Annotated in this window: 136 protein-coding genes, 2 tRNA genes, 2 rRNA genes, 1 other RNA gene and 5 pseudogenes (1 of these 146 only partly in view); 86 read left to right on the plus strand and 60 right to left on the minus strand. The window is 61.1% G+C overall.

Annotation, left to right across the window (positions count from 1 at the left end):
* The first annotated feature begins 100 nt into the window (after window positions 1-100).
* From phnG to ACS4RS_RS06945, 15 genes are all read left to right on the plus strand, one after another.
* Complete coding sequence (phnG, locus tag ACS4RS_RS06875; protein WP_439011578.1) at window positions 101-577, plus strand: phosphonate C-P lyase system protein PhnG; 477 nt, start codon at window positions 101-103, stop codon at window positions 575-577.
* Entirely contained in the window at window positions 577-1,185 is a 609-nt protein-coding gene (gene phnH, locus ACS4RS_RS06880; RefSeq protein ID WP_439011577.1) for a phosphonate C-P lyase system protein PhnH, read from the plus strand. Before phnG ends, phnH begins: the two co-directional genes overlap by 1 nt.
* Window positions 1,186-1,189: 4 nt before the next feature.
* Window positions 1,190-2,296 (plus strand): carbon-phosphorus lyase complex subunit PhnI, encoded by a 1,107-nt coding sequence (locus tag ACS4RS_RS06885; protein ID WP_439011576.1) that lies wholly within the window; start codon window positions 1,190-1,192, stop codon window positions 2,294-2,296.
* A complete protein-coding gene (locus ACS4RS_RS06890; protein WP_439011575.1) occupies window positions 2,293-3,168 on the plus strand; it encodes an alpha-D-ribose 1-methylphosphonate 5-phosphate C-P-lyase PhnJ in 876 nt (291 codons plus the stop codon). Before ACS4RS_RS06885 ends, ACS4RS_RS06890 begins: the two co-directional genes overlap by 4 nt.
* On the plus strand, window positions 3,165-3,941 hold the full coding sequence (gene phnK, locus ACS4RS_RS06895) for a phosphonate C-P lyase system protein PhnK (RefSeq protein ID WP_003589280.1): 777 nt from the start codon (window positions 3,165-3,167) through the stop codon (window positions 3,939-3,941). Before ACS4RS_RS06890 ends, phnK begins: the two co-directional genes overlap by 4 nt.
* A 24-nt stretch (window positions 3,942-3,965) precedes the next feature.
* Window positions 3,966-4,673, plus strand: coding sequence for a phosphonate C-P lyase system protein PhnL (phnL, locus tag ACS4RS_RS06900; RefSeq protein WP_439011574.1), 708 nt, complete (start codon window positions 3,966-3,968; stop codon window positions 4,671-4,673).
* Window positions 4,670-5,287, plus strand: a complete 618-nt coding sequence (locus ACS4RS_RS06905) for a DapH/DapD/GlmU-related protein (RefSeq protein WP_439011573.1) — start codon at window positions 4,670-4,672, stop codon at window positions 5,285-5,287. The genes phnL and ACS4RS_RS06905 overlap by 4 nt, the downstream gene beginning before the upstream one ends.
* 118 nt (window positions 5,288-5,405) lie before the next feature.
* Entirely contained in the window at window positions 5,406-6,251 is an 846-nt protein-coding gene (phnC, locus tag ACS4RS_RS06910; RefSeq protein ID WP_439011572.1) for a phosphonate ABC transporter ATP-binding protein, read from the plus strand.
* Between the two features lie 90 nt (window positions 6,252-6,341).
* Entirely contained in the window at window positions 6,342-7,250 is a 909-nt protein-coding gene (phnD, locus tag ACS4RS_RS06915; protein ID WP_439011571.1) for a phosphonate ABC transporter substrate-binding protein, read from the plus strand.
* 66 nt (window positions 7,251-7,316) lie between these two features.
* Entirely contained in the window at window positions 7,317-8,276 is a 960-nt protein-coding gene (gene phnE / locus ACS4RS_RS06920) for a phosphonate ABC transporter, permease protein PhnE (protein ID WP_439011570.1), read from the plus strand.
* Window positions 8,277-8,283: 7 nt separating this feature from the next.
* Window positions 8,284-9,627 carry a phosphonate ABC transporter, permease protein PhnE gene (gene phnE, locus ACS4RS_RS06925; RefSeq protein ID WP_439011569.1) on the plus strand — a complete coding sequence of 448 codons (1,344 nt, stop codon included), beginning with the start codon at window positions 8,284-8,286 and terminating at the stop codon, window positions 9,625-9,627.
* A gap of 144 nt (window positions 9,628-9,771) precedes the next feature.
* A complete protein-coding gene (locus ACS4RS_RS06930) occupies window positions 9,772-10,467 on the plus strand; it encodes a DUF1045 domain-containing protein (RefSeq protein ID WP_439011568.1) in 696 nt (231 codons plus the stop codon).
* A gap of 13 nt (window positions 10,468-10,480) precedes the next feature.
* Window positions 10,481-11,620, plus strand: coding sequence for an alpha-D-ribose 1-methylphosphonate 5-triphosphate diphosphatase (locus ACS4RS_RS06935; RefSeq protein WP_439011567.1), 1,140 nt, complete (start codon window positions 10,481-10,483; stop codon window positions 11,618-11,620).
* Window positions 11,617-12,213, plus strand: coding sequence for a phosphonate metabolism protein/1,5-bisphosphokinase (PRPP-forming) PhnN (gene phnN, locus ACS4RS_RS06940; protein ID WP_012559515.1), 597 nt, complete (start codon window positions 11,617-11,619; stop codon window positions 12,211-12,213). The genes ACS4RS_RS06935 and phnN overlap by 4 nt, the downstream gene beginning before the upstream one ends.
* A gap of 18 nt (window positions 12,214-12,231) precedes the next feature.
* Entirely contained in the window at window positions 12,232-12,735 is a 504-nt protein-coding gene (locus ACS4RS_RS06945; protein ID WP_439011566.1) for a GrpB family protein, read from the plus strand.
* Between the two features lie 36 nt (window positions 12,736-12,771).
* Here ACS4RS_RS06945 and ACS4RS_RS06950 read toward each other — a convergent pair whose 3' ends face one another.
* The gene (locus tag ACS4RS_RS06950; protein WP_439011565.1) at window positions 12,772-15,126 is read right to left on the minus strand and encodes a DNA translocase FtsK; all 2,355 of its coding nucleotides are present in this window, start codon (window positions 15,124-15,126) and stop codon (window positions 12,772-12,774) included.
* 171 nt (window positions 15,127-15,297) lie between these two features.
* Window positions 15,298-18,297 (minus strand): DNA polymerase I, encoded by a 3,000-nt coding sequence (gene polA / locus ACS4RS_RS06955; protein ID WP_439011564.1) that lies wholly within the window; start codon window positions 18,295-18,297, stop codon window positions 15,298-15,300.
* 406 nt (window positions 18,298-18,703) lie between these two features.
* Between polA and ACS4RS_RS06960 the strand changes: the two genes are divergently transcribed.
* Entirely contained in the window at window positions 18,704-19,120 is a 417-nt protein-coding gene (locus tag ACS4RS_RS06960) for a MarR family winged helix-turn-helix transcriptional regulator (RefSeq protein ID WP_003583451.1), read from the plus strand.
* 6 nt (window positions 19,121-19,126) lie between these two features.
* On the opposite strand, the gene ACS4RS_RS06965 is transcribed toward ACS4RS_RS06960, so the two are convergent.
* On the minus strand, window positions 19,127-21,511 hold the full coding sequence (locus ACS4RS_RS06965; protein ID WP_449313924.1) for a bifunctional diguanylate cyclase/phosphodiesterase: 2,385 nt from the start codon (window positions 21,509-21,511) through the stop codon (window positions 19,127-19,129).
* A gap of 226 nt (window positions 21,512-21,737) precedes the next feature.
* Between ACS4RS_RS06965 and ACS4RS_RS06970 the strand changes: the two genes are divergently transcribed.
* From ACS4RS_RS06970 to ACS4RS_RS07000, 7 genes and pseudogenes are all read left to right on the plus strand, one after another.
* Complete coding sequence (locus tag ACS4RS_RS06970) at window positions 21,738-23,126, plus strand: dipeptidase (protein WP_439011562.1); 1,389 nt, start codon at window positions 21,738-21,740, stop codon at window positions 23,124-23,126.
* Between the two features lie 365 nt (window positions 23,127-23,491).
* A complete protein-coding gene (locus tag ACS4RS_RS06975) occupies window positions 23,492-24,169 on the plus strand; it encodes an SH3 domain-containing protein (RefSeq protein WP_439011561.1) in 678 nt (225 codons plus the stop codon).
* Window positions 24,170-24,677: 508 nt separating this feature from the next.
* Window positions 24,678-24,899 carry a hypothetical protein gene (locus ACS4RS_RS06980; protein WP_439011560.1) on the plus strand — a complete coding sequence of 74 codons (222 nt, stop codon included), beginning with the start codon at window positions 24,678-24,680 and terminating at the stop codon, window positions 24,897-24,899.
* 196 nt (window positions 24,900-25,095) lie between these two features.
* Window positions 25,096-27,425, plus strand: a pseudogene (locus ACS4RS_RS06985) (transglycosylase domain-containing protein).
* Window positions 27,426-27,707: 282 nt separating this feature from the next.
* Window positions 27,708-29,624, plus strand: a complete 1,917-nt coding sequence (gene dnaK, locus ACS4RS_RS06990; protein WP_097617221.1) for a molecular chaperone DnaK — start codon at window positions 27,708-27,710, stop codon at window positions 29,622-29,624.
* 85 nt (window positions 29,625-29,709) lie between these two features.
* Complete coding sequence (gene dnaJ, locus ACS4RS_RS06995; protein WP_449313925.1) at window positions 29,710-30,837, plus strand: molecular chaperone DnaJ; 1,128 nt, start codon at window positions 29,710-29,712, stop codon at window positions 30,835-30,837.
* A 314-nt stretch (window positions 30,838-31,151) separates the two neighbouring features.
* Window positions 31,152-31,352, plus strand: a complete 201-nt coding sequence (locus tag ACS4RS_RS07000) for a hypothetical protein (RefSeq protein ID WP_439011558.1) — start codon at window positions 31,152-31,154, stop codon at window positions 31,350-31,352.
* Between the two features lie 64 nt (window positions 31,353-31,416).
* On the opposite strand, the gene ACS4RS_RS07005 is transcribed toward ACS4RS_RS07000, so the two are convergent.
* Window positions 31,417-31,782 (minus strand): helix-turn-helix domain-containing protein, encoded by a 366-nt coding sequence (locus tag ACS4RS_RS07005; protein ID WP_439011557.1) that lies wholly within the window; start codon window positions 31,780-31,782, stop codon window positions 31,417-31,419.
* Between the two features lie 369 nt (window positions 31,783-32,151).
* Here ACS4RS_RS07005 and recF point away from each other — a divergent pair, with 369 nt between their 5' ends.
* Genes recF through ACS4RS_RS07020 form a run of 3 tightly spaced genes read left to right on the plus strand, consistent with a single transcriptional unit; the run spans window position 32,152 to window position 34,582 of the window.
* Window positions 32,152-33,276 carry a DNA replication/repair protein RecF gene (gene recF, locus ACS4RS_RS07010; protein ID WP_439011556.1) on the plus strand — a complete coding sequence of 375 codons (1,125 nt, stop codon included), beginning with the start codon at window positions 32,152-32,154 and terminating at the stop codon, window positions 33,274-33,276.
* On the plus strand, window positions 33,273-34,097 hold the full coding sequence (locus ACS4RS_RS07015; protein WP_439011555.1) for a molybdopterin-synthase adenylyltransferase MoeB: 825 nt from the start codon (window positions 33,273-33,275) through the stop codon (window positions 34,095-34,097). Before recF ends, ACS4RS_RS07015 begins: the two co-directional genes overlap by 4 nt.
* Window positions 34,094-34,582, plus strand: coding sequence for a GNAT family N-acetyltransferase (locus ACS4RS_RS07020; protein ID WP_439011554.1), 489 nt, complete (start codon window positions 34,094-34,096; stop codon window positions 34,580-34,582). Before ACS4RS_RS07015 ends, ACS4RS_RS07020 begins: the two co-directional genes overlap by 4 nt.
* Window positions 34,583-34,595: 13 nt before the next feature.
* Here ACS4RS_RS07020 and ACS4RS_RS07025 read toward each other — a convergent pair whose 3' ends face one another.
* Complete coding sequence (locus ACS4RS_RS07025) at window positions 34,596-35,597, minus strand: NAD(P)-dependent oxidoreductase (protein WP_439011553.1); 1,002 nt, start codon at window positions 35,595-35,597, stop codon at window positions 34,596-34,598.
* 184 nt (window positions 35,598-35,781) lie between these two features.
* Here ACS4RS_RS07025 and ACS4RS_RS07030 point away from each other — a divergent pair, with 184 nt between their 5' ends.
* Window positions 35,782-36,321 carry an SH3 domain-containing protein gene (locus tag ACS4RS_RS07030; RefSeq protein WP_439011552.1) on the plus strand — a complete coding sequence of 180 codons (540 nt, stop codon included), beginning with the start codon at window positions 35,782-35,784 and terminating at the stop codon, window positions 36,319-36,321.
* On the opposite strand, the gene ACS4RS_RS07035 is transcribed toward ACS4RS_RS07030, so the two are convergent.
* Together ACS4RS_RS07035 and ACS4RS_RS07040 are read right to left on the minus strand one after the other, a co-directional pair.
* Window positions 36,314-37,306: an adenosine kinase gene (locus tag ACS4RS_RS07035; protein WP_439011551.1), complete on the minus strand. Its 993-nt coding sequence runs from the start codon at window positions 37,304-37,306 to the stop codon at window positions 36,314-36,316. The genes ACS4RS_RS07030 and ACS4RS_RS07035 overlap by 8 nt on opposite strands.
* Before the next feature lie 142 nt (window positions 37,307-37,448).
* On the minus strand, window positions 37,449-37,700 hold the full coding sequence (locus tag ACS4RS_RS07040) for a hypothetical protein (protein ID WP_449313926.1): 252 nt from the start codon (window positions 37,698-37,700) through the stop codon (window positions 37,449-37,451).
* An 81-nt stretch (window positions 37,701-37,781) separates the two neighbouring features.
* Between ACS4RS_RS07040 and ACS4RS_RS07045 the strand changes: the two genes are divergently transcribed.
* On the plus strand, window positions 37,782-38,729 hold the full coding sequence (locus tag ACS4RS_RS07045) for an AEC family transporter (protein WP_003571195.1): 948 nt from the start codon (window positions 37,782-37,784) through the stop codon (window positions 38,727-38,729).
* A 72-nt stretch (window positions 38,730-38,801) separates the two neighbouring features.
* Here ACS4RS_RS07045 and ACS4RS_RS07050 read toward each other — a convergent pair.
* Window positions 38,802-39,367: pseudogene (locus ACS4RS_RS07050) on the minus strand (c-type cytochrome).
* Window positions 39,368-39,521: 154 nt separating this feature from the next.
* On the opposite strand from ACS4RS_RS07050, the gene ACS4RS_RS07055 reads away from it, so the two are divergent.
* Window positions 39,522-40,277 carry a 3-deoxy-manno-octulosonate cytidylyltransferase gene (locus tag ACS4RS_RS07055; protein ID WP_439011549.1) on the plus strand — a complete coding sequence of 252 codons (756 nt, stop codon included), beginning with the start codon at window positions 39,522-39,524 and terminating at the stop codon, window positions 40,275-40,277.
* Window positions 40,278-40,287: 10 nt separating this feature from the next.
* Entirely contained in the window at window positions 40,288-41,142 is an 855-nt protein-coding gene (locus tag ACS4RS_RS07060) for a prephenate dehydratase (RefSeq protein ID WP_207582420.1), read from the plus strand.
* Window positions 41,143-41,248: 106 nt separating this feature from the next.
* Here the strand turns inward: ACS4RS_RS07060 and ACS4RS_RS07065 are convergent, their stop codons facing one another.
* The 5 genes from ACS4RS_RS07065 to ACS4RS_RS07085 form a co-directional block, all read right to left on the minus strand.
* Window positions 41,249-41,617, minus strand: coding sequence for a VOC family protein (locus ACS4RS_RS07065; RefSeq protein ID WP_449313927.1), 369 nt, complete (start codon window positions 41,615-41,617; stop codon window positions 41,249-41,251).
* 134 nt (window positions 41,618-41,751) lie between these two features.
* Window positions 41,752-42,012: a hypothetical protein gene (locus ACS4RS_RS07070; protein ID WP_439011547.1), complete on the minus strand. Its 261-nt coding sequence runs from the start codon at window positions 42,010-42,012 to the stop codon at window positions 41,752-41,754.
* A gap of 72 nt (window positions 42,013-42,084) precedes the next feature.
* Window positions 42,085-42,777, minus strand: a complete 693-nt coding sequence (locus ACS4RS_RS07075; protein WP_439011546.1) for an HTH domain-containing protein — start codon at window positions 42,775-42,777, stop codon at window positions 42,085-42,087.
* Between the two features lie 4 nt (window positions 42,778-42,781).
* Complete coding sequence (gene nudC, locus ACS4RS_RS07080; protein WP_439011545.1) at window positions 42,782-43,741, minus strand: NAD(+) diphosphatase; 960 nt, start codon at window positions 43,739-43,741, stop codon at window positions 42,782-42,784.
* Window positions 43,738-44,148, minus strand: coding sequence for an HIT domain-containing protein (locus ACS4RS_RS07085; RefSeq protein ID WP_439011544.1), 411 nt, complete (start codon window positions 44,146-44,148; stop codon window positions 43,738-43,740). The genes nudC and ACS4RS_RS07085 overlap by 4 nt, the downstream gene beginning before the upstream one ends.
* 88 nt (window positions 44,149-44,236) lie before the next feature.
* Between ACS4RS_RS07085 and ffs the strand changes: the two genes are divergently transcribed.
* The 3 genes from ffs (at window position 44,237) to ACS4RS_RS07100 (ending at window position 46,603) form a co-directional block, all read left to right on the plus strand.
* Window positions 44,237-44,333, plus strand: an RNA gene (gene ffs / locus ACS4RS_RS07090) — signal recognition particle sRNA small type.
* Window positions 44,334-44,378: 45 nt separating this feature from the next.
* Window positions 44,379-46,259: a DNA polymerase III subunit gamma/tau gene (locus ACS4RS_RS07095; protein WP_439011543.1), complete on the plus strand. Its 1,881-nt coding sequence runs from the start codon at window positions 44,379-44,381 to the stop codon at window positions 46,257-46,259.
* Between the two features lie 20 nt (window positions 46,260-46,279).
* Complete coding sequence (locus tag ACS4RS_RS07100; RefSeq protein ID WP_003555794.1) at window positions 46,280-46,603, plus strand: YbaB/EbfC family nucleoid-associated protein; 324 nt, start codon at window positions 46,280-46,282, stop codon at window positions 46,601-46,603.
* Window positions 46,604-46,640: 37 nt separating this feature from the next.
* On the opposite strand, the gene ACS4RS_RS07105 is transcribed toward ACS4RS_RS07100, so the two are convergent.
* Window positions 46,641-47,297, minus strand: coding sequence for an MOSC domain-containing protein (locus tag ACS4RS_RS07105; protein ID WP_439011542.1), 657 nt, complete (start codon window positions 47,295-47,297; stop codon window positions 46,641-46,643).
* 18 nt (window positions 47,298-47,315) lie between these two features.
* Between ACS4RS_RS07105 and recR the strand changes: the two genes are divergently transcribed.
* Together recR and ACS4RS_RS07115 are read left to right on the plus strand one after the other, a co-directional pair.
* Window positions 47,316-47,921 (plus strand): recombination mediator RecR, encoded by a 606-nt coding sequence (gene recR / locus ACS4RS_RS07110; protein ID WP_012559493.1) that lies wholly within the window; start codon window positions 47,316-47,318, stop codon window positions 47,919-47,921.
* Window positions 47,918-49,171, plus strand: a complete 1,254-nt coding sequence (locus ACS4RS_RS07115) for a lytic murein transglycosylase (RefSeq protein WP_439011541.1) — start codon at window positions 47,918-47,920, stop codon at window positions 49,169-49,171. The genes recR and ACS4RS_RS07115 overlap by 4 nt, the downstream gene beginning before the upstream one ends.
* Window positions 49,172-49,174: 3 nt before the next feature.
* On the opposite strand, the gene ACS4RS_RS07120 is transcribed toward ACS4RS_RS07115, so the two are convergent.
* The gene (locus ACS4RS_RS07120) at window positions 49,175-49,630 is read right to left on the minus strand and encodes a GNAT family N-acetyltransferase (protein WP_439011540.1); all 456 of its coding nucleotides are present in this window, start codon (window positions 49,628-49,630) and stop codon (window positions 49,175-49,177) included.
* Window positions 49,631-49,638: 8 nt separating this feature from the next.
* Window positions 49,639-51,318, minus strand: a complete 1,680-nt coding sequence (locus ACS4RS_RS07125) for an MFS transporter (RefSeq protein WP_449313928.1) — start codon at window positions 51,316-51,318, stop codon at window positions 49,639-49,641.
* Between the two features lie 198 nt (window positions 51,319-51,516).
* Here ACS4RS_RS07125 and rimP point away from each other — a divergent pair, with 198 nt between their 5' ends.
* From rimP to ACS4RS_RS07175, 10 genes and pseudogenes are all read left to right on the plus strand, one after another.
* Entirely contained in the window at window positions 51,517-52,122 is a 606-nt protein-coding gene (gene rimP, locus ACS4RS_RS07130; RefSeq protein WP_283196874.1) for a ribosome maturation factor RimP, read from the plus strand.
* 59 nt (window positions 52,123-52,181) lie between these two features.
* Window positions 52,182-53,783, plus strand: coding sequence for a transcription termination factor NusA (gene nusA, locus ACS4RS_RS07135; RefSeq protein WP_097628405.1), 1,602 nt, complete (start codon window positions 52,182-52,184; stop codon window positions 53,781-53,783).
* Complete coding sequence (locus tag ACS4RS_RS07140) at window positions 53,780-54,472, plus strand: RNA-binding protein (RefSeq protein WP_449313929.1); 693 nt, start codon at window positions 53,780-53,782, stop codon at window positions 54,470-54,472. Before nusA ends, ACS4RS_RS07140 begins: the two co-directional genes overlap by 4 nt.
* Before the next feature lie 101 nt (window positions 54,473-54,573).
* Window positions 54,574-57,329 (plus strand): annotated as a pseudogene (infB, locus tag ACS4RS_RS07145) (translation initiation factor IF-2).
* A 156-nt stretch (window positions 57,330-57,485) separates the two neighbouring features.
* The gene (rbfA, locus tag ACS4RS_RS07150; RefSeq protein WP_012559487.1) at window positions 57,486-57,890 is read left to right on the plus strand and encodes a 30S ribosome-binding factor RbfA; all 405 of its coding nucleotides are present in this window, start codon (window positions 57,486-57,488) and stop codon (window positions 57,888-57,890) included.
* Between the two features lie 13 nt (window positions 57,891-57,903).
* A complete protein-coding gene (gene truB / locus ACS4RS_RS07155; protein ID WP_439011536.1) occupies window positions 57,904-58,836 on the plus strand; it encodes a tRNA pseudouridine(55) synthase TruB in 933 nt (310 codons plus the stop codon).
* 82 nt (window positions 58,837-58,918) lie between these two features.
* Window positions 58,919-59,770, plus strand: a complete 852-nt coding sequence (locus tag ACS4RS_RS07160; protein ID WP_439011535.1) for an alpha/beta fold hydrolase — start codon at window positions 58,919-58,921, stop codon at window positions 59,768-59,770.
* 153 nt (window positions 59,771-59,923) lie between these two features.
* Window positions 59,924-60,193, plus strand: coding sequence for a 30S ribosomal protein S15 (gene rpsO / locus ACS4RS_RS07165; protein ID WP_025417456.1), 270 nt, complete (start codon window positions 59,924-59,926; stop codon window positions 60,191-60,193).
* 356 nt (window positions 60,194-60,549) lie between these two features.
* Window positions 60,550-62,688: a polyribonucleotide nucleotidyltransferase gene (gene pnp, locus ACS4RS_RS07170; protein ID WP_449313930.1), complete on the plus strand. Its 2,139-nt coding sequence runs from the start codon at window positions 60,550-60,552 to the stop codon at window positions 62,686-62,688.
* Between the two features lie 130 nt (window positions 62,689-62,818).
* Window positions 62,819-63,835, plus strand: coding sequence for a methyltransferase (locus ACS4RS_RS07175; protein ID WP_439011534.1), 1,017 nt, complete (start codon window positions 62,819-62,821; stop codon window positions 63,833-63,835).
* Between the two features lie 95 nt (window positions 63,836-63,930).
* Here the strand turns inward: ACS4RS_RS07175 and fabI are convergent, their stop codons facing one another.
* The 3 genes from fabI to fabA are packed head-to-tail and all read right to left on the minus strand — an operon-like array spanning window position 63,931 to window position 66,533.
* Window positions 63,931-64,737: an enoyl-ACP reductase FabI gene (gene fabI / locus ACS4RS_RS07180; RefSeq protein ID WP_439011533.1), complete on the minus strand. Its 807-nt coding sequence runs from the start codon at window positions 64,735-64,737 to the stop codon at window positions 63,931-63,933.
* A 4-nt stretch (window positions 64,738-64,741) separates the two neighbouring features.
* A complete protein-coding gene (gene fabB, locus ACS4RS_RS07185) occupies window positions 64,742-65,974 on the minus strand; it encodes a beta-ketoacyl-ACP synthase I (protein ID WP_439011532.1) in 1,233 nt (410 codons plus the stop codon).
* A 43-nt stretch (window positions 65,975-66,017) separates the two neighbouring features.
* Window positions 66,018-66,533 carry a 3-hydroxyacyl-[acyl-carrier-protein] dehydratase FabA gene (gene fabA / locus ACS4RS_RS07190; protein ID WP_047617348.1) on the minus strand — a complete coding sequence of 172 codons (516 nt, stop codon included), beginning with the start codon at window positions 66,531-66,533 and terminating at the stop codon, window positions 66,018-66,020.
* A gap of 300 nt (window positions 66,534-66,833) precedes the next feature.
* Here fabA and irrA point away from each other — a divergent pair, with 300 nt between their 5' ends.
* On the plus strand, window positions 66,834-67,253 hold the full coding sequence (gene irrA, locus ACS4RS_RS07195) for an iron response transcriptional regulator IrrA (protein ID WP_439011531.1): 420 nt from the start codon (window positions 66,834-66,836) through the stop codon (window positions 67,251-67,253).
* 8 nt (window positions 67,254-67,261) lie between these two features.
* Here the strand turns inward: irrA and ACS4RS_RS07200 are convergent, their stop codons facing one another.
* Window positions 67,262-67,897: a TRIC cation channel family protein gene (locus ACS4RS_RS07200; protein WP_439011530.1), complete on the minus strand. Its 636-nt coding sequence runs from the start codon at window positions 67,895-67,897 to the stop codon at window positions 67,262-67,264.
* 175 nt (window positions 67,898-68,072) lie between these two features.
* Here ACS4RS_RS07200 and ACS4RS_RS07205 point away from each other — a divergent pair, with 175 nt between their 5' ends.
* Complete coding sequence (locus ACS4RS_RS07205) at window positions 68,073-68,546, plus strand: hypothetical protein (RefSeq protein WP_439011529.1); 474 nt, start codon at window positions 68,073-68,075, stop codon at window positions 68,544-68,546.
* Window position 68,547: 1 nt separating this feature from the next.
* Here ACS4RS_RS07205 and ACS4RS_RS07210 read toward each other — a convergent pair whose 3' ends face one another.
* Both ACS4RS_RS07210 and ACS4RS_RS07215 read right to left on the minus strand, forming a co-directional pair.
* The gene (locus tag ACS4RS_RS07210; protein WP_439011528.1) at window positions 68,548-69,336 is read right to left on the minus strand and encodes an ElyC/SanA/YdcF family protein; all 789 of its coding nucleotides are present in this window, start codon (window positions 69,334-69,336) and stop codon (window positions 68,548-68,550) included.
* A gap of 68 nt (window positions 69,337-69,404) precedes the next feature.
* Entirely contained in the window at window positions 69,405-70,127 is a 723-nt protein-coding gene (locus ACS4RS_RS07215; RefSeq protein ID WP_439011527.1) for a DUF1275 family protein, read from the minus strand.
* A 329-nt stretch (window positions 70,128-70,456) separates the two neighbouring features.
* Here ACS4RS_RS07215 and ACS4RS_RS07220 point away from each other — a divergent pair, with 329 nt between their 5' ends.
* Window positions 70,457-71,614, plus strand: coding sequence for an alpha/beta hydrolase (locus ACS4RS_RS07220; protein WP_449313931.1), 1,158 nt, complete (start codon window positions 70,457-70,459; stop codon window positions 71,612-71,614).
* 11 nt (window positions 71,615-71,625) lie between these two features.
* Window positions 71,626-73,563 carry a mechanosensitive ion channel family protein gene (locus tag ACS4RS_RS07225; RefSeq protein ID WP_449313932.1) on the plus strand — a complete coding sequence of 646 codons (1,938 nt, stop codon included), beginning with the start codon at window positions 71,626-71,628 and terminating at the stop codon, window positions 73,561-73,563.
* A 27-nt stretch (window positions 73,564-73,590) separates the two neighbouring features.
* On the opposite strand, the gene ACS4RS_RS07230 is transcribed toward ACS4RS_RS07225, so the two are convergent.
* Together ACS4RS_RS07230 and ACS4RS_RS07235 are read right to left on the minus strand one after the other, a co-directional pair.
* Window positions 73,591-73,950 (minus strand): hypothetical protein, encoded by a 360-nt coding sequence (locus tag ACS4RS_RS07230; RefSeq protein ID WP_439011524.1) that lies wholly within the window; start codon window positions 73,948-73,950, stop codon window positions 73,591-73,593.
* Window positions 73,951-74,011: 61 nt separating this feature from the next.
* Entirely contained in the window at window positions 74,012-74,656 is a 645-nt protein-coding gene (locus ACS4RS_RS07235) for a helix-turn-helix domain-containing protein (RefSeq protein WP_439011523.1), read from the minus strand.
* A 157-nt stretch (window positions 74,657-74,813) separates the two neighbouring features.
* Between ACS4RS_RS07235 and ACS4RS_RS07240 the strand changes: the two genes are divergently transcribed.
* The gene (locus ACS4RS_RS07240) at window positions 74,814-75,794 is read left to right on the plus strand and encodes a hypothetical protein (RefSeq protein WP_439011522.1); all 981 of its coding nucleotides are present in this window, start codon (window positions 74,814-74,816) and stop codon (window positions 75,792-75,794) included.
* Window positions 75,795-75,846: 52 nt separating this feature from the next.
* Here ACS4RS_RS07240 and ACS4RS_RS07245 read toward each other — a convergent pair whose 3' ends face one another.
* From ACS4RS_RS07245 to ACS4RS_RS07255, 3 genes are all read right to left on the minus strand, one after another.
* The gene (locus tag ACS4RS_RS07245; RefSeq protein WP_439011521.1) at window positions 75,847-77,628 is read right to left on the minus strand and encodes a hypothetical protein; all 1,782 of its coding nucleotides are present in this window, start codon (window positions 77,626-77,628) and stop codon (window positions 75,847-75,849) included.
* Window positions 77,629-77,721: 93 nt separating this feature from the next.
* Window positions 77,722-78,390, minus strand: a complete 669-nt coding sequence (locus tag ACS4RS_RS07250) for a response regulator (RefSeq protein WP_439011520.1) — start codon at window positions 78,388-78,390, stop codon at window positions 77,722-77,724.
* On the minus strand, window positions 78,356-79,606 hold the full coding sequence (locus tag ACS4RS_RS07255) for an ATP-binding protein (RefSeq protein WP_439011519.1): 1,251 nt from the start codon (window positions 79,604-79,606) through the stop codon (window positions 78,356-78,358). The genes ACS4RS_RS07250 and ACS4RS_RS07255 overlap by 35 nt, the downstream gene beginning before the upstream one ends.
* Window positions 79,607-79,884: 278 nt before the next feature.
* Between ACS4RS_RS07255 and ACS4RS_RS07260 the strand changes: the two genes are divergently transcribed.
* The 4 genes from ACS4RS_RS07260 to arcC all read left to right on the plus strand — a co-directional run bounded on the left by ACS4RS_RS07260 (window position 79,885) and on the right by arcC (window position 83,594).
* Window positions 79,885-80,238, plus strand: a complete 354-nt coding sequence (locus ACS4RS_RS07260) for a hypothetical protein (protein ID WP_439011518.1) — start codon at window positions 79,885-79,887, stop codon at window positions 80,236-80,238.
* A 146-nt stretch (window positions 80,239-80,384) separates the two neighbouring features.
* Window positions 80,385-81,614 carry an arginine deiminase gene (arcA, locus tag ACS4RS_RS07265; RefSeq protein ID WP_439011517.1) on the plus strand — a complete coding sequence of 410 codons (1,230 nt, stop codon included), beginning with the start codon at window positions 80,385-80,387 and terminating at the stop codon, window positions 81,612-81,614.
* A gap of 38 nt (window positions 81,615-81,652) precedes the next feature.
* Window positions 81,653-82,657 carry an ornithine carbamoyltransferase gene (locus ACS4RS_RS07270; protein ID WP_439011516.1) on the plus strand — a complete coding sequence of 335 codons (1,005 nt, stop codon included), beginning with the start codon at window positions 81,653-81,655 and terminating at the stop codon, window positions 82,655-82,657.
* A 1-nt stretch (window position 82,658) separates the two neighbouring features.
* Window positions 82,659-83,594, plus strand: coding sequence for a carbamate kinase (arcC, locus tag ACS4RS_RS07275; protein WP_439011515.1), 936 nt, complete (start codon window positions 82,659-82,661; stop codon window positions 83,592-83,594).
* Window positions 83,595-83,714: 120 nt separating this feature from the next.
* Here arcC and ACS4RS_RS07280 read toward each other — a convergent pair whose 3' ends face one another.
* On the minus strand, window positions 83,715-85,070 hold the full coding sequence (locus tag ACS4RS_RS07280; RefSeq protein ID WP_439011514.1) for an amino acid permease: 1,356 nt from the start codon (window positions 85,068-85,070) through the stop codon (window positions 83,715-83,717).
* 309 nt (window positions 85,071-85,379) lie between these two features.
* Between ACS4RS_RS07280 and ACS4RS_RS07285 the strand changes: the two genes are divergently transcribed.
* From ACS4RS_RS07285 to ACS4RS_RS07320, 8 genes are all read left to right on the plus strand, one after another.
* Window positions 85,380-85,739, plus strand: a complete 360-nt coding sequence (locus ACS4RS_RS07285; protein ID WP_439011513.1) for a hypothetical protein — start codon at window positions 85,380-85,382, stop codon at window positions 85,737-85,739.
* 189 nt (window positions 85,740-85,928) lie between these two features.
* Window positions 85,929-86,855: a cation diffusion facilitator family transporter gene (locus tag ACS4RS_RS07290; protein ID WP_439011877.1), complete on the plus strand. Its 927-nt coding sequence runs from the start codon at window positions 85,929-85,931 to the stop codon at window positions 86,853-86,855.
* Between the two features lie 154 nt (window positions 86,856-87,009).
* Window positions 87,010-89,271 carry an Orn/Lys/Arg family decarboxylase gene (locus ACS4RS_RS07295; RefSeq protein ID WP_439011512.1) on the plus strand — a complete coding sequence of 754 codons (2,262 nt, stop codon included), beginning with the start codon at window positions 87,010-87,012 and terminating at the stop codon, window positions 89,269-89,271.
* Window positions 89,268-91,655: an ornithine decarboxylase gene (gene speC / locus ACS4RS_RS07300; protein WP_439011511.1), complete on the plus strand. Its 2,388-nt coding sequence runs from the start codon at window positions 89,268-89,270 to the stop codon at window positions 91,653-91,655. The genes ACS4RS_RS07295 and speC overlap by 4 nt, the downstream gene beginning before the upstream one ends.
* Window positions 91,652-93,010 (plus strand): putrescine-ornithine antiporter, encoded by a 1,359-nt coding sequence (potE, locus tag ACS4RS_RS07305; protein ID WP_449313933.1) that lies wholly within the window; start codon window positions 91,652-91,654, stop codon window positions 93,008-93,010. The genes speC and potE overlap by 4 nt, the downstream gene beginning before the upstream one ends.
* A 16-nt stretch (window positions 93,011-93,026) precedes the next feature.
* Window positions 93,027-93,953: a transporter substrate-binding domain-containing protein gene (locus ACS4RS_RS07310; RefSeq protein WP_439011509.1), complete on the plus strand. Its 927-nt coding sequence runs from the start codon at window positions 93,027-93,029 to the stop codon at window positions 93,951-93,953.
* A 23-nt stretch (window positions 93,954-93,976) separates the two neighbouring features.
* Complete coding sequence (gene cax, locus ACS4RS_RS07315; RefSeq protein ID WP_439011508.1) at window positions 93,977-95,071, plus strand: calcium/proton exchanger; 1,095 nt, start codon at window positions 93,977-93,979, stop codon at window positions 95,069-95,071.
* A gap of 326 nt (window positions 95,072-95,397) precedes the next feature.
* A complete protein-coding gene (locus ACS4RS_RS07320) occupies window positions 95,398-95,733 on the plus strand; it encodes an ion channel (RefSeq protein ID WP_439011876.1) in 336 nt (111 codons plus the stop codon).
* A gap of 654 nt (window positions 95,734-96,387) precedes the next feature.
* On the opposite strand, the gene ACS4RS_RS07325 is transcribed toward ACS4RS_RS07320, so the two are convergent.
* The 5 genes from ACS4RS_RS07325 to ACS4RS_RS07345 form a co-directional block, all read right to left on the minus strand.
* Complete coding sequence (locus ACS4RS_RS07325) at window positions 96,388-97,497, minus strand: AI-2E family transporter (protein WP_439011875.1); 1,110 nt, start codon at window positions 97,495-97,497, stop codon at window positions 96,388-96,390.
* 31 nt (window positions 97,498-97,528) lie between these two features.
* Window positions 97,529-98,371, minus strand: a complete 843-nt coding sequence (gene ppk2, locus ACS4RS_RS07330; protein WP_439011507.1) for a polyphosphate kinase 2 — start codon at window positions 98,369-98,371, stop codon at window positions 97,529-97,531.
* A gap of 17 nt (window positions 98,372-98,388) precedes the next feature.
* Window positions 98,389-100,089 carry a SulP family inorganic anion transporter gene (locus ACS4RS_RS07335; RefSeq protein ID WP_439011506.1) on the minus strand — a complete coding sequence of 567 codons (1,701 nt, stop codon included), beginning with the start codon at window positions 100,087-100,089 and terminating at the stop codon, window positions 98,389-98,391.
* 123 nt (window positions 100,090-100,212) lie between these two features.
* The gene (locus ACS4RS_RS07340) at window positions 100,213-101,370 is read right to left on the minus strand and encodes an efflux RND transporter periplasmic adaptor subunit (RefSeq protein WP_439011505.1); all 1,158 of its coding nucleotides are present in this window, start codon (window positions 101,368-101,370) and stop codon (window positions 100,213-100,215) included.
* A complete protein-coding gene (locus tag ACS4RS_RS07345) occupies window positions 101,370-101,711 on the minus strand; it encodes a DUF3302 domain-containing protein (protein WP_439011874.1) in 342 nt (113 codons plus the stop codon). Before ACS4RS_RS07345 ends, ACS4RS_RS07340 begins: the two co-directional genes overlap by 1 nt.
* A gap of 323 nt (window positions 101,712-102,034) precedes the next feature.
* Between ACS4RS_RS07345 and ACS4RS_RS07350 the strand changes: the two genes are divergently transcribed.
* The 3 genes from ACS4RS_RS07350 to ACS4RS_RS07360 are packed head-to-tail and all read left to right on the plus strand — an operon-like array spanning window position 102,035 to window position 104,761.
* Entirely contained in the window at window positions 102,035-102,349 is a 315-nt protein-coding gene (locus ACS4RS_RS07350; RefSeq protein ID WP_439011504.1) for a hypothetical protein, read from the plus strand.
* Between the two features lie 42 nt (window positions 102,350-102,391).
* Window positions 102,392-103,789 carry a DUF3300 domain-containing protein gene (locus tag ACS4RS_RS07355; RefSeq protein WP_449313934.1) on the plus strand — a complete coding sequence of 466 codons (1,398 nt, stop codon included), beginning with the start codon at window positions 102,392-102,394 and terminating at the stop codon, window positions 103,787-103,789.
* A gap of 33 nt (window positions 103,790-103,822) precedes the next feature.
* Window positions 103,823-104,761 carry a DUF2950 family protein gene (locus ACS4RS_RS07360; RefSeq protein ID WP_439011502.1) on the plus strand — a complete coding sequence of 313 codons (939 nt, stop codon included), beginning with the start codon at window positions 103,823-103,825 and terminating at the stop codon, window positions 104,759-104,761.
* 41 nt (window positions 104,762-104,802) lie between these two features.
* On the opposite strand, the gene ACS4RS_RS07365 is transcribed toward ACS4RS_RS07360, so the two are convergent.
* Complete coding sequence (locus ACS4RS_RS07365) at window positions 104,803-105,291, minus strand: CYTH domain-containing protein (protein WP_439011501.1); 489 nt, start codon at window positions 105,289-105,291, stop codon at window positions 104,803-104,805.
* A 27-nt stretch (window positions 105,292-105,318) separates the two neighbouring features.
* Window positions 105,319-105,786, minus strand: coding sequence for a hypothetical protein (locus tag ACS4RS_RS07370; protein WP_439011500.1), 468 nt, complete (start codon window positions 105,784-105,786; stop codon window positions 105,319-105,321).
* A gap of 262 nt (window positions 105,787-106,048) precedes the next feature.
* Here ACS4RS_RS07370 and ACS4RS_RS07375 point away from each other — a divergent pair, with 262 nt between their 5' ends.
* Complete coding sequence (locus tag ACS4RS_RS07375; RefSeq protein ID WP_439011499.1) at window positions 106,049-107,818, plus strand: hypothetical protein; 1,770 nt, start codon at window positions 106,049-106,051, stop codon at window positions 107,816-107,818.
* A gap of 242 nt (window positions 107,819-108,060) precedes the next feature.
* On the opposite strand, the gene ACS4RS_RS07380 is transcribed toward ACS4RS_RS07375, so the two are convergent.
* A tRNA-Ala gene (locus ACS4RS_RS07380) sits at window positions 108,061-108,136 on the minus strand.
* A gap of 150 nt (window positions 108,137-108,286) precedes the next feature.
* On the minus strand, window positions 108,287-108,670 hold the full coding sequence (locus tag ACS4RS_RS07385) for a TIGR02300 family protein (RefSeq protein ID WP_003589408.1): 384 nt from the start codon (window positions 108,668-108,670) through the stop codon (window positions 108,287-108,289).
* 328 nt (window positions 108,671-108,998) lie between these two features.
* On the opposite strand from ACS4RS_RS07385, the gene cmk reads away from it, so the two are divergent.
* Both cmk and rpsA read left to right on the plus strand, forming a co-directional pair.
* The gene (gene cmk / locus ACS4RS_RS07390; RefSeq protein ID WP_439011498.1) at window positions 108,999-109,646 is read left to right on the plus strand and encodes a (d)CMP kinase; all 648 of its coding nucleotides are present in this window, start codon (window positions 108,999-109,001) and stop codon (window positions 109,644-109,646) included.
* 176 nt (window positions 109,647-109,822) lie between these two features.
* Window positions 109,823-111,526: a 30S ribosomal protein S1 gene (gene rpsA / locus ACS4RS_RS07395; protein WP_003571265.1), complete on the plus strand. Its 1,704-nt coding sequence runs from the start codon at window positions 109,823-109,825 to the stop codon at window positions 111,524-111,526.
* Window positions 111,527-111,595: 69 nt separating this feature from the next.
* Here rpsA and ACS4RS_RS07400 read toward each other — a convergent pair.
* From ACS4RS_RS07400 to ACS4RS_RS07410, 3 genes and pseudogenes are all read right to left on the minus strand, one after another.
* A pseudogene (locus ACS4RS_RS07400) lies at window positions 111,596-113,171 on the minus strand (hypothetical protein).
* Window positions 113,172-113,401: 230 nt separating this feature from the next.
* Window positions 113,402-114,028, minus strand: a complete 627-nt coding sequence (locus ACS4RS_RS07405) for a ribonuclease D (RefSeq protein WP_439011496.1) — start codon at window positions 114,026-114,028, stop codon at window positions 113,402-113,404.
* 140 nt (window positions 114,029-114,168) lie between these two features.
* Complete coding sequence (locus ACS4RS_RS07410; protein WP_439011495.1) at window positions 114,169-114,978, minus strand: MerR family transcriptional regulator; 810 nt, start codon at window positions 114,976-114,978, stop codon at window positions 114,169-114,171.
* A 169-nt stretch (window positions 114,979-115,147) separates the two neighbouring features.
* Here ACS4RS_RS07410 and ACS4RS_RS07415 point away from each other — a divergent pair, with 169 nt between their 5' ends.
* Entirely contained in the window at window positions 115,148-116,428 is a 1,281-nt protein-coding gene (locus tag ACS4RS_RS07415) for a 4-aminobutyrate--2-oxoglutarate transaminase (RefSeq protein ID WP_439011494.1), read from the plus strand.
* A gap of 63 nt (window positions 116,429-116,491) precedes the next feature.
* Window positions 116,492-117,973 (plus strand): NAD-dependent succinate-semialdehyde dehydrogenase, encoded by a 1,482-nt coding sequence (locus ACS4RS_RS07420; RefSeq protein ID WP_439011493.1) that lies wholly within the window; start codon window positions 116,492-116,494, stop codon window positions 117,971-117,973.
* Between the two features lie 46 nt (window positions 117,974-118,019).
* On the opposite strand, the gene ACS4RS_RS07425 is transcribed toward ACS4RS_RS07420, so the two are convergent.
* Window positions 118,020-118,229: a SlyX family protein gene (locus ACS4RS_RS07425; RefSeq protein ID WP_439011492.1), complete on the minus strand. Its 210-nt coding sequence runs from the start codon at window positions 118,227-118,229 to the stop codon at window positions 118,020-118,022.
* A 181-nt stretch (window positions 118,230-118,410) separates the two neighbouring features.
* On the opposite strand from ACS4RS_RS07425, the gene uxaC reads away from it, so the two are divergent.
* Both uxaC and ACS4RS_RS07435 read left to right on the plus strand, forming a co-directional pair.
* Entirely contained in the window at window positions 118,411-119,826 is a 1,416-nt protein-coding gene (gene uxaC / locus ACS4RS_RS07430; RefSeq protein WP_439011491.1) for a glucuronate isomerase, read from the plus strand.
* Complete coding sequence (locus ACS4RS_RS07435; RefSeq protein WP_439011490.1) at window positions 119,823-121,280, plus strand: mannitol dehydrogenase family protein; 1,458 nt, start codon at window positions 119,823-119,825, stop codon at window positions 121,278-121,280. The genes uxaC and ACS4RS_RS07435 overlap by 4 nt, the downstream gene beginning before the upstream one ends.
* Window positions 121,281-121,377: 97 nt before the next feature.
* On the opposite strand, the gene ACS4RS_RS07440 is transcribed toward ACS4RS_RS07435, so the two are convergent.
* From ACS4RS_RS07440 to ACS4RS_RS07470, 7 genes are all read right to left on the minus strand, one after another.
* Window positions 121,378-123,828, minus strand: coding sequence for a GcvT family protein (locus ACS4RS_RS07440; RefSeq protein WP_439011489.1), 2,451 nt, complete (start codon window positions 123,826-123,828; stop codon window positions 121,378-121,380).
* On the minus strand, window positions 123,829-124,704 hold the full coding sequence (locus ACS4RS_RS07445) for a phosphotransferase (RefSeq protein ID WP_439011488.1): 876 nt from the start codon (window positions 124,702-124,704) through the stop codon (window positions 123,829-123,831).
* 65 nt (window positions 124,705-124,769) lie between these two features.
* Window positions 124,770-125,846 (minus strand): sn-glycerol-3-phosphate ABC transporter ATP-binding protein UgpC, encoded by a 1,077-nt coding sequence (locus ACS4RS_RS07450; protein ID WP_439011487.1) that lies wholly within the window; start codon window positions 125,844-125,846, stop codon window positions 124,770-124,772.
* A 32-nt stretch (window positions 125,847-125,878) separates the two neighbouring features.
* The gene (locus ACS4RS_RS07455) at window positions 125,879-126,976 is read right to left on the minus strand and encodes a Gfo/Idh/MocA family oxidoreductase (protein ID WP_439011486.1); all 1,098 of its coding nucleotides are present in this window, start codon (window positions 126,974-126,976) and stop codon (window positions 125,879-125,881) included.
* Entirely contained in the window at window positions 126,976-127,863 is an 888-nt protein-coding gene (locus ACS4RS_RS07460) for an ABC transporter permease subunit (RefSeq protein WP_439011485.1), read from the minus strand. Before ACS4RS_RS07460 ends, ACS4RS_RS07455 begins: the two co-directional genes overlap by 1 nt.
* Entirely contained in the window at window positions 127,856-128,815 is a 960-nt protein-coding gene (locus tag ACS4RS_RS07465; RefSeq protein WP_439011484.1) for an ABC transporter permease subunit, read from the minus strand. Before ACS4RS_RS07465 ends, ACS4RS_RS07460 begins: the two co-directional genes overlap by 8 nt.
* Before the next feature lie 6 nt (window positions 128,816-128,821).
* Entirely contained in the window at window positions 128,822-130,108 is a 1,287-nt protein-coding gene (locus tag ACS4RS_RS07470) for an extracellular solute-binding protein (protein WP_439011483.1), read from the minus strand.
* Between the two features lie 205 nt (window positions 130,109-130,313).
* Here ACS4RS_RS07470 and ACS4RS_RS07475 point away from each other — a divergent pair, with 205 nt between their 5' ends.
* The 5 genes from ACS4RS_RS07475 (at window position 130,314) to ACS4RS_RS07495 (ending at window position 135,617) form a co-directional block, all read left to right on the plus strand.
* A complete protein-coding gene (locus ACS4RS_RS07475; protein ID WP_439011482.1) occupies window positions 130,314-130,991 on the plus strand; it encodes a TetR/AcrR family transcriptional regulator in 678 nt (225 codons plus the stop codon).
* Window positions 130,992-131,121: 130 nt separating this feature from the next.
* Window positions 131,122-132,270 carry a Gfo/Idh/MocA family protein gene (locus ACS4RS_RS07480; protein ID WP_439011481.1) on the plus strand — a complete coding sequence of 383 codons (1,149 nt, stop codon included), beginning with the start codon at window positions 131,122-131,124 and terminating at the stop codon, window positions 132,268-132,270.
* 3 nt (window positions 132,271-132,273) lie between these two features.
* Window positions 132,274-133,437, plus strand: coding sequence for a dihydrodipicolinate synthase family protein (locus ACS4RS_RS07485; RefSeq protein WP_439011480.1), 1,164 nt, complete (start codon window positions 132,274-132,276; stop codon window positions 133,435-133,437).
* 30 nt (window positions 133,438-133,467) lie between these two features.
* Complete coding sequence (locus ACS4RS_RS07490) at window positions 133,468-134,298, plus strand: TIM barrel protein (protein WP_439011479.1); 831 nt, start codon at window positions 133,468-133,470, stop codon at window positions 134,296-134,298.
* A 41-nt stretch (window positions 134,299-134,339) separates the two neighbouring features.
* Entirely contained in the window at window positions 134,340-135,617 is a 1,278-nt protein-coding gene (locus ACS4RS_RS07495; RefSeq protein ID WP_439011478.1) for a Gfo/Idh/MocA family oxidoreductase, read from the plus strand.
* Between the two features lie 53 nt (window positions 135,618-135,670).
* Here the strand turns inward: ACS4RS_RS07495 and ACS4RS_RS07500 are convergent, their stop codons facing one another.
* The 3 genes from ACS4RS_RS07500 to ACS4RS_RS07510 are packed head-to-tail and all read right to left on the minus strand — an operon-like array spanning window position 135,671 to window position 139,589.
* Window positions 135,671-136,681, minus strand: a complete 1,011-nt coding sequence (locus tag ACS4RS_RS07500; RefSeq protein ID WP_439011477.1) for a hydroxyacid dehydrogenase — start codon at window positions 136,679-136,681, stop codon at window positions 135,671-135,673.
* Window positions 136,678-138,534 carry a DUF2264 domain-containing protein gene (locus ACS4RS_RS07505; RefSeq protein WP_439011476.1) on the minus strand — a complete coding sequence of 619 codons (1,857 nt, stop codon included), beginning with the start codon at window positions 138,532-138,534 and terminating at the stop codon, window positions 136,678-136,680. Before ACS4RS_RS07505 ends, ACS4RS_RS07500 begins: the two co-directional genes overlap by 4 nt.
* A gap of 5 nt (window positions 138,535-138,539) precedes the next feature.
* The gene (locus ACS4RS_RS07510) at window positions 138,540-139,589 is read right to left on the minus strand and encodes a substrate-binding domain-containing protein (protein WP_439011475.1); all 1,050 of its coding nucleotides are present in this window, start codon (window positions 139,587-139,589) and stop codon (window positions 138,540-138,542) included.
* Between the two features lie 145 nt (window positions 139,590-139,734).
* Here ACS4RS_RS07510 and ACS4RS_RS07515 point away from each other — a divergent pair, with 145 nt between their 5' ends.
* Window positions 139,735-141,021, plus strand: a complete 1,287-nt coding sequence (locus ACS4RS_RS07515; RefSeq protein ID WP_439011474.1) for an extracellular solute-binding protein — start codon at window positions 139,735-139,737, stop codon at window positions 141,019-141,021.
* Window positions 141,022-141,209: 188 nt separating this feature from the next.
* Here the strand turns inward: ACS4RS_RS07515 and ACS4RS_RS07520 are convergent, their stop codons facing one another.
* The 5 genes and pseudogenes from ACS4RS_RS07520 to ACS4RS_RS07540 form a co-directional block, all read right to left on the minus strand.
* A complete protein-coding gene (locus tag ACS4RS_RS07520; RefSeq protein ID WP_439011473.1) occupies window positions 141,210-142,178 on the minus strand; it encodes a glycosyl hydrolase in 969 nt (322 codons plus the stop codon).
* Between the two features lie 3 nt (window positions 142,179-142,181).
* Window positions 142,182-142,707: pseudogene (locus ACS4RS_RS07525) on the minus strand (DUF995 domain-containing protein).
* A 37-nt stretch (window positions 142,708-142,744) separates the two neighbouring features.
* The gene (locus tag ACS4RS_RS07530; RefSeq protein ID WP_439011471.1) at window positions 142,745-144,613 is read right to left on the minus strand and encodes a glycosyltransferase family 2 protein; all 1,869 of its coding nucleotides are present in this window, start codon (window positions 144,611-144,613) and stop codon (window positions 142,745-142,747) included.
* Window positions 144,610-145,593, minus strand: a complete 984-nt coding sequence (gene galE / locus ACS4RS_RS07535; protein WP_449313935.1) for a UDP-glucose 4-epimerase GalE — start codon at window positions 145,591-145,593, stop codon at window positions 144,610-144,612. The genes ACS4RS_RS07530 and galE overlap by 4 nt, the downstream gene beginning before the upstream one ends.
* A gap of 1 nt (window position 145,594) precedes the next feature.
* On the minus strand, window positions 145,595-146,617 hold the full coding sequence (locus ACS4RS_RS07540) for an NAD-dependent epimerase/dehydratase family protein (RefSeq protein WP_439011470.1): 1,023 nt from the start codon (window positions 146,615-146,617) through the stop codon (window positions 145,595-145,597).
* Window positions 146,618-147,016: 399 nt separating this feature from the next.
* Here ACS4RS_RS07540 and ACS4RS_RS07545 point away from each other — a divergent pair, with 399 nt between their 5' ends.
* Window positions 147,017-147,337: a hypothetical protein gene (locus tag ACS4RS_RS07545; RefSeq protein WP_439011873.1), complete on the plus strand. Its 321-nt coding sequence runs from the start codon at window positions 147,017-147,019 to the stop codon at window positions 147,335-147,337.
* A gap of 154 nt (window positions 147,338-147,491) precedes the next feature.
* Here ACS4RS_RS07545 and ACS4RS_RS07550 read toward each other — a convergent pair whose 3' ends face one another.
* Window positions 147,492-148,274 carry a LuxR C-terminal-related transcriptional regulator gene (locus tag ACS4RS_RS07550; protein WP_439011469.1) on the minus strand — a complete coding sequence of 261 codons (783 nt, stop codon included), beginning with the start codon at window positions 148,272-148,274 and terminating at the stop codon, window positions 147,492-147,494.
* Between the two features lie 824 nt (window positions 148,275-149,098).
* On the opposite strand from ACS4RS_RS07550, the gene ACS4RS_RS07555 reads away from it, so the two are divergent.
* The 7 genes from ACS4RS_RS07555 to ACS4RS_RS07585 all read left to right on the plus strand — a co-directional run bounded on the left by ACS4RS_RS07555 (window position 149,099) and on the right by ACS4RS_RS07585 (window position 162,055).
* On the plus strand, window positions 149,099-150,073 hold the full coding sequence (locus ACS4RS_RS07555; protein WP_439011468.1) for a fibrinogen-binding protein: 975 nt from the start codon (window positions 149,099-149,101) through the stop codon (window positions 150,071-150,073).
* Window positions 150,074-150,212: 139 nt separating this feature from the next.
* Window positions 150,213-152,282, plus strand: coding sequence for a hypothetical protein (locus ACS4RS_RS07560; protein WP_439011467.1), 2,070 nt, complete (start codon window positions 150,213-150,215; stop codon window positions 152,280-152,282).
* A 25-nt stretch (window positions 152,283-152,307) separates the two neighbouring features.
* The gene (locus ACS4RS_RS07565) at window positions 152,308-154,656 is read left to right on the plus strand and encodes a type I secretion system permease/ATPase (RefSeq protein ID WP_439011466.1); all 2,349 of its coding nucleotides are present in this window, start codon (window positions 152,308-152,310) and stop codon (window positions 154,654-154,656) included.
* 5 nt (window positions 154,657-154,661) lie between these two features.
* Window positions 154,662-156,011: an HlyD family type I secretion periplasmic adaptor subunit gene (locus ACS4RS_RS07570; protein ID WP_439011465.1), complete on the plus strand. Its 1,350-nt coding sequence runs from the start codon at window positions 154,662-154,664 to the stop codon at window positions 156,009-156,011.
* Window positions 156,012-156,136: 125 nt separating this feature from the next.
* Window positions 156,137-156,628 (plus strand): hypothetical protein, encoded by a 492-nt coding sequence (locus ACS4RS_RS07575; protein ID WP_439011464.1) that lies wholly within the window; start codon window positions 156,137-156,139, stop codon window positions 156,626-156,628.
* A 259-nt stretch (window positions 156,629-156,887) separates the two neighbouring features.
* Window positions 156,888-158,540 carry a GNAT family N-acetyltransferase gene (locus ACS4RS_RS07580; RefSeq protein ID WP_439011463.1) on the plus strand — a complete coding sequence of 551 codons (1,653 nt, stop codon included), beginning with the start codon at window positions 156,888-156,890 and terminating at the stop codon, window positions 158,538-158,540.
* Window positions 158,541-158,671: 131 nt separating this feature from the next.
* Complete coding sequence (locus ACS4RS_RS07585; RefSeq protein ID WP_439011462.1) at window positions 158,672-162,055, plus strand: AAA domain-containing protein; 3,384 nt, start codon at window positions 158,672-158,674, stop codon at window positions 162,053-162,055.
* A 95-nt stretch (window positions 162,056-162,150) separates the two neighbouring features.
* On the opposite strand, the gene ACS4RS_RS07590 is transcribed toward ACS4RS_RS07585, so the two are convergent.
* The 3 genes from ACS4RS_RS07590 to ACS4RS_RS07600 form a co-directional block, all read right to left on the minus strand.
* Window positions 162,151-162,227 (minus strand) — tRNA-Met (locus tag ACS4RS_RS07590).
* A gap of 128 nt (window positions 162,228-162,355) precedes the next feature.
* Window positions 162,356-162,470: ribosomal RNA gene (gene rrf / locus ACS4RS_RS07595) — 5S ribosomal RNA — on the minus strand.
* Between the two features lie 197 nt (window positions 162,471-162,667).
* Window positions 162,668-163,756 (minus strand): 23S ribosomal RNA (locus tag ACS4RS_RS07600); it runs 1,853 nt beyond the window's last position.

A 163,756-nucleotide genomic window follows, 5' to 3' on the forward strand; every position in this document is an offset into this window, starting at 1 on the left:
TTCCCGCGCCCGATGTCACACGCTTGTCACGACATCGATTTAGGACTAAGTATAGCTTGTATGGTTGTCTATATCAATAGACATTTTAAGGAAAGCGGCAATGATATCAGCGGACAGGACAGACGCTGCGTCACAGACGGCATCCGGGCGCAAACGCGCCGCCGATCTGCTGGCGCGCGCGGAACGCAGCGAACTCTCGGCGGTCTGGGATGCTTTGCCGCAAAAGCCCGCAACACATCCGGTGCGCGGACCGGAGACCGGGCTGGTGATGGTCCGCGGCCGCATCGGCGGCGGCGGCGCTCCCTTCAACCTCGGCGAAGTGACGGTGACCCGGGCCACGGTGCGGCTCGACTCCGGCTCGGTCGGCCATGCCCAGGCGCTCGGCACCGATCGCGAGAAGGCCCGGCTGGCGGCGATCTTCGATGCGCTCTGGCAGGAAGAGGCGACGCAGGATTTCGTCGAACAGGCATTGCTCGTGCCGATCGCCGAACGGATCGCCACAGCCGAACGCCGCAAGGCGGACGAGACGGCTGCCACCCGCGTCGATTTCTTCACCATGGTCAGGGGAGACAACTGATGGGCCTGAAGACAGAAGCCTTGACCGGCGGCTTTGCCGACCCGGTCTTCCACGCTCAGAGCGTCTTCAAGATGCTGATGGACGGCATGGCCCGCCCCGGCACGATCCAGACCGTTCAGCCCGATATCGCGCCGCCGGCGCCGCTCGGCATCGCCGCCGGCACGATCGCGCTGACGCTTTGCGACCACGACACATCAGTCTGGCTTTCCCAGGGGCTGGCGAAATCCGCCGTGCCGGAATGGCTCGGCTTCCACACCGGCGCGCCATTGACCGCCGAAAAGTCCGAGGCACGCTTCGCGTTCACGGAAGCAGTCATCCCGCTTTGCCCCTTCAGCCTCTTCGCCTCGGGCACGCAGGAATATCCCGACCGCTCGACGACGCTCGTCATCGAACTTTCCGAACTCGAGGGTGGACGCAGGCTGGCGCTGATGGGTCCCGGCATCCAGAGTGTGGCGGAAATCGCGCCTGTCGGCCTGCCCGAGACCTTCCTGCGGCTCTGGACCGAGAATCGCGCGCTTTTCCCGCGCGGTATCGACATCGTGCTGACATCGGCGACACGTTTTCTTTGCCTGCCGCGCACCACCAAGATCACAGCAACGGAGATCTGAGCTCATGTATGTTGCCGTCAAGGGTGGCGAGGCCGCCATCGCCAATGCCCACCGCCTGCTCGCCGACCGCCGCCGCGGCGACCGTTCGCTGCCGGCAATCGGCATCGACCAGATCGTGGCGCAGCTGGCGCTCGCCGTCGACCGGGTCATGGCCGAGGCTTCGCTTTTCGACCGCACGCTCGCAGCACTCGCCGTCCGCCAGTCGCGCGGCGATATGATCGAAGCGATCTTCCTGCTGCGCGCCTATCGCACGACGCTGCCGCGTTTCGGCTATTCCAGGCCGCTCGACACGGCTGACATGACGATCGAACGCCGGATCTCGGCGACCTACAAGGATCTGCCGGGCGGCCAGCTTCTTGGACCCACCTTCGATTACACCCACCGCCTGCTCGATCCCTCGCTGCTTGAGGACGAGGCGGTCGAGACGCCTGCCCAGCGCGCTGCCGAGACCGGCCGCGTCATGCGGGTCTCCGAGATCCTTGGCGAGGAGGGGCTGATCGAGGCCGATGGCGACATGCCTGAGGATCATGAGATCGGCGACCTGACCCGCGAGCCGATGGAATTTCCGATGACCCGCGATCTGCGCCTGCAGGCGCTTGCCCGCGGCGACGAGGGCTTCCTGCTGGCGCTCGGTTATTCCACCCAGCGCGGCTACGGCCGCAACCACCCTTTCACCGGGGAGATCCGCATCGGCGAGGTCGAGGTGGAATTCGACGTGCCCGAACTCGGCTTCGCCGTCTCGCTCGGCGTGATCCAGGTCACCGAGTGCCAGATGGTCAATCAGTTCAAGGGTTCGGCCAAGGCGCCGCCGCAGTTTACCCGCGGCTACGGCCTGGTCTTCGGCCAGAGCGAGCGCAAGGCGATGGCGATGTCGCTGGTCGATCGCGCATTGCGGGCTGAAGAGCTTGGCGAGGATATCACCGCGCCGGCCCAGGACGAGGAATTCGTCATCTCCCATTCCGACAACGTCCAGGCGACCGGCTTCGTCGAGCACCTGAAGCTTCCGCATTATGTGGACTTCCAGGCCGAACTCGATCTCGTCCGCCGCATGCGCCGTGAATTCGAAGCCGCCCGCAGCAGCGGCGAAGACATGAAGGAAGCCGCCGAATGAGCGATCTGGCCAGCTACAACTTCGCCTATCTCGACGAACAGACCAAGCGGATGATCCGCCGCGCCATCCTGAAGGCGATCGCCATTCCGGGCTATCAGGTTCCTTTCGCCTCGCGCGAAATGCCGATGCCCTATGGCTGGGGCACCGGCGGCGTGCAGGTGACGGCCTCGATCATCGGGCCGGATGACGTGCTGAAGGTCATCGACCAGGGTGCCGACGACACGACCAACGCCGTTTCCATCCGGGCTTTCTTCCAGAAGGTCGCCAATGTCGCGGTGACGACGCATACCGGCGATGCGACGATCATCCAGACGCGCCACCGCATTCCCGAAGAAAAGCTTAAGGACGGCCAGGTGCTCGTCTATCAGGTGCCGATCCCCGAGCCGCTGCGCTTCCTCGAGCCGCGCGAGACCGAGACCCGCAAGATGCACGCGCTCGAAGAATACGGCCTGATGCATGTGAAACTCTACGAGGATATCGCCCATAACGGCCGGATCTCCAGGACCTATGCCTATCCGGTCAAGGTGCACGGCCGCTACGTGATGGACCCGTCGCCGACGCCGAAATTCGACAATCCGAAGATGCACATGTCGGACGCGCTGCAGCTCTTCGGCGCCGGACGCGAGAAGCGCATCTATGCGGTTCCGCCCTATACCGACGTCGTCAGCCTGGATTTCGAGGACTATCCCTTCGATATCCAGCGCTTCGACAAGCCCTGCGCCCTTTGCGGCGGCCAGGATGTCTATCTCGACGAAGTGGTTCTCGACGACAAGGGCGGGCGCATGTTCGTCTGCTCCGACACCGATCATTGCGAAGACCGCCGCGCGCAAGGGCACGCCGGCGAAATGCTGGCCCGGGAGGCTGCAGAATGAGCGATATCCCGCTTCTCAAAGTTCATGACGTTTCGAAATTCTACGGCAACCGCATCGGCTGTCGCGACGTCTCCTTCGATCTCTGGCCGGGCGAAGTGCTTGCCATCGTCGGCGAGTCCGGCTCCGGCAAGACGACGCTGCTGAACTGCCTCTCCACCCGGCTGCTGCCGACCACCGGCAGCGTCGAATATCACATGCGCGACGGCAGTTACCGCGATCTCTACCGGATGAACGAGGCCGAGCGGCGCTTCCTGATGCGCACCGACTGGGGCTTCGTGCACCAGAACCCGGCTGACGGCCTGCGCATGGCGGTGTCGGCCGGCGCCAATGTCGGCGAACGGCTGATGGCGATCGGCGACCGGCACTACGGCAAGATCCGTGCCTCGGCGATCGACTGGCTGGAACGGGTCGAGATCGACGCCGACCGCATCGACGACCAGCCGCGCGCTTTTTCCGGCGGCATGCGCCAGCGCCTGCAGATCGCCCGCAATCTCGTCACCGGCCCGCGCCTCGTCTTCATGGACGAACCCACTGGCGGCCTCGACGTCTCGGTGCAGGCGCGCCTGCTCGATCTGGTGCGCGGTCTCGTCAACGATCTCGGCCTCTCGGCGATCGTCGTCACCCATGATCTCGCAGTCGCCCGCCTGCTCTCGCACCGCATGATGGTGATGAAGGACGGCTACGTCATCGAACACGGGCTGACCGACCGGGTGCTCGACGACCCGCGTGAACCCTACACGCAGTTGCTCGTCTCCTCGATCCTGCAGGTCTGAGCCCAAACCAGGAAAGAAGAAATTATGGCAACGCCCCTCGTCGTTTCCGAAGTCTCGAAGAGCTTCACCATGCATCTGCGCGACGGCATCAGGCTGCCCGTCGTCTCCAATGTCGCCTTCTCGGTCGCTTCAGGCGAATGCGTCGTGCTCGGCGGTCCGTCAGGCGTCGGCAAGAGCTCGCTGCTGAAGATGATCTACGGCAATTATGCCGTCGACACCGGTCAGATCCTCATCCGCCACGACGGGCGCATCGTTGATCTCGCCGCCGCCGATCCCCGCACCGTGCTCCACGTGCGGCGCCATACGCTCGGTTACGTCAGCCAGTTCCTGCGCACCGTGCCGCGCGTCGCGGCGATCGACGTGGTCGCCGAACCGCTGGTGGCGCGCGGCGAGGACGCCGGCACGGCGCGGGAAAAGGCGGGCGCCCTGCTTGCCAGGCTCAATCTGCCGCAAGCGCTCTGGCAGCTTCCGCCCGCCACCTTTTCCGGCGGCGAGCAGCAGCGGGTCAATATCGCCCGCGGCTTCATCACCGAGCACAGGATCCTGCTTCTCGACGAACCCACTGCCTCGCTCGACGCCCGCAACCGTGCCGTCGTCGTCGGCATGATCGAGGAGAAGAAGAAGGCCGGCGTCGCCCTTCTCGGCATCTTCCACGATGAGGAAGTGCGGGAAGCCGTTGCCGACCGCATTCTCGACGTTCAGCTTTTCTCTCCCGGAAAGATCGCCGCATGAGCCGCAAGCTGGGTATCGAGCCCTATGTCCATGAGACGGCATTCGTCAGCGATTCCACCTTCGGGCGCTTTACCGAGGTCTCGGAACGCTGCCGTATCAGCGAAGCGACGTTCGGCGACTATTCCTACATCATGCAGGACGGTTCCGTCTGGTGCGCGACGATCGGCAAGTTCGTCAATATCGCCGCCGCCGTGCGCATCAACGCCACCAATCACCCGACCTGGCGCGCGACGCTGCATCATTTCACCTATCGCGCCGCCGACTACTGGCCGGACGGCGACATGGAGGAGGACTTCTTTGCCTGGCGGCGCGCAAACCGCGTGACGATCGGCAACGACGTCTGGATCGGCCATGGGGCGACGATCCTTCCCGGCGTCAGCGTCGGCAACGGCGCGGTGATCGGCGCCGGCGCCGTCGTATCGAAGGACGTCGCGGCCTACTCGATCGTCGGCGGCGTGCCGGCCAAACCAATCCGCGAGCGCTTTCCGAAAGAGATCGGCGAACGGATGGACAGGCTTGCCTGGTGGGATTGGGAGCACGACCGGCTGCGCCTGGCGCTGCAGGATTTTCGCAACCTGAGCGCGGAAGATTTTCTGGCCCGCTACGGTGGTTAAACCTCAGATATAGGCACGGAGAATTGTGACACGAACTACACAAATATGACATGTGAGGTTCATCAAGCGGGACTAATGCGATGCTGACCAAAGGCCTGGAGTGCAAGGGAAGAGCATGATGTTCGAGCTGAAGAATGTCACACGTCGTTTCGGAAAAAAGCTCGCCGTCGATTCCGTCACGCTCGATATTCCTCAGGGCCAGATGGTCGGCATCATCGGCCGCTCTGGCGCCGGCAAGTCGACGCTGCTGCGCATGATCAACCGGCTGCAGGAGCCGAGCTCTGGCTCCATTCATTTCGCCGGCGTCGAGGTCTCCGGACTTCGCGGCCGTGCCTTGCGCCACTGGCAGCGCGATTGCGCAATGATCTTCCAGCAGTTCAACCTGGTGCCGCGCCTCGATGTTCTCACCAATGTCATGCTCGGCCGCCTCAACCACCGCTCGACGCTTCTGAGCCTGCTCAACATCTTCACCCGTGAGGAACGTGTGCATGCGATCGCAGCGCTCGAACGCCTCGGCATCGAGCAGACGGCCTTGCAGCCAGCCGGCACGCTGTCCGGCGGGCAGCAGCAGCGCGTGGCGATCGCGCGGGCGCTGATGCAGAACCCGAAGATGGTTCTTGCCGACGAGCCGATCGCCTCGCTCGATCCGCTGAATGCCAAGATCGTCATGGATGCGCTGCGCGATATCAACGAGCGCGAGGGCATCACCGTCATCACTAACCTTCATACGCTCGATACCGCCCGCAACTATTGTGAGCGCATCGTCGGCATGGCCGGCGGCCGCGTCGTCTTCGACGGCAAGCCTTCGGAGCTGACCGCCGAAGCGGTTATGGCAATCTACGGGACGGACAAGGACGGCGCCGGCATCGACGAGGCGATGACCTCCACCTCCATCAATATTCCCGCCGGAAACGAGGCAAACCAATCCGCCAGCGTCCAACCGCTGGCGCTGGCCGGTCTGTGAGAGGGGCGGCCTAAGATCGAAAGCCCGCGTCAAGGGCCCAGTTCTGCTTAACAAAGACAAACCGAACCCCCGGTCAATCAGGAGAGACCCATGCTGAAGAAAGTACTCTTTGCCGCTACGGCGCTTCTGGCGCTCGCAGCCGGTGCTGCAAATGCCGCAGACATCAAGGAATTCCGCGTCGGCATCCTCGGCGGCGAAAACGAAGCCGACCGTCTGCGCAACTACGCCTGCCTCCAGGACGATCTGAAGAAGGAATTCGGCTTCGAGAAGGTTTCCCTCTTCCCAGCCGCCGATTATGACGGCGTTATCCAGGGCTTGCTCGGCGGCACGCTCGACTTCGCCGAACTTGGCGCTTCCGGCTATGCAGCTACCTACATCAAGGACTCGAATGCCGTTACGCCAATCCTGACGACGAAGCAGACGGACGGGGCGACCGGCTATTACTCCGTACTCATCGCTCGCAAGGATTCCGGCTACCGGTCGCTTACCGACCTGAAGGGCAAGTCGCTCGGCTACGCGGATCCGGACTCCACCTCCGGCTACCTCGTACCGAAGGTCACGCTGCCGAAGGATCTCGGCATGCCGGTCGATCAGTTCTTCTCTGCGACCTCCTTCAATGGCGGTCATGAAAACAACGTTCTCGCCGTTCTCGACAAGAAAATCGACGCCGGTGTCACCTGGGCTTCCGGCGTTGGCGATTTCAAGGATGGCTACAGCTCCGGCAACCTGCGCAAGATGGTCGACAAAGGCACGCTCAACATGAACGACGTGGTTCAACTCTGGCAGTCGCCGCTGATCCCGAACGGCCCGCTCGTCGTCAGCAATAAACTCGAGGACGGAATGAAGGCCAAGCTCACGGACTTCTTCATGGCTCTGCCCGAGAAGGACAAGAGCTGCTTCGAAGCCATCGAAGGCGGTGACTACGCGGGCTACGTCAAGGTGACCCCGGATTTCTACAACGCCGTCATCGAAACGCGCCGCGCCACCATCGGCGGCTGATACTCCTCCCAAGAATAAGGGCGACCGCCAGCGGTCGCCCTTATTCTTGCCCTAACCGAGGCCCCCATGACCGTTGCCCACTCGCAACCTCATCTGGAAACTTCCGCTGAAATCGCTTCTGCCTGGGAGCGGATGGTCGCCAGGCGCCGTTTTTACACCATCCTCGGCCTGGTCATCCTGATTGCAGCTTTCGTCAGTTCCGTCCGCTTCGCCGACGAGAGCAATGCCGGCCATTTCTTCGACCGGCTGCCGCATCTCTTCGACTTTTTGAGCTGGCTCATCCCCAAGGACTGGAACGATGTCTGGCGCGCGCTGTTCGACATTGCGAGCGTCAACGACAAGGGCGGCGAGGAATTCAATTTCGACAAGGGCCGCGTCTATATCTCCGGCGCCTTCTACATTCCCGAATATTTCGAGCTGATGATCGTCACCATCAATGTGGCGCTGATCTCGACGATCGTCGCCTTCGTCTTTGCCGTTCCGTTGAGCTTTTTTGCCGCGCGCAACCTCACCAGTTCCTGGCCGCTGCGCGTCTTCACCAAGCGCCTGATGGAATTCCTGCGCGCCTTCCCCGAGATCGTCATTGCCGGCCTGTTTTCGGCAATCCTGTCGATCGGACCGGTCGCCGCCATCATCGCCATCACCCTGCACACGATCGGCGCACTCGGCAAACTCTTCTACGAAGTGGCCGAGAATATCGACATGAAGCCGCATGAGGGCATGAAGGCCGTCGGCGCCAACTGGTGGGAGCGCGTGCGTTTCGCGGCTCTGCCGCAGGTGCTGCCTAATTTCACCTCCTATGCGCTCTTGCGCCTCGAGATCAATGTTCGCGCCTCGACCATCATCGGCGCCGTCGGCGGCGGCGGCATCGGCGAGGAACTGAAGCTTTCGATCTCGCGCGGCTTCGGCGCCAAGACGATGGCGCTGGTTCTGCTGCTGTTCGTGACGATCGTCGCCGTCGACCAGTTCTCCGCGTGGCTGCGCCGCCGCCTCGTCGGCGAGCATGCCTTCCTCCTGCAACATTGAGGCTGTCATGACGGTGATCGACGCAAACCGCATGAACGAAATCGAAGCGCGCTATCCGGAATATTTCCACCGGTCGTTCCGCCAGCGTTTCGGCGGGCTGATGATCCTGATCGCGACGCTGCTCTACAGCCTTTATGCCGTCTGGTTCTTCGACCTGCCCAAGCTTTTCGCCGAAGCGCATTGGGAGCGCGTCGGCATCTATCTCAGCCAATGGGTGAGCTACGACGTTCAGCCGGAATTCCGCATCGAGGACGACGGCTCGATCGACATCCGCTATCCGCGCTTCTCGCCGCTCGGCGACAATCCGCATCCGGACTGGCTGGCCAACAATCCCGATGGCAGCATCACCGTTTCGATCAGCGGCACCAGCCGGACCGTCACCGTTTCGAAGAGCCAGACGGTCGTCACCGCCCACGGCATCACCGTCCCGGTCGATGTTTCGAGCGGTGCCCCGAAGGTCGTCGGGCCAGTACCCGGCTGGATGACCGTTTATGACGACAATGTGCTCGCCGATCTCGGCTTTGCCGGCAATGTCAGCATCTCCGTCGACCGGGTGAAGATCCGCAAGCGTTTCATCGGCTGGGCGAATTTCATCTTCGACACGCAATCGTCCTTCTTCGACAAGCCGGTCGGCGAGGTCATCGGCCTCATGGTCTCCGGGCCGCGCATCAAGCCCGACCAGTCCAACCTGTCGCTCGCCTTCGACGACATCTGGAACAACAGCGAATGGCAGCACGGCGACGTCTGGACCAAGCTTTTCCAGACGATCGTCATGGCATTCCTCGGAACGCTGCTGGGATCGCTCACTGCCTTCCCGCTTGCCTTCCTGGCGGCGCGCAACATCACGCCGAACCGGCTGCTCAATCAGATCCTGAAGCGCTTTTTCGATTTCCTGCGCTCGGTGGACATGCTGATCTGGGCGCTGTTCCTGACGCGCGCCTTCGGGCCCGGGCCGCTTGCCGGCAGCGGCGCGATCTTCCTCACCGAGACTGGTACGCTCGGCAAGCTCTATTCCGAAGGGCTGGAGAATATCGACAACAAGCCGCGGGAAGGCATCAAATCGACCGGCGCCCAACCCGTACTCGTCCATCGTTACGGCATTATGCCGCAGATCGTTCCCGTCATCGTCAGCCAGACGCTCTACCAGTGGGAATCGAACGTGCGCGGCGCGACCATCATCGGCGCCGTCGGCGCGGGCGGCATCGGCCTCAAATTGTGGGAGGCCATGCGCACCAACGCCAACTGGGAAAACGTCGCCTACATGGTCATCCTGATCCTAATCGTCGTCTTCATTTTCGACGCCGCCTCGAACGCTTTGCGCCACCGGCTGATGGGCACGAAAACCCACTGATCCATCCGCTCGAAAGGTCGTGGCGGCGCTGCCCGCCATCATCATTCTGTCACGGAAATCTTTTAGCCGGGAGCCTGCTTGCGGTTCGCCGCCAAATCACTGCACAGTGCGCTCCCCGTTTCGACGATCCCCAGGATAAAAGCCTTGCGCTACGCTCTCTATTTCTCGCCGCCGAAGGATGATCCCCTGACCGGCGCGGCCTCGCTCTGGCTCGGCCGCGATGCTTTTACCGGCGAGACCTATCCTGCGCCTGATGAAGCGCAGCTCGATGCCGCAGAGCAGTTCGAGCTGACCGCCGACCCGCGCCGCTACGGCTTTCACGCGACGATCAAGGCGCCGTTTTCGCTCGCCGCCTCCGTTACCGAGAAGGATCTGATGGCGGTCGCCGAGGAGTTTGCCGCGCGCACTGAAGCTTTCGAGATTCCCGAACTGGTGCTCGGCCAGCTCGGCCGTTTTTTTGCCCTTGTTCCCGGTTCTCTTCATCAACCTCTTCAGGATTTCGCCGCGAAGGTGGTAAGGTCCTTCGAACCGTTTCGCGCAGCGCTTTCCGAAGCCGATATGGCGCGGCGCAACCCGGAGAAGCTCAGCGACAGCCAGCGCGCCAATCTGCAGCGCTGGGGTTATCCTTATGTGATGGAGGATTTCGGCTTCCATATGACGCTTACCGGCCAGGTGCCCGAGACACGCGCCGCGGTGATGAAAGCCATTCTGACCGAGCGGTTTGCCGATTTCACCGGCCGGCCGATTACGATTTCCGGCCTTGCCGTCTTCACCGAGGAAACGCGCGGCGCCCCGTTCAAAGTTCATTCCTGGCTGCCGCTTTCCGGCGCCAAAAGCTGAAAGACCCGACGAGATGAGCAAAGAGACCGTGTTTTCCAACGCCCGCATCGTTCTCGAGGATGACATCCTCGCAGGCTCGATCCTCATTCGCGACGGCAAGATCGCCGACATTTCCGAGGGAAGCTCGGTAGCCGGCGAAGATTTCGAAGGGGACTATGTCATTCCTGGCCTCGTCGAACTGCATACCGATCACCTCGAGGGCCATTACCAGCCGCGTCCCGGCATTCGCTGGAACAAGACCGCCGCGGTCCAGGCGCATGACGCCCAGATCGTCACCTCCGGCATCACCACGGTATTCGACTGCCTGCGCATGGGGGCGGATGAGGACGGCGGCTTCGAACATGGCGAGATGCGCGAGATGGCCGATGCCATCCAGTCGGCGGAGCAGGAAGGCCGGCTGCGGGCCGAGCACCTCCTCCACCTGCGCTGCGAGGTCTCGGCCGACAATGTGCTCGAACATTTCGCCGATTTCGAAAACGACCGGCATGTGCGGCTCGTCTCGCTGATGGACCATGCGCCCGGCCAGCGGCAGTTCCAGACGATGGATCAATATATCTTCTACTACCAGAAGAAGCGGGGCCTGAGCGACGAGGTCTTCGCCCGTTTCGTCGCCAAGCGCCAGGCGGAATCGGCGCGCAATTCGACGCCGCATCGCAACGCCATCGCCAAGGTCTGCGCCGAGCGCGGCATCACGGTGGCAAGTCATGACGATGCCACGCTGTTGCATGTCGACGAGGCGATCGACAACGGCGTGCGGCTTGCCGAATTCCCGACCAGCTTCGACGCCGCCCGCGCCTCGCACGAGCACGGCATGAGTGTGCTGATGGGGGCGCCGAACATCGTGCGCGGCAAGTCCCATTCCGGCAACATCGCCGCGCGCGACCTCGCCGAGATGGGCGTGCTCGACGTGCTATCCTCCGATTACGTGCCGCTCAGCCTGCTTCATGCGCCCTTCATTCTTGCCGATGAAGTCGAGAGCATAACGCTGCCGAAGGCGATCGCCATGGTGACGTCGACCCCCGCCCGCACCGTCAGCCTCGACGATCGCGGCCGGATCGCAACCGGACTGCGCGCCGATCTCGTCCGCGTCCACCGCGCGCATGGTGTGCCGGTGACACGCTCCGTCTGGCGCCAGGGACGCCGTGTCGCATGAGCCCGCGCGAACCCCACGCCGCAGCCGGAGCCGAGCGCGGCATCATGGTCGTCGTCGTCGGACCGAGCGGCGCCGGCAAGGACACGCTGATGAACCTTGCGGCCCGGCGTTTCGCCGGCCGTGAAAACGTTCACTTCACCCGCCGCGTCATCACCCGTCACCGCGATGCCGGCGGCGAGGATCATCTTTCCGTCTCCCTCGAAGGCTTTGCCGCGATGGAACAGTCGGGCTCCTTCGCCGTCTGGTGGGAAGCGCACGGCCTGAAATACGGCATTCCGGCCGAGGTCTCGGTGGCGCTGTCACGAGGCCATATCGTCGTCGCCAACGGCTCGCGCTCGGCGCTCCACCGCTTTCAAGCCGCCTTCCCGCGGCTGAAGGTCATCAACGTCACCGCCAGCCCCGAAGTGCTTGCCGGCCGGCTGGAGGCGCGCGGACGTGAGACACATGAGGATATCATGGCGCGGCTCGCTCGCGGACCGCTGACGGTGCGCGGCGAATACGACGTGACGGAACTCGACAATAGCGGCTCGCTCGAAGAGGCCGAGCAGAAGATGATCGCGATTCTCGACGGGCTGCTCGCCGAGGTTCACTGACCGGGTCGGGAGGACGGCATGCGCGCCATCAAGGTGGTCGACTACGATCCTTCCTGGCCGCGGCTCTTTGCGGACATCAGTGCCGAGATCTCCACCCTGCTCGGCGATCTCGTGCTGTCCATCGACCACATCGGCAGCACGTCGGTGCCTGGACTTGCGGCCAAGCCGAAAATCGACCTCGACGTCGTCGCGATATCCGACGACGTTCTGCCGAAGGCGATCGAGATCGCGCGCGCGACGGATTTCGTTTTCCACGACGACAGAGGCGAGAAACGATGGGCCTTCACCCGGGATGGTGAAGGCTACGGGTTTAAGCTCTATCTTTGCGGCCCCGACAATCGCGCCCATCGCGAGCGCATCCGGTTTCGCGACTATCTCCGGGATCACCCCGAAAGGGCCAAGGCCTATGCCGATCTGAAACGCCACCTGGCTGCGGAGGCAGACGGCGATTGGGATTTGTACACCGGCGGAAAGACCGCGTTCGTCAGCGAGACGCTGCGGTTGGCAAGCTTGATGAGCTGAGATTGGAAAGCCTACGCACTCCAATCTCACTATCGATCAATCGCCGTCGCCCCGACCGGAGACAATCTCGCGCTTGCCGACATGATTGGCCGGGCCGACCAGGCCTTCCTTTTCCATGCGTTCGACCAGTGAGGCGGCCCTGTTGTAGCCGATGCCGAGGCGGCGCTGGATGTAGGAGGTCGAGCACTTTTTGTCGCGCATGACGACCTTGACCGCCTGCTCGTAGAGTTCGTTGCCATCCTCGGAGGCCATGGCGCTCTTGTCGAAGACGGCGCCGGCTTCTTCCTCTTCGGGCTCTTCTTCCTCGTCGGCGGTGACGGTGTCGAGATATTCAGGGCGGCCCTGGGTTTTCAGGTGAGCCACGACCTTTTCAACCTCGACATCCGAGACGAAGGGACCGTGGACGCGGGAAATCCGCCCGCCGCCCTGCATATGCAGCATATCGCCCTGGCCGAGCAGCTGCTCGGCGCCCTGTTCGCCAAGGATGGTGCGGCTGTCGATCTTCGAGGTCACCTGGAAGGAGATGCGGGTCGGGAAATTTGCCTTGATCGTGCCGGTGATGACGTCGACCGACGGGCGCTGCGTCGCCATGATCAGATGGATGCCGGCGGCGCGGGCCATCTGCGCCAGACGCTGGATCGCTCCTTCGATCTCCTTGCCGGCGACCATCATCAGGTCGGCCATCTCGTCGACGATGACGACGATATAGGGCATCGGCGTCAGGTCCAGCGCCTGGTTTTCCTCGATCGGGGCGCCGGTGCCCTTGTCGAAGCCGACCTGGACCATGACATGGATCGTCTCGCCCTTGTCGCGGGCCTGCGCCACGCGGTCGTTATAACCGTCGATATTGCGCACCCCGAGGCGCGACATCTTGCGGTAACGCTCCTCCATCTCGCGCACCGCCCATTTCAGCGCCATCACCGCCTTCTTCGGATCGGTGACCACCGGCGTCAGGAGATGCGGGATACCGTCATAGACGGAGAGTTCGAGCATCTTCGGATCGACCATGATCAGCCGGCACTGTTCCGGCGTCATGCGATAGAGCAGCGACAGGATCATCGTGTTGATGGCGACCGACTTGCCGGAGCCGGTGGTGCCGGCAACCAGCAGATGCGGCATCTTGGCAAGCTCGGCAATCACCGGCTCGCCGCCGATGGTCTTGCCCAAGCCGAGCGCCAGCTTGTAGCCGCTCTTCTCGAAATCCTGGCTTTCGATCATCTCGCGGAAATAGACGGTTTCACGGGTGACGTTCGGCAATTCGATGCCGATGACGTTGCGGCCGGGCACGACGGCGACACGGGCCGAAAGCGCCGACATCGAGCGGGCGATATCGTCGGCAAGGCCGATGACGCGCGACGACTTCACGCCCGGCGCCGGTTCGAATTCGTAAAGGGTGACGACAGGGCCCGGGCGGACATGGATGATCTCGCCCTTGATGCCGAAATCCTCGAGCACACTTTCCAGAAGCCCCGCATTCTGCTCCAGCGTCTCCTGCGACATGATCTCGCCAAGGCGTTCCGGCGGCTCCTGCAGAAGCGCGCGCGGCGGGAATTCATAGCCTGAGGCGTCGATCTTTTCGGGCCTTGCCACAAGGCGCGGCGACGGCAGAACCGCGGCGACAGGCGGCGTGCGCTGGACCGCCGGGGCGGCCTGAGGGGCTGACGCCACGGGGAGAGCGGGCGCCGCCTGAGGCGCGGGCGCAATCGGAGAGGTCAGCGCAGGCTGAGGGGCAGGTCTAACCGGTGCCTCGACGGGAGTTCGCCTCGGCCGTTCCAGGAATATGGCGGCCGACGGGCGCGGGGCGGGCTTTGCGGAGACCGTCGCGGCCGGCGAGGCCGGGCGGGAGGCGACGGGAGCAGCGGCCGGCCGGCCGGGGCGCCATTCCATGATGCGGAACAGCGACGTGATCGATTCGGGCGCAGTCTCGGTCTTCGGGTACGAGATCACGGCAGGCGCGCGAACCGGCTCTGCCTCTTCGAAGGCCATGACTTCCCAGAAGGCGAAATCCGAAATGGACGAAAGCTCGGCGGTGGCGCGGAAGACCGGCGCGTCAGGAACGAGTGACGGCTGCAGTTCGATCGTCTGCGGTGCTGCGGGAAGTTCGTCCGGCTCCGGCAGATAGATATCGAAGGGCACGTCGACGGCGACCGGCTCGATCCGGATCGCCTGCTGCCCAATCTGCAGATCGTCGCGCGCGGGCTCATCCGGCGCCCGCCGCCTGCTGATCAGCGTTTCCGGCGTGCGGGTGAAACGGACGTTCGGCGCGAGAGAAAAATTGCTCTGCCAGATCGGCGCCGCCGGCTTTTCTCCCGGAATTACCTCCGGAAGGTCCGTTTCAATCCCGCTGGAAAAGTCCCCGGCGTCCGTCAAATTGGTTCTGGGAAAACGCATGCGTCCGCTACTCACTCATGCCTGACAAATTACGACCCTACCGGGATAGAAAAGGAAGGTTAATAAGTTCCTTCCCGTCGTATCGTTCCGATACGGCTCCCGAGCGTAAGTTGCCGCTATTTCAATGAGTTGTGTTCGGCGGAAAAATCTTTCTCATTTTCGGTCAAGCCGTTAATGCGCTTCGTCCCAATTGCTGGCGGCACGCGCGTCAACGCGCAGCGGCACGCGCATTTCAAGCGCCGGCATCGTGGCGTTTTCCATGACCGAGACGATGATGGGCATTGCCTTTTCGACATCCTCGTCCTCGACTTCGAAGATGAGTTCGTCATGCACCTGCAACAGCATGCGCACGCGATCGCCAAGACCGACTTCGGCCAGTGCCGGCTCCATCTTGATCATCGCCCGGCGGATGACGTCGGCGGCCGAGCCCTGGATCGGCGCGTTGATCGCCGCACGCTCGTTGAAGGCGCGCACGGACGGGTTGGAAGAGCGGATTTCGGGGTAGTTGATTCGCCGTCCGAAGATCGTCTCGACGTAACCCTTGTCGCGCGCCATCGCCTTGCGGCTTTCCATATAATCGCGGATGCCGGGGAAACGCTCGAAATACTTCTTGATGTAGTCGCCGGCTTCCGAACGCTCGATCGACAGCTGGTTGGCAAGGCCGAAGGCCGAGATGCCGTAGATGATGCCGAAATTGATCGCCTTGGCGCGGCGGCGCACTTCGCCCGGCATGCCTTCGACCGGCACGCCGAACATTTCCGACGCGGTCATCGCGTGGATGTCGACGCCATCCTCGAAGGCCTTGGTCAGCTGCGGGATCTCGGCCACATGGGCAAGCACGCGCAGTTCGATCTGGCTGTAGTCGGCGGAAATCAGCTTGTGGCCCGGCGTCGAGATGAAGGCGGTGCGGATCTTGCGGCCTTCGGCGGTGCGCACCGGGATGTTCTGCAGGTTCGGCTCGGAGGAGGACAGGCGCCCCGTCGTCGTCGATGCCAGCGAATAGGAGGTGTGGACCCGCTTGGTCTCGGCGTGGACATAGCCGGGGAGCGCGTCGGTATACGTGGACTTCAGCTTGGTGAGTTGGCGCCAGTCGACGATCTTGCGCGGCAGCTCGAAACCGGCGGCGGCCAGATCCTCGAGCACCTGCGCCGAGGTGGACCATTGCCCGGTTTTCGTCTTGCTGCCGCCGGCAAGGCCCATCTTGCCGAACAGAATATCGCCGAGCTGCTTCGGCGAGCCGATATTGAACCGCTCGCCGGCCAGCACATAGATCTCGTCTTCCAGGCGCGCGGCGCCCTGGGCGAGCTCGCCGGACAGGCGCGACAGGATCTGCCGGTCGACGGTGATGCCGCGCGCTTCCATGCGCGCCAGCACCGGCAGCAGCGGCCGTTCCAGCCGTTCATAGACGCTGGTCAGCCCGGCCGCCGCCAGCCGCGGCTTCAGCACCAGCCAGAGCCGCAGCGTGACGTCGGCATCTTCGGCCGCATAATGGGTGGCGCGGTCGATATCGACCAGATCGAAAGTGACGTTCGCCTTGCCGCTGCCCGCGACATCCTTGTAGGGGATCGGCGTGTGGCCGAGGAATTTTTCCGAGAGCGGGTCCATGCCGTGGGCGCCGGTGCCGGCGTCGAGCACGTAGGAGATCAGCATCGTGTCGTCGAAACTCCTGGTCTCGATGCCGTAACGCTGCATCAGCAGGTAGTCGTATTTGAGGTTCTGCGCGACCTTGAGAACCGCACCGTCCTCCAGCAGGGCCTTCAGCCGCGGCAGGGCATCGCCCATGGGGATCTGGTTGTCGGCAAGGCCGCCGCCGAGCAGATCGCCGACGCCGTTCTTGTGGGCGAGCGGTATATAGGCGGCGCGGATCTTCGTGCCGGTGGGATCAACCGTATTGTCGGCGATCGCCAGCGAGAAGCCGACAAGCTCGGCCTGCATCGCATCCAGCGACGTGGTCTCGGTGTCGAAAGCAACGAGGCCCGTGGCGCGCGCATCGGCGATCCACCGGTCGAGCGTGGCGAGATCGCGGATCGTGACATAGGTCGAATGATCGAAGGGCAGCGTCGCAAAGGCTTCGGCCCGCGCCTTGGCCAGATCGGCGGGCGAAAAGGCGCCTTCGACTGAAGCCTTGGCCTTCGCGCGCGGCGGCACCGGGACCGGTTCGCCGGAGACCTCGGGAATGCCGCCAGGAACCGGTCCCGGCGCGGCCGCATCGAGATCGGGGCCATGGGCAGCCTTGCCCCATTCGATGTTGACGATCGCCGGTTCGATGGCGCTCGCATCGCAATCGCAGAGCTCGGCGACGCGGCGCGTCAGCGTCGTGAATTCCATCGTCTTGAGGAAGCCGATCAGCTTCGGGCCGTTCTGCGGCTCCAGCACCAGCGCGTCGAGATCGAGGTCGAGCGGCACATCGGTGCGCAGCCGCACGAGGTCGCGCGAGAGCCTGGCCATATCGATATTGGCGAGAATGGTTTCGCGGCGTTTGACCTGCTTGATCTCGATGGCGCGTTCGAGCAGCGTATCGAGATCGCCGTATTCCTCGAGCAGCTGGGCGGCGGTCTTCGGGCCGATGCCGGGAATGCCGGGAACATTGTCGACGGAATCGCCGGTCATCGCCTGCAGGTCGATCATCTTTTCCGGCGGCACGCCCCATTTCTCGATGACATCGGGAATGCCGATCTGCTTGTCCTTCATGCTGTCATACATATGGACATTCGGGCTGACGAGCTGCATCAGGTCCTTGTCGGAAGAGACGATGGTGACGTCGGCGCCCGTTGCCTCGGCCTGGCGGGCATAGGTGGCGATGATATCGTCGGCCTCAAAACCTTCGGTCTCGATGCAGGGCAGATTGAAGGCGCGGGTCGCCGCGCGGATCAGGCCGAATTGCGGAATGAGCTCTTCCGGCGGGGCGGAGCGGTTCGCCTTATAGGCATCGTAGAGATCCTTGCGAAAGGTCTTGGCGGAATAGTCGAAGATGACGGCAAGATGCGTCGGCGTCACGCCAACATCGGTGTTGCGCGCGTCCCGCAATAGCTTCCACAGCATGTTGCAGAAACCGGAAACGGCGCCGATCGGCAGGCCGTCGGTCTTGCGGGTCAGCGGCGGAAGTGCATGAAACGCCCGGAAGATGAATCCGGAACCATCGACTAGGAAGAGGTGATCGCCTTTTTTCATGGCTGCATGGATAGCGCGGGCACGGGACGAGGTCCATATAAAGTTCGGCGGGCGACGCGGAAGATTCCGCTCACCAAACTGTTACCGATTTGTAACGATCCCCCTCCCTTGAAAAACCACATTCTCAGGCACAAATCCATGTCACCGGCGCTTGATCGCGCCGCGGGTCTGATTACCGGCTTGTCCCCCGCCGCGTCAGGCTTGGACAAAGGCCTTATCCCCCTCTCCGGGCCTTTGTCCCCACTTTAAGGTCGCCATGGCCAACCTCCAGGCCATGGCGACTTTTGTTTTTCCAGGCACTCGAAATTATAATCGCGGCTTGCATATTTTGGAGCATCGCATGCGATTTGCTGCATTGTCTCCGGCATGGTTTTGAGCCTAACTTGCAATCATGGGATTTAACCGCATGGATTCGGGAGCCTACCTTGCCAGCCAGCTGGCGAAGGGTTTTGCCCGCTCGCTGCACCAGCGCGCGGTCGGGCTCGGTTTTTCTCCGGGCCAGTTTCCCATCCTGCTGGAACTCTGGGCCGAGGATGGGCTGACCCAGAAACAGCTTCTCGAGCGGGTCGACATCGAGCAGGCCACCATGGCCAATACGCTGTCGCGCATGGTCCGCGACGGGCTGATCGAACGCCGGCCACATCCATCCGACAAGCGGGCACAACTGCTCTTCCTGACGCCGAAGGCCCGCGCCATGGAGGCCGAGGCGATCGAGACCGCACGCGAGGCCGACCTTGCGCTGTTTAAAGGTTTTCGGGTTTTCGAGCGTGAACTGACGCTCGAATATATCCGCCGGCTTCTGGAAAACGCCAAGGCGCTCTGACCAGGATCATTCGCTGGCAAGGCGTGCGCGCGGTCGCCTCGGCATGCCGGTTCCGGCCGGCTCCTCCGGGACGCTTATACAAACGGCCGGCTTCATGCTCGGCTCGATATCCGGCTTGCCAAGCAACAGGCCCTGCACCTGCGCGCAGCCTTCCTCGACGACGATCCGGCGCTGCATCTCGGTTTCCACACCCTCGGTGACGACGGGCATGCCGAGGCTGTGGCCGAGACCGATGATAGCCCGCACGATCGATCGCGCGGCCGCGTCATGCTCCAGCACGCCGGTGAAGCTGCGGTCGACCTTGATCTTGTCGAAGGGAAACGAGCGCAGGTTCGAGAGCGAAGAGTAGCCGGTGCCGAAATCGTCCATGACGATATGCACCCCCAGCTTACGCAGGCGCTGCAGCGTTGCCATCACCCGGTCGCGATCGCGGATCAGGGCGGCCTCGGTGATCTCAAGCTCCAGCCGATCGGCGGCGAGCCCCGTCTCGTCAAGCACCGCCTCAACCCGCTCGCATAGGTTGGGCAGCATGAACTGCACCGGCGAAACATTGACTGCAATCGTCAGCGGCTGCGGCCAGCGCATGGCCTCCCTGCAGGCCTGCAGCAATATCCATTCGCCAAGTTGAACAATCGATCCGCTTTCCTCGGCGATCGGGATGAAAATGTCGGGCTCGGTCATGCCGTGGCCCGGTCGGTGCCAGCGCATCAAGGCCTCGTAGCCGCTGATCTCGCCGCTCTTCGCGTTGAGGATCGGCTGATAGCTGACATGGAGTTGGTTGCGGATGATCGCGTGGCGCAGGTCGCTTTCTATCTGGCGGCGGTTCCGCGCCGCTTCGTCCATTTCCGCGTCGAAGAAACAGGCCCTGCCGCGGCCATCATGCTTGACGCGGTAGAGCGCGGTATCGGCGTTGTTGCAGAGTTCTTCGGCCGTGCTCCCATCTCTTGGATAGAGCGCGATGCCGAGGCTGACGCCGACGGCCGTGGGGTCACGGGCCGTGTCCATCTCGGCGGCGAATTCGTCGATGATATCAGCTGCAAGCTTTTGCGCTGACGCCGGTTGCTGTCCATCGGACTGGATGATGGCGAATTCGTCACCGCCGAGCCGGGCGATCGTATCGCTCTCACCGGCCACCCGGCGCAGGATGGCGGCAACCTTGCGGAGAATCCGGTCGCCTTCGGCGTGGCCGAAGATGTCATTGACGGCCTTGAACCGATCGAGGTCGAGACAGAGAAGCGCGACTTCGGTGTTCTTGCGTTCCGCCACTTGCAGAGCCTGCCGGATGCGAGTGTCGAACAGCGACCTGTTCGGTAGATCGGTGAGCACGTCGTGGTGTGCGAGATGCTCGATCATCTCCTCGGCCTGCTTGCGCTCGGTGAGATCGCGCACCGCCAGCACTTCGCAATCGCGGCCACGATAAACAATCCTGCTGGCGTTTACGTCTACGGCAATCTCTCTGCCGGTGCGGGTGTTGAGCAGCGTCTCGCCGGGCCTGTTCTCCCGGGGCGCCTGAACGGCCGTCAGCACATCCGAGGGCGCCTTGCCCGAGAGATCGGCAAGCTTCCAGCCTGACAAGGCCTGGAATCGCTCGTTGACATCGATGATCCGGCCTTCGCGCAGGATCAGCAGCCCCTCCTGCGAGGCATTGGCAAGCCCGCGCAGATCCGTCAGGTGGCTTTGGACGAAGACCACGGCAAGGGCGACCAGGATAAGAGCCGTTGCCGCCACCACGACGATCGCGGCGAGCACCCGGGTGTCGAGCACCAATGTCGGAACCGCCTTGCCGGGGTCCGGCACGAGGGTAATGCTGCCCATCGAGATGAAGTGAAGAGTGCAGATGGCGAGGACGAAGACCAACGATGAGGTGAGCAGACGCCTCATGCCCTTCAGATTGAAAAAAATATGGAAGGCGGCGCTCGACAGAAGCATCCCAGCAACGACTGCTGTCAATGTCATTGCGGGATCGTAGAGGATTACCGCCTGTGTCTCGATCGCCTGCATGCCGGTCAGGTGCATGGAAGCGATGCCGAGTGCCATCAGCACTCCGCCGCGGATGGAGGAAAATCTTGCCTCACGTTGCGAGGCGGCGAGGATCGCGACCCATGAGCCTCCGACCGACAGGAAAAAGGAAAGCAGCGTCAGGTCGAGCGCGTAACTGATCGGCGTGCCACCATCATAAGCGAGCATGGCGATGAAATGGGTTGCCCATACGCCGGTGCCGAAGGCAAAGCCCGATGCGCCGATCCAAAGCTTGCGCTGTTCGGCGTCGCACTCCTGGGCACGGGAAAGAAGCAGCATCGCCGCCATGGCGCCCACCAGGCAGACCACGGCCGCCAAGATGACCAAGCGCCAATCGTGATTGTCGCGAATACATGCAATGACCGAAAACATCTGCGCGCGCCCCCGAACAGCTGATTTTCGGTGGATGCTATTTAGGTTGTGCTAATTAACTGTAAATTGAATTAGGTCTTCCTTTTTTATTGCAACATGCCCCTTCCACAAGACTGAATTGCGTCGTCTCGGCATGATTGCGCACCCCTGAGTTTTTGCTTTTTCCGCCTCGCCTGCTGTCCCGGTTTGGTCTATCGTCCCGCCGAATTTCGAAAAGGAGTCGAAAATGGCCGACATACAGCCGGTTCTTTTGCGTGCGGACCAGAATCTTTCATCGAGCCTCGAAAAACTGTTCGAGCTGCTGCGCATCCAGTCGATTTCCACCGACCCCGCCTACAAAGCCGAATGCCGCAAGGCCGCCGATTGGCTCGTCGCCTATCTCGAAACGCTCGGCTTCGAGGCCTCCGTTCGCGACACGCCAGGCCATCCGATGGTCGTCGCCCACCATGCCGGCGCGTCCACCGACGCGCCCCACGTTCTGTTCTACGGCCATTACGACGTCCAGCCGGTCGACCCGATCGAGCTTTGGGATAACGACCCCTTCGAGCCGAAGGTCAAGGATGTCGGCGACGGCCGCAAGATCCTGACCGGCCGCGGCACGTCCGACGACAAGGGCCAGCTGATGACGTTCGTCGAGGCCTGCCGCGCCTATAAAGAGATCAACGGCGCGCTTCCCTGCCGCGTCACCATTCTCTTCGAAGGCGAGGAAGAATCCGGCTCGCCGTCGCTGAAGCCCTTCCTCGAAGCCAATGCCGCCGAGCTCAAGGCCGATTATGCACTGGTCTGCGATACCGGCATGTGGGACCGCGACACGCCGGCGATCGCCGCGGCGCTGCGCGGTCTTGTCGGCGAAGAAGTCACCGTGACGGCCGCCGACCGCGACCTGCATTCCGGCCTCTTCGGAGGTGCCGCGGCCAACCCGATCCACATCCTCGTCGAGGCTCTCGCCGGCCTGCATGACGAGACGGGCCGCATTACGCTCGAGGGCTTCTACAACGGCGTCGAGGAAACACCTGACAACATCAAGGCCTCCTGGGAGACGCTGGGCAAGACCGCCGAGACCTTCCTCGGTGAAGTCGGCCTTTCCATTCCATCCGGCGAAAAGGGCCGTTCGGTGCTGGAACTCACCTGGGCTCGGCCGACCGCCGAAATCAACGGCATCTGGGGCGGATATACCGGCGAAGGCTTCAAGACGGTGATCGCCGCCAAGGCTTCAGCGAAGGTTTCGTTCCGGCTTGTCGGCACGCAGGATCCGGCCGCCATCCGCGAAGCCTTCCGCAGCTATATCAGCTCGAAGATTCCCGCCGATTGCTCGGTCGAGTTCCATCCGCATGGCGGCTCGCCGGCGATCCACCTCTCCTACGATTCGCCGGTTCTGACCAAGGCGAAGACCGCGCTGTCCGACGAGTGGCCGAAACCCGCCATCGTTATCGGCATGGGCGGATCGATCCCGATCGTCGGCGACTTCCAGAAGATGCTCGGCATGGAATCGCTGCTCGTCGGCTTCGGCCTCAGCGACGACCGCATCCATTCGCCGAACGAAAAATACGAGCTTGTCTCCTACCACAAGGGCATCCGCTCCTGGGTGCGCATTCTTCAGGCGCTCGCCGCTTGAACGAAAGGACGTGCCACATCGCAATAACAAAAAGGCCGGTTAAAACCGGCCTTTCGTCATCCGCTCGCTCAGTGCCAGTTCATCCGTGGTCAATGAGAAGCAGGTATTGCAGCCAGACTGCCTCCGAAAGGTTAACAGATGGTTAACGGCGGGTTCTCGGGAGCACTGCACGCCTCATGGCGTCGGCAGCAATTCATCGTTCAAGCTACGTTCATCGCGGACTACATATAAGTTATTGAAAGACAAGGTGAATGATGGTGTTCGCGCAACTGCGTGCGGTCGCCTCACCTTTTCTTTCAGACAGCAAGGGCCGGGCAAGTGCAGCCACGCGCTGCCCAAAATGCGCCTGTGAGGAGTGAGAAAGCGTGAAAAACCTGATTGCTAAAATCGCCGCGGCCGGCCTGTTCATGCTGGCGCCGGTGATCGCGCAGGCTGCCGAGGGCTATTCGACGGCGAACGTCAACATGCGCGCGGGCCCCAGCACCCGATATCCCGCCGTCGCGGTCATACCCGCCGGTTCTCCCGTCGAGATCCGCGGCTGCCTTTCCGACGTCAACTGGTGCGATGTGGAGTTCTACGGCGGCCGCGGCTGGGTTTCCGGCCAATATGTGCAGGTGCTCTATCAGCAGCGCCGCATCTATGTCGGTCCGCAATATTACCGTCCGCTCGGCATTCCGGTCATCCGCTTCAGCGTCGACAATTACTGGGATCGCTACTACCGCAACCGCGATTTCTATCGCGAGCGCAACCGCTGGAGCCGCGGCCCGGACTATTACTACCGCGACCGCGACAATCGGGATCGTGCGAGAGATCGCGACAGCCGCGATCGGGATTGGCGGAATCGCGATCAAGACAACTGGGATCGCAATCGGAATTGGCGCGACGGGGATCGTAACCGGGACGGCGACCGAGATGGGCGCAACCGCAAAGGCGACCAGCAAGGACGCGACGACAATCGACGGGAAGACCGGAGCGACAGGGATCGCAGGCCCGATCGCGGGGATTTCGTTTGCCGGCCCGGCGATTCCTCCTGCGACCAATGAGATATGGTGAGGCGGCGGCAGCGCCGTCCTTTCGAGACTGCCATCGGCGGGCAGTCAAGAAAAAGCCCGGTGCTCCCGCGGAGGGATGCACCGGGCCTGATGTCGATCGGCGCGTGTTGAGGGGAGACGGCCGATCATTCGCGGGACGTGAGGGGCTGCCCCGCTTCGTCCTAAACCATCCCGGAGCCACTTGGTTCCGCCGACCTTACAGAAGATGTGCGGCGGCGTGCTGAAAGCAGCGTGCGCATTTCGGCATAGCGCTTCGTCAGCCGGCTTCCTCGCTCCTCTCGAGGCGGCGTTGCCGCACGAAAGTAAGCACGCTCCAGGCACGAGCAAATCGGCGCGATGCATGTCAGATTGTGACAGTTGCAACGACCGGCAATCATGCCTGCGGGATGTCACCGACAATTTGATGTGAGAGCATCGTGATGCTCTTGTATTGCAGGATTCTTTGTTGCAGTTTTGAGACGTTGCGGATCGATTTTGATCCGTTCGAGGCTGGACCCTGATGACGCGAGACTACCTGGTTTTCCCAAGGCTTTTCGGCGCTCGGGCAGCCGCAATAGATGTTACCGTCTGGCATAAACACAACCCGCTCCTTCCTGTGCGACTTACCGATGGAGCGAACCTCAATCCTTCCGGTCAGATCTGGCGCCGCTTTCATCTCGGCGCGTGGGAATATAAGCAGGATCCGGAAACGCTCGACGATTACGAGGCCCGCCAGTTCTGACATGCATAGAGTTTAAGCGCAGCGCACAAAGCCGAGATGAAGCGTCGCGCTTTATCGACGCGTTCTGCTTTGCTTTCCATAATTAACACCCCGTTAAATCGCCGCATTTACAGTTCAATCGGGTGACGGCGCCCGCAAGAGTGCCGTTGTGCGAAGTCACGCTTCGCGATCGAACATGGGGTGTGACCGGTCGGCGATGGCAGGCAGAGGCAGATCAGGCGACAGAATCGAACCGTCCTTCAGCGGCCACCCGGCGCGCGACGATGACGAATTTTCCCTCGATGCCGATGACCGCATTGCCGGAAGCCGATCCACACGGCGCGGCGGCTCAAAACCGCCGCCGCAGCGTGTCGCCCCTCGACGGCGACGCGAGCCGCGGGAACGCGAAGGCGGAGGCTTTTTCGGCTTCGTGCGCCGGGTGATCTACTGGTGCGTCGTGCTGTTCATCTGGGCCGGCATCGGCGTTGCCGGGCTCGTAGTCTATTATGGCTCACGCATGCCGAGCGCCAGCACATGGTCGATCCCGGAGCGGCCGCCGAACGTCAAGATCACCGCCGTCGATGGCAGCGTCATCGCCAATCGCGGCGCCACCGGCGGCGAGGCGTTGTCGCTCGAAAACATGTCGCCCTATATTCCGGAAGCCGTCATCGCCATTGAGGACCGGCGCTTCTATTCGCATTTCGGCGTCGATCCGCTCGGCCTCGGCCGGGCGATCGTGACCAACTTCACGGCTGGCCACATGGTGCAGGGTGGCTCGACGCTGACGCAGCAGCTTGCCAAGAACCTCTTCCTCTCCCCGGAAAGAACGCTGGAACGCAAGGTGCAGGAGGTACTGCTCTCGCTCTGGCTGGAGCAGAAATACACCAAGGATCAGATCCTTGCGATGTATCTCAACCGGGTGTTCTTCGGATCGAACGCCTATGGCGTCGAGGCGGCGTCCCGCCGCTATTTCAACAAATCGGCGCGTGATGTGAACCTCGGCGAGGCCGCGGTGCTGGCCGGTCTGCTCAAGGCACCGTCGCGGCTTTCGCCGGCCCGCGACGCAGACGCCGCCAATGCGCGCGCCCAGCTCGTGCTTGCGGCAATGCGCGAGCAGGGCTTTATCACCGACTCCGAGGTCAAGACCGCGATGTCGCAGACCCCGGCTTCGGCCAAGAGCTATTGGTCGGGCGCCGGACACTATGTTGCCGACATGGTGATGGACGAGCTGCCGGGTCTGATCGGCGATGTCAAGGAAGACGTCATCGTCGATACGACCATCGACAAGTCGCTGGAAAAGAAAGCTGAGCAATCGCTGGTCGACGTTCTCGACAAGGAGGGCGGAAAGCTCGACGCTTCGCAGGCGGCCCTCGTCTCGATCGACGGCACCGGTGCGATCCGGGCGCTCGTCGGCGGCAGGGATTATGCGACGAGCCAGTTCAACCGGGCCGTCAAGGCCAAACGCCAGCCGGGCTCCTCGTTCAAGCCCTTCGTCTATGCCGCAGCACTCGAAAAGGGACTGACGCCCTTTTCGGTATTCAATGACGCGCCGATCCGCATCGGCGACTGGACGCCCGAAAATTACGAGAAGAAATACAATGGCGAGGTGACGCTGGCCACCGCACTTGCCAAGTCGCTGAACACGGTGGCCGCCCAGCTGGTGATGTATGACGGGCCGGACCAGGTGATCAAGCTTGCCCACCGGCTCGGCATCGAAAGCGATCTGCAGCCGAATGCCTCGATTGCGCTCGGCACCTCTGAGGTGTCGCTGATGGAACTCACCGCCTCCTATGCCGCCTTCATGAACGGCGGCTACAAGGCGACGCCGCACGTCATCCGCCGGGTGACGACCGCCGAGGGCAAGGTTCTCTACGAAAATACCTATGACAGCCCGCCGCGCGTGCTGTCCGAGCAGATCGTCGCCGAAATGGATGCGATGATGATGGGCGTCATCGACAACGGCACCGGCAAGAGCGCCAAGATCCCCGGCTGGCAGGCGGCAGGAAAGACCGGCACGACGCAGAATTCACGCGATGCGCTCTTCGTCGGCTTCACCAGCAACCTCACCACCGGCGTCTGGTTCGGCAATGACGACGGCAAACCGATGAAGAAGGTGACCGGCGGCGGCCTTCCGGCCAAAGCCTGGAAAGAATTCATGATCGCCGCCCACAAGGGTCTTTCGCCGGCGCCGCTGTTCGGCAACGGCCAGTTGATCGACAATCCAAACAATGGTCAGCCGATGGCGCAGGCAGCACCCGGCGATGGCAAACGGGCAACGGGCAACCGATGACCGCCGAGGCGCCGCCTTCGACGATCGGCGGCATTATTTCAGGCGTCTTCGGCGGCGACGAAAGTGCCAACCGCTATCCGCAGGCGCCTGTCCGGCAACGGAACGCGACCTCCGGCAACGGGCCGGTTCCTCCCGCCGACGTTGCCGAAGGCGGCTACGACGGCATGGTGCCGCCCGGCGATGTCGGGGGGCCGCAATCGACGTCTTCGGTCCAGCCGCGGCGCACGACCCTGCTCGATCTGATCATGGGCCAATGAGATCTTTGGCTGCATGGCCGACACACGCCGGACGCGCTGAAAATCGCTCGCCTTCGGGACGGCGGGCGGCCTCTTTCCCGGTGACTGTAAAAATTGAATGCAACACATTCGTTTTGCTGGATTCCGGGCCATTTCTCGCCTTGCAGTCCAGAAAACCGCTCCTTATATACGCCGCATCACCGCAATCACGATTGCGTAATCTTAAGTAGACCCATCCCGTAAGGGGCTGTCAGGGAAATGCCTTCTCGGGGTTCAGACAGCTTGCTTCAAGGAGAGAATGACATGGCAAAAGTAATTGGTATCGACCTTGGAACGACGAATTCCTGCGTCGCAGTCATGGACGGCAAGGACGCGAAGGTTATCGAGAATGCGGAAGGTGCACGCACAACCCCTTCCATGGTGGCATTTTCCGATGATGGCGAACGCCTCGTCGGCCAGCCGGCCAAGCGCCAGGCAGTCACCAACCCGACGAATACGCTCTTTGCAGTCAAGCGCCTGATCGGCCGCCGCTATGAAGATCCGACCGTCGAGAAGGACAAGCACCTCGTTCCCTTCACCATCGTCAAGGGCGACAACGGCGACGCCTGGGTCGAAGCCAATGGCAAGGGCTACTCGCCCGCACAGATTTCCGCGATGATCCTTCAGAAGATGAAGGAAACCGCCGAATCCTATCTCGGCGAAAAGGTCGAGAAGGCAGTCATCACCGTTCCCGCCTATTTCAACGACGCGCAGCGCCAGGCAACCAAGGATGCCGGCCGCATCGCCGGCCTTGAAGTTCTGCGCATCATCAACGAGCCGACGGCTGCCGCACTCGCCTACGGCCTCGACAAAAAAGAAGGCAAGACGATTGCCGTCTATGACCTTGGTGGCGGTACCTTCGATATCTCGATTCTCGAGATCGGCGATGGCGTCTTCGAAGTGAAGTCCACCAACGGCGATACCTTCCTCGGCGGTGAAGACTTCGACATGCGTCTCGTCGAATACCTCGTCGGCGAATTCAAGCGCGACAACGGCATCGATCTGAAGAACGACAAGCTTGCTCTGCAGCGCCTCAAGGAAGCTGCCGAAAAGGCGAAGATCGAGCTTTCGTCCTCGCAGCAGACCGAAATCAACCTGCCGTTCATCACGGCCGACGCCTCCGGCCCGAAGCACCTGACGCTGAAGCTGACCCGCGCCAAGCTCGAGAGCCTGGTCGACGATCTCGTCCAGCGCACCATCGCACCGTGCAAGGCAGCCCTCAAGGATGCCGGCGTCACCGCGGCCGAAATCGACGAAGTGGTCCTCGTCGGCGGTATGAGCCGCATGCCGAAGGTCCAGGAAGTCGTCAAGCAGCTGTTCGGCAAGGAGCCCCACAAGGGCGTCAACCCGGATGAAGTCGTGGCACTCGGCGCAGCCATCCAGGCCGGCGTTCTGCAGGGCGACGTCAAGGACGTGCTGCTTCTCGACGTAACCCCGCTGTCGCTCGGCATCGAGACGCTCGGTGGTGTCTTCACCCGCCTGATCGAACGCAACACGACGATCCCGACGAAGAAGAGCCAGACCTTCTCGACGGCTGAAGACAACCAGCAGGCCGTGACCATCCGCGTTTCGCAGGGCGAGCGTGAAATGGCTGCCGACAACAAGCTGCTCGGCCAGTTCGACCTCGTCGGCCTGCCGCCGTCGCCGCGCGGCATGCCCCAGATCGAAGTCACCTTCGACATCGACGCCAACGGCATCGTGCAGGTTTCGGCCAAGGACAAGGGCACCGGCAAGGAACAGCAGATCCGCATCCAGGCCTCCGGCGGTCTTTCCGACGCCGACATCGAGAAGATGGTGAAGGATGCCGAAGCCCATGCCACCGAGGACAAGAAGCGTCGCGAGGCCGTCGAAGCCCGGAACCAGGCCGAAAGCCTGATCCATTCCACGGAAAAGTCGCTGAAGGATTACGGCGACAAGGTTTCCGAGGCTGACCGCACCGCGATCTCGGATGCAATCGCCGCGCTGAAGACGGCTTCGGAAGCGACCGAGCCGGATGCCGACGACATCAAGGCGAAGACCCAGACGCTGATGGAAGTGTCGATGAAGCTCGGCCAGGCGATCTATGAAGCGCAGCAGGCCGAAGGCGGCGCTGCGGGTGATGCCTCCGCGGAAGGCGGCGACAACGTCGTCGATGCCGACTACGAGGAAATCAAGGACGACGATCGCAAAAAGTCCGCGTAATCCGCGACGGCGTGGTTATGCTTCAACACCTGATCCGGCTGCTCACCATGGCAGCCGGAAATCCATTTCCGGGGTTTAATCCTTAATGGCAAAAGCGGACTTTTACGAAACTCTGGGTGTCGCCAAGACGGCGGATGAGAAAGAGCTGAAGAGCGCCTTCCGCAAACTGGCGATGAAATTCCATCCGGACAAGAACCCGGATGACAAGGACGCCGAACGCAAGTTCAAGGAAATCAACGAAGCCTACGAGATGCTCAAGGATCCGCAGAAGCGGGCGGCCTATGATCGTTATGGTCATGCGGCGTTCGAGCATGGCGGCATGGGCGGCGGTGGCGGCGGATTTGCCGGCGGCGGCTTCTCAGACATCTTCGAGGATATTTTTGGCGAGATGATGGGTGGCGGGCGCGCGCGCCAGCGCTCGTCGGGCGGCCGCGAACGCGGCGCCGATCTTCGCTACAACATGGAAATAACGCTGGAAGAGGCTTTCTCCGGAAAGACGGCGCAGATCCGCGTTCCCACCTCGATCACCTGCGACGTCTGCTCGGGCTCGGGCGCCAAGCCCGGCACGCAGCCGAAGAATTGCGGCACCTGCCAGGGAAGCGGGCGCGTGCGCGCCGCACAGGGCTTCTTCTCGATCGAGCGGACCTGCCCGACCTGCCATGGCCGCGGCCAGATCATTCCCGATCCCTGCCCGAAGTGCCACGGCCAGGGCCGGGTGACGGAAGAGCGCTCGCTCTCGGTCAATATCCCCGCCGGCATCGAGGACGGTACGCGCATCCGCCTGCAGGGCGAAGGCGAAGCCGGCGCCCGCGGCGGACCGGCAGGCGACCTTTATATCTTCCTGTCGGTGAAGCCGCATGAATTCTACCAGCGCGACGGCGCCGATCTCTATTGCGCCGTTCCGATCTCGATGACGACGGCTGCTCTCGGCGGCACCTTTGACGTGGGGACGCTCGACGGCACCAAGTCGCGCGTCAGCGTGCCCGAGGGCACCCAGGCCGGCAAACAGTTTCGCCTGAAGAGCAAGGGCATGCCGGTACTGCGTTCGGCGCAGACAGGCGATCTCTACATCCAGATCCAGATCGAGACACCGCAAAAGCTGACAAAGCGCCAGCGCGAGCTGCTGCAGGAATTCGAGCAGTTGTCCTCCAAGGAGAACAATCCCGAGTCGACGGGCTTCTTCGCCCGGATGAAGGAATTCTTCGAAGGCTGAGCTGCGATCGATAGGGCATTTCGAAAGCCGGGGACGGAAACGTCTCCGGCTTTGTCGTTCAGCAGATCCCGATTTGTGACATTTGCCCTTCAGCGCCGCCGGGTTTGTCCCAGATCGGCACGGCGATGGGTCGGCGCATGACTTGCGTTAACGCAGCCGCATGATGGTGCTTGCAAGTTTTCCAAATGAATTCAGTCTCTGCTGTCAGCGCATACCCCCGGAAATCGGATCGCTATCCGGAAAGGATTATGCGCGGAATCAACGTAACAGAGCGTCTTCAGACGCGCGGGACAACCGAACCAAGGGTATCTGCCATGGCGCCAGCCTTTTCCTCTCAGCCCGAAGATGTCGACGTACTCGCCGGTGCGCTCTACACATGGTGCGCCGAGCGCAACATCAAGCTTCGCAGCCAGCAGGGGCTGTCCATCGCCAGTATCGCGATCGACCTCTATCACGCCGGCCACCAGACGCAGGACGAGCTGCTGATGGCGCTGCACGAACGCGAGCTTCACTAAACGCAGCGTGCGGACCGTGAACATGTTGCAGAGCTTGAATGGGGCCAATCCTGCTCCGGCGAGATCAGGCGGCGTTTTCCGCCGTTTCGCCACTCATGATCGTGACGATGGTCTTGACCGCTTCCTTGCCCGCCGATGAGTTCAGTCTGTCGTAGCTCAGCGCAAGTGCATAGGCGTCGGGGCTGAGTTCGATACGGCTGCCGAATTGCGACATGCCGGCTCCCTCGAAAAGAGCGGAGATCTCGACATTGAGAAAAACCGCGATCTGATGCAGCTTGCTGGCGGAAACGCGGTTCGTCCCTTTTTCGTATTTCTGAATCTGTTGGAACGTCAGTCCGAGTGCTTCGCCAAGCTCGAGCTGGGACACACGGCGAAGGGCGCGAAACTGTCTTACGTTGCGACCAACGATAATATCAACCGGATCTGGCACTTCATCACTCTCAGATACATAAACAGTTTGTTTACCATATCGGTTTCAGAGGATAACTCAACCCTGCAGTTGCAAATTTCAACCAACTTTCTTTGGCTTTACGTAACGTCGGCTTCCAGAGACGATTGTGGTAGAACCCCGGGTATACCGGGTTTGCGGACGCTGAAATAGGCTGCCGGCCATAGAGCCCAAGCGGCGCCGGAACGTCCTCCCCCAGGTTGTATTTTCATCGAGAATTTGGTTGCGCGCGGCATCGTGCTTGAAGCTTATCCGGTAGCGACGGCAGTAGATCCACGTCAGCGAAGCTGCGAGCCTTGCCATCAAAGCCGCTTGGGCTTAGCTGTCACGCTTTACGATTCCGGACATTCGATGCCGCACAAGGTTTCTCTTTCCCGTCTGAAGCTGACAGACTTCCGCAACTATGCGGCGGCGGCCCTTGCCCTTGACGGCCGGCACGCCGTGTTGACGGGAGACAACGGCGCCGGCAAGACCAATCTCATGGAGGCGATCTCGCTGCTTTCGCCTGGGCGGGGGCTGCGCCGTGCCGCCTATGGCGACATTACCCGCGTCGGCGCGGCCAGCGGTTTTTCGATCTTCGCCGCGCTCGACGGCATGGAAGGCGAAGTCGAAATCGGCACCGGTATCGAAACGGGCGAGGAAACCACCGTCCGCAGGCTCCGGATCAACGGTACTGCGGCCAAGACCGCAGACGAACTCACCGACCATCTGCGCCTTCTCTGGCTGACGCCGGCGATGGACGGCCTCTTTACCGGCGCCTCCTCCGACCGGCGCCGCTTTCTCGACCGGCTGGTGCTGTCGCTCGATCCCGCCCATGGCCGCCGCGCCAGCGATTTCGAGCGTGCCATGCGCAGCCGCAACAAATTGCTCGATGAAGGCCGCTTCGACCCCTCCTGGCTTACCGGAATCGAGGAACAGATGGCCAGCCTCGGCATCGCCATGGCGCTCGCCCGGCAAGAAATGCTCGGCCTGCTGGCCCGGCTGATCGAGGAAACGCGCGAGACGTCGCCCTTCCCTTCGGCATCGCTGCAGCTTTCCGGCTTCATGGACGGTCAGTTTTCGCGCCCCTCGGTCGACCTCGAGGAGGATTATGCGTCCATGCTTTCAGAGAGCCGCTACCGCGACGCCGGCGCGGGGCGCACGCTTGACGGGCCGCATCGGGCCGATCTCATCGTGCACCACCGGGAAAAGGCGATGGAGGCGGAACGCTGCTCCACCGGCGAGCAGAAAGCGCTACTTGTCGGCATGGTGCTTGCGCATGCGCGCCTCGTCGGCAATCTCACCGGCCACGCGCCGATCCTGTTGCTCGACGAGATCGCCGCCCATCTCGACGAGGGCCGCCGCGCCGCGCTGTTCGACCTCATCGACGGGCTGGGCGGCCAGGCCTTCATGACCGGAACGGATCGCGCGATGTTTTCGGCGTTGGGCGACAGGGCGCAGGTCTTCACAGTGGCCGACGGAAGGGTATTCGAATGACGGAGGCAGCTTTTCCCGGTATCGAGCGGCATGATAAGATCGGCCCCATGGAACCGCTCAGCCCCGACGAAATCGCGCGTTATCACCGTCACATCCTGCTCCCCGAAATCGGCGGCGCGGGTCAGCAGAGGTTGAAAGCCGCCCGTGTACTGGTGATCGGCGCAGGCGGCCTCGGTGCGCCGGTGCTGCAATATCTGGCCGCAGCCGGGATCGGCACGCTCGGTATCGTCGACGACGACCGGGTGTCGCTGTCGAACCTGCAGCGCCAGGTGATCCATGATTCCGGCACGATCGGCGAGTTGAAGACGGAAAGCGCCGCCTTCGCCATCGCGAGGCTCAATCCGCATGTCCGGCTGATCCGCTTCGAGGAACGTTTTTCCGCAGAGACCGCCCGCCGGCAGCTGTCCGGATTCGATTTGCTGATCGACGGCTCCGACAATTTCGACACGCGTTATGCCGCCGCCGATGCAGCCGAGGAAGCGCGCCGTCCGCTTGTCAGCGGCGCCGTCGGGCGGTTCGACGGCTCGCTGACGGTTCTCAAACCCTACGAGAGCGCCGAGGATGGAACGCCCAACCCCAGATATCGCGACTTGTTTCCGGAAGCGCCGCCGGCGGGGCTCATTCCCGCCTGCGCCGAGGCCGGGGTCATCGGCGCGCTGACCGGCGTCATCGGCACGATGATGGCGATGGAGGCGATCAAGCTCGTCACCGGCACCGGAGAGCCGCTGGTAGGACGGCTGCTGCTCTATGACGCGCTTTCGGCCCGCTTCGATACGGTCCGCTATAAACGACGCCGGGCGACACAAAGACAGGCCGGATGACGATTTCTCCTCTTGATCATAGTTTCACGCGCTGGGACGAGTTGCTCGCACTGATCCTCGCCGCCTTCACCTCGATGAACGGCAGGATCGATCCGCCATCCTCGGCGCTGACGCTGACGGCGGAGTCGCTGGCCGAAAAGGCAAGAGCCGAGATCGGTCATGTCGCCGTCGATGAGGGAAAGCTGGTAGGCTGCCTGTTTCTGCGGCCGGAGGCCGATTGTCTATATATTGGCAAGCTCGCCGTTCTGCCCTCAGCGCAAGGCAAGGGCCTCGGCAAGCGGCTGCTGGCGATTGCCGAGGAAACGGCCGAAAAGCTCGGCCTTCCCGCTTTGCGGCTGGAGACGCGCATCGAGCTCACCGACAATCACGCCGTCTTCGCCGCTTGGGGATTTTCGAGAACCGCCGAGAAGGCGCATCCCGGCTTTGCCAGGCCGACCTTCGTCGAGATGCGCAAGACCCTTGCGCCTGCGATCCAGGCCGTCTGACTCCAGCTCGGCTTCAGCGGCCGGGCAGCACCCGGTTCGGCGGCCTGTGACCGTCGATAAAGGCGCGGATATTGATGATGACCTTGTCGCCCATGTCGATGCGGCCCTCGATCGTCGCCGAACTCATATGCGGCAACAGAACGACCTTGCCCTCATTGGCGAGCTTGACGAGCTTCGGATTGACGGCGGGCTCGTTTTCGAAGACGTCGAGGCCGGCGCCGGCGATCCGGCCTTCCCTCAGAGCCTTGATCAGCGCAGCTTCATCGACCACGTCGCCGCGCGCGGTGTTGACAAGATAGGCCGTCGGCTGCAGCAGCGCCAGCCGGCGCGCCGAAATCAGGTGGAAGGTTGCCGGGGTCGACGGGCAATTGACCGACACGATATCGACGCGGGCGAGCATCTGGTCGAGACTTTCCCAATAGGTCGCTTCCAACTCGTCCTCGACAGCCGGATTGACGCGCTTGCGGTTGTGGTAGTGGATCGACAGGCCGAAAGCCTTGGCGCGGCGCGCAACCGCCGTGCCGATGCGACCCATGCCGACGATGCCGATCCGCTTGCCGTGAATGCGCCGGCCGAGCATCCAGGTCGGAGACCAGCCGGCCCATTCGCCGGGCTTGTCGGTCAGCACGCGCGCGCCTTCGCCGAGCCGTCTCGGAACCGCGAGAATCAGCGCCATGGTCATATCGGCGGTATCCTCGGTCAGGACGTTCGGCGTGTTGGTGACGGTGATTCCCTTGCGCGCCGCCGCCTCGACATCGATATGGTCGGTGCCGTTGGAGAAGCTCGCAATCAGCTTGAGCTGCGGCCCCGCCTCATCGATCAGCGCCGCGTCGATGCGGTCGGTGACGGTTGGCACCAGCACGTCGGCGGTCCTGACGGCAGCGATCAGCTCGGGCACGGAGCGCGGCGCGTCGTCGATGTTGAGCTCGGCGTCGAAGAGCTCGCGCATGCGAGTTTCGACGGCATCGGGCAGCTTGCGGGTGATATAGACCTTCGGTTTTTTCTTCGCTGTCATGGCTGGCTGTGGTGCCTTGTTCAGAGGTCTTTAACCAAGAGGGGTGATAATTTTCCCATCCGGGCATTTTCTACCAGACCCGCACGCGAAGACAAACAAAACTCGCGGTGCAGGTGGGGAATGTCAGAGCCCGGACCGCGAACAGGCCGGGCCTGCCCGCGAATTCGAGCAAACGGAAACTTCCATGCGCAGCAAAGTCCTGAAGTCCTGCCTTGCCCTTGCCATCGCTCTGGCCGCATCCCTGGGAACCGTCGAATTGGCCCATGCGCAGGCCGCCAAGGGGCCAAGCGGGCTGCCATTGCCGCGTTTCGTCACGCTGAAATCCAAGCGCGTCAACCTGCGCATCGGCCCGGGAACGGATTATGCGGTTTCGTGGATGTATCTGAAATCCGGATTGCCGGTGGAGATCATCCAGGAATACGACAATTGGCGCCGCATCCGCGATGCAGACGGCACCGAAGGCTGGGTCAACCAATCGCTGCTGTCAGGCCAGCGGGCGGCGATCGCCGCTCCATGGATGAAGACGAAGGCCAAGGGTGTCTTCGTCAATCTGCGCCGCGAGGCGCAGCCCTCCGCGTCGATCGTTGCCAAGCTGGAACCCGGTGTGATGCTGACGATCGGCGAATGCAACGGCGACTGGTGCCGCGCCGAAACCGACGGCGCCTCCGGTTGGGTGGCGCAGTCGGAGATCTGGGGCGCCTATCCCGGCGAAGCCTTCAAATAAGCCCAGCCTGTTTGGCGGCCTCGGACAGCGAGGTCATCGGGCGCGGGCCGATCTGCTGGATCACGATGCCGGCGGCGAGGCAGCCGAGCTTGCCGCAATCCTCTAGAGAGCGTCCCTGTGTATAGCCATAGAGAAAGCCGGAGGCGAAGAGATCGCCGGCGCCCGTCGTATCCACGACTTCCCTGATCCTGATCGCATCGACGTAATAGCGCTCGCGGCCCTGAAGGATGACGGCGCCATCCTCGCTCACGGTCACGGCGGCGATCTTGCAATCGGCGGCGATCCTGTTCAGCGCCTCTTCGAAATCGTCAGTTTCGTAGAGCGACAGCGCTTCCTGGCGATTGGCGAAGACGATATCGATCTTGCCGGAGCGCATCAGATCGAGGAATTCACCGCGATAGCGGCCGACGCAGAAGCTATCGGACAGCGTCATCGACACTTCCCGGCCGTTTTCATGGGCAATACGGGCACAATCGAGGATCGCTTCCTTGGCGCGCGGCGGATCCCAGAGGTAACCTTCGAAATAGGTGACCTTGGCGTCGGCCACGACATCGGCCTCGACGTCCTCCGGCCCGAGCTCGACGCAGGCGCCGAGATAGGTATTCATCGAACGCTCGCCATCCTCGGTGACGAAGATCATCGAGCGCGCCGTCGGCGGGAAGGTGCCTTTAGGCTTCGTTTGGTAGTGGACGCCCTGGGCGCGGATGTCGTGCGTGAAGATGTCGCCCAGCTGATCGGCGGCGACATTGCCGAAATAGGCGGCCTTGCCGCCGAGGCTGGCAACGCCCGCAGCCGTATTGCCGGCGCTGCCACCGGAGGCTTCGAGCGCCGGCCCCATGCGCGAATACAACAGTTCGGCCCGCTCGGCATCGATGAGGTTCATCGCCGCCTTGGTGATCTGGTTGTCAATGAGGAACTGGTCGTCGCAACGGGCAATGATGTCCACGATTGCGTTGCCGACTGTCAGAACATCGAATCTTGTCATGAAATGGGGAGTCCCGGATTTGTGATAGCCGGGGTTCGGTCTTAGCGAAATTTCCGCCGTTTGGAAGGATAAATGGTGGATGGCGCATCTATTTCTTCGCAAAACTGCCGCCTGTTCGTCATGCCGCTGTCATTTTCGAAATCTAGAAATGGTCGCGAGAAGACCGGCATGAGCAGCTTTCAGTTGCAGCCGGACGCACGAAGGATGAACCCTTCGATCTTACCGGCGCGATGCTGACCACGGATGAACTGGCAGCTTCGCGATCGCTCCGGCAAAGCCGGAGCGGAAAAGCGGGCTGTGCCCGCTTTTTTTGTTTCCCGGATGCTGCCGGATCGGCGGCGATCGGCTTTTCAATCCAAGCCGTTTGCTGCTGCAGCATTTTCAAGTGCTGCATAATTTATCCTTAAATCGATTCCGATTTAAGGAATTATGCGGTAGAGGTGCGACACTCCCCCCGCGCAAAGCAGCCTCCCCCATGTCAGCCATCATTCTCGACGTTCTTCCCATCTTCATCCTGATCCTCATCGGCTGGGTGATCGTCCGCAGCGGCTTGATGGCATCGAATGTCGGTGAAGCGCTCAGCGAATTCGTCTTCAAGATCGCCGTGCCGCTGTTGCTCTTCCGCACCATCGCCGAGGCGGATTTTCACGGCGCCTCGCCTTTCCGGCTGTGGATCGTCTATTTCTCCGGCGTTGCCATTACCTGGGCGACCGGCCATATCGCCGCCACGCGCCTCTTCGGCCGCGACGAACGGATCGGCGTGCTGGCCGGCGTTTCCTCGGCTTTCGCCAATAATATCTTCATCGGCCTGCCGCTCGTCGAGCGCACCGTCGGCGACGAAGGGCTGGTGGCGCTGTCGATCCTGCTTGCCGTGCATCTGCCGGTGATGATGGTCGCCGGCACGGTGCTGATGGAGCATGCCGAGCGCAAGATCGCCGGCAAGAGCGATCGCAGCATGGTGCTGGTGCTTCGCCAGATCGCCGTCAATCTCGTGCGCAACCCGCTGGTGATCGGGCTTGCGGCCGGCATGGCGATGCATCTTTCCGGCCTCACCATGCCGGTAACGCTGGCAACTGTCGTCAAGCAGATCGCCGGCATTGCCGGCCCGGCGGCACTGATCTCGCTCGGCATGGCGCTGGAGAAATACGGCATTTCCGGCAATCTCGGCATCGCCAGCGTCACATCGAGCTTGAAGCTGCTGCTGCTGCCCGGCTGCGTGTGGGCGGCAAGCCATCTCCTCGGCCTCAGCCCGGAATGGACGGCGGCGATCGTGCTGACATCCTCGGTGCCCACAGGCGTCAACGCCTGGCTGATCGCCAACCGATTCGGCGTCGGCCATAGCATTGCTGCCTCGACGATCACCGTGACGACGGCGCTCGGCGCCATCACGGTCTCACTCTGGGCCTATTTCCTAGGTGCCTAAACGGCCCTCCGCATAGCAAAAAGCCCGGCTTCGCGGGCCGGGCTTCCATGAGATGCGATCATTCCGTCCGCGTCACTGCGTCGCGGTGTTCGGGTCCGGCAGCGGCACCGGCGAATCGGCGAGCGTGTGCAGGTAGAGGATGACGTTGGCGCGGTCCTGATCCTTCGCCAGACCGGCAAAGCCCATCGCCGTGCCGGGAACATCCTTCTTAGGCGCCGTCAGGAACTTGTTGAGGAATTCGAAAGTCCACTTTTCGCTGCCGCCCTTGGAGAAATCTTTCATGGCAGCGGAATAGGCGAAGCCCTCATGCGTGGCGATTGGGCGATCTACGACACCAAAGAGGTTGGGACCGACCTTGTTCGGTCCCCCTTTGGTGCCGTCATGACAGGCCTGACACTTCTTGAAGACCGTTTCACCGGCCTTGGCATCGGCAGAAGCGAGCAATTGCGCGATCGGAACGCAGCAGCGGCAGGCGCAGCTTCGCCACCAGCGGCGGGCGCCTCTTCGGCAACGATCGCGAAACCTTCCTTTTCCGGTGCTTCGGAATGGAAGATCCCTTCGGACGCGATGGAGACCGACATCAGAACGAAAATCGTTCCGAGCAGTGCCCCCACGGCCGTATTGACGTATGAATTCATCTGCAATGCTCCCCTTGCAGCCGGCAGACCATAAACCGGACCATCTTGAAATCGCGCGGAACCTATGTCTTTTGGCTGATCGTTGCAACTGTCTAAATGGTCTTGTGCGTGAGACTTTTTGACACTTTTCAGCCCGGAATAGAAGGCCCGACCAATGAGTGATTCAAATTTAGACGGCGTGCTCGTATTGATCCCGGCGCGGATGGCGTCCACCCGGCTTCCGGGCAAGCCGCTCGCCGATATTTGCGGGCTGCCGATGATCGTCCAGGTGGCGATGCGCGCCCAAGAGGCAGCCATCGGCCGCGTCGTCGTCGCCGTCGACGACATCAGGGTGTTCGATGCGGTTTCTGCCGCCGGCTTCGAAGTCGTCATGACCAGCAGCGATCATCAATCGGGTTCCGATCGGATCTTTGAGGCGCTGCAGAAAGTCGATCCTGCCGGCAAGGCAAAATTCATCGTCAACGTCCAGGGCGATCTGCCGACGATCGATCCGGAAACCGTGCGCGCGGCTTTGCGCCCTCTCGAGAACGAGGCGGTCGATATCGGCACGCTGACGACAGAAATCGACAATGAAGAGGACAAAACCGCGCCGCACATCGTCAAGGTCGTCGGCTCGCCCGTTTCCGACACCCGACTGCGCGGGCTCTATTTCACGCGTGCGACCGCACCTTACGGCAAGGGGCCGCTCTACCATCATATCGGCCTTTACGCCTATCGACGCGCGGCGCTGGAACGGTTCGTCTCACTCGGGCCTTCGACGCTCGAAAGGCGCGAAGCGCTGGAGCAGCTGCGGGCGCTGGAGGCCGGCATGCGCATCGACGCCGAGATCGTTGACACGGTTCCGCTCGGTGTCGATACTCCCGCCGACCTCGAAAAAGCGCGGCGCATCCTCTCCGCAAAGTCGAACTGACGGAACTATCATGAACATCAAGACCAACAGGATCGCCTTCCAGGGCGAATTCGGCGCCAATTCCGACATGGCCAGCCGGGACATGTTTCCGACCATGGAGCCGCTGCCCTGCCAGACTTTCGAGGATGCGTTCACGGCGGTCGACAATGGCGACGCCGATATCGGGATGATCCCGATCGAGAACACGATCGCCGGACGCGTCGCCGATATCCACCATCTGCTGCCGGAATCGCGGCTGCACATCATCGGCGAATATTTCATGCCGATCCGCTTCCAGCTGATGGTGCTGCCGGGGGTGACCAAGGACGAGATCCGCACGGTGCACAGCCATATCCACGCGCTCGGCCAGTGCCGCAAGATCGTCCGCGCTAACGGCTGGAAGCCTGTCATCGCCGGCGATACGGCCGGCGCAGCAAAGCTCGTGAAGGAAACCGGCGACCGTTCGATGGCCGCCTTGGCGCCACGCCTTGCGGCCGATCTCTACGGGCTCGAGATCATCGCCGAAAATGTCGAGGATACGGAAAACAACGTCACCCGCTTCGTCGTGCTGTCGCGCGATGAGGAATGGGCGCAACGGAATTCGGCTGATGAAAAGGTTGTCACCACCTTCGTCTTCAACGTCCGCAACATTCCGGCCGCGCTCTATAAGGCGCTTGGCGGGTTCGCCACCAACAACATCAACATGACGAAGCTGGAAAGCTATCAGCTCGGCGGCAGATTTGTGGCGACGCAGTTCTACGCCGATATCGAGGGCCACCCGAACGATCCGAACGTGCGCCGGGCATTAGAAGAACTGCGGTTCTTCTCCGAGAAGGTGCGCATCCTCGGCGTCTACAAGGGGCATGCGATGCGAGGCCTGCTGTAGCTCTTAGTTCTATGCATGTGCCCGGAAGCGCTGCCACGTTCTATGCATGTGCCCGGAAGCGCTACGCAGTTCCGGGCAAATGCATCGGAGGCCTCGACATCAGCTACTATTTGTCCGGCTCGCAGACGCGCAGGCGATGACCGTCCGGATCGAGCACGACGAAGGTCGGGCCGAAATCCAGTTCGGTCAGTTCCTGAGCGATCGGCAGGCCGCGACCGCGCCAGTCCTCGTAATGATTGGCAACGGCGTTTTCCCCCTTGACCATGAAGGCCACTTCGCCGCGGTTCCCGATGGCGGAAGGCTGCGGCTCGACCTTGCTGCGCCGCCAGAGGCCGAGGGTGAAGCCGCCCTCGAGCGGAAAGGCGACAAAATTCGGCGCTTCCACGGCTGGTTCGCGGTTCAGGAGGTTGCGGTAGAACCTGGCGCTTTCGCCGGGGTCCTTGACGTAGAGGATAATCAGGTTCGGGCTGGTCATTTCGGTTCTCCCGTTGATTTGAAATGGTAAGGACGACGGGCCCGACTGCTGCCAATGGATGGCAGCAGGACGTGGAGGCGCAGCGACTGCGGCGCCCCGTTCGTCGGGTGGAATGTCAATGGTGACGAAGTGATTTAGAGCGGAAAACGATCCCCGCGGCGCGGACCGCGCCCGTCCAGGAAGCCGAGGTCACGCTTCAAGGAATCCGGTGTCGTTTCAGGATCGAGTTTCGGGCGGTTTCCCCCGGGATTCCGGACAAAGCCCATGACCCATCCCAGCAAGCCGGAGCGCGCCGATTGGCCGACGTCGGCAAAAGTTTCGGCCGAAATGACATCGGCAAAGGTCTCAGCTGTAAAACGCTCGTTGGCGAAATGGATGGCGGGAGGCATTGCCATGATCAGTACTCCTTCCTGGTGGATTGGTACTGATAATAACGCCGACTGCTGACAGTTTATGGCAGCAGCGTTTTAGTTCTCGAGCGGCACGTCCTGCTCGCGCCATTCCTTGAGGAGAACCGTTCGGCGGCGCGGATAGCGCACCTCATGCAGCGTCATGTCGATAATGCGGTCGGTGCGGAAATGGCGGAAGTCCTGGCGCAGTTCGCACCAGGCCATGAGGACGCGCACATGCTCGAAATAGCCAAGTGCGAAAGGCCAGACGCGGCGGCGTGAGATCCGGCCCTGTTCGTCACCGTAATGCAGTTCGAGAATACGCTCGAGGCGGATCGCCCGGCGGATGGCCGAAACGTCAGCCTTGTCCTCGTCCCGGCGCTTGGGGCCGACAAAAAGGGCGGCCGAATCGATCATGTCCCGCAGATCGGCCGGCAGCACCGCGGCAATCTTGGCCAGCGCATCGGCGCCGGCACCGGCGAGACGCGGCTCGGCGGCGCGGGCGACCCAGCGCGAGCCGAGGACCAACGCCTCCAGCTCCTCTTCGGAAAACATCATCGGCGGCAGCATGAAGCCGGGCTTCAGCACGTAGCCGATACCGGCTTCGCCTTCGATCATCGCCCCCTGGGCCTGCAGGCTGGCAATATCGCGATAGAGCGTGCGCAGGCTGACGCCGGTTTCCTCGGCAAGCACGATACCGGTCACCGGCCGCCGGTAACGCCGAAGCGTCTGCAGCAGCGTCAGCAGCCGTTCCGAGCGCGCCACCGGCATGGCGTTACCGCTTCCACTCCACCCAGTCGCGCATCAGGCGGTGGGCTATCGCCCCTTTCGGCGGCGAGGCCTTGCCTGTCGCGCTGGGGCGTTCCAGCATCTCGATCGTTTCCTCGCGGGTGAACCAGCGGCAATCTTCCAACTCCGTCTCGTCGCGGGTGATTTCGGTGGATTTGGCCTCGGCGTAACAGCCGATCATCAGCGAATGCGGCATCGGCCAGGGCTGCGAGGCGTGGTAGCGGATGCGGCCAGTGCGGATGCCCGATTCCTCCAGCGTTTCGCGGCGCACGGCGTTTTCGATGGTCTCGCCGGGTTCGACGAAGCCTGCAAGACAGGAATACATGCCGGGCGCGAAATGCGGGCTGCGTCCGAGCAGGCAGAGGTCGCGGCTCTCGTCGATGGTCAGCATGATGACGACGGGGTCGGTGCGCGGGAAGATCATGTGTTCGCAGGCGGCGCAGACACGCTTGTAACCGCCGATGTGAATCTCCATCGCCGAGCCGCAGCGGCCGCAGAAGCGGTTGTCGCCATTCCAGCGGATGAGACTCGCGGCCTGGGCGAATTCGCCGAGCAGCACCTCGTCGATCAGCATTTCGCGAAACAGCGTGCGGCCGTCGGCAGGCTTGTAATGGCTTGTGAGATCGTCGACGTCGATGCCGACGGGAACGGCAAGCCGGGGCTCGCCTGATTTGCGATAGCCGAGAAGCACGGTCTCGTCCCAATCCGGCTGCAATTCCTGCAGTTCGTAGCGAGCAAAGAGCGGATCGAGCACCTGGCCGTCATGCTTCAGCACCAGCTTGTCCCCAGCGAAGGCGAAGATATGGGTGCCTTCCCTCGCCAGCGCCTTTTCGACGGAGTGTTCGTCGCGATGCTCGGAATCGCGGTTGAGGTCGTTGGCGGCAAAAGCCGTGAGATTGCTGGGTTCGGGATGCGGCACATCCGAATCGAAAAGCGAATGACTCATGATGAAAGGGCTTCCCGCAGCTTCGCTGTAAATTCGTCTCTCTTTCCGTCTTCGTAGGGCTCCGCCTGCCCGAAGCCCCAGACGGGACCCGGCCAGTTGGCATCGCCTTCGAAGCGGGCAATGACATGAACATGAAGCTGGCGGACGATATTGCCAAGAGCCCCGACATTGATTTTTGCTGCACCGGTCACCTGCTTCAGCGCCTTGGCGGTGAGCTCGGTCTCGAAGGCAAGCAGCACCTGGTCGAGCGGCGTCAGCTCGAAGATCTCGGTGATTTCAGCCCGGCGCGGCACGAGAATGAGCCAGGGCCAGCGGGCATCCCTCGACAATCTGAGATCACAGAGGCCGGTGATCATGACGCTTGTGCTGTCGTTTTCCAGCCGCGGGTCGAGCTTATAGCCGTTCAAGGGCATTCCTCCTGTCTTTTCCAACGACTAGCAGTTTTTTATCATGTTGGCTTGCTTTTGATGACGATATTGCCGATATGTGCATCCGGGAGGTTGGTGGTGGACGAGCCACTCGCCAACCGGGTCAGGTCCGGAAGGAAGCAGCCCTAACGAGCCCGGCACGGGTCATCGTGCCAGCCTCCCACCTTCTCTCCACGAAGTGCCCGACGATCCGGGCGACAAGCAGGGCGATGAGCGACACCGAGCGACAATCAAAAGATGCCGCCTCGACGGGCACCGGATACCGGGTGCTGGCTCGCAAATACCGCCCCAAGGATTTCACGGACCTGATGGTCGGCCAGGAGCCGATGGTCCGCACCTTGACCAACGCCTTCGAAACCGGCCGCATAGCACAGGCCTATATGCTGACCGGCGTGCGCGGCGTCGGCAAGACGACGACGGCGCGCATCCTGGCGCGGGCGCTGAATTACAAGACATCCGATGTCGACAAGCCGACGATCGACCTTCGCACGCCCGGCGAACATTGCCAGGCGATCATGGAAGGCCGGCATGTCGATGTGATCGAAATGGATGCGGCCTCCCATACCGGCATCGACGATATAAGAGAAATCATCGAGCAGGTGCGCTACCGGCCGGTTTCGGCGCGCTACAAAGTCTATATCATCGATGAAGTGCACATGCTGTCGACGCAGGCCTTCAACGGGTTGCTGAAGACGCTGGAAGAGCCGCCGGAGCATGTGAAATTCATCTTCGCCACCACCGAAATCCGCAAGGTGCCGATCACCGTGCTGTCGCGCTGCCAGCGTTTCGACCTGCGCCGCATCAGCGCGTCGGATCTTGTCGGGTTGTTTTCGACAATCGCCGCCAAGGAAGGCATCGAGGCCGAACCGGACGCGCTGGCGATGATCGCACGGGCCGCCGAAGGCTCGGCGCGCGACGGGCTGTCGCTGCTCGATCAGGCGATCGCTCATGGCGCGGGTGTCGTGCAGGCGGAAGCCGTGCGCGGGATGCTTGGCCTTGCCGACCGTGCCCGGATCGTCGATCTCTTCCAGCATGTCGTCAAGGGTGACGTCGCCGCAGCCCTCGGCGAATTCCAGAGCCAGTACGAGGCCGGCGCCAATCCGGTGGTGGTGCTCACCGATCTTGCCGATTTCACCCATCTGGTGACGCGGCTGAAATATGTGCCGGATGCGGCAAACGACCCGTCGCTTAGCGAAATCGAGCGCACCAAGGCGGCGGAGTTCGCCAAGGGCGTTGCGGTCACGACGCTGTCGCGCATCTGGCAGATGCTGCTGAAGGGCATTCCGGAAACGGAAGGCTCCTCGCGGACGGCGGGCGCGGCCGAAATGGTGCTGATCCGCCTCACGCATGCCGCGCACCTGCCGGCGCCCGAGGATGCGGCGCGGCGGCTTGGCGAATTTTCCGGCGACAATGCCGGCCCGCGGCCCTCCTCCTCGCCTTCCGGCAATGGCGGCGGCAGCGGCACGCGCGTTCCCTATCAAAGCAGCGTCGCGGCACGCGCGCCGGAAATCGCACCTGGCAAGCCACAGGCGTCCGCGCCGGCGGCGATGCTGCGCGCCGTGCCGAGCAGCCAGCCCGAGACGATGCCTGTCGGGCGGATCGAGACGAAGCCGGCTGAGACACCGAAGTCGCTCGTCCCGGTCAATTCGATCGGCGATATTGTCGACCTCGCCGCCGAGAAGCGGGATGTCAAGCTGAAGGCGCTGGTACGCAACTTCGTGCGGCCCGTCCGCATCGAGCCCGGCCGGCTCGATGTGAACCTCACGGAGGGCGCACCAGGCACGCTGCTGAACGAGCTTGCCGTCAAACTCAAGGAATGGACGGGCATCCACTGGATCGTCAGCACCAGCCGCGAAGAAGGTGGGCCGACGATGGTGGAGGCGGAAGCCAAGGCTCAGCAACAACGCGTCAGCGATGCACGCCAGGACCCTGATGTCGCAGCGATCCTTGCACAGTTTCCGGGCGCCAAGATCATCGACGTGCGCGTAAGGGCGCCGACGCCGGAGGAAGAAGCCGAAGAGGCGACCCCGCCTGCCGCCGCCGAATCAGAAGATGGTGATATCCTGCCCGGCGACGACATAGAATTCTGATTTCAAGAAGGAGCGAGACGATGCGCGACATCATGGGCATGATGGGCAAAGTCAAGGAAATGCAAGCCAAGATGGAGCAGATGCAGGCGGAGATCGCCGAGCTCACGGCCGAAGGCAAGGCGGGCGGCGGCCTCGTTGCCGTCGTCATCTCCGGCAAGGGCGAGCTGAAGAGCCTGAAGATCGACCCGTCGCTGTTCAAGGAAGACGATGTCGAGATCCTCGAGGACCTGATCGTTGCCGCCCATAAGGACGCCAAGGACAAGGCCGAAGCGCTCGCCGCCGAAAAGACCAAGGCGCTGACCGCCGGCCTGCCGATCCCGCCCGGCTTCAAGCTGCCGTTCTGATAGCAGGCAATTCGGTCTTTCGTATTTTCAACGCGGCTTAGCGCTGCGCTTCCAGCATTGCCCGCAACTTGTAATGAATAGGGGCTGCGAGGTATCGCGCTCGGTCCGCCTCGGAAAGCGGCCGGCCGACGGTTTCCATCAGCTCCGGCATCGTCAGCCTTTCTCCGGGAAAACGCTGATATTCCACCGGCGTCCCGGCTTCGGCCACGCCACCCGTGACGACCCGGCAATAGATGCCGGGGCGCGCGGCGATGGTATAGCGCTTGACGAATTGCGGATCGTTCATCCTGGCGGCGAAGGTGGCGCAGGGGATACGGCATGCGCTGACTTCAAGGACGAGATCGCCTGATATGAAACGGTCGCCGACGGAAACGGCGCGATTGTCGAGATCTGAGATCACCATGTTTTCGCCGAAAGTGCCGGGTTCGTATGGCCGGCCAAGCTCGCTGCTCCACCAGTCGAGCGTCAGCGATCCCTCGATATAAACAGCCTGATCGACGCCGCCATGATGTTTGCGGTTGCAGATCGCATCACCGACCAGCCCCTCGGCATCGATCATCACCGCGCCGTTGACGGCGTGTTTGAAGATGCCGGTCTTGTAGCTCTTGCCGGCCAGCCTTTGCGGATTGCCGATGCACAGCGCCAGGATTTTCATGGGACGGCCGATCCTTCCGCGATTCCGTTTTCGTTGCATATCAGCTAAGAACGGCGCATGGCAAAACGAGTCACCGGCCCCGAAATCGAAAAACTCATCCAGCTTCTGGCGAAGGTGCCGGGCCTCGGGCCGCGCTCGGCGCGCCGGGCGGCACTGCATCTGATCAAGAAGAAGGACCAGCTGCTGGGGCCGCTGTCGAATGCGATGGGCGAGGCTTACGACAAGGTGAAGATCTGCTCGCGCTGCGGCAATGTCGATACCGTCGATCCCTGCACCGTCTGCACCGACACGCAGCGCGATCAATCCATCATCATCGTCGTCGAGGACGTATCGGACCTCTGGGCGCTGGAGCGGGCAGGCGCGATGAACGCCGCCTATCATGTGCTCGGCGGCACGCTGTCGCCGCTCGACGGGATCGGCCCCGACGATCTGAATATTCGCGGGCTGATCGACCGGATCGGCGAAGGCGGCATCCGGGAACTGATCATCGCGGTCAACGCCACCGTCGAGGGGCAGACGACGGCGCATTACATCACCGACCAGCTGCAGGGGCTGAACGTGAAGATCACCCGCCTGGCGCATGGCGTGCCGGTCGGCGGCGAGCTCGACTATCTCGACGAGGGCACGCTTGCCGCAGCACTTCGGGCACGGACGGTGATATGAGAGGGTTTCATTTTCTGCGGATATTCGCGCTTGCGATAACAACCGCCCTCCTCCCGCTCTCCGCACACGCGACCCCTTCAAAAGCCGATGTCGAGGCGCAGTTCGAGACGTGGGTGCAGAATGACCTCTGGCCAGAGGCGAAGGCGAACGGGATTTCCGAGAAGAGCTTCAAGGCCGCCTTCTCCGGCATCACGCTGAACTGGAACCTACCCGATCTCGCCCCGCCCGGCTTCCCGCCGCCGAAGGAGCAGAAGCAGACGCAGGCGGAGTTTTCCTCGCCCGGCCCCTATTTCAACGAGGACCATCTGAAGAGGCTTGCCGCAACCGGCCGCGGCTTTGCCGCGCAATACGGCTCGACGCTAAAGCGCATCGAAAAGACCTATGGCGTGCCGGGGCCGATCGTGCTGGCTATCTGGGGCCGGGAGACGGGCTTTGGCGCCGCGAAGATCCCGAATTCGGCAATCGAGGTGCTGGCGACCAAGGCCTTCATGTCGACGCGCAAGGAGATGTTCCGCACCGAACTGGTGGCGGCGCTGCATATTCTCGACGGCGGCGACGTGAGACCGTCAGATTTCAAGGGTTCGTGGGCCGGCGCGCTCGGGCAGCCGCAATTCATGCCGACGAGCTACCTGAAATATGCCGTGGATTTCGACGGCGACGGCCATCGCAATATCTGGACCTCGGTGCCGGATACGCTCGCTTCGATCGCCAATTTCCTGGTCAAGAAGGGCTGGCAGCGCGACCGCGACTGGGGCTTCGAGGTGTCGATACCGGAGGCGGTCTCCTGCGCGCAGGAAGGGCCGGATCTCGCAAAGCCGCTGTCGCACTGGGCCTCGCTCGGCATCGGCCGCATCTCCGGCAAGGATTTCCCCTCAAGCGAGATGAAAGCCGAGGGCATGATGCTGGTTCCGGCGGGCCGCGACGGGCCTGAGTTCATCGTCACGCCGAATTTCTACATCATCAAGGAATATAACAATTCCGATCTCTACGCGCTCTATATCGGCAATCTCGCCGACCGGATCGGCTCGAATGGCGGCGCCTTTGAGGGCCGATGGGGCGATGTCGGCAAGATGCTGCGCTCGGATGTCGCCGCCATGCAGAAGGCGCTGGAACGGCAGGGCTATGATGTCGGCGGTTCCGACGGCCTGCCGGGCTACAAAACCCGGCGTTCGATCGGCCAGTGGCAGGCGAAGAACGGCATGAAGCCGACCTGCTTTCCCGAAGCCACGATGAAGGGCAAGCTCAAGTAGCGTTCAGAGATTGCGCTTCAGCCCTTCATGGCTCGCGACGAAGCCGAGCTTCTCGTAGAAGCGGATCGAATCCGCCCGCGTCTTGTCCGTTGTCAGCTGCACCAGGCCGCAGCCGCGCGCGGCGCATTGGCCGACCGCCCATTCGATGAATGCGGAGCCGAGGCCCGAGCCGCGAAGATCGCTTGCGACGCGCACGCTTTCAATCTGGCCGCGCCACATGCCCGTCCTCGACAGGCCGGGGATGAAGCTCAGCTGCAGGCAGCCGACAACCCGATCGGAAGCGTCGATTGCAACGGCCAGAAGCTGATTGGCATCCGCCTCGATCGCGGCAAAGGCCGAGAGGTAACGCGGATCGACGGCATCAGAGATTATCTCTCTGGTGCCACCGAGATCGTCATCGGCCAGCAGCCGGACGATGGTGCCGAGATCGGACTGGCGGGCAAGCCTGAAATTATACATGACTCACCTCAATGATGCAGATCGATCGGCGCCTTGTGGAAGACGTCGTCGCCGGGTGGAATGGCCTGGCGTTCGATCATGCGGTGGACATGCAGCGGACCTTCGCCGCGATGAAGCGCACGAAGCCTGTCGGTGTTTTCGGCATCGGCCTGCGTGCGCCGCTGGTTGTGTCTTATGTATTCGACCCAGGTCGGCGTATGGTAGGTTTCCGTCCAAAGCCCGGGATTTTCGAGATCGCGCATCAGCGCCCAGTTGCGGGCGCCGTCGCGGATGCGGATACGGCGGCGTTCGCCCATCAGTTGCATGAATTCGGCAAGGTCGTCATCTCCGATCTCGTAATCGACCTGGATGACGATCGGGCCGCTGCGCGGGGTGATGTCGAGACTGAGAGCCGGCTCGGTGAAGCGGTTCAGCGGATCGAGATTGAGCGAGGCGAAGGCCGGCATGGAAAAGCGCAGGCCGATAACGATGCCGAGCAGCATGACGACCGACGACATCAGCAGCGCGTCGGCGACGCCGTAGCGATCGGCGGCCACACCCCAGAGCCAGCTGCCGCCGGCGATGCCGCCGAAGGTTACGGTCTGGTAGAGCGACAGCGCGCGTCCCACCACCCAGCGCGGCGTCGAGAGCTGGACGATGGTGTTGAAAAGCGACAGTGCGGAGACCCAGCAGGCGCCGGAGACGAGCAGCCCGGCCGAGGTGAGCACCGCGTTTGGGCTGAAGGCGGCGATGACGGCACTCAGGGCGAAGCCGGTAAAGGCCAGGCGGATGATCATCTCGCTGGACAGCATCTGGCGCAGCCGCGCATTCAGCACCGCGCCGCCGATCGCGCCGATGCCGAAGGCACCGAGCATGAAACCATAGGTCAGCGGGCCGCCGCCGACGAGATCGAGTGCCACGACCGGCAGCAGCGCCAGGATCGAGCTGGCGCCGATGCCGAAGAGCAGGCCCCGGAGGAGAACCTTTTCGAGATTGGGCGACATCGAGACATACCGCAGGCCGGCGAAGATGGCGCTGCCGAGCGCCTCGCGCGGCAAGGTCGAGACCGGCGTGCTCGGGCGCCAGCGCAGCAGGGCATAGATCAAAGCGAGGTAGCTCACGGTGTTCACCGCGAAGGCCGCGGCCGCGCCGGCTGCGGCGACGATGACGCCGCCGATTGCCGGGCCGACGCTGCGGGTAATGTTGAAACCCATGCTGTTCAGCGTGACGGCGCCCGGCAGATCGGCGCGCGGCACCATGTCGCCGACCGAGGCCTGCCAGGAAGGGTTATTGAGCGCGGTGCCGCAGCCGATCAGGAAAGTGAAGAAGAGCAGCAACCAGGGCGTGATCCAGCCGAGAAGGGCAGTGGCCGTCAGCAGCGCCGAGACCGTCAGCATCATACACTGCGCCGTCAGCATCACCCGGCGGCGGTCGTAATTGTCGGCGAGCGCGCCCGAGATCAGCGAAAACAGCATGATCGGCAGCGCCGTCGAGGTCTGTACCAGCGCGACCATGTCCTCGGAGGCGGTGATCGTCGTCATCATCCAGGCGGCACCGACCGCCTGGATCAGGCCGCCGAAATTCGAGGACAGGCTGGCGAACCAGATGGTGCGGTAGGTATCGTGCCGCAAAGGCGCCAATGTCGACGAAGTGTAGGCCACGATTTCTCCCGCTTTTGTTGTTGCGCGCCCACGGCAATATATGCGCAAGACCGGCGCCGGCCATAGGTCTCGTCACCTCGCCGGAAGCGAATTGGCCGAATCGGTCGCAGACCTTGCAATTTCGGAAAAACCCGACTATATGGCTCTCAAATTCTTGATCGCTTGATGAAGAGTGGGCCGCAAGGACCCGCTCTTTTTTATTAGCGCGATCGCCTAAACAGCATGAAATTGCGAGGAGCGCATCGCTTGTCGGACATGACAAACGCAGACAACGAACTTGAGCCGCGGCTGATTACCGAAACCGGGCTTGACCAGCGTCTTGCCGATATCATCGAACCCGTCCTCGTCGGCCTGGGCTTTCGGTTGATCCGCGTCCGTATGCTGAACCAGAACGGCGCGACGATGCAGGTGATGGCCGAGCGCAACGACGGGACGATGACGGTTCAGGACTGCGAAGAAATCTCAATGGCGATTTCTCCCGTCCTCGATGTGGAAGATCCGATCGATAAAGAGTATCATCTCGAAGTGTCGTCGCCCGGCATCGACCGTCCGATGGTTCGGAAATCCGACTTCGTCCGCTGGCAAGGCCACCTTGTGAAATGCGAGACGTCGATCCTGATCGACAATCGCAAGCGCTTCCGCGGCAAGATAGTCGAAGCAGGCGTGGATGGTTTCACGCTGGAGCGTGACCAGGTCGCTTATGGGGAAGAGCAAAAGGTCACCATTCCCTTCACGGCGCTTAGCGATGCGAAGCTCATTCTGACCGACGACCTGATCCGCGATGCGTTGCGCGCCGACAAGCTGGCGAAAGCCCAGGCCGCCAACCAGAACGAAGCGGACGACCAGGAATAACCGATCAACAGACCGCTCCAGGGACGGGAACCCCGGGGTTAAGACGGAGAAACAAGACAATGGCAGTCAGTGCGAACCGGCTCGAACTTCTGCAGATCGCAGATGCAGTGGCGCGCGAAAAGGTCATCGACCGCGAGATCGTGCTGGCCGCAATGGCCGACGCCATACAGAAGGCGGCACGCTCCCGTTACGGCACCGAGTCCAACATCCGGGCCGACATCAATCCGAAGACCGGCGAAATCCGTCTGCAGCGCCTGCTCGAAGTCGTCGACAAGGCCGAGGATTATTCGACGCAGATCCCGCTGGAGCTTGCTCGCGACCGCAACCCGGACGCTGCACTCGGCGATTTCATCGCCGATCCGCTGCCGCCGATGGATTTCGGCCGCATCGCCGCACAGTCCGCCAAGCAGGTGATCGTGCAGAAGGTGCGTGAAGCCGAGCGCGACCGCCAGTTCGACGAATTCAAGGATCGTGTCGGCGAAATCGTCAACGGCACGGTCAAGCGCGTCGAATACGGCAACGTCATCGTCGATCTCGGCCGTGGCGAAGGCATTATCCGCCGCGACGAAATGATCCCGCGCGAAAACGTCCGCTATGGCGATCGCGTCCGTGCCTACGTCTATGACGTCCGTCGCGAACAGCGCGGCCCGCAGATCTTCCTGTCGCGCACGCATCCGCAGTTCATGGTGAAGCTGTTCACCATGGAAGTGCCTGAAATCTACGACGGCATCATCCAGGTGAAGTCGGTCGCCCGCGATCCGGGCTCGCGCGCCAAGATCGCGGTGATCTCGAACGACAGTTCGATCGATCCGGTCGGCGCCTGCGTCGGTATGCGCGGTTCGCGCGTTCAGGCCGTCGTCGGCGAGCTTCAGGGCGAGAAGATCGACATCATTCCGTGGAGCCAAGACCCGGCGACCTTCGTCGTCAACGCCCTGCAGCCGGCCGAAGTCGCCAAGGTCGTTCTCGACGAGGATGCCGAGCGTATCGAAGTCGTCGTTCCCGACGAGCAGCTGTCGCTTGCGATCGGCCGCCGCGGCCAGAACGTCCGCCTCGCCTCGCAGCTGACCGGCTGGGACATCGACATCATGACGGAGGCCGAGGAATCGGAACGCCGCCAGAAGGAATTCAACGAGCGCACCAACCTGTTCATGGATTCGCTCGACGTCGACGAAATGGTCGGCCAGGTTCTGGCCTCCGAAGGCTTTGCCGCGGTCGAAGAACTGGCTTATGTCGATCTCGACGAAATCTCCTCGATCGACGGTTTCGACGAAGAGACGGCGCAGGAAATCCAGCAGCGCGCCCGCGAGTTCCTCGAGCGTCTCGAAGCTGAGATGGACGAGAAGCGCAAGGCGCTCGGCGTTCAGGACGAGCTGCGCGAAATCGACGGCATGACCGCCCAGATGATGGTGGCGCTCGGCGAAGACGGCATCAAGACGATCGAGGACTTTGCCGGTTGCGCCGCTGACGATCTCGTCGGCTGGACGGAACGCAAAAACGGCGAAACGAAGAAGTTCGAAGGCCTGTTCTCGAAATTCGACGTCTCGCGAGTCGAAGCCGAGCAGATGATCGTCCAGGCCCGCCTGTCGGCTGGCTGGATCACCGAAGAGGACCTGGCGAAGGGGACAGAAGAAGAGGTCGCCGAAGCCGAACAAGAAGCATGATGACCGCGCATGAGCCGGACGCTCCTGACGAGGACGACGATCTTGCAGGTTATGACGTGAACGGACGCATGTGCATCGTGACGCGCGAAAGCGGATCGCCGGAAGAGTTGATCCGCTTCGTTGCCGCTCCCGATGGAACCGTTGTCGCCGATTTGAAGCGCGAGCTTCCGGGACGCGGATGCTGGGTGAAGATCGACCGGTCGCTGGTCGACAGGGCAGTGGCGAAGAAACTCTTCGCCCGCGCGCTGAAAATGGATGTGAAGGCGGCAGACGATCTCGGCGCAAGCGTCGACCGGCTGCTCTCGGCGCAATTGATGCAGATGATGAACATGGCGCGGAAAGCCGGCCAGTTCGTCAGCGGGTCCTCGAAAGTGGATGCCGCGGTCAGAAGCGGGGCAGCCCTTGCGGTGTTCCATGCGACTGATGCAGCGGATGACGGCGTCCGGAAAATCGACCAGGCCCGCAAGGCCTGGCACCTCGGAATGGAGACCGAGGAGGAGATACCTTCCTTCCGTCTCTTCTCGGAGAGCGAAATGGAAGGCCTGATGGGCCAGAATGCTTTTATCCATGCCGCAGTGCTTGCAGGGCAGGCGGGTGAGGGTGTAGTGAAGCGCGCAAAGATGCTCGAACAGTACCGTATTGGCGGTCAGTCCCGGGCAGCGGGCGGCGCTGGCCGGCAAAAACAATGAGGCGGTCACCGGCATCGGCCGGTCGCATTCTCATTGATCGACAGTATTGAACGACAGGGTCTGATCTAGTCATCGCTCCCTGTCCGAAGGAACGGGAACGAATGACCGATAGTAACGACGACAAGACAATCAGCGTGACGGGCAAAAAGACGCTTACCCTGAAACCATCGGGGATGAGCCAGGGCACCGTTCGCCAGGATATGGGTCGAGGTCGCACCAAGGCGGTTGTCGTCGAGACCCGCAAGCGGCGCCCGATGCGCCCGGAAGACGAAAAGCCGATCACACATGTCGCTCCGGCGACTCCCGTGCGTGCAGCCGAACCGGCGCCCGCGCCGGTGCAGGCGCGCCCGCAACAACCGACGCCGGCACCGCGGATCCAGCAGGGCAATAACAGCCAGGCGAACCAGCGTCCGCAGCAGTCCCACCAGGCGCCACGCCAGAACGACCGTCCGCGGCCGGTGGTGCTGAACCATCTGTCGCCTGAAGAGATGGACGCCCGCCGCCGCGCGCTTGCCGACGCCCAGGCGCGTGACGCCCAGGATGCGATCCGCCGCGCCGAGGACGAAAAGCGCAGAGCCGCCGAAGAGGTTATCCGCAAGGCCGCCGAGGCCGAAGAGGCTGCCCGCAGGGCCGCCGAAGAGGCTATCCGGCAGGCTGAGGCGCCCGCTCCCGTTGCTGAACCGGCAGCCGCAGCAGCGGCTCCGGCCGAAGCACGCGCCGACGCCCCGCGGCCGCAGCAACCCGCTTCGTCGGCACCTGCCGCACGCCGGCCCGATGCGGCTGGAGCACCAGCTGCTGCCCGTCCGGCAGCGGGCGCTGCCACCCCGGCGCCGTTCGCGGCCGCCGCGATGAAAAGGAAGAGGACGATCGGGGTGCCGCACGCGGCGGCCTGGTCCGTGGCCGCGTCGTTCGCCCGGAACCGGCAAAGCCGGTCACGACACGCCCGAAGACGGATGAAGAGCGCCGTCGCGGCAAGCTGACGATCTCCACTGCCAACGTCGACGGCGAGGACAATGCCCGCGGCCGTTCGCTGTCGGCCATGCGCCGCCGGCAGGAGAAATTCCGCCGCGGCCAGATGCAGGAAACCCGGGAGAAGATCTCCCGTGAGGTGGTTCTGCCGGAGACCATCACCATTCAGGAACTGTCGCAGCGCATGTCCGAACGCGCCGTCGACGTCATCAAGTACCTGATGAAGGAAGGCCAGATGATGAAGCCGGGCGACGTCATCGACGCCGACCTTGCCGAGCTCATCGCCAGCGAATTCGGCCACACGGTCAGGCGCGTGTCGGAATCCGACGTCGAACTCGGCATCTTCAACGTCTCCGACGAGGATGGCGAACTGGTTTCGCGCCCGCCCGTCGTCACCATCATGGGCCATGTCGACCACGGCAAGACCTCGCTGCTCGACGCCATCCGCCATGCCAACGTGGTCTCCGGCGAAGCCGGTGGCATCACCCAGCATATCGGCGCCTATCAGGTGGAGCAGAGCGGTCAGAAGATCACTTTCATCGACACCCCCGGCCACGCCGCCTTCACGGCAATGCGTGCCCGCGGTGCCCAGGCGACCGACATCGCGATCCTGGTCGTTGCCGCCGACGACAGCGTGATGCCGCAGACGATCGAATCGATCAACCACGCCAAGGCGGCCGGTGTTCCGATCATCGTTGCGATCAACAAGGTCGACAAGCACGAGGCCGATCCGCAGAAGGTCCGCAACCAGCTGCTGCAGCACGAAGTCTTCGTGGAATCCATGGGCGGTGAAGTGCTCGACGTCGAAGTTTCGGCCAAAACCGGCAAGAACCTCGACAAGCTGCTCGAGGCGATCCTGTTGCAGGCGGAAATTCTCGATCTCAAGGCCAACCCGAACCGGACTGCCGAAGGCACCGTCATCGAAGCCCAGCTCGATCGTGGCCGCGGTTCGGTCGCGACCGTGCTCGTCCAGAAGGGCACGCTGCGTCCGGGCCAGATCATCGTCGCCGGCGACGTCTGGGGCCGCGTGCGCGCGCTCGTCACCGATAAGGGCGACCACGTGAAGGAAGCGGGTCCCGCGACCCCGGTCGAGGTTCTCGGTCTTTCCGGCACGCCGCAGGCGGGCGACAAGTTCGCCGTCGTCGAAAGCGAAAGCCGCGCCCGCGAGATCTCGGAGTACCGTCAGCGACTGGCCCGCGACAAGGCGGCTGCCCGCCAGTCGGGACAGCGCGGTTCGCTGGAACAGATGATGATGCAGCGCCAGAGCGCCGGCATCAAGGAGTTCCCGCTGGTTATCAAGGGTGACGTGCAAGGCTCGATCGAAGCGATTGCCGGCGCACTGGAAAAGCTCGGCACCGACGAAGTCCGCGCTCGCATCGTCCATTCGGGCGCCGGCGGCATCACCGAGTCGGATATCTCGCTCGCCGAAGCTTCGAACGCGGCCATCATCGGCTTCAACGTTCGTGCCAATACGCAGGCACGCCAGTTCGCCGAACGCGAAGGCATCGAAATCCGCTACTACAACATCATCTACGACCTGGTGGATGACGTGAAGGCGGCAATGTCGGGCCTGCTCTCTCCGGAACGGCGCGAAACCTTCATCGGCAATGCCGAAATCCTCGAGGTGTTCAACATCACCAAGGTCGGCAAGGTGGCAGGCTGCCGTGTCGTCGAAGGCAAGGTCGAACGCGGTGCCGGCGTCCGCCTCATCCGCAACGACGTCGTCGTTCATGAAGGCAAGCTCAAGACCCTCAAGCGCTTCAAGGACGAAGTGTCCGAAGTGCCGATGGGCCAGGAATGCGGCATGGCCTTCGAAAATTACGAGGATATGCGCGCCGGCGACGTCATCGAGTGCTTCCGCGTCGAACATATCACGCGCACGCTCTAAACCGCCGCGCTTTAAGCATCAGCTTTCCGAAAGCCATTCGCCAGCCGGCGGATGGCTTTCGGGCATCCGCCGGCTTGACCTTTTCGGCCAAAGGAGTCATGGACGCTCTCCTTTGACGGGTTCGATTCCCAGCCGCATCGGCAAATAGAGATAACAATGACCAGAGCAACTTCTTCCGCGCCTTCGCAGCGCATGCTGCGCGTTGGCGAACAGGTCCGCGCCGCGATCACCCAGGTACTGCAGCGCGGCGAAGTGCGCGACGATGTCATCGAAGCGACGGTGATCTCGATCTCGGAAGTGCGCATGTCGCCCGACCTGAAGATCGCCACCGCCTATGTGACGCCGCTCGGCGTTTCCGACCACAGCGTCGTCATCGAGGCGTTGAACCGTCATGCGAGGTATATCCGCGGCAGGCTCGGGCAGCAGCTTCGCCAGATGAAATACATGCCGGAGGTGCGCTTCCGCGACGATACCAGCTTCGACAACTACAAGAAAATCGACGAGCTACTGCGTTCGCCCGAGGTGAGCCGCGACCTCGACGGCGATAACGACGAACAATAAACAGAAGAGACGCATGTCCAAACCACGCAAACCCAAAGGCCGGCCGATTTCCGGCTGGCTGATCCTCGACAAGCCGGTGGATTTCGGCTCGACGGAAGCCGTTTCCAAGATCAAGTGGCTCTATAAGGCACAGAAGGCCGGTCATGCCGGCACGCTCGATCCGCTCGCCTCCGGCATGCTGCCGATCGCGCTCGGCGATGCGACGAAGACCGTTCCCTATGTGATGGACGGCCGCAAGATCTATGAATTCACGGTCAGCTGGGGCGAAGAGCGGGCGACGGACGATCTCGAAGGCGAAGTGACCGCAAGCTCGGACAGCCGTCCCAGCGAACAGCAGATCCGCGATATCCTGCCCGGCTATATCGGCACCATCAGCCAGGTGCCGCCGCAGTTTTCCGCCATCAAAATATCGGGTGAACGCGCCTATGATCTGGCGCGCGAAGGCGAAACCGTCGAAATCCCCTCGCGCGAAGTCGATATCTTCCGACTGACCCTGCTCGCCTGCCCGGATTCGAATACCGCGCATTTCGAAGTGGAATGCGGCAAGGGCACCTATGTCAGGGCGCTCGCCCGCGATTTCGGCCGCGAGCTCGGCTGCTACGGCCACGTGTCGGGTCTCAGGCGCACCTTCGTCGCGCCTTTTGCGGAAGAAGCGATGGTGCCGCTCGCAGACCTCGTGGCGCTGGAGGCGATCGAGGACATGGACGAGCGACTTGCCGCCCTCGACGCGTTGCTGATCGACACCTGCGAGGCGCTATCGGCGCTGCCCCACCTGGTCATCAACGACGACCAGGCGCACCGGCTGAAGATGGGCAACCCGATCCTCGTGCGCGGCCGCGATGCGCCGATTGCCGAAAGCGAAGCCTATGCAACGGCCCGCGGCAGGCTGATCGCGATCGGTGAGATCGGCCAGGGCGAGTTTCGCCCGAAGCGGGTTTTTGCCTGAATCTATGCAGCTGACGATTGTCAGGCAGTAGCGATGCGATATCTTCCTTTCGGGCCATAACGGCCCGACAAGGGGGATGATGATGCGCGCAACCGCGATCGGCATGCTGACGTTCTTTTCGATGTTTCTCACCGTTACCGGCGCTCAATCCGGCGAGCGCTGGGCCGAGCTTCCGGCTTTTCCGGCGATGCCCGCGCCGAAGACCAGCGGCATGGCTGAAGTGAACGACATCAAGATGTATTACGCCGAATATGGTGAAGGCGAGCCGATGCTCTTCATCCATGGCGGGCTTGGCAATGCCGATGTCTGGGGTCACCAGATCGCCGAATTCTCCAAAGACCACCTCGTCATCGTTGCCGACAGCCGCGGGCATGGACGCTCGACGCGCAGCCAAAAGCCCTTCGGCTACGACCTGATGACCTCGGATTATGCAGCCCTTCTGGACCATCTGAAGATCGGCAAGGTGACGCTGGTGGGTTGGTCGGACGGCGGCATCATCGGCATCGACATGGCGATGAACCATCCGGAAAAGCTGACGCGCGTCATTGCCCAGGCGGCCAACGTCACGACCGACGGCGTCAAGCCTGACGTCATGAACAATAGGACCTTCAACGACTATATCACCGTCGCCGGCGAGCAGTACCGGAAGCTGTCGCCGACGCCGAATGAATACGACGCCTTCGTCACCCAGATCTCCGAAATGTGGGCGACGCAGCCGGCCTGGACGGCAGCGGATCTCGGAAAGATCACGGTGCCGGTCACGCTCGCCATCGGCGATCACGATGAAGCCGTGAAGCTCGACCATACCGAGATGATGGCGAAAGAAATTCCGGGCTCAAAGCTGGTCATCCTGAAAGAGGCCAGCCATTTCGCCATGCTGCAGGATCCCGCAGGTTACAATGCGATGATCCGGGAGGCGTTGGCGAGCCGCTGAAAACCGCTGCGGGAGCTCCCCTCTTTCCATCGCTGCTTAATTGGTTTATAGGCAGCGCCAGCGTCAGGTTCGCCTGCTCGCATTCACGGCCAAAGCTGGACGGCATCCCGGCTTTTGGCGACCTCTATCTCCTCTCTTAGAAAGGATCACCCGATGTCGATCACTGCTGAGCGCAAGTCTGCGCTGATCAAGGAATACGCAACCGCCGAAGGCGATACCGGTTCTCCGGAAGTCCAGGTCGCGATCCTGACCGAACGCATCAACAACCTGACTGAACACTTCAAGGACCACAAGAAGGATAACCATTCCCGCCGTGGCCTGTTGACGATGGTTTCGAGCCGCCGCTCGCTTCTTGATTATCTCAAGAAGAAGGATGAAGGCCGCTATTCCAAGCTGATCTCCAGCCTGGGTATCCGCCGCTAAGATTGTCCGGCGGGCGCTTTCCGAGCGCCCGCCGGATCCTGTTTCGGGACACGGTTCCCGATGAAATGTTCCAGCCGCGCCCTATCTGCAAGCGGTGGAAAGATCGGCGGACCCGGATGGGCCGGTTCTGCCAAACCAACCGTTGACCTGTCATGGGGCAGGATTGCCGGATGCTTTCGGCCAAGGCTTCTTCAAAGCTTTGGCCTGGTTTTCCAGGGGATCTCGGATTTGTCGAGGAACCGAGGATGAAAAGCCTCCCGTTGTCTTGCCCGTGATACGTCACATTATTTGCGGTCGACTGTGCGCTGCGCCTTGGTATCGGCGATGGCGCGTGCTCCCGCATTGAAGGACAAGTCATGTTTGATACACACACAGTCGAAATCGAGTGGGCCGGCCGCCCGCTGAAGCTTGAAACCGGGAAGATCGCCCGTCAGGCTGACGGTGCAGTTCTCGCCACCTACGGCGAAACCGTCGTTCTCGCCACCGTTGTCTCGGCCAAGTCGCCGAAGCCAGGCCAGGACTTCTTTCCGCTCACCGTCAACTACCAGGAAAAGACCTACGCAGCCGGTAAGATCCCCGGCGGCTATTTCAAGCGCGAGGGACGCCCGAGCGAGAACGAGACGCTCGTTTCCCGCCTGATCGACCGCCCGATCCGCCCGCTCTTCCCGGAAGGCTACAAGAACGACACGCAGGTCGTCGTTACCGTCATCCAGCACGATCTCGAGAACAACCCCGACATCCTGTCCATGGTCGCGACCTCGGCAGCGCTAACGCTCTCCGGCGTTCCCTTCATGGGCCCGGTCGGCGGTGCACGCGTCGGCTACATCAATGGCGAATACGTTCTCAACCCGCATCTTGACGAGATGGATGAGTCGAGCCTCGACCTCGTCGTCGCCGGCACCTACGACGCCGTGCTGATGGTTGAATCCGAAGCCAAGGAACTCAACGAAGAAGTCATGCTCGGCGCCGTCATGTTCGGCCACAAGGGCTTCCAGCCGGTTCTCGATGCGATCATCAAGCTCGCCGAAGTAGCCGCCAAGGAGCCGCGCGACTTCCAGCCGGAAGACTATTCCGCTCTCGAAAACGAGATGCTCGGCCTTGCCGAAGGCGAACTTCGCCAAGCCTACAAGATCACCCAGAAGGCCGATCGCTACGCTGCCGTCGACGCCGTCAAGGCGAAGGTGAAGGCGCACTTCCTCCCCGAGGAAGGCGAAGCCAAGTATACGGCCGAAGAAGTCGGCGCGATCTTCAAGCACCTGCAGGCGAAAATCGTCCGCTGGAACATCCTCGACACCAAGAGCCGCATCGACGGCCGCGATCTCGAAACCGTCCGTCCGATCGTTTCGGAAGTCGGCCTTCTGCCGCGCACCCATGGTTCGGCACTGTTCACCCGCGGTGAAACGCAGGCAATCGTGGTTGCCACGCTTGGCACCGGCGAAGACGAACAGTATGTCGACAGCCTGACGGGCATGTACAAGGAGCGCTTCCTGCTCCATTACAACTTCCCTCCCTACTCGGTTGGCGAAACCGGCCGCATGGGCTCCCCGGGCCGCCGTGAAATCGGCCATGGCAAGCTCGCATGGCGCGCGATCCGCCCGATGCTGCCGACAGCTGAGCAGTTCCCCTACACGCTGCGCGTCGTTTCCGAGATCACCGAGTCGAACGGCTCGTCCTCGATGGCGACCGTCTGCGGCACTTCGCTCGCGCTGATGGATGCCGGCGTTCCGCTGGCAAAGCCGGTTGCCGGTATCGCCATGGGTCTGATCCTGGAAGGCGATCGCTTCGCTGTCCTCTCCGACATTCTCGGTGACGAAGACCACCTCGGCGACATGGACTTCAAGGTTGCAGGGACCGCCGACGGCATCACCTCGCTGCAGATGGACATCAAAATCGCCGGTATCACCGAAGAGATCATGAAGGTCGCCCTCGGCCAGGCCCAGGGCGGTCGTGCCCACATTCTCGGCGAAATGGCAAAGGCCATCACCGAAAGCCGCGGCCAGCTCGGCGAATTCGCTCCGCGCATCGAAGTGATGAACATTCCGGTCGACAAGATCCGTGAAGTCATCGGCTCCGGCGGCAAGGTCATCCGCGAAATCGTCGAAAAGACCGGCGCCAAGATCAACATCGAGGACGACGGCACAGTCAAGATCGCCTCCTCTTCCGGCAAGGAAATCGAAGCGGCCCGCAAGTGGATCCACTCGATCGTCGCCGAGCCTGAAATCGGCCAGATCTACGAAGGCACGGTTGTCAAGACCGCCGACTTCGGCGCCTTCGTCAACTTCTTCGGCGCCCGCGACGGCCTCGTCCACATCTCGCAGCTTGCTTCCGAGCGCGTTGCCAAGACGCAGGACGTCGTCAAGGAAGGCGACAAGGTCTGGGTCAAGCTGCTCGGCTTCGACGAACGCGGCAAGGTTCGCCTGTCGATGAAGGTCGTCGACCAGGCCACCGGCAAGGAGATCCCGAACGAGAAGAAGAAGGAAGAAGCGGCCGAATAAGCCGCGTCTCCCAGATTTCATTCCGGGCGCGGGAATCTTCCGCGCCCTTTTTGTATCCAGGTTTTGCGCATGTCGTGGCCGCAAAACCGCTCAACACTTTTGCGCGACAAGCTTTAACGAGACGAGACCCATGAGCCGCGAAACGCTGAAGACCCTGTTCCATCCCTTTGCCAGCGGCACAGTCGCGGCGCCCGACGAGGGCGAGCGCGTGCTCTTCCTCGGCGCCGAGGCAGGCTTTGCGCTGCCGGAAGGTTTTGCCGCCGCGCTCAGCGCCGTCCAGGGTTTCCGGCCACTCTATCGGCAGTTGCTGGCGCAGCGGATCGAAGCAAAGCCCGAGATCGACGGCGAAGACTACGATGCCGCCCTGGTGCTCTGCACGAAGCACAAGGGCGAGAACGAGGCTAATCTTGCCGCGGCCATCGCCCGCACGCGGGTCGGCGGCCTGATCGTCGTCGCCGGCGCCAGGGAAGACGGCATCCAGCCGCTGCGCAAGCGCCTCGAAGGCTTCGGCCTCGCCATCGACCATATGCCGAAATATCACGGCGTCGCCTTCTGGTTCGGCCGCCCTGCCGATGCCGACGTGATCGTCTCGAAGCTGGCAAAGGCGCCGGTGCGCGTCGACGGCCGTTTCCATGCGACCGCCGGCATGTTCTCACATGACCGGATCGATGCCGGGTCGGAATTGCTCGCCTCGCGCCTGCCGCAGGATTTTACCGGCGACGCGGCGGATTTCGGCGCCGGATGGGGTTATCTCTCCGTCGAGCTGGCACAGAGGTCGCGTGGACTGACCCGCCTCGACCTTTACGAGGCCGATCACGCGGCTCTGGAGGCTGCGCGGGACAATCTGGCGGAGAACTGCCCGAACGCGCCTGCGCGCTTCTTCTGGCACGATCTGGCGGGCGAGCCGGTCAAGGACAAATACGATCTCGTCATCATGAACCCGCCCTTCCACGAAGGGCACGCCGCCGATCCGGCGCTCGGCCAGGCAATGATCAAGACCGCCGCATCTGCGCTACGCGGCGGCGGCCGCCTGATGCTGGTCGCCAATCGCGGCCTGCCCTACGAGCCGGTTCTGGCGGCGAATTTCAGGGAAAGCGGCGAAACCTGCCGCAACGCCCGCTTCAAGGTGCTCTGGGCGAAGAAATAGGCCCCAGCCGACCTCGATACCAAGCATTCCATCGATAGAAAAAGGCCGTGCGCATCAACTGCGCACGGCCTTTACATTTCAAATCGAGGGAGCGTCTACTCCACGTCCGCCCTGCGCAGCGTGTCCAGTGTCGGCATGGAGGTGACGTTGAAGCCGGCGTCGACGAAATGGATCTCGCCGGTGACGCCGGCGGAAAGGTCGGAAAGCAGGTAGAGAGCCGAATTGCCGACCTGGTCGATGGTGACGGTCTTGCGCAGCGGCGCATTGCGCTGGTTCCAGGAAAGGATCGCGCGCGCATCCGAGATGCCGGCGCCGGCGAGCGTGCGGATCGGGCCGGCCGATATGGCGTTGACGCGGATGCCGCGCGGGCCGTAGTCGGCGGCGAGATAACGCACCGAAGCCTCGAGCGCTGCCTTGGCGACGCCCATGACGTTGTAATTCGGAATGACCCGCGTCGAGCCGTTATAGGTCAGCGTCAGCATCGCACCGCCGTCTTCCATCAACGGCGCGCAGCGCTTGGCGATCTCGGTGAAGGAGAAACAGGAAATGACCATGGTGCGGCTGAAATTCTCGCGCGTCGTATCGGCATAGAGACCCTTCAGCTCGTTCTTGTCGGAAAAACCTATGGCGTGGACGATGAAATCCAGCTTGCCCCAGCGTCCTTCGATCGCATCGACCAAGGCATCGACCGAGGCGATGTCCTCGACGTCGCAGGGCATCACGAAATCCGAGCCGACTTCGGCTGCAAGCGGCTTGACGCGCTTGCCGAGCGCATCGCCCTGATAGGTGAAGGCGAGTTCGGCACCCTGTGCGGCAAGAGCTTTTGAAATTCCCCAGGCGATCGAGTGGTTGTTTGCGACACCCATGATGAGGCCGCGCTTACCCTGCATGATTCCAGTCATTTTATTATCCGTTATAGCGCTGGAAGACGAGCGTGGCGTTCGTCCCGCCGAAGCCGAAGGAGTTGGAGAGGGCGATATCGATCTTCGCATCGTCGATACGCTTGCGCACGATCGGCACGCCTTCGAATTCGGGATCGAGCTCGGTGATATGGGCGCTTTCGCCAATGAAGCCTTGCTGCATCATCAGCAGGGAATAGATCGATTCCTGCACGCCGGCCGCACCCAGCGAATGGCCAGTCAGCGACTTGGTCGACTGGATATGCGGGATCTTGGCGCCGAACACCTCGCGGATGGCGCCGATTTCCTTGCTGTCGCCGACCGGCGTCGAGGTGCCGTGGGTATTGACGTAGTCGACCTCGCCTTTGACGGTGGCGAGCGCCTGGCGCATGCAACGGATGGCGCCCTCGCCCGAGGGGGCGACCATGTCATAACCGTCCGAGGTTGCGCCGTAGCCGACGATTTCGGCATAGATCTTGGCGCCGCGGGCCTTGGCGCGCTCGAGTTCCTCGAGCACCAGCACGCCGGCACCGCCGGCGATGACGAAACCGTCGCGGTTGACGTCATAGGCGCGCGAGGCGCTATCGGGCGTGTCGTTGTACTTGGAGGACATGGCGCCCATGGCGTCGAAGAGGTTGGACATCGTCCAGTCGAGATCCTCGTGGCCGCCGGCGAACATCACGTCCTGCTTGCCCCACTGGATCATCTCGGTGGCGTTGCCGATGCAATGCGCCGATGTCGAGCAGGCCGACGAGATCGAGTAATTGACGCCGTGGATCTTGAACCAGGTGGCGAGCGTGGCCGATGCGGTCGAGGACATCGCCTTCGGCACGGCAAAGGGACCGATGCGCTTCGGGCTGTTGTTCTTGATGGTGATCTCGGCCGCCTCGATCAGGGTGCGGGTAGACGGGCCGCCGGAGCCCATGATGATGCCGGTGCGCTCGTTCTGAGCGTAGTCCTTCTCTTCCAGCCCGGAATCGGCAAGCGCCTGTTTCATGGCGACATGGTTCCAGGCGCCGCCCTGCGACAGGAAGCGCATGGCGCGGCGATCGACCAGTTCGGTGAGCTCCGCAGCGCCGAGCTTGGGGCTGCCCCAAACCTGGCACTTGAAGCCGTGCTCTGCGAAATCGCTGGAGAAGGAGATACCGGACTTTGCCTGCCGCAAGGATTCGGTGACTTCGGCGGCGTCGTTTCCGATCGAGGACACGATACCCAGACCCGTGACAACTACCCGTCTCATCTGATCAAACCTTTTTTGTTTCGTGAGCCGCTCAAGATGCGGTTCAGGCCGTCTTGTCTTTCGAGAGACCGACACGAAGATCGGCCGCCTGATATATGGTTTCGCCGTCAGCCTTCAGCCAGCCGTCGGCTGTGCCGAGGACCAGGCGGCCGCGCATAACGCGCTTGAAGTCGATGCCATATTCGATCAGCTTCGTGTGCGGGCGGACCATGCCCTTGAATTTCACTTCGCCTGTCGAAAGCGCCATGCCGCGGCCCTCCTCACCGAGCCAGCCCAGGAAGAAGCCGGTCAGCTGCCACATGCCGTCAAGGCCGAGGCAGCCCGGCATGATCGGATTGCCTTCAAAATGGCAGGGAAAATACCAATCGTCGGGGCGTACGTCGTATTCGGCCCTGAGATACCCCTTGTCGAAAGCCCCGCCCGTTTCGGAAATATCGGTGATGCGGTGAACCATCAGCATGGGCGGCAGGGGAAGCTGCGCATTGCCGGGCCCGAACAGCTCGCCATGTGCGCAGGCGATAAGTTCGTCGTACGAGAAGCTGGACTGTCTGGTCGTCATAAAGTTTCTTTTCCCTCCCGCGTGAGCCCATGGATGTGAACGTGTAGTCCAAGTTCTTCAGAAAATGAAGCGCGAGCAAGGCAGCTTCATTCATGCTCCCGGACCAAGCTTGCGCTATTATTTGGTGGTCGCATACAGGAAGGCCAGGGCTCCGACCAGACCTATTTGCGTTAAAAGCCGGTTTTGGCGGCGTTTATCAGGCTCTTGTCCCCATTGAACTATTGAAAGGCTCCTGTGCAAAAGTTATACCCCTTGAAGAAACATGATTGAATTATGCAGGAATAACCGGAGTTGGTCTTGATGACGGGTGCACTCCCGATCGCCATAGAGGTCAGGCTGCGCGGCGCGGGCCTGCGCCCTACCCGCCAGCGCGTCGCGCTCGGCGATCTCCTGTTTGCCAAGGGCGACCGGCATTTGACGGTCGAGGAACTGCATGAGGAGGCGGTTGCCGCCGGCGTGCCAGTGTCACTGGCAACCGTCTACAACACGCTGCATCAGTTCACCGAAGCCGGCCTCATCCGCGTTCTCGCCGTCGAGAGCGCCAAGACCTATTTCGACACCAATGTTTCCGACCACCACCATTTCTTCGTCGAAGGCGAAAACGAGGTGCTCGATATTCCCGTCAGCAACCTTACGATCGCTAATCTGCCGGAGCCGCCTGAAGGCATGGAAATCGCCCATGTCGACGTGGTGATCCGGCTGCGGGCGAAACAGGCCTGACGCGCCCGTCACATGACATCGTCGGGGTGCCGGCCGGGCTTGTGCCTGTAGGTCGGGAAGGTCCAGCCGAACCATAGGGCGCCGCCGCGCACCGCAAAGGCCGCCACGACGCCGCAGGCAGACGCCAGATAGAGCGGCATTCCCAGCGCATTGGCGAGCGTGAAAACGCTAGCGCCGATAAGGGCGGCGGTCACGTAAATCTCCGGCCTGAGCAGCACCGAGGGCTCGTTTGCCATCAGATCGCGCAGAATGCCGCCGAAGGTCGCCGTCAGCGTGCCGGTGACGATCGCAATGGTCGGTGAGCCGGTGGCGGCGAGCCCCTTGGCGGCACCGAGCACGCAATAGGCGGCAAGACCGATCGCATCCAGCCAGATCAGCAGGCGATAGCGCGATTCCAGCAGGTGGGCGGTGAAGAAAACCACGACGCCCACGACGCAGCAGACGACGATATAGGCCGGGTTCAGCACCCAGAAGACCGGCACGCGGCCAAGCACGATATCACGCACGGTGCCGCCGCCGGTGCCCGTCACCATGGCGAAAAATAGAAAACCGATCAGGTCCAGCTGCTTGCGCGAGGCGGCGAGCGCGCCCGTCGCGGCAAACAGTGCGATGCCGGCGTAATCGAGATAGACGAGCAAGGACATGCGAACCCCGGAACCACGGAATATTTCACCAAAAACCACGGCGGCAAGGGCGGCGCAAGGCGGTGCGGCCATAAAGATAATGTCTTTATTGATGCATGTCGTTGATCAAAAACCGCTGCACACTTTGTGGGCGACATGCATCGGGCTGCAGAGCCTTATCCAAAAGAGGAAAGCCGTGAAAACGCTGGTGTTCGCCGTTCTGAATATTCTCCTGCTGGTGATCATGCCGGCTGTGGCCTTCGGCCAGCAATCGCTGATCTCCGATCCGGAGATCTACGAGAAGAAACATTTCCAGGAGCAATGCAAGACGGCCGAATTCGCCGATGGCTTCGTCACCCGGCAGGACATCAACAATGACGGGCTGATCGATGCCGTGGTCAACGAGGGCCTGCTGACCTGCGACGGGCAGAAGGGGCCGCAATGCAATGACGACGGCTGCACCTATAATTTCTACCTGCAGGTCGCCGAGGGCGGTTATTTCATGATCGCGACGGCGCAGATCTATGGCTACGACTTCGTCCAGCGCTTCGGCAACATGGTCCTGGCGATGAAGATGCATCCGCGGTTCTGCGACCGCACCGAAGGTGATCCCTGCATCGTGACCGCGCGCGTTCGCGGCACGAAGTTCGTCACCATTTCAAAAAAGTAACTCAGCGCGGATAAAGCTCCGAGGTCCGGCCGGCGAGATAATAGCCGACCAGGCCGTACCATTCGCGGATCGCCGTCGCTATGTTCTGCGCGTTGAGGTTCGGCTGGGTGAAATCCAAACCCGCCTTCACCTGACCGTCGGTGCGATAATCGGTCGGCCAGGGGACGATATCGATGCCGAGCTTGCGGAAGATGCCGACGGAGCGCGGCATATGGAAGCCCGAGGTGATCAGCAGGCAATTGGAAAGCCCCTGGCTTGCCAGGAATTCCTTGGTGTTGACGGCGTTTTCGAAGGTGGTGCGCGACTGCCTCTCCTCGATCAGGCGATCCCTGCCAACGCCGAAGAGCGGGAAGAAGCGCTCGGATGCTGCCGCATCACCTTCATAGACGCCCGAGAGGGAGCCGTCGCCGCCTGACACCAGAATGCGCGACTGTGGAAATTTCTGCGCGAGCCGCAGGGCTTCGACGAAACGGTCGGCCGCGGCGTTGAATTCGATGCCGCGGCGCGCCGTGTTCACCTCATTTTCGAAGCCACCGCCGAGCACGATCATGCATTGCAGGCTATCGGGGTCGGCGGCGGGTTTTGCGAAGCGCTGCTCGAGGCCTTGCATCATGAGGTTTCCGGCCGTGGTGTAGAGCGTGACGAAGAGGATGAGGGCCGAACCCGTTGCGCTAAGGATACTCAACGTCCGCCAGCGCAGCAGGCCGGCAATGAGGGCAAGGAAGACGAGGAAGAATGCCAGCGACAGCGGCTGGGCGAAAATCCACACAAGCTTCGAAATCAGGAACAATACCTACTCCTTGTGGATGGGCGGCGGTCCTTCCTATCCGATTCGACGGTAACAGGAATGCGACGGCTTTATTTCGCCCGCGCGACGGCCGGTCGACGTGGCGCCACCCTGTGGTTGAAGCGCCGCTGAAGCGGCCGCGGAATGAACACGGCGGCAAGTGCGAGCACCATGGCGAAGAGAGACACCAGCCACAGCGCGTGCGCACCGGTCAGCCGCGTCAGGACGGCGCCGGCGATCGCCCCGAGCATCATGCCACCCCAGGGCACGATCTGGATCGTCCATTCGATATGGCGATCGCCGATGATCCAGCGACCGATGCCGCGGCCGAGGCGCGATAAGGCGCCTGTAACATAAGTCAGCCCGATCGGCAGTCCCTCGATATGCTCGACGGCAGCGTTTACCATGCCCATGGCGAAAGCGATCATGTAGAAGCCGGCGAGCAGAAGGCCCTGCATCGTCATCATCGAGGCGAGCGCCAGGACGAGACCGACACAGCCGAGCACCACGAAAATGCGGCGCTCGGAGACATGCGCGATGACGATGCCTGCCGCATTGCCGAGCACGAAAACCAGGATGGCGGAGATCAGCACCGCCGCATGGTAGAGATTGCCGTCACTCAGGGCGAGCGCCGCCCGCGTCGTATTGCCGGTCATGAACGAAACGAAATCGCCGGTCAGCAGCAGTCCGGTCGCATCCGTCATGCCGGCAAGAAACGAGATCGAGCCGACCAGGCCAACCCCCGTCAGGGTTCGTCGGGTACGGATGAGGCGGCGGCGTCTTACTCTGGTCATGACTGTTGGTCCTGAGGCCGAATCACTGAAATTCCGGCAGCAAATATACATGCTGTTGATTGAGGAGTTGGCAAAGACGATGTGACGGGTTTTAGACTAAAGAGACCTCGGCAGCTCACTCGGGCTGGATCGGACTTGTCGATCGATGATCTCGATTGTCTTGAAAGCCACAGATATTACGTGATGCTACAGGCGCCGATATAGCCCGCCTGCTAGTATCCAGGCTCGGAATGCCCCTATTGGGCGATTGCTGGATGCGTGAATGGCAAAGCGTAGCATGGCTCTTTTTCTTCCTTCTTCTAGCAAGTTGCGGGCATCCGGGCGGCGTGATGACGCCGGTTTCAACCTCATTGTCTTCATCGCCGATCCCGCCGACATCCAGGGTCGACATGCTGGTTGCGACCACGCGTGAGCCTTCCGGAAACCCTGCGACGCTCTTCAACGGCGAGCGCAGTTCCAAGCCGCATCTGACGCAGATCTCGATTTCGATCCCGGAAAAGCGCGAAGCCGGCACTGTGCAGTGGCCGAAGCGGCTTCCGCCCGATCCGGCCACCGACTTTGCCGTCACCCGTGTGCAGCCGATCGACACCGTGGCGCAGGGCCGCGTCTGGTTCCGGCAACATGTGCACGGCGGACATGCGCTCGTCTTCATCCACGGCTTCAACAATACCTATGAGGATTCCGTCTTCAGGCTGGCGCAATTGGTGCACGACAGCAAGATGCAGGCGACGCCTGTCCTGTTCACCTGGCCGTCGAGAGCAGAGATCACGGCCTACCAATACGACAAGGAAAGTACGAACTATTCGCGTACGGCGCTGGAGCAGGCGCTCCGCACGCTGGCAGCCGACCCCGACGTCAAGGACATCACCGTCATGGCCCATTCGATGGGAACGTGGCTTGCCATGGAATCGCTCCGGCAGATGGGGATACGTGACGGTCACGTCAATTCGAAGATCCACAACGTCATCCTGGCCTCGCCCGATATCGACATCCAAGTCTTCGCCAAACAATATGTGGAGATGGGTGAGCCGCGTCCGAAATTCACGATCTTCGTCTCCCAGGACGACAAGGCTCTTGCGGTTTCGAGCTTCATTAGCGGACGCGTTTCCCGCCTCGGCGCGATCAATCCGGCCGAGGACCCCTACCGCTCGAAGCTGGAAAAAGCCGGCATCACCGCCATCGACCTGACGAAGGTGAAGACCAACGACAAGCTCAATCACGGCAAATTCGCCGAAAGTCCCGAGATCGTCCAACTCATCGGCCAACGCCTCATGACTGGCCAGACCTTGACCGATTCCAAAGTTACGCTGGGCCAGGGCATTACGGCCGTCGTCGGCGGAACGGTATCGACTATCGGCACTGTTGCCGCGACCGCCGCCGCGGCGCCGGTTGCGATCATCGAACAGCCCATCATGCGGAAGAGACCGCCGCGATCCGCCAATGAGACGCTCGACGGCGACCTGAAGCAGCAGACGCTGACGCAGTGAGGAGTTCCAGGTTGAAATGGCTTCTTTCCTTCACCGCCGCTTTTCTCTTCGCGTTAAGTGCTCTGGCGCAGACGCCGCCAGCGGGCCCGCAGCAGAAGATCGACGACCTCGTGCGCCTGCTGCAGGATCCCGAGGTGAAGGCCTGGCTGGATAGCCGCAAGGCGGAGAGTGCGCCTGTGACACCTGCTTCACCGGCGGGCAATTCGGCCTTGGCCCGGTGGGAGGCCGGCGCGCGCGGACGTGTGAACGCAATTCTGGCGGCGATTCCGGCGATCCCGGCAGAGGTGACGGCGGCGGCAACACGAGCGAGGCGCGAAGCTGCCGGAAGAGGCTATGCGCCCGTCTTCGTCATATTCGGCGGCCTGGTCGCTTTCGGTCTCGCCGCCGAGGCGGTGTATCGCAGATTTACCGCGCGCCGCGAGGCATTTCTTGGCCGGCTTATCCCGGTCGGCATATTTGCAGGAGCGATGGGCATCGTCTTTTTCGCAGTGGAATGGCCGCCGCTCGCGCGGGTGACGCTCCTTGCCTATCTTTCGGCCTTTATCCTGTTTCGATTGGCGGCTGCGCTTCTGTCCGCGGCGGCAATGGGGTCTGGCCTGCGCGGCAGGCTGTTGATCCTGTTCGGGCTTATTTGTTTTGCGCTTGCCACCGCAGCCGTCGGCGAGCCACTTGGGGTTTCTCCTGAGATCAGCATTGCTATCAGCTACTGTTTCTCGGTGATCGTGCTGCTGCTTGGGATCGAGGCCGTGTGGTCGATCTGGGAAGGCAGCCGCACCTGGAAAGCCGCGATAACGGCCTACCTCGTCGTCCTGTGGCTCATTTGGTGCCTCAATATGAAAGGCCTGTTCTGGATCGGCATTTACGCGCTTCTGTTGCCGGGACTCCTGAAAGCCGTCGGTCGCTTAGCACTATCCTTCACCAGCGATCCAGGCAGCCTACGCGGCATCCTGATCGCCCGAGGCGCACGCACCGCGGTTATCATCCTTGCCGTGGGGTGGCTGGCGCTCATCTGGCATCTCAATCCAGACACTCTGGGCCAGCGCGACCCGACGATTGCCGCATTATATTACGGTGGCCTGAAAAGCGTCCTCATCCTCGTGGTTGCCGACCTTCTCTGGCAGCTGGCGCGGGGCTGGATCGACCGAACGTTGCGCGTATCGACGGATACAACATCACTCGCGCCGGCGGATGCCGCCCGGCGTGCGCGGTTTCGCACACTTCTGCCGATTTTTCGCAATGCATTGGCCGTCGCTGTTGCGGTCATGGCGGGACTGATCGTGCTGGCGCAACTGGGTGTACAGATCGGTCCGCTGATCGCGGGAGCGGGCATCTTCGGTGTTGCCATCGGTTTCGGCTCTCAGACCTTGGTCAAGGACATCATCAACGGTGTGTTCTACATGCTGGACGACGCCTTCCGGGTGGGCGAATATATTCAGGCCAAGGACTATAAGGGGACGGTTGAGAGCTTCAGCCTGCGCTCGGTTCGTTTGCGCCATCATCGCGGCCCGGTGTTCACCGTGCCGTTCAGTGAACTGGGTGCTGTCGAGAACATGAGCCGGGACTGGGTGATCGACAAGTTCAGGATCACCGTCGGCTTCGATACCGATATAGACAAAGCACGCAAGCTGACCAAGAAGGTCGGAGCCGATCTGATCGAAGATCCTGAACTTGGCCAACACTTCCTCGAGCCGCTGAAAATGAAGGGCGTCGAGCAGTTCGGCGACTATGGCATCGTGTTGAGCTTCGCCATGACCACCGTGCCGGGCATGCAGACCTATATCCGCCGCAAAGCCTATGCCAAGATTCGCGAGGTGTTCCTCGCCAACGGCATCGCATTCGCGCAACCGACGGTGCAAGTCGGAGGCGACGACAAGGGCGGCGGAGTGGCAGCCGCCGCTCAAGCGATCCGCACGCAGCAGGCGGCAAACGCGACGACGCCGGCAAAGTGACGTCGACGGCGAAGCGGATGAAAGGCGCTAAGGTTTCAGATCATAGGCCTGATGCGATGCACGAAGCTCCACCAGCGTCTTGCCTACACAGCTGCCACCGCCGGCACCGCCGATTGCCCTTGCCTGTCCATCCAGCCTAATCGTGCCGGCGATCCGGTCGGATGCGACATAAGTCGCCACGCCGTCCCGCGAGACACGCGATATGTAAAAGGCATGGTAGGTTTCATTGTACTTGCAATGGATGACCAATGGAAGCTGAGAGAAAGGATCGTCCTCAGCATGGGTGGCGGGCAATTGAAAAATCGCTACCAAGACTGGGACGACGACCAAGCGAGCAAGAGCTTTTTTGGCCAATCCGATCGATACTCGGCGGGACGCATGTGTCATGTTTCAATCCTTCCGTTATGACTGCAGCGCCGCGTTGTTCAGACGAAAGGACGCCGGATTGCTAAATCGCCAAGGCGATGAGCGCATCTCGGTCGAGAAGCCGAACAATCCGTTGCGATTTGCCGGCAAGACGAAGGACGCGTTTTTCTCGGAGCTTCGTGAAAGAGCGGGCAACCGTTTCGACCGTCAACCCGAGATAGTCGGCGATATCGCTGCGAGACATCATCATATCGAATTCCGGATCCTCGGGATGGCGGTCGGCCATCTCCTGAACGAAGGCGGCAAGGCGCTTCAAGGCGCTCTGCTCGCTGATGATGAGTTGTTTGCATTGCGCCTTTGCCAGATTCGTCAGGGCAATTTGCAGAAGGTCGATGGGGACGATCGCGATCTGGTTGGTGGGAAACGGTCGCACCCGCGTTTCGCAAATAGCCTCTGCAAAATCGGTTCGCACGTTGCCGTTTTCGAGCCCGAACCATTCACCCTTGCCGCAGAAGGATAGGATGTGCCGCTGGCCGTTCGAACTCAGGCGGTAAATCCGCACGACGCCCGCTTCGACCTGGTAGATCGCAACGGCGTATTCACCTTCGCTATAGATCGTTTCATCGGCGCTGAGCTTGATCGACTGATCTTTGGCTGTCGCGGAAACGGATCCATGGTGGTGGCCGGGAACCGGTGTGTATTTTCCGATCGCGTGATCCTGAAACATGTGCGTCGTCCCCCATCCGCGTCCAGCATAGGCAATCGTTGCGTCCCCCGGTATTCGAGATACCCCTTACGTATTGTTACGGAAGCACGCGAACACCGACGGGTGTATAAAGCTATCGCCCCTTGAGAGTGATATGGCGGTATCGCGGGAGGTCTAGATGGCACCGGAAGTGGGAGGGGGCAGCCAGGCACGTCAAGACGCCGAAAGCGTTCGCGCGCAGCTTGATCGTATCCTCGCTAGCCCGGAATTTCTTGCGCCTGAACGCGGGCGCCGCTTCCTGCAATATATCGTCGAAGAGACGCTTGAAGGGCACGCGGATCAGCTCAAGGCCTCTACGATTGCACAGGCGGTATTCGGCCGTGATGCCTCCTTTGATGCACAGAACGATCCGGTAGTCCGCATCGAAGCGGGGCGTATCCGTCGCGCCCTCGAACGATATTATCTCGTCTGCGGAAGCAGCGACCCGATGCAAATCACCATTCCCAAAGGGGGCTATGCTCCGCATTTTTCGAGCGATGAAGACACCTCGAACATTGAGGCCGCCGATCCGGCAAATCGTGAGAACAAGCACCGTCAGCCAGGGCATGAGCGGCGTCAGTCAGGGCATGAGCGACCAATCAGTTATCGCGATCTTCTCTTGCCGGTCGGCATTCCGGCCCTCTTCGGGGCGATGGCGGTACTCGCCCTCATCCGCCCGCTCGAATCCTACCTCTCACCGCCGAAAACGCCGCCCGCTCCTGCCGCCTCGACATTGGAGAGCAAGATCAGGATCGTTGTCGAACCCTTCGTGGCCCTCGGCGGCACCCCGCGCGGGGTGGATTTTGCCAAGGGACTGGTCGATCAGCTGATCGCCAAGCTCATGAAAGTGGACAGCCTCGTCGTACTTGCTCCCGGCCGATCCGGCATGGAGACAACCGGCTCACTGTTCAGTCTGCAGGGAAGTACCCTTGTCGAGGGCATGATTCTGCATCTGCATGTCCGCCTGATCAACGGCGCCGACGGCGCGGTCGTCTGGGCAAATCAATATGATCGTGAGCTGCGCGATCAAACCATTCTCGATGTCGAGGACGAAGTTGCCACTCAGATTATTATGGAAATTTCAAGCAGCCGCAAACTGAGCGCAGGCCCGCTTCCATAGCGGTATTGCACGCGACGGTGCTTCAGATCGCTGGCGGTCATCCACTCGCAGTTCATCCTCCTGATGGCAGGTCAACGGGCACCCCCGCGGCGCGCAGGCCGGCAAAGAACCTTTCCTGATCCTCCGAGCGCTGCAAGCGCAAGGAAATCTCCTGGCGGATGTTCGTCATCAATGACGGCGCGTGGGTCTGGAGCCAATCCCGCTCCAGCCTGGCCTCGTCAATTTTCCCCGCGGCGCCGAGAATGGACAGCAAGGCAAGGTGGCGCATGGGATTGAAATCGAGATCCGATAGTCGCGACCATTGTTCCGCCGCTTCGATATCGCCTTTCATAAAGGCGCACATCGCCATACCGGCCTCGTAAGAGCCTCTCGGGCCGGCATTCTTGTCAAGCGCGATCGATATCAACTCGCAACCCGATTGCCATTTTCCCGACATCGCCAATCGCAAACCGTACTCTCCCGCGACTTCCACATCATGCGGATCCGCGGCATAGGCTGCCGTCCCGGCCGCCAGTGCCTTGTCGATATCTCCCCGGAAGAAGTTTACCAGCATAACGGCACGCAGCACGCGGGGATTGTCCGGCGCCAGCGATGCCGCCCGCTGCGCCGAAGCCGTTGCCAATGCGAGGGGTTCGGCCGAAGACGGCGTACCGAGCCTGTAGCGAAATCTCATTTCATCAAGATAGACCAGGGACAAGAGCGCCCATGACGTCGCATTATCGGGGGTCCGCCGGGTCGCCCGTTGCAGGCAGTCGCGCACCGCGCCGTGGCTTTGCGCCGTCATCGCCTGGAGATAGCTGTCATAAGCGTGGGTACAGGCGTGGGCGTCCAGGTCCGCCTTCTGCGCCGCCCGCGCGATCACGGCTGTGTCGGCTTGAAAGATGGCGGCGCGCTGGGCCTGCGTTATCGCACCGGCGATTTGCCGGGCGATATTTGTTTGAATCCCGAGCTTATTCTCAGCGCGAAGATCGGCATCGAAATTATTGGCCCATATGACTACCCCATCTGCCTGACGCACCAGCCTGGCAACCGAGCGCAACCGGCTTCCGTCCATCTGGACGTTGCCCTGAAGCGCGTAGTCGGCAGCAGCCGCATGATCGCCCGCCGGCGGATCGGCGACCACGACGATGTCATCGAGCTGGGCAAGCCGGCCGATAATATCGTCTCTCAGACCCCCGGCGATATCCGAACTGGTATCGATGGAGCTGCTTTCTGCAAAAAGCTCGACAGCGACCGTTGGCGGGGAGACTTGCGACGGCGATGGCCTGATAGGGTCACCTCGCACCACAAAAAATGCCGATGCAAGAGCGAGAAGAGGAAGAATAAGGATGGTCAGCAAACCGGTTGTGAGGCCACCAGCAATCGGCGGACCGCGCGTCTCTCGAGGCGAATGACTTTGATCCGCGAACTCTGCGATCCGCTCGTTTGCCGGGTCTCCTTCGGTCGGAGACGGCACCGACGCATCGCGGGTATATTCGAAATGCGGCACGTAGCCGCCTTTCGGCACCGTAATAATAACGTCGTCCGCCCGGCCGGCGACGAGATAATAACGTTCCAGGGCCTTTCGGATTCGCCCCGCCTCGATCCGGACGACCGGATCGTTCTGAGGGTCGAATGACGCTTCCCGACCGAAAACCACATTAGCAATGGTAAACGCCTTCAGGAAGCCCGATCGACCAGCGAGCGTCTCGTTGACGACAAATTCCAAAAAATTTCGCGCGCGCTTCGGCGCGTGAAATTCTTCACTTGCCAGAATTCGCTCGACTTGGCGGCAGATTTCCTCAGCCGTCGGTCCAAGACTGCTGAATACATCGATGTTTGTTGCGTTTCTCACGATCGCCCCTACGATTAGATCACGCAATTATGTAAGCATTTTCTAAATCATCATATCGCAGGAGCTTCCAGTTGCAAGCATCGTTTTTCGAAATTACCGGGCGAAGGCTGGCCAGGCATTGACCGCCGAGAGCCGCCCGGTTTCGGCTGACTGCTCAACCGCATCGATGGCGATGGCCATGCGCATGAGTTCTGCAAGATTGCGAGCTCCCATCTTGGCCATCACGTTGGCACGGTGGACTTCAACCGTGCGCGAGCTGATGCCGAGATGATAGGCGATCATCTTGTTCTGCAAACCCTCGAGCACGCCGGTCAAAACCTGATGTTCGCGGTCCGTGAGCTGGTGAACGCGTGCCGCGACGCTTTCGCAATCGGCAACTGCGCGGCCCGGCCGCCTTTGCCCCATTGCCACATTGATCGCCGCGATCAACGCCCCCTCCCCGACAGGCTTTTCCAGGAAATCCGAAGCCCCCGCCTTCATCGCCTGAACGGCTGCCGCGATATCGCCCTGGCCGGTAATGACGATCGCCGGAATGTCGATGCTGAATTGGCGCAGGTGGTGGAGCAGTTCGATGCCGTCGATATCAGGCATACGCAGATCCGTCACAAGGCAGCCTCTGCCCGAAAGAGGTAGAATATCCAAAAATGCTTTTGCGCAGCTATGCGCCCGCACGGCAAAACCTGCCGACACCAGCAGGAACGTCAAAGATCGTCTCAACGCTTCCTCGTCATCGACGAGATGGATCGTAAGGTCGTTCGCCATCGGTTTTGGTCTCCACCAGCGGAAGCGAGAACGAGAAGACTGAACCGCTCTCCGTTCTTGGACGCGCGCTTATGCGGCCTCCATGCGCCTCGATAATGCGCTTGGACAACGCCAAGCCCATTCCAAGGCCATGCGGTTTGCCGGATACGAAGGGGCGAAACAGCGTCTCTTCCATTTCGGCCGCAATCCCGCAGCCATTATCGGATACCTCAACAACGAGATGCGAGGAATCATCTATTTTTGTCCGGATCGCAATCGAGGGCTGCTCAACACACTCGGTCGCCTCCAGGGCGTTGCGAACGAGGTTCGTGAGCACCTGCACGATCTGAACGCGGTTTCCAAGGACGGTGTCCTGCACGGCTTCGAGCCGAAGGTCGGTGTGAAGGTCCTTTCGCCGCGACCCAATGAGCGCGAGCCTTGTCGCCCTATGGATCAGCTCGTGCATCGCCTCGGGTTTCGTTTCGGCAGCACCACGCTCTGCGAATTCTCTGACGTTCTGGACGATACTTCCTGCCCAGAGCGCGTGCTGCGTAATTTCCGACAGCGCTTGGCGAAGCTCTTCACCGCCCTGGCGACGGTTGCTCACGACAAGGCGCCCGCATCCTTCGGAATAAGCTGCGATTGAGGACAGCGGCTGGGATAGTTCATGGGCGAGCGTGGATGCCATCTCTCCCAGTTCAGTCATTCGCGCCAGACGGGCAATCTGACGCTGCAGCTCCTGAACTTGCTCCAAGGTCTCGCGCTCTGTTCGAAAGTCCTCGAAAATCGCTGCCGTGAAGGCGCCTTTTTCGTCATGCTTCCTGATAATCGTAAGAGCGGCCGGAAATTGAATTCCGCTCTTGGTAATCGCCAGACCGGCGCGCACCGCCCCCTGGTCTGCCCAGCGTCCATTCAATTGAACATTCGGTGTCGAACGCCAGGCAAAGCCGATTTTTTGGCCGATCAATTCGCTCTCTTCATAGCCAAACATTGCGACCGCAGCCTTGTTGCAAGCTGAAATTCTATGACCGTCACCGATAAAAAACACCGCGTCCGGCATGTGTTCGTGGAGTTGCCGGATCCAATCCATTCGCAGCTGGCTGTTTTCCTCACGCAAGGCAATCGGCGCCTCGCGAGGCAGCGCTTGCGATGTGCCGGGTGGGACTTGTCCTGCGACGACTGCGACGGTGGAACCGACTTCGGCGACGACACGCGGCGCCTCCATCTTGATTGGCATGATGGTCTCCTCCGCCCCTTGAGAAGTCTTGGCTCAATGGACCGTCGTTATCCTCCAGAATAAGCCACGATACCACCATTAGGCGGGCAATCCGCGTAGTATCGCGTAGCCTCTATTGTTCTTGCCTCGCAGACTTCTGGCGCAACGTCATGGCTGGCGTCCTTCGTCGCCATTGATCCGGCTCAATGCCTGCGCTTCGTTGTTCCACTATCGTGAAAAGCAGAGGGGTGATGCCCGTGAGCACGCGGGAGACCACAAAGAATACTGGCGAATCAGCGATGGCGAAAGTTCGTGGGATCTATTTCCGCAGACGGCCCAGGATTGCCAAAACATGCCGGTTGCGTGATTGGCCTGCCGGAATAGCAGCCTCGTATCCGGTCGACGCGGTGGATCGTCGGCTGGCGGACACTCGGGAGGGTTCGGTGATGTGGCGATTGCCCGTCGAAGCTCCGTTCGAACAGGATATAGAGCTCGCCGTCATCGACGACGAAGGCGTCCACGCCCTGGTTTTTCCTTGCCAGCGTCGCCTCGATGGCTGGGTCAACGCCGTAACCGGCGAAGTGCTCGACATTCATCCTACCCACTGGCGCCTATGGCAAATCCATCGATGCGATGTTTCAGGTCTCCAATGAACTCCTGGGCCGCAGCTGGCGAAGGGGCTGCAACATACTGTGCCATGGATTGTCTGCGATCAATGACAGGAGCGAGCGGGCCGCAATAATCTGGTTTTCGCAGAACGGACCGCGGCCGCGGCCTGGAAGATCGGAAGGAGGACCACATGCGTGGTTTCGGGGTTCACTCGGAGGTCGGGAAATTAAGAACCGTCATGGTTTGCAAACCGTCTCTGGCGCATCAGCGCCTGACACCTGCCAACTGCCATGACCTGCTTTTTGACGATGTCCTATGGGTGCATGAGGCTCAGAAAGATCATTTCGATTTTGTGCTGAAGATGCAGGAAAGAGGCGTTGAAGTTCTCGAGCTCCACGACCTGCTTGGCCAGACGCTTGCAAATAAGCAGGCGCGCGATTTCCTATTGGATCGGCGTATTACTCCGAATGTGCTCGGCTCGCAGATTGCCGAGGCGATGCGGCCTTGGCTTGACGAAATGCCGGCCACACAGCTCGCCGCGTTCATGATCGGCGGCATCGCGATCGCCGATCTGCCTGAAGTCAAGGCCAAGTCGCTGATGCTCAGCGCTTTGCCGGAAACGGATTTCGTCATTCCGCCGATCCCGAACACGCTGTTCCAGCGCGACCCCTCGTGCTGGATTTACGGCGGCGTGACCTGCAACCCGATGTTCTGGCCGGCAAGACGCGCAGAGACGCTGATCCAGCGCGCAATCTATAAGTTTCATCCGATCTTCCTCGGGGGCGATTTCCAGATCTGGTGGGGCGATTCAGACCTTCCGTTCGCCAATGCGTCGATGGAGGGCGGCGACGTCATGCCGATCGGCAACGGCACCGTGCTGATCGGCATGGGCGAGCGTACGACCTATCAGGCCGTCGGCCAAGTGGCGCAGTCCCTGTTCAGGAGCAAGGCTGCCAAGAGGGTGATCGGCTGCCTGATGCCGAAGAGCCGGGCGGCAATGCATCTCGATACCGTTTTCAGCTTTTGCGATCGCGATCTCGTCACGCTGTTTGCCGAGGTCGTCGACCAGGTCCGCTGCTACAGCATGTATCCGAAGGACGACGAGGGCACATTCGAGATCCAGCCTGAAACCCGGCCGATGCTCGATGTCGTCGCCGAAGCGCTCGACTTGCCGCGATTGCGCACCGTCGAGACCGGCGGCAATTCCTATCAGGCCGAACGCGAACAATGGGATGACGGCAACAATGTCGTTGCGCTCGAGCCCGGCGTCGTCGTCGCCTACGACCGCAACACCTATACGAATACGCTTCTACGCAAGGCGGGGATCGAGGTCATCACCATTCGCGGCTCCGAACTCGGCCGCGGCCGGGGTGGCGGGCACTGCATGACGTGCCCCATCTGGCGCGACCCCGCTTACTGACGTTTCACACCAACGAACCAGACCGACGGAGCAAGACCATGAGCTTCAATCTGCGTAATCGCTCACTTCTGACCGTGCAGGACTATACCCCGCGGGAATTCCGTTACCTTCTCGATCTCGCCCGCGATCTGAAGAGGGCCAAATATGCCCGCACAGAGCAGGAGCACCTGAAAGGCAAGGAGATTTGCCTGATTTTCGAGAAGACCTCGACACGAACGAGGTGCGCCTTTGAAGTCGCATGCTCGGACCAGGGCGCAAACGTGACCTATCTCGATCCGTCGGGCTCGCAGATCGGGCACAAGGAATCCTTCAAGGATACGGCGCGGGTCCTCGGCCGCATGTACGATGCGATCGAATATCGTGGCGCTGCGCAGCATGGCGTGGAGACACTGGCGCGTTATGCCGGGGTGCCGGTCTACAATGGCCTGACGGACGAATATCACCCGACTCAGATGTTGGCCGACGTCATGACCATGCGCGAGAACAGCGACAAGCCGATCGCCGATATCAAATATGCCTATGTCGGCGACACGCGCTCGAATATGGGACATTCGCTGCTGATCGTCGGCTGCCTGCTCGGCATGGATGTGCGCATCTGCGGCCCGAGATCGCTGTGGCCCTCCGAAGAATATATGAGGATCGCAAAGGATCTGCAGCAGAACTCCGGTGCACGCCTGCTGGTCACCGACGATCCCAAGGAGGCGGTCAAGGGTGTCGATTTCATCCACACCGACGTCTGGGTCTCGATGGGCGAACCGAAGGATGTCTGGCGCGAGCGCATCAAGCTGCTCACCCCCTATCAGGTCAATCAAAGCCTGATGAAGGCCACCGGCAATCCGCAGGCGAAGTTCATGCATTGCCTGCCGGCATTCCATGACACCGAAACGACGCTCGGCAAACAGATCGCCGAAGATTACGGCATGGAGAACGGTCTCGAAGTGACCAACGACGTTTTCGAGTCCGAGGCCAATGTCGCCTTCGAACAGGCGGAGAACCGCCTGCATACGATCAAGGCCCTGCTTGTCGCGACCCTGGGAGATTGACATGCGTGTGGTCATTGCGCTTGGCGGCAATGCGCTTCTCCGGCGCGGGGAAGCCATGACGGCCGATACCCAGAGACGGAATGCGCGCATCGCGGCGCAGGCGATCGCGCCCTTGGCAGCCGAACATGAGGTCGTCGTCACCCACGGCAACGGCCCGCAGGTCGGGCTCCTTGCGCTGCAGGGTGCGGCCTACAAACCCGAAGAAGCCTATCCGCTCGACGTTCTCGGCGCCGAGACCGAGGGCATGATCGGCTACATGCTGGAACAGGAGCTCGGCAATCTCCTCCCGTTCGAGCAGCCTCTGGCGACGCTGCTGACCATGGTCGAAGTCGATGCCGCCGATCCGGGCTTTCAGAATCCCACCAAATTCGTCGGCCCTGTCTATGAGCAGGCCGACGCCGAGCGGATCCGCACGGAAAAAGGCTGGGTCTTCAAGCAGGATGGCGAAAAGTGGCGGCGTGTTGTCGCCTCGCCGGCGCCTAAGCGCATCTTCGAAATCCGTCCAGTCCGATGGCTGCTGGAACAGCGCACGATCGTCATCTGCGCCGGCGGCGGCGGCATTCCAACGATGTACGAAAAAGGCAGCGAACGAAAGCTGATCGGTGTCGAAGCAGTGATTGATAAGGACCTGTGCTCGGAGCTTCTGGCACGCGAGCTTTCCGCCGATTTCTTGATCATGGCGACCGATGCTCAGGCCGTTTGCACCGATTGGGGTAAACCATCCGAGCGAGCGATCCATCGCGCCCGCCCCGACGATTTAAAGCAGTTCTCCTTCCCGGCTGGATCGATGGGTCCCAAGGTCGAAGCCGCCTGCCATTTTGCCCGTGCGACAGGCGGGACGGCCGCAATCGGGTCGCTTGCCGATATCGCCGGAATGGTACGCGGCGAGCGCGGGACGATCATCAATAGTGGCTACGATGCGCTGAGCTGGCATTAAAGCGCTTCGCATCAAATTTGGTTGATGCGATGCGCTTTAACTCTCTTGTTTTTGTCCGTGTCATCATCTCTGAAACCGCTGCACATCTCCGGGCGACGTGCGTTTGTCGATCATGAGAACTCATTGCGAGAGCGCTGGGTGCGATGCTGCACTCGGAGCCGTCTCCTTTTCTATCGCGCGAGCGGCGTTTCGCCTTTGCCAGACATAGACGGGGATGCCGAGCATCAACAGGATCAGGCCATAAAGCACCGGCTCGGCGCCGGAGCCATAGAGAGTGAAGATCGCGAAGAGAAAAGCGATGAGTTCGATCGCGCTTACTTTTGGCATTTGCCCCTCCTTTGCGCCTGCAACTAGCGTCCTGGCGAGCGAACAGAAGGCGTATGGAACGACGGCAGTCATCGTGCTCAGCCCGACCATTAACCGATAGACGGCGGCGAAGCCTTCGGATCCGATCGCTTGAACCAGCACCAGAAGTGTTGCAAACGTGGCTGAGAGGACCATGCCCCATGCCGGTACACCGCGCTGCGAAAGCCGCGCGAAAAGCGGCGGAAACAGCCCGTCGCGGGCAGCCGCCATCGGAACCTGGCCCATCAGCAAGGTCCAGCCGTTGAGCGCTCCGATCGAGGAGAGCAGAACCGCGATCGAGATCGCAAGTTCGCCGGCGCGCCCCCACATGATCCCCGCGGCCTGGGAGAAAGGCGCGACTGAATGAATGAGCTGTTCACGGGGGACGAGGCCCATCACGACGATGGTGCCGAACACGTAAAGAGTAGCAGCGATCGAAATTCCGATGACCGTCGATCGGGGAATAGTGCGCTCGGCGTTCTCGACATCACCGGCGGGAACAGTTGCCGATTCCAGCCCGAGATAGGCAAACATCGTCAGTGGCGCCAGCGTCGCGACCGATTGCAGCAGCGGTTGGCCGCTCGGATTGAATTCGGAGAAATGCGACGGGTCGATGTAGAGAAGCCCGATAATGGCGACGGCGCCGAAGGGAAGCAGTTTGGCATAGGTGGTTACCTGAGCGAAGACGCCCGCCGCATGCACGCCGCGAAGGTTGACGAGCACGATCGCCCAGATCACGCCAAGCGTCAGTACGGTCGCGGCGAAGCGGTTGCCGAGGGCGGGGAAGAGGTCGACCATCACGCCGGCAAAGGCAATGGCGATGACGGGCAGCGATGTCCAGATGGAAATCCAGTAACCCCAGGCGATCAGGAAGCCGGCGAAATCACCGTAAGCGAGCCTGGTGTAGGCGTAGGGGCCGCCGACAGCGGGAACGAGGCGCGCCAGGCGTGCGAAGGTCAGGCCTAGGCAGATCGCGCCGCCGCCCATGACGATCCAGACGATGATCGCCAGATTACCGTAGGGTGCGACCGCGGCCGGCGAAAGATAAAAGCCCGAGCCCACCATGTTTCCCACCACGATGGCGGTGCAGGCGGCAAGCCCCAGACTCTTGCCATTTGGCGACGTTGTCATGGTGCCCTCCCCGAAGACGCTCTTTCCAATGCCGATATCGCATCGGATATCTGTTGCCGGACGCAATATTCCTCTCAAAGAGTAGGCGCCGCAATCCGGTTCAATGCGTAGTGGACGGCCGTCTCATGGCGCCCCCGGAACCATTGCAGAATGGCAACGTGGCCTTGCATTTGGAGCTGAGAACATCAGCAAATCCGGCAACGATGGGCAGTCTACTTGTATGAACATCGTTGATCGTACTCAATGCTTGCCACCGGTGCATGAGCTATCTTCACAATTAACATCATGTGGTTCTCGGGAGTTTGAGCGATGAAGATGGCCATGATTATTGGACTTGCCGTGTTGACTGCCGTCGCCGGAACTGCGCCGGTCGAGGCCCAGCAGAGTAGACGCGAATATCGCAGAATGAACTGGAGTGAGAGCCTGCCTGAGGCGGTGCGAACCTATCACGACAGACGGTTCACGATCGTTAGCTACAGGATGGCTGATTTTTCCGAGACCGGCTCACACCCGACACAAGGAAGCGAAGAGCACGTCAAAGCTATCCGGAATGCAATTCGCGCGAACAAATGGCTTACGGCGCAGCTGAAGACCAAGAAGCTTACCGCGAACGACATCGAATGGGTGTCGCGAGCACGCAACGGAAATATGACCTTCTATACAAAATGACCGCTATCTGAGCCCGACAGATTTCAGGCTGAGGCAGGCCACGAGGCCGCCTCCTCTGACAGGATAGCCGCCCGGCTGCCGTGGGCGACTGCGACCGGCAAGAGGTTAAACGCAGACCCACCTGTTCACATCTCGTCTTCACGATCACCATAAAACAATTGCAGCGAAGGGTGTCGAGGTGGGGCAATGATGTTAGGCGAGCAGGGATTTCTTAGGATCTCGATCGCGGCAACGGTGGTGGTCGCTACGCTCGGCGTGGTTTTCGGTATTCTTTCCGGATCGTTCTCCATCGCTTTCGACGGGGTTTATTCACTGGCCGATGCGGCGATGACCGGGCTTGCCCTCTGGGTTTCCAACCTGATCATACAATCGACGCAGAGCGATGCGCGGTCGGGCAGAATCCGAAACCGCTTTACCATGGGCTTCTGGCATCTGGAGCCGATCGTGCTCATGCTCAATGGCTGCCTCCTGATGACGGTCGCCGTCTACGCGCTGATCAGCGCGCTCATCAGCATCCTGAACGGCGGTCATGAATTGCAATTCGGCATGGCCATCGCTTATTCCGCAGCGACCCTGCTTGTCTGTGCCGTCATGGCTTTCCTCGGTATCAGGCTGAACGCCCGCATCAAATCCGATTTCATCTCGCTCGACGTCAAGGCCTGGATCATGTCGGGCGGCATCGCGCTTGCCCTGCTCATTGCATTTCTTATCGGCATGGCCGTGCAGGCAACGCCGGTCGCTTGGGTTGCCCGATATATGGATCCAGCGGTTCTGGCATTTGTCTGCCTGGTCATGATCCCGCTTCCGATCAGCACCGTCTGGAAAGCGTTGACCGAGATCCTGCTGATCGCCCCCGTCGATCTCCAAGAGCATGTCGACCACGTCGCTTCGCAAACGGTTCGTCGCCTCGGCTTCCTCTCTCATCGCGCCTATGTCGCCCGGGTCGGCCGAGCAATGCAGATCGAACTCTACTTCATCGTGCCGGAAGGACTTCCGGCAAAGACCGTGGAGGAATGGGACGCGCTCCGCGACGAGATAGGAGCCGCGATCGGAGACGAGAGCGCCAATCGTTGGCTGACGATCGCCTTCACCGCCGATGCGGAATGGGCGGAATAAGCCGGCCTCAGCATTTCCGTTATATCGAAATGATTGCCGCACGTTGATTGCAATCAACGACGGTACACGACCCGTCCTGTACGATCCCTCCTGTTGAGATGCCCGTCGCTGCCGAGCGGCAGCGGCCTGTGACCCTCGGTTTCTGGAGGAACGCATGGAATTCCAGATGGCATTTCCGATAGCCGTCATCGACGAGGACTTTGATTGCAAGAGCGCCGCCGGACGCGGCATGCGCGATCTGGCGGCGGCGATCGAAAAGGAAGGCTTCCGGATTGTCTCGGGCGTGTCCTACGAGGATGCGCGGCGCCTCGTGCATATCTTCAACACCGAATCCTGCTGGCTGGTGTCCGTCGACGGCACCGAGGACAAGACCACGCGTTGGCAGGTGTTGGAAGAGGTGCTGGCAGCAAAGCGGCAGAGGAACGATCGCCTGCCGATCTTCCTCTTCGGCGACAGTACGACAGCGGAAGATATTCCGGCTGCGGTGCTGCGCCACGCCAACGCCTTCTTCCGTCTGTTCGAGGATACGGCGGATTTCATGGCGCGAGCCATAGCACAGGCGGCACGCAACTATCTCGACCGGCTGCCGCCGCCGATGTTCAAGGCGCTGATGGATTATACTCTTAAAGGTGCCTATTCCTGGCACACACCTGGACACGGGGGCGGTGTCGCTTTTCGCAAGAGCCCGGTCGGCCAACTCTTTTACACCTTCTTTGGCGAAAACACACTTCGTTCCGATATCTCCGTATCCGTTGGAAGCGTCGGCTCACTTCTGGATCACGTCGGACCGATTGCCGAGGGCGAGCGTAATGCTGCGCGCATCTTCGGCACCGACGAGACCCTGTTTGTCGTCGGTGGTACGTCGACAGCCAATAAAATCGTGTGGCATGGCATGGTGGGACGCGGCGATCTGGTGCTATGCGATCGTAACTGCCACAAGTCCATCCTGCACTCACTGATCATGACGGGCGCGACGCCCATCTATCTGACGCCCTCGCGCAACGGGCTTGGCATCATCGGGCCGATCTCGAAGGACCAGTTCACGCCGGAGTCGATCGCCCGCAAGATTGCCGCAAGCACCTTTGCCGGTCAGACCAGCGGCAAGGTTCGGCTGATGGTGATTACCAACTCGACCTATGATGGGCTCTGCTACAATGTCGATGCCATCAAGGAGACATTGGGCGACGCCGTCGAGGTGCTGCACTTCGACGAGGCTTGGTATGCCTATGCCAACTTCCACGAGTTCTACGATGGTTTTCACGGCATTTCGTCGACGAAGCCGGCGCGATCAAAGGTCGCCTTCACCTTTGCCACGCAATCCACCCACAAGCTTCTGGCCGCTCTCTCGCAGGCATCGATGATCCATATCCAGCACGCTGAGAACAAGCGCGTCGACATCACGCGCTTCAACGAAGCCTTCATGATGCACACCTCGACCTCGCCGCAATATGGCATCATTGCTTCCTGCGATGTCGCGGCTGCGATGATGGAGCAGCCGGCGGGGCGTGCGCTTGTGCAGGAGACGATCGACGAAGCGATCAGCTTTCGTCGGGCAATGACTGCGGTCAGAAAGCAGACGGAAGCAAGCTGGTGGTTCGATGTCTGGGAGCCGACGGTTGCCCATGGGAAGCCGAGCGATACCCATGCCGACTGGGTCTTGAAGCCGGGGGATGCGTGGCACGGTTTTGCGGACCTTGCAGAAAACCATGTGATGGTCGACCCGATTAAAGTCACCATCCTTTCGCCGGGCTTGTCGGCAAACGGCACTATGCAAGAGCACGGTATTCCCGCCGCCGTTATCACGAAATTCCTCTCCTCCCGCCGCATCGAGATCGAGAAGACCGGTCTCTATTCCTTCCTCATTCTCTTCTCGATGGGGATTACGCGCGGCAAATGGAGCACCCTTGTCACCGAACTTATCAATTTCAAGGATCTTTACGATGTCAACGCGCCGTTGACTCGTGTCTTGCCGGCACTCGCCGCAGCCCATCCGGAGGCCTATGCGGGCATGGGGTTGAAAGATCTCTGCGAGCAGATCCATGCAATCTATCGCAAGGACGACGTGCCGAAGGCGCAGCGCGAGATGTACACGGTCCTGCCTGATATGGCACTGCGGCCTGCCGATGCCTACGACCAACTGGTCAAGGGGAAGATCGAAAGCGTCGAGATCGATGATCTCATGGACCGCGTCCTCGCCGTCATGATTGTTCCCTATCCGCCGGGAATCCCGCTGATCATGCCCGGCGAGCGGATTACCGCATCGACGAAGTCCATTCAGGACTATCTGCTTTATGCCAGGGATTTCGACCGCAAGTTCCCCGGTTTCGAGACCGATATCCACGGTCTTCGCTTCGCTTCTGGCGACGGTGGACGCCGCTACCTTGTCGATTGCATTGCAGAAAGGGCGCAAGAATGATCCCGCGCGATGTGAAGTCTCCGACGGTCGCCATACCGTTTCACAAAATGCTGAAGATCGTGGCCGTCATCGATCGCAATAATCCGCAAGCTGCGGAGCTGCTGGCGCATATTACCGCCGAGGGTTTCGAAGTGGAACTGCGCGACGGCTACTTTGCCGACGTGTCGGAGGATGCAGACGTCGGCGCCTATATCGGCTCGGTCGAAGGTGGGCTGTTGCCGGCCGCGCGAAGCTTTCTTCGCTCCGTCAGGAATATCGGCTTTCGCACGCCGATCTGGGCAATGGCTGATACGCTGACCATTGCTGATATGGATGTCGTCGAGATGGCCGGCGAGGTTGATGGTTTCATCTATCTCGGCCAGCAGACGCCGGCCTTTTATGCCAAGCAGATCATTTCCACTGCGGTCAATTACGGCAAATCGCTGCTGCCGCCGTTTTTTGGCGGCATGATGGCCTATGACGGCGAGGCCAATATCGCCTTCGATTGCCCGGGACATCAAGGCGGCCAGTTCTATCGAAAGTCGCCGGCCGGGCAGCTGTTCTTCAAATATTTCGGCGAGAGCATTTTCCGCAACGATCTTTGCAATGCCGACGTCGATCTCGGCGATCTCCTGATTCATGAGGGCCCCGCCGCGGAAGCCCAGAAGCAGGCGGCGCGCATCTTCGGCGCGGACCGCACCTACTTCATCCTGAACGGAACCAGCACCTCCAACAAGGTCGTCGCCAATGCGGTGCTGCGCACCGGCGATCTCGTGCTCTTCGACCGCAACAATCACAAGTCGCTCCACCAAGGCGCTCTCGTGCAGGCCGGCGCCATCCCGATCTATCTGCCGACGGCCCGCAATTCATTCGGCATGATCGGCGCGGTCGACTGGGAAGCCTGGGACGAGAAATGGCTCAGGCAAAAGATCGAAGAGAATCCCCTCGTCACCGACAAAAGCCGCGCGAATGCGGAGAGACCTTTCCGCCTTGCCTGCATCCAGCTCGCGACCTACGACGGCACGATCTACAACGTGCAACAGGTGATGGGGAAGATCGGCCATCTCTGCGACTACGTGCTCTGGGACGAGGCCTGGATCGGCTACAACGCCTTCCATCCCCTCTTCGAAGGGCACAGCCCGATGCGCCTGAAAGACCTGCGGGCGGACATGCCCGGATTGTTCTCCACTCAATCCGTGCACAAGCAGGGGGCGGGATTCTCACAAGCCTCGCAAATCCACAAGCGGGACGAACATATCAGTGGCCAGCGGCGCTTCGTCGAGCACAAACGCTTCAACGAATCGTTGCTGATGCATGTTTCGACCTCTCCGTTCTATCCGCTCTTCGCCTCTCTGGATGTCAACGCCAAGATTCATGAAGGCAAAGCCGGCGAGATGCTCTGGGACCACTGCATCGAGCTGGGGATTGAGGTGCGCAAAAAGCTGCGCGGCTTCGTTCAGCATTACGAGTCCAAGGCCGCGAGTCCCGAAGAGCAGTGGTTCTTCGATCCCTTCGTCCCGGACAAGGTCACCATTTCAGGCTCGAAACACACCAACGATGTCGAAGGAATGCGATGGGAGGATGTGCCCACGGATGTGCTCAAGCGCGAGCAGCAATGTTGGCGGTTCGACACGCAGGCAAAGTGGCACGGTTATGCCGGATATGGGCCGGGCTATGCGATGGTTGATCCCAACAAGCTTACGCTGCTGACGCCCGGCATCGATCGAAAGACGGGCGAGTATCGAGAATTCGGCATTCCGGCGACGGTTGTCGCCAACTATCTGCGAGAGCAGCGGGTGGTGCCGGAAAAATGCGACCTGAACAGTCTTCTCTTCCTTCTGACGCCGGCCGAGGACGAGAGCAAGCTGAACACGCTTATCGCCAAGTTGGTCAAGTTCAAGAACCTGTGGGATCGCGATGCGCCGCTGCAGGAGGTGCTGCCGACCGTCTTTGCGGCAAATCGCGAGCGCTATGCCGGCTATACAGTTCGCCAGGTCTGCGGCGAAATGCACGCGTTCTATCGCGACGCCGGCGTCAAGGACCTGCAACGCCTCTGCTTCCGCTCGGAGAGCTTCCCCGAACCGGCAATTGCTCCGAAGCAGGCCTATGAGGCGCTGGTCGCCAACAACGTCGACTATGTGCCGCTGACCGAGGCTGCAAATCGCATTTCTGCAACACTGGCGTTGATCTATCCGCCAGGTATCGGCGTGATCGTGCCGGGCGAACGCTGGGACGACAGGGCGCGGCCAATGCGAGACTATTTCATGGCTTTCGAGGAGTCCTTCAACCGCTTCCCAGGCTTCAATTACGAAGTCCAGGGCGTGTTCCAGGAACGGATCGATGGACGGATCAAGTTCTACACCTACGTCGTGCGCGAGCAGGGGAGCGAGAGGATCTCATCATGACCGAGAACACAATGCATCTTGCGACCGAGACCGCCGGCAAGAAGAAGATGAGCTTGGTGCAACTCACCTTCATCGTCGCCGTCAACATGATGGGATCCGGCATCATCATGCTGCCTGCCAACATGGCGCAGGTCGGCGCGATTTCATTGCTTTCCTGGATCGTGACCGCTATCGGCTCGATGGCTATCGCCTACGGATTCGCCCAAGCCGGGATCTTCAATCAGCGGACGGGCGGCATGTCGGCTTATGCGGAGGACGCCTACGGGAAGGACGGCTATTTCCTGGTATTCTTCCTGTATTTTCTGTCACTTGCCATCGGCAATGTCGCGATCGGCATCTCTGCGGTGGGTTACCTCGCGGGCTTTTTTCCGGTATTGACCTCGGCGCCGATCATTACCTGTCTGGCGTTGATCGTTCTCCTCTGGCTAACGACAGCGGCAAATTTCGGAGGACCGCGCATCACCGGGCGCATCGGCTCGATCACGGTCTGGGGCGTCATCATTCCGGTGGGGCTGCTTTCGATCATCGGATGGCTCTGGTTCAGTTCGAGCACCTTCGCCGAAGCCTGGAACCCTAAGGGACTGACGCTCGGTCAAGGAATGGGATCGAGCATTTCGCTGACGCTCTGGGCTTTCCTCGGCATGGAATCGGCAGCGCAGAATTCTGATGCCGTCGAAAACCCGAAGCGCGACGTGCCACTTGCCTGCATGTTCGGTACGCTGGGTGCCGCCGTCATCTATATCCTGTCGACGACAGTCATTCAGGGCATCGTTCCGAACCTAGAACTTGCAGCCTCGACCGGCCCGTTCGCGCTGGCCTATGCCAAGATGTTCAACCCGATGATCGGTTCGATCATCATGGCGCTTGCCGTCCTTGCCTGTCTTGGTTCGCTCTTGGGCTGGCAATTCACGATCGCGCAGACGGCGCGCAGCGCCGCCGAGGAGAGAATGTTCCCCGCCATATTCTCCCACGTCAACGAGATGGGCGCGCCGGTGAAGGGGATGATCATTCTCGGCATCGTGCAGACATGCCTCGCCCTGATGACCATTTCTCCGACGCTCAGCGAGCAGTTCTCCGCTCTGGTCAACCTCGCGGTCGTGACCAACGTGCTGCCCTATATCATCGCGCTCTCGGCACTGTTCGTCATCATGAAGGCGGCGCGTGTACCGCCTGCGAAATACCGGCTGAATGCCGTCATCTGCATGATCGGCATGCTTTACAGCGTCTTCGCAATCTATGCTTCCGGCAAGGATGCGGTGTTGGGGGGAATGCTGGTGACCGGGATCAGCTTTATCATCTACGGCCTGATCGCACCGCGCTTCGCCGTCGGCGTGAACCGTGTGCCGGCCGAGTAGCGGGGGAGGAGAAATCATGCCTATCAGCAAAGGTCGATGGATCGCAGCGGGCGCCACCATCTTCATCGCGGCATTCTCGTCGGCAGGTTTGGCATCAGCTGACGCACAGACGCTGGACCGTGTCCGCGCCAGCAGTTCGTTGAAAATGGGCTACGAGCCGGATGCGCGGCCGTTTTCGTTCAAAACGGACAATGGAGCGCCCGATGGTTATGCGGTCGCGCTTTGCAACAAGATAGCGGACATCGTGAAAGCCGAACTGAACCTGTCGCGGCTCGACGTGGAGTGGGTACCTCTGAGCGCCGACGCGCGGGCGAATGCTGTTCCGGATGGAGTCGTGGATCTCCTCTGTGGAGCGGATCCGGTCACACTCAGCCGCAGGCAAAAGGTCTCGTTCTCCATTCCGATCTTTCCGAGCGGCACAGGGGCCGTGGTCAGCGCCAGCGCGCCGTTGGCTTTGCGGGAGGTGCTGGAGTATGGCGAACCGACGAACCGGCCTGTGTGGCGAGGCTCGCCCGCGCGCACGATACTCGAGCACAAGACATTCTCGTCTGTAACGGGCACGACAAGCGAGCGTTGGCTGTCGGACAGGATCAAGACCTTTCAGCTCGACGCGACGGCGGCATCCGTCGACAACTTCCAGCAGGGGATCGAGCGCGTCCTGGACAGCCAATCGGCGGTCCTTTTTGGAGACATGCCGCTTCTGATGGACGCTGCGGCGCGCAGCGATAATTCGGGCAATCTGATTGTTATAAAACGACATTTCACCTATGAGCCGCTCGGTCTTGAACTGGCGCGAACGGACGAGGATTTCCGGCTAACGGTCGATCGAGCCTTGAGCCAAGCCTATGCGGCGAAGGAATTCCGCACATTGTTTACAACATGGTTCGGTCCACCGGATGAGGCGACGGTCAGCTTCTTCCAGCAGACGGCATTGCCGGAATAACACCACTCAACGGGAGCGAACAGTTGAGCCTCCTTTTGAAAGAAATTCGTGACAGCCCCATGTTGTGGTTGCTGGTCGCCGTACCGGTGGTGTTCGTTGCTGCGGCGGTGATGCCCGAAGCCCACACGGCGCTCTTTGTCCTCTCCGTGCTTGCAATCGTGCCGTTGGCCGGATTGCTCAGTCACGCAACCGAATCCGTCGCCGCCAAGACCGGCGACGCCGCAGGCGGGCTGCTCAATGCTACGCTGGGAAATCTCACCGAGCTCGTCATTGCGTTGGCAGCCCTGCGCGCCGGCGAGTATACGTTGGTGAAATCCTCGATCGCCGGCGCAATCGTCACCAACACGCTGTTCATGCTAGGCGCTTCTTTTCTCCTGGGCGGACTTAAACACCACCTCCAGGAGTTCAACCGAGCCAGTGCGCGTCTTCAAGCAGGCCTGCTGTTTCTCGCTACCGTTGGGCTTCTGATGCCCTCTGCAGTGGCTGAAATAGGCTCTACGTCGGCGTCGGCCGTGACCCAAAAGCTCAGTCTCGGCCTGTCGGTACTTCTCATTGTCGGGTACGGGCTGGGGCTGTTGTTCAGCCTCAGGACACACCGCGAGATCTTCGCAGCAGCGGAGCACACCGAGAGCGAGGAGATGCCGTGGCCGATCGGCCTCGCTCTTGCCACGCTTGCCGGCGTCACCGTCCTCGTGGCGTTGGTGAGCGAGATCTTCGTCGAATCGGTGCAAAAGGCAGCAGAAGCTTTCGGAATGACACCAGCCTTCGTCGGTTTCATCGTCGTCGCACTGGTTGGCGGGGCCGCCGAAATGGCCTCGGCGTTCTCGGGCGCTCGTAAAAACCGGCTCGATCTCAGCGTCGGCATCGCGCTTGGAAGCGCTTCGCAGATTGCATTGTTCGTTGCGCCGGTGCTGGTCTTGGTGAGTTACGTGATCGGCCCGTCGCCGATGGACTTGCAGTTCTTGCCGGGGGTCGTGGTGATGGTCCTCCTTGCGACCATCACGGCGATGTTCGTGACGAACAGCGGACGGTCGGCATGGTTTGTCGGCGTGTTGGTACTGATGGTCTATTCGATCTTTGCCATAACGCTGTATGTCTTGCCACCGCCAATGCAGTGATGCCGGCTGCGGTGGAAGGATGCCCGAGCCCACACCTAGTCGAACAAGGGCTCCACAATCCTCGACAGCGCAGCGCGTCATTATATCACGCGCAAAGGGCCCCGTGGACAGTGTGATTTTAGGGCAGGCCAGCCAAAGATCTCAATCCTGTTCTACGTTGATCGTTGGAGCATGACGTCATTCGAAAACCGCGGATGTTTTTCGGCGTCAGGCTTTAGCTCTCTGAAGGAAGAAGCCTGCTGTTTCTTTAGTTCTGCTGCCCACTGAACCGCAGAAAGGTGGAAATCGTGCCAGTAGAGAAAGGCGACGAGCCGGGCGGCAGGCAAATGAGACGTCTGTTCTTCATAGCGCTCGCCCGGCAGCTTCGCATCATTTGGCCAATTCTGTCCGGCATCGTGTCGGTAATGGTCCTTTCCGGTCTGGCAATATGGCGCATCGAGGATTGGAGGATCGACGAGGCCCTCTACTTCACTTTTGTGACCGGACTGACCATCGGATATGGCGATCTAACGCCCAAACATGTGTCGGCTCGGATGTTTGCCCTGGTGATTGGTTTTGCCGGAATCGTGCTGACCGGCGTCGTTGCGGCTGTCACCGTAAAAGCCTTGACCGCGACCGATCAAGGCAGCCGGAACGGAGGAGACGGACCAGATGAGCCCTGATTTCAGCACGGCGGCGGCCTGCTAAAGCGAGTCGCGATCTTTCAGATTCGCTCCTTCCGCTTTAACTTTTTGTTTTTACGCATGTCGTTGCCGCAAAACCGCTGCACACTTTTGCGCGACATGCTTTATCGACCGGCTGAGCGAATATGGGGACTATTTTCGTGGTCGCATCTTGCTGTCCACAGCACATCCCTTCGACGGCCGATGCCTCAATACCAACATGGCCTGGCCGAACCTTCCATCTTTAAGTTGGATCGATCTACAAGGGAACGATCTGGCGTTCACGCAGTTCGGGACCTTGCGGACGTGAGTGCGGAGCTAATCGATGGGCAGGGAATGTGGACGGAGGAAATTGATGTTGAGGCTCCCCGAGTTCCGTCGTGCTTTGGCCAACCAGACCAATGAGGTGCTCGGCGAGATATTTGAGGCTTATGATCTTGCCGCGAATGCTCTGGACCGCTTCTGAAGGCAGCATCCGAGACAACAGACGCTGATCAACGAGTACGAACAAATCTGCCGCGAAATAGAGCAAGAGGTCGTGGTCTATTGCACCAAGGACTGAACACCGAAAACACCCGAGAGCGTGCATCGACAGGCGGAGTAATTTCATCGAATCCATCGCACGACGTCAGAATCTGTTTATGGTGCCTGATGTCAAGCAGTGGTCGATCCGCGGGGTGCATCTGACGGCCAGGCCCAGGCTCTCAGAAGTTCATAGAAGACACTCAGGACGATCGGTCCCAAAAACAGCCCCAGCAGCCCGTATGATAGGGTGCCTCCTATCACACCGATCAGTATGACCGGCATTGGCGTCGAGAGGCCCCTCGACATCAGGAGCGGCTTCAAAATGTTGTCGACGAGCATGATGGGGACCGCAATGCAGGTAAAGACAAAGGCGGTGACGGGAGACCAGGAGAACCAGGCCCAGATGATGGCAGGCACCAGTACCAGGCCAGGTCCGAGTTGCATCACGCAGAAAATGAAGACCAGAAAGGTCAGTGCGCCGCGCGCTGGCATGCCGAAGACGGCGAAACACAAACCGCAAAGCAAGGTCTGCAGAAAGGCAACGCCGATGACACCGCGCGACACGTTTCGCACCGTTGCTCCGGCCAACCGGGCAAAGCCGACACCTCTGTCCCCGCCGACCCGGCTCGCCAGCGCCTGAATTGCTGTCGCCAGGCGTTGCGCCCGTGTCAGAAGCAGGCCGGAAAGCATGATCGATACGACAAAGCTCAACACGCCGCCGCCAATGGAGGCGAGCTTTGCGACAACGACACCCATGACCTCACGAATGGGCGCTTGAAACTTGACGATGGTAGAAGCCAGGTCACCGGCAATCTGGTTCCATATGTCATGAATCCGCTCGCCGACGACTGGCCATTCCCGCACCGCTGCTGGGACCGAGGGGAGCGTGACGTTGCCTGTCCACAACTTGCCGATTAACGCCTGCGCGGCATCGGCAAAATTGACGGCAACGAGGGCCAGCGGTGCGATGATCAGGACAAGACAGCCGACGACGATGACCGTGGCCGCAATCCTCGGTCTATCTCCGATGAGCCGCGTGAGCGCCTCGAACATCGGGAACAGTGCGACCGCAAGAATGGCCGACCAGATGACGATGAGCGCAAAGGGAGCGATGAGGATCATGGTCCAGTAGGCAAAAAGCCCGATGATGCCCAATCGAACCAGGTCGCTGACTTTCGCCTCTATCGAAACCTCTCCGGCCTCGCTTCTTTGCGTCGTCGTCTCGGCTGACCTGTCCATCGTCGCGACCGCCGGTTCCATGTCCTTTTGTTTATGGTGTGACGTCGGGAACGACATGTCGGATGCTGTGATCGTCCATGAAGTCGGCCGGCCGCTTCTGGCGTTTTTTGAGATCCGGCGCATTAAACTTGACGCGCTCATAGGGGATGGATTGCAGGATATGCGAGATGCAGTTGATCCGAGCACGCTTCTTGTCATCCGACGGCACAATCCACCACGGTGCGTGATTTGTATCGGTCATCCGCAGCATGGCGTCATAAGCGCGCGTATAATCCCACCAGCGCTGATAGGATTCGACATCCATGGGACTCAGCTTCCACTGCCGCACCGGGTCATCGATCCGGCGCTTGAAGCGGCGTTCCTGTTCTTCCTCGCTGACCGTCAGAAAGTATTTCAGCAGAACGATGCCGCTTTCGACGATGGCAGCCTCGAAGCGCGGCGCCAATTCGAGAAAGCGTTGCGCTTTCTTTTCGCTGCAGAAACCCATGACGCGATCGACGCCGGCACGGTTATACCAGCTGCGGTCGAATATCACGATCTCGCCGGCTGCCGGAAGATGAGCAATATAGCGCTGCATATAGATCTGCGATTTCTCGCGATCCGTAGGCGCTGGCAATGCGACGACGCGAAAGATCCGCGGACTGACCCTTTCCGATATCCGCTTGATCATGCCGCCCTTGCCGGCGGCGTCGCGTCCTTCGAAGATGATGACGATCCTCGCACCGGATTTCTTCACCCAGGCCTGCAGATGCGCAAGCTCCACCTGCAAGCGGCCGATTTCCTTTTCATAATCCCACGACTTCTTTTTCTTTTTGTCCTTGCCGCCATTGTCTGTGCTGACATCGATCTCGCTCGGTTCGTAATTCTCGTCCATAGCTTTGCCTCCTGTGCTTAAGGTGCGGTGGCTGCCGAAGCAGCTGTCCCGGTCTGATCGAAATCGCCGATCAGCGTTCGCAGGGCTTCTTCCCTGCCGTTGAAAAGATTGTCGGCTCCTATCGTCTTGATGACCCCGGCGCGCTCGAGGATGCCACGGCTCTCTTCACTGAGGTCGGCCATTGCGAAGACGATATTCCGCTTTGCCAGGATCTCGGCTACCGCTTCGAGCGCGGCCGCGCCGGTGCTGTCGATATGCGTGACGGCACTGGCATCGAGCACAAGGCATCTGGTTTCGGCAGGAAGTCCCTTCGCTACCGAGGTCAGCCGCATGCGCACATAATCGGCGTTGTAAAACAGAATGCTGCCTTGGATGGCGAAGACGGCAGCACCCTCGACGGGGCGCGCCTCCGGAAAGCGGACAAGATCGAAAAAGCCGTGCCGCCCTTCGATGCGGCCGAGGAGACCATCGCGGGGAAACATCGTCTGGCGCAAGAGATAGACGAGGGTTGCCGCAACCGCGACGATGACGCCGTTGAGAACACCGAAGCTGATTGCGCCCCACATGGCGATCAGCGCAAAAATGAATTCCATACGGCTGATGCGCCAGATCTTTTTCAATTCGTGAATATCGATGAGGCTGATCGCCGCCGTTGCGAGGATTGCGGCGAGCGCAGGAATGGGAAGTATCCGCAGCGCACTGTGGAGGAAAACAAGTGCGGCAATCAGCGTTGCGGCCGATACCAGTCCCGCGACCTGGGAGACGCCGCCCGTCGACAGGTTTATCGCGGTTCGGGAATCCGAGACGCTGACCGGAAACGAGCCAAACAGAGCGGGCGCGATATTGGCGGCGCCAAGTCCGATCAATTCCTGATTGGCGTCAACCTCCTCGCCGGTTCGTGACCCGAAGCTTCTTGCCGCAACGATGCCGGCGCCGAAACTGACCAGAAAGATCGCGGCCGAACCGAGCACGATCTTATCGAGGGGCATCTGATGCAATGCAGGCAGGGACAGGCTCGGCAGTCCGCTGGGGATATCGCCGACGACCGCAATGCCCCGGCCTTGGAAATCAAAGATCGCCGAAAGAACAACCGAGAGGACAACCACCAGAACGGGACCCGGAACTCTGAACTGGAAGGCCCGCACGATCCATAACAAGGCGAACATCACGAGGCCGAGGACGAGCGATGGCCAGTGGATCAGACTGCTCTTTGCGAGCATTTCGACAAGCGGCGGGATCAGCCCATCCGATTGGATCTTCACCCCGGTGAAGCGGCCTATTTGTCCGACGAGGATCGAGAGCGACACGCCGGCAAAGAACCCCACCAAGATGGGACGGGAGAGGAAGCTCGCGAGAACGCCGAGCTTGAGCAATTTCGCCGCGATGCAGAAGACGCCAACGCCAAGCGCAAGGGCCGAGGCGATGGCGACCCTGTCGACACCTGCCGTCGCCGGTTCGGCTGCGATGATGGCGCCCATAGCGGCTGCCAGCACGGTCATGGTCGCAGCGTCTGGCCCGACGACCAGAAGCCGGGACGGACCAAAAATCGCATAGGCGATCGGCGCGACGATGCTGGCATAGATGCCGGTCTCCGGCGGCAGGCCGGCGATGGCGGGATAGGCGATGGCGCTCGGCAAACCAACGGCTGCGATCGACAGACCAGCCGGAATGTCACTGCGGAGCCAGGCTCTGTTGAAGCCGGCGAGGCCCCGCAACATGGGAAGACTTCCTATCACCCCTGGCTCCTTATCCCTTGCCGTTGGCGCCCCGTGCCCGCTCGGCGCCCGCTCGATCTTTGTTTTCGCTGTGCAAACCGAGACAGGGTGTTTGCGGATATGTCTTTAGTGCTCGAGGAACACGAAGTTCATCCAGCTGCTCATCCGCAGCAGCACCTTCCGAAGGACCGCGACATGGTGCCAATGGTGGGTGTAGACCGCGACCTCGGCGACGACGCCGCCCGGCAGTTGATATTCGTCGGTACTTTCGAGCAACTCGATCCGAGCCAGCGTTTGTCCGGGCGATATGCGCTCAGGCGATTGCGGATCGATGAGCGCACCGCTCGGCTGCAGTTGCCCCTGGGCCATCACATCGATGACCTCTTGAACCCGCGCCTTGAATATCTTGCCGGGCACCGCTTTGAAGGAGACCTCCGCCTCGTCGCCGACACGGACGCGCTGCAGCGAATTCTGGATGAAGGCTGCGGCCAGCATGCGGTCCTGACTGTCGATGAAGACCATGACCGGCCGCAAGGGCAAGGGGTTGGCCATCATTCCAGGGCGCAGGAACACCTGCGTCACGTAGCCATCGGTCGGCGCCCGCACGACCGTCTGGTCTAGTTCGTACTCAGCATTGTGCAATTCCGCTTGCAGCCTTGCAACAGTCGGGTTGGTTCCGTTGATCTGGGACTCATAGGCAAGCTTTGCCTGCACCGCTTGCGCGCGGGCCGTGGCGACCGCAGCCTCCGACGTCAGGTAGATGCCGCGTCGGTTTTCGACCTCGAGCTCGGAATAGACGGCGCCCCTACCGCTCGACTTTGCATTCTCGTTCGTCTGCTGGAACTTTTCGAAGGCCTGTTGGGATCTGTCCCTTGAGGCCTCGGCGCCCGTGACCCCTGAATTGGCTGCATCCATCGCCGCTTTCAACTGCAGGACGGACTGCTCGGCTTCGGCGAGCGCCGCTTTCTTTTGATCGACGGTAAACTGGTAGGGCCGTGGATCTATGCGAAAGAGGATATCGCCCTTCTTCAACGGCGCATTTGCTGTCACCGGGACCTCGACGACTTGGCCTCCGACGACGGGAATAACCGGAGCCGAGGTGAAATAAATGCGACCGTCGCTCGAATAGGGATGGTTATAGCTCATCAGGAGCAGGAGGGTAGAAATAAGGAAGATACCTCCAAGGACCGCGGTCGCGAGCGTCCACTGGTTTACCGGGATCCTGAATATTTTGAAAATTGCCCAACAGATCGCGGCGTAGGTGAGTATGAGGAGCAGATCCATCAGGCGTTCTCCTTCTCCAGCGTCTTTGTTTCGAGCTCGGCGATTCTTGCATGGAGACGAGCAATTTCCGCATTCGCTTCAACTTCCGTCGATAATTTTCCATCCTGTCGGATGCCCCAGCCCCTGTCTTCGCGGTAAAGCGTTGCCCAAATGAACAGAAACGGCCAGATCACGTGGAGGGTGAAGAGGCTGACCCATCCGGCAACATGGATGGCGTCCTGATGGGGGTGATTTCGTGCCTTGGCCATCAGGTGGGGAATGTCGTGAATTGCGATGACGGCATAGAAAAGCGTGATCACGACGAAGACCAAGACGCCCAAGGCAAAATAGTCGAGAAACACGTATCCCCCTTCCGGCTTGGTCTGCCCGAGCCATTTTTGATCGCAAGCGAGGACCGGATAATAAGCCCGTTTCGGCGCAAAGACCCGTAGCATCGCGTAATCTCTATCGAGCCGCGCGCAGGCGATCCGCCTCGAGGGATTGCCTGAGCTGGAAGAGAAAAAACGCCGGATCGGCAGGTGCATCCCATTTCACGGCTTGTTTGTCGAATGCGCAAATCGATTGGAGCGCCGACCACCGTAGGATCGCGTATTTTACGTCTTGAGGCACTTCGCCTGATATATAGTTCTGTATCTGCTGGCGCAGTTCGGTGGCGGGGGCACAGATGGTGTCGGGAGAGCGTGGTTCGACATATTTGTCCGCCCTTGAAGCGGCAGAAGGTCATTTTCCCGATCAGGCAAGGCTGGTCCAGCGACTTTTCTACGTCAACGAGGCCTTTCACAGCATGTGCGAAGATCTTGCTGCGGCGGCTCAAGCACTGGCGCATGTCGAAGAGCTGTCTGACGCGGTGAGGGAGGCGCGGCGGCTCGAATATGCCGGCCTGGTCGAAGCGTTGCTGAAAGAGATGAGGGAAGCGATGGCACAATCGAAAGTTGTGATGCTCAGACGACCACCTGTCACCGGTCCTAAATCTCCGTAAACGCGTCCGTCCTTCAACCGATTCAAGGGAGGTCCTTGTCCGATGAATAGAGTTTCCCGCAAGCTGCTGATTGGCTTGTCGACCCTAGCGATCGTCGCATTGCAGCCGGTACTCCCTGTCAGAGCGCAGGCTCCTGCACCCTCTGCCACGGCCAACGAGGCGGACTCGGAACAGTCCGCCGCGACACTCCTTTCAGACGATGAACTTGAAGTCCTCGTGGCGCGGATCGCGCTCTATCCGGACGAACTGGTCGCGGCGATTTCAGCGGCATCGCTCTTCCCCCTGCAGATCATCGAAGCCCAGCGTTTTCTGGATACGAAAAAGAAGAACGACAACCTCAAGCCCAAGAGCGACTGGGACGGCAGCGTCGTCTCGTTGCTGAACTACCCCGATATCGTCAAGATGATGAGCGAGGATCTCGATTGGACCCAATCGCTTGCCGATGCGCTCACCAATCAGCAGAAGGATGTGCTGATTGCCATTCAGCAACTTCGCGACGAAGCCGTGGCAAAAAACATTATCAAGACGGATGACAAGGTGACGCTTGTCACCGAAAACGACAACATCATCATTCGGCCGACCGATCCCGAGAAGGTCTACATCCCGCAATATCCGCCGGAGATGCTTTACGAGCCCGGCTATGCTTCGGAACCGATCTCCTACTATCCGGAGCCATACGACAATTACTACTATCCCGGAGCCGCTTTCTTTGCCGGCGCGGTCACCGGGCTCGCCTGGGCGGCCGTCGTCAATTGGGACGACTGGGGGGTATGGGGCGGTCGCTGGGGCGGTGGTGACATCGACATCGACTGCAACAACTGCCTGAACGGTCGAAACTTCAATGGCAAGATGAAGTGGAACGATGTCGATTGGTCGAAGGTCGATCGCAGCAAAATGAGCATCGGCAAGGACCAGCTTGCCAAGCTGGACCGTTCGACGATCAAGTCCGGCCTGCAAGCCGACAACCGCAACCAGCTTCGGAACCAAGCCAAGGATTTCCAGGCAGGTGAGAGGCCGGGCAATCGTGGTACGGCGGCGCGCGCCGACGACATCCGAAAAGGCACGGTGCAAGGGCTGAAGTCCAAACCGCAGGGAAACAAGCCCACGGCCGCCAATCGTCAGAACGTAACCCGGCCCGAGGCCCGTCCTCAATCGGCCAATCGCACAGCCAAGCCCGCACAGAAATCGGTCAAAAAGCCCAACAAGCCGCAGATGGCCGCCAGGCCCGATAATCGCAACCGGCAGCCGAATGCGCTTGGCAATGTCCAATCCGGCCGCCGGGAGGCTGTCTCTTCAAAGCGGGGTGCGCAGAGCATGGGCGGCCAACCTCGCTCTGCACCGCGTGCGACGCCACAGCGCTCCCGTCCTCCGGTATCGCGTGGTGGTGGCGGCGGCCGTGGTGGTGGCGGCGGTGGCCGTGGCGGCGGCGGCCGGCGATAAATACCTTCCTTCCAAGATTGCCGGAGTTATATGATGAGAACTCAATCAACCTTGATCCCGCTTATGCTTTCTACCGTGCTCTGCGTGGTTTCCGCGACCCCGTCGGTATCGCAGATGCAGACCGATCTCACCGAGTTTGCGGCGGCGGGTCCGACGCCGTCGTTTGGCACGCCGGCGGCGGTTCTCGATCGCCTCAAGGCAGTGCTGGCTTCCAACGATGTCGACGGCTTCGCAGGCCTTCTCGGCCTGAAGGCGGACAAGCTGCGGTCCAGCAACGAGGCGATGATCACCTATGGGCTGATCCGCGAAGGCGCCGCGCGGCAGATGATCCTGGAGGACCTCGGCGGACGGAAGTTCATTGCGATCGGCGACCGTCTCTGGCCCCTGCCGTTTCCGCTCACCGAGGGCAAGGACGGGAAATGGTCCTTCAACACGCAGCGCGGCCTGGAGGAGATCGTCAATCGGCGCGTCGGCGAAAACGAACTCGCGACGATCGACACAATGCACGAATATGTGGCGGCACAATATCAATATGCATCCGACGATCGCGACGGTGACGGTATTTACGAGTTCGCCAAAAAATTGATCAGCAGTCCCGGCAAGCTGGACGGCCTTTACTGGGATCCGAGCGTCTATCCGGAGGAAAGCCCGGCAAGCGCGCTGGTCGAGACCGCTGCCTTCGGTGCCGCCAAACGCGGGGAAGGTTATTTCGGATATCGCTATCGCATCCTGACAGCCCAGGGCGACAATGTGCTCGGCGGCAAACAAAGCTACCTCGTCAATGGTTACATGACCGGCGGCTTTGCGCTCATCGCCTGGCCGGTTTCATATCGGGTGACCGGCGTGCAGACTTTTATCGTCAACGGGATGAACGTCATCTATCAACGCGATCTCGGGCCGCAAACGGACCAGCGCGCCGCCGCGATCAAGGAATTCAATCCGGACGCCAATTGGACGGTTGTCAGCGAATAGGCTCTTACAGCGCCCTGCGCCTCTTCAGACGGGCGCCGTCATCAGCCGCCGCATGCTGCACCCAGGGGAGGCTTCCTGGAGGCCGCGGCCATAGCGCGGTTGGAATAGCGATCGTTGCCCGTGACTTCTCGCCCAAGCCATTGCGGCAGGACCGGCAGATCGTCTTCGCTCGCCATTTCGATCTCGGCGAGCGTCAATCCCTCATAGGCTCCGGCAAAGACGTCGACATCCCAGTTTCTGCCCTCGTGCAGGACCCGATAGCGCGTTTTCTCAATGACGTGGCCGGTCGCATGGCAAAGCAGATCCCGCGCCTCCTCGACGGGAATCTCGTATTCATATTCGTCTTTGGCGAGCCCTGTCGTGCGGAATTTGATCGTCAGGCAAGCAGAACGATCGTCGATCAAGCGAACGCGGACCGAATTCTCATCGCGAGATAAATAAGCTTGCTGCAGGACATGCGAAATGCCGGCACAATCGCGCCAGCTATCGTTACGCACGAGGAACTTGCGCTCGATCTCGATCGCTTTCAACTTGATCAGCCCCTACTTTACTGCGGGTCAGTCGACCGGCGGCTCCCAAGTAAGGAAGAAGCCGACGTCTCCGGGCATGTTGTCCGGGAAGTTGATGATCATGGCCTTCAGCCCATAACCCTGCGGCTTGGCCACCTGCTCGAAGAGTTCCAGGAGTTCCTTTGCCTTTCCCTGCAGCGTCTTCTGCCATCCCGGCAGGTTGTTGTTGATGGCACGGCCGCTGTCGGTGCAAAACGTCGAGGGAAAACTATAGATCAGTGCCTCGTATTTGCCGTCTGCCGCCGCTTTCATCACAAGTCGCTTGATGACGGCGCGTTCCGTTTCGCCGATCTGCTTGCGGAAAAAATCCTCGACGAATTCCGCGTGTTTCTTTGCTTCACGCGCCTTGATCCTTTCGTTGCGCTCCATCTCGACGAGCTGAAGCTCCAGAGCACGTTTGCGCAGTTCCTCTGCGCTTGTCATGGAATGGGGTGTAGAGCTCTCAGGTGATGTCATCGCAGCCTCCTCCAGAATATACAACGATGATAGGGCGAGCTTGGAGACTAAGGCAGTAAGATACATGACGGCGCCGGTAGAATACGGTATCCTACGCCGGCACTTCGTAAGCCGTGACTACGTCCATCCTTGGGCTAATCATCGGATTCGTTTAGCGTTGGTTAGGGTATTCGGCCGGGCGGCATTGCTGTTACGCCGCGGCGAGACTATCGTTTAAGACAGCGTACTGCAGGTTGTTCGCAATCGGCGTCTGGGGGAACCGATGACGAGTGCAGGCATAAACAGGGTCGCCGCCTCGCAGGAGGAGGTACAGCAGCAACTTGAGCGCATTCTTTCCAGCCGGGAGTTCCGCCTTCCCGAACGGACGAGGAAGTTCCTAGAATTCGTGGTTACGGAAACGCTGGCGGGCCGTCGCGACTATCTGAAGGCCTTTACGATCGCACAGGCCGTTTTTGGCCGGGACGCGAACTTCGATGCCCAGCAGGATCCCTGCGTTCGTATCGAAGCCGGCCGGCTGAGACGGGAACTCGAACACTATTATCTCACAGCCGGTGGCGCCGACCGCATCATCATCACCATCCCGAAGGGCGGCTACGCGCCGGTCTTCGATGTCATCGGCAGCGCTGAACCCGCTGATATCTTGCCGTTCGAGCAGCCCGAACGGCCGCGTTTGTCAGGCGCCGATGATAGACAGATCCATGTGGCAGCGGATGCGATCAGCCCGAACACCGGGAACCGGCGCCTTTCGCCTCGATATTGGCTGCTTGCAGCAGGCGCGGTGATTATCCTGGCCTCGGCAGCGGCTCTCATTTTGCAGGTCGAATCGCCGAGTATGGAGCGCGAAGCGGGACCGGCCGCCAACACCCGCCCCACCATTATTGTCGAGCGTTTTGAAAGCGTGTCTGGCGGGAACCTTGCCTCCGATATCTCTCGCGGCATGACCGACGACATCATCGAGAAGCTGGTGCGCTTCAATGACATCGTTGTCGTCACCGCCATGCCACGGAATAAGACCATCGAACCTTCGTCAGAACCGCTCTATGCCTTGCAGGGAAGTGTGCGGCTCGAAGGCAGCGTGCTGCGCTCGACCGCAAGGCTGGTGCGGCGGGCGGATGCGGCTGTCATCTGGGCAAGCAACTACGATGCCGATATGCAGGTACAAGGCATCCCGAAAACGCAAGCGAGCCTTGCCGGGGATATCGCGACGGCGGTCGCGCGCCCATTTGGCGTCATCTTCCAGACCGATACCGCCACCATCACCGGACGCACGGACACCTATTCATGCATTCTATCCTACTACAGCTACCGCAGCGAAATGACCGTGCAGGCGCATGAGATGGCGAAGTCCTGCCTGCAACGGGCCGTGGAGAAGATGCCGGCCGATGCCAATGTCGTGGCCCTTCTTTCGCTGATCCACCTCGACGAGTTCCGTTTTTCATACCAACTTCACACCAAAGCGACGGCCGCGACGCTCGGCCTGGCAAAGCAACTTGCAGAGCATGCGGTGCGGCTCGACCCGAAGAATGCACGGGCTCTTCAGGCGCTGATGCTTGCCAACTTTTTCGACAATGATCCGGCTGCGGCTCTCAGCGCCGGCGCCAGCGCCTATGCCAGCAATCCGAACGATACCGAGGTGGCCGGTGAATACGGCCTGCGCCTGTCGATGTCGGGGGAATGGGATAAAGGCTGCAAGCTGATTTCAGAAGCAGTCGGCAAGAATGCGGGGCCCCGCGGATATTACGAGGTCGGAATGGCACTCTGCGCCTTCATGCGGGGCGATATACAGGCTGCGGAACTCTGGTCGCGCATGTCTGATCTCAACTACAATCCGATGCATCGCCTCGTATTGCTGTCCATTCTTGGCGCGCTCGGAAAAAAGCAGGAGGCGGAGCAACAGCTTGATTGGATCCGGCGCGAGTCGCCCGCATTGATCCAGAACATCAGGCAGGAGGTCGCCAGGCGGCTGGCGCGGACCGAGGATCAGAAACGGTTTCTTGCGGGAATAGAGGCTGCCGGTTTATCGGTGCAATAGCCGAGTTGAGGTCGTGGGAGCGGGATGCCAGCGCCAGCCGATGGTCTCTATTCCTGGAGTCATTTCGTTGAATGCGCTGGGCACGTCGCGTGATCTAATTGCGCGGCTTTCGCATACACCTGCGGTTATTGGCAATCGGTCTTACGGTTGGGGAGGCAAGTTGAAGCCGGATTCAGCCGGGCACCGCTTCGGCCTAACGGTTTCTCGCGGCTGCGCCACGCGAAGCCCGTAAGGGCGAAGCGTGGTGGAGCTAAGCGGGATCGAACCGCTGACCTCTTGCATGCCATGCAAGCGCTCTCCCAGCTGAGCTATAGCCCCATCAAGGTGGTCCGGCACAGGGCCGGTCCTGGGATGCTTCGCAGGGCGTGCCCTGCGGAGTGGCGGCTTATTACTTCCGGTTTTCGGAGATAGCAAGCCTAAAAAATTCGGCCCGGAGAATTTTTTCCTCACCGGGCCGAAATGCAGCCGTCAGACTTCGTCTTCGTCGCCGGTCACGCCGATGATGTCGCTCATGTCGTCGTCGTCATCGTCTTCGTCGGGTGTGAGGAAGGTATCGTCGTCGTCATCGCCTTCGATTTCGACATCGTCGTCGCCGATATCGGGGATGTCGTCGCCGGAGGCGGCGTCATCGGCATCCTCAAGCGAAACCAGTTCGACTTCGGTGTTTTCGGTATCGACTTCCGCAACCTCGTCTTCCTCGGCAACGTCGGCGATCGCCGAGGTCTCCTCGAAGAAGGACAGGGGGTAGGACTTGCCGGTATAAGGAGAAACGATCGGATCCCGGTTCAGATCATAAAACTTCTTGCCGGTTTCCGGATCGGTACGCTTGGTTCCAAGTTCCGCTTTCGCCACTATAAGCCTCGTGAGAATGGCCGAATGCAAGATTCGGCAAATGCCGTTCAAGCCGGCGTTCCATCGGAATTTATAAGCCGGTCCCCTTAATCGCTGTGGCTGCCCATGTCAAAGCCAAACTTTATGATCGGAGTGCAAGGTATTTCCGGCGCCGGCGGATGACCGGCCGGCGGGTTTATGGTAACGAGCCGCGGCAGCCGCAGAACCGAGCGAAGATCGTCGCGGGAAAGGACGGCCTTGCGAAGAAAATGCTGTGCCTTTACAAAAGATTACGCCACGCACGGCCTTCGCGCCGGGGCCCTTTGGCCCGCTGCCCAGGATTGATCGCATGACCACCAAGACTTTCACCATCGCTATTGATGGCCCGGCTGCGGCGGGCAAGGGCACGCTTTCGCGCCGCATCGCCGAGCAATACGGCTTCCACCACCTCGACACCGGCCTGACCTATCGCGCCACGGCCAAGGCGCTGCTCGACGCCGGCCTGCCGCTTGACGACGAGGCGGTGGCGGAAAAGATCGCGCGGGAGGTTGAACTCGCCGGATTGGATCGCGATATACTTTCCAAACATGAGATCGGCGAAGCGGCCTCGAAAATAGCGGTCATGCCGGCGGTGCGCCGGGCCCTGGTCGAGGCGCAACGGCGATTTGCGACGAAGGCGCCGGGAACCGTGCTCGACGGGCGCGATATCGGCACGGTCGTCTGCCCGGATGCACCTGTAAAGCTCTATGTGACGGCGACGCCGGAGGTCCGCGCCAGACGCCGTTACGACGAGATCCTGGGCAAGGGCGCGACGGCGGATTTCGATGCTATTTTCGAGGACGTCAAGCGGCGCGACGAACGCGACATGGGACGTGCCGACAGCCCTTTGAAACCAGCTGATGATGCGCACTTGCTTGATACGTCGGAAATGAGTATAGAGGCCGCGTTTCGAGCCGCTCAATCGATCATCGATGCGGTCTTGAGCCGAAATGCCTAAATTCAAGCGATTTTGCATGCTCAGAGCATGGATCGCTTTTAATGCAGCAAGCCTGAAATTCCGTCCAAGCGCCGGATTGCCTTCGTGAAAGAGGGCGGACTGGGTTCAGGCCCGTTCAACGCAAACCAACCGGCGCATACGTGTCCGCTCCCTATTCAGGACACGCAGGAGATTTTATGTCAGTAGCTACTCCCTCTCGCGAGGATTTCGCGGCCCTTCTCGAAGAGTCCTTTGCCAAGAACGATCTGGCCGAAGGCTATGTCACCAAGGGCATCGTCACGGGCATCGAAAAGGATGTCGCCGTTGTCGACGTCGGCCTGAAGGTCGAAGGCCGCATCGCGCTCAAGGAATTCGGCGCCCGCGCCAAGGATGGCCAGCTCAAGGTTGGCGATGAAGTCGAAGTTTACGTTGAGCGCATCGAAAACGCGCTCGGCGAAGCCGTTCTGTCGCGCGAGAAGGCTCGCCGCGAAGAAAGCTGGGTCAAGCTCGAAGCCAAGTTTGAAGCCGGCGAGCGCGTCGAAGGCGTGATCTTCAACCAGGTCAAGGGCGGCTTCACAGTCGACCTCGACGGTGCGATCGCCTTCCTGCCGCGTTCTCAGGTCGATATTCGTCCGATCCGCGACGTGACCCCGCTGATGCACAATCCGCAGCCCTTCGAAATCCTCAAGATGGACAAGCGCCGCGGCAACATCGTGGTTTCGCGCCGTACGGTTCTGGAAGAATCCCGCGCCGAGCAGCGTTCTGAAATCGTTCAGAACCTCGAAGAAGGCCAGGTTGTCGACGGCGTCGTCAAGAACATCACCGATTACGGTGCGTTCGTCGACCTCGGCGGCATCGACGGCCTGCTGCACGTCACCGACATGGCATGGCGCCGTGTGAACCATCCGTCGGAAATCCTGAACATCGGCCAGCAGGTCAAGGTTCAGATCATCCGCATCAACCAGGAAACCCACCGTATCTCGCTCGGCATGAAGCAGCTCGAGAGCGATCCGTGGGATGGCATCCAGGCCAAGTATCCGGAAGGCAAGAAGATTTCCGGTACCGTCACGAATATCACCGACTACGGTGCATTCGTCGAGCTGGAGCCGGGCATCGAAGGCCTGATCCACATCTCGGAAATGTCCTGGACCAAGAAGAACGTTCACCCCGGCAAGATCCTGTCGACGAGCCAGGAAGTCGAAGTCGTCGTTCTCGAAGTCGATCCGTCCAAGCGCCGTATCTCGCTCGGCCTCAAGCAGACGCTGGAAAACCCGTGGGCAGCATTCGCCCGCAGCCATCCGGCCGGCACTGAAGTCGAAGGCGAAGTCAAGAACAAGACCGAATTCGGCCTGTTCATCGGCCTCGACGGCGATGTCGACGGCATGGTGCACCTCTCCGACCTCGACTGGAACCGTCCGGGCGAACAGGTCATCGAGGAGTTCAACAAGGGTGACGTCGTCAAGGCCGTCGTTCTCGACGTCGATGTCGAGAAGGAACGCATCTCGCTCGGCATCAAGCAGCTCGGCAAGGATGCGGTCGGCGACGCCGCTGCATCGGGCGACCTGCGCAAGAATGCAGTCGTTTCCTGCGAAGTCATCGCGGTCAACGACGGCGGCGTCGAAGTGAAGCTCGTCAACCACGAGGACATCACTTCCTTCATCCGCCGCGCCGACCTCGCCCGCGACCGCGACGAACAGCGCCCCGAGCGCTTCTCGGTCGGCCAGGTGTTCGACGCCCGCGTCACCAACTTCTCCAAGAAGGACCGCAAGATCATGCTGTCCATCAAGGCTCTGGAGATTGCGGAAGAGAAGGAAGCCGTTGCTCAGTTCGGTTCGTCCGACAGCGGCGCTTCGCTCGGCGACATCCTGGGCGCAGCCCTGAAGAACCGCGGCGGCGAATAAGCCTCGCATCCGCCTTTGAATTGAAGAACCCGCCGGAGCGATCCGGCGGGTTCTTCATTTTCAGGTCTTTTATTCCCAGCCGACCATGCGCTGATAGAGCGCATAAACCGGATCGGCGGCCGCGCCTGACTGATATGGCGTCGGCTCGGAATCGATCATCCTCGGCGTCCTGCGCTGAGGCGCCGCATTGGCTGCTTCGCCATCGGCCGCGGCATCCCCGCTGCCGGTCTGCGCCTGCTGCTGATCGTCCTGCTGCTGATCCCCTTGCTGCTGATCTGGCGACCCGCCCTCATGGTGGTGCTGATTCTGGTGGCTGGTTTCATCCGCCTTCCCGTTCGCCGGGACATCCTTGGCGAACTGATAGGGCAGCTGCGTATAGGCAAGTCCCTCCGGCATCCTTGCCGCAAGCGGGACATAGGCAGCCTCGGTCGTCTCGGGAATCGGCATCATTGGCGGCGGCGCGTCGGTCTCTTTCGGCTGGCGGGCAGCCGCAGCCACGATCTCCGTTTCCATCGGAGATGGGCGCGGCGCTGAGGACGGGCGCGCATCGGCGCTGCTGCAAGCTCAGCCGGCTGCCTGGTCAATGTTTCGGCCGCATCGCTGATGACGGCATCGTCGAGGATCGTATCGATCTCCAAGGCCGCTTCGATGGGACCATCCTCCAGTACGGCTTCGACATCCTGCTCGCGGATGATGGTGACGATCATCTCGGAAACCTCTTCGGTCATCGAAGCGGCAATTCCTGTCCAGTTCCTCGGAATGACGGGATCGCCCTTTTCCGACATGGCGCGGGGCTGGATCGCAGGCGCCTCCGGCGTTTCCTGCGCGTCCTCGGCCGGTGTGGCTTCGGCCGGCAAGGCTGGCGCGGTGTCGATCTTCCGCGGCTCAGATCTGTCCGCGGCGACCTCCCCTGCCGCTGCCGACGCAGACTGAGCCCGGTCTTCAGGCCGCGGCGTTTCCGGATCGGCTACCTCCACGGCCTCGGCGATCACCGTTTCCTCGGCGGTCGCCAGGGCCGCGGCCTCGATCAGTGCACCGGCGGCGCCGACAGCTTGCCTGCCGGCTGGCGCATGGCGACAGGCGCATGATCCTCATGCAGCTGGATCTCCGGCCGGGCTTCGGCGCGCATCGGCGAAGCGTCGTTCTGGCCATAGGAGCGCACGACGGCGCGGGCGGCGAGATCGCGGTCCTTGTAGCGGACGATTTCCAGATAGGCGACGATGCGGGCCGCTTCCGGGCCTGCAGGGTTCTTCAGGGCTGCGGCGATCATCCGAAGCGGCAGGCTGTGGCCTTGCTCCGTCAATTGGCGCTCGATCTCGTCGATCTTGACGGCCGGCAGCCGCTGGATGGCATCGGCAAGCCGGGAGGCGAAGGCAAGATTGGTTTCGTCCTCGCCGCGGTCCAGCGAGATCGCGCGCCCGGCCGCATCTATGGCATCGAAGAGGGCTTCGATCATGCGCTCGCGTGCGGCAAGGAGCAGGATACTGAGCTTGCCGGCAATGGCGGAATTCAGGTCGGCGGCTTCGACGGCGTTGACCGGCGCGGGAGCAATCACAGAACGGCCGAGGCCGCCGGCGACGATCGCCGCAGTCTGGCCTTGAGACGAAAAGCTTGCATTGGACGCTGCACGAACGGGAGTCAACATGGCATGCTCCTTTCGTAAAGTGACGATGAAAGCAGGCTCTATAGAGGACCGCGCTCATCCGGCCCCTTGCATCCCCGCAGATCCTCCTGTCCGCATGACGCAATACCAGCGTCATCGAAATGCATAAATATTAAGGGGAATTTTAGGAAAGAGGCGTTAACGAATCGCTAACGGCCATAGACAAGCCGCTTCCACGGTTGTTGTTTCCCGTACGTCGCGGGCGATTTTCATCAGCTATGGGCGAAGATATCGGCCTCTTCCCAGCCGAGCAGGTCGAGCTTGGCGCGGGTCGGCAGGAATGCAAAGCAAGCCGTTGCATGGTCAAACCGGCCGTCGCGAAGCAGGCGTTCCGTCAGCTTGTCGCGCAACGCATGCAGATAAAGAACATCGGAAGCGGCATATTCGAGCTGGGCTGGAGACAGCGTCTCGGCTGCCCAATCGGAAGATTGCTGGGCCTTGGAGATATCGACGTCGAGCATCTCCTTGAGATTATCCTTGAGGCCGTGGCGATCCGTATAGGTGCGGATCAGGCGCGAGGCGATCTTGGTGCAGAAGACCGGGTTCGTCGTGACGCCGAAAGTGTGGAAGAGCACGGCAATATCGAAGCGGCCGTAATGGAAGATCTTCTGATGGGTCGGATCTTCGAGCAGGGCGACGAGATTAGGGGCCTCTTTCTGACCGGCGGCGATGCGGATGACGTCGGCGGTGCCGTCGCCCGGTGAAAGCTGGACGACGCAGAGCCTGTCCCGGCGCGGCACCAGGCCGAGCGTTTCGGTGTCGATGGCAATCGCGCCGGTGTAGCGCGCGGCATCGGCTGCGGAAACATCACCTTCGTGATAACGTATGTTGGCGGCCATGAGACTGTCTTTCCTTAGGACGCTGCAGCACTTTGAATTGCCGCGTAATTTTATCCTTAAATCGATGCCGATCTAAGAAATTATGCAGTGCGCTATAGCGCAAAGCTGCAAAATGCGAAACCGCTTCCTCTGCAGGCGTTTCAGAATGTCGGCGGCGTGTTGATCCAGAGAAGCACGGTTTCGCCGTCATGGCGGTTACGCCAGGAATGGTAGCGGCGGCTTTCGAAATAAAGCGAATCGCCGGGGCCGAGATCGAAGAACTGATCGCTGTCGAGCACCAGCTCGAGCCGGCCGGACAGGACATGCATGAATTCCTCGCCCTCGTGACGATAGGCGCCCTCGCTGGCAGCGCCCGGCGCCAGCACGAAACGATGGCAATCCATCATCCTCGGGCCTTCGGCCAGCAGCTGCACCGCGACTCCAGGCGTCGTTTCCGGCCAGCTGCGCCATTCCCCGGCACGCACCACAGCCGATCCCTCCTCGCTTTCCTCGCCTGAAAGGCGCGAGACGGTGGTCCCATAATACTCAGCGAGGTCATGCAGCGTCTTGAAGCTCACGCCCTGCGAGGTGCGCTCCAGCGTCGAAAGCGTCGAGGAGGTGACGCCGATATCACCGGCCACCTGATCCAGCGTCTTGCCGGCGGCATGGCGCAGGCTGCGCAGCTTGCGGCCAAGACCGGCGCCCTGGCTTGCCTCGGCGCTATCGGCGGAAGGCTCCTCACCTTCCAGCGCCTCGCGGATTGCCGCGGGATTGAGGCCACGCTCGACACGAAACCAGGAGATGCGCTTCAACCGCGCCACATCGTCGGCGCTGTATTGGCGATGGCCGGTTTGCGAACGGCCGGGAACCAACAGGCCCTGGCTTTCCCAGAGGCGCAGCGTCGATGGCGAAACACCCGCCAGCCTTGCGGCCTCCGCCACCTTGTAGCGTACAGGTCCGCTATCATTCATCCAGAAACATCCCGATTCCAATCGTCTGCGAACATTCATCAAAACGCGTGATGTTTGAAGCAAAAAATCCCGCTTGTTTTCTTGCAGGAAAAATGTAGGAGTTTCTTACATAGCTTGCAGAACTTCTGCAAGATAATTCTAAACGCTTTTTAGCGCAGGAGCACATTCGATGAACGCGACAAGCCTTACCGACCGGAAGAACGCCGCCATCTCCCGCGGCGTCGGCATGACGACCCAGATTTATGCCGATCGCGCAGAAAATGCCGAGATCTGGGACAAGGAAGGCCGCCGCTACATCGATTTCGCCGCCGGCATCGCCGTTCTCAATACTGGCCACCGCCATCCCCGCGTGATTGCGGCGGTCAAGGAACAGCTCGACCACTTTACCCATACCTGCCATCAGGTGGTGCCCTATGAGAACTATGTCAGTCTCGCCGAGCGGCTGAATGCGCTGGTGCCGGGTGACTTCGAGAAGAAGACCATCTTCGTCACGACCGGTGCCGAAGCGGTCGAAAACGCCGTCAAGATTGCGCGGGCGGCGACCGGCCGCTCGGCCGTCATCGCCTTTGGGGGCGGTTTCCATGGCCGTACCTTCATGGGCATGGCGCTGACCGGCAAGGTGGTGCCCTACAAGGTCGGCTTCGGCGCGATGCCGGGCGACGTCTTCCATATTCCTTTCCCGGTCGAGCTGCACGGCGTCACCGCCGATCAGTCGCTGGCGGCCCTGAAGAAGCTCTTTGCCGCCGACGTCGATCCGCAACGGGTCGCCGCCATCATTATCGAGCCCGTCCAGGGCGAAGGCGGTTTCTACCCGGCGCCCGCGGCCTTCATGAAAGCGCTGCGCGAACTCTGCGACCAGCACGGCATCCTACTGATCGCCGACGAGGTGCAGACCGGTTTTGCCCGCACCGGCAAGATGTTCGCGATGGATCACCACGAGGTGGCGGCCGACCTGACGACGATGGCAAAGAGCCTTGCCGGCGGCTTTCCGCTCGCCGCCGTCACCGGCCGCGCCGACATCATGGACGCGCCGGGACCGGGCGGGCTCGGCGGCACTTATGGCGGCAATCCGATCGGCATCGCCGCAGCGCATGCCGTCCTCGACGTCATCGCCGACGAGGATCTTTGCAATCGCGCCAATCTGCTCGGCGGACGATTGAAGCAGCGGCTGGAATCGCTGCGCGAGACGGTGCCTGAGATTGCCGATATCCGTGGGCCGGGTTTCATGAATGCCGTCGAATTCAACGACCGGACGACGGGCTTGCCGAGCGCCGAATTCGCCAACCGGGTACGGCTGACAGCGCTCGACAAGGGCCTGATCCTGCTCACCTGCGGCGTCCACGGCAACGTCATCCGCTTCCTCGCGCCGATCACCATCCAGGACGAGGTGCTCGGGGAGGCGCTCGATATTCTCGAGGCCTCGATGCTGGAAGTGAGTGCGGCCAAGTGAGGCGACAGGCACCGGATTTCAATGGCTGCCGGCGACCGGCAGCCGCTCCCAAGGAGATATGACATGGCTTTCACCACCGCGCTGACCAGACACATTCCCTTCTCTTCACCGTTCCTGCGCGCTGCCGGCTATATCAATGGCGTCTGGACGTCAGGCGATGCCGCCGGGACTTTCGACGTGCTCAACCCGGCAACCGGCGAGCTGCTTGCCTCGCTGCCCGATATGGGGGCTGCCGAAACGCGGACGGCGATCGATGCGGCCTATGCCGCCCAGCCGGCCTGGGCCACCCGCCCGGCCAAGGAGCGCAGCGTCATCCTGCGCAAATGGTTCGACCTGATGGTCGCCAATGCCGACGAACTTGCCGCGATCCTGACCGCCGAAATGGGCAAGCCCTTCGCCGAAGCGCGCGGCGAGATCCTTTATGCCGCCGCCTATATCGAATGGTATGCTGAGGAGGCAAAGCGCATCTATGGCGAGACGATCCCGGCGCCGTCCAATGACAAGCGCATGATCGTCATCAAGCAGCCGGTCGGCGTCGTCGGCACGATCACGCCATGGAATTTCCCGGCGGCGATGATTGCCCGCAAGATTGCGCCGGCGCTGGCCGTCGGCTGCACGGTCGTGTCGAAGCCGGCCGAGCAGACGCCGCTGACGGCGATCGCCCTTGCCGTGCTTGCCGAACAGGCCGGCATTCCGGCCGGCGTCTTCAACCTCATCGTCGGCATCGACGGCCCGGCGATCGGCCGCGAGCTCTGCGGCAACGACAAGGTGCGCAAGATCAGCTTCACCGGCTCGACGGAGGTCGGCCGCATCCTGATGCGGCAGTGCGCCGATCAGATCAAGAAGGTGAGCCTGGAGCTCGGCGGCAACGCGCCGTTCATCGTCTTCGACGATGCCGATCTCGACGCCGCCGTCGAAGGCGCGATCGCCTCCAAATATCGCAATGCCGGCCAGACCTGCGTTTGCGCCAACCGCCTCTACATCCAGTCGGGCGTCTATGACGCCTTTGCGGCCAAGCTTGCCGCCAAGGTCGCTGCAATGTCAGTCGGCGACGGCTTCCAGCCGGGTGTCGAGATCGGGCCGCTGATCGACGAACAGGGCCTTGCCAAGGTGGAAGACCATGTGGGTGACGCGCTTGCCAAGGGCGCCAAGGTTTTGATCGGCGGCAAGCGCATCGACGGCGCCGGCACCTTCTTTGCGCCGACGGTGCTGACCGGCGTTGCGCGCGGCATGAAGGTGGCGCGCGAGGAAACCTTCGGGCCGGTAGCGCCGCTCTTCCGCTTCGAGACGGCCGAGGATGTCATCGCCCAAGCCAATGATACGGAATTCGGCCTTGCCGCCTATTTCTATGCCGGCGACCTGAAGAAGGTCTGGCGGGTGGCGGAAGCGCTGGAATACGGCATGATCGGCATCAATACCGGCATCATGTCGTCCGAGACGGCGCCTTTCGGCGGCATCAAGCAATCCGGCCTCGGCCGCGAGGGCTCGCGCCACGGCGCCGATGATTATCTGGAAATGAAATATCTCTGCATCGGCGGCGTCTGATCAGCCAGCCAGGAAAATCGGGCACGCGGCCTCTCGCCGCGTGTCGTCAATAATGCGGCGGGCGGGTGACGGCAGGCGCTTCCAGCGACTGTTCCTCGAGCGACAGGAAGCGTTCGGTCAGCCGGTCGAGCTTGGTGCGCATCTGCTCGACGATCTTCCATTGCTCGGTCAGCTGATCGGAAAGTTCCTCGATCGTCTTTGCCTGATGGGCCAGCATTTCTTCCAGCCGGGTGATGCGGTTCGTCTCGTCGGACATCGATCCTCCTTTGCCGAAACCGGCAGTACAGATGGTTCTCCCAAAGCGGAAATTAGCCGCTTCGTCAATGCTTTCGATGGCTGGTGCAACCACGCGCAAAAACCGAACCATCTGGTTACTAAAAGACCTTGCCGCGCCTGATGTTGTGGGGTAGGCCCTTATCCATCAGGGAGGAATACTGATGGATGTAGGAAACGGCTTTCTTCATCCGGACCGGCTCTTTCCGGCCGACCCGGCAACACGGACCATTGCGCGCGACCTCTACGAGACGGTACGCAATCTTCCGATCGTCAGCCCGCACGGGCATACCGAACCATCCTGGTTCGCCGACGACAAGCCCTTCGAAGACGCGGCTTCGCTGCTGGTCATTCCCGATCATTATCTCTTCCGCATGCTGCACAGCGTCGGCGTCGCCCTGGACGAGCTCGGCGTGCCGCGGCTCGACGGCAAGCCGGTGGCTGAGGGACGGGCGATCTGGCGGACTTTCGCGAAGCATTACCATCTCTTCCGCGGAACGCCTTCGAGCCTCTGGGTCGACCATGCGATGTCGGCCGTGCTCGGCTGCACCGAGCCGCTGACGGCTGATAATGCCGATGCGCTCTACGACCATATCAATGCTCAGCTTGCCCTTCCCGAATTCCGCCCGCGGGCGCTGCACCAGCGATTCGGCATCGAAACGATCGCGACGACGGAGGGCGCGCTCGACCCGCTGGCCCATCACCAGAAGATGGCGACCGACGGCTGGATCGGCAAGGTCCGCACCACTTACCGGCCGGACAGCGTCACCGATCCCGACGCCGTCGGCTTCCGCGACAACCTCGTCAAGTTCGGAGAGATCACCGGCGCCGATGTGACGCGCTGGGACGGGCTGATCGAGGCGCATCGACGCCGGCGCGCCTATTTCCGCCAGTTCGGCGCCACCGCGACCGATCACGGCGTGCCGACAGCCTTCACCGCCGACCTGCCGCTTGCCGAAAAGCAGGCGCTGCTCGACAAGGCGCTGGAGGGGCCGCTTTCGCGTGAAGAGGCCGAACTCTTCCGCGGCCAGATGATGACCGAGATGGCCGGGCTTTCGGCCGAAGACGGCATGGTCATGCAGATCCACGCCGGCTCGCGGCGCAACACCGACAGCGGGCTGTTTGCGACGCGCGGCCCGAATATGGGCGCCGATATCCCGACGCGCACCGACTGGGTCGGCGGGCTGAATGCGCTGCTTTCCAGATACGGCCATGCGCCCGGCCTGCGGGTGCTGCTCTTCACCCTCGACGAGACGACCTATGCGCGCGAGATGGCGCCGATGGTCGGCCATTGGCCCTGCCTGATGATCGGTCCGCCCTGGTGGTTCCACGACAGCCCGCTCGGCATTCGCCGCTATCTCGACCAGGTGGTGGAAACGGCGGGCTTCGCCAACATGGCCGGCTTCAACGACGATACGCGGGCGCTGCTTTCGATCCCGGCGCGGCATGACGTCTGGCGCCGCGAAGTCTGCCGCTTTCTCGCCGGGCTCGCCGCCGAGCACCGGATTTCCAAGAGCGAAGCCGAGATCGTGGCGGGCGAACTTTCCTATAGCAATGCGAAGAAGGCCTACAAGCTGTGAGCGAACGACTGCAGACCCTTTCCGGCCTCGCCCCGACGGCGAAGCTTCCCGCCTATGATCGCAGCCGGCTGAAAAGCGGCATCCTGCATCTGGGACCCGGCGCCTTTTTCCGCGCGCATTTCGCGCCTTTTACGGATGGCGCGCTCGCAGCGGAGGGCGGCGACTGGGGCATCGAGGTGGCAAGCCTGCGCACCGCCGATGTCGCCGACAATCTCAGTGCCCAGAACGGGCTCTATACGACGCTGATCCGTGACACCTCGGGCACGACGGCTGAGGTGATCGGCTCGATCCTGAAGGCGCATGTGGCGCCCCGCGATCCGGCCGGCCTGCTGGCGCGGCTCGAAGACCCCGATATCCGCATCGTCAGCATGACAGTGACGGAAAAGGCCTATGGTTTCGATCCAGCAACCGGGGGCCTCGACCTCAAACATCCCGATATCGTCGCCGACCTCGCCAACCGGCATGCGCCGCGCGGCGTCATCGGCTATCTCGTCGAAGGCCTCGCGCGCCGCCGGCAGAAGGGCATCGCGCCCTTTACGCCGCTGAGCTGCGACAACTTGCCGAGCAACGGCGCTGTTTTGAAACGTCTGGTACTCGAATTCACCTCCCGTATCGATGCCGATCTGCATCGCTGGATCGAAGCGAATGTACCCTTCCCGTCGACAATGGTCGACCGCATCACGCCGGCCAGCACCGACGCGACCTATGCCGATGCCGAGCGGCTGACGGGCCGCACGGATATGGCGGCGATCGAGACGGAACCCTTTACGCAATGGGTCATCGAAGACCATTTCGCCAATGGCCGGCCGGCCTGGGACAAGGTGCGCGGCGCGCTGATGGTCGAAGACGTCTCGGCCTACGAGAAGATGAAGCTCCGGATGCTGAACGGCGCCCATTCGCTGCTCGCCTATCTTGGTTATATCGGCGGCTATGAATTTATCCGCGACGTGATGGACGATACCGCCCTGGCAGCGCTTGCCTACCGCCACATGCATGCGGCCGCGAGAACGCTCGATCCGGTCCCCGGCATTGATCTCGACGACTATGCCAACGAATTGATAGCACGCTTTGCAAACAAGGCGATCGCGCATCGCACCTACCAGATCGCGATGGACGGCACCCAGAAACTGCCGCAGCGGCTGCTGGAACCGGCATGCGAAGCGCTGGCGCGTGGTGATCGGGCGGAAACCTATGCGATCGCCGTTGCGGCATGGATGCGTTATGCGCTCGGCGAGCATGGCAATGGCGATCGTTACGAGCTGCGCGATCCCCGTGCCGCGGAGATCGCCGCGCTGATTGCCGATGTCCCGCGCACCGGCCCGGCGATTTCGGCGGCACTGTTCACCCTGCCCGGACTTTTCCCGGCGGCGTTGACTGGGCATCGGGCCTGGACGCAGGATGTATCGGACAAGCTGGAGATCCTGATCCAGGACGATCGGCTGCCGTTGTTTTGAGAGTTGGGGTCTCTATTGCGCGGGCTCTACCGAGAAGAGGGAGCCAAGCCCGCGGCCGTCCCGCTTCGACGCGGAGGCGCAATTCCGCACCACATGCTCACGCCTTCACCCGCACCATATCAGGATCGTAAAGCGGCCCCAGCGACACCTTGCAAAGGATGCGCTCCCTGGCGACATCGAGTTCATAGGTGCCGGAGAGGATGAAATCTTCCGTCACGCCATCGGCATCGCGTATGTAGCCGTAGCCGATCGGTTTGCCCAGCGTATAGCCGAAGCCGCCGCTCGATAGCCAGCCGACACGTTTGCCGTTGCGATAGATGGTCTCGCGGCCGAGCAGCACGGTATCGGGATCGTCTGGAACGAAACAGGCGAGGCGCTTCTTCACCCCGCCCGACAACTGCCGCTCGATCGCCTCGCGGCCGCGGAAGGGAATGTTCTTCCTGATCTTCACCGCCCAGCCAAGGCCGGCTTCAACAGGCGTATGGTCGGGGCCGATGTCGGAGCCCCAGGCGCGATAACCCTTTTCCAGACGGCAGCTTTCGATGGCGCGGTAGCCGGCATTGACGAGGCCGAACTGGCCGCCTGATGCCATCAGCAGGTCATAGACCGTGGTCGCATATTCGATGGGGATATGCAGTTCGTAGCCGAGTTCGCCGACATAGGTGATGCGCAGCGCCCGCACCGGGCAGCCTGATATGCCGATGGTCCTGACTTGGCCGAAGGGGAAGGCGGCATTGGAGACGTCGCTGCCGGTCACCTTTTCCAGCACGGCGCGCGCATTCGGTCCCATCAGTGACAGCACGGCATAGGCTGAGGTGACGTCAACCAGTTCGGCATGCATCTCCGCCGGAATATTGCGGGCGATCCAGTTGAAGTCGTGGGTGGCGAACCCGGTGCCGGTGACGATGTAATATTCGTCCTCGGCGATGCGGGCAACGGTCAGGTCGCATTCGATGCCGCCCTTGTCGTTCAGCATCTGCGTGTAGATAAGCGATCCCACAGGCCTTGCGACATCGCTACAAGCGATCCAGGAGAGTGCCGCCTCGGCATCCCTGCCCTTCAGCACAAATTTGGCGAATGAGGTCTGGTCGAAGATGACCGCCGCCTCGCGCACTGCCTTGTGCTCGCGGCCGACAGCGTCGAACCAGTTCTGCCTGGTATAGCTGTAGACGTCCCTCGGCTCCTCGTTGGCGAAGAGATCGGCAAACCAGTTCGGCCGCTCCCAGCCGAGCTTTTCACCGAAACAGGCGCCCTGCGCCTTCAGCCGGTCATAGAGCGGCGACTTGCGGCACGGGCGCCCGCTCGAATGCTCCTCGAACGGCCAGGCCATTGTGTAGTGCTTGCCATAGGCTTCGAGCGTGCGGGTGCGGACCCAGTCGGTATCGAAATGCGGCCGGCCGAAACGGCGGATATCGACCGGCCAGAGATCGTAGGGCGGCTCGCCCTTCGTCACCCATTCGGCAAGCGCCATGCCCGCGCCGCCGGCAGAGGCAATGCCGAAGGCATTGAACCCGGCGCCGACGAAGAAATTCTTCAGTTCCGGCGCCTCGCCGAGAATGAAATTGCCATCCGGCGTGAAACTTTCCGGGCCGTTCAGCAGCTGCTTGACCCCGACATTCTCCAGCGCCGGAACGCGGCCGAGCGCCTGTTCCATGATCTGTTCGAAATGGTCGAAATTGCTGTCGAGCAGCGTGTAGTGAAAACCCTCGGGGATGCCTTTCTCCGCCCAGGCGATGGGGTTCGGCTCATAACCGCCCATGACTATGCCGCCGACCTCCTCCTTGTAATAGGTCAGGCGATCGGGATCGCGCAGCGTCGGCAGGTTGGAGGGGACGCCGAAGGATTCGGTGATGATATATTGATGCTCGACCGAGACCAGCGGCACGTTGACGCCGAAGCGTGCGGCCAAGGCGCGCGTCCATTGGCCGGCACAGACGACGACCCGCTCGCATTCGATGCGGCCTTGCGCCGTGACGACGGCGCGGATTCGTCCCTTGTCGATCTCGAGATCGAGAACCTCGGTATCCTCGAAGATCGAAACGCCGGACAAACGGGCGCCCTTCGCCAGCGCCTGGGTGATGTCGGAGGGGTTGGCCTGGCCGTCCGTGGGAAGGAAGGCGGCGCCGACGAGATCGTCTGTCGTCATCAGCGGCCAGAGATCGAAGGCCTCCTGCGGCGTCAGCAGCTGCATTTCGAGGCCAAAGGACTGCGCCGTGGTCGCCTGGCGCTTGACCTCCGTCCAGCGCTCCTCGTTGCAGGCAAGGCGCAGGCCGCCATTCATCTTCCAGCCGGTGCCGAGGCCGGTTTCCTCCTCCAGCCGCTTATAGAGATCGACGGAATAGCCGAGCAACTGGGTGATGTTAGCACTGGTGCGCAGCTGGCCGACGAGGCCGGCGGCATGGAAAGTGGTGCCCGAGGTGAGCTTCTTGCGTTCCAGCAGCACGGTATCGGTCCAGCCGAGCTTGCCGAGATGATAGGCTGTCGAGCAGCCGATGATGCCGCCGCCGATGACAACGGCTTTCGCCGTCTTCGGTAATTGTCTCGTCATTTATCGTTTCCGTTCAAAAGCTTGGTAGGCGCGTTCGAAACGCGCGAGGTTTTCGGCCGTATAGGCGGCATAGTCGAATTGGATGGTGGAGTGGATTTCCGAAATCATGCTCCAAAGCGTCTCGCGCAGCAGCGAGGCGCATTTCATCGCGGCGCAACGGCGGCTGAGTTCATCGGTCAGCGGCCGGTCGAAATAGCTCTCCAGCATCATCTGCTCGGCGGCTTGCGAGAACTCGTTGTTGGAGGCCAATCCGCCGAGGTCGAACAGCGGCGTGTTGAAGCCGGCATAGTCCCAGTCGATCAACCAGAGCCGCCTGCCGTCATCGAGAAAATTGGCGGCCAGCAGGTCGTTGTGGCCGAAGGCAATGTCGAACGGCCCTGCCGCTTGTTCCAGCGTCTCGGCCCTGCCGATCAGGACCGGCAACAATGGCAGATAGGGGCTGCCCGCCTCCTTCAGGCTGGCGGCGTAGTCGCGGATGACGTGGAAGACCCAGAAGATCATCGCCTGGCCGCGGAAATGCCGGGCGATGTCGTGATGGCAGGCGCGGATTAGCGGAACGATCCGGGCGAGCATGCCCGGTGTCCTGACGTCCTCCGGCGACAACGCCCGCGCGTCGATATAATCGAGCACCAGCACGCCGGGCGAATGGTGGATGACAGCCGGCGATATGCCGGCGGCATGCGCCGCCCGACTTGCGGCAAGCTCGTTCTGGCGGCTGATGTGATGGATCGGAATATCGGTGCCGAGTCTGACCACGCAGCGCGCGACGGCATCGCTGACCAGATAGTTCCGGTTGGTGATGCCGCCTGAGATCGGCGAGATTTCGATCGGGCCCTGCCAAATGCCGAGCGCATGAATCCTATCTTCAGGCGTCATGCATCATCCCCCATCACCTTCTCGAAATGATGGGGCAGAGCAGGATCGGCTGTCAAGCAGGACGGCTAGATCGTCCTTCCAGCGGCGTCGAAGACGTGGCAGCGAGCCGGATCGAAGAAGGTCTTCACATTGGCGCCGCGCTCGACCTTCTGCTGGCCGTCGAGGGCGATCGTCAGGAGCTGGCCATCCGGCGTCGTGGTGTAGAGCATGGTGGCGCCGCCGAGATTTTCGACCAGATCGACGTTGACGGTTGACAGCGTGATGACGCCCTCCGTGAGGGAAAGATGCTCGGGGCGGATGCCGAAGGTGACATCCTGGCCGGCTTCGCCTTTCAGCCGGCGTGGCAGGCGGACGGAATTGCCGCAGACATGGATGCTGGTTTCCGTCTCGCCGACCTGCTCGATGCGGGCCTTCAGAAAATTCATCTTCGGGCTGCCGATAAAGCCGGCGACGAAGCGGTTGGCCGGATTGTTGTAAAGATCGAGCGGCGCGCCAACCTGCTCGATGCGGCCGGAATTCAACACGACGATCTTGTCCGCCATCGTCATGGCTTCGACCTGGTCATGGGTGACGTAGATCATCGTGTTGCCGAGCTGCCGATGCAGACGGGAGATCTCGACGCGCATCTGCACGCGCAGTTCGGCATCGAGGTTCGACAGCGGTTCGTCGAACAGGAAGATGCGTGGCTCACGCACGATGGCCCGGCCGATGGCCACGCGCTGGCGCTGGCCGCCGGAGAGCGCCTTCGGCTTGCGCTCCAGGAGCTTCTCGATCTGCAGGATCTCGGCGGCGCGTTTGACCTTCGGCTGGATCTCGGCCTTCTTGTAACCCGCCGTCTCCAGGCCGAAAGCGAGGTTCTTGTAGACCGACATATGGGGATAGAGGGCGTAGGACTGGAAGACCATGGCGATGCCGCGCCTGGCGGGCGCCACCTCGTTCATGCGCTCGTTGTCGAGCAGCAGCCCGCCGCCGGTGATTTCCTCAAGGCCGGCGATCATCCGCAGAAGGGTCGATTTTCCACAGCCGGAGGGACCGACAAAAACGACGAATTCGCCGGGATCGATCGTCAGGTCGATGCCATGGATCACATCCAGCGAGCCGTAGCGCTTCTCGACCTTCTGAAGAACGACACTGGTTGCCATCTTCTCAAAACCCCTCTCGTTTTATTTATCGGTTACTTCGTTCTTGCACGCCAATCGGCGTATTTCGGACTGTCCGGACCGACCGGCAGCGGCACTTCGGCGCCGCTGTCGGAAGACTGGTAGATGGCGGTGACGAGTTCCAGCGCGCGGCGCGCATCCACCGTCGTCACCGGCAGCGGCCCATGGCCGCCGAGGAAGGCGTGAAACTGGCCCATCTGGGTGGTGAAACGCGGCGCGACCGGCTGCCAGTCGCTGATCAACCGGTCGATCTTTGCCTGCACGTCGTCATTGGCGGCGATGATCTTCCAGGGGTCCTTGCCCGGCGTATAGGGCTCATGGCTGCTTTCGAAGGTGACATTCTCGAAGTGCAGCCTCAGCCGGCTCAACTGTTCCTGCGATCCCAGCGTGCAGGACAGCGAGACGAAGGCGCCGTTTTCCATCAGCAGGCTGGCGGAGGCGCAATCCTCGACCTCGATATCGTTGACGCGGGTGGCGACACGGCCGAAGACCCTTGCCGCCGGACCCATCAGATGCATCATCATGTCGTGCAGGTGCAGCGCATGGGTGACGAGCACGCCGCCGAGTTCCGTCGCCCATTTGCCGCGCCAGGGCACGGCGTAATATTCCGGCTTGCGCAGCCAGAAGGTTTCGACCGAAGCCGTATAGGCTTTGCCGGCAATGCCGGCATCGATGATCCGCTTGGCCTTCTGGATGCCGTCGCCGTAGCGATACTGGAAGATCGGCATCAGCACGCCTTTGGCGGCTTTCTCCGCTGCCATGATGGTATCGACGGCGGCAAGCGAGCCAGTCAGCGGCTTTTCGCAAACGACATGTTTGCCGGCGGCAAGGGCAGCCACCACCTGTTCCAGATGGATGCCGGGCGGGGTGCAGATATCGATGATGTCGATCGTTTCGTCAGCGAGCAACTCCGCAAAGGAGGTGGTGCGCCGTTCGATGCCGAACTCGTCGCCGACTGCAGCCAGCCGCTCTCCATTCAGGTCACAGATGGCCACGACCTTGAATTTGTCGGCATGCGGCAGATAACCCTCGACAATGTGGGAGCGGCCAATGCCGCAGCCGACGATCGCGACCGTTCTCATGCTCATGTCACTCTTTCCCGTTGCCGCCATCAACGCTTCATGCCCGTCGTGGCAATGCCCTCGATCAGCAGGCGCTGGAAGAACAGGAAGAAGAAGAATACCGGCACGAGCGTCAGCGTCGACATGGCGAACAAGCCGCCCCAATCCGATGCGCTGGTGGAATCCACGAAGGTACGCAGGCCGAGCTGGATCGTATAGGTGTTCATGTCGTTCAAGTAGATCAGCGGACCGAAGAAATCGTCCCAGGTCCAGATGAAGGAGAAGATGGCGGCCGTTGCCAAGACCGGCAGCGACAGCGGCAGCATGATCTTCCAGTAGATGCGCCAGGCGCTGCAGCCGTCCATCATCGCCGCCTCGTCGAGTTCGCGCGGGATGCCGCGGAAGAACTGAACCATCAGGAAGATGAAGAAGGCATCGCTTGCCAGGAACTTCGGCACGACAAGCGGCAGGATGGTGTTGACCCAGCCGAGATCGAGGAAGAGCACATATTGCGGGATCAGCGTCACATGGTAAGGGATCATCAGCGTGCCGAGCATGATCGCGAACCAGAAGTTCCGGCCGACAAACCGCAGCCGCGCAAAGGCGAAGGCCGTCAGCGAACAGGCGATGACATTGCCCGTCACCACCAGCAGCGATATGACGAGCGAATTCCAGAAGAACCGGCCGAAGCTAACGTCGAGGCCGACCCAACCGCGCGCATAGGACGAAAAATCGATCGACGACGGGATGAGTGAAGTCGACGAGAAGATCTCGGTTTCCGGCCTGACTGATGCCGAAACCATCCACAACAGCGGATAGAGCATGAGAAGCGATGCGGCGATCAGCAGGGCGTGGATGATGAGCGACGCCGGCAGGCTGCGTTTGGTGATATCCGATGGCGGCCTGGCCGCAGTGGCGGAAGCGGTCATCTCAGTCATCGTAGTGCACCCAATAACGCGAGGTCAGGAAGGAGAAGGCAGTGAAAACGGCGATGATCAGCACCAGAATCCAGGCAAGTGCGGAGGCATAACCCATGCGGAAATTGCCGAAAGCTTCCTGGTAGAGGTAGAGCGTGTAGAATAGCGTCGAATTGATCGGCCCGCCGGTGCCGCCCGATATGATGAAGGCCGGCGTGAATGCCTTGAAAGCGTCGATCGTCTGGACCACGGCGTTGAAGAAGATAACCGGCGTCAGAAGTGGCAGGGTGATCTTGTAGAATTGTCGGAATTTCGAGGCGCCGTCGAGGCTCGCGGCCTCATACATATCCTGCGGGATCTGGCGCAAGCCGGCCAGGAAAATAATCATCGGCGAGCCGAACTGCCAGACGGACAACGCCACCAGCGTATAAATCGAATAATCCGGATGCGAGATCCAGCTCGGACCTTCAATGCCAAAATGCGAGAGTGCGGCATTGACGAGGCCATCACTGGCGAAAAGCTGACGCCAGAGCACGGCGATCGCCACGCTGCCACCCAGCAACGACGGCAGATAGAAGATGGCGCGATAGATCGGCAGCCCACGCAGGCCGCGGTTCAACGCCATGGCGACCAGCAAGGCGAAGGTCAGTTTGAACGGCACCGAGAAGACCACGTAGGTCAGGGTGACGTGCATGGCGGCCGAGAATTTCGGATCCGCCGTGGCGATGCGCACGTAATTCGCAATACCCACCCACCGCGGCGACTGGATCATGTCGAAGTCGGTGAAGGAGAGGTAGAGCGAAATCAGGGCCGGCCCCAGCGTCAGCCCGAAAAAGCCGACGAGCCATGGCAGAAGGAAGAGATAGCCGGGAGCATTGGCATTCCAGATACGCTTGAAGCGTCCTTCGGCCATGGCCCCCTGATATCTTTCCACGGATATGGCCCCTGCGGGCGTGCGCATCGCATTGCTCATACGGGATCAGCCTCTTGCGAGAATCTGCGTAATTTCAGCGACGAGTTGCTTGCCGCCATCGGAGGGAGACAGCTGTCCGAAGCCGACCTGTTCGGCGATGTTGCGCAGCATCAACTCGCCTTCACCGGCGCCGGCCGGCGGCGGCGGCGGCAACTTGCCGGCGAGGTCGCCAAGGCCGCTGACATATGCCAGCGCAACCTTGCCGTTCTCGTCGAGCTTTGCGGCAACGACCTCGCGCATTGCGGCCGATTCCGGAATGCCGCGTTCGACATCCAGGAGCAGCGCTGCCTCGGGGTTCTTGACGAAGAAATTGACGTAGTCCACCGCCAGGTCCACCGACTTCGACTGGGCCGAGACCGAAAAGAACATTGAAGGCTTGCGATAATGGCCGCCCTTCGAATCCGCCTTGATGCGCATGTAGTTGGTGAGCGCCAGCTTGTCCTTGTTCATCTGCTGATAGGCAACGAACTGGTTGGAATGGGCAAACCCAGCGGCTGACTTGCCGAGCGATAGCGTGTTGGTTTCGATATCGTTTTTGTCGAGAGCCTGGACGTCGGCGGGCACGCAGGCGCCGGCCGTGCGGAACTTGGCCCACATGTCGTACCATTCCGATGCGTCGTCCACGTCGAAGGCGATCTTGCCATCGGCGGTATAGAGTCCCTTGCCGCGCTGCCGCAGCCAGTTTTCGAACAGCGGTTCGCCGCCGCTGCCGTCGGCGAGGCCGAACATGCCCTTGCGTTTGCCCGCCTTGGTGATCTCCGCACCCATGCGGCCGAATTCTTCCCAAGTGGTCGCCTGGGTCGGAAGATCGACGCCGGCTTCCTTGAAGGCAGTGGTGTTCAGAACCGTCGCGGCCGAGTTTGCACCCAGGCTGACGCCATAGAGATGGCCGTCGACGCTGCCGCCTTCGATCTGCGCCTTGTCGAAATCGTCGAGGTTGAGCTTGGCCGGCATGTAGGATTCAAGCGGCGCAAGCGCGCCGCGACGCGCGTACTGAACGATATAGCGGTAGTCCATCTGGATGACGTCAGGCGCATTGCGGCCGGCGACCTGGGTCGCAAGGCGCGGCCAGTAATCGCCCCAACCGAGGAATTCCCCGGTGATCGACGTGCCCGAATTCTTCGTCTGATAGAGTTGCGAAACCTTGTTGGTGCGGTCGGCGCGCGGCTGCGAGCCCCACCACAGGAGGCGCAAGCGCTTTTCCTGTGCAAAAGCGCTAGTTCCCAGCGCCGAGAGCGAAAGAAGCGTTGCGCCTCCCGCCACGAAATTACGTCTGCTTACACGTAGGCTCATTTTTTCCTCCTCTAAAGGGGAAGCGCCTCCACACGCTTCCGATGTAGTTACTCTTGCATAAATAACTAATTGGTTACAAGCTACGAGCAAAGCGGCAAGCCTGTCAAGCGGGGTGTCGGTTCTTGCTCGCCGCCCTTCTAAATTCGGTTTTTACAATTTCGCACCGAAGGCTTATGAGCGCAACATGCGAGACGGAGGGGAAACGATGAACGACAACGGCGAAAACGGGGAGAAGAAAAAATCCCGGCGCCCATCTCAGGAACGCACGGCGCAGCGCGATCCGGAGCGAACGCGCGCCGCGATCCTGGAAGCGGCCACCCGGGAATTTGCCGAAAACGGCATGGGCGGGGCCCGCGTCGACGCCATCGCCGAGCGCGCCGGCACCAACAAGCGCATGCTCTACCATTATTTCGGCGACAAGGAGCAGCTCTATCTCAGAGTGCTCGAAGAAGCCTATGTCGGCATCCGCACTGCCGAGCGCGCGCTGCATATCGGCGACCGCAGCCCGGAGGAGGGCATAGGCGAACTGGCGCTCTTTACCTGGCGTTATTTTCTTCAGCACCCGGAATTTCTCAGCCTGCTCGGCACGGAAAATCTGCATCGAGCCCGCTGGCTGCGCCAATCCGTTCGGCTCAAGGAACTGCATTCTCATCTGATCGGCGAGCTGTCGGACGTCCTCGAGCGGGGAAAGAAGCAAGGCGTCTTCGTCGAGAGCGCCGATCCGCTGCACGTCTATCTGACGATCGCCTCGCTCGGCTATTTCTACCTGTCCAACCAGTACACGCTTTCGACGATCTTCGGCCGCGATCTGATCGAGCCGACGCATCTCAATGCCTGGGAAAGACATATCGTCCACGTGACGCTCGCCTCGATCAAGCACTGAATTCCGAAATCAGGATTTGACTATTGACAGCCTCGCCGCTCTTCTGCCATCAAGTAACTGTTTAGTTACCGGCTTGGGAGGGCCGGGCTTGATGCCCACTCCCGCCGCAAAAGATTCCAGGGAGGAAAACATGGCACGCTTGGGGATCATCTTGCACGGCGTTACGGGCCGCATGGGGTACAATCAGCACTTGGTGCGTTCGATCCTCGCATTCCGCGACCAGGGCGGCATCACGCTGAAATCGGGCGAGAAGCTCGAAATCGACCCGATCATCGTCGGCCGCAACGGCGCCAAGATGGAAGAGCTGGCGAAGAGGCATAACATCAAGCGCTGGTCGACCGATCTCGATGCCGCTCTTGCCAATCCCCACGACACGATCTTCTTCGACGCCGGCACCACGCTGATGCGCGCCGAACTTTTGTCCAGGGCGCTCGATGCCGGCAAGCATGTCTATTGTGAAAAGCCGATTTCCGACGACCTGCAGGTGGCGATCGATCTTGCCCGCAAAGCGCGGCGCTCCGGGCTCAAGCACGGCGTCGTGCAGGACAAGCTCTTCCTGCCCGGCTTGCGCAAGCTGGCGCTGCTCAAGGATTCCGGCTTCTTCGGCAAAATCCTCTCGGTGCGCGGTGAATTCGGCTATTGGGTTTTCGAAGGCGATTGGGGCGTGCCGGCCCAGCGCCCCTCCTGGAATTACCGCAAGGGCGACGGCGGCGGCATCATTCTCGACATGCTCTGCCACTGGCGCTACGTACTCGACAATCTGTTCGGCGAGGTAAAGGCCGTCTCCTGCCTCGGCGCTACGCATATTCCGCGCCGCATCGACGAGCAGGGCAAGCCCTACGATTGCGACACCGATGATGCGGCCTATGCGACCTTCGAGCTCGAAGGCGGCGCGATCGCCCAGATCAATTCGTCATGGGCGGTGCGCGTGCGCCGCGACGATCTCGTTACCTTCCAGGTCGACGGCACGCATGGTTCGGCCGTCGCCGGCCTGACGAAATGCTGGAGCCAGCACCGCGTCAACACACCGAAGCCGGTGTGGAACCCCGACCAGCCGCAGACGATCGACTTCTACAAGACCTGGGACGAGGTTCCGGACACCCAGGCTTTCGACAACGGTTTCAAGGTGCAGTGGGAAATGTTCATCCGCCATGTCGTCGAAGACGCGCCGTGGCCCTATGGCTTGGAAGCCGGCGCCAAGGGCGTGCAGCTGGCCGAACTCGGCCTGAAATCCTGGGCCGAACGCCGCTGGCTCGACGTTCCCGCATTGGAGTTCTAAGCCGTGACGACGATCAATCTCCCGCTGGACGGCAAGATCGTCCCCTATACGCTGACCGGCACACCGATCGAACTGAAGAAACGCGACGCGAAGGCCTTTCCGCGCATCGCCTTTGCCGCCGCCCATGTCGTGGCCGATCCGCTCGCCGACAACGATCCCTGGCTGACGCCGGCGATCGACTGGGAGCGGACGCTTGCCTTCCGCCACCGGCTCTGGGATCTCGGCCTCGGTGTCGCCGAAGCGATGGATACCGCACAGCGCGGCATGGGTCTCGGCTGGCCTGAGGCCCGCGACCTCATCCGCCGAGCGCTTGGCGAAGCGGCCGGCCGCAAGGATGCGCTGATCGCCTGCGGCGCCGGCACCGACCATCTGACGCCGGGACCCGACGTGACCGTCGATACCATTCTCAGAGCCTATGAAGAGCAGATCGAGACAGTGGAGGCGGCAGGCGGCCGCATCATCCTGATGGCGAGCCGGGCGCTTGCCGTCGCCGCCAAGGGGCCGGACGATTATGTCATGGTCTATGACCGCATCCTCCGCCAGGTCAAGGAACCCGTCATCATCCATTGGCTCGGCGAAATGTTCGACCCGGCGCTCGAAGGCTATTGGGGCAATGGCGACCATCTGAAGGCGATGGAAACCTGCCTTGACGTGATCGAAGCCAATGCTGCCAAGGTCGACGGCATCAAGATCTCGCTGCTTTCCAAGGAAAAGGAAGTGGCGATGCGCCGGCAGCTGCCGAAGGCCGTGCGCATGTATACCGGCGACGACTTCAACTATGCCGAACTGATCGCCGGCGACGAAGAAGGCCATTCCGATGCGCTGCTCGGCATTTTCGATGCGATCGCGCCGGCAGCGTCGGCTGCGCTCGACGCGCTCGGCCGCAAGAGCAACCACGAATTCTTCGACCTGCTCGAGCCGACCGTGCCGCTGTCACGCCACATCTTCAAGGCGCCGACGCGTTTCTACAAGACCGGTGTCGTCTTCCTCGCCTATCTCAACGGCCTGCAGGATCATTTCGTCATGGTCGGCGGCCAGCAAAGCACCCGCTCGCTGACGCATCTGGCAGAGCTCTTCCGCTTGGCCGACAAGGCGCGGGTTCTGGCCGATCCGGAACTGGCAACAGCGCGCATGCGCCAAGTGCTTGCCGTCCACGGCGTTCATTGAGCGCCGGCACGGCAATGGGAGGAGAATGACATGCAGGTCGAAGGACTTTCGATCAACCTGGCGACGATCCGCGAGCAATGCGGTTTTGCCGAAGCCGTCGACATCTGCCTGAAGCACGGCATCACCTCGATCGCGCCCTGGCGCGACCAGGTCGCCAAGGCCGGCCTCGATGAAGCGGTGCGGATCGTCAAATCGAACGGCATCAAGCTGACCGGGCTTTGCCGCGGCGGCTTCTTTCCGGCCGCAAACGAGGCCGACTGGCAGAAGAACCTCGACGACAACAGACGCGCCATCGACGAGGCGGCGGCCTTCGCGGCCGATTGCCTGGTGCTCGTCGTCGGCGGGTTGCCGGGCGCTTCGAGGGATATCGTCGCGGCCCGCCAGATGGTGTTCGACGGTATTGCCGCGGTGCTGCCGCATGCGCAGGCTGCCGGCGTGAAGCTTGCCATCGAGCCGCTGCATCCGATGTATGCGGCCGACCGGTCCTGCGTGAACACGCTCGGCCAAGCGCTCGACATGTGCGAACCGCTCGGCGAGGATGTCGGCGTTGCGATCGATGTCTACCATGTCTGGTGGGATCCCGATCTTGCCAACCAGATCGCCCGCGCCGGCCGGATGAAACGCATCTTTGCCCATCACATCTGCGACTGGCTGGTGCCGACCAAGGACATGCTGCTCGACCGCGGCATGATGGGCGATGGCGTCATCGACCTCAAGGGCATAAGACGGATGGTCGAGGCCGCCGGTTTCTTCGGCGCGCAGGAGGTGGAAATCTTTTCGGCCGAGACCTGGTGGAAACGCCCGGCCGACGAGGTGATCGCCACCTGTGTCGAGCGCTTCAGAAGCTGCTGCCAGATCTGATTTCAATATTCGTTTCATCACGCATGCAGGAGGATCATTCGATGGAGAAACGCCGTTTTGCCCTGATCGGCACCGGAAACCGCGGCACCACCATGTGGGGCAAGGATCTGCTGGCCGGCTGGCGCGAACATGTCGACCTCACAGCCATCGTCGAGACGAATTCGCTGCGCGGCGAGCGCGCCCGCAACATGATCGGCAGCAACGCGCCGCTCTATGAAAACATCGATTCCATGCTCGCCGAGCAGAAACCGGATCTGGTCATCGTCTGCACGCCCGACCATACGCATGACGATATCGTCGTGCGGGCGCTGGAGGCCGGTATCGACGTCATCACCGAAAAGCCGATGACCACCTCGGTCGAGAAAATTCGCCGGATTCTCGATGCCGAAAAACGTACCGGCCGCCGCGTCGACGTCTCCTTCAACTATCGCTACGCGCCGACGGCCGCAAAGATCAAGGAGCTGCTGAACGGCGGCGAGATCGGTCGGGTGACCTCCGTCGATTTTCACTGGTATCTCAACACCAAGCATGGCGCCGACTACTTCCGACGCTGGCATGCCTATACGGAAAATTCCGGCAGCCTGTTCGTCCACAAGGCGACGCATCATTTCGATCTGTTGAACTGGTATCTCGACAGCGATCCCGACGCCGTCACCGCCTTCGCCGACCTGCAGAACTACGGCCGCAAGGGGCCATTTCGCGGGCCGCGCTGCAAGCTCTGTCCGCACGCGCATGAATGCGACTACTATCTCGATATCGAAAAGGATTCTTTCCTCGATCAGCTTTACGAGGATCCCTCCAAGATCGACGGCTATTTCCGCGACGGCTGCGTCTTCCGCGAGGACATCGATATTCCCGATACGATGGTGGTCAGCCTTCGTTATCGCAACAACGTCCATGTGTCCTATTCATTGAACACCTTCCAGCCGATCGAAGGCCATCACCTTGCCTTCAACGGCACGAAAGGACGCATCGAAATTCGCCAGTATGAGGCCCAGCCCTGGGAAGAGCCGAAGCAGGACACGATCCTGCTCATCCGCAATTTCCCGAATGGCAAGGAGGCGGTCGAGCGCATCGTCGTTCCGCATTTCACCGGCGGCCATTACGGCGGCGACGACCGGATGCGCAACATGATCTTCAAGCCCGATATGGAAGATCGGCTCGCCCAGCGTGCCGGCACGCGGGCGGGGGCCATGTCCGTGCTCTGCGGCATTGCCGCGCTGACGAGCTCGCGCACCGGCAAGGTAGTCAATATCTCCGACCTGATGCCGGAGCTTGCCGATGACGGGTCGCCGAATTCGCTGAAAACAGCGCGCTGATAGCCAAAGCATGTCGTTGTCGTAAAACCGCAGCTCGCGACGTGCTTAGCGCCTCAGGCGATGTTTTCGAGATTTGCCTGGTGGATCTGGTAGAGCAGCGGCCGGCCGGTCACGAAGCGCTCGACCTCGTCCACCGCCATCTCGCCGAGGCGCGCCCGTTCCAGCCCGATGGCGCCGGCGATATGCGGCGTCAGAAAGACGTTCTGCAGATCGTAAAATATAGAGTCCGGCTCCGGGATCTCCGGGTCGGTGACGTCGATGACCGCATCGATGCGGCCGGTCTTCAGCTCCGAAAGCAGCGCCGCCTCATCGATGAGAATGCCGCGCGCCGTATTGATGAGCGTCGCCCCGTCCTTCATCAGCGACAGTCCTCGCGCGTCGATCATATGCCGGGTCGACGGCAGCGACGGCGCATGCAGGGAGACGATATCGGCGCGTCGCATCAGTTCGTCGAGCTCGACCTTCTCCGCGCTGAGGCCGGCTGCCTCGGCGGCATCGACCATGGGGTCGAACAGCAGTAGCCGGTAGCCGAAGGGTTTCAACAGCTCGATCACCCGCCGGCCGATGCGCGAGGCGCCGACGATACCGAGGGTTCGGCCGTAATTGCCGATCGCTTCGCGCTGCATCGGATAGGTTCGATCGCGGTTGCGGTCGGCGACGTAAAGATCACGGAAGCGGAAGGCGCGCTTGCCGGCGAAGAGGATCGCCGCCAGCGTGAATTCGGCGACCGGCACGGCATTGGCCTCAGCCGCGTGGCTGACCGCTATGCCGGCTTCGAAGATGGCGTCGTCGATGATGCCCTTCACCGTGCCCGCCGCATGGACGATGAGGCGAAGCCGCGACGCGACTGTGAGAATGTCAGGCCCGACATAGGGCGCGCCCCAGCCGGTAATCAGGATTTCGGCTTCGGTCAGCAGACGCCTCGCGTGCGCATCGTCGAAATGCTGCAGCGGCTCGGGATCCAGCAGACGGCCGATGCCGTTCAGCCGGCGCAGGATCTCATCCGGCAGGACGTATTCGGTGCGCGAGGGCTGCATGGCAAGGACAATGGCCGGTCGGCTCATGGCATCTGTCCCGGCGCTTCGATGGCGCTGACGGTCACGCCCTTTTCCCGCACCAGGGCCTCCAGCGCTGCAATGTCGGGCGCCTTCGGCGGCTTCGTCCAGGCCGAGGAGACGGCGGCGGGATCGTTGAGCGCCAGTACCGCCGTCACCAGGATGGTTTCGCCGGCCGGGATCTGACCGCGCAGTTGTGGCACCAGGGTTTTCGCAACGATCACATTGGTGTTCGGCTGGGCCTTCTGGGCCAGGCCGATGCGCCTGACCGAAGAACCAAGATCGAGAATGCCGGTGAAATCGGCGTCGCCGATCGCATAGGCAGTCCCATCCGAAGCCGACAGCCTATCGAGTTCGAAATCCCGGCGAGCGATGGCAAATCCGCCTTCGGCGATGCGCAGCGGCCGGCGTGAGCTGATCCGGTGGAGGCGGATATGCCAGGGGGCTGCTGGGACAAGCCAGGTTTCGACGCCGACATCTTCAAAAGGCGACCATTTCGCGTACAGCACGTCGCCTGCGAGCTTGGCTTCCTCGTTCGTCTCGCGCACGCGGTAGTGCAGACCATCATCGCTGAAGGCCAGCATCGAATCGAAGGCGGCGAGCGCGAAGCCGCGTTCGTCGGATTCGACGCTGAAGCCGTAACGGGAGGAATAAGCGAATTTCGCGTATTTTTCCGTGCCGAAACGCATCTGGAGGTTTTCCTGCCCGGAGGACAGGGCCACGACATCGCCGCGCGTCCGCATCATCACCATGCCGGGATAACGCTGGGGGACGACGTCAGGTCCCCGCTCCGGCGCCTTTTCCTCGGCGGTCCAGAACGGATGATCCTCGGCGATCGCCAGCGGCAGGAAGGCCTTGAGCGCCCAATAGGGCGAGCCGGCGGAATTGTAACTTTCCGACATCAGCAGGTTCGGGTAGCCGAAACCGATCGACAGCACGCCGTCGCGATCGGCGATCGGCTTTTCCTTCCACCAGCGCAGATGCTGCAGGCAGAGATGCTTGACCTCGCCCCAGGGCAGCGCCTCGACATCGGCAAAGGCGAGCGCCGACCAGAAGCCGGCGCAGGCAAAACGATAGGTCAGGCTGCGGCCGAAGGGGATCGTCGCGCCGTCGGCGGCAAACCAGTGGCGGAAATCCCGGGCGAAGCGGATCGCGCGCTCGCGATAGCGCTTGGCATAATCGTCGTCGACCAGCTTCGAATAGATCAGGCCATAGAAATGCATGGCGAAGGGAATGTAGTGGTCGATGCGGCGGACGTTTCCGTCGCGATACCAGCCGTCGCCGATATAGAAGCCTTCGAGCTCCTCCAGATATTGCCGGGTCAGGCTGCGGTCGAAATCGGCGCCGAGGCGATCGAGGGCGATATCGACGAAGATCCGGAAGAATTTCCAGTTGTTGTCGGCATAATCGAACTGCCTGGCATGTTTGAGATAGGCGATGACATTGCTGCGGGCGCGCGCTTCGAGCGGTTCCCAGATTCTTTCCGGCACTAGCGCCAAGGCAAAACCGAGAGCGGCAAGCTCGACCATCCGCTGGTCGCGGCCATTGACCGTTCCCCAATATTCCGGATGGGCGGGATCGGTGCCGTTTGCGAGGCCCTCGGCGAACCGATGCCAATGGGCGAAGTCGCCCTTGCCGGCGCCAAGCGGCGCCAATCCCCAGAGCGGGCGGGCAAAGCCTTCGAGATCGGCCGCCGCCCGGTCGAAATGGGCGGCCGCACCGCTCAGCCTGACGCGGGCATTGCCTTTTGAGAAGCAGGCAAGCAGCGGATCGAAGAGTTCAAGCACGGCCCGGCTCATATCGGCGCGGGTTTCGAGCGGGTTGCCTGCGAGCGGGTTGGCGCTGGCGGGATCATAGGTCATCGGCATCACTCACGGGTTTTAGCGTTCGGAACGGTCCCTCCCGGAACGGGAATGACAGCCTGGCAAATGTGGCGCGCCGGCGCGGTCGTGTTGTGGAAACGGGACAGCATCAGCGAGATGGCCTCGCGCCCGAGGGCGGCACGGTCGACGTGCATGGTGGAAAGCTGCGGATTTGTCATCAGCGCGCAGGGCAGATCATCGAAGCCGACGATCGCGAAATCCTCCGGCACACGCAGACCGGCTTCGGTGGCGGCCTCCAGCACGCCGACGGCGATGAAATCATTCATGCAGAAGGCGGCGGTGAAACCGGCATTTTCAGCAAGGATCGCGGCCGTGCGTTCATGGGCCTCGCTGCTAGCGCTGCCCTGCAGCGCTAGATCCACGAAACGGCCCTCGGCGCCGGCGACGGCTGCGATCGCCGCCTCGAAACCGCGGATGCGCTCCCGGATGGTATGGCGGTGAGAGCCGCTCAGATGCAGGATTCGGCGGTGGCCGGCCTTCATCAGCCGGCTCGTCGCCTGATAGGCGCCAAAGAAATTAGCCGGCGAAACGCCATCCAACTGCATCATCGGATCGGTACCATTGACAAGCACCGCCGGCGTCATGGTGTCCCGCAGCCAGTCGCGCAGCATCTCGTTCGGATCGATGCCGACCAGAAAGAGGCCTTCGGCGCCGGCTGCCCGCATATAGTCGCGCACGGCATCCGGCGTGGTGCGATCCTCGCGGACCATGCGGATCTCGAAGGGCATGCCCGCTTCGGCAGCACCGGCGCGCAAGCCGTCGACGATTGCTTCGTAAAACACGCTAAGGCCGCCGGTGACGCCGTCGCTGGCGATCAGCGCAAGCCCGCCAGCAACGGCTTCAGTCGCTGACTTGACCGGATAACCATGATCAGCGGCGACCCTCAAGATCTGGCGTCGCACGGTTTCGCTGATGCCGGGTTCGTTGGCGAGCACTCGCGACACCGTCGAGACGGAGACGCCGGCCAATGTGGCGATATCGGCCTGGCGCGGTCGTCTGATTTTCTGTTCGTTCCTGATTTTTTCGTCGTTCATGGGGCAAAGTTTATGCAAGTTATGCAAATTTGCAAGATAATCATTATTTCTTGCAATGATTATTTTTTTGCGTACTCTTTGCGACGAATTGCTCGCAAACGCCATTGGAGGATGGCAGCGGGCATATTGGAGCAAGGAGGATATCATGCAGGTCAACCGCCGTTCATTTCTGATGGGATCAGCCGGAGCAGCCGCCGGCCTCGCCTTGGGCGCGGGAAGCGCCATTCCGGCTTTTGCCGAGGGCACCTCGCTGCGTGCAATGTGGTGGGGTTCGAACGACCGCGCCAAGCGCACGCTCGATGTCGCCAAGCTCTATCAATCGAAGACACCCGGCATCACCATCGTGGGTGAATCGCTATCCGGCGACGGCTACTGGACGAAGCTCGCTACGCAGATGGCCGGCCGCTCGATCGCCGACATTTTCCAGCTCGAGCCGGGAACGATCTCCGATTATTCCAAGCGTGGCGCCTGCCTGCCGCTCGACGAATTCGTCCCCTCGACGCTGAAGGTCCAGTCCTTCGGCGCCGACATGCTGAAACTGACCACCATCGACGGCAAACTCTATGGTGTCGGCCTCGGCCTCAACTCCTTCTCGATGTTTTTCGACACGGTAGAGTTCGAAAAGGCCGGCATCCCGCTGCCGACACCCGACCTTACCTGGGATGAGTATGCCAAGCTCGCCGTCGAACTCACAAAGTCTTCCGGCAAGAGCGGAGGCCCCTATGCGGCCCGCTACGCCTATGTGTTCGACGCCTGGCTGCGCCAGCGCGGCAAGAGCCTTTTTGCCAAGGAAACCGTCGGGCTCGGCTTCACCGCCGACGATGCCGCGGAATGGTTCAACTATTGGGAGAAGCTGCGCAAAGCCGGCGGAACCGTTGCCGCCGACGTCCAGACGCTCGATCAGAACACCATCGACACCAATAGCCTCGGTGTCGGCAAATCGGTGATCGGCATGGCCTATTCCAACCAGATGGTCGGCTACCAGCTGATTATCAAGAACAAGCTCGGCATCACCATGCTGCCGCGGGAAAAGAAGGGCGGGCCGTCGGGCCACTATTACCGCCCCGCGCTGATCTGGAGTGTCGGCGCCACGACGAAGAACGGCGAAGCGGCAGCGAAATTCATCGACTTCTTCGTCAACGATATCGAGGCCGGCAAGATTCTCGGCGTCGAGCGCGGCGTGCCGATGTCGCCGACCGTGCGTGAAGCCATTCTGCCGCAGCTCAACCCGACGGAGCAGGAAACGGTCAAATACGTCAATCTTCTGAAAGATCAGGTCGGCGAATATCCGCCGCCGGTGCCGATGGGCGCAACCCAGTTCGACCAGCGCGTCCTGCGCCCGATCTGCGACGAACTCGCTTTCGAACGGATTTCGCCGGCCGATGCGGCGACCCGGCTCGTCGAAGAGGGTAAGGCGACGCTCAAAGGATGATCGATCGCCTAAAGCATGTCGCGCAAAAGTGTGCAGCGGTTTTCCCAGGCAAAGCGCGAAGCGCTTTTGCCGCAAACGACATGCGTAAAACAAAGAGCTAAAGCGCGTCGCGATCTTTTTGCGCGCCATGCCTTAACCTGCGAGGAGAGGCCCGCGAACCCCGGCGGACCTCTCCTTGTTTTGCGGGATCAGTTGCCGACGCTATCGATCACGCGCCAGTCCGGCCGGCCGAGATCGAACGGCCAGGCGTGCACATCCCGATCGTTGAAATAGACGACTTCCTGCAAGTTCGGGAAGGCGCTCTGTTTCAGCGTCGCGGTTTCGATCCAGGGCCTGACATAGGCGTCGCCGCCTTGATAGCCGAGCTCCGCCACCCAGATCGGCTTGCCGTAACCGGCGACGAGATCGTAACCCTGCTTCAGCGCTTCGGAGAACGTCCGATGCTTGTCGTATGCAAGCTCGTCGTAGCGTTCCAGGCCGAAGACCGAGAGCCCAACGAGATCGACATAATCGTCACCGGGATAGTAGTCCTGCAAGCCCGGCTCGCCCTTCGGCGACCACATGATCTGAGTGCCCGGCGCCTCCTGCCGGACGATATCCATCATCCGCTTATAGGCGGCGATATAGTCCCGCGGGTTCCACCCGGACCACGAAAACCGCCCCGACTTATCCTCCATCTCCTGGCCCCAGCGGACGATCACCGGGCTCTTCAGCTGGGATATCATCTGCGCGATCGCCCGCATATTGACATCGTAATCGCCGCGCAGAACCTTTTGACGAAGCTCGTTGGATGTCAGCCGCCAGTCGACGTCCCAGGACCACGGCTCCACGGTGATCAGCAGATTGCGGCCTCTGGCCTGCGCGTAGGCATCGGCGACGCGCAGCGTCTCCAGATCGACGTCTTCCCAGGGCAGGAACAGCGCTTCGGTTGCGACATTCGATTGTGCGCCGAAATCGCCATGCGGATCGTAGGCGCCGAACTTGATGCCGTCGGCATGAAGAATGGGGCGTTTATCGATGATCGTCTTGACGCTTGCTGCCGGGTTCGGGGCTATGCCCGCATATTGCATCTCGCTTCGGCCGGGCATATCGGCGACACACAGCAGGAGCAGCGCGATCGCTGCGGTGGAGAGGTTGTTTTTCATCAGCTTCTTCATGGCTCACCCTCCTTTTCGGGCTACTTCCTGGCTCAGCAGGACCTGCTTCAGGTCACGCGCCTTGTCGCTGACCGAATCCATGGGAACGAGCTTGCGAAACTCGTCATCCCCGCGCACCGAGGCATGACGGAAGACGTACCACTTGCCGTCCGGCTGGCGCCGCTGATAGATCGTGTTGCCGATCTTGCGGTGGCCGAAACAGGTGCTGGCGCGGGCCGCACCCTCGGCATTCGTCCAGGTGGCGCGCATGCAGAGCTGGCCGAGGTCGTCGACCACCCACTTGCCTTCGGCAAAGGATTGCTTGCCCTTGTCGTTCACCCAGGCGACGAAACGCCGGCCATCATCCAAGAACCGCCCGCCGCCGGTGTTCCAGACCCAGGTCTTGTCGCCGTAGATGCGGTAGAGCTCATAGGCGCTGAGCGGCCGGCGCCGGCGCCATCTTGCCGGCTGCCTCGGCGCACTGCGCCGCCACCGGCAGACACAGGCTGAGAGCAAGGGCTGCTCCATACAGTTTCGATCCGATACGCATTACTTCCTCCTGTTCGACACTTGCCGGTTCCGCCGGCTCAGACACCCTGTTGGTCCCGTCCCATGTTGCCGAACCCATTCCATTTGAGACGGAATTTCGTGATCTTGGTCTTGCCGCCGCCGAGGCCGGCGCCGGCCACGGCAAATTGCGTTTCGGTGAAGCTGACGAATGGCTGGCCATGGGAAAGGGCTTCGAGGCTGCGGAGGCCATGGCCACCCAGTTGCATGCCGCCGGTAACCCAGATCGCAAGCCCCATGGCGGTCGCGAGCCGCAGCCCGTGCGATTGCGGCAGCAACGGCAGACCGTTCTCAATTGCATGACGAACGACGATCAGCACCGTCAGCGACAGATAGATCGACAGGTTCATCGCGGCGAAGATATAAAAGCCCTGGGCGGCAGCGGCCACACTGGCAAACGCCATGGCGACGGCGCACAGCCCGGCGAGCGCGAGATAGGGCGCGACGACGCGCAGCGGCAGAGAATGCTGTTGCTGCTGGCCCTTCGGCGTGATGCGGAAATCGACGAAGGAGCCGGAGATACGATCGCGCATGGCGGCCAGGCTGCCGGCGAGCGACCACGGCCAGCGCAGGAAGATGAAGGCGAGGCCTTCCCAGCCGAACAGTTTCGCATCATACGGCCTGAAAGTTCCCGTCGCCCGCCAGAAGAGCGAAAACAGCGTCAGCACGACCGATATCGGCGCGAAATGCAGCAGAAAATCCGGATAGGTGACGTTGACGAAGACATGGCCCGTCAGCAAGGCGGCAACCGGCAGCAGGAACATGACGGCCATGAAGGCGGAAAAGAGCGGATACCACAGCTGCGAGAACACGAACTGAAATTTCAGCCGCCACGGCAGATGCGCGATGTAACGGCCGGAATGCTGCAGCAGAATGGTGACGAGGCTGCGCGACCACTGGAATTCCTGGACGACGAGATCGGCAAAATTCGCCGGGCCGTCGCCATGGGCGATCGCATCGACGGCATGCACGCCACGCCAGCCGCCGGCATTCATCATCAGTGTCGTCGAATGGTCTTCGGCGAGTTCCGGGCCGAGGCCGCCGATCTGACGAAGTGCTGAGGTGCGAACGGCATAATGCGAGCCGATGCAAAGCGGCGCCCAGCCATTGTTGTAGCCCGTCTGCAGCGAACCGTGCAGGCTGGCTTCCGCATACAGCCTGCCGCGCGCTGCCCAGCTCGTAGCGGCATTGGCATCGCAGATGCTGGGCGCCGAGACATAGCCTATGCCAGGGTCGGCGAAGGGACGCAGGACCTCACGGAGATAGGTCGGCGTCGGCACATGATCGGCATCGAACTGGGCGACGAAATCGTAACGCGCATAGCCGAAATGGTCGTAGAAATAGGCGAGATTGCCTTCCTTGCAGCGCGTCCGGCGCGGCCAGGTGGCGCGATGATATTCCGCCACCCCCTTTCGGGTGGAGATCAGCACGCCGTGCTCCGCGCACCAGCGCCGGGTTTCCTCCGAAGGATCTTCGTCGGCCAGCCACACATCGAAATCCACGCCGATCTGATCGAGCATCGCCCGCAGTGTTGCGCGGACAACGGCAAAGGGCTCGGACGGCGCCTTGGTGACCACCATCGCCACCCGACCTTCCGGCAGCCGCGCGTGGGGGCTGACCGTTCTCGCATCAAGGAAGATCAGGATGAAATAGGCCGGCACAAGCGTGATCCAGCCCAGCACGAGAGTAATGAGCACGAAGGCCGTCCAGGAAATGATGTGAGCCGACTGGCACCACCAGATCCAGAAATAGCCGAGTGCCGCCAGCCAGCAGAGGATGCCAAAACCGTAAACGACGCGGCTCCAGCCGGCGAAGACAGCATGGAATGCATTCGCGGAGGCGGCTTTCGCCGTCCTGGCGCGTTGACCGATTTCCGAACTGATGCTCATGCCTTCACCTCCAGCCCGAACGTGGGACCGGCGGTGCGGATGATCGTATCGATATCCGAGAGAGCGGGCGCGAAGCCGAGTTCCGCCTTGGCTTTTGCCGTGTCGGCAAAGAGGATCGGCGGATCGCCGGCCCGGCGGGGGCGATACCGGACGGGAACTTCACGACCGGTCGCACGATAGATGGCTTCGAGGATCTGGCGCACCGAGGTGCCGCGGCCGGAGCCGAGATTGACGCTGAGCAGATCGCCGTCGGCCATCAGGTGATTGACGGCGGCAAGATGCGCCTGGGCGAGATCGCTGACATGGATATAGTCACGCACACAGGTTCCGTCTTCGGTGGGATAATCGGTGCCGAAGACATCGAGCCGCTCCAGCCTGCCGGCAGCAGCGAGAAGCGCGCGGGGGATGAGATGGGTTTCCGGCTGGTGGCGCTCGGCAAGCTCGCCGTCCGGATCGGCGCCGGCCGCGTTGAAATAGCGCAGCGCGGCGAAGCGGATGCCATAGGCGGCGGCAAAATCCTCGAGCGCCATCTCGAAGACCAGCTTGGTGCGGCCGTACGGATTGACCGGGTGCTGTGGAGTTTCCTCCCTTATCGGCAACGAGGCAGGGACGCCATAGGTGGCGCAGCTGCTCGAAAAGACGATCCGGTCGATATCCTGGTCGAGGCAGGCCTCAAGCAGCGTCAGGCTGCCGACGACGTTGTTGCGGTAATATTTCCTGGGCATTTCGACGGATTCGCCGACATAGGCATTGGCGCCGCAATGGATGACGCAATCGGGCGAAAACTCTGCAAGGGTCCGGCGCAGCGTGGCGGCATCGGCGAGGTCCGCCCGGATGAGCGGTCCCCAACGGACACTGTCGGCATGCCCCGTCGAGAGATTGTCGTAGGTGACCGGGACCATGCCGGCACGCGACAGCGTTTTGCAGATATGACTGCCTATGAAACCGGCGCCGCCGGTAACCAGAATGTAGCGGGGCATCTCATACGACCTCCGCCTTCTCGGCGCCGGCAAGCAAGCCGTCGAAATATTCGACGGTGCGCGCCAGGCCGGTTTCAAGCCCGATGCAGGGCTGCCAGCCCAGATCGGCCATGGCCCGGGAAATATCCGGCCGCCGCTGGCGCGGGTCGTCGGTGACCGCCGGCAGATGAACGATTTGTGAGCGCGAATTGGTGAGGTCGCGAACGATCTCCGCCAGGCGCCGAACGGTGATCTCGGCCGGATTGCCGAGGTTGATCGGGCCGTGGCAGGCGTTGCCGGCGGCCGAGAAACGCAGGAAGCCCTCGACGAGATCGTCGACATAGCAGAAGGAGCGGGTCTGCTGACCGTCGCCATAGATCGTCAGATCTGCATTGCGCAAAGCCTGTACGATGAAATTGGAGACGACGCGGCCGTCATCCAGGCGCATGCGCGGCCCATAGGTGTTGAAGATACGGCCGACCTTGATGTCGACGCCGTACGTCCTGTGATAATCGAAAAACAGGGTCTCGGCGCTGCGTTTGCCTTCGTCGTAACAGGCCCGCGGTCCGATCGGGTTGACGTTGCCGCAATAGGATTCCTGCTGCGGGCTCTGGTTCGGGTCGCCGTAGACTTCCGACGTCGACGACTGAACGACGACCGCACCGGTCTTGCGGGCGCAATCCAAGGTGTTGACGGCGCCAAGCACGTTGGTGAGCAATGTGCCGACAGGATCCCGCTGATAGTCGGGCGGAGAGGCGGGCGAGGCGAAGTTGAAGATGAGCGACGCTTCGATATCGAAGGGTTGGCGAACATCGTGCTCGACGAGGTGAAAACGGGCGTTCGATGCGAGGTGATCGACATTCACGCGGCGCCCGGTCGAAAAATTATCGAGGCAGATGACTCGGTGGCCGCGCTGCAGAAGCCTTTCGCAGAGATGCGAGCCGAGGAAACCGGCCCCGCCATTCACAAGAGCGGTGCCCAACTCCTTGCGCACCGGTATGTCTGTCACTTCGGAATAGCCTTCGCTGGGAACGAAACTACGCATTACAAACTCCTTCCCATGTTTTAGTCTTTTGTTTTAGTTAAGCACTTCATGCCGCCCTTATCCTGTTGGATATTCATCGTACCGACTCTGTACCGACTATCTCAACATGAATAACTTTTGAGTTATTCTTAGAACAACTGAATTACTATTAAAATGATAAGACGATTGCTGATAAGGTCAACTTCAAAAATTCCAAGTATTCAAAATAATTACGAAACTATTCTTTGAAGTAACAAATGATTAATCATTTTCTATCCATTTTACCCTCAGAACGAGTGTCCAGACCGCGCTCAAGTTTCACTCAATGCAGATGATCTAGAAGTAACGGGGAAGATCGGCCGGGCTGAACTGCACGACCGGCCTTGCATCCGGAAGCGCCATATGCGAGGGGTTTTGGCCATGTTGAAAAAACAAGCTGCAGCGCAGCCGAAAGGCTGGCGTCTATTTCTTTTTGCGATGTTTGCCGGGGGAACGACGCTTCTTGCGATCGGGACAACGGCCTGTACCGTTGTTAACGACGACATAGCCGCCGTCGCGAAAAAGAACGTCGTCGTGGTCGAGGCCCCGCGCGTCGCGAAAGCCTATGCCTATCCGGCAAATCGGCCCGAACGCCCGGCTACATCTACGGTTCGCGTCGCCTATCACGGCTCAGCGCCTTATATCTGCTCTCCCAGCGGCTTCGGACAGAAGTCGCGCTGCTTCGCACGTCCGTCGATCTGACGCAGCAATCAGTGCGACGGCCTTGTTTGCGCGTCTGAATGGACGCGCGGCGCGCGAAAAGCATTTGCGTTTTTCTTCTGTTCACGAAAATGCTTTTTGTTTTGACGCGATTCCTGGCAAAAGCGCTTCGCACTTTTACTGGAACTGCTCTAGATCAGTTGCGCCACCGGCCGGACATGTCGTCCTCGCCGGCGGGATGCTCGTTGAAGAAACGGGATGCAGCTTCCGTGCGGTTTCGGACATTCATCTTCTTGTAGATGTTGCGGACGTGAACCTTCACGGTGTTTTCCGAAAGATGCAGTTTGTCGGCGATGATCTTGTTTTGCGTGCCCTTGCATATCAGATCCAGGATCTGAACCTCGCGCGTGGTCAAGGAGGAGATGCTGTCGCGTCTCAGCTTCAGCGCATTGGTGCGCGCCGCATCGACCGATTTTGTCTGATAGAGCGAAGGCTCCAGCGGGGTGTTCTTGTTGGTGAGGCGATTGAGAAGGGCTGACGGAAAATGTTCGCCACCCTTCATCAGCAGATCGACCGCGGCCATGAAGACATCGAGCCGCAGGTTGAGCGGCAGGACGCCATCGATGATCCTTGCCTCCACCAGCCGGCTGACATAGGGTTCGAGCATGTCGATCGCTTCGACGACGAGTCCGACGGATGTTTCCGGGTGATTTTCGCGGGCAGCCTGCAGCGCTTCATGAAGCTCGGGCGCAGGTATATGATAGAATAAAACAAGCTTTATATCGCTGGTATCCTTGTCCAGCATCGGCTTTGTGCTCGTTATGCTTGACACCTCACAGTTCGGAAATTTCTTCGCCAGCGCTTCTACCATGCATTCGGAAAACAGATCCGCCTTGGCGACCACTAGTATAGTATTTCTAGATGACTCCAACTTCCGTCCCTGGTCAGAATTCTCCGTCTCTGAGCCTGTCATGAACATATACGCCTCCCCTAGCGTTACACTTTACTCAAACGTGGAGCGATGGCGGGTATTCAATAGTATGAAATGCCGGCCCCGGATGTCACCGCCTTATTTTTTAGACATTTCTTAATTATGTTAATACGGATTGAGAAGGAAGGAAATGGCCCAAAGTGATTAGTTTTAGCGGGCGAAAAACAACAATATACTAAGCTTTGGTTGTATTTTTACTGTGATGTGTACTTCGAGGTTAAATTTGCTCCCAATATAGATCAGAGCCCGATGTAATATTTGAGTACAGATTGTTATATTTTCGTCCTCTAGCGGATATGCGCCGAACAACCATCGAATGGCGCCACTCAACCCGACGGCGAGTGCTGCAAGTCTTACTCTCGTCGCTCGGCAATACCCCGCCTGAGACGTCCCATTGCTCCGGCGACAGGGGCTAGACGGAGGTGGTCAATCTGCCTTAACCCGAATTGATATCTATCGGCTCCGCATTTTTTCCAGCAATCTGTGATCGTCGCCAAAGTGGCGGCATGGACGGTCCGTGTATCGGCGTGTGTTTTTGGTACGTGGCATCCATTTAGAGCAAATCAACGACAATAAAGCCTGAATACTCCTCATCCTCGTCAGGATGCGGAGCTGGATATGTGCGGCCTTGTACTGAGTACGTACGGTCCCAATACCAACGGTTTGACGAACAAATCGCGATGAAGCTGCAGATGACTGGTACCGAATACATCTGCCGATGTTAACCGCATCGGAGCGAGCGCGAGCAAAATCCCATTTGAGATGAGAGGGATTTCGAAAAGCTGCTCCGGTTTTTTTCTGGAGAGATTTTGATGTCTGACGCCTATAAACACGACCCGAAACCATCGGGCGACGAAACCGAAATCACGAAGGTCGGGGCGCTCGCCGACGGCTTTGCCAACAGCGCTATCAATTCAACTGAAGTCGACGACGGCTCGACAGGTTATGTCGGTGGCGTCGCCAATGGCGACAATCGTGACAATACCGACAACAGCGTCGACGTCGACGTCAAAGCCGAACTCTCCGCCAATAATGGCGACAACCGCGATAACGACTACGACTGGAGCTACAAGTCCGACGACGACACGAGCACCAAGACCATGACGATCACCGACACCAAAACCGACTACGACTGGAGCTATGACAGCAAGTCGTACAGCGACAACGACACCGACACCAAGACGATTACGGACACCGATACGAAGACCGTGACCGACACCGATATCAAGACCATTACCGATACCGACACCAAGACGGTTTCCGATAGCAACAACACCGCTGACAGCTTCAACAAGACGGACACCGACTTCGCCGTCATCGAGGACGTCAAGGATTTCGACAACCTCGGCGTTGCCGGCCACGACCTCACCTTCAACCTCGGCGACGACTTCTCCTTCACGCTCGACGTCGACAGCATTCTGAACGACTCGCTGTCCGGCGCGGGCAACGACAGCGGCTTCAGCGCCGTTCAGGCAAACCATCTGGCCGACCAGGACAGCGCCTGGAACATCAAGATGGAGAACGAAGGCGCCCAGAACCACTTGAACGCCAATGCCGGCACCGCCGATAGCGCAGAAGGCATGGAAATGGACGGCAGGGGCTGGGATCTCAAGGCCGGCGACGACGCCACCGGCTCGAGCACGGCCGATGCTTCGGCGATCCTTGCCAATTCCGGCTTCCACCTCGAGCTCGTTCAAGGCGCGAACCTGCTCAGCAACACGGTCGACTCCAGCGTCATCGGCGGCAATTCTCATGTCTCCGACGTCGGCGAGGATACCGGCACCTGACACCGACCTCCAGCGACCAAGACGAACTGCACCGGCCGGCGCCGGTGCAGTTCGACTGTTTGAAAACGGTTTGACGACCATGGCTCCCGGCGGGGCCGCTTCAAAGGCCGATCGTCATTTCGAATGGGAGGGCCGAACCATGCATATCGAGAAGATTTCGGAAATCATTGCGCACTTCATCGGTCTCTTCGAGATGACCACCGAAGAGATGAGGGCGCGCACCAAATATGCCGAAGGCGCAGGGGCCGGCGACGATGGGCCGGTTCTGCCGGATCAGGACGCTTTTACCGCGGCCTTCACTTCCAATCTGCAGCTCAAGGACTACGATCCCGAGATCATCTACAAAAGCGGCAGTTACGAGATCGACTTTGGTCCGTCGCGTCACTTGGGCCGCGTCTTCGAAGAGAGCATCGAGAAGCTGGCGGCGATTGCCGCAAGGGACATCCCGTTACCGCATTTCGGCTCGCCCACGGATATCGTGCTGTCGAATGAGCCGGAATTGAATGTCTTTGCCGGGCCCGGTTCGGCGATCAGTCATGTCCTCCAGGTCAACGTGCTTTACGACGACGACTATCTCGACATGACGGACGGCATTCATGCTGCCCGGGACACAAGTTTCGTCACCGAGCGGCTGGCGGAGTTCAGCACCAAGGCCGAAGTCTTCACGCCTTTTTCGGATCTCCACCGAACCGACAGCTATGACGGCGCCCTGAAGATCGCCCAAGATCTGGAAAGCTACATCCAGAATGCCCGCGATGCCCAGGATGCCGAGAATGTCCAGAACGAGGATAGCGAGAGCAGTGGCGCAACGCCGCCAAGCTCCGACGCCACCCATGATTTCATCCGCCTCGATCCCGAGGCCAACGGTCCCGTTTACGTCAACGGCAAGATCGAGGCCGAGATCCCTGTCCTCGATGACTTCCTGCCCGACCGCGGTCTCGCCAAGCTCCCGGAAGAACCCGACGACAGCAATTCATCCGTTGAGCAGACCGACCCGAGCGGCAACAGCCTTGAGGTGACCGCCGGGGCGAACTTCGTCGTCAACGTCGCCTCGGTGATCAATACCGCCGTCATCACCTCGGTCACCGCGGTGATGGGCGACTACCACCAAGTTGACGCGGTTTCCCAATCCTTTGTCTATAGCGATAGTGACTATATCGCCTCGGCGCTGCGCGCATCCGCGCACTCGGCCGAGGAGGCGGGGACAGTCGCCAAGAATATCGCGGTCTTCCAGCAAAGCACCTTCGAAGCATCGAGCCACGCCGAAACCGATGCTGCCGATCCGACGTTCCCGACCAGCTGGCGCGTCAGTGTCATCGACGGCGATGTCTCCTTCGTACAGTGGGTCGAGCAGTATCACTTTGTCAGCGACAACGATACGATGACGGTCACCACCTCGGGATCCGAAACCACGATTCTGACAGGCGGCAATACCTCCATCAACTTCTCCTCCTTTTTCGGGATGGGCATGCAATATGATCTGGTGATCATCGGCGGCAATGTGCTCGACATCAACAGCATCACCCAGATCTCGCTGCTCTACGACAATGACTGGGTGCGGGCGGAAGACGGCGCCGAGACCGGCGCCGATATCGAGACCGGCGACAACCTGATCTGGAATTTCGCCTCTATTCACAATGTCAGCACAGGCAGCCCGTTCGAGGCGATGCCGGACTATATGGTCGAGACCCAGAAAGCCATCGAAGATCGCGATCCCAACATGCCGGAAGGGCTGTCCTTCGATGTGAATTTCCAAGGCTATGCCGGCCTCAACGTGCTCTACATCACCGGCAATCTCTACGACATGACTATCATAAAGCAGGTCAGCATCCTCGGCGATTCCGATGATGTGACCCAGGCGGCATCGACGCTTCTGCAGAATAATCCCGATGCAACGGTCACGATCGACACCGGCAGCAATGCGGTCGTCAATATCGCCGAGATAATCGATTATGACAGTTTCGGCCAGACGACCTATCTGGCAGGCCAGCTCTACTCGGACGCCATCCTCATTCAGGGCGGGCTGGTAGAGCATGACACGACCCAGCCGCACCAGGCCGACGACAGGCTCGCCAACGAAGTCATCGCCTTTCTCAACGACGATGATCCGGCGGGCGGCGATTCTGCCGATGGCGTAATCAATGCAGGGCATGACCTTTCATGGTCGTCGGCGCATCCCGCCGACGTCATGCAAGCCGTAGTCGCGTGACCCTAAGGATTGTGAGAGAATCACGATGAACCAGATTTCGAAACAAGTCTTTGCAGCGGGCAGCGCCCTCGATTTGAGGTCAGGCAATATCCCCTCCGCTGCTCCCTCGGAAGCGGCGAGGAACGATCTGTGCATCTCTGCGATCGACGAAGCCGTCGAGAACCTTCGTCGGCTCACCGGCGCCGCCGCTTCGTCTGCGTCTTCCGATCGCAGCAAGGCGCCGGCCGATGCTGCAGCAAGCGACGCTGCCGATATGGTGCGCGCAGCCACGGTGCAGGCACCCCTCCCGCAAAAGACAGTGACACTGGAAGCCTCACTGAAAGCCTGGAACGCAGAGCCGGCGGCTCCCGCCGCGGTGATGCAGGGCCCGGCGCCAACAAAACCTGTGGAAGAAATACCGGTTGAAGCAAAACCGGCGGAGGCATCGGCCCCATCGCCGATCGAGGCGCGGACAGCGCCCGAATTGCCGAAAGAGAAAACCGAGCTCAAATCGAGCCCGACGATGCCTTTCGCTAAGACCATCGAAGGCGACAGCGGTCCGGTCAGCGAAACCGACAGGCGTCTCCGCACCGGCGGAGGCGGAAATGGCAAACATTCCGATCCCGGGGGCGGCGGGGGCGGGGGCGGGGGAAGTGGCGGCGGTTTTCACAAGCGCAGCGAGCCTGTGAATTTCGCCGCCAGCCTCTCGCGCGGCATGGGGGCCGTACGGCGCAACATGGTGGTCGTCATGATGTTCACGATCGCCATCAACGTGCTTCTGCTGGCGATCCCGCTCTATCTCTTCCAGATATCCGACCGAGTGCTGACCAGCCGCTCGATCGATACGCTCGTTATGCTCTCGATCGCCGTACTCGGCGCCGTGCTGCTTCAGGCCTTCATGGATACGGTCAGGCGTTTCATCCTGATGCGCACCGCGGTGGAGCTCGAAGTGCAGCTCGGCGCGCCGATCCTCAGCGCTGCGGCGCGGGCCTCGCTGCATGGCAGCGGCAAAGACTATCAGACACTCCAGGACCTGCAGCTGCTGCGTGGTTTCCTGACATCCGGCACGCTAATTGCGTTTCTCGATGCGCCGCTGATGCCGTTCTTCGTCGTCGTCGTTTATTTCGTGCATCCGCATCTCGGCATCATCATCATGACCTGCTGCGCGGTGCTGTTCTTCATCGCCTATCTGAACCAGAAATTCACCGCCCGGCAATTTGCCGAATCCAACGGCTATCTCAGCCGGGCGAATTTCCACCTGGATTCCATGTCGCGCAATTCGCAGATCATCAACGCAATGGCGATGATCCCCGAGGCCGTGAAGATGTGGGGCCGGGAAACGGCGGGCTCGCTGAAATCGCAGGTCGAGGCGCAGGACCGCAACATTATCTTCTCCGGCATATCGAAGGCCTGCCGCATGATCACCCAGATCACTCTGCTCGGCTGGGGCGCGCATCTGTCGCTCTCCGGTGAGCTGACCGGCGGCATGGTGATTGCCTCTTCGATCATCTCGGGACGCGCGCTGGCGCCAATCGAGGGCGCTATCGAAGGCTGGCACCAGTTCAACCGCTCGGCAGCCGCCTATTCCAGAATCAAGAGCCTGCTTTTGAACTCGCCGTTGAACTTCCCGCGCCTGCGCCTTCCCAATCCCGAAGGCCGGCTCGATGTCGAACGCATTCTGTTCGTGCCGCCGCCGCAGAAGAAGGTCATTCTCAACGGCATCTCCTTCTCCCTCCGGAAGGGCGAATCGCTGGCGGTCATCGGCAATTCCGGCTCCGGCAAGACGACACTCGGCAAGATGCTCGTCGGCTCGATCGTGCCGACGTCGGGAAATGTGCGCCTTGACCTGATGGATCTGCGAAACTGGGACCAGCGCCAGTTCGGCGAAAGCATCGGCTATCTGCCGCAGGACGTGCAGCTCTTTCCCGGCACGATCAAGGCCAATATCTGCCGGATGCGCGACGACATCGAAGATCACCAGATCTACGAGGCCGCGGTGCTGGCCGACGTACACGAGCTCATCGCGGGTTTCCCGCAGGGCTACGAGACCGTCGTCGCCGCCGACGGCGCTCCGCTTTCGGGCGGCCAGAAGCAGCGCATCGCGCTTGCCCGCGCCTTCTTCGGCAATCCCAAATTCGTGGTCCTCGACGAGCCGAATTCGAACCTCGATACTCAGGGTGAGGCAGCCCTTGCCAAGGCGTTGATCCATGCCAAGAAGCAGGGCATCACCACCGTGACCATCACTCAGCGCCCGGCCCTGCTCCAATGCGTCGACAAGATCCTGGTGCTCAAGGACGGCACCGTCGCCATGTTCGGGGAGCGGATCGAGGTGCTGCAGGCGCTTTCGAAGAACAACAGCAATAACGGTCAACAAGCACCGCGCATCGAAGGGTGAAGGCTATGGCACGGAAACAACAGGAGACCGCCGGTCCGGCGCAGCTCGAATGGTATAGCGACGTGCCGCGCTCGATCCGGATGCACAGCATCGTCGGCCTGACGGTTCTCTTCACCTCGTTCGGAGGGTTCGGTTTTTGGGCCGCAACGGCGCCGCTTGCCTCGGCTGTCATCGCCCAGGGAAGTTTCGTTGCGACCGGCAACAACAAGATCGTCCAGCATCTGGAGGGCGGCATCATCAAGGAGATGCGCGTCAGCGAGGGTGATACGGTGAGGGAAGGCGATATTTTGCTGACCCTCGATCCAACAGCCTCTCGCTCTAACGAGCGGATGCTGCAGCTTCGGCGCCTGCGCCTGGAAGCCGTCGTCACAAGGCTCCGCGCCGAAGCACAGGGTCTGCGGGAATTCCAGCTTCCCACGATTGTGACGAAAGAGGCGGGCGATCCGGACATCAATGCGATCATCCAGAGCCAGAACATCGTCTTCCACAGCAAGCAGATCAAGCTCGAAGAGCAGCTCAATCTGATCGAGAAAAACATCCAATCGCTGGAATACCGTTTCACCGGTTATACCGGCCAGAAGGAATCCTTCGAAAGGCAGCTATCGCTGCTGACAGAGGAACGCGACTCCAAGGCCCGGCTGGTCAAGGTCGGCTATATGCGCAAGACGGATCTGCTGGCGATCGAGCGGGCGATCGCCGATGCCATGGGCGACATTGCGCGACTGAACGGCGAGATCAACGAGAGCGAGGCAGAGATCGCGAAATTCCGCCAGGAAGCCGTCATCGCCGTCAACTCCAACAAGCAGGCGGCGCTCGATGCGCTCGAGACCGCCGAATCCGATCTCGACAGCGTGCGCGAACAGATGCGCGAGGCTGCAGGCGTGCTCGAACGGACCACCATCCGTTCACCGGTGTCGGGAACCGTTATACGCTCCTATTTTCATACCGCCGGCGGCGTCATCACCACAGGCAAGCCGATCATGGAAATCCTGCCGGCGCATGTGCCGCTGATCCTGGAAGCGCAGGTGCTGCGAACCTCCATCGATCAGTTGCACGAGGGTGAAATGGCATCGATCCGGCTGACGGCGCTCAACCGGCGGACGACGCCGGTTCTGCAGGGCAAGGTCTTTTACGTCTCGGCCGATTCGATCGAGGAGAATGCGGGCCTCTCGGTCAAGGACGTCTATATCGTTCGCGTCGCAATACCCGATTCCGAGATTGCGCGGGTGCACAATTTCCATCCGGTTCCAGGCATGCCGGCCGAAGTACTGATCCAGACGTCAGAACGCACCTTTTTCGAATATATCAGCAAACCAATCACCGACAGCATGTCTCGGGCTTTCAAGGAACGCTGACCGCGGCGATCCGGCAAACGACGGCGGTCCGCGAGGATGAGGGATTTGTCTGTGTTCTGATATGGTGTCGGCAATCTATTATCCCTTGGGGATGGATTATCCCCTCCGGGGAAGAAAGGGCGAGCATGGCGGCGATGTCGGATGTCCTACTGCGGGTCGGGCGCCTGAACTATGTCTGGACGAATACCGAAAGTCTGCTGATCTACATCATCGCCCATCTGCTCCGGGTCGAAAAAGATGCGGCAATCGTTGTGTTCCTGACCCTCAACACCACACGTGCACGGATGGATCTCATCGAGCGGCTTTCCAAGCTCGCTTCGACCCCGCCTTCCGACCGGAAGGCGATCCTTTCAGCCATGGCGCGGCTGAAGAAGGAATCCAGAACCCGCAACAAATACAATCATTGCATTTATTCCTTCGACGAGAAGGGAGAGATTTCGAGCACACAATTGATGCGGCTGGTCGAGGACGACAAGGAGATCCGCTACGGCAAGATCGAGCAGATGGATGCGCGCGAGATCGACCATTTGGAGAAGTCGATCGCCGAGATCGTCGCCATCAGCCGGACGCTCTGGGCCTTTATCCATGCGAGCCCGCGGATCTCCGGCGAGCTCTGATCTAATCCTTACGTATGGTGAGTGGCCGAACTTTGGGCACCTTGCGCGACCTATATTGAAGCGTCGCGTTCGATCCAAGTCGCTTAAGTCTATGTGATTGAATTATTTAAGAGAAATCTATCCGGATTTTGGGTTATTTGCCGGCTCAGAACTAATCATAATTAAGCCCTGAAAATCATCCGGACGGTTTATTTGAAGATCGGTTTTTCCCCTTAGAATGAAAGCTCCCGAGTAACGTATGGGGTATTGGGGGGCGGCCATGCGCATAGACATCATCGACACCGTTGCCGGGTTGGAGGCGGTGCGCGACAACTGGGATCAGGTCTTCATGGAGGATCCCGACGCGCAGCATTTCCTCTCCTGGATCTGGCTGAAGAATTATCTGTCCCGCCGGCGCCGCTGGTTCATACTCGCCCTTCGCGAACGCGATCCGGACGCACCCTACGTTGCTTTTTTTCCCTTGCGCCTCATCACGCATCTGAACGAAAAGACCGGGCTCTTCTATGACGAGATCATCATGGCCGGGAATTTTGCGGCCGATTATACCGGCTTCATCGTCAGGCCGGATTACGAACATCATGCCATTGCCGGCTTTGCCTTGTTTATCAAACATCAGAACTGGACCGACCTGAAGCTCGATTATTTCAGCGGCCCTGCCGGGCGGCGCGAGAAGATGATCGAGGCGTTGCGGGGGCCGGAGGTGATGTTTCGCGACAGCTCGCCCAAAAACAATGAGAACATCGACAATACGATCTGCCCGATCGTTCCCCTGCCGGCAAGCTTCGACGATTATCTCGAACAGCGCATGAGCAGCCAGACGCGCCAGAAGCTCCGCCGGTTCCTGCGCAAGGTCGAAGGCGACGATATCTACCGCATTACGATGGCGACCCCCGAGACCATCCATCGCGACCTGGACATCCTCTTCGATCTCTGGCGGACCAAGTGGAGCGCCCGCAAAGGCGCGGAGCGGACCGAGCGGCTGATCATCACCACCCGCGAAATGCTGATGGACTGCTTCAACAACGGCAATCTCGAGGTGCCGGTCTTCTGGCATGGCGACCAGCCGCTCGGCGCGCTGGCAAATATCGTCGACCGGCAGAAGAAGGCGATCCTCTTCTATATCACCGGTCGCGACGAAAACTGGACGACGCCGTCTCCCGGTCTCATTCTGCATGGCTGCTGCATCCGGCGGGCGATCGAACAGGGCTTCAAGACCTATGACTTCCTGCGTGGAAACGAGCCCTATAAATATATGTTCGGAGTCGAGGAACGACGGATCAGCTGCACGCTCTTCCGCACCCGCAATGGCCAGAATCTGCATGGCGCGCTCAACCCGCGCAGTATTCGTTTCGTCTATGAACAGGCGCTCGACATGTACCGCAACGGCGCCCGCGGGAAAGCGGAAATTGCCTTCAATCAGGTCCTGCAATCGGCTCCAGGCCATACTGGCGCGGGCTTCGGGCTCGCCAATCTGTTGTTCGACCGGGGCAGGCTGACGGAGGCGCTGGCTGCCTATAAGGCTCTCGCCGAGCAAGCGCCCGATCCGACGCTGATCAACATGCGGCTTGGCGACACCCAGCTTGCCCTGCATCAATACGACCAGGCCGCCGAGACGTTCCGACGGGTCGGCGAGGTCGGGCCGCATCTGATCCAGGCGCATTACAAGCGTGCTATCGCTCTTGCTGCCGGCAAACGGCTGGCCGAGGCGGAGGCCGTTTTCGCCGCGATCCGGGACGTGCATTCGGACGATCCGGCAGCACTCGACTATGTTGCCAAGGCAAATGCCGCCCTCGAACGGATCCGGGCGAGCGCCGAACCCACGCCTCACAAGACCGATGTCGTGTCCGAGACCATCGCCCGCTGGAACCGGGGCCGGCAGCTCAGCGAGCGACGCCGGCCGCGTCTGCACTGACGAGTACCTGCCGGCGGCGACAATGCGTTGCGGCGGTTCCTGGCAGCGCAGTCGCCATGGTCTTTGATTTCGAGCGGCGATCGTTGTTAAAAGAGGCGCAAGCCTATTTTGCAACGCCTCAGTGGAACCTCATGCGGACCAATGCAGATGGCGCCGAAAGGGAACGGCTTCTGGCCATTCTCGATTTCTGGCACAAGATCGAGTTCTTTATTCCCTACGATCTCTCCAGCCGTATCGTCGCAGATGAAGGGCGAAGTGTCTTCTGGCTGCATGCAAGGACACTCGACGAAGACGGCGCCGCGCTCAGCCGTCCAGCAATCCCCGCGGAGAAGCAGATCACGGGTTTTACCCTGTTCCTCGGCGTTTTCGGCAAATCCGAAATTACCGCCGTCCGCAGGCACTTCGATAGCGCTGCGGCCGATATCGACGAATATGAGGATGCCGAACGCGGCGATCTCGATGGTGATACCTGCTTTGCCAGCCTGCAGCTGACACCCCTGGGGGAGCCGATTTTCGAAACATTTTCCGTGTCCACGCTTCCATGGGCTCTGGGACGGGTACGCAAATCCGGCCTCTCCTCGCTCAGCCACGAGGCATTTGCCGAGAGCAAGCGGCAGCTGACGGAATTGCTTCAGAATTTTCGGGCGCAGCGACAGCTCAGATCTTCATCCTTCGACGACGACGGCGCCGATCAGCCGCTCGATGCCGGCGAAATTCGGGCGTTGCATGAATTGCTCTGCGATTGGGCGAGCTTCGCCGCGCATCAGGAGAAGCCCATTGCCGCCGTTGAAATACGCTACAAAGACAGGGCGGAAAGGCCCGAAATCCTCTCGCTGCCACCGCAGCAGGAGAGCCATGCGCCCGATGGCGACGATGAGGAGGATGAGAGTACAAGCGTCGAGGAAGAAATCGGTATCCTGAACAGCTTTTTCATCGAGGATATCGAGCGGGCGATAATGTGCGTCAAACAGGGCGATATTCCCGAGCCGCTCAGGCGATATCTCACCCCGCTTGCCCCCGAGAAGCGGGTCGACCTCTATTCGGAGGATGGGCGCAAGGCGATCGTTCGGGCCTTGCATCCAGGCAATCTCAACCGCGGACGCTGGCTCAGCGAACCTCATCACGCGATGAGCCTCATGCAGCAGTTCGCGATCAATTCGGCCATCGGCGAGCTTTCGGAAACCGGACTTTTCTCGGTCAACGGACCACCGGGAACGGGAAAGACGACCCTGCTTCGCGACATGTTCGCGGATAATATCGTTAAGCGCGCCCGGGTGCTCTCCACCTTGAAGACGGCGCGCGATGCCTTCGACGGATCGCCGCGCCGCGCCATCTTCACAGACCGCAGCACCGCTTCGATCTCGGCGTTAATCCCGACCCTTGCCGGTTTCGAAATGGTCGTCGCCTCCTCCAACAATGCCGCGGTGGAGAATATTTCGCGCGACCTTCCCAAGCGAAGCTCGATCGCCAGGACGTCTTCGCTCCAATATCTGCAGACGGTCGCGCACAAGATCGCTTGCCAAAAGGACAATGGCGCCGCCGTCAAGCTCTCCGACGGTGACCGCCCATGGGGGCTGATTGCCTGTGCGCTCGGCAACTCCAGGAACCGGCGAGCTTTCAAGGAACGTTTCGCCTTCATGGAGATCCCCGAACGGCCGAACCCCGGCTGGTCCGGCGCGGCCAAGCCGCAGACGATCTGGCAGTGGCGAGAGAGCTACGAGGGGCCGAGCTTCGCCGAAGCAGCGTCGGCCTTTCGTGCCGCCGACGACCGGGTTCGCGAGAAGATCGGTCAATATGCACGTTATGCCGATCTCCATGACGACATCGTGCGGGTCTCGCAGGATGCATTCTGCCGCGACGCGCTTGAACGGGTCGCGGCTGCTGCCGCCGACCTTCGGCGCGCGCAGGAGCACTGCGATGGGGTGGCGGCCGAAATGCTTCGGATCAGGGAAGAGTTGTTGCATCTGAAGGAGGAGGAACAGTTGCTCGACCGCAGCGCGCCTGCCTGGTGGGAGCGGGTGATGCCGAGCAGCCCCGCCCGCCAGCACCGGCAGGATGTCGGCGCCAATGCGCGTCTTCAGCTGGAATTGCGCAAGGCACGGACGGAATGCGAGCAGCATCTTGCGAAGATCCATGGGCCTCAGCGGGAACAGGCTTTGCGAGAATATGAGCGGGCAGAACAGGCACTGCGGTCACGGCAGAAAATCCGGGAGAGGAAAAGAGAGGAATTCGACCGTCTGGGGGAAGTTTTCAGCCATCCCGCCATACCCGAACGGCTTGCCGATCTCGAGACCGACCGGTTCCAGGTCGACGGTCTCTGGCATGAGGACGAGTTGGCGGGTCTGCGGTCGGCATTGCTGGAAGCGGCTTTGACGCTGCACGAAGCATGGCTGGCAGAGGTTGGAAGGAAGGGCGGAGGTTTTGGCGGAAACATCGTCGCCATCAGCAAACTGCTGTCCAACAACAGTCCCGTCGATGACGAGCACATTGCATTGATCTGGCAGAGCCTTTTCATGATCGTTCCCATCGTCTCGACGACATTCGCGTCCTTCGCCCGGCAATTCCGCGGGCTTGACGCCGGTTCGATCGGCTGGATCTTCATCGACGAGGCCGGTCAGGCGGTGCCGCAAGCGGCGGTCGGGGCCTTGTTGCGGGGGCGCCGCGTCATGGCCATCGGCGATCCGCAGCAAATCGAACCGGTCTTCATCCTTCCCAGCGCGCTGATCACCGCCGCGTCTGCTCTCTCAACCCACACGGCGGCAGGACGATATTCGCCGAACCGGGCGTCGGTGCAGATGCTCGCCGATGCCGCCAACCGCTATGGAACGACGGTTCCCGGCGAGGAAGCGGACGGGCTTTGGATCGGCTCCCCTCTCCGGGTGCATCGGCGCTGCATCGATCCGATGTTCGGTCTTGCCAACCGGATCGCCTATCAGAACAAGATGGTATTCGGGCTGGAAAAGCACCGGCCGGCCGGCGACGCACCGCCATTTTATGGCGACAGCGCCTGGATCGACGTCAGGGGCAGGGTATCGGGCAAACAAGCGGTTACAGAACAGACGGACTTCATCGTCGACGTCCTCACTGCCACCTATCGCCGCGACGGCGCATTGCCGGACCTCTACATCATCTCGCCCTTCAAGGAGATCAAAAACAATCTGAGGCAGGCTCTGGCCCATGCGCCATGGATCGATCCGCTCGGAAATATGCGATCTCCCCCATTGCGGTTGTCGCGGTGGCTGCGCGAGCGGATAGGCACGGTCCATACCTTCCAGGGCAAGGAGGAAGACATCGTTTTCATGGTGCTCGGCGCCGATGCCTGGCATAGCGGAGCTGCTGCCTGGGCCGCATCGAAGCCGAACCTCCTGAACGTGGCGCTGACACGCGCCAAGCGCCGCTTCTATATCGTCGGCGACCGCAGTCTCTGGCAGACGTTGCCGTACTTCAGGGAGACAGCGAATGCCTTGGAGACGATGAAGGCAGCAGAATTCCTGGCCCGGAATGGGCTGGACTAAGAACCCCGCTGCCGCGCGCTGGGTACCTTCGCGACATCCGCAGAACGCAAAAACCCGCCATGAGGCGGGTTTTTGCGTGTTGTGTTTGGAAGATTTGGTTGCGGGGGCAGGATTTGAACCTGCGGCCTTCAGGTTATGAGCCTGACGAGCTACCGGGCTGCTCCACCCCGCGCCAGCGCAAGTCGATTGGACTTGCTGAAGTATTGTAACACGAAAGGCCGCTTTGCGAGCGGCCTTTTGACGGCCTTGGCCGTTAGTATTGTGCGAGAAGATTGTTTTTTATGAAGTTGCGTTTTGCAGACCTGGCAGCGACCTACTCTCCCGCGTCTTAAGACGAAGTACCATGGGCGCAGGGGCGTTTCACGGCCGTGTTCGGAAAGGGAACGGGTGCAGCCACCCCGCCATAACCACCAGGTCGGCAAAGCGCAACTTTATGTTTGAGAAGCTGGTTCACGGGCGACTAGTGATTAGTGACTAGTCGTTAGTGATTAGTTTTGAACACGTCTTTGGCTGATGAGTGGATGGCGATATGAGCAGCGATTCCCGCTACTCACTACCATCTATTCACTACTGACTTCAGCAGCCTTTGGCTGATGAGCACAGTCAATGAGAACGATCAAGCCGATCGAGCTATTAGTACCGGTAAGCTTCATGCGTTGCCGCACTTCCACACCCGGCCTATCAACGTGGTCGTCTTCCACGGCTCTGATAGGGAATACTCGTTTTCAGGTGGGTTTCCCGCTTAGATGCCTTCAGCGGTTATCCCGTCCATATATAGCTACCCTGCTATGCCCTTGGCAGGACAACAGGTCCACCAGAGATATGTCCATCCCGGTCCTCTCGTACTAGGGACAGATCCTGTCAATATTCCTACACCCACGGCAGATAGGGACCGAACTGTCTCACGACGTTCTGAACCCAGCTCACGTACCGCTTTAATTGGCGAACAGCCAAACCCTTGGGACCTGCTCCAGCCCCAGGATGCGATGAGCCGACATCGAGGTGCCAAACAACCCCGTCGATATGGACTCTTGGGGGTCATCAGCCTGTTATCCCCGGCGTACCTTTTATCCGTTGAGCGATGGCCCTTCCACGCGGGACCACCGGATCACTATGACCGACTTTCGTCTCTGCTCGACTTGTCAGTCTCGCAGTCAGGCGGGCTTATGCCATTGCACTCGACGACCGATTTCCGACCGGTCTGAGCCCACCATCGCGCGCCTCCGTTACTCTTTCGGAGGCGACCGCCCCAGTCAAACTACCCACCATACACTGTCCCGGACCCGGATGACGGGCCGCGGTTAGACATCCATGACGATAAGGGTGGTATTTCAAGGATGGCTCCACGGAAACTGGCGTCCCCGCTTCAAAGCCTACCACCTATCCTACACATGCCGACACGAATGCCAGTGTAAAGCTATAGTAAAGGTGCACGGGGTCTTTCCGTCTGACCGCAGGAACCCCGCATCTTCACGGGGAATTCAATTTCACTGAGTCTATGTTGGAGACAGCGGGGAAGTCGTTACGCCATTCGTGCAGGTCGGAACTTACCCGACAAGGAATTTCGCTACCTTAGGACCGTTATAGTTACGGCCGCCGTTTACTGGGGCTTCGATTCAAAGCTTGCACCTCTCCTCTTAACCTTCCAGCACCGGGCAGGCGTCAGACCCTATACGTCGTCTTGCGACTTCGCAGAGCCCT

The sequence above is a fragment of the Rhizobium sp. F40D2 genome, from assembly GCF_051810745.2.
Classification (GTDB): domain Bacteria; phylum Pseudomonadota; class Alphaproteobacteria; order Rhizobiales; family Rhizobiaceae; genus Rhizobium.

What these genes read in the sequence shown, in the direction of transcription:
- ACS4RS_RS07360 (WP_439011502.1), top strand. Translation starts at nt 103,823, where the DNA reads ATGAGAACTCAATCAACCTTGATCCCGCTTATGCTTTCTACCGTGCTC.
- ACS4RS_RS07220 (WP_449313931.1), top strand. Translation starts at nt 70,457, where the DNA reads ATGACGCCGGTTTCAACCTCATTGTCTTCATCGCCGATCCCGCCGACA.
- arcC (WP_439011515.1), top strand. Translation starts at nt 82,659, where the DNA reads ATGCGTGTGGTCATTGCGCTTGGCGGCAATGCGCTTCTCCGGCGCGGG.
- ACS4RS_RS07290 (WP_439011877.1), top strand. Translation starts at nt 85,929, where the DNA reads ATGTTAGGCGAGCAGGGATTTCTTAGGATCTCGATCGCGGCAACGGTG.
- ACS4RS_RS07455 (WP_439011486.1), bottom strand. Translation starts at nt 126,976, where the DNA reads ATGGCGGCAACGGGAAAGAGTGACATGAGCATGAGAACGGTCGCGATC.
- ACS4RS_RS07060 (WP_207582420.1), top strand. Translation starts at nt 40,288, where the DNA reads ATGAACATCAAGACCAACAGGATCGCCTTCCAGGGCGAATTCGGCGCC.
- ACS4RS_RS07045 (WP_003571195.1), top strand. Translation starts at nt 37,782, where the DNA reads ATGTCAGCCATCATTCTCGACGTTCTTCCCATCTTCATCCTGATCCTC.
- ACS4RS_RS07545 (WP_439011873.1), top strand. Translation starts at nt 147,017, where the DNA reads ATGTTGAAAAAACAAGCTGCAGCGCAGCCGAAAGGCTGGCGTCTATTT.
- ACS4RS_RS07335 (WP_439011506.1), bottom strand. Translation starts at nt 100,089, where the DNA reads ATGTTGCGGGGCCTCGCCGGCTTCAACAGAGCCTGGCTCCGCAGTGAC.
- ACS4RS_RS07000 (WP_439011558.1), top strand. Translation starts at nt 31,152, where the DNA reads ATGGCGCCAGCCTTTTCCTCTCAGCCCGAAGATGTCGACGTACTCGCC.
- ACS4RS_RS07565 (WP_439011466.1), top strand. Translation starts at nt 152,308, where the DNA reads ATGAACCAGATTTCGAAACAAGTCTTTGCAGCGGGCAGCGCCCTCGAT.
- ACS4RS_RS07215 (WP_439011527.1), bottom strand. Translation starts at nt 70,127, where the DNA reads ATGACCAGAGTAAGACGCCGCCGCCTCATCCGTACCCGACGAACCCTG.
- ACS4RS_RS07520 (WP_439011473.1), bottom strand. Translation starts at nt 142,178, where the DNA reads ATGAAGAAGCTGATGAAAAACAACCTCTCCACCGCAGCGATCGCGCTG.
- pnp (WP_449313930.1), top strand. Translation starts at nt 60,550, where the DNA reads ATGTTTGATACACACACAGTCGAAATCGAGTGGGCCGGCCGCCCGCTG.
- ACS4RS_RS07370 (WP_439011500.1), bottom strand. Translation starts at nt 105,786, where the DNA reads ATGACATCACCTGAGAGCTCTACACCCCATTCCATGACAAGCGCAGAG.
- ACS4RS_RS07425 (WP_439011492.1), bottom strand. Translation starts at nt 118,229, where the DNA reads ATGTCCGACGAGACGAACCGCATCACCCGGCTGGAAGAAATGCTGGCC.
- phnC (WP_439011572.1), top strand. Translation starts at nt 5,406, where the DNA reads ATGTTCGAGCTGAAGAATGTCACACGTCGTTTCGGAAAAAAGCTCGCC.
- rbfA (WP_012559487.1), top strand. Translation starts at nt 57,486, where the DNA reads ATGACCAGAGCAACTTCTTCCGCGCCTTCGCAGCGCATGCTGCGCGTT.
- ACS4RS_RS07460 (WP_439011485.1), bottom strand. Translation starts at nt 127,863, where the DNA reads ATGACTGAGATGACCGCTTCCGCCACTGCGGCCAGGCCGCCATCGGAT.
- ACS4RS_RS07410 (WP_439011495.1), bottom strand. Translation starts at nt 114,978, where the DNA reads ATGAATGATAGCGGACCTGTACGCTACAAGGTGGCGGAGGCCGCAAGG.
- ACS4RS_RS07120 (WP_439011540.1), bottom strand. Translation starts at nt 49,630, where the DNA reads ATGTATAATTTCAGGCTTGCCCGCCAGTCCGATCTCGGCACCATCGTC.
- ACS4RS_RS06935 (WP_439011567.1), top strand. Translation starts at nt 10,481, where the DNA reads ATGAGCAAAGAGACCGTGTTTTCCAACGCCCGCATCGTTCTCGAGGAT.
- nusA (WP_097628405.1), top strand. Translation starts at nt 52,182, where the DNA reads ATGGCAGTCAGTGCGAACCGGCTCGAACTTCTGCAGATCGCAGATGCA.
- phnE (WP_439011569.1), top strand. Translation starts at nt 8,284, where the DNA reads ATGACGGTGATCGACGCAAACCGCATGAACGAAATCGAAGCGCGCTAT.
- ACS4RS_RS07530 (WP_439011471.1), bottom strand. Translation starts at nt 144,613, where the DNA reads ATGAGCATCAGTTCGGAAATCGGTCAACGCGCCAGGACGGCGAAAGCC.
- ACS4RS_RS07575 (WP_439011464.1), top strand. Translation starts at nt 156,137, where the DNA reads ATGGCGGCGATGTCGGATGTCCTACTGCGGGTCGGGCGCCTGAACTAT.
- ACS4RS_RS07230 (WP_439011524.1), bottom strand. Translation starts at nt 73,950, where the DNA reads ATGACACATGCGTCCCGCCGAGTATCGATCGGATTGGCCAAAAAAGCT.
- phnN (WP_012559515.1), top strand. Translation starts at nt 11,617, where the DNA reads ATGAGCCCGCGCGAACCCCACGCCGCAGCCGGAGCCGAGCGCGGCATC.
- ACS4RS_RS07240 (WP_439011522.1), top strand. Translation starts at nt 74,814, where the DNA reads ATGGCACCGGAAGTGGGAGGGGGCAGCCAGGCACGTCAAGACGCCGAA.
- recR (WP_012559493.1), top strand. Translation starts at nt 47,316, where the DNA reads ATGGCAAAACGAGTCACCGGCCCCGAAATCGAAAAACTCATCCAGCTT.
- ACS4RS_RS07475 (WP_439011482.1), top strand. Translation starts at nt 130,314, where the DNA reads ATGAACGACAACGGCGAAAACGGGGAGAAGAAAAAATCCCGGCGCCCA.
- ACS4RS_RS07540 (WP_439011470.1), bottom strand. Translation starts at nt 146,617, where the DNA reads ATGCGTAGTTTCGTTCCCAGCGAAGGCTATTCCGAAGTGACAGACATA.
- arcA (WP_439011517.1), top strand. Translation starts at nt 80,385, where the DNA reads ATGCGTGGTTTCGGGGTTCACTCGGAGGTCGGGAAATTAAGAACCGTC.
- ACS4RS_RS07250 (WP_439011520.1), bottom strand. Translation starts at nt 78,390, where the DNA reads ATGGCGAACGACCTTACGATCCATCTCGTCGATGACGAGGAAGCGTTG.
- ACS4RS_RS07105 (WP_439011542.1), bottom strand. Translation starts at nt 47,297, where the DNA reads ATGCAACGAAAACGGAATCGCGGAAGGATCGGCCGTCCCATGAAAATC.
- polA (WP_439011564.1), bottom strand. Translation starts at nt 18,297, where the DNA reads ATGAAAAAAGGCGATCACCTCTTCCTAGTCGATGGTTCCGGATTCATC.
- ACS4RS_RS07560 (WP_439011467.1), top strand. Translation starts at nt 150,213, where the DNA reads ATGCATATCGAGAAGATTTCGGAAATCATTGCGCACTTCATCGGTCTC.
- galE (WP_449313935.1), bottom strand. Translation starts at nt 145,593, where the DNA reads ATGCCCCGCTACATTCTGGTTACCGGCGGCGCCGGTTTCATAGGCAGT.
- ACS4RS_RS06905 (WP_439011573.1), top strand. Translation starts at nt 4,670, where the DNA reads ATGAGCCGCAAGCTGGGTATCGAGCCCTATGTCCATGAGACGGCATTC.
- ACS4RS_RS07570 (WP_439011465.1), top strand. Translation starts at nt 154,662, where the DNA reads ATGGCACGGAAACAACAGGAGACCGCCGGTCCGGCGCAGCTCGAATGG.
- phnG (WP_439011578.1), top strand. Translation starts at nt 101, where the DNA reads ATGATATCAGCGGACAGGACAGACGCTGCGTCACAGACGGCATCCGGG.
- ACS4RS_RS07465 (WP_439011484.1), bottom strand. Translation starts at nt 128,815, where the DNA reads ATGAGCAATGCGATGCGCACGCCCGCAGGGGCCATATCCGTGGAAAGA.
- ACS4RS_RS07405 (WP_439011496.1), bottom strand. Translation starts at nt 114,028, where the DNA reads ATGGCCGCCAACATACGTTATCACGAAGGTGATGTTTCCGCAGCCGAT.
- ACS4RS_RS07270 (WP_439011516.1), top strand. Translation starts at nt 81,653, where the DNA reads ATGAGCTTCAATCTGCGTAATCGCTCACTTCTGACCGTGCAGGACTAT.
- ACS4RS_RS07585 (WP_439011462.1), top strand. Translation starts at nt 158,672, where the DNA reads ATGCGGACCAATGCAGATGGCGCCGAAAGGGAACGGCTTCTGGCCATT.
- ACS4RS_RS07515 (WP_439011474.1), top strand. Translation starts at nt 139,735, where the DNA reads ATGCAGGTCAACCGCCGTTCATTTCTGATGGGATCAGCCGGAGCAGCC.
- ACS4RS_RS07510 (WP_439011475.1), bottom strand. Translation starts at nt 139,589, where the DNA reads ATGAACGACGAAAAAATCAGGAACGAACAGAAAATCAGACGACCGCGC.
- ACS4RS_RS07555 (WP_439011468.1), top strand. Translation starts at nt 149,099, where the DNA reads ATGTCTGACGCCTATAAACACGACCCGAAACCATCGGGCGACGAAACC.
- ACS4RS_RS07040 (WP_449313926.1), bottom strand. Translation starts at nt 37,700, where the DNA reads ATGCAGCACTTGAAAATGCTGCAGCAGCAAACGGCTTGGATTGAAAAG.
- dnaK (WP_097617221.1), top strand. Translation starts at nt 27,708, where the DNA reads ATGGCAAAAGTAATTGGTATCGACCTTGGAACGACGAATTCCTGCGTC.
- uxaC (WP_439011491.1), top strand. Translation starts at nt 118,411, where the DNA reads ATGGATGTAGGAAACGGCTTTCTTCATCCGGACCGGCTCTTTCCGGCC.
- ACS4RS_RS07140 (WP_449313929.1), top strand. Translation starts at nt 53,780, where the DNA reads ATGATGACCGCGCATGAGCCGGACGCTCCTGACGAGGACGACGATCTT.
- ACS4RS_RS07235 (WP_439011523.1), bottom strand. Translation starts at nt 74,656, where the DNA reads ATGTTTCAGGATCACGCGATCGGAAAATACACACCGGTTCCCGGCCAC.
- ACS4RS_RS06970 (WP_439011562.1), top strand. Translation starts at nt 21,738, where the DNA reads ATGGCCGACATACAGCCGGTTCTTTTGCGTGCGGACCAGAATCTTTCA.
- ACS4RS_RS07070 (WP_439011547.1), bottom strand. Translation starts at nt 42,012, where the DNA reads ATGGCAATGCCTCCCGCCATCCATTTCGCCAACGAGCGTTTTACAGCT.
- ACS4RS_RS06965 (WP_449313924.1), bottom strand. Translation starts at nt 21,511, where the DNA reads ATGTTTTCGGTCATTGCATGTATTCGCGACAATCACGATTGGCGCTTG.
- rpsO (WP_025417456.1), top strand. Translation starts at nt 59,924, where the DNA reads ATGTCGATCACTGCTGAGCGCAAGTCTGCGCTGATCAAGGAATACGCA.
- ACS4RS_RS06960 (WP_003583451.1), top strand. Translation starts at nt 18,704, where the DNA reads ATGGATTCGGGAGCCTACCTTGCCAGCCAGCTGGCGAAGGGTTTTGCC.
- fabB (WP_439011532.1), bottom strand. Translation starts at nt 65,974, where the DNA reads ATGAGACGGGTAGTTGTCACGGGTCTGGGTATCGTGTCCTCGATCGGA.
- ACS4RS_RS07255 (WP_439011519.1), bottom strand. Translation starts at nt 79,606, where the DNA reads ATGCCAATCAAGATGGAGGCGCCGCGTGTCGTCGCCGAAGTCGGTTCC.
- ACS4RS_RS07285 (WP_439011513.1), top strand. Translation starts at nt 85,380, where the DNA reads ATGAAGATGGCCATGATTATTGGACTTGCCGTGTTGACTGCCGTCGCC.
- ACS4RS_RS07480 (WP_439011481.1), top strand. Translation starts at nt 131,122, where the DNA reads ATGGCACGCTTGGGGATCATCTTGCACGGCGTTACGGGCCGCATGGGG.
- ACS4RS_RS07340 (WP_439011505.1), bottom strand. Translation starts at nt 101,370, where the DNA reads ATGGATCTGCTCCTCATACTCACCTACGCCGCGATCTGTTGGGCAATT.
- ACS4RS_RS07055 (WP_439011549.1), top strand. Translation starts at nt 39,522, where the DNA reads ATGAGTGATTCAAATTTAGACGGCGTGCTCGTATTGATCCCGGCGCGG.
- ACS4RS_RS07095 (WP_439011543.1), top strand. Translation starts at nt 44,379, where the DNA reads ATGAGCGACACCGAGCGACAATCAAAAGATGCCGCCTCGACGGGCACC.
- ACS4RS_RS07015 (WP_439011555.1), top strand. Translation starts at nt 33,273, where the DNA reads ATGACGGAGGCAGCTTTTCCCGGTATCGAGCGGCATGATAAGATCGGC.
- phnH (WP_439011577.1), top strand. Translation starts at nt 577, where the DNA reads ATGGGCCTGAAGACAGAAGCCTTGACCGGCGGCTTTGCCGACCCGGTC.
- ACS4RS_RS07175 (WP_439011534.1), top strand. Translation starts at nt 62,819, where the DNA reads ATGAGCCGCGAAACGCTGAAGACCCTGTTCCATCCCTTTGCCAGCGGC.
- phnK (WP_003589280.1), top strand. Translation starts at nt 3,165, where the DNA reads ATGAGCGATATCCCGCTTCTCAAAGTTCATGACGTTTCGAAATTCTAC.
- recF (WP_439011556.1), top strand. Translation starts at nt 32,152, where the DNA reads ATGCCGCACAAGGTTTCTCTTTCCCGTCTGAAGCTGACAGACTTCCGC.
- ACS4RS_RS07320 (WP_439011876.1), top strand. Translation starts at nt 95,398, where the DNA reads ATGAGACGTCTGTTCTTCATAGCGCTCGCCCGGCAGCTTCGCATCATT.
- ACS4RS_RS07020 (WP_439011554.1), top strand. Translation starts at nt 34,094, where the DNA reads ATGACGATTTCTCCTCTTGATCATAGTTTCACGCGCTGGGACGAGTTG.
- ACS4RS_RS07025 (WP_439011553.1), bottom strand. Translation starts at nt 35,597, where the DNA reads ATGACAGCGAAGAAAAAACCGAAGGTCTATATCACCCGCAAGCTGCCC.
- truB (WP_439011536.1), top strand. Translation starts at nt 57,904, where the DNA reads ATGTCCAAACCACGCAAACCCAAAGGCCGGCCGATTTCCGGCTGGCTG.
- potE (WP_449313933.1), top strand. Translation starts at nt 91,652, where the DNA reads ATGACCGAGAACACAATGCATCTTGCGACCGAGACCGCCGGCAAGAAG.
- ACS4RS_RS07375 (WP_439011499.1), top strand. Translation starts at nt 106,049, where the DNA reads ATGACGAGTGCAGGCATAAACAGGGTCGCCGCCTCGCAGGAGGAGGTA.
- ACS4RS_RS07295 (WP_439011512.1), top strand. Translation starts at nt 87,010, where the DNA reads ATGGAATTCCAGATGGCATTTCCGATAGCCGTCATCGACGAGGACTTT.
- ACS4RS_RS07490 (WP_439011479.1), top strand. Translation starts at nt 133,468, where the DNA reads ATGCAGGTCGAAGGACTTTCGATCAACCTGGCGACGATCCGCGAGCAA.
- ACS4RS_RS07355 (WP_449313934.1), top strand. Translation starts at nt 102,392, where the DNA reads ATGAATAGAGTTTCCCGCAAGCTGCTGATTGGCTTGTCGACCCTAGCG.
- ACS4RS_RS07160 (WP_439011535.1), top strand. Translation starts at nt 58,919, where the DNA reads ATGCGCGCAACCGCGATCGGCATGCTGACGTTCTTTTCGATGTTTCTC.
- phnE (WP_439011570.1), top strand. Translation starts at nt 7,317, where the DNA reads ATGACCGTTGCCCACTCGCAACCTCATCTGGAAACTTCCGCTGAAATC.
- ACS4RS_RS07415 (WP_439011494.1), top strand. Translation starts at nt 115,148, where the DNA reads ATGAACGCGACAAGCCTTACCGACCGGAAGAACGCCGCCATCTCCCGC.
- ACS4RS_RS07075 (WP_439011546.1), bottom strand. Translation starts at nt 42,777, where the DNA reads ATGCCGGTGGCGCGCTCGGAACGGCTGCTGACGCTGCTGCAGACGCTT.
- nudC (WP_439011545.1), bottom strand. Translation starts at nt 43,741, where the DNA reads ATGAGTCATTCGCTTTTCGATTCGGATGTGCCGCATCCCGAACCCAGC.
- ACS4RS_RS06980 (WP_439011560.1), top strand. Translation starts at nt 24,678, where the DNA reads ATGACGCGAGACTACCTGGTTTTCCCAAGGCTTTTCGGCGCTCGGGCA.
- ACS4RS_RS07420 (WP_439011493.1), top strand. Translation starts at nt 116,492, where the DNA reads ATGGCTTTCACCACCGCGCTGACCAGACACATTCCCTTCTCTTCACCG.
- ACS4RS_RS06950 (WP_439011565.1), bottom strand. Translation starts at nt 15,126, where the DNA reads ATGCGTTTTCCCAGAACCAATTTGACGGACGCCGGGGACTTTTCCAGC.
- ACS4RS_RS07500 (WP_439011477.1), bottom strand. Translation starts at nt 136,681, where the DNA reads ATGAGCCGACCGGCCATTGTCCTTGCCATGCAGCCCTCGCGCACCGAA.
- ACS4RS_RS07350 (WP_439011504.1), top strand. Translation starts at nt 102,035, where the DNA reads ATGGTGTCGGGAGAGCGTGGTTCGACATATTTGTCCGCCCTTGAAGCG.
- ACS4RS_RS07030 (WP_439011552.1), top strand. Translation starts at nt 35,782, where the DNA reads ATGCGCAGCAAAGTCCTGAAGTCCTGCCTTGCCCTTGCCATCGCTCTG.
- cmk (WP_439011498.1), top strand. Translation starts at nt 108,999, where the DNA reads ATGACCACCAAGACTTTCACCATCGCTATTGATGGCCCGGCTGCGGCG.
- phnL (WP_439011574.1), top strand. Translation starts at nt 3,966, where the DNA reads ATGGCAACGCCCCTCGTCGTTTCCGAAGTCTCGAAGAGCTTCACCATG.
- ACS4RS_RS07505 (WP_439011476.1), bottom strand. Translation starts at nt 138,534, where the DNA reads ATGACCTATGATCCCGCCAGCGCCAACCCGCTCGCAGGCAACCCGCTC.
- ACS4RS_RS07100 (WP_003555794.1), top strand. Translation starts at nt 46,280, where the DNA reads ATGCGCGACATCATGGGCATGATGGGCAAAGTCAAGGAAATGCAAGCC.
- speC (WP_439011511.1), top strand. Translation starts at nt 89,268, where the DNA reads ATGATCCCGCGCGATGTGAAGTCTCCGACGGTCGCCATACCGTTTCAC.
- ACS4RS_RS06945 (WP_439011566.1), top strand. Translation starts at nt 12,232, where the DNA reads ATGCGCGCCATCAAGGTGGTCGACTACGATCCTTCCTGGCCGCGGCTC.
- fabI (WP_439011533.1), bottom strand. Translation starts at nt 64,737, where the DNA reads ATGACTGGAATCATGCAGGGTAAGCGCGGCCTCATCATGGGTGTCGCA.
- dnaJ (WP_449313925.1), top strand. Translation starts at nt 29,710, where the DNA reads ATGGCAAAAGCGGACTTTTACGAAACTCTGGGTGTCGCCAAGACGGCG.
- ppk2 (WP_439011507.1), bottom strand. Translation starts at nt 98,371, where the DNA reads ATGGACGAGAATTACGAACCGAGCGAGATCGATGTCAGCACAGACAAT.
- ACS4RS_RS06890 (WP_439011575.1), top strand. Translation starts at nt 2,293, where the DNA reads ATGAGCGATCTGGCCAGCTACAACTTCGCCTATCTCGACGAACAGACC.
- ACS4RS_RS07325 (WP_439011875.1), bottom strand. Translation starts at nt 97,497, where the DNA reads ATGGACAGGTCAGCCGAGACGACGACGCAAAGAAGCGAGGCCGGAGAG.
- ACS4RS_RS07470 (WP_439011483.1), bottom strand. Translation starts at nt 130,108, where the DNA reads ATGAGCCTACGTGTAAGCAGACGTAATTTCGTGGCGGGAGGCGCAACG.
- ACS4RS_RS07035 (WP_439011551.1), bottom strand. Translation starts at nt 37,306, where the DNA reads ATGACAAGATTCGATGTTCTGACAGTCGGCAACGCAATCGTGGACATC.
- ACS4RS_RS07115 (WP_439011541.1), top strand. Translation starts at nt 47,918, where the DNA reads ATGAGAGGGTTTCATTTTCTGCGGATATTCGCGCTTGCGATAACAACC.
- ACS4RS_RS07550 (WP_439011469.1), bottom strand. Translation starts at nt 148,274, where the DNA reads ATGTTCATGACAGGCTCAGAGACGGAGAATTCTGACCAGGGACGGAAG.
- ACS4RS_RS07200 (WP_439011530.1), bottom strand. Translation starts at nt 67,897, where the DNA reads ATGTCCTTGCTCGTCTATCTCGATTACGCCGGCATCGCACTGTTTGCC.
- ACS4RS_RS07580 (WP_439011463.1), top strand. Translation starts at nt 156,888, where the DNA reads ATGCGCATAGACATCATCGACACCGTTGCCGGGTTGGAGGCGGTGCGC.
- phnD (WP_439011571.1), top strand. Translation starts at nt 6,342, where the DNA reads ATGCTGAAGAAAGTACTCTTTGCCGCTACGGCGCTTCTGGCGCTCGCA.
- ACS4RS_RS06885 (WP_439011576.1), top strand. Translation starts at nt 1,190, where the DNA reads ATGTATGTTGCCGTCAAGGGTGGCGAGGCCGCCATCGCCAATGCCCAC.
- irrA (WP_439011531.1), top strand. Translation starts at nt 66,834, where the DNA reads ATGACGGGTGCACTCCCGATCGCCATAGAGGTCAGGCTGCGCGGCGCG.
- ACS4RS_RS07310 (WP_439011509.1), top strand. Translation starts at nt 93,027, where the DNA reads ATGCCTATCAGCAAAGGTCGATGGATCGCAGCGGGCGCCACCATCTTC.
- ACS4RS_RS07065 (WP_449313927.1), bottom strand. Translation starts at nt 41,617, where the DNA reads ATGACCAGCCCGAACCTGATTATCCTCTACGTCAAGGACCCCGGCGAA.
- ACS4RS_RS07445 (WP_439011488.1), bottom strand. Translation starts at nt 124,704, where the DNA reads ATGACGCCTGAAGATAGGATTCATGCGCTCGGCATTTGGCAGGGCCCG.
- ACS4RS_RS07260 (WP_439011518.1), top strand. Translation starts at nt 79,885, where the DNA reads ATGGCGAAAGTTCGTGGGATCTATTTCCGCAGACGGCCCAGGATTGCC.
- ACS4RS_RS07450 (WP_439011487.1), bottom strand. Translation starts at nt 125,846, where the DNA reads ATGGCAACCAGTGTCGTTCTTCAGAAGGTCGAGAAGCGCTACGGCTCG.
- ACS4RS_RS07495 (WP_439011478.1), top strand. Translation starts at nt 134,340, where the DNA reads ATGGAGAAACGCCGTTTTGCCCTGATCGGCACCGGAAACCGCGGCACC.
- fabA (WP_047617348.1), bottom strand. Translation starts at nt 66,533, where the DNA reads ATGACGACCAGACAGTCCAGCTTCTCGTACGACGAACTTATCGCCTGC.
- rpsA (WP_003571265.1), top strand. Translation starts at nt 109,823, where the DNA reads ATGTCAGTAGCTACTCCCTCTCGCGAGGATTTCGCGGCCCTTCTCGAA.
- ACS4RS_RS07280 (WP_439011514.1), bottom strand. Translation starts at nt 85,070, where the DNA reads ATGACAACGTCGCCAAATGGCAAGAGTCTGGGGCTTGCCGCCTGCACC.
- ACS4RS_RS07440 (WP_439011489.1), bottom strand. Translation starts at nt 123,828, where the DNA reads ATGACGAGACAATTACCGAAGACGGCGAAAGCCGTTGTCATCGGCGGC.